Below are 223,871 nucleotides of genomic sequence, written 5' to 3'. Positions count from 1 at the left end.
CGGCATGGCCGACGGAATCGAGCCTGAAATCATCGCTGATGCAGCCATTGCGCATGCACTGAGAGAGACCATCAGATTGCACGGGGAAAACAGCGCCGAAGCCTTGCTGGATTCGCTGCGCGAACGCATGCTTGCCGGCGAATTTTCCGCCAACCGCACCCTGCAATAATTGTTATCAGAGAGTTTGATGCGCACCGGTAAAGAGAAAGTTTCGCGAATTCCGCTCGCGCCGGTGCTGCTTGCGTTCAGCCTCGCCGCCGGCAATATTTGCCTCGCGCCGGCAGCCTACGCGCTTTCCGAACTGCACAAGATCCCCGGCCAGGCGGCCAATGACGCCCCGGCCGCGCAGGGAAGCGCTCAGGGACAGAGCCAGCCGCAGGGTGGGACCGCTTCCGGCGTTCCCATGGCCGATCCGCTGGTCAACAGCCAGAACAATCAGGGTGTCGACAAGACGCCGGGTGCTCAGGATGCTTCCAAGCCGGTGGAGGTGATCTACGACATCAGCAAGGCGCCCGAGCCGGTTCGCAAGATGCGCGAGCAGATCGTCGAGGCGGCCGCCTCCGGCGATCTCGAACGGCTGCGACCGCTGATGGGCACCGGCACGGAGCAGACGCAGGTGACCGTGGGCGAGCCGACCGACGATCCGATCGGCACGCTGAAGGATCTTTCGGGTGATCCCGATGGAGACGAGATCCTCGCCATCATGCTCGACATCATCTCGACCGGCTTCGTGCATGTCGGCCAGGGCACGCCTGAAGAAATGTATGTCTGGCCTTATTTTGCCGAGAAAGACTTGAAGTCGCTGACGCCGCCGGAGCGCGTCGAACTGCTGCGCATCGTCACAGCAGGCGATCTTTCCGACATGCAGGAATTCGGCGGGTATAATTTCTATCGTCTCGGCATCAAGCCCGACGGGAAATGGAAATTCTTCACCGCCGGCGATTGACGCCGTCCTGCCTGCGCCCTTTACCTCTCGCATGGCGCTTGCGATCCATCCTGCAAAGACATACCTCTGAGCGATGACCAACGCGACAGGTTCCGCCATGCCAGCCGTATTCCTGAAAGACCGCTCATTGCTCCTTGTCAGCGGCGCGGAAGCTCAATCCTTCCTGCAGAACCTGATCACCACCGATATCACCGCGCTTGAACCCGACGAAGCGCGGCCCGGGGCATTGTTGACGCCGCAGGGCAAGATCCTGTTCGACTTCATGATCTGGCAGGACGGCGAAGGCTTCGTGATCGAAACGGATGCCGATCAACGCGATGGCCTGCTGAAGCGGCTGACCATGTATAAGCTGCGCGCCGCCGTCACACTTGCGCCAAGCCCCGAAGAGGGCGTCACCGTTTCCTGGGGCGAGGATGCCGATGGCAGCCAAGGCGTCCGCGACAGCCGCTTCGCCAAGGCGGGCGTCACGCTGATCCGCCGGCCCGGCAAACATGGCGACGGCGCGCAAGCGCTCTACGACGCGCTGCGTGTCAGCCACGGCATCGTCACATCGGGATCGGACTTCGCCCTGCAGGACGCCTTCCCGCATGACGTGCTCATGGATTTCAACGGCGGCCTCTCCTTCAGGAAGGGCTGCTATGTCGGCCAGGAGGTCGTCTCGCGCATGCAGCACCGCGGCACCGCGCGCCGGCGCGTCGTGACCGTCTCCGCCATTGCAGCCTTGCCAGGCACGGGAACCGAGATCACCGCCGCCGGCAAGCCGGTGGGAACGCTCGGCTCGGTCGAAGGCGACCATGGACTTGCCATCGTGCGCATCGACCGCGCCGGCGCCGCGATGGCGGCAGGCACGCCGCTGCTCGCCGGCGAAATACCCGTTTCCCTCGTTCTGCCGGCATGGTCCGGCCTTGCCTTTCCCACCAGTGCCGACGAGGCCAGCGCGTGACAGTGGCGAAAGCTCCGCGTGCCTGGCAACGCATGCTGTCCGGGCGCAGGCTCGACCTGCTCGATCCCTCGCCGCTCGATGTCGAACTGATCGACATCGCCCATGGGCTGGCGCGTGTCGCCCGCTGGAACGGCCAGACGTCAGGCGATCATGCTTTTTCGGTGGCCCAGCATAGTCTCGTCGTCGAGGATATTTTTCGCCGCTTCAACGAGGCGCGCCCGCAGGAGTGTCTGATGGCCCTGCTGCATGATGCGCCGGAATATGTGATCGGCGATATGATCTCGCCGTTCAAATCGGTGGTCGGCGGCGGCTACAAAACGGTGGAAATGCGGCTGGAGGCCGCCGTACACCTGCGCTTCGGCCTGCCGCCGCATCCCTCGCGCGACCTCAAGGACCGGATCAAGAAAGCCGACACGATCGCTGCCTATTTCGAGGCGACCGTGCTGGCCGGCTTCACACCCGCCGAGGCACAGAAATTCTTCGGCCAGCCGCGTGGCATCAGCAGGGAGATGCTGATGATCGAGCCGCTGCCGGCGATCGAAGCGCAGCGGTTGTTCTGCGAACGCTTCGCGGCGATCGAGGCAGAGCGGACGATGGTGTCATGAGCTTCATCGTCGTCTCGCCGCTGTCGCGCATCGCGGAGATGGCCGTGCGCCATAAGGCGCGTGACATGATCAGCCTGATCGCCAAGGAACAGGCCTTTCATCGGCCGGGCGTGATCGCGGCCGACCGTCATCTGACGCTTTGCATGAACGATATCACTTTCAAGGGCACCGGCGGTCTCGTGGCCCCCGACGAGACGCATGTCCGCTGGCTTATCGACTTTGCCGCCTCGTGGCGGCAGGAGACGCCGCTGCTCATCCATTGCTGGATGGGCGTGTCGCGGTCGCCGGCGGCAGCCCTGATCGCAGCACTCTCGCTCGCGCCGGATCAGAGCGAGGAACGGCTTGCCCGTCGGTTGCGGATCGCCTCGCCTTTCGCGACTCCGAATGCCCGGCTGATCGAGATCGGCGACACGCTGCTTAACCGCGGCGGCCGGCTGGTCGCGGCGGTGCGGGCAATCGGACGCGGTGCCGATGCCGACGGCAACGCGCCCTTCGTGCTTGATATCAGGGACGCCGCCTGCGGTTGACGCTGCCGCCAGCCGCTCCATCTAGCCCCCGACCACGCAGAATCGACAGGGCCAGATCATGCAACAACAGGCAGCCGATGTTCTTCTCGCCACGCAAACAGCGCTCAGCCAGGCGAGCGCACTGGCGGTGCAATATTCCTTCTCCGTCCTCGGGGCGGTGATCCTGCTCGTTCTCGGCTGGACGCTTGCCGGTTTTGCCAGCCGCTGGGCCTATGAAGGCCTGTCGCGCGTCCATGGCATCGACGAAACGCTGGCGCGATTCTTCACCAATGTGCTGCGTTACGCGCTGCTCATCCTGGTGTTCATCACCGTGCTTGGCCAGTTTGGCGTCCAGACCGCCTCAATCATCGCCGCCCTCGGCGCAGCAGGCCTGGCGATCGGGCTGGCGCTGCAGGGAACGCTGCAGAATATTGCCGCCGGCATCATGCTGTTGATCCTCAGGCCGTTCCGCGTCGGCGAATATATCGAGACCAGCAGCGTGGCGGGCACGGTGCGTGAAATCGGATTGTTTGCAACCGAACTCAGGACTGCCGACGGGCTTTATCGATTGGCGCCGAATTCGACGCTCTGGAACACGCCGATCACCAATTTCAGCCGCGAGGCCACCCGGCAGAACGAGGTGAAGATCAAGGTCGCCTACGAGGATGACCTCGATCAGGCGATGGAGAAGTTGATGGGCCTTGCCAAAGGCGATGCGCGGGTGCTGACGTCACCGGCACCCAGCGTCTTCATCGACAGCCTCGGTGACAGCGCGATCTTCGTGACGCTGCGCTATTGGGCAAAGACCGGCGACTGGTGGTCGCTCAGCCGTGACATGGTGAAGCGCGTGAAACTCGCCTTCGACGAGAAGGACAGTCCGGCCACGCTATCGGATGCTTCCGACGCAACCCCGACAAGGAAGTCCAACGGCAGGGCGGCGGCCGAAAAGCCGGCGCCGACGCGGCAATGAGACACGACGGCCGCCGTGCCTTTGCATGTCGATGCTGCAGTCGGCTATTGAATGACGCCGCAGGACAATCTTTCCCCGGCATCGCCTGAGGGCTGGCTGCGATAATCATCCGAATTGGCGTGCACCATCAATGCGCGGCCGCGAATGCCGTCGGTCTTGCCGTCGAGCGTGACCATGCTGTCGAAGATCTGCGCCCGCAGCACGCCGTCCTGTCCGACATATTGATTGGGCATATCGCCGGCATGCGGCCCCTTGGCAGCAAGAATGCCGTGCTCGGCCTTGCCGGGGTTGAAGTGACCGCCCGCCGACTCGTGATGGGTCGCGGCGTCGCAACGGCCGGTCTCGTGAACATGGAAGGCCACCCATTTGTTCGCCGGCAGTCCGGATATCTCGACTTCGATCAGCACGCCGCCACTGGCGGCAGCCGTCAACTGCGCGCGGCCGTCTTCCTTGCCGTCTTTGTCGACGAAATTGGCGATCGCCGTCTGCTTGTCCTGAGCGCCCGCCGGCAATGCAACTGCAAGCAGGCTAAGGGCGGCGATGGTGCGCATGGCTTTCATGGAGATCTCCTTCCGTCCGGTTGTCCTTCTGAACGTATCAACCCGGAAGGTGTTCCTGATGAAGAAATATGCCACGAGAAAAGCCGGCCTAACGGCCGGCTTGCAGATCACCCGAATCGGCAGGCCGTTCAGGCGACGGCGTCGAAATCGAACTGGCCGTAGGTCTTGCGATAGAGATCCTCGGGCTGGTCGCCGGTCGCCGGCGCGGTCTGTTGCAAGGGATAGGAAACGGCGATGCTGCTTGCCGTGCCGCCGTCACGCGTGTCCATCATCAGCGCTATCAGGCTGCCGGAAAACTTCGGCTGCGTCTCGCCGGCCTTATCTTCTTCGAGGAGTTCCTTGATGATGCCGGGCTTCTTATCGGCGGCACGTTCGCCGCGGCTGAGTACGCCGTCGCCATTGGCATCAAGCCGCGAGAGCGTCGCCAGATATGCGTATGACGTGTCTGAAACGGATGTGGTGCTGGTCATACAAACCTCCATTCACCGCCTTTTGCCGGTGGTGTTTGTACGCAATACGAAGGTGGAAAATCATTGTTGACTCGCTGGTTAAACTGATTTGCGCAGTGCGTCAATAAGTTGTTAACTTCTGATTAACGATGATTGACAACAGTTAACGAAATGCCGCGGGGCCAAGCTTCCTCCCGCGCCAAACGAGGGGAGCTCGGGGTATTTCAGCGATTTTTCACATATAAAACAAATGTCTAACGACGTGCCGTCGCTGCTGCACTGCAACCGAATATTAATCCGACCCAGCCAGAATGGGCGTTGCAAGACACTACCCAGACGTTCAGCTTATAAAAAATCAATTTGGTGTTCATTTTAGGAAGGATCTCCGAGGCAATGAGGTACGTCCATCAAAAGAAGACGCCCATTGTCGTCGCAGCCGTCCCGCAAGAAGCATCCACATGAAAGCTGAAGCGCTCTTCTGGCAGCAATGCAGCCAGGCCGTCACGGCCGATGGAACGGTCGACGCGCAGCGTCTGATGGAGCTTGTGATCGCGACCTATCGCGTCCATGAAAATGACTATGACGAAATCGAGAGAAGCGCGGAAACGCTGTTGAGGGAAAACCATGCGCTGAGAGGCAATATATCAGCCCTCAGTCAGGCATTCGACGGACAGCAAAGGCTCTTCGAAATCATCCTCAACAACCTGCCGCTCGGTCTCAGCGTCTTCGACGCCGACCAGCGGCTGACGCTTTCCAACATTCGCTTCGGTCAACTCTTCGGCCTGACGCAGGACGATGTCGTCGTGGGCGTGACGATCACCGATCTCATCGGCAAAATGCGCGGGATGGAGGGCACCAGCGCCAAGCACGGCCGGCGAACGAGGCGACATTCCGCTGTAACCGTCAAAAGCAGCGGTATCCGTCGGCGCGAATGGCTGATGGACGACGGCCGCACCATCCAGAGCATGGTGACCATCCTTGCCGACGGCAGCAGCATCGCCATTCACGCCGATATTACCGAGGATCGAAAGGCGGCCGAGCGTATCACCTATCTCGCTCACCACGATCCGCTGACCGGCCTTCCGAACCGCATCCATTTCCGCGAGCAGGTCGATGCGACGCTCATCGAGCGCAAGCCGGATGAGCAGATCGCGCTTGTTCACCTCAATCTCGACCGGTTCAAATCGATCAACAACACGATGGGCGTGTCGGCCGGCGACAAGATTCTGCAGCAGGTCGCCGAGCGCATCCGAGCCTCGGTCGGTTCGGAGAACGCCCTGGCGCGCCTCGGCTCGGATGAATTCGCCATCCTGCAGACCGGCGGACAGCAGCCGTGGAACGTGACTGCCCTTGCCGAGCAAATCCGCCGCGCGCTTTCCGAGCCGTTTTTCCACAGCGAGAAACAAGTGGAGCTCAGCGTTTCCATGGGGATCGCAATCGCCCCTGATGATGGCGAGGAAACCGATATCCTGCTGAAGAATGCCGGCGTGGCGCTATCGCATGCCAAGGCGGACGGGCGCAAACGCGAGCGTTTCTTCGCCGGTGAGATGGAAGTGCAGATGCAGCTGCGCCACGCGCTCGAGGCAGACCTCAGAGCAGCCGTCGAGAACGAGGAATTCGAGCTGCACTACCAGCCGCTCTATGACCTCCGGCAGCGGCGCATCTGCGGCTTCGAAGCCCTGATCCGCTGGAACCACCCGATCCGCGGCCGCGTCCCGCCGATGGATTTCATTCCACTCGCCGAAGAGGTCGGCCTCATCGTCGATATCGGCCGATGGGTTTTGCGCCGAGCCTGCAGCGATGCGGCGCAATGGCCGGAGGGCATCAAGGTCGCGGTCAACGTTTCTGCAATCCAATTCAGCGGCAGCGACCTGACAAAGGACGTCGGCGAAGCGCTTGCCGCCGCCGCACTGTCGCCGTCGCGGTTCGAACTCGAAATCACCGAGAGCGTGCTGATGGAGAATCTCGACGAGGTGCTGCCGATCCTGCATGCGCTGAAGGAGCGCGGCATCCGCATTTCGATGGACGATTTCGGCACCGGCTATTCGTCGCTGAGCTATCTCTCGAGCTTTCCCTTCGACAAAATAAAGATCGACAAATCCTTCGTCAACGACATCGCCGACAACAAGGAGGCGCATGCGATCATGCACGCAATCATCCTGCTCGGGGATGCGCTCGGCATGCGCGTCACCGTCGAGGGCGTCGAGACGGCCGAGCAACTGGCGCTGCTCGAATGCGAGGAATGCGACGAAATCCAGGGCTACCATATCAGTCCGCCGAGACCGGTGCGTGACGTGCCCCACCTTCTCGCCCTGCCGCCGAAGAACGGCGGCGTGACACGTCTTCCTAAAACCAGGCGCTGAGATTCGCTCGATTGCGACTCGCACGGCAAGCCGCTAGACAATCGGCTGCGATTGCCGAGGCCTCTCTGTTGCATGCTTTGGCCGGCATCGGCTTGCAGCCTATGCTTTTAACCTTCCTCATAACAGGTGGCGCGATGTTCGAGGCTGAAGCCTTCTCCCCTCACGAAACGCTGGCGGCGGCGCTGATTGCGCATGCGGCCGACGGCGACGACGGCTCGCACGATCTCGCCCATATCCTGCGCGTCTTCCGCAACGCCATGCGCATCCATGCCGAGGAAGGCGGTGACGGGCGGGTTCTTGCCGCCTCCGTGCTGCTGCACGACTGCGTCGCCGTCGAGAAGAATTCGCCGCTGCGGGCAAAAGCATCGGCTCTGGCGGCGGAAAAGGCATCGGCGATCCTGGCAGAGCTCGGCTGGGGAGAGGCGGATATCGAGGCTGCCGCGCATGCGATCACCGCGCATAGTTTCTCAGCCGGGGTAGCGCCGCAGACGCTGGAGGCAAAGATCCTGCAGGATGCCGACCGGCTGGACGCGATCGGCATGGTCGGCGCCGCCCGCTGTTTCTATATCGCCGGACGACTGGGATCGGGGCTTTACGATCCGTTCGACCCAGCGGCGGAGCATCGCCCGCTCGACGACAAGCGTTACGCCATTGACCATTTCCGGACGAAGCTGTTCAAGCTGGCGGAAGGGTTCCAGACCGAGACCGGCCGCAGGCTGGCGGCCGCGCGTGACAAAAGCCTGCGCGATTTCCTCTCGGCATTCATGGATGAAATCTAGAGCGGGTCAGCTTTTCAGCGAATCGCGGAGAACCGCTCTAAGTTTTTATTTTTACGCGATTCCAGGAGAACGGCATGCGTATCAGCGACCTCTTCATCTACCCACTCAAGAGCGCCCGCGGCATTGCGCTGCCCGCCGCCGAGATCGATGCCCACGGACTGTCCGGCGACCGGCGGGCAATGATCACCGACCCCAAGGGTCATTTCATCACCCAACGCGAATTGCCGGACCTCGCGCGCATCGCGCTGCGGCCGGAACCCGGCGCTTTCCGGCTGCTGATGGAGGGAAAACAGGAAATATCGGTACCGCCGCCTCGGCCTGACACCCGCATGGATGTGACCGTGTGGAAATCGACTGTCAGCGCCGCCGTCGCCGATCCCGACAGCAACCGCCAGCTTTCCGAATGGCTTGGCCGCGAGGTCCGGCTGGTCTTCTTCGATGGCCAGGCGCGGCGGACGGCGAATGCCGAATGGGCCGGTGAAGGCACGCCGGTCACCTTTACCGACGGCTACCAGATCCTGGTGACGACGACCGGCTCGCTGAGAGCTTTGAATGCCGATCTCGCCGCCCATGGCGAAGGCAGCGTCGGCATGGAACGCTTTCGACCGAACATCGTCATCGATATCGACGAGGCTTGGCCGGAGGATCGCTGGGCGGCGATCGAAATCGCCGGCATCCGCTTCGATCTCGTCAAGCCCTGCTCGCGCTGCATTATGACGACACAGGACCAGTTGACCGGCTCACGCGAGGTGGCCAACCCGATGCCGGCCATGGGCCGCATCCGCATGTCGGCCGACCGCCGCGTGCCCGGCCCACTCTTCGGCTGGAACGTCACGCCGCGCGGCAGCGGCAGGATCACGACCGGCGACAAGGTGAAGATCATCGAGGCGCGGTCGGAGGGCTGGGCGATGAAGGTTCGCGCACGGGGGTAGGTCTCACGCATGCCCGAGCGCTGAATCGATCCCGGCCATGACGTCGGCCGGCAGCGGTCCTTTTTCCAGCGCGCCGGCATTTTCTTCCACCTGGGCGACGGTGCGGAAGCCCGGAATGGGCAGGGTGCGCGGCGACCTCGCCCAGAGCCAGGCAAGCGCCCCCTGCGTCAGCGTGCGGCCGCCCGATGTCAGGAGATCGCGGACGGCATCGAGCCTCGCGGCGAATTCCGGGGCCATGCGCCCGTCCTTGAAATAGACCATCCAGTCGAGGGCCGCACCGCGCACATCCTTGGCGCCCACCGCCTTGTCGGCGGTGAACTTGCCGGTCAAGAGCCCCATGGCCAGCGGGCCGCGATTGATGGAGATCAGTCCCTTCCCTTCGATCACCGCAATCATCTCCGGCACCGGCTCGAACACGTTCATCGTGTGCTGGATCGAGACGTAGCCCCGGCGGCCTGCATGACGGGCAGCGCGATCAGGAAAATCGGTGCTCCAGCCGAATGCATCGATCTTGCCTTCGCTGCGCAGCGCCTCAAGCGTATCGAAGACGGCATCCGATTGTTCCAGCGGAAAGTCATTGATGTGGAACTGTAGGAGATCGAGGCGGTCGCGCTTGAGGCGGTGCAGCGAGGTCTCGACCGAACGGCGGATAAAGGCCTCATCGGCGAAGGCACCGGTGGCCTGCTTGGTTTGCGGATCGGTCGCGAAGCCGAACTTGGTGGCGACAATAACGTCGTCGCGATTGCCGAGTGCCCGGCCGAGCACATCCTCCGAGTGGCCGGCACCGTAGTTTGAGGCCGTATCGAAGAAGCGGATGCCGAGTTCGATGGCACGGTCGATCGCTTCGACGGATTCATCGTCGTCGACTTCCCCCCAGCCGAGCGGCGTGTCGCCGGCAAAGAAGGGACCGCCGATCGCCCAGCATCCCATGCCGAGACGCGGAATTTCGCGGCCGTTCCAGAGCGTGATCGTCGTCGGTGATGCGGTCTTGGTCAGCATGAGATCCTCCCCGGTTGGCGTCTCCAAGACATAGGAAGGGCTCCCATGCGGGTAAACCGCCAAATCCGGAGGATGTTTTGCACCGGTAAAAAATGCCCGAAAGAAAGGAAGTCAGGCGGAAATACCATTCGGACCGGAAAGCGTCCGCAAGGCTGGATTGAGCGCCTTGAGCGCCGCCTGAACGAAACCGTCACGGGCCGCCGCCGCCTCGATGCCGCGCGGTTCATAGACGTGGCGATGCAGAAAGAATCCCGTCAGCCGGAATGCCGCTGCGAGACTATCGAAGTCCGCCGCATGATTGCCTTCGATACTGAGGAAGGGTGGCAGGAGCAGCATCTTGTCCGCCCAGGGGGCGCCGGCGCTGCGGCTAACGGCGCGGCCGGATTTCGGCGAGACATAGACGAGATCGGAACGGGCGCCGGTCGCGGCGCATTCGGCAAGATCGAGGCCGAAGCCGAGATCATTCAGCACCGCAAGTTCGAAACGCACGAAGAGTTCGCCGGCATCGGCCGGGTTGTGCAGGTGATCGAGGATCACTTCGAGCGCATCGAAGAGGTGCGGATGCGGATCACGCTCCGGCAGCAGCCGCAGCAGCGCGCCCATCGCCTGGACACCGTAGACAGCGGTCGCCGTTTCCATCAGGCGGGCGGCGCGCAACGTCACCGGCTCGACGCGGAATTCACCGAGATGCTCGTCTAACCTGGCGCGCCAGAGGACCTCGACGGCATTGCCGGCCTGCAGCACCGGCTGCATGGCGCGCGAGCGACCGGAACGCACCAGGCCGAGATGGCGGCCGCGATCCCGCGTCATCACCTCGGCGATGACACTCGTCTCGCCGTGGCGCTTGACGCCCAGGATGATCGCATGGTCCTGCCACTGCATCGAAAGAAGTCCTCACGGCTGACGAATCCATCCTACTGCATAATTCAACGCGTGACAGCGTCCTTTGCACGTCTGAAAGACGCGCGTCGCTGTCGGCAAGGCCTGGATTCTGTCATGGACCGTGTCAGGCTACAGCCGGGAAAAGCCTCTGCAGGAAGTCGCGCATCGCTGTTTCGTCGAACGGCTTCACCAGAAGCGGTATGTGCTGCAGGTCGGGCGGGAAATCGCCTGTATCGGAATAGCCGCTGACGAAGCCGAAGGGGATGCCGATATCGAGAAGATGACGGGCAAATCCGAAGCTCATGCCCTCGCCGAGATTAACGTCGAGAAGGGCGAAATCATATGTCTCCGCAGCGATGGCAGCCCTTGCCTGTTCCACACTGCCGACGATATCGATGCCCTCGACCCCGGTAAGGCGCAGCATATCCTCCGCCTCCATCGCGATGATCAGACTGTCTTCAAGAACCAGAACACGGATTGCGCTCATGATTCCATGCCCCCCGTCGGGCGCCTGTCGCAGCGCCCCGGCCGTTTCCCCAACATCATTGCCCTCCGGTGCCCCGCATGGCACGCTATCGGTGAATTCCGCCACCACTTTTGAATAAAACATTTTTCTGCCCGGTCGATAAGAATCAAATCGGAGGAACGATGATGGCCAACCTTATTTTTCCTGATGCTAATGCGCATTTAAAAAAGACATAAGCAAGGGGTTTGGCTACTGCATGACGCGGCACACTTCCGGGCGATAAGCATCAGATGAAGGGACGTTTGCCCTCTCCAAGCCCTTCCCAGCCGGAAATGGCCATCAATTCCTCGCCGTTCAACACCTCACAGCCGCGCTCCTGCCAGCGGATCAGCCCACGTTCACCTAGCTTTTTCAAGGTCTTATTGGTGTGAACGATGGAGAGGCCAAGGGTATCGGCAATGTGCTGCTGGGTGATGGGGATGAATGTACGGCCGTTGAAGAGGTTAAGCTTCCGGCCACGCTCAAACAGGAAAGCGATCAGGTAGGCTGCTCTTTCCAGCGCCGTGCGGCGGCCGATGGAGAGCAGATGCTCATCCAGAATGCGTTCCTCGCGCGCCGCGATCCAGGTGATGTCGAAGGCGAGCGAGGCGTGTTTGTTATAGAGCGTCATCAGCCTGGCGCGCTCGAAGACGCAAAGGGAAACCGGTGACAGCGCTTCGACCGAATGCTGCATCTCACCGGCGATCGTCCCCTGCAGGCCGATCAGATCGCCCGGCATGATATAATTCAGAATCTGGCGGCGCCCATCCTCCAGCATCTTGTAGCGAAAGCCCCAACCGGACAGCACCGTGAAGAGGTGCGCGCTATGGGCACCCTCGACGAGGATGGTGGAACCGGCATCGACAGCTAGCTCACCCCTCTTGAAGCTGGCGACGAACTCCAGCTCGTCGCGGCTGAACTCCCTGAAATGCGGCAGCGGCCGCAAAGGACATTGCTGGCAAGGGGTCTTGAAAGAATTGATCGATCTCGACGTCACCATATTTGCCCTTGCCGTCGCAAAACCGGCGCGCCAACGTTGGCGCGCCGTTCATCGAGGAATGCTCCAGGCATGGAATTGTTCCATGAGCGAGGCGCTTTTTTTATGCGGAAACAAAGGGCTGGCGCCTGCCAGACGGAATCCTTGCCTTGGTTATTTCGGGAAATCGAGGCCCATTTCGCGGAAGCGCTCGGGATCATCGCCCCAATTCTCGCGAACCTTGACGAACAGGAAGAGATGGACCGGCTGTTCCAGGATTTCCGACAATTCCTTGCGCGACGCAGTCGAGATCGCCTTGATAGTTTCACCGCCCTTGCCGAGCGCAATCTTCTTCTGGCTGTCGCGCTCGAGATAGATCACCTGCTCGATGCGCACAGAGCCGTCCTTGCGCTCTTCCCACTTCTCCGTTTCGACATGCGAGGCATAGGGAAGCTCCTGGTGCAGGCGCAGAAACAGCTTCTCGCGGGTGATCTCGGCAGCAAGCTGGCGCATCGGCAGATCGGAGATCTGGTCTTCCGGATAGTACCACGGCCCCTCCGGGAGGGTCTTCGCCAGATAGTCCATGACATCGTCGCAGCCGGAGCCGTTTTCGGCCGAGATCATGAAGGTGCGCTCGAAAGCGATCTTCTCGTTGGCGGCAGCGGCCAACGCCAGCAGATCCTCGCGGTTGACGCGGTCGATCTTATTCAGCAGCAGGATCTTCGGCTGGCGGACTTCCTTCAGACCTTCGAGGATGGCTTCAGCATCGCCACGCAGGCCGCGCTCGCTGTCGATCAGCAGCACGATCAGATCGGCATCCTTGGCACCGCCCCAGGCCGAGGTCACCATGGCGCGGTCGAGCCGGCGGCGCGGCTTGAAGATACCGGGCGTATCCATGAAGACGATCTGGGCGTTGTCGTGGATGGCAATGCCGCGGACGATCGCGCGCGTCGTCTGCACCTTATGGCTGACGATCGACACTTTGGCACCGACGAGGCGGTTGACCAACGTCGACTTGCCGGCATTGGTCGGCCCGATCAGCGCGACGAAGCCCGAATGCGTCGGACCACTGGTTTCTGCGGCAGCTCCGGCCGCGATATCTTCTTCTTGTGTCATTGTCCCGTCAGTTTCCGGCAGGCGATTGCTGCCAAATGCCTTCGCGCTCAAGCATCTTCGTCGCCGCAACCTGTTCAGCGGCACGCTTTGACCGCTCTACGCCGGTTTCGGGCTTAATGCCAGCAACTTCCACCGTCACCTTGAAGCGAGGATCATGATCCGGTCCGCTGCGTTCATCAACCCGATAGATCGGGGTGACGCCGAATTTCGCGTGCGACCATTCCTGCAGCTCGGTTTTGGCATCGCGCTTGGCGCCATCGGCCCTGACCGCCCTGCCCTGCCAATAGCGCAGAATGAAGCGGCGGGCGACCTCGAGGCCGCCGTCGAGGTAGATTGCGGCGATCAGGCTTTCGACGACGTCGGCACGCACGTTCATCATGCGCTTGCCGGTCAACTTCTTCACATCGGCGCCGGTGCGAATATAGAGGTGAAGATTGAGCTCGTCGGCGACCGCTGCGCAGGTTTCAGCACTGACGAGCTGGTTGAGACGGACCGAGAGCTCGCCTTCCCCCGCCGTGCCAAAGGTACGAAACAAGAGCTCGGCGATGCAGAGCCCGAGGACCCTGTCGCCGAGGAATTCCAGCCGTTCGTAATTGCCGCCCTTTTCCGTGCGGGCGCTGGCATGGGTCAGCGCCCGGTCGAGGCGTTCCTTTTCGGCGAAGTCGTGACCGATCAGGCCTTCAAGCTTTGCGCGGTCCGCCGCAGAAAGCGTCTGCGCCTTACTCATTCAACAACCTTGAAGAGGCGGTCCCAGCGCATGTTCGTCGGCCACTTCCAAATTTCCCGGAAAGAGGTGTCGTTGCCGAGCGAGAAGAAGATCACGCTGGCGCGGCCGACAAGATTTTCGGCCGGTACGAAACCGACGTCGAAGCGGCTGTCGAGCGAGTTGTCGCGGTTGTCGCCCATCATGAAATAATGGCCTTCCGGCACGATGAATTCACGGGTGTTATCGCCGCGCGACACAGGAGACTGATCGAGCGTGTCATAGGTCTTGCCGTTGTCGAGCGTTTCGCGGAAGACCGGCACATCGGCACCTGGATCGAGCTTGTAATCCGACGTAAACGTACCATCCGCTACCTTTGGAACCGGCTTGCCGTTGACGTAGAGCACGCCGTCGGTCACCTGGATATGGTCGCCCGGCAGGCCGATGCAGCGCTTGATGTAATCGACCTCAGGATTTGGCGGGAAGCGGAAGACGACGATGTCGCCACGCTTCGGATCGGCGCCGAACAGGCGGCCGCTGAAGATGTCGGGCGAGAAAGGCAGCGAATATTTCGAATAGCCGTAAGCGAACTTATTGACGAAGATATAGTCGCCGACGAGAAGCGTCGGCATCATCGAACCGGACGGAATGGTAAAGGGCTGGAACAACACCGTTCGGATCACCATCGCCAAAATCAGCGCCTGAATGATGACTTTGATATTTTCCCAGAGGGCGTTCGGCTTGGCTTCGACTTTTTCGGACACGCAGTCTTATTCCTTCAAGACGCCGCGGCGGCGCAATTCTTTCTGTCGTTCTCTCTAGAGCATGATGCCGAAAAGTGTGAGCGGTTTTCGGACGACATCATGCTCTAAATCTTAATCTAGAACAGGATTCAGATTTTAGGCCGGGTCGGCCCGAAATCATCCTGTTCTATCGGCTTCGGCCGGTTGCGGCAATGGCGACAGCATCAAAAGCGACGAGAGGTCGCGTCAAACGCTTCCGGGGTCGCGATCAACGCTTCCGGGGTCGCGATCAACGCTCCCGAGGTCGCGATCAACGCTCCCGAGGTCACGATCCAACGCTTCCGACGTGCGGTCATACGCTCTCGGGCAACGCCTCGATAATCACGAAGGCCTGCGCCAAGGGATAATCATCCGTTATTGTCAAATGAATGGCGGGCCTGTGGCCCGCCGGCAGCATCGATTCGAGGATCAGGGCGGCAGCACCTGATAGAACCATGGTCGGCTTGCCGCTCGGCAGGTTGACGACGCCCATGTCCTTCCAGAAGACGCCCTGGGCGATACCGGTGCCGAGCGCCTTGGAACAGGCCTCCTTGGCGGCAAAACGTTTGGCGTAGGATGCACCACGATTTGCGCGGCGGTCGGACCGCGCGCGCTCGATCTCGGTGAAGCAGCGATGGGTGAAGCGGTCGCCGAAGCGCTCGATGGATTTCTCGACGCGGCGAATGTCGATCAGATCGCTGCCAATGCCGATGATCATGCCGGAACCTTCCGTCGCTTAAGAATTCTTGATCGGGCTCATACACTCGGCATGTCGCCGACCGGGCTGGCCAGACGCAGGCGCGCCCGCTCCAGCAGCCGTGTGTGGCGGCGCGTCTGAAAACCCTTCACGGTGTAGAATGTCAGCGCATAGAGCGCAACGGAGGTGACGATCGCCGGCGGAATGGCGCCGACCAGCATCGGTTCCAGCACCGGCTTCCACAGCTCGGTGAAGTTCAGCTTGTGAAAGAGGGCTGCGAGATCCACCGTCTGACCGGCCAGATGATCCTCACGACTCAACAGCAGATGCCCGATCTCCCAGGTGATGCCCCAGATGAAGGGATAGGTCAGCGGATTGCCGAAGGCCGCGCAGCCGAGGGCGGCGGCCACCATACTGCCGGAGAGGAAATAGGTGATCACAAACGCCATGACGAAATGCACGCCGATGAAAGGCGTCCACGAGACGAAGACACCCGCAGCGACGCCGGCCGCGACCGCATGCGGCGAAGCGCTCAGGCGCAGGATGCGCATGGAGAGGTAACGGAGCGGGCGAAGGAAACCTTTGCGGGGCCATAGAAGCTCTCGCATCTTTTCCTTGAATCCCGCGGGCTTGCGACGGCGAAACAACATGGCCGGTATTTAGTGCAGCGCACATGACCATGACAAGAGCGGCAAATGGTACCGCCGAAAAAACAGTTCAGTCCCCAAAGCAGCGGGGAGCTTCTTCATGCCGAGGGGCGTCCGTTATGCATAACGTCCCTCACCCATCTCAAATATAGAAGTTCAGTATCAGCGATTGCGGAACAGACCGCGATCGACCTGGCGCTGACGAAACTCGAGATCGATACGATCGAACGAGCCGTTCAAATATGCCATTTCACGTTCCTGGGCAGTCGGAGCGCGAAGGGCGCGAGCGATTTTCCTGATAGGGTCAAACATTACCTTGTCTCATCTTCTGTTTGTTTTCGATGACCCGAAGATAGTCGCGGCAGAGGTTAATTACCACCGCTGCAACATGGAGACAGCCATGCGTCATTCGCATTGCTTGCCTATCCAATGCGCCACTCCGACCACGAAACGATCACAAAATGTGCAATTTTCCGATCCAGCCGGCGACAGGCTTAACAAAATCCTACTCGTAGAGCCGCCGCACCGTGGCGATGCAATCCAGATCCTTCATCTGGGCGAGCAGTTGATTGAGCTGACGCAGGTCCCAGACCTCGACCTCGAGCATCATTTCGGTGAAATCGGCCGCGACGCGCACCGTGTTCAACAACCGGATATTGACGTCGAGGCCTGCAACCGTCTGGGCGACCTTGGCAAGCGTGCCGGGCTCATTCAACCCATTCACCATGATGCGCGCCATGAAACGCGACTTGTTGGCTTCGTCGAGATCCCAGCGAACGTCGATCCAGCGGTCGGGCTGATCGTCGAACCGCTGCAGGCTCGGCGACTGGATCGGATATATGGTGATGCCCTTGCCCTGGTCCATGATGCCGACGATGCGATCGCCGGGCACGGCGCCGGTCGACGCGAACTTGACGTCGACATTGCCGGACAAGCCGCGGATCGGCCCGATATCAACATCGGTGTCGACCTCCGGATGGCCGCCGTCGAGCCCGGGCTTGGTCTTGCCGGGGATCTTGAAGATCATGCCGGCGGCGCTGCGGACGTTGAACCAACCGTCATCGCCGGAGGGCTTGACGGTGACGCGCTCATCCTGATGGTCGGGATAGACGGCGCGCAGCACATCGAGCGAGGACATCTCGCCGCGGCCGACGGCGGCGATCGCATCCTCGACATCCTTCTGACCGAGGCGGTGCAGCGCCGGCTTCATCGCCTCGCGAGAGAAAATCTTGCCGGCTCTGTCGAAGGTGCGCTCGAGAATGCGGTGACCGAGGCCGGCATATTGCTTGCGGATTGCCATGCGGGTGGCGCGGCGGATGGCGGCACGCGCCTTGCCGGTGACGACGATCTCCTCCCAGGCAGCGGGCGGAACCTGCACGCCGGAGCGGATGATCTCGACCTCGTCGCCATTGGCAAGCCGCGTCACCAGCGGCATGATGCGACCGTTGATCTTGGCGCCCACCGTGGTGTCGCCGATATTGGTGTGCACCGCATAGGCGAAATCGATCGGAGTGGCGCCACGCGGCAGGGCAATCAGTTTGCCCTTCGGCGTGAAGCAGAAGACCTGGTCCTGGAAGAGCTCAAGCTTGGTGTGTTCGAGGAATTCTTCCGGGCTGTCACCCTCGGCGAGCGCCTCGATCGTGTGGCGCAGCCAGGAATAGGCATTGGATTCGCGAGAAAGGATGTCGCCATCGGCATTGGTGGCGCCGTCCTTATAAAGCGTGTGGGCGGCGATGCCGAATTCGGCGATTTCATGCATGCGCTTGGTGCGGATCTGCAGTTCGATGCGCTGGCTGGACGGACCGACGATAGTCGTGTGCAGCGACCGGTAATCGTTCTGCTTCGGCGTCGAGATATAGTCCTTGAAGCGGCCGGGCACGACGCGCCAGCGGGTGTGGACGATGCCGAGCGCCCGGTAACAGGACGGGATGTCCTCGACGATCAAACGGAAGCCATAGACATCGGAAAGCTGCTCGAAGGAAAGCGACTTCGACTGCATCTTGCGGAAGACCGAATAGGGCTTCTTCTGCCGGCCCTTGACATAGGCGCTCGTCAGGCCGCTTGCCACCAGCAGGTCGCGCAGTTCGGCCTCGATCTTCTTGACAATACCCTCGTTGCGCTTGGAAAGCTCTTCCAGCCTTTTGGTGACGGTCTCGTAGGCTTCCGGGTTCATATGGCGGAAGGAGAGTTCCTCCAGCTCCTCGCGCATGTCCTGCATGCCCATGCGGCCGGCTAGCGGCGCATAGATCTCCATCGTCTCTTCGGAGATGCGGGCACGCTTGTCGGCCGACATGTGGTCGAGGGTGCGCATATTGTGCAGGCGGTCGGCAAGCTTGACGAGCAGCACGCGCACATCGTCGGATATGGCGAGCAGCAGCTTGCGCAGGTTTTCCGCCTGCTTGGCCTTCTTAGTGACGAGGTCGAGCTTCTTGATCTTCGTCAGGCCCTCGACCAAGCGGCCGATATCCTCGCCGAACAGTTCGTCGATCTCGGCGCGCGTCGCCGTCGTATCCTCGATCGTGTCGTGCAGCAGAGCAACCGCGATCGTCGATTCATCGAGATGCATGTCGGTGAGGATGGCGGCGACTTCGAGCGGATGGGAAATATAGGGATCGCCGCTCGCGCGCTTTTGCTGGCCATGTTTCTGCATGGCGTAGACATAGGCTTTGTTCAGCAGTGCTTCATTGGCGTCGGGCTTGTATTGCTGAACCCGCTCCACGAGCTCGTACTGCCGCATCATTCCAAAGCCACTCCGATAAAAATAAAAGCGCGCCAATCAACGATTGGCGCACACGTGGGCAATAATATGCCTAAGCAATAAAGGCGCAAGATTGACGATTGGTAATCATCGCTCTTTTGCATCGCATGAAACTGTTTCCGTGCCGCATCCGACCAATGCGACGGGAATCCGGTCTCTACGCTTAGTAGTCGTCGCTCTTTTCCGGCGGCACCAGGCCTTCGATGCCGGCAAGCAGCTCTTCTTCCGACATCTGGTCGAAAGTGATCGTTTCCGGCAGGTCGTCCTGCTCTTCGCTGTCGGCTGCGGCGACACCGCCGGCGGCGATCATGCTTGCCGGATCGGGCTCGGGCTCATCGACTTCGACATGCTTTTGCAGCGAATGGATCAGATCTTCCTTGAGGTCATCGGGCGAAAGCGTCTCATCGGCGATTTCGCGCAGCGCCACGACCGGGTTCTTGTCGTTGTCGCGATCGATGGTGATCGAGGCGCCCTGGGAAATCAGCCGGGCGCGGTGGCTGGCGAGCAGAACCAGCTCGAAGCGGTTCTCCACCTTGTCGATGCAATCTTCAACTGTGACACGGGCCATTGCCTGTCCTTTACGGTCGTCATTTCGGGATTAGCACGCCCGATACAATTAAAACCGGGCAAATACAAGTTTTTCATTCCGGCTCCCCTCGTCTTTGTCCTCGGCTGAGCTAAATTTCCATGGAGAATGTCATAATTCCACCTAAGGTTGCTTGGAATATGCCGAATCGTGCCCTAAATCTTTCGTATATGAATAATCCTTAAAGTAAGGCCCGGATCGAAAACGACAAAACAACCTATTGTTTTTATTGACGTTTGGCACTTGCGGATTTCGATTGCTCTCATTGGATTGGTAAGCGATGTTTGACCCACGCGAAAAAATTGCACTCTTCATTGACGGCGCCAACCTCTACGCTGCGTCCAAGAGCCTCGGCTTCGACATAGATTACCGTAAGCTCTTGAAAGCATTTCAGAAACGCGGCTATCTCCTGCGCGCTTACTATTATACGGCTCTGATCGAGGATCAGGAATATTCGTCGATCCGGCCACTGATCGATTGGCTCGACTACAATGGCTATAAAGTCGTCACCAAGCCCGCCAAGGAATTCACAGATTCCATGGGTCGCCGAAAAATCAAGGGCAACATGGACATCGAACTTGCGATCGACGCCATGGAACAATCCGAAACTGTCGATCATCTCGTGATCTTCTCGGGCGACGGCGACTTCACCAACCTCGTCGAAGCGTTGCAGCGCAGAGGCCGCAAGGTCTCTGTGATCTCGACCATGGCGACCCAGCCGCCGATGATCGCCGATGACCTGCGCCGCCAGGCCGATCATTTCATCGATCTCTTGTCGTTGAAGGCTGAAATCGGTCGCGATCCCGCCGAGCGGGCTCCACGCCCGGCAGAAGTCGCCCCGGCCAGCGATTTCGAGGACTGATCCGCCTTCATCCCGAAACTGAGAAACAATATGATTACCGTGCGAAACGGCAATCATCGGGCATGCCGCGTGGTCAGCCGTTATCCTTCAGCAGGCGGCTCTTCTGCCGGTTCCAATCGCGTTCCTTCTCGGACTCGCGCTTGTCGTGCAATTTCTTACCCTTGGCGAGCGCGAGTTCCATCTTCGCCCGACCGCGGTCGTTGAAATAGATCTTCAGCGGGATCAGCGTCATGCCCTCGCGGTTGACGGCTGAGCGCAGGCGATGGATCTCGCGGCCCGACAGCAGCAGCTTGCGGCGCCGGCGGGGTTCGTGATTGAAGCGGTTGGCCTGCAGGTATTCCGGCAGGTAGGAATTGATCAGCCAGATCTCGCCACCCTCATCCGACGCGTAGGATTCGGCGATATTGGCCTTGCCTTCGCGCAGCGACTTGACCTCCGTGCCCATCAGCACGAGGCCGGCCTCGTAGGTATCGATGATCTCGTAGTTGAAGCGGGCCTTGCGGTTTTCGGCCACGACCTTGTTCACGACGCGCTGGCTGCCTTTGGGGGCCATGACGATATTCCATTCATTTAGAGCGCGAAAAGCCGCGCCCTCATTCCTGCTCTTTGTAGGGCCTGCTCTTTGTAGGGCCTGCTCTGTGTAGAGCGTGCTCTGCGTAGGGACTTGCCCTTTATGTAAGGGAACGACCCGGTCTTGTGAAGACGGCCGGTCTCTTCAGTTCAGAAGGCCGGCATGACGCAGGGCAGCGTCGATCGCCGTTTCCGTTGCCGGCTCCAGTGTCGAAAGCAGCGGCGAGCGGACGTTGCGGCTCATGCGGCCAAGCCGGGAGAGCCCGTATTTGGCGCCGCAAAGACCGGGCTCGAGGAAGATCGCCTTGTGCAGCGGCATCAGCCGATCCTGATATTCCAGCGCGCTGATGTAGTCGCCCGCCAGCGTCGCCGCCTGGAAGTCGGCACAAAGGCGCGGGGCGACATTGGCCGTGACCGAAATACAGCCGACACCGCCATGAGCGTTGAAGCCGAGTGCCGTCGCATCCTCGCCCGACAACTGTCGGAAATCCTTGCCGCAGGTGATGCGCTGTTCGGAGACGCGCTCGATCTTGCCCGTCGCATCCTTGACGCCGACGATATTGCGGTGCGCCTTGGCGAGCGCACCCATTGTTTCCGGCGTCATGTCGACCACCGAGCGGCCGGGGATATTGTAGATATAGATCGGCAGATCGACGGCCTCGGCAATCGCCGAAAAATGCGCGATCAAACCCTTCTGCGTCGGCTTGTTGTAATAGGGAGTGACGACCAGAACGGCGTCCGCACCAACCTTTTCGGCGTGCTGGGCAAGTTCGACCGCCTCACGCGTGTTGTTCGAGCCGGCGCCGGCCATGACGGGAACGCGTTTTGCAGCAACCTCGATGCACAGCTCCACGACCCGTTTGTGTTCGGCATGCGACAGCGTCGGCGATTCGCCTGTCGTGCCGACCGGAACGAGACCGCCGCTGCCTTCCTTGATCTGCCAGTCGACATGAGCAGCGAAGCTGTCTTCGTCGATCAGTCCGGCATCCGTGAAAGGGGTGACGAGGGCGGGAATGGACCCATTGAACATGCAAAGCTCCTCACGACCAAATCCTTGCTTCGGCCGCATTCCATGAATATTTTGCGCACCATAGAGCGCCGAAATCATCGCGACAAGCGCGTAGAGTTCGGTTTAGGGCAAATTCCGATAGCAGATGTGAATGAATTTTACCTGGTACGGTAAGGTTTCGTTAAGATGCCTCTAGCCAAATGGCAGGGCGTGTTTTCGTTGCGAGATCCCGGATGAAGAAAGCTGTCCTGATTCTGTCCGCCTTCGGCTTCGCCGCCGCCGCGTGGGGCAGCATAGCGTCGCCGCTTCCGGGCGAGAGCACGCCCATGCCTGGCGTCAAGCCGCTCGGCTTCATTCCCCAAACAGCCATGCCGGAAGCGATCACAACGGGCGCCATTCCGCGCAATCCGGCCATCGCGCCTGTCAACAGCGACCTGAAAGCCGGCCTCGATGCGCTTTCCGACAAGAACCCGCAGCTGGCGCTGTCGATCCGCGACAGCATGCAGGGCGGTACGCTCGACCGCCATATCCTCACCTGGGCGATCGCCGTTTCCGGATTGAAGGGCGTCCCCTCTTATGAAATCGCCAGTGCTGGGCAGGAGCTCAAGAGCTGGCCGGGCCTCTCGCGGCTGCGCTCCTATTCCGAACGTGCGCTCTATGACGAGAACCCCGCCCCATCCGCCGTGCTCGCCGCCTTCGGCGATACCGCGCCCGAGACGATGCAGGGCGCCGTCATCCTCGGCCGGGCGCTGGTTGCATCAGGCAGACAAGCGCAGGCGGCAAAATATATCCGCAAGGTCTGGCGCGGAGAGGCTCTCGACAAGGCGACCGAGGACAAGATCCTCCTCGAATTCTCAGCTCTGTTGACGCCTGCCGACCATAAGGCGCGGATGGACTATCTGATGTATCGCGGCCGGGTGGCGCAGGCCAAGCGCTTCGGCGACATGGCCCAGGCCCAGTCGCTCTACAAGGCTTGGTCTGCCGTCGACGCCAAAGCCGGCAACGCCGGCGCGCTGCTCAACGCTGTCGATGCAAAATGGCGCGGCGATGCCGGCCTGCTGTTTGCGCGGATTGAATATCTGCGCAAACAGGACAAATATGCCGAGGCGGCAGCACTTCTGGAGCAGATGCCGCCCGAGCGTAGCGAACTTGTCAACTCCGGCGAGTGGTGGAACGAGCAGCGTATCGTCAGCCGTGGTCTCGTCGACCAGGGACAGTTCAAGCCTGCCTATCGCATCGTCGCCAATTACGCCGCAACGAGCCCGACTGACATCGTCGAGGCTGAGTTCCATGCCGGATGGTACGCGCTTCGCGGCCTGCAGGATCCGGCAACCGCGGAAAGACACTTCCGCAAGATTCTCCAGACATCAAACGGGCCGATCTCGGTTTCACGCGCCTGGTACTGGCTGGGACGGGCGGCCGAAGCCGGGGGCCCCGGCAAATCCAGCGAATTCTATGGGAAGGCTGCGACCTTCCCCGGCACCTTCTACGGTCAGCTCGCGGCCGAAAAGCTGGGGCGAAAGACGCTGAACGTTACCTATCCCGCGCCGAGCACGGCCGACCGGCAACGCTTTCAGGCACGTGAAGCGGTGCAGGCGATCGCCCGACTAGAGGCCGCAGGCCATGGATGGCGGGCCGATATTCTCTATCTTGCGCTTGCCGACCAGTTGCAGAGCCCCGGCGAACTGGCCGTGCTTGCGGCGCAGGCCGAGCAATCCGGCGATCATCATTTGTCGCTGCAGATCGGCAAGATCGCCTATGGCCGCGGCATCGATGTCGCAGCGCTCGCCTTTCCGGTCGGCGTCATCCCGGCGAATGCCAACATCTCCGGCTCCGGCAAGGCGCTCGCCTATGCCATCGCCCGGCAGGAAAGCGCCTTCAACCCAGCCGCCGTTTCAGCGGCGAATGCGCGGGGATTGCTGCAGCTTCTGCCGGGGACGGCCCAGGCGGTGGCCAAGCGCCACAACATCGCCTATTCGAAAGACAAGCTGACGGCCGATGCCGGTTATAACGCCACACTCGGCGCGCATTATCTCGGTGAGCAGATCGAAGCCTTCGGCGGCTCCTATATCCTGACCTTCATTGCCTACAATGCCGGGCCGAAACGGGTGCCGGAATGGATCAGCCGTTACGGCGATCCGCGCGGCAGGTCGATCGACGAGATCGTCGACTGGATCGAGCGCATCCCCTTCCCCGAAACGCGGAACTACGTCCAGCGGGTGATGGAGAATTACGAGGTGTACAAGGCTCGCCTCGGCCAGCCCACCGATATCGAGCGCGACCTCATCGGCGGACGCAGTGCTTCCTAAGGCGTTTGGCGCAGCCGGAAAAGCAGGCTACATCTTCGCGATCAAACAGATCTCGAGGATGCGATGCCGGATAATTATGCAAGCGGTTTCCAGGAACGATTTTATACGTCTCCCGATGGGCTGAAGCTTTATGCCCGCGACTATTGGCCCGGCGAGACGGCAACCGCCGGACGGCTGCCGGTCATCTGCCTGCCCGGCCTGACCCGCAATACGCGGGATTTTCATCCGCTGGCGCTGCTGCTCTCCCAGGACATAACAGCACCACGCAGGGTCATCGCGCTCGATTCGCGCGGGCGGGGAAACTCGGCATGGGATGAGAACAAGGCGAACTACAATCTCGCCATCGAGGCCGGCGATGTCGTTGCCGCTTGCGCGGCGCTCGGCATCGAGCGGGCCGTCTTCGTCGGCACGTCCCGGGGTGGGCTGATCCTGCATCTGATCGCAGTGATGCGGCCGGATCTTCTCGAAGCCGTCATCCTCAATGATATCGGGCCTGCCGTCGAGGCCAAGGGGCTAGCGCTGATCCGCGACTACCTCAACAGCGGCAGAAGGCCGGCAGACTGGCGCGAAGCGGTCGAAATATTGAAGGAAAATCATGGCGCGGCGTTCACCGCGCTTGCAGAGCAAGACTGGCGGGAGATGGCGCTGGCGCTTTATCGAGACGTCGGCGGAAGACCGATCGCCGATTTCGACCCGGCGATCGCCGAAGCGCTGAAATCGATCGATTTCAGCCAGCCGTTGCTCGATCTCTGGGAGCAATTCGAGAAGCTGAGCCACTTGCCGCTGATGCTGATCCGCGGCGAAAACACGTCGCTGCTTTCACAGGAAACCGCGAACGAAATGGCACGGCGGCATCCGAAGTTGATCCTTCATGCCGCCGAAGGACATGGACACGCGCCCCTCCTGCATCTCGGCAACATCCCCGCAGCGATTCGAGCCTTTCTCGCCTCTTGCCAGTAACCTTATCGAAGCCAGTCCGTCGGCACATTTGCCATGGCTCGAAATATAAAAAAGCCCGGCTCAAACGAGCCGGGCTTCCTGATTGACCGAAGTCAGATCAGATTAGAACGAACGCTGCAGGCGGAAGTAGCCCGAGGTGGAGTCGTCAGCATCTTCCGGATCGAGGTACTGAACCGAAGCCTTGGCGTAGAAGTTGTCGACGATCTGGTAATCAACCGTCAGACCGACCTTCCAGGCATCGCCATCGGCAAAGTCGTCGCCGTCAACGCCGAAGTTGCTGTAGTACTGAACACCGGGAGTGATCTTGAGCTTGTCGGTTGCCTTGATTGCATATTCGGCAGCAACAGCCCACTCAGCTGCAGTGTAGTAGGAGCTCGGGCCGGTGGCATATACGGCAGCGAGGCCGAGCGTACCAGGACCGATGTCAACCGTACCCATTGCACGGACAGCGCCTTCTTCGTTGTCGACGTCGTAGCCGGCAGTGATCTGGTAGCTGAACGCACCACCCTTGCCGCCGAGACCGACGGCAACGCCGACGTTGTTCGGATCTTCGTCCGCCTTGAAGAAGCCGTCTTCCAGCTCATCGACGCTGATGCCAGCGTAGAAGGCGTCGGTTTCGTACTGATAACGGATGGAGTTATGCAGCGTTACCGGCGAGCCGATATCATCGGTTTCGCCCGAGAGGCCGTCGTCCCACCAGCTGTAGAACAGACCAGCGCGGAAGCCGGCGATGTCGAGGTAAGCGGAGTCGAGCTTGGCGTTCTGATCGGTAGCGTTGTCAGCATTGAACTGCATGACGATGACGCCGGTCAGCGGACCGTACTCGGTGTCGCTCTTGGCGGTGAACTGAACCTGACCACGGGTGACAGCATCCCAGTCGGAGTCGTTACCGCGCGTCAGCGAATTGCCAACCCGATCGCCAACGTTGACCTGGAAACGGATGTAACCGTTGATCTTGAGGCAGGTTTCGGTGCCCGGGATGTAGAAGTAGCCGGTGCCGTAAGCGTCGCAGACGCGGACGTATTCAACCGGTTCCGGCTCGGCAGCAACGATAGCGTCAGCAGCCTGAGCACCGGAAACTACTGCGAGAGCAGCAGCGGAGCCGAGAAGAAGGCTCTTGATGTTCATAAATGACCTCCAATTCAAAGTTTCGATCGGGTTTGGGATCTTTCGCTGAGCAGCGTTCCCTGCCCCATCCCCGTGTTTCAAGAAGTGGACGATCCGTCGCCCTTGCTTCCGAGGGTGAAAATACAAGACGGCGGCCGTCACGCAATCACCAACTTGCTCGGATGGGGGGTTTGAGGGAGCCTTCCCGACATTCTGTTGCTGAAAGGACACAAGTCGGGCAAGCGGCCCCGCTTTCCTTTATGCTTTGTTAAGAAAACCCTGATTTTGCGGCCGCTTAGGTCAGATCCACAAAGAGTTGGACACGCGCCTTTCGACGCATCTGCGACACTTTTCCGACAAAATCCGGCTCTTGCGGGGATGTTAGGATTGCTGGAAGCGTAACCTGGTGATCACCGATCCGCTTTCGCCACCTGATGGAGCGTGGAGGCGGGAGACGATTCCCGCAACCGATTCTCTCGCTGATGGCGGAGAGATTTGCGCCATCGCGCGGCCGTAAGGCGTAGCCGACTAAGCGAACCTGATTCCCTGGCAGGAACTAAAGATCGCGAAATGTTCAGGAAATCAGAATGGCGGAGAAGATGGGATTCGAACCCACGATACGCTTTTGACGTATACTCCCTTAGCAGGGGAGCGCCTTCGACCACTCGGCCACCTCTCCGGTGCGGCCTAACTATGGTGACCGGTCTGTGAATGCAAGAGTTTTTTGAATTTTCACCACAAAGAAATGCGGCGGGCGGCATTTCGGCTGGCCCGCGCAAACAGAGCGCATTCCCTGCCACGATCCGAGAATTTGATCGCGCTTCGTTCTCTTCGATGAAGAAGCCGGGCTTTGCCGCCCGGCGTCGACAGGGTTGGCAAGCCCGGCGCAGCGTCACCGACCGGGCCTGAAGTCAGCCGAGCAGGCTCTTGAGGTCGGCTGAGGGGTCGGCGAGAATCGATCTGTCGGGATTGGTCCCGGATTCCAGCAGCTTTTTGCCGGTCACATAGGCTTTCGCGTCGTTGATCGCATCGACGGCGATCAGCTGGCCTTGCCTGAAGTACCAGACCGAATGGGCGCCTTCGCGGGCGCCGGGGCGCAGCAGTGTCTCGTCATAACCGAGATTGAAGCCGGCAATCTGCAGCTTGACGTCATACTGGTCGGACCAGAACCAAGGCTTCGGATCATATGGCGCGCTGCCGCCGGCGATGACGGCTGCCGCCGCCTCGGCCTGGTCGACGGCGTTCTGCACCGATTCGAGCCTGATGCGGCCACCCTGCCAGGGAAGGGCTGCGCAATCACCGGCGGCAAAGATCGCCGGATCGGAGGTGCGGGCGAATTCGTCGACGACAATGCCGTTGGCGACTTCGAGGCCGGCTTCCTTGGCAAGCTGGTCATTCGGCACGACGCCGATGCCGACGACGGCAAAGTCGATGTCGATCACAGATCCGTCGGAAAGTGCGGCGCCCGTGACGCGGCCATCCTTGCCGACCAGATGCTTGAGCCCTGTCTTTTCCCGAATCACCACGTCATGGCTTTCATGGATCCCCCGCATGATGTCGGCGGTCTCCTTCGCCGCGACGCGCTGGAGGATGCGGTCAGCCATCTCGATGACGGTGACCTCAAGGCCGCGGTGACGGGCAACGGCTGCAGCCTCGAGACCGATATAACCGCCGCCGATGATGAGGACGCGGCGACCGGGGCGCATTTCTTCGGCGAGCAGATCGGCATCGCGCTTGTCGCGGGCGACATAGACGCCTTCGAGATCGCCACCGATTGCCGCCGGCAGCCGGCGCGGCGTCGAGCCGGTGGCCAGCGCCAGCGTGGCGTAATCGAGAACGGAGCCGTCCTGCAGCAGAACCTGCCTGCTATCCGGCTTGATCTGTTCGGCCCAGGTCGAAAGGCGAAGATCGACGTCATTGTCCGCATACCAGTGCTCGGCGCGAAACAGCAGGCGGTCGAAAGCCATTTCGCCAAGCAGGTATTTCTTCGAAAGCGGCGGGCGCTGATAGGGAGCCACATCCTCCGCACCGATGAGGGTGATCGGGCGCATATCCTTCAACGCTCGCAGCTTGGCCGCCAATGCGAAACCGGCCTGTCCCGCGCCAATGATCACCAGTCTGTCCGTCACGATCTCACTCCCGAAACTGCGCCCGACAACGAGGTGCAGGCCTATCCCTACGGCGCCGCGCGTCTGTTAGACGCGCTAAGGACGCTGTAACGTTTTGAACTTCTGCATAATTTTATCCTTAAATCGATTCCGATCTAAGGAATTATGCAGCCTCAAACGCCGTCAACGGAAAGCGGTCTTCCATTCAGCCGATCTCGATCCAGCGGCGCTCGTGGAAGGACTGTGCCATGGCATGCACCGACTTCTCTATCCTGAGACCGTCTTCAAATGTGACGATCGACGACGGCTCACCGGAAATTGCCCGGATTAGCTCGCGGCATTCGATGATCTTCAGATCGTTGAAGCCGAGGCCGTGGCCAGGCGCCGGGATGAAGCGATCATAAGGCCGATGGGCGGGTGCCGCCAGTATCTTGCGGAAGCCCTGTTCGGAACCGCGGCCCGCGGCCTGATAGAGGTCGAATTCGTTCATGCGCTCCTGGTCGTAGACGATCGAGCCTTTCGCGCCATAAATCTGCAGGGCGATGCGGCCCTTGCGGCCCCAGGCGGCGCGATTCGCCATCAAGACGGCGGAGATGCCGCCGCCAAGCCGCATCAGCACGTTGGCGCCATCGTGGTTTTCGACGGCGCGGCGGCCACCCTCGCTCAGCGGGCGGTCGGCATAAGGCCTCACCATGTCTGTAACGACAGCCTCAACATGGCCGAAAAGATACCAGAGCAGCGACAGCGGATGCACGGCGAAATCGTCGAGCGCGCCATAGCCGGCGGCAAGCTCGCTCTTCCAGTAAAAGAAGACATCGGGATCGGCCATGAAATCCTCGTCCATCTCGGCGCGGATATGGTTGACCGTGCCGATGGCGCCCTCGCCAATAAGCGTCTTGATGTGCCGCATCACAGGATTCTGGATATAATTATAGCCGAGAGCCGCCACCTTTCCGGAACCCCTCGCCGTTTCCAGCATGCGCTCGGCGTCGGCATAGGCCGGCGCCATCGGCTTTTCGCACCAGACATGTTTGCCGGCTTGAAGGGCTGCGATCGCCATCTCGGGGTGGAACTGATTGGGCGTGGTGATGGAGACGACGTCGACCTCTGGGTCGGCAATCAGCGCCCGCCAATCGGCCGTTGCCTTCTCGAAGCCGAATTCCCCGGCACGCGCCGCAGCAAGCCCGGCATTGGCTTCGGCCAGATGCACGAGACGCGGACGCTCGACATCGCCGAACACCGTCTTCACCGCATTCCACGCCAGCGCATGGCACTTGCCCATGTAACCGGTGCCGATCAAACCGATGCCAAGTGGCTTCATTTCCGTCTCCTCCAGAGCTGCGGCCGGATTTTTGGAATATTTGGATCATTTTGACAAGAGACCCGTACGCAGTCATTTTTCCATTCTTCCCGGTAAGTTGTTTAAAAGCCTTCAATTACAGGCGATTAAAAACAATTAGGCGGGCCGTTTGAAATCGTCTATGTTCGGCAATATGGAATATTTGTTTCATCTCGTGAGCCGCAAGCATGGATAACGATCCCCAGAGGCACGCGCGTGTGCCGCGCGATTTCGAAAGCCTGCGCAGCACCATCATCGAACGCAAGACAAGCATGCCGAAGCGGCTGGCGCAGGTCGCCGCCTTCGCGCTCGGCAATCCCGATGAAATCGCCTTCGGCACGACGGCAAGCATCGCGGCGGCCTCCGACGTCCAGCCTTCGACGCTGGTGCGCCTAGCGCATCATCTGGGTTACGAAGGCTTCTCCGACCTGCAGAGCATTTTCCGCGAAAGATTGCGCGACCGGACGCTGAGCTATGAAGAGCGGCTCGTCACGCTGGAGCAGACGAGCGGCGACGATGAGGACGCCAATCTGCTCTCCGGCTTCATTGCCGCCGCCAGCCAGTCGGTCAACCGGCTGGCGGCGACGGTGCAGAGCGATACTTTCACGAAAGCGGTGAATATCCTTGCCGGCGCCGAGACGATCTATCTGATCGCCAAACGGCGCTCCTACCCGCTGACGGCGCACATGACCTACGCTTTTTCCAAGCTCAACATCCGCCACCAAATCGTCGCCTCGCCGAATGGCGTCGACCCCGAAATGGTGCAGTTCGCAACCCCTAGGGATGCGGCGATCGCCGCGAGCTTCTCGCCCTATGCGGCCGACAGCCTCAGCCAGAGCCAAGAGCTTGCCGACCGCGGCGTGCCCGTCATCGCGATCACCGATTCGGCCTTCTCGCCGCTTGCCGCCTGCGCGACGCACTGGTTCGAAGTGGCGGAGGCCGATTTCGCCGGCTTCCGCTCGCTTTCGGCATCTATGGCGCTGACCATGGCGCTGCCGGTGGCCATCGCCGAACGGCGCCGCAAGCATCAGCACTCAAAAGCTGGAAAAGCGAAAATGGAATAAACATTCCGAATTGACAAAATATCGGAACCGATGTTTCATTATTGAAAATTCGCAGGCATTGGAAGCCGCGCAAAATCTAGCGGGAGGACATCATGGTACAATCGAATCCGGGCTCACAGCCGGAGCCGGCGCTTGATGTAATCACCATCGGCCGCTCCTCGGTCGATCTTTACGGTCAGCAGATCGGCTCACGGCTGGAGGATATCGGCTCCTTCGCCAAATCGGTCGGTGGCTGCCCTGCCAATATCGCCATCGGCACGGCACGGCTCGGCCTCAAATCCGGTCTCATCACCCGCGTCGGCGACGAGCAGATGGGACGTTTCATCCGCGAGCAATCGGCGCGCGAAGGTGTGGCGACACAGGGCATCATCACCGACAAGGAGCGGCTGACCGCACTGGTGCTGCTGGCGGTCGAGGCCGAGGGTGTGTCGCCGATGATCTTCTATCGATCGGACTGTGCCGACATGGCGCTCGATGAAGGCGATATCGATGAAGATTTCATCAAGTCGTCGCGCGCCGTTCTCGTTTCCGGCACACATTTCTCCCGGCCGAATACCGAGGCCGCACAGCGCAAGGCGATCCGCATCGCCAAGGCGAACGGCCGCAAGGTGATCTTCGACATCGACTACCGGCCGAACCTCTGGGGCCTTGCCGGCCATGCAGAAGGCTTCGAGCGCTATGTGAAGTCCGACCGCGTCTCTTCGAAGATGAAGGAGACGCTGCCGGATTGCGATCTCATCGTCGGGACCGAGGAAGAAATCCTGATTGCTTCCGGCGCCGACGACGTGCTTGGCGCGCTCAAAGAGATTCGCCGCCTGTCGCCGGCAACGATCGTGCTCAAGCGCGGCGCCATGGGCTGCATCGTCTATGATGGACCGATCGCCGACGACCTCGAAGCCGGTATCGTCGGCCAGGGTTTCCCGATCGAAGTCTTCAACGTGCTCGGCGCCGGCGATGCCTTCATGTCCGGTTTTCTGCGCGGCTTCCTGCGCGACGAGCCGCTGAAAACCTGCGCCACCTGGGCCAATGCCTGCGGCGCCTTCGCTGTTTCACGCCTGCTCTGCTCGCCGGAATATCCGACCTGGGCCGAACTCGACTTCTTCCTGACGACCGGCAGCCAACATCGAGCGCTGCGTAAAGACGAAGCGATCAACCATATCCACTGGGCATCGACCCGGCGCGGCGAAATCCCGCTTCTGATGGCGCTGGCGATCGACCACCGTTCGCAGCTGGTCAGTGTCGCCGATGAACTCGGTGTCGGCCACGACAAGATCGTCGCCTTCAAGCGGCTGGCGGTTGCCGCAGCGGCGCGGGTTTCGAACGGTCGCGACGGCTACGGCATGCTGATCGACGAACGCTTCGGCCGCGACGCCTTCTTCGACGCGGCGACGAAGAATTTCTCCTGGATCGGCCGGCCGGTGGAGCTGCCGGGCTCGAAGCCGCTGCGCTTCGAATTCAGCCAGGATATCGGCTCGCAGCTTGTGGAATGGCCACTCAGTCATTGCATTAAATGCTTGTGCTTCTATCATCCTGACGATCCGGCTGACTTGAAAACGGAGCAGCAGGAGAAGCTGCGCACGCTGTTCGAGGCGTCCCGGAAGGTCGGCCGCGAGCTGCTGGTGGAGATCATCGCCGGCAAGAACGGGCCGCTCACCGACGACACGATCGCGACTGCGCTGGAGGAACTCTATGCGCTCGGCATCAAGCCGGACTGGTGGAAGCTCGAGCCGCAGGCATCGACTGAAGCCTGGAAGAAGATCGATGCGGTGATTGCCAAGAATGATCCATGGTGCCGCGGTATCGTGCTGCTCGGGCTCGAGGCGCCCGCCGACGAGCTGATCTCCTGCTTCGAGGCGACGCTGGCCGCTCCCTCCGTGAAGGGCTTTGCCGTCGGCCGGACGATCTTTGCCGACCCGGCGCGTGCCTGGCTTTCGGGCGGAATGAACGACGAGGAGGCGATCGCCGATATGGCCGGCCGCTTCCAGCAACTGACTGAGGCGTGGCTGAAGACGCGCGGACAGCAGTAGGAATAGAACGAAGACCCTCCCCAGCCCCTCCCCCACAAAGGGGAGGTTAACTTGAGGCAGCGCCTCGCGCCAGACAGCGGCCACCTTGCAAGAAGGGACGCCGTAATATGGATGAGACGGCACGGCGGGTTAGCCTCTCCCCCTTGTGGGGAGGGGTTGGAGGAGAAACAGGTACAGTCAAAAGTCCGGGAGGACCCGATGGGCAAGACGATACGGTTGACGATGGCGCAGGCCGTCGCGCATTTCCTCAAGAAGCAGATGACTGTTGTCGACGGCAAGAAGGTGCAGATCTTCGGCGGCGTCTGGGCGATCTTCGGTCACGGCAACGTCGCCGGCATCGGCGAGGCGCTCTATCAGGTGCGCGACGAACTGACGACCTATCGCGCCCACAACGAACAGGGCATGGCGCATGCCGCGATCGCTTATGCCAAGGCGAATTTCCGCACTCGTTTCATGGCCTGCACAACCTCGATCGGTCCTGGTGCGCTGAACATGGTGACGGCCGCGGGCGTCGCACACGTCAATCGTATTCCCGTTCTCTTCCTGCCGGGCGACGTCTTCGCCAACCGCGCGCCGGATCCGGTGCTGCAGCAGATCGAGGATTTCGGTGACGGCACGGTTTCAGCCAATGATGCCTTTCGTCCGGTTTCGCGCTATTTCGACCGCATCACCCGGCCCGAGCAGATCATTTCGGCGCTGAAGCGCGCCATGCAGGTCCTGACCGACCCCGTGGATTGCGGCCCGGTGACCTTGTCGCTCTGCCAGGACGTTCAGGCCGAAGCCTATGATTATCCGGAAAGCCTGTTTACTGAAAAGGTCTGGACGACCCGTCGGCCGCAGCCGGATGCGGACGAACTGGCCAATGCCATCGCGCTGATCAAGGCGTCGCAGAAACCGGTGATCGTCGCCGGCGGCGGCGTGCTTTACTCGCAGGCGACGAAGGAGCTTGCCGCCTTTGCCGACGCCCACGGCCTTCCCGTCGTCGTCACCCAGGCCGGCAAGTCGTCGATCGACGACACCCATCCGCTGGCGCTCGGCTCGGTCGGCGTGACCGGCACGTCGGCGGCGAATGCGATTGCCGAAGAAACGGATCTCGTCATCGCCGTCGGCACCCGCTGCCAGGATTTCACCACCGGCTCCTGGGCGCTGTTCAAGAATGACAATCTCAGGATGATCGGGCTCAATATCGCCGCCTATGACGCGGTCAAGCACGACAGCTATCCCGTGGTGGCCGATGCCCGCGAAGGGCTGAAGGCGCTTTCATCGGGTCTTTCCGGCTGGAAGGCGTCGGCGGCACTCACCGAGAAGGCAACCGCGGAGAAGAAGATCTGGATGGAGGCCGCCGCCAAGGCGATGGCAACGACCAATGCCGCCCTGCCCTCCGACGCACAGGTAATCGGCGCGGTAGCGCGCACGATCGGCGGCGATAATACGACGGTTCTTTGCGCTGCGGGCGGACTTCCCGGCGAATTGCACAAGCTCTGGCCGGCAACAGTGCCGGGCAGCTATCACATGGAATACGGCTTTTCCTGCATGGGCTATGAGCTCGCCGGCGGGCTCGGCGCCAAGATGGCCCATCCCGAACGGGATGTCGTCGTCATGGTCGGCGATGGCTCCTATATGATGATGAATTCCGAGATTGCGACCTCGGTGATGCTCGGCCTCAAGCTCAACATCGTCCTGCTCGACAATCGCGGCTATGGCTGCATCAACCGCTTGCAGATGGGAACCGGCGGTGCCAACTTCAACAATCTGCTCAAGGACTCCTATCACGAGGTGATGCCGGAGATCGATTTCCGCGCGCATGCCGAAAGCATGGGCGCCATCGCGGTCAAGGTCGGCTCGATCGCCGAGTTGGAGCAGGCGATCATTGATTCGAAGAAGAACGACCGTACCTCGGTCTTCGTCATCGATACCGATCCGTTGATCACCACTGAGGCCGGCGGTCATTGGTGGGATGTCGCGGTGCCGGAGGTCAGCCCGCGCGAAGAGGTCAACAAGGCCCGCAAGGGTTATGTCGAAGCACGCGCCGCCCAGCGCATCGGCTAAACGGCTGCATAATTCCATAAATCGGAATCGATTTAAGGGCAAAATTATGCAGCAATTCGAAGTGCTACAGCGTCCCGTGCGCGTCTGAAAAAGACGCGCGGCGCTGTAGTGCCATCATTTTTTCGGAAGAGCGCAGCTGCTCTTCCGAAACATTTTTAAGGAGAATGTTGATGAAGGCCAAACTCGGCATGTCGCCCATCGCCTGGTGGAACGACGATCTTCCGGAGCTTAGCGACGATGTGTCCCTCGAGGAGTGCCTGCGGCAGTCGCGCAGCGCCGGTTTCACCGGCATGGAGCAAGGCCGCCGTTTCCCCAGCAATCCCGAGGAAATGCTGCCCATCCTGCGCGCCGCCGACGTGACGCTGTGCGGCGGCTGGTTCTCCGGCACGCTTGTCAATGAGGAGCTTGCCGCCAACAAGGACCGCATCGCGCCGATGATCGAGCTGTTCAAGGCGGTCAATGCGCCGTGTATCGTCTATGGCGAAGTCGGCCGCTCCATCCAGGGCGACCGCTCCAAGCCGCTTGCCACCAAGCCACGCCTTTCCGATGACGAGATGAAGGCCTATGGCCGCCGCGTCACCGAGTTCGGGGAATGGTGCGCCGAACAGGGCATGCCGCTCTCCTACCACCATCACATGGCGGCCGTGGTCGAAACCGAGCCGGAACTCGACGCCTTCATGCGCTCTTCGGGCGAAGGCATTCCGCTGCTGCTCGATGCCGGCCATCTCGCCTTTGCCGGCGGCGATGTACTGCGCGCCATCGGCAACCACCACGCCCGCATCAACCACGTCCACGTCAAGGACATCCGCAAGCCTGTGGTGGACGGGCTCGACCGCAGCCGCCAATCCTTCCTCGATGCGGTGGCGCTCGGCGCCTTCACCGTGCCCGGCGACGGCTCGCTCGATTTCGGCGCCATCGTCCAGCGGCTCGCCGATCACGGCTATGAAGGCTGGTTCGTCGTCGAGGCCGAACAGGATCCACGCAAGGCGCCGCCGCAGAAAATGGCCGAGATCGGCCATGCCGAACTGATGCGTGTCATGACGGCCGCGGGTTATACCGTGGAAACGGAAGGCTTCCCGAAGGGATAGCGGGAGTAAAAGACCCCTCCCCAACCCCTCCCCACTCCCCACACGGGGGAGAGACTTAACTTGACGCACCGCCTCACGCCATAAGAGAGCGTCCTTCTGGACGAGAGGTTACGGCGAGAATGGAAGGAGCCCGGCAGGTTAGTCCCTCCCCCTTGTGGGGAGGGGTTGGGGAGAGGAATTTTCCAAGTAACGAAGGAAAAACACCGATGCCAAATCTCAAGGTGAAACCGTCCGGCACCCATGGCCGCGTCACCCATGTCACGCCGGAAAATGCGGGCTGGACCTATGTCGGCTTCGATCTGCATCGGCTGAAGCCGGGCGAGACGGTTTCGGGAGAGACCGGCGATCGGGAAGTTTGCCTCGTCTGGGTGACCGGCAAAGGCAAGGCGTCGGCCGGCACCAAGGATTTCGGTACGCTCGGCGGCCGTATGAGCCCGTTCGAAGGTGCGCCGCATGCGCTCTACATCCCGATGGAATCGACATGGTCGGTGACGGCGGAGACCGATCTGGAACTCGCCGTCTGCTCGGCGCCCGGCGGCGGCAGCTATCCGGCGAAGGCCATCCCGCCCGGCACGCATCCGCAGGTGACACGCGGCAAGGGCACGAATGTGCGTTACGTCAACAATATCATGCCTGAGGACGACAGCTCGGCGCATTCGCTGCTGGTCGTCGAGGTGATCACGCCGGGCGGCCACACCTCTTCCTATCCGCCGCACAAGCACGACCAGGACGACCTGCCGAACGAGAGCTTCCTGGAAGAGACCTATTATCATCGCCTCAACCCGCCGCAGGGCTTCGGTTTCCAGCGCGTCTACACCGACGATCGTTCGCTCGACGAGGCAATGGCGATCGAGGACGGCGACGTGACGCTGGTGCCGAAGGGCTATCATCCTTGCGCGGCTACTCATGGCTACGATCTCTACTACCTCAACGTCATGGCCGGGCCGAAGCGGGTCTGGAAATTCCACAATGCCGCCGAGCACGAGTGGCTGCTGAAGGCGTAAGGGCCTCGTTCGATCGCTAAATAATCTGACAGCGCGAAATCGCGGCTGATGGTTCACTGCCTCCATCCAAACACGGATGGAGGATCACCATGCAGAGCTCGAATGTCACAATCTCGGCCCGCAATATGCGGCCCGGCCTGTTCCTTGCCATAGTCATCGCGGCACGCCGGCTGGCACGCAAGATTGCCGAACGGCGCAACTGCAAAGCGCTGATGGAACTGTCCGACGAGCAGTTGAAGGATATCGGCCTTTCCAGGGGGCAGACGGAAAGCGACGTGCATGTCTATAGTCGCTACTGAAACCTGAGCGTGATATTGTGCCGACAGGTCGCCTCATCGGGCGACCTGTCTGACCCGGAACATGCCATGTCGCAGTTTTCAACAGCACCGCTCCTGAAGACAAAGACCGTCACCATTCGTGACATCATCTGCAATGGCGAGTGTCGTCACAAGAGCGACGAGGAATGTGCCCACAGGACGAGCCTCGTCTATCCCTATCGCGGCGTCTTCATGCGGCATGTCGGCCGCAACGACACGGTGGCCGAAGCCAATCAGGTCTTGTTCTTCAATGCCGGCCAGGGATATCGGATCAGCCACCCCATCGAAGGCGGCGACGCCTGCATCGATCTGGCGATCGACGAGGTCATGCTCGAAGAACTCGCGCCCAAGGATCAGGTACAGCCCGGGCCGGCCTTTGCCTTCCGCCGCCAGCGCCGGCGGATCGATCCGCGCGCACAGGCGCTGGTCGCGCTGCTGCGTCATGGTCTTAGCCGCAATGTCGCGGAAACGCTGGAGGCGGAAATATTGGCGCTGACGCTGGTGCGCCGCTCGCTCGGCGAGCGCACATCGCATGCGGCGGGCGCCAGCGCCGGCCGGCAGAAACTCGTCGACCGGGCCAAGCTGGTGCTCTCCTCCGATCTCGCGCGGCGCTGGACGCTTGCGGAAATCGCCTCCGAAGTCGGTGTCTCGCCGGTTTATCTCACCCAGGTCTTCCAGCAGGTCGAGGCCACACCGCTTTACCGCTACCAGCTGCGGCTGCGGCTTGCCCGCGCGCTCGATCTGCTCGGCCAATATGAGGATCTGACCGCGCTCGGCCTCGATCTCGGCTTTTCCAGCCACAGCCATTTCAGCGCTTCCTTCAAGCTGGCCTTCGGACAGAGCCCTGGCGAATTCCAGCGCTCGGCGCAATTGCGTCGCAGGTAAGGTCCATCGCTAAAGATTTCGACAGCGGCGATGCGGTGTTCGATGGTCTGATGAGACTGTCCCGATCCGGGGACGATCAATCGGAGGATCACCAGATGAAGAAGACCACATGCGCCGCCTGCGACTGCGAACTGGGCGCCGAGGCCATCACCGTCAAGCTCGGCGGCAAGACCGTCGAGGTCTGCTGCCAGGAATGCGCCGAAGCGCTGAATGAGGCGGAAGCTGCGACATCGGCCGCTTCGGGCGGCAGGGAATAGACGATACGAGGCAAAAGCCGCCAGTGACCTGACCCCCGAAGGTTCATGTTCAACCTTCGGGGGTCAGGTCACGAGGGAGCGCGGCTTAGCCATTTCAAGCGGGCAGAAGCCCATAGCGCCAGCCGCGGTGTTTGGCGTTCTGCGACAGCACCGCAAAGGCCAGGATGACCATGCCTGCCTCGGCAAAGACCGGCACCATCCAGATCCCCTGCTCGCCGAAGAGGAAGGGCAGCAGGAAGGTCAGCGGCAAGGTCAGCAGATAGGGCCGCGACAGGCCGAAGATCGCGGCGCGCGGTGCATCGCCGATCGACTGGAAATAGGATGACAGGATCAGCATCTGCCCGAAGAGAAAATAGGCGCCGATCGTCCAGGGCAGAATTCGTCTGACCTCGGCGATAATGGCGGGATCGGCGACAAAGACGGCGCCAAGACGGCCGGCCATGAGCTCGACTATGATTTCCACCAGGGTGCAGTAGACGAGTGCTGCGAGCATGGCGATCTGCAGGCTGCGGCCGACGCGGAGCCCGAGGCTGGCGCCGTGATTGTTGCCGGCGATCGTCTGCAAGGCGATGCTGAGGCCGAGCAGCGGCAGATAAGTGAAGGTCATGATCCGGGTGATGATGCCGTAAGCGGCAACCGTCGCGACATGATCTGCCGCGCTCCAGAGCGAGACATTGATCAGAATGGCGGCCGAGGCCAGCGATATGCCGACGAAGCCGAGGCTCATCGGCGCGCCGAATGCCATGATGCTGCGCCATTCGACAAGAGCAAATTCCGCGGAAGGCCTCAGTGCCAGTGGCCGGCGCCATCGATAGGCGAGCACGGCTGCGAGACAGACGAATTGCGACGCAATGGAGCCGACCGCCGAACCGAGCACGCCCCAATGCATCACCGCCATGAACAGCCAGTTGGCGAAGATGTTGAGCAGCGAGGCCGACAGCGTCACCAGCGTCATGAAACCGATCTTGCCTTCGCAGCGCAATCCGTCGAGATGCAGCGGCAGGAAGAAGCTGACCGGCGCAAAAGTGATCATCGCGCTCATGAACAGCATGGCGCCATCGGCAACAGTGGCATTGCCGGCAGCACCGGCATCGATGATCTGCCGGCCGACGGTCCAGAAGACCGCATTGAGGATCAGGGTGACGGCCAGCGCCAGCGTATGGGCGCCGGCAAACACCCGGCGCGCGCCTTGGCGATCGCCGGCGCCGAGCCGGCGGGCGAGGATGCTCGCCATCCCGTTCGAGACCAGTGATTGCAAAGCGACCAGCAGCATCAGCCCCGGGAAGATCAGGCTGACGGCGGAGAGCGCATTGGGGCCGACATAGGCGCCGAGGAAATAGGCGTCGACGACGGTGAAGAGGCCGTTGACGGTGGTGATCGCAACGATCGGCGCCGCCGTCCTGAGGAAGACGCCCGGCAGCCAGCCGGTAAGAAAGACATTGCCTTGCGGAAGATCGGTCATGGAGAAATCCGTGTAATATCCGGCCAAGCCCGATCCGGATTAAAATCATCCGGATTGCGACGGCCTGAAAGGGATGGGAAAAATTTAAAGGTCGAGCACCAGATGCGGCACGCCGTTCGAGGTCTTCCTCGGCGAGACGCCGTCGGCATCGACCTGCGCGTTCACACGCCGGCGAAAGGCCGAAAAGCTCTCGAAGGTGACGACGTCCACCGGCTCGTCGAAATGAATGGTGATCCTGTGGAGTTCGCCGCCCGGCAGGGCCGAAAGCGCCAGAATCTCGCCGGTGAACGGCTGGTTGAGATAACGGCCGCGAATATGCGCACCGACGAAGAGCGACCTCTTCGGGCCAGCATTGGGCTTTGCCGCAAGGGCTGCGAGCGTATTCCAATCGCGGGCGCCATGCTGGCGGGCAATCATTTCCAGGGCCGCACTGTGGGTCAGCGGGGTGCCGCGATCGTTCATCGTCTGGCGCAGGCGCTTGGCCTGGGCCTTCAATTCGTCAATGGCAGGATAGGTCGTCGTCATGGAGTGAGCCTTCGCAAGGCATGCTCTTCGACTGTGGATGGGAGCTCGCATTGCCGCCAGTCAGCATGCACAAAGGGCCGTGACCATGATCGCGAGGGCTTCACCATGGATTTTCATCCGCGAGCGGCTGGTGCCTCGAACCGGCCCTTTGTATGCGCGAACACCGCAGACATGTCAAGAATGGCGCATCCGCGCCGGGAATGAGCAAATTTGGGGCACATCTGCACGAAATCGGTGCGTTTTTCCTGCAAGTTTCGCGAAAGCATCCAATCTTAACGGTATTTTTCAGCCTCCGTCAGCATTCTTCAGCCAATATCCTGTTGTATACCCAGCGGAGGCTAAAAGGGCCTTTCAGATGCACCTCGACACAGAACACCGCAAGCCGGAACGTGCTTACAGGGAATTCAATCTCGACAGGCCGGGCAACATCATCTTCGTCGGTCATCACCTCAGCACCGGAACGCAGGTGCGCTGCCTGATCCGCACGATCACGCTCGCCGGCGCCCTGCTCGAAGTCAGCCCCAACCTGGAAATGCCGAGCCACTTCTTCCTCGAAATCCTCGGCATCCATGACGAGATCGGTTCGACCGTGGTCAAGCGCGAAGGCGAATGGGTGACGATCAGCTTCAACATGCTGCTCAATCCGGAATTCCTGCACCACGTGCTGCGACTGAGCTTCGAAAGCTGAGGCCTTTTTCCGTCTGCGATTTATCGGGACGCAACGTCTTTCTCTCCTCGCCCCGTCTTGCGGCCAGACGCGCGATGGCGGAAGCGGCCCAGAGGAATCCCCGCCATTCCGGCCCCTCGAGCGGGTCGGCGAAGGGATCGCGGCGCACCCGCCTGTGATAGATCTGCAATTCATTGAAGAGAACAACCCAGTTGAGAAGCATTGCTTCATCCTCCATCTATTGGCTCATGCACTGGAGCTAAGCCTTCGCGCCCTTCGGATGTAGAGGCGCGGGGGAAAGGGGGTTTTCATCCATGAAAGATGCGAGCTGGGACGACCTGCAACTTTTCTTCCATGTCGCGACCGGCGGCGGGCTTTCGGCGGCAGCCGCGCGCACCGGGATTAGCGCGCCGACGATCGGCCGGCGCATGCTGGTGCTCGAACGGGCGACCGGCCGCTCGCTCTTTACCCGCAGCCCGACCGGCTATCTCCTCGCCAAGGACGGACAGGAGCTGCTCGATCGCGTCCGGCTGATGCAGGATGCGGCGCGTGCGATCTCCGACTGGCGCGGCGAGGTGCTGACACTGCCGATCGTCTCGACGGCCGCCGACAGCTGGACCTCGCGCTTCATCGCCGATCATCTCAGCAGCGTCTGGACGCCGAAGGACAGCTTTCGCATGTGCTACAAGACCTGCGACACAGGCGTCGATTTCACCTATCGGGAAGCGCATATCGCCATTCGCCACAGCCGGCCGGAGAGCGGCAATGTCGCGATCCGTCCTTCGGGCAAGGTAGCGCATGCGGCTTATCAGGCGGCAGATTATGACGCGGCCAACTGCAACTGGATCTCGCTCGGCACCGATACCGCCATCACGCCGGCCGACAAATGGACGTTCGAACAGCCGGATTACTGGATCACCAGCTGGACGAACACGCCGCATATGCTGTTTCACCTGATCCGCGGCGGTGCCGGCCGCGGTGTGCTCCCCTGTTTCATCGGCGATCAGGAGCGCAAGCTCGTCCGCGCCGACCCTCTCATCGACGAACTGACCTATGACATGTGGATCGTTGCGCATGACGACGAGCGGCAACGGCCGGAGGTCAGGATCGTCATCGACCGCCTGGCGGCGCTCTTTGCCGGTCATGAAGATCTGTTCGCCGGGCAGCGACCGCTGGCATGACGCGAAAACGCGGGCCTCTCGACCCGCGTTTCCTCAAGTTACTGCGTACGGCTCATGGCTGCGAGCGACTCAGGCGGCCAGATGCCGCTCGATCTCGTCGACCGGCATATTGGTATAATCCTTCGCCACCTCAGCGGTGATCACCGCCTGCGTATCGGCGCGGAGCGCCGGCCGTAATGTGCCGAGCGCCTTCGGCGGCGCAACGAGGACGATGCGACGGGCATTCTTTTCCTGTACCAGCTCATCGAGCTTTTCCGCCACCTGTTTCAGAAATTCGGCTTCGGCCTGATCCTGCCAGCTGGTCTCCTCGACAGCGCTGCCGCTGAAGCCGTCTGCGGCATGGGTCCGGCCGGGCTTATCGGCGCCAATCTCGCGATCCGGCGCGCTCGGCTGCGTCAGAGTTTCCAGCACCTTCAGGTTCATCAGCTTGGCATCGCCGGCATTCTGCATGATCAGAGCCTTGGCTCCATCACAGACCACCACCCATGATTCCCAAGGGATTTTGACGTTGGTCATATTCAACTCCTCGCTGTCGTCATTCGAAGCGCGCCGTGCTTCATCGATCAAGGCAGAACGCCCGGCAATTGAAAGAGTTCGGGAAAATTGCGCCGAAATCGAACGCCTGGCGTTCCGGCCGGTCTATGGCAGCTACGACATCACCAATCTCGCCAAGCTGCGCTACCGGCAGCTCGGCTATAGCCTCATCGACATGGCCCGAGGCACCTTACCGACGGCGCTGACGGATATTTCGCCGGCAGAATCCCCGGCTCGAATGAAAGCCCCGCGTCCCGATAATGCACATCGGGCGTCCCGCTTGGGAACAAAATTTAAACTCGTTAAAATTGTCATTTTATCTTTGACGAATGTGCAAAACATTCATGTGACGTTGGCTGGAGCAAGAACCCCAAATGTGCCCTGACTGACGGAGAATGTAAGATGACTATGCTCCGCGCCACCCACCTTGCCACGGTCAAGTCCGCTATCTACGACCTGCGTTGGGAAGAGTTCAGCGTCAAGCGGCCAGCCCGCATCGTCGCCGTCCGGCCGTGCCTCACCGGCGTCTCCATGCGAAGCGCCGAGATCATCGATATCTCGCAGGGCGGCGCGACGTTCATCGTGTCGACCACGGCCGGTCTGCCGAAGCATTATTATCTCAACATTCTCGGCCTCGCCTATCGGATCGGCTGCGCCGAGGTCTACCGCCATAAGGAACGCATCGGCGTGCGGTTCATCAACATCATGGACCCCGAGGTCCTGCGCCGCGTCGTCCGCACCGATTTCCTCGTCGGCAACATGGAAGCGATCGCCGCCCGGCGCGCGCCGATCTTCAGGGCGTGAACCGTCCCGTAACAGGCTTGCTGCAGAAATAATCTTGCTTGCGTTGGCCGGGCCCGGGCCTATTGTTTCGTCAATTGTCAATATGCCCGGGAAACTGCCTTCGCATGTCCGCCTTTTCGCGCTTCACCCCCCTCGCCAGCGCCCTGCCCACCACAGTTCCCTTCGTCGGCCCCGAGGCGATCGAGCGCCAGCGCGGACTGGCCGTTCTCGCGCGCATCGGCGCCAATGAGAACGGCTTCGGCCCGGCCCCTTCGGTGTTTGCGGCGATGCGCGAGGAAGCCGGCAATATCTGGAAATACAATGATCCGGAGAATTTCGCGCTGAGGCAAGCGCTAGGCGCCCATCTCGGCGTCTCGGCCGCCAATATCGCCATCGGCAGCGGCATCGACGAATTGCTCGGCCAGATCGTCCGCTTGGTGATCGAGCCGGGTGCACCCGTCGTCACCTCGCTCGGCGCCTACCCGACCTTCAACTTCCATGTCACCGGTTTCGGCGGCCGGCTGGTGAGCGTTCCCTACGCCAACGACCGCGAGGACCTCGACGGCCTGCTCGATGCCGTGAAGCGCGAGAATGCGTCGCTCGTCTATTTCGCCAATCCCGACAATCCGATGGGAAGCTGGTGGGATGCCGAGAGCATCGTCGCCTTCGCCCGGGCGCTGCCCGAGACGACGCTGCTGGTGCTCGACGAGGCCTATAGCGAAACCGGGCCGGCAGGGTCGCTGCCGTCGATCGCCTCACTGATCGAACTGCCGAACGTCGTTCGCACCCGCACTTTCTCCAAGGCCTACGGGCTTGCCGGCGCACGCATCGGTTATGTGATCTCGACGCCGGGCACGGCGCGGGCCTTCGACAAGATCCGCAATCATTTCGGCATGAACCGGCTGGCGACGGCAGCAGCACTCGCCGCCCTCAAGGACCAGGCCTATCTCGCCGAGGTGGTCGGCAAAATCCACGCAGCGAGGGAGCGGATCGGCGGCATTGCCCGGGCGAACGGTCTTGAGCCCCTGCCCTCGGCGACGAATTTCGTGGCGATCGACGCCGGCCGCGACGGCGTGTACGCACGGGCGATCGTCGATGGCCTGATGGAGCACGGCGTCTTCATCCGCATGCCCGGTGTGGCGCCGCTCAACCGCTGCATCCGCGTCAGCGTCGGGCCTGAGGCGGATATGGCACTCGTCGAAGAAGCGCTGCCGCAGGTGCTGAAGAATGTCACCCGATAAAACAGAAGAACCGCGCCCGGTGGAGGATCCGGCCGCGGTTCCCTTCTCCTGGCATCGGCCCCGTCCAAAGCGCCCCGCCAGCCCCCTCTTTCGAGGTTGTTATTCCTGTCGAAATGTTAGCTGGAGACGGTTTCAGTGAACCGTCATCCACTCGCGGGCGGCGCGCAGCGCTGCGACGAGCTGCATCTTGTCCATGGCGGCGGCCACGTCGGCACGAAGCTCGGCGGCGCGATCGTTGCCCTTGATAGCGGCGATGTTCAGCCACTTGTGGGCAGCGACGAGATCGATGTCGCAGCCGCGGCCGGTCGCATACATCAGACCCATTTCGCAGAAGACATCGGCGTTGTTGTCGCCACCCATGGTGGCCGTTTCAGCATTGTGCATTTCAAAGCGTGCCATCGGTTTTATCCCTGTTAGCCTGTTTATGACTTACCCTGTTTTACCTCCGGGCGTTGCCGTCTATCGCGGCTTGCGGCCCTTGCGGTCCGGCGGGTTTGCCCCGCTCGTTTGATGGGTTCACTATGCCAAACGGCTTTCAAAAAACGCCTAAAATGCATGATTAATTTGAGACAAACAAAGTGCAAATGCTTGGTAAATTTGGTTTTTTGTTAAACATCGGATGCCTTGCAAATTAAGGATTTCGGCTTCAATTTTACGAAAGATTCAGATTTGAAAATAAAGGGATCGTTCATCATGAAATCAGCAAGCGACATCGCTGCACGTTCGCCAGACGGCTTTTTTCTTGCCTTTTTCCCCCAGATTCAGGGAAGCGGCCGCACGTATTTACCTTTACGTTCGCGTCAGTTATTTTCGCGACCGATCAATGACATCATGGAGGAAAAGATGATCCGCAGCTTCGTTCTCGCCGCAGCCATGACAGTGATCGCGGGTATCGCGCATGCCGAGGAGCCGATCGTCGGCAAGTGGAAGACGGCCGCCGGCGATACGGCGGTGATCGCATCCTGCGGCGGCAGTTATTGCGTGACGCTGAAGACCGGCAAATATGCCGGCCGGAAGATCGGCACGCTTGCCGGAACCGACGGCAGCTATGCCGGCGAGATCACCGACCCGGCCGCCGAGAAAACCTATAGCGGCTCCGGCAAGATTTCCGGCGATTCGCTGAGGATGCAGGGCTGCGTGATGAAGATCCTCTGCAAGTCGCAGACCTGGACGCGGCTCTGAGGTTATAGGATGCCTGCGCAACGCTTATCTCGAACGCAGAAGCAGCCGCGCGTCGGCATGCTTCGAAGCCCTTTACGGCCCCTCCGCTAAGCCACACGGCGGGGCCGAATGGCGTCGACTCCCCGACGGCCGCTTACCGCTCCTCTCCGCAACCTAGCCGAGCCTGCCTCGCAAGCTGAACGGTGGATGAACCGGTATCTCAGCACTCGTTCAGCCGTCGCATGGCAAAACTCATGCCACGATGAAGTGCGTATCGGGGGTAAGGCGATGAACATCTATATTCTGGCAAGACGCTTCAGCATCATCACGCTGTTTGCGGCGATCTTCGCAATCACATTTTCAGCCGTCGTGGTGCACAAAGGCGGCGGCGGCGCCCAGTCGCATTTCGGCGCGAGCTATACCTGCCTGGAGAGAAACGGCAACTTCTGCGCGCCATCGGTGCAGTAACTTTGATTTATGCACATCGTTGTCCCAAACTGCTGCGCACTTTTAGGCGACAGGCATTCGCATCAGACGGGCAAGATAAAATAATCGGATTCCGCTGGCGCGCGTCGTTTGCTTGTCAAAAACAACTCTCTATAATGCGTCATGAACAAACGAATCTCCCCTTTGTCGCCGCTCGACATATCCTCACCGCCCCCTTTCCAGCCTGAGAGTTTTGATGATCCCGCCAAGGCCGTGGAAGCGCTGACGGCGCTTTACGAGCGCAATACGGCGTTCCTGATCCAGAGCTTCACCGAACTCGCACAGGGCGCGCCGATCTCCTCGCGCTACCGCGCTTTCTATCCGCAGGTCAGCATCGAGACGACAAGCTTCGGCCATGTCGATTCGCGGCTTTCCTATGGTCATGTCACGGCACCGGGCATCTATACGACGACAGTCACCCGGCCGAAGCTCTTCAAGCATTACCTGAAGGAGCAGCTGGCGCTCTTGATGAAGAGCCACAATGTTCCTGTCATCGTCTCGGAATCGACGACGCCGATCCCCTTGCACTTCGCCTTCGGCGAGGGTGCACATGTGGAAGCATCGACCAACGCCTTCATCGACGTTCCGATGCGCGATATCTTCGACACGCCCGACCTCAACACCACCGATGACGAGATCGCCAATGGCGAATATATCCCGCCGCCGGGAGAGCCCTCGCCGCTGGCGCCGTTCACCGCGCAACGCATCGATTATTCGCTCGCCCGTCTGTCGCATTATACGGCGACGCATGCCGAGCATTTCCAGAATTTCGTGCTGTTTACGAACTACCAGTTCTATATCGATGAATTCTGCGGCTGGGCGCGGAAGCTGATGGCCGAGGGCGGCGAAGGCTATACTGCCTTCGTCGAGCCCGGCAATCTCGTCACCCTGCCCGGCTCGAACGCGCCGGAAACGGATTCCGCCCTCACCCGCCTGCCGCAGATGCCGGCATACCATCTGAAAAAGAAGGGCCATGCCGGGATCACCATGATCAATATCGGCGTCGGTCCGTCCAATGCCAAGACGATCACCGACCACGTTGCCGTGCTGCGCCCGCATGCCTGGCTGATGCTCGGCCACTGCGCCGGTCTCCGCAACAGCCAGCGGCTCGGCGATTATGTCCTCGCCCATGCCTATATGCGCGAGGACCATGTTCTCGACGACGACCTGCCGGTCTGGGTGCCGATCCCGGCGCTCGCCGAAGTGCAGGTGGCGCTGGAAGCCGCCGTTGCCGAAATCACCGGCTATGAGGGTTTCGAGCTGAAGCGCATCATGCGCACCGGCACCGTCGGCACGATTGACAACCGCAATTGGGAATTGCGCGACCAGCGCGGGCCGGTGAAGCGGCTCTCCCAGGCGCGTGCCATCGCGCTCGACATGGAATCGGCGACGATCGCCGCCAATGGCTTCCGCTTCCGCGTGCCCTACGGCACGCTGCTCTGCGTCTCCGACAAGCCGTTGCACGGCGAATTGAAGCTGCCGGGCATGGCGACGGCCTTCTACCGCACGCAGGTCAACCAGCATCTGCAGATCGGCATCCGCGCCGTGCAGAAGCTTGCCGCCATGCCGAAGGAAGCGCTGCATTCACGCAAGCTGCGCAGCTTTTTCGAAACGGCCTTCCAATAGGCCGTTTCCTCATCTGCCTGCCACAACAGACGCCGAGCCGTCCGCCAGCATCTGCGGCCTGCCGGCGACAAGGTTCAACCCTGAAATCAGCAGGGTGAAGGCTACGATGACGAATGCGATACGCTGGAGAACCTTCAGCGCATCGGTATCGTCCAGCCCCAGTTGGCGCTTTTCACGGCGGCGCGCCCAGATCTGGTTTGCCAGGGCGATTTCGAGAATACTCATTGCCATTCTCCTCGACAGGTTTCGACGAAGCCTTGTCGAGCGCTGCCTTGCGATTTCGACACCGGACCGGCACAAAAGATTTTTTCCGCGGCTGTCGAAATGCGCGAAGCTCGGTCGTCCAGGGTTATGAACGCTCGCAAGGAGGCTGTCTGCGATGAAATATCTCTGTCAGGTCTGGTTCGATGGCGGGATACTCGACGCCATGGCGCAAGAGGAGAAGGCCGAACTCGACACCAATTCCTGGAACTATGACAAGGACCTCGTCGAAAGCGGCCATATGATCGTCGCCCAGGCGCTGCAGCCGCCGAAGGCGGCGGTGACCGTGCGGGTGCGGGCTGGCGAGATGTCGGTGACGGACGGTCCCTTCGCCGAGACGAAGGAGGCGCTCGGCGGCTTCATCCTGATCGAGGCAAAGGATCTCAACGAAGCGATCCGCGTTGCCGCCGGCATCCCGCTTGCCAAGCTCGGCGCGATCGAGGTGCGGCCCATTCATGTCTTCGGCAAGCAAACGTGAGGAGACGGCGATGAAATATCTCTGTCAGGTCTGGTTCGAAACCGCAAAAATCAATGCCATTTCCGCCGAGGACGGCGAAAAGCTGACGCAGGATTCGATCATCAACGATGACAGGCTGCGCGACAGCGGCCACCTGCTGGTGGCGCTGGCGCTGCGTGAGCCCGCAACGGCCGTGACGGTCAGGGTCCGCAACAATGCGGTGACGGCGACCGATGGCCCCTTCGCCGAAATCAAGGAACATCTCGGCGGCTTCGTGCTGATCGAGGCAAAAGACATGGAAGAGGCAACCACAATCGCCGCCACCTTTCCCGTGGCGCGCTACGGCTCGATCGAGGTGCGGCCGGCCTATTCGATCAAGGAGGAGTGCTGAACCATGCGCTACATCTGCCTGATCTACAATTGCGCCGACACCGACGGCACACTGACCTCGGCAGAGACCGATGAGCTCATCAAGGCGCATTTCGCCTTCGACGCGGAGTTGCGTCGCGACGGCATCATGATCCATGCCGATGCACTTGCGATGCCGGACGAGGCGACCGTGCTGCGTGTTCGAGACAACAGGCTGTCGGTCACCGACGGCCCCTATGTCGAAACGAAGGAGCATCTGGCCGGTTTCTACGTCATCGAGGCGCCTGGGATCGAGAAGGCCAGGGAGATTGCCGGGCGGATTCCTTCGGCGCGTTTCGGCGCCGTCGAACTCAGGCCCGTAAGAATGCTGACCCTGCCGGACTGAGGTGCCCCTTGGAAAGCGTGATCGAGGAAATCTACCGAACGCAGTCGCGCCGGGTGCTGGCGACGCTGATCCGCCTGCTTGGCGATTTCGATCGGGCCGAGGAAGCGCTCCACGACGCCTTTGCGGCGGCCGCACGGACGTGGCCGGCGGACGGCATTCCCGGCAATCCCTTCGCCTGGCTGGTTTCGACGGGACGTTTTAAGGCGATTGATACGATAAGGCGGCGGGCGCGCTTCGAGGCTTCGCAGCACCACATCGAGGACAGCCTCTACACGCCGGATGCCAGGGAGATCGGCGATATGGAACCGATCGAGGACGACATGCTGCGGCTGATCTTCACCTGCTGTCATCCCACCATTCCCGCCGATGCGCAGATGGCGATGGCGCTTCGGGAAATCTGCGGGCTGACCACCGAAGAGATCGCCCATGCCTTCCTTGTTCCGGCGCCGACGGTGGCACAGCGGATCGTGCGTGCCAAAGGCAGGATCCGGGCGGCGAACATCCCTTACGAGGTGCCCGCCCGCGAGGCGCTGCCTGCGCGGCTCGACCAGGTGCTGCACGTTATCTATCTCGTCTTCAACGAAGGTTATTCGGCCTCTTCGGGTGAAGATGTGGTCCGCGCCGAGCTGAGCGAAGAGGCGATACGGCTCGCACGGCTGCTTCTCCAGCTGCTGCCGCATCCCGACGTTTTCGGCCTGCTGGCGCTGCTACTGCTGCAGGATTCCCGCCGTTCCGCCCGCAGCAGTGAGCAGGGATCGCTGGTGCTGCTGGCCGATCAGGACCGCTCGCTCTGGGATCGCGCGAAGATTACCGAAGGCCTGGCGCTGCTTGCCGAGGCGATGCGGACCGGAGAGATCGGCAGCTATACGCTGCAGGCGGCGATCGCCGCCGAGCATGCCAGGGCGCCCACCGCCGAGGAGACCGATTGGCGGCGGATCGCCTTCTATTACGATCTGCTTCTGGCCGCACAGCCCTCGGCGATCGTCGAACTCAACCGCGCCGTGGCGATCGCGATGGCGGAAGGACCGGCCAAGGGGCTGGATCTGATCGACGCCATTCTCCGCCGAGAGCTGCAGGCCTATCACCTCGCCCATTCGGCGCGCGCCGACTTCCTGCGCCGTCTTGGCCGGAGGCAAGAGGCGATCGCGGCCTATGAAACGGCGCTGTCGCTCTGCCGGCAGGAGCCGGAGCAGGCGTTTCTGAGAAAGCGGATTTCAGAGCTTGGCGCGACGCCCGAGCGGCAGTGAGATCGCCGTGCCGGTGAGCGCCGAGACGATGATCAACAGGTGGGCATTGACGCTCGCCTGCGCCAGCGCCGCCAGAGCCAGTCGCTCGCTCGAGGCGCCCAAGGCAATGGCGCCGGCGGTGATGCCGGCCGGATAGGTGCCGACGCCGCCCGGCGCATGCACCGGCAGCACCGAGGAGAGCTCGCCGCCAAGCGCACCGCCGAAGCTTGCCGCCATCGGCAGCACGCCCATCAGGCCGAGCGCCCAGGCCAGCACCATTACCTTGACCAGCCAGTTGACGATGGTCATCGCCCAGGCGCGGGCAAAGGCGATGGCATCGAGCGGCAAGCCGTTTTCGATCTCGACGACGAATTTCTGCGCCTTATCGGGCAGCAGCCTGGCGGCCAGGCGCAGCAGCGGTTTACGGGCGGCGAAAGCCGCGACCGGCAGCAGCAGAAAACCCGTCCAGAGCGACCAGGCCACGATCGGATTGGCGGCAGCGACGGCAAAACCGATACCGGCGGCAGCCACAAGCGCGTGCAGATCGAGCAACCGCATGACGAACAGCGCCGAGGTTCCGCGCGTCAGCGGAATGCCGAACTCCGTGCGCATCAACAGCGGAAAGCTGGTCTCGCCGGTGCGGAAGGGCAGCATGATGTTCAACAGATTGTGGATCTGCGTGACGCGGAAGAGAACCGTGAACCGGCCGGCCGTCTCCTTCGGAAAATAATCATAAATGCGCCAGGTGCGCAGGAAATAGGTGCTCGTCAGGAGGACCAGCGCCCCGATCACCGGGCCGGCGCCGACATCGGCCCACTGCCTGATGATGACAGGCCACCCCCAGAACCATTGGATGAAGAGCGCATAGGCTGCGACGATGACGACCGTCAGAACGGTCATGCGATTGCGCATAAACCAGGATTGCCGGCTTTCAACGATCGAACTCTTCATGTAGTAGGCATTCCTCGCTTGGGTCGGTATGGGACCGGTCCCGTCGCCAGGCCTTTTAAGAGAAATGCAGGTTGCGCACAACGGCGGAGTTGATGGCGATGGGGGCGAAGGCGCTTCCCCGCCGACGATCCGAGTGCTGACTGGTAAATGACACGCCTTGCCGGCTTGACATGGAGATCGATGTTGGAGCGGATTACCAGAAGCATTACGAGCGCCAGCATTTTGCTGGCAGTCTATTTCCTGCTCAACATCGCGCTGCGCATCGCTTTGCCGCATACGCTCGATCTCGACGAGGCGGAGCAATCCTTCTATTCACAATATCTGCTTGCAGGCTACGGCCCGCAGCCGCCCTTCTACAACTGGATTCAATATGCCATCGTTTCGGTGACCGGCATATCGATGTGGGTGCTGTCGGTGCCGAAGAACATCATTCTCTTCGGCTGCTATCTGTTCTACGGGCTTGCGGCCCGCGAGGTGCTGAAGAACCGTTCGCTCGCAGCGGTCGCCATGCTGAGCCTGATCACCCTGCCGCAGGTGGGTTTGATGGCGCAGCGCGAATTGACGCATACCGTCGCCCTGCTGTTTGCGACCTCGCTCTTCCTCTTCGGTTTTTTCCGCACACTGCGACAGCCGACGATCGCAAGCTACCTGATCATCGGCATCGCCACCGGCATCGGCCTGATCTCGAAATACAATTTCGCCATCCTGCCGGCCGCCGCCCTCCTCGCCGTGCTGCCGGACCGGGAATGGCGCAGCCGTCTCATCGACTGGCGTTTGCTGCCGGCGATCGCCCTCGCCATTCTGATCGTGCTGCCGCATGCGCTCTGGCTGCCTGACAATCTCACCAGCGCTTCTGCGCCGACGCTGGAGCGGATGACCGCCGAAGACCTGGCGCCTGCCGGCCTGCCGCGCATCGGACAGGGACTGCTGTCCCTCGTCATCGCCGTCCTCGGCTTCGTCGCATTGCCGATCGTTCTCCTCGCCGCCGCCTTCCGGCGCGATTTCTTTCGCGCGCTCTCGTCTTCCAGCCCGATGATCCGCGTGATCGAGCGGATGATGGTCATCAGCTTGATCGCGTTCGTCGCCGTGATCCTCTTTGCTGGCGCCAGCGATATCCACGAGCGCTGGCTCGACCCGTGCCTGCTCGTTCTGCCGCTCTATCTGTTCCTGAAACTGGAAACCGCAGATCTCGATCTTTCCGCCGGCCTTGCCCGCTTCCGGCCCGTGGTGCCGGTGTTCATGGTCGTCATCCTGTCGATCCTTCTTTTCCGGATCGTCGGCATTCAATATATCGGCACTTATACGCGAACGAACGTCCCCTTCTCCGGCTACGCGGCTGAGCTGACCGCGACCCGCAAGCCGGTTCTGATCGTCGCCGGAACCAAGTTCGTGGCCGGCAACATGAAGCTGGAGTTTCCCGACGTTCCCGTCGTCATCCCGTTCTTCCCGGGTTCCGGGGTTCCCGAATATGCAACGGCGAAGGGGCCGGTGCTGGTGATCTGGCGCGGCGAGACCGCCGATGACCCAACGATTCCCCCCGGTTTCGCCAACGATCTCGTCAAATCGGGCATTCATCTGCAGGAGTTGAAGACGCTGACGCTGCCCTATCTCTTCGGTGACGGCAAACGCAGCTTCTCCATCGGTTACTCTTGGGTGGAGGGAGGCGCGAAATAGCGTTGCGCCAGCTCAACCGATTGCGGGGAAACCGGCATTGCCCGCTGGCAACCGGCAGACACTTCATGTACTAGCCTTCCGCAAGCGCGGCGGCGGCAGTAAGATTGCTCGGGCGCCCGGCCTTTTGGAGATGAAAGTTGCAGACAACGGTAGAGCCCATTCGCGGTACGAATGATCCGGTACAATCGCTCGAGCTGTCGCTGGTCGTGCCCATTTTCAACGAAGAGGAAAGCGTCGGCCCGCTTGTCGAGCGTGTCGTGGCTGCGATGGCCGCCTATCCCCATCGCTGGGAGCTGATCCTCGTCGATGACGGCAGCACGGATGCGACGCTCGTCAACGCCCGCAAGTTCGTCGGACGCGACGGGCTAGCGCTCAGAATCGTCGAGCTGCAGCGCAACTTCGGCCAGACCGCCGCCATGCAGGCCGGTATCGACACCGCCCAGGGCCGGCTGATCGCAACGATGGACGGCGACCTGCAGAACGATCCGAAGGACATTCCTGCGATGGTCGCGGAGCTGGAACGGCGCGAACTCGACCTCCTGGTCGGCTGGCGCAAGAACCGCAAGGACGGTCTGTTGCTGCGCAAGATCCCCTCCTGGTGCGCCAACTACCTGATTGGCCGCATCACCGGCGTCAAGCTGCACGATTACGGCTGCAGCCTGAAGATCTATCGTGCCTCGATCATCAAGCAGGTCAAGCTGATGGGCGAAATGCACCGCTTCATCCCGGCCTGGGTCGCCGGCGTCGTCCCGAGTTCGCGCATCGGCGAGATGGCCGTCACTCACCATGCCCGCGAGCACGGTGTTTCGAAATACGGCATTTCGCGCACCTTCCGCGTCATCCTCGACCTGCTGTCGGTGATGTTCTTCATGCGCTACAAGGCGCGGCCGGGGCATTTCTTCGGCTCGCTGGGGCTTGGCCTCGGCGCGGTCGCCATGCTGATCCTCATCTATCTCGGCTTTGACAAGTTCATCATGGGCAACGATATCGGCACACGCCCGATGCTGATGGTCGGCGTCGTGCTGCTGCTGTCGTCGGTACAGATGATCACCACCGGCATCCTGGCGGAAATGATCGCGCGCACCTATTACCGCGACGACGCCTCGCCGAATTATATCGTGCGGCAGATCTTCGACGATCAAAGCCAAGCCTAAGCCGGCGGCATGATGCTGGAGCGCGCGACGAGGACGATCAAAACCGCGGGCCTGCTGCTTGCGGCCTATTTCGTGCTCAATATCGCGCTACGCATCGCGCTCCCGCATTCGCTGGAGCTCGACGAGGCTGAGCAGTCCTTCTTCTCGCAATATCTGCTGGCGGGCTACGGCCCGCAGCCGCCCTTCTATAACTGGATGCAATATGCCGTCGTTTCGCTGACGGGCATGTCGATCGGCGCGCTGATCGTTCCGAAGAACATCCTGCTGTTCCTATCCTATCTCTTCTATGGCCTTGCCGGGCGGCGCGCGCTGAAGGACGAGGCGCTTGCCGCGGTCGGCATGCTGGCGCTGATTACCCTGCCCCAGGTCTCCTACATGGCCCAGCAGGACCTGACCCACACGACGGCGCTGCTCTTTGCCAGCTCGCTGTTTCTCTACGGCTTCTTCCGCACGCTCGACCGGCCCGATATCGGCAGTTATCTCCTGCTCGGGCTTGCGACCGGCATCGGGCTGATCTCGAAGTATAATTTCGCGCTGATGCCGGTCGCCGCCTTGATCGCCATCTTGCCCGATGCCGAATGGCGGCGCCGGGCGTTCGACTGGCGCATCTTGGCCGCGATCACTGTCGCGCTCGTCATCGTCCTGCCGCATGCGATCTGGCTGCGAGACAATCTCGCATTCGCCTCCTCCGATACTCTGGTCAAGATGGCCGCCGGCAACGAACCCGCCGGCATCATGCGGATCGGCAAGGGCCTTCTCGCCTTTCTCGTCGCCATCGTCGCCTTTGCGGCGCTGCCGGTCGCGATCTTCGCCGCCGCCTTCCGCCGGGATTTTGTCCGGGCGCTTTCGGCCGGAAACCGCTGGACCGGGATGATGGAGCGGATGATGCTCGCAAGCCTTGCCGGCATCGTCCTGATCGTGCTCGTCACCGGCTCCACCACGGTGCGTGAGCGCTGGCTCGACCCGTTCCTGCTGGTGCTGCCGATCTATTTCCTGGCGAAAATGCAGGCGGCCGGCATCGACCTTTCGGCCGGATTGCGCCGCTTCCGGCCGGTGGTGCCGGTGCTGATGGCCTGCGTGCTGATCGCACTCGGCTTCCGCGTCGTCGGCGCCGGGCTGATCGGCACCTACAGCCGGCCGAATGTGCCGATGGCGGGTTTTTCGCGCGAGATGACGCGACAGGCGCGACCGGCGCTGGTGATCGCTTCCGACACCTATATCGGCGGCAACATGCGGCTGCAGTTTCCCGATGTGCCGGTGGTGATCCCGTATTTTCCGGCACCGGGCATTCCGGCCTATGCCGAAGCCAAGGGGCCGGTGCTGATCGCCTGGCGCGGCAAGACGACGGCGACGGCTGCAGATGCGGCCATGCCGGATCGGTTTTCATCGGCGCTGACGGCGGCGGGCATTGCGGCGCAGGAGATCGGCTCGCTGTCGCTTCCCTATTATTTCGGCCGCCAGGGCGACAATTTCGCTCTCGGCTACGCCTGGGTGCAGCCGGAGACCAAATAGATGACCGAAAGCAAACTTCGCGACATCAGGTGGATCTTCGCTCTGCTGGCCGCCTATTTCATGCTTCAGGTCGGCGTGCGGCTCGCCACCTCGCATTCGCTCGATCTCGACGAGGCCGAACAGGCCTTCCGCTCGCAATGGCTTGCCGCCGGCTACGGCCCACAGCCACCCTTCTACAACTGGCTGCAATATACCGTCTTTCAATTGACGGGCGTCTCGCTTGCCGCGCTTTCAGTGGTGAAGAACCTTCTGCTGTTCATCGCCTATCTGCTCTACGGCCTGACCGCGCGTCTCGTCCTGCGCGACAAGGCGCTGGTGGCGATCGCCACGCTTGGGCTGCTGACGATCCCGCAGATGGCTTTCGAGATGCAGCGCGACCTGACGCATACGGTCGCCGTGTTCTTCTCGGCCAGCATCTTCATCTACGGCTTCATTCGCAGCCTGAAGCAGCCAAGCCTTGCCTCCTATCTGATATCAGGCATCGGCATCGGTTTCGGCCTGCTAGCCAAATATAATTTCGCGATCCTGCCGGCGGCAGCTCTGATTGTCGCACTTTCGGATGCGCGACTGCGGCCGCGGATCTTCGATCGGCGGCTGGTGCTGACGGCGACGGTGGCGCTCATCATCACCCTGCCGCATCTCTTCTGGCTGAAGGGCAATCTCGATTTCGCCACCGCGCGCACGCTGGAGAAGATGACCGCGAGCGGCCATGCGAGCTATCCCGCGCAGGTGGCCATGGGGATCAGCTCGCTTGCTCTCGCCATCATCAGCTTTGCCGGCTTGACCGTGGCGGTATTCGCCATCGTCTTCGGCAAGGGCCTTCGTCCGGCGCTGACGGCGGGCTCGCAATGGACGCGGCTGTTCGAGCGGATGATGCTCGTCTTCCTGGTCGGCATTCTGTCGTTGATCGTCTTCGGCGGTGCTGCCGGCATCAAGGATCGCTGGCTGGTGCCGATGCTGTTCATCCTGCCGCTCTATTTCTGCCTGAAGATCGAGGCAGCGGGCGTCGTGACGGACCGAGCGTTCCGGCGGTTCATGGCCGTCATCGCCATCATCATGATCGGCGTGCCGGCAGCCCTTTACGGCAGCGTCGCAGCCGCACGTTTCACCGGCCATTACGAGCGGCTGAACAGGCCCTATGCCACGATGCTGGAAACGCTGCGCCAACAGGCCGAACCGGCGGCGATCCTTGCCGGCGACAGCCTGCTTGCCGGCAACCTCAGGCAGGATATTCCCGGCGTGCCGGTCCTTTCGGTGGATTATCCCGGCTTCCACCCGGATCTTTCAGGCCGGCGCCCGCTTCTCCTGGTGTGGCTCCTTCCCAAGAACGGAAGCGAAGCGCTGCCGCCTGATATGGCGGAATGGCTGCAGGCCAATCTCGGCGCGCCCGCACCCGGGGCATTGGTGATCGACGCGCCCTATTTCTATCCGCGCGGCGACGACCGCTATCGTTTCGGTTATGCTTGGGTCAACCAGCCGGGCTGAACGAAATCAGGATTTGAACGCTTTTTCTATCCCGCCGATATTGCACGCTTGATGACTGTTAAATGGCTGCAGATGCAAGCCAAAAACACGGATATGAAAAGGAAGGGCCCAAGCGGTTGGGATAGCGGCAGGAACGACCAGTCGCCCCGTTGAAATTGAGGCAGCGCAAACTCGGAAAGGCCGGCTTGCGCAACGGCTCCCCGCACCATGGTTAGACCGGTCGCGATCAGCGCGATATGGGCATGGATGAATCCTGAGCGGCGGTGTCTTTGCGGCTGCATGGCCACTCGAATCCCGAAAATCGATGCCAGCATCAACAGGACCGTGGCGCTCCAAATTCCAATGCCGGGTACCGCCAAAAGCAGATAGATGGGCTCGCGCATGACCGGAAGTATCGTCATGTAAAGCCACCAGGCGAAGGCGCTTGAGGGATGGCTTTCCAGGAGCGGTATGCTGAGAACGAAGATCGATGCTATCGCGTAAGCCAGCGATGGCCCAAGTCGCATCATCGTGAAAAGAGCGATCCACATGCGGCGTTCCATCCTTTGACCTGAGGAGGGGATAGGCGACGTTGATTGATTTCCACTCGAAGAGTCGCAAGGCAGATGATGCCTACCTTGGATAGTAGGCATTTTTATCACACTATCGCATTCCGGCGAAGACAGCCTCTCTCGCTTTTTTGTGAGTATATGCTTAAATTCTTGAGTTGTTAGCTTTTTTTCACGATGATTGCCGGTGAACGCATCCGAGTCTTCGGTAAGAGTGTCTGATGGGGATCAAATTGCCAATGTTGCAGATCAGAGCTGGAACTAAATGCATTGCGCTTTTGATAGCGACTGGAGCGATTTTAGCTGGTTGCCAGTCATCCGGCGTGGATGGCCTGGCTGCTTATGGCGATAGTGCAAAGACCGTCGAGGATGACTCAGCCGTCGCCTTCTATAAGAACGACGAGTTGATCACCACCGGCAAACTGCAGTTCCAGGAAAAGAACTACGGAAAATCCTACGCCATTTACAAGCGAGCGGTTGACGTGTTTCCGCAGGATCCGGCCGCCTGGCTAGGCTTGGCGGCCTCCGCCGACATGGTTGCCCGCTTCGACACATCAGACCGCGCCTACCAGCAGCTGTCGCGAATGATCGGCAACACCCCGGTCTACTACAACAATATCGGATATTCTCACCTGTTGCGCGGTGACTTGCGCACGGCCAGGCGGTATTTCCTGAAAGCCTATGAGCTTGATCCCGGAAACGAAATCACTGCCCGCAATCTCGAATTGATGAAGAACAGCGTGAATTACGCTCAGCGGGGATAAGCCCTTCAGCAATCGGCAATCTGCGTCGAGATGAGAGCGCCCTAGCCGCATTGCGCGCATCGGCGCCGCCCCATGGCAGCGTCCGGCGATGGCTTTGGGGTCGTTTACCGCGCCTTGCGAAGTATGAGCTGGCCTTCCGGCGAGAGTGTTCGTTCGTAGCGCGGCAGGTCACTCACTGAAATGCCCCCGGCTTCGATGGATGCCAGAGTGTTATCCGGAGTTTGCGTTTCCGCCGGCATGGCACGGGGTGCGAAAAATTGTGCCGGTTCCTTGCCGGGCGCACTGAGGACCAAAGCCGACCCCATGCGTGTGACGCTGGTGTCGCTGCGCATCCGTTCGTTCATCGACGAAATAGCCTTTTGCAGGCTATCCATCTCCTGGCGGATAAGGGCGACGTCGTCGGCCTTGGCATTGTCCGCGATGTGGCCCGACTGCTTTTCCATTTGTCCTCTCAGGCCATCGATGGACCTTTTGAGCGCGGCAATGGTCTCGCGGCTCTCGCGAACATCCGCAGAGTTTTTGGCGGTATAGATGAGAACGCCGGCATTCACAGGCAGGAGCATCAGGAGCAAACCGACGAGCAACGGGCTTTTTGAGCCTCTCGGCTCCATTGCTGGCGTCTTGCTTGGTTTTGCGCGGTCTGCTTCGACCTCGATATTCGGAATGCTGGTCATTCGTTTACTCCCCCGTAAGTCATCAAATCTGCGTTGGCCGCGATCAGTGCCAGGTCCGCAATCATTCCGACGTGAAGACACCTTCCCACGCCCGTTCGAGCATATCGAGCGACGCGTTTCCGGCTATGCCGTTGAACTCGCAGTAAGATCCGACGAAATCCAGAAGATATTTCGGATGGTAGCAAGACGCGAGCACATCGCCGTTGTACTTGCGATCGTAGAACAGGTTCAGGTCTGGATCACAGACAGCCAATCCGGCGCCGCTGGCATAGGATTTGAAAATTCTGATATATTCGTCGCGCGACGGGGTGTTCACAAAGATCTTATACTTGAGTCGCCGCAAGCCCGCCTCGTCGGAAAGGTCCTTCGGAGCGATATTCGTCGAAAATACCACCAGTTCGTCAAAGGGAACCCTGAACTTCTTGCCGGTGTGCAGCGTCAGGAAGTCATATCCGCGCTCGAGCGGCACAATCCAGCGATTGATGAGCGCCTGCGGCGCCACTTGCTGACGCCCGAAGTCGTCGATGATGAAAACGCCGCCGGACGCCTTTAAGTGTATGGGCGCTTCGTAGACATTCGGTCCTTCGTTGAAGGTGAGGTCGAGCTGATCGAGGGTCAATTCCCCGCCCGTCTTGATCACCGGACGGCGGCATTCGATCCATCGTTGATCCGCTTTCGGATGAGATTCCGTGTCAGCCTCCGATACGGGGTGATGCACGGCTTCGTCATAGAAACTGATGACATGGCCGCCGACCTCGATGGCGTAGGGCACCCAGATCGTTTGGCGAAACAGTTGCGACGTCCGCTCGGCGATGCTCGTCTTTCCGTTGCCGGGTGGTCCGTAAAGCAGGATAGAGCGACCGGAGTTGATGGCCGGGCCGAGCTTTTCGACCAGGGCGTCCGACAGCACCAGCCCGTCAAGGCTGTTGTTCAGCCGCTCCGGGGTCACGCGCTCGTGATGGATGGACTGCAAACCGACTTGCCGGCAGAACGCATCGAGCGACACCGGCGCCGGCCCGACATATTGGCATTGACGCGACGCCGCGTGGGCATATTCGAACCCCTTCATGGAAAGCGCATATCGAATATCGGATCGCACATCCTCACCAGCCAAGCCGCGCGCCTCGAGATAGGCGAGTTTCACGAGCTCCTTGATCAGGATATTGACGATCACTTTCGGCAATTTCATGCGGTCAGCCAGATGAGATGCCGTGGTCGTATCCTGCTCGGCCGCGCATTTTGACGCCAGCCGAAGCAGGAACGACGGATCCAGTCCGGCCTGTTCGATGCCTGCCGGTGCCATCGGCATACGCGGATCGAGGGAAATGATGGCCTCGTGACGATTCTGTTCGAGCGAATACTGCATACGACCTCGCTTGGCTCAACCGCCGGGTTTAATGCTGACAAGAAGACTGACGACTCGCATAACGACGGGAACGAGAACGATGATGAGACTTACCGGAAAAAGGAACGCGCCGAGCGGCAGCAGCATCTTGACCGGCAGGGCGTTTGCCTTTTCCTCGGCGCGAATAATTCGGATGTCGCGCATTTCCTTGCAGTAGACCCGCAACGTCTGCGTTACACTGGTCCCGAGTTCCTCTGATTGGCGGAACAGAACGGATAGGGCCCGGGCTTCGTCAATCCGCAGGCGGACGGCAAGGTTCGCGAGCGCCTCGCGCAATCGCCGGCCACCCCGCACTTCCAGCATCATGATCGAAAGATGCAGGCCGAAGTCCTGACGCTTATCGACGAATTCCCGGGCAACGCGGTTCGCCGCCGCCTCGATGCTCATGCCCGCATCGAGGCAGACGATCAGCATATCCATGAAATCGGGAAAAAGGCGGCGGTATTCCCTCTCCTTGGCGGCGCCACGCCGGTCGATATAGATGTTGACCAGAATAAAGGTGGAGCCCGCGGCAAACATGGCAACGATCAGCGTCGCCACCCCCGACATATCAGGCGAGACCCAATTGAGAACCCAGACCGCCGCGACCAGCACGCCGATACATACCACGGCGCGAACCACCTGAAAGGTGGTCACGGCACCGGCGGCGAAATAGCCTGCCCTGATCAGCCGGTTCTGAGTAGAGTTCACATTGGTGTCACGCCGGGTAATCTCGAAATAACGACGGATCAACCGGTTTTCCGCCTCGCCGAGATCGGCAATCGTCGTATCGACAAGGTGAAACTCTTCGCCTGTTGCCGCCGAGCTCTTCGACACCCGAACCGAGACCTCGCGCTGGCGAAAAAACAATTCCGATGCTGCTGCGGAAAAGATCAGCACTGCAAAGAAGACGATGAGGTAAATTCCATACTCACTCGACATAACAGCCTCAGTACTCGAAGTTGACCATCTTGTAGAGAATGACATTCCCGGTCGCCATGACCGCCAGCAGCACGCTCACGACAATGGTTCCGTGGCCGCTATCCCAGACAGGGTCGAAGTAGGTCGGCGACAATATCTTAATCATCGCGTAGAGCAGAAACGGATACATCGACATGAAGATCGCCGTGATGCGTCCTTCCGAGGAAATCGCCCTGACCTTTGCCTTCAGCAGCGTGCGGTCTCGCAGCGTCTTCGAAAGGTTCTGCAGGATCTCCACGAGGTTTCCGCCGGTTCCCGCCTGTACGCTCAGCGATATCGCAAGCAGGTTCAGATCCTCGACGCCGACCCGGTCCGCCAAGTTCACGAGGGCATCGTCCAGCGTCACGCCGTAGGTGAGTTCATCCGAGAGCAGGCCGAACTCGGTGCCGATCGGATCGGGCATCTCGCGCGCCACCAAAGAAATCGCCGCCGGCAGCGGGTGGCCTGCGGCCAAGCTGCGATTGGCGACATCGAGCGCTTCAGGAAGCTTCAGTTCGAATTTCCTCATGCGGCGCACCCGGGCGCGCCAGACGACGAGTGCGGGGATGAGAAGGCAGATCAGCAGAAAGGCGGGCACCCTAAACAGAGTGCTCGGCAGGAGGATCTGGACGACCAGCCACGTCAAAAGAGCGCCCGCGATCGCGTAGAGAGCAAAACGCTTGGCATCGAACTTGATTCCCGACTGGGCGTAGAACCGCAGCAGCCGCTGCATCAACGGGGTCTGCCGCCAACTGGTTGCGGCGCCGCGCTCCTTGAGCATATCGCCATAGGTCTTGCGATGATCATCGCTGACCTCGAGCAAGCTCAGCCGATGGTTCACAGCGCGGTGGCGTTCGGATGTCTTGAAATAGCCGCGCATGATCGCTTCGACAGCAACAAGGGCGGCGGTAAAAACGGCCGCGTAAAGGAGAAGCAGGATCATTGAACAGGTCCCGTCTGCAGCGGTTTGCCGGGATCAAAAATCGTCACGGGGATTTCGATCCCGAGTTCGGCAAATTCCTCGACGAACCGCGGCCGGATGCCGGTGGCGCGGAATTCTCCATGGATCCGCCCGCCTTCATCGGTGCCGATTTTCTTGAATTTCATAATCTCCTGCATCTGCACGACTTCACCTTCCATGCCGGTGATCTCGGAAATCGAGACAACTTTGCGCGTGCCGTCACTCAGGCGCTGGACCTGCACGATCATGGTGATGGCGGAGGAGATCTGCGAGCGAATGCTCAACTGCGACATCGGCATCCCTGCCATGCCGACCATCTGCTCAAGCCGGCCGACGGCGTCGCGCGGCGTGTTGGCGTGAATGGTCGTCATCGATCCCTCGTGACCGGTGTTCATCGCCTGCAGCATGTCGAACGCCTCGTCACCGCGTACTTCGCCGACGATGATGCGGTCGGGACGCATGCGCAGGGCGTTTTTCAAAAGTTCGCGTTGACGGATCTCGTTGCGTCCGTCGAGCGTCGGCGGTCGGGTTTCCAGACGCCCGACATGCGGCTGCTGCAGTTGAAGCTCGGCCGCATCCTCGATGGTGATCAGGCGCTCCTTTGGCGAAATCTGCGACGAGAGAGCGTTGAGCAAGGTGGTCTTGCCGGAACCGGTGCCGCCTGAAATGACCATGGACACCTTGCCCTTGACCGCGGCGCTGAGAAGGATGCGCATCGCATCGGCCATGGCGCCATATTGCACCAGGCGCTCCATCGTCAGCGGCTTGCGCGTAAATTTGCGGATGGAAACGAGCGGTCCATCGACCGAGATCGGCCGGATGGCGACGTTGACACGCGAGCCATCCTTGAGGCGGGCGTCAACCATCGGCGTCGACTCGTCGACGCGGCGTCCAACCGCCGAGACGATCTTGTTGATCACCCGCAACAGGTGGTCCTCGTCCTTGAACCGGACGGCGGTACTCTCGAGCTTGCCGCTCCGCTCGACATAGACGCTGTTGTAGCCGTTGATGAGAATATCTGCGATCGTGTCGTCGGCCAGCAGCGGCTCGATCGGTCCGAGCCCCAGCATCTCGTCGGTGATATCGCGGATCAGATCATTGATTTCCTTGGCATTCAGCGGAAAATTGTTGTTTCGGATATAGTCCTTGACCAACGGCCGGATCTCGGTGGCGATCTCTTCGTTGTCGAGCGTGTCGAGGATGCCGAGGTTGATGCGATCGAGCAGGTAGCGGTGCAGATTGACCCGCTCGGAAACCATGTCCGGCCCGAGCGAAGCCTCTTCTTCGCTCGGCGTGGCGCTGTCGGAGGGTTGGGCAGGCATGTTCTCAACTGCGCCGACCAAAGACAGTTCGGGCGCCTCCAGATCCTCCCGGATTTCCCCCCGCTGCTTGTAGAAACGCCCGATGATACCGTTCGCCATGTTTCCCGCCCCCGAACTCTTATTTTACAATGACCGTGGAACCGACTTTCACCCTCGCATAGAGATCGATGACGTCGGCATTGCTCATGCGAAAACAGCCCGATGAGGCGAAACCGCCGACCGTCGACTGCTCGTTCGTTCCATGAATGCGGTAGAGCGTGTCGGTCCCGCCCTTGTAGAGATAGATCCCGCGGGCACCCAATGGATTGAGCGGCCCGGCCGGCACCAGGTCCGGAAGCCCGGCTGCGCGCGCCTTCATCTCGGCAGGCGGGCGCCAGTCAGGCCACTCTGCCTTGCGTCCAACCTTGACGGTACCGCTCCAGCGAAATCCGTCTCGTCCGACTCCGATTTTGTAACGGATCGCGCGTCCTTCGGAGATGACGAGATCCAGCGTACGATTCCCGTTGGCGATGACGATTGTCCCGGCCGCGTAGCTTTTTTCGATCGTCACCACGGCGGCTGTCGTCGGCCCAAGGCTTCGCGGCACAAGCCCGGCTGCCGCGGCATCGCCGGCAACGGCCAGAATTGCCAAAACCGCTAGACCGACATCGGCGGCGCGGGACCTTATGCGCCCACTGGCGATAACCTTCATCGCACCAGTGCTCCAAGTTTACCGACCGCGCCGCAGAAGCGCGCCCGGGAATTCACTTGAAATGGCAGCACGCCGCGATTGACCGCCTCGCTCAGAGTATCCCAGTCATCCGCAATGACATGCGTCGGGATCTCCTTGAATATCTTTTCTGTTTGTTGTCGGCGCAGGCCGAGGCCGAAAAACTTGGAGCGGTACTTGTTGATGACGATGAATATCTGATCCGAACTGCCACGCAGCCGGACCAGATTGGCAAACAAATCCTTGGCTTGAGAAAGCGCAGGGACCGTCATTTCGGTGACGATGCAGATGCTGTTGACCGAAGTGAGCACCTCGTATTTCCACGGCGTGTCGTAATAGGGAACGTCGATGATCGTGTGGTCGCTCTCGAAGGCGGCTACATCGAGCATGCGCAGCACGAGTTCACGGCCCTTCGGCGCCATAAGAACGGATGGCTGCTTGAAGGACAGCAGTGAAAAGCCACCCGAATGACGCTTTCGGACGAGATCGATGAATTCCAGATCGACCCGGGAAGGATTGGCGATGACGGGTTTCAAGTCGTAGTCGTTGACGAGGTTGAGATAATAGCCAAGCGCCCCGGAGCAGAAATCCGTGTCGAACAAGTCGATCCGCGGCGTGGAATTCTTGGTCGGCTGGGCCAGCACATGCGCAAGCGACGAAGCGATCATGCTGGCGCCCGCGCCACCGACGGCCGAGACCACGGCATGCACCCGGCTATCGCTGGCCCCGGTGCCCGGCGCATGGGTCGAAATCATGTCGATCAGGGCGCGGCGCTCGAGTGGCTTCTTCAGCCAGTCATTGCCGTTCAGGCGGAAGAGCAGCCGCAGCAAGTCGTCCGGCAGGTCTTCGGAAACGACGACGAGCGGAATGTCCCGATAGCTGGTGCGAAAGGCGAAAAGCTCCGGCTGCTGCAGCAAATTCCCGTTGTCGACGTCGAGAACGATCAGGTTGAATTGCGTCGGATCGAAGCGGCCCTTTTCTCCGAGCGCCTTCAGCGAGAGATGGCGGACATCGTAACGCGAAAGCGACCCGAACGTATCGAGCATGAAGCTCGCTGCAGCCGCGTCGTCGGAGAGAACCAGGATCTTGGTGGATGCGGCAATGTTCATGTGCGCTGTCATTTTCGCTCTCCTACGGGCATTTAAGGATTCCGCACGTCTTTAGATCTTCCGTCGAGATCGTCACCGGATGGGCCGGGATGGTGATGTCGTTCAGTCCCAGCAGCCCGCCGAGGATCGGCAGATCCAAGGGGATATCGCGCACCTCCAGCCGCATCGTCAGCACGGCCCCGTCCGGCCGGCCCCAATAGCCGAGCCCCGATCGCTGATAGGTGACCATCAGCTTATCCGGCGTGATGCGCCAGTTGAGGTCGCAAATACCGGGGTGAGGATCGGTTCCCGCGTTGCAAACGCCGTCGCTTCCCAGGACGATCCGGTTCAATTTCGGCGTGCAGTTGGCACGGTTCGGTCCGCAGGTTGAGGATATTGTGGCATCGTTCGGTGCCGCTTTGCCGTTGTTGAGTGGATCGGCAGCTCCGATCGGGAAAACGGCATCGAAATTCGTCGTCAGCGGATCGGATACGGCGGCCAAACGGGCACCATATTGCAGTGCCTTGACCGTCTGGTTCCACTGCGACATGGCATAGCCGAACTCGATGAAGACGGCGAATACCAGCATGACGATCGGAAAGGTCAGCAATGCTTCGACAAGGCTGACACCACTGCTATCCTGCCAGAAGGTCTTGATCGCCCTAGAGGTCACCATCCGATGTATCTCTCTTCATGGAAGGAACTGATCGTGATGGCACCGATTCCGAGAAAGCCGAACACCGGCGAGGTCTCGTAGAGATGAGCAGTTGAGATGGTGATGTTCCCGTCTGCATCGGGTGCCGTGATGGTGATGTCGGCGGCGTCCTTCCAGCCGGGTACGCGGGGTTTAGCGCCTGCTGCAGGTGTTTGGGTTCCGTAAAAGGCGATCGTCTTCGCAGTCGCCTGATTGCATGTCGGCACATAGGTTCCCGACACCGGTCGGCATCGCGAGAGGTAACGCCCCGCATCGCGCAAGCCTGCGTCGATCTGCATACGCTCCCAGAAGATGCTGCCAAACTCCAGTATCCCCGCCGCAAAGAGCGTCACAAAGGGGATGGCGAGCAGCGCTTCGGCGAGCACCGCGCCTTCCTCCCGCCGCCAGAAGCCGAGGCAAAGCCGATGCCGGATAAAGTTGCGGAGCGCCATCATCTGACCAGCTCCGCTTCTTCCCGCAGGAATTCCTCCAGCGTACCGCGACCACCCTTGCCCGAGATGTCGATCACCTCGAGCGAAAGATAGCGCTCGCTACCGGCCTTGATCGCCGGTTTGGTCATGAACATGCGCGCAAAGGCAACCGCCTGCGTCTGCTTCTGACCATTCAGATGGCCGACCGATGCCTCGTAGCCGCAATTGACGATTGCGGCGAAAATCTCTCGGCGATCGCCGTACTCGCTCCCCGTGTAGTTCGAGAGAGCAGGTCCCGAATAGCACTGACCGCCGCCCGTCGTCGGCGTACCGACCTCGCCGTTCGCAGAGGCATGGTTGAGCAGCGCCGCGGTATTGAGCTCGTAACGATAGACATCATAGGCAGAGGGCCGACTCGGCGTTCCGGTGGCCCCCGGGGGATAGCTGGAATAGTTGCCTAGGATCGCGCTGACCGACGGCGCCGTGCCTCCCTGGGCGACACTCCAGTAGTTTGTGTAGTTCCAATTGTTGCCGGTGCTGATCTTGCCGCCGCCGAGGGGGCTCATGGTTGCGCCGTAACCCAAAGGCACCGCCTTGGTGACATCGCCGACCGTGCTGCCGACCATTGCCGGGTCGTAGCCTTTGCAGCCGTTCTGCCCTGTTTGCTTTTGCGCGGAGCGGACGTTCTGGGCCGGGCGATAGCGGCTGTCCCCGCGCGAGCCCTTGAACGACCCCTCATAAATGCCGAAGCGCGTATTGACGCCAGCTTCCACGGGTCCGGCCATGGCACCCGTCTCGGTATCGAGGCTGTCCTGGGTATAACAGGCCCCCGGATTGCCGGTCGCCAGAGCCTCTGCCATCACGTTCGCGCCATTGCCCAGCGGGGTCCGCAGGAACCCGAAATTGCCAGGCCCGGGGCTGGACGAAGACGTGCTGTACATTTCGATTTGCCGGCCGTAGAGATTGCCGGCCGCGAAGTTGGTGTGGAGATCCGCCGCCGCCTGTTCGTTGGCGGCCGGGCTCGTATTGCCAGCCGGCTCATAGGGATTGCAGATGAAGATCGGCGTGATATCACAGGCGCTGGCATGGTATACCGCCACGGCATCGGCAGAGATGTTGATCGTATCGCGGGTGAAGCCAACCGGGATCGGAAAGATCGTCTGCATCGCCTGCGGCTTGGCGATGACCCAGGCGTAGGAAGCTTCGCTGGCCGTGGTCGTTTCCATCGAAGACGGGATGGGCGTATCGTCATTGGCCGGGATGCTCTTCAGAAAAAGCACGGTGACCGTGCTCCCGGCATCGTTGCCGGCGTCGTAGGCCACGGTAATATACGAGCCAAGCGACATGCCGGCTCCGCCCCCGGAAAAAGCCGCGCTGTTGGCGATTTTCTCGATCGCCGTCTGTGCCCTCGAAATGGCGTCGTCGCGGCCGTCGAGTTCGCGGGCTCCGGCCAGCGCCATCGCATCGACCGCGTTCTGAAGATCGGTATGCAGGTTGCTGCTGCGGCCGACATCGATGATCAGCAGCGAAAAGCCGAGAAGCATCGGCATGGCGATGAGCGTCAAGGCGATGACATAGCCACGATGATCGTTCCAGAACCGTCTGATAACCCTGCTCAGCATTGGCATACCCCCATCGCGGCGCTATCGCCGTGACGACCCCGTTTCGTGCATTTCCCCTTCCGGCGCGCTGCCGCCGTTCATGCCTTTCGATCAGCTACTGGCTGACGGTGGCCCCACTGGACGCCCCATTGGCCTCCATGGCCGGCGACGGCTGAATAACGCCCACCCCGCCGTTCTGATACTCAGTGACCGCCCTGCGGATTACCTTGCCGTCGCTTGCGATTCGGGTTCGCTGGGCCTCCGGCGGGAACGGATCCTCGGTATGGATGGCCTTGTTTGCTTCCATGGCGTTGCCGGCCCCGAATGTGATCGTATCGCGATGGTTCATGTAGTCGGCACAGCCGGAAGCCAGGCCGGCGGCAGCAAGGACGAAAAGGACGCGCTTAGCGTTTTGTAAGAGCAACTTGGCCTCCCTGGCTCAGGTCGAGACGATGGCCATAGGGCCCGGTCACACCTTCGCCGTTGCGAAAGCGTCGGAGCATGTCCTTGTCGACTTCCAGGACACCGAGCGCGAAAAGCTCGGCGTCGTTGGACGAACGCGTCTGGTCGAGGGGACTGTAGAGGTCCTCGCCCGGGCGGGCTGGTCGCACAATGTGCGGGGTGACGACGATAACGAGGTCGGATTCCTTCTTCTGGAAACTCGTCGAACGGAACAGCGCGCCGAGGATCGGTATCTGCCCGAGGCCTGGCAGTTGCTGGATGTCTTTGGCATTGATCGACTGCAGCAGGCCCGCCATGGCAAAGCTCTGGCCGTCGCGAAGCGCTACCGTGGTGCTGGCAGCGCGCGAGATGAAACCCGGATTGCCGTTGACGTTGATCGACGGATCAATCTCGGAAACCTCAGGCTCGATCTCCAGATTGATGACGCCGTCGTCAAGCACCACCGGCTTGAAGGTCAGCCGCACACCGAAGGGGCGATAGTCCGTCTCTGTGGCGACCGTCGTGCCGTTGTTCGTCGTCTTCAGGATCGGCACTTCACCGCCGGCATGGAAGCTGGCGGTCGAGCCGCTCATGGCGATGAGGTTCGGCTGAGCCAGGCGACGCACCAATCCCTTCTGCTCGAGCGCATTGATGACCACATCGATGCGGCCGCCGGAGATTTCCAGCACCTTGGCAATCAACTGGCCGAAGGGCAGCATACCCGTTGCCGCACCCTTGGGGTCGACGAGGGTACGGACCAGGCTGCCATTATCGTCCACGGTGATACCCTGGCTGGTCGTTGCCTTGCCGATGCCGTTGTTGCCGCGCCCGGACCAACCGATCCCGAGGTCACGACCCGTCTGGCGCGAGGCTTCGATGACACGGACCTCCAGCATCACCTGCTGGCTGTCGCTGACGCGCAACTGATTCAGCACCGGCTGGTCGGAATAGGACTGGGCGACTTCCATCACCCGCTGCAATTCGATGCCGTCACGGACAGTGCCCGTCAGACGAATGCGATCGTTGGAGTTGATCACCCTGACCCGGGCCGAAGGCGCGGCAGAGCGAATGGCGGAGGTGACTTCGGTGAAATCGTTGGCAACGCGAATGTCGATGACGCCGAGAAGCGCCTTGTCGTCGCCATAGACCGAGATATTGGTGGCGCCGGTCTTCTTGCCGCGGATGAACAGCGACCGGTCGGAAAGCGGCACCACGTCGATCATGTCGGCGCTGCCGATGACCAGATCGCCGAAGGGCTGGCCGGTATTGAGCGTCAGCGTCTCGTTCGGAGGCAAGGTCACATGCTGGACCGATTTGCCTAGGGTGACCGACTTTTCCTGTGCGTTGGCGTAGCCGGTAAATCCAGGCCCCAAACACACACAGGCCGAAAACACTGCCGCCCATGCCGCAAGGCTTTTCGTCCCTGCGATTCGTTTTTTGCCGTTCGCCATGCCTGCTTTAGCCCCCTCCTTCGGCCGGCCGCACCCGCGGCAGGCCGCATAAACATCACTGGATCAGGCCGACTCGGTGCTCCTCGCGCTTCGTCGTGTTCCAGACCCCCACTGTTACCCACTTCGGCTCGACCGGCAACACCGGTTCGACCTTCGGCTCCACAATCTGCACTTGTTTTTCAGGTTCTGGCAACTCAATCTTTGCCAAATCCTTGCCGAGTTCCGCCGCCATCGCCCCGCCACCGAGGTCGGCGACGGTGATTGGCCGGGTTTGCTCAACAGAGGAAGAGGCAATATTGCGAAGCGCCAGCGAGAGCGTGCCGACACTGGAGCCGAGGGTAAGGCGCTGCGCCTCATCGGTCGTGACCTCAAAGGTCACGGTTTTCACGACGGATGGCTCGTCCTTGCGCTCGTCTGCCGTCTGATCCACCGCCAGCACCTTGACGCCTTGCAGCAGCACGTCGACGAAGGTCTGATCGTTGCCTGCCGGCTCTCGCACGACCCGCGTCAGAAGCACGTCGACGCGATCGGAAGGCCTGACGAAGCCGGCAACCCCGAGCACGTCGTTGACACGGATGGAAACCGCCTTCATGCCCTGGTCGAGCGCCGCCGACAGCGTGGCGCGTTCGCCGGTCCCAGTGATTTTCGAGGATAACACCGGCTCGCCGGGGTCGATCGCCGCCATGGCATAGCGCGGCTGGGCATCGTTGCCGACGACCATCTCGATGCTGACGAACGAACCTGCGGGTGTTTCATTGGAGGGCCACGGAATGGCTCTGAGATTTTCGGATCGGATCCGGTCGCCGAAGCGCATCGGCTTGGCGGCGACAACGAGTGTTCTTTCTTCGGCCTTTATGCCGTTCATCGCCAACAGCCGGGCCTTCTGATCGGAGAGATACTCGCGCATGCCGAAAACGGCTGCTGCAGCGAGCACAAACGCAATAACGAGACTTAAAATCGTTGAAGAACGCATCGCGGTTACTCGTACACTGGATGGAGCGAATCCATTCATTGATGCTAATTTAGAAGAGAGGGGTTAACAAACCCCCCTCTTCTTTGCAATGCCAATATCAGCCTGCTGGTGCTGCTGCTGGCGGGGCGGACACGTTGTCCGTAAACCACGTCGCCCAGGTGTCCCAAGCGGCAGACAGATTTTGGCCGGCCAATGTCACCGCCCCGATCACACCGCCAACCAGCAAGGCAAGCAGAATGAGGTATTCAGTGAGTGCGACGCCATCTTCTTCCCGCGCGAAAGCGCGTACGCTATTTACAAAGGCTTTCATCGAGAATTTCCTCCCAGATAAGTTGTGCGCCGTAATCCCCCCGGCCGCCTTGTCGTCGAGACCGCCTCTTCGACTGGGACCATTAATAATCTCTTAACTCTAATTTAGTCAATCGATTTATACGCAGTCTCTCGACATCTATACTTTATGGTTAAGACCAAAGTCCCGGTGCCTATTCGTAAAAACTGACTCAGTCATCTGGATTTACTGTAGAACAACTTGCAAATCAGGCTATAATAGCCCAAAAGGGTGAATACCATGCCGCAAATGATCGATGTTATTAGTTCGCTTTCGGTATTTCTTTTTCTCTACGCCGCCTGGACCGATTTCCGCACATGGAAGATCCCCAACACGATCGTGCTCGCTCTCGTTGCACTTTATGCATTGCGCACGGTGGCCGTGATACTTGGCTCACAGGATGTCGGCGCTGCGCTGTTTGCGTCGAGCGGAATTGGCGGCGACGTCGGGGCCGGTCTGCTGATGTTCGCACTTGGGGTGGCGCTCTGGGCGTTCCGGCTGTTTGGCGCAGGAGACGCCAAACTTTTCCTGCCGATCGGCCTTTTTATCGGCTGGCACGGAATGCTGCCGTTTTCGTTTTTGCTCCTCGTCCTCGGCATCGTGACGCTCCTGCTTCTGCGGCTGCCGGTGCCGCTGCCCGTCGCACATCTCGCCTTTTTCATGCGCGTCGAGGAAATCCGGGCGAGCCGGAAGGTACCTTACGGCGTCGTGATGGTTTTCGCCGCGCTCCTCACCTTGGCCTTGCCCATGATCCGATAGCAGCTGCAGCTACGGTGACCCGGCATCGACATGCTTCCTCGCAAGAGCACCTTTGCCAAAGCGTTCAACTTTGGTGGTGGCGGATGTCAGGGGCAATGGCATTGCGGGGAATGGGGTTGTGTGACTTTGACGGCCGCCTTCGGAGTTCAGCAGGATGCCCGCTTCCCGATAGCCGTGAGCCTTGTCGGCAGCGAGGAGGCGCTTTTCAAGCGTGCCTTGAGGGCCGCAAAGAGTAATTGTTCAGTGCCGTTCGATCACTTCGGCTTAATGGTCATCAGATTGCCGAACTCCATCGGGAAGGGGAATAAAATCGTCGAGGTCTTCTCGCTGGCGATAACGTTCAAAGTGCTCAAATAACGAAGTTGCATCGCCTCCGGCTGCTTGGCCAGAATTTCGGCCGCTTCCAGTAGCTTCGCCGCAGCTTGCTGTTCGCCCTCGGCATTGATGACCTTTGCGCGGCGTTCGCGTTCGGCTTCCGCTTGGCGAGCAATTGCACGAATCATCGACTCGTTGATATCCACATGTTTGATCTCGACAGTGGCTACTTTAATTCCCCAAGCATCCGTCTGAGTGTCAAGGATTTCCTGAATATCCGAGTTGAGCCTGTCACGTTCTGCCAGCATCTCATCGAGATCGTGCTTGCCGAGCACGGAGCGCAACGTCGTCTGGGCAAGCTGGCTCGTTGCCATCATGAAATCCTCGACCTGTATTGTCGACTTCTCGGGGTCAATAACTCTGAAATAGATCACCGCGCTGACACGAACCGAAACATTGTCATGTGAGATGACGTCCTGGCTGGGGACATCGAGTACGCGCGTGCGCAAATCGACCCGCATCATCTGCTGGACATAGGGGATGAGCAGAATCAAGCCGGGTCCCTTGACTCCGGTAAAGCGGCCAAGTGTGAAGACGACGCCGCGTTCATATTCCCTCAGAATCTTCACCGCGGATGCGAGGATGGCGACCAAAATGACAATGGCCACCACATAGAAGGCAAGATCTGCAAACATTTCCATGACTTCTCCTCCTGCTTCCTGAGTGACCGTTAAGTGTCCTTAGGACGGCTGGCGACCTCGAGCGCAAGCCCATTGCGGCCAGTGACGCTGACAGGGTCACCAGCAACAAGCGGTTCGGCGGAAACCGCCTTCCAGCGTTCGCCATGCGCAATGACGTAGCCCGTGAGCCCCGTCCAACTCTCAACTTTGCCGGAGATGCCGATCATCTGTTCCGCACCGGTGGCAACCTGGCGCAAGCGCGAGGTGAATGCCAAGCGAGCAACGACAAGGCTAAAGGCAAGAGTCGCAAAGGCAATCGCGCCCAGTAGCACGCGCGACACTTCCAGGCCGGGTACATCGGTATTAAACAAAATCGTTGCTCCCAGGATCACGGCTACCCCGCCGCCAATGCCGAAAGCGCCGAAGCTTGGCGAATGCGCCTCAGCCACAGTCAATCCTACACCGAGGAAAATAAGCCCCAGGCCGGCAAAACTCACCGGCAGCAATGCGAGGGCATAGAGACCAAGGAGGAGGCAGATGCCGCCGATCGTGCCAGGAAGCATTGTCCCAGGTGCGAGAAATTCGAACATCAGGCCATAGATACCGACCATGATCAGGATGATTGCGATGTTCGGATCGGTAATGACGGAAAGCAGGCGCGTGCGCCAATCAGGCTCGAATTCCTGCACGACTAAACCGGCGGTGTCGAGCTGGGCGTCCGCTTGACCGACCCGCACCATGTACCCTTGTGCCTTTGCAAGAAGATCGTTGACATCGACTGCCGTGAAATCGATGGCATGTTCGCGCACTGCCGCATTGGATGAAAGGCTCGCAGCTTCGCGGACAGCACGCTCTGCCCAGTCGGCGTTGCGATTGCGCAATTCCGCAAGCCCGCGAATGTAAGCGACGGCGTCGTTAACTGCTTTGGCTTCGCTGGCATTGCCTGGAGCTTCTGCCTGTTTGTCACTAGGCTCGCTCGGCTTCTTTTCGGGTTCCGCATCACCGCCGAAAGGCTTTATGCTGAGCGCGATTGGTGTCGCCGCACCCAGATTGGTCCCAGGCGCCATTGCCGCAATGTGGCTTGCGTAGAGAATATAGGTGCCGGCGCTGGCAGCCCGTGCCCCACTCGGTGCGACGAAGCCCGCGACAGGCACTGGTGAGGCAAGAATCGCGCGAATGATTTCCCGCATGGAGGTGTCAAGGCCACCGGGTGTGTCCATCTGCAGAATGATCAAGGCCGCTTCACGTTCGCCGGCACGCTGGATGCCTCGTATCACGTAGTCAGCGATGGCGGGCCCAATCGCGCCGTTCACCTTGAGAATGACAGCGGCTCGGTTGGACTCCGACGCCGACGGTGCGACGAAGCCAAAAGCTGAGAGCAGCAAAAACAACAAAGTGGAGATTGGCGGTTGCCATCGCCAACACCTTAATCCGCGCGTGACAATCTGCGGAACGTACATAGCATTTAATGTATGTCGGAAATTACAAACAAAAAGGAGAAGGCGTCTCAAGATTTACGAACAAGCGAAGAACGCCAAGCTCAAGGCTTGGCTTGCATGGTTGGTTTAAGCCTCAAGCACTGGATGGGTTCCGAAGCCAATGATGATCATTGCCGTTGCGCCTTCCTACGGTGACCCGGCATCGCTGAGGGGAGTTACGACTTCAATTCCTTCCAGGCGGCATCCAGCGCCAGCCTGGTCATCCCGATCATCTCGTCCACCTCCGCGTGGGTGATGACAAGCGGCGGCGAGGCGAGCATGCGGTCGCCGGTGGCGCGCAGCACGAGGCCGTTCGCCAGCGCGTGGTTGCGCACCAGCGCACCGACCTGATCGGGCTTGGCATAACGGGTGCGGGTGCGCTTGTCGGCGGCAAGCTGCAGGGCGCCCATCAGACCGATGCTAACGGCCTCGCCGACCAGATCATGCTCGGCGAGCGCCGCCCAGGCCTTGCCGAAATAGGGGCCGATATCGTCGCGCACACGCTCGACCAACCTTTCCTCCTCGATGATCCGCAGGTTTTCGAGTGCGGCGGCGGCGCAGACCGGATGACCGGAATAGGTGAAGCCGTGATTGAAGTCGCCGACCTCGTTGATCAGCACGTCGGCGATGCGGTCGCTGACGAGCACGCCGCCGATCGGCAGGTAGCCGGAGGACAGCCCCTTGGCGATCGGCGCGAGATCCGGCTCGACGCCGAAATGCTGATGGCCGAACCAGGCGCCGAGACGGCCAAAACCGCAGATCACCTCGTCGGTTACCAGCAGGATATTGCGCGCCTTGCAGATGCGGTCGATTTCCGGCCAGTAGGTTTCGGGCGGGATGATGACGCCGGCGGCACCCTGTACCGGTTCGGCAACGAAGGCGGCGACATTTTCCTCGCCCAGTTCGTCGATCTTCGCTTCGAGCTCGCGAGCAACCTTGAGACCGAATTCGGCGGGCGAGAGATCGCCGCCCTCGCCGTACCAATAGGGCTGGCCGATATGGACGATGCCTGGGATCGGCAGATCACCCTGCTCGTGCATGTACTTCATGCCGCCGAGGCTGGCGCCGGCAACAGTCGAACCGTGATAGCCGTTCTTCCTCGATATCACGATCTTCTTCGACGATTTGCCGACCGCACGCCAATAGACTCGGGCCATGCGGAACCATGTGTCGTTCGCTTCCGAGCCGGAGCCGGTGAAGAAGATATGGTTGAAACGCTCGCCGGCATGAGAGGTGACTTTCTCGGCAAGCAGCGCGGTCGGCGTCGAGGTCGTCCCAAAGAAGGTGTTGTAATAGGGCAGTTCGTTCATCTGCCGCGCGACGGCTTCGGTGATCTCCCGGCGACCATAACCGATATTGACGCACCAGAGGCCGGCAAAGCCGTCGAGATATTTCCTGCCGTGATTGTCGAAGATGTAGACGCCCTCGCCGCGCTGAATGACGCGCGTGCCTTCGGCATTCAATTTCTTCATGTCGGCGAAGGGATGCAGGTGGTGCGCTGCGTCGATCGCGGCGAGATTCGAGAGAGGGTAAGTATCGGGCATGGCTGGTGAAAGACCCTCGTGGATTGAAAGGCTGCTATCGATGGGATAGGAGCTTGGCCTTGTCCCGGAGGATTTTCAAGGTCATGGCGAGCGACAGGATAGACGGCAAGACCGATGGCGGCGACCCGCGTTTTGAGATCCTAATCGTCGGCATGAACGGCGACCTGCGCGGCAAGCAGCTTCCGCTCGACGCACAAGGCAAGGTCTGGGCCGGCGAGATCCGCCTGCCGACCTCGACGCAATCGCTCGACATCTGGGGCGACGACAATGACGACATTACCGGCCTGTCGTTGACGATCGGCGATCCCGACGGCATGGTCGTTGCGGACCGGCGCAGCCTGGCGCCGATGCCCTGGGCGCCCGAGGGTTCGATGCAGGTGCTGGCCAGCATGCACGAGTTCGACGGCAGCCCGAGCTTCATGGATCCGCGCGCCATCCTCGCCTCGGTGCTGGAGCGCTATGCCTCGCGCGGCCTGACGCCTGTGGTGGCGACCGAGCTGGAATTCTATGTGATGGCGGGAGACTGGCGTGAAACCGGACGCCCCTCCCCGCCCGAAAACCTCACCTATCGCGGCGAACCGAACGGTTTCCAACTCTACGACATGAGCGCCGTCGACGCGCTCGACGATTATCTCCAGACGCTGAGAGCCTATGCGAGGGCACAGGGGTTGCCGGCGGATGCGACGACGGCGGAGTTCGGCCCGGGCCAGTTCGAGGTCAACCTGCTGCACCGCCCGAATGCGCTGGCGGCCGCCGACGATTGCCTCTGTCTCAAGCGCATCGCCGAGCAGGCAGCGCGCCGGCACGGGCTGAAATCGACCTGCATGGCCAAGCCCTATTCCGACCATGCCGGCTCCGGCCTGCATGTGCATGCGAGCATCATCGACCGGCAAGGCCGCAACATCCTCGATGCCAAAGGCGGTGAGCCGAAGCGGCTGAAATCGGCCACGGCGGGCCTGCTCAAGACCATGCGCGAGGCGCAGCTGATCTTCGCTCCCTTCGCCAATTCCTACCGGCGCTTCCAGCCGGGTTCATTCGCCCCTGTTGATCTCACCTGGGGCAGCGGCCATCGCGGCACGGCGATCCGCATACCCGATAAGGATGGGCCGGCCGCCCGCATCGAGCACCGCGTCGCCGGCGCCGACGCCAATCCCTATCTGCTGCTGGCGGCGATCCTCGGCGGCATGCTCACCGGTCTCGATGGCGAATTCGATCCCGGCGAGGAGACGACGCCCTCGCACACGCCGCCGAATACGGCCCGGCTGACGCATGATTTCCTCACCGCCGTCGAAACCTTCCGCACCTCGCCCTTCATTGCCGATATCTTCGGCGATCAATATCAGGCGCTCTATGGCGACACCAAGCGCAAGGAAGCGCTGGCGCATCTGCGCACCGTCTCGGATTTCGACTACCGCACCTATCTGCCGCGGCTCTGAAACCTACGCGGGGCCGGTTTACGCGGCGGGCTCACGGCGTTCGCTGGCGTGCACCTGCGCCGCAAGACCCTGCTTGACGAGAACCTTCAATTCGCCCGGATGCAGCCGGATCGAGACATCGCGTTCGAGCGGCAGCAACTCACCGTCCATGACGCAATTGGCCTTGAAGCGCAGTTTCGGGAAATGCAGGTGCACTTCGGCCGGGTGCAGCACCATGACGTCGGCATTCTCGCGGAACTTGCCGCGCAGCATATCGATGGCGAGACGGGCGACACCCAGAGGCTTCAGCGGATTTGCCGTGTAGAAGCCGAGTTCGCCGCTTGTGAGATTGTCGGCGTAGAGCAGCGCGTTCTCGCCGAAAGGATTGTTGGAGACTGAAATCGCCGACACCCTGCGACGCTCCCGCATGCCGGCCGCCTCGAAATCGACCTCGAATTCCGGCGGATTGAAGATGACCCCCAAGGCCGCCTTTGTGCTTGCCCGGATCTTGCCCAGCCGCGAACGATAGCTGTAGGCGTTGCGGTAGCGCACCATGCGGGCATGCAGGCCGGCGGAAAACTGATGGATGAAGGGCCGGCCGTTGGCGCTGGCAATATCGACATTGTCGACCTCGCCGGTGGCAAGCACGTCGAGCGCCTGCCAGATATCGAGCGGCACACGCAGCGAGCGGGCAAAGAGGTTCATCGTGCCGGCAGGCACGACGCCGAGCGCGATGCCGTTCTTCCAGGCGATCGAGGCCGCCGCCGAAATCGTGCCATCGCCGCCGCCGGCGACGATCCCGTCGATATCGTCGCGCTTGGCCGCCCGCTCCATGGCGGGAATGATTTCCTTTCCGGAGAAGACGATGGCATCGAAATCGTGCCCCGCTTCGCGGAAAGCCGCCTCTGCCCTCTTTTCGTAGGCCAGCATGTCGGTGGTCTTGAAGGTGCCGCCGTCGCGATTGAAAAAGCCTACAAGCTTCATAAGGGCTCCAGTCCCTGGCGTGGAGATAATCCGGCCTATGTCCATCAGATGGTTGCGATCAAGGCGATTTCAAGCGCCGCCACTTCCCCGCGGAAATGACAGAAATGCAAAATTTGCAATAGACGTATGCACATAGCAGGACGCTGCACTGCAAAAAATGCACTCGACGCCAGCCTGAACGTTAGGGATAGATGAAGTATCGGGGACATGGGTCTCCACCTCCCGCCATTTTACGATCGGCTCGCGGCCGCGCCTGCGTCACGGGCCATTTCCAAGCAGAAACCGCCTCGAGGAGCTCTCGTGAGCCAGATCGCCATTCATGATTCCATCGATAGCCAGCCGGATGAAGAGTTGCCGTCGGCAACGACCGTGGCGCTGGTGCAACTGGCGCTCGCCTGCGGCGGCTTCGGCATCGGCACCGGCGAGTTTGCGATCATGGGGCTGCTGCCCAATGTCGCCGAGACTTTCTCGGTCACAACGCCGCAGGCCGGCTACGTCATCAGCGCCTATGCGCTCGGCGTCGTCATCGGCGCGCCCGTCATTGCCGTGCTCGCCGCGAAGATGGCGCGCCGCACCTTGCTCTTGACGCTGATGCTGGTCTTTGCCATCGGCAATATATCAAGCGCGCTGGCGCCGACCTTCGAGACCTTCACCTTGCTGCGTTTCGTCAGCGGCCTGCCGCATGGCGCCTATTTCGGCGTCGCCGCCCTTGTCGCAGCCTCGATGGTGCCGGTGCATCGCCGCGCCCGGGCTGTCGGCCGCGTCATGCTCGGCCTGGCCGTCGCCACCCTTCTCGGCACGCCGTTGACGACGTTCTTCGGCCAGTCGCTCGACTGGCAGGTGGCGTTTTTCTCCGTCGGCGTGCTCGGCCTGCTGACGGTGGCGCTGATCTGGTTCTACGTTCCGAAGGACAGGGTTTCCGAGGAGGCCGGGTTCCTGCGCGAACTCGGCGCCTTCCGCCGGCCGCAGGTGTGGCTGACGCTTGGCATCGCCGCCGTCGGCTACGGTGGCATGTTTGCGATGTTCAGCTATATCGCCGCGACGACGACCGAGGTGGCGATGCTGCCGGAAACCGCCGTTCCGATCATGCTTGTTCTCTTCGGCGTCGGCATGAATGCCGGCAATTTCATCGGCTCGTGGCTCGCCGACAAATCTCTGCTCGGCACGATCGGCGGCTCGCTCGTCTATAATATCGTCGTCCTGACCACCTTCTCGCTGACCGCCGCCAATCCCTACATGCTCGGCCTCTGCGTCTTCCTCGTCGGCTGCGGTTTTGCCGCCGGACCGGCGCTGCAGACGCGGCTGATGGATGTCGCCGCCGATGCGCAGACGCTGGCCGCCGCGTCCAACCATTCCGCCTTCAACATCGCCAATGCGATCGGCGCCTGGCTCGGCGGCCTCGTCATCGCCTGGGGCTACGGTTTTGCGGCAACCGGTTATGTCGGCGCAGCGCTCTCCTTCCTCGGCCTCTTCGTCTTTGCAGCCTCGCTACGCCTAGAACGCCGCGACCGGAGCGCGCAGACCGTCTGAGGCCAAGCGCAGCTCGCGGCCTTCCGGGCTGCAGAAGACATACTGGTCACCCCAGGCGGCCAACGCCTGGATGACAGGCTTCAGCGTCATGCCGAGCGGCGTCATTGCATATTCGACCCTCGGCGGCACGACCGGATAGACGGTGCGTGATACCAGACCGGACTCCTCCAGTTCGCGCAGTTGCTTGGTCAGCATGCGCTGGGTCACCGCCGGTAGTTTGCGGCGGAGTTCGTTGAAGCGCAGGGTTCCTTCCATCAGATGAAAGAGGATCACGCCCTTCCACTTCCCATCGAGGTAAGTGAGCGTCGCCTCGACCGGGCAGCCGGGGAAATTCTTGACGAGCTTGGCGCGCGGCAATGACATTTTACAGTATCCTTTTGGGTACTACGTACAGAATTTGTGCATTCTTGCGTTGTCAGAACATAATGCGCATCTAGCTTCCGTGCAACGAACACAGGAGTTTCCCATGCGCGCCGTCGCCTACAAAACGCCCCAACCGATCTCCGCCGAGACCTCGCTGATCGATGTCGAGCTGCCGATGCCGGAGGCCAGGGGCCACGATCTGCTCGTCGAAATCAAAGCCGTTTCGGTCAATCCCGTCGACGTGAAGGTGCGCGCCCATTCCGCGCCGTCCGCAGACGAGCTCAAGACACTCGGCTGGGATGCCGCCGGCATCGTCACGGCCATCGGCGCTGATGTCACCCTGTTCAAGCCCGGCGACGAGGTGTTCTATTCCGGCGTCATCAGCCGCCCGGGCAGCAATGCCGAATTCCATCTCGTCGACGAGCGCATCGTCGGCGCCAAACCGAAGAGCCTCGATTTCGCGGCTGCGGCCGCCTTGCCGCTGACTTCGATTACGGCCTACGAGGCGCTGTTCGACCGGCTGAAGGTGCAGGACGCGGTGTCGGGAGCGGGACGATCCATCCTGATCATCGGCGGGGCTGGCGGCGTCGGCTCGATCGCCATTCAGATCGCCCGGGCATTGACCGATCTGACGGTGATCGCCACGGCCTCGCGGCCGGAAACGCAGGATTGGGTGAAGGAACTCGGCGCGCATCACGTCGTCGACCATTCCCAACCGATCGCGCCGCAGGTGGCAGCGCTCGGCATCGGCGCGCCCGGATTCATATTTTCGACCACCAATACCAATAGCCATATCGGCGACATCGTCGAAGCGATTGCGCCGCAAGGCCGCTTCGCGCTGATCGACGACCCGAAGACCCTCGACATCGTGCCCTTCAAGCGCAAGGCCGTGTCCGTTCATTGGGAGCTGATGTTCACCCGCCCGCTCTACGGCACGCCTGACATGATCGAGCAGCACAAGCTGCTGAACAAGATTTCCGAGCTGGTCGACGCCGGAAAGATCCGCACGACGCTTTCAGAAATCGTCGGGCCGATCAATGCGGGAAACCTCAAGACGGCGCATGCCATGGTCGAAAGCGGCAGGATGAAGGGCAAGGCGGTGCTTGCAGGATTCTGAGATCGCAGCCAGCAGGCCCGGTGTTTCCCGCAACGTCGTATAAACCGTACCCGCCCATAATGCCGCATCGTGGGGTGCGACATTCTGGCGTTAAGCATTTACCCCGCTTGACTTTTTTCGCGTTCGGGACCACCTAGCATCCACGTGGACGGCACTTGTCTTCCGCGGATTTCAACGGAGCCATCTTAACGATGCCAAGCGACAGTAGCAGTCGATTGCCTTTGCCGTACGCGGCCCTCGTGCGCTGACCGACTCCTGTCGGCTCGCCCGATCGGACGCTACGGCGGATCGACGGAAAGGCGAGCCTCAAATGAATATCAATCGCTTCCCTCTTCGGGCAGGCCATGCCGCCCGTGCCTTCATCAACAACAGCCGCGGCGCAACGATCGCCGAACGCGTCGAAGCGTTGAACGCGCTGAGCGTCCAGGACGCCGGGCGTGTGCTATGCGGCATGCCGCTCGACTATGCCGTCAACATTCTCGACCGGCCGGAGCTTCGCAACGCAGCACAGATCCTGGCACTGATCAGCGCCGAGGACGCCGCCCGGCTGCTGCACGGCATGTCGAATGACCGCGTCGCCGACGTGCTGCTCGAACTCGACGGCGAGACCCGCGCCCGACTGTTCTCCAGCCTCGACGAACCGGTGCGCATCGCGATCCAGCACCTGATGGGCTATCCGCCGCGCACGGCCGGCGGCATCATGACGACGGAGTTCGTCAGCGTGCCTGACAGCTGGACGGTCGCCCAGACACTCGACCATGTGCGCCAGGTCGAACGCTCGCGCGAAACCGTCTACGCCATTTATGTCCTCGACGAGATCAGCCATGCGCTCATGCATGTGGTGACGCTGCGCCGGCTGATCACCGGCGAGCCGGATGCTTCCATCCTTTCGGTGGCTCAGAAAGGCGTGCCGGTTTCAGCCGATCCGCTGATGAAGCAGGAGGATGTCGCTCGGCTGATCCGCAAACACGACCTGCTCGCCCTGCCCGTCATTGACGAGAATGGTCAGGTGCTCGGCATCGTCACCGTCGACGACGTAATCGACACGATGATTTCGGACACGACGGAAGCGGCCCAGAAGTTCGGCGGCATGGAGGCGCTCGGCCAGCCCTACATGAAGATCGGCTTCGCCGGCATGATCCGCAAGCGCGCCGGCTGGCTCGCCGCCCTCTTCCTCGGCGAGATGCTGACGGCAAGCGCCATGCAGCATTTCGAAGGCGAGTTGGAAAAAGCCGTGGTGCTGACACTGTTCATCCCGCTGATCATGAGCTCGGGCGGCAATTCCGGTTCGCAGGCGACGTCGCTGATCATCCGAGCCCTGGCGCTCGGCGAGCTGAAGCTTTCCGACTGGTGGAAAGTGCTCCTGCGCGAACTGCCGACCGGCATCGTGCTCGGGGCCATCCTCGGCCTCGTCGGCTTCGTCCGCATCGTCTTCTGGCAGTCGGCCGGGCTCTACGATTACGGCCCGCACTGGCAGATGGTCGCCATTACGGTATTTGCCGCCCTGATCGGGATCGTCACCTTCGGCTCGATCTGCGGCTCGATGCTGCCCTTCCTGCTGCAGAAGCTCCGGCTCGATCCGGCCAGCGCCTCCGCCCCCTTCGTCGCCACGCTGGTCGACGTCACGGGGCTCGTCATCTACTTCTCGGTGGCGCTGCTCATCCTCAGCGGGACGCTGCTGTAGCGTTTGCAAACGGCAAGACCCTCAAGAAAGACCCCTCCCCACAAGGGGGAGGGGCTTAACCTGCCGCACCCGTTTTCCATATCTGCGACGTTTCGAGTGGAATGAGGCGGGCGCTCCGGCTTAGTCCCTCCCCCTTGTGGCGAGGGGTTGGGGAGGGGTAAGCGGCAGGCGGATGGGGCTGGTTTCGGCAATCTCCCGGGCCGAAGATGCCCCGAACAACTGCCGGCAAACAGGGGAATTATTTTCCCTCGGGCAGCTTCAACGGCCCATGCGTCTTAATGCTGCGGATGGCGAAGTTCGAGCGGATGTCGCTAACATTCGGCAGGGTCAACAACGTTTCGGTCAGAAGCCGCTCATAGGCGGCGAGATCTTCCACCACCACCTCGGCGAGGAAATCGGCCGTGCCCGAAATCAGGAAGCAGGAGACGATCTCGGGGATGGCGAGCAGCGCCTTCTGCTGCGCCTCGGAATTTTCACGGCTGTGCTGGACGACCTTGAATTCGACGAAGACGGTCAGGCCGAGACCGACCTCCTTGCGATCGATATCGGCCGTGTAGCCGCGGATGATGCCGGAACGTTCGAGATTGCGGATGCGGCGCAGGCAGGGCGACGGCGACAGGTTCACCTTCTCGGCGATCTCGACATTGGTGGCCCGCGCATCCTCCTGCAGGCACTTCAGGATGGCGATATCGAATTTATCAAGATTTGGCATTTTCGCGATTCCTGTCGGCACTAATTGGCAGAAGATTGCGTCTAGCATGATTTTTGAGCCATAGATAGCAAGGACATGCCCTGCCCTCTGGCGCTAGTCTTTTCTCAACCGGAGAGGCTCCGGACTAGGGAAAGGACAGGACGATGACCACCATTGCATTTTCCGACGACAAGTCGCCATCGCAGGCGCTGGGCTATGCCGGCGGCACTGTTACCGTACTGATCTGGGCGACATGGTTTCTCGTCACCCGCCACAGCGCCGCAACGCCGCTCGGCTCGATCGACATCGGGCTGATCCGCTTCGGAATTCCGGCGCTGGTGCTTTCACCGGTCTGGCTGAAGACCGGATTGCTGCCGAAGGCCCTGCCGCTGCATCTGCTGGCAATCATGGTCGCCGGCTCGGGCGCCGTCTTCTTCCTGCTGACCACGCTGGCCATTCATTCGACGCCGGCTGCCTCTTCCGGCATTCTGCTCGGCGGCTCGATGCCGCTCGCCGCGGCGCTGATCGGGATTGCGCTGTTTGGCGAAAGACCTGACGGCACGCGCATTACCGGGCTTGCCGCAATCGTCGCCGGCGTGCTGGTCCTGCTCACACATAGCCTGACGGATGCCTCGCTGCCGTGGACGAGCTTCGTGCTGCTGCCGGCAGGCGCCGTTCTGTGGGCAAGCTATACCCATGCCTTCCGCCGCTCCGGTCTGACGGCCGTGCAGGCGAGCGCACTGATCGCCGTCTGGTCCTTCCTGATCATGGCCGCGCTTGCCCTCGCCTTCGGGATCTCGCTGCCGCAGGCTCCTCTGCAGGAAATCGGTCTGCAGGCGCTGAGCCAGGGCGTTCTTTCCGGCCTCGTCGCCATGGTGGCCTACGGCACCGCCGTCAGAAGACTCGGCGGGACACAGGCCGCCGCCTTCACGGCGCTGACGCCGGTTCTGGCAACGCTTGGCGGCGGCTTCCTGCTTGGCGAACCGATCGGCCTCACCGAAATCAGCGCCGCCGTGATCACCGGCATCGGCGTCGCGCTTTCCACGGGTATCGCCGCGACGCGCCGCTGACCGCCAGCCGGGGCCAACAAAAATCGAAGCCGCCGGCAGCGATCGCTGCGGCGGCTTTTTCAATGAACTAGATTTTAGTCGCTCAAGCCTGGATGACGACGACCCTGGCGCCAACCTCGACGCGGCTATAGAGGTCGATCACGTCGTGGTTCATCATGCGGATACAGCCGCTCGACATGGCAAGACCGATCGATTGCGGCTGGTTGGTGCCGTGAATGCGGAAATGCGTGTCGCCGCCGCCGCGATAAAGATACATCGCCCGCGCGCCAAGCGGGTTGTTCGGGCCGCCCGGCATGCCGCCGGCGAGCTTGCGATAGCGTTCTTCGCGGCGCTGCATGTTTTCGGTGGGCGTCCAGCTCGGCCATTCGGCCTTGCGGCCGATATAGGCATCGCCGGCAAATGCCAGCCCCTCGCGGCCGACACCGACACCGTAGCGCATCGCCCTGCCGTCACCGAGAACATAGTAGGCGCGCCGCGCCGGGGTATCGACCACCACTGTGCCGGCAGCGTGCGTGGTTTCATAGGCCACCTCCTGGCGGCGGAGTTCCGGCTTGATCTTGTCGATCGGCACCTGCTTCAGCGGGAATTTTTCGTCCGGAAGTGCGGCGTAATTCGTCTGGCTGTTCAAGCCGGTCGATGAGCAGCCGGCGACAAAAAGGGGCAGAGCGATCAGGAAGCCCCGGCGCGAGATCGTCATGAATGTGTCCTTAGTGCGTCAAGAAGATGTCGCAAGCTAAGAAGATTATGGTTAATGAACGGCTAACAGCCGCCCGCAACAAGCGATCACGAAGGCGCCCGCACGTGAAAATTGTCGGCGGTGGGGTTCATCCGCATCACATATTCGGATAGACCGGCCCCTCTCCGCCCTGCGGCGGCACCCAGTTGATGTTCTGGTTGGGGTCCTTGATGTCGCAGGTCTTGCAGTGCACGCAGTTCTGGGCGTTGATGACGAAGGTCTGTTCGCCCTCCTTCTCCACCCATTCATAGACGCCGGCCGGACAGTAACGCGTCGACGGGCCGGCATAGATGTCGTGCTCCGAACGCTTCTGCAGCGCCATGTCCTTGACCTGCAGATGCACCGGCTGGTCCTCCTCGTGATTGGTGTTCGACAGGAACACCGAGGACAGGCGGTCGAAGGTCAGGACGCCGTCCGGCTTCGGATAGGCGATCGGTTGGTGCTGGGCGGCCGGCTCCAGCGACTGCGCATCGGTCTTGCCGTGTTTCAGCGTGCCGAAGAACGAAAAGCCGAGCAGCGTATTGGTCCACATGTCGAAGCCGCCGAGCGCCACACCGAGGGCCGTGCCGAACTTCGACCAGAGCGGCTTGACATTCCTCACCCGCTTCAGGTCGCGGCCGATGTCGCCCTTGCGCCATTCGTTTTCGATCTCGGCGACCTCGTCATGGCTGCGCCCGGCTTCGATTGCCGCCGCCACCTTCTCGGCCGCCAGCATGCCCGACAGCACCGCATTGTGGCTGCCCTTGATGCGCGGCACGTTGACGAAACCGGCCGAACAGCCGATCAGCGCCCCGCCGGGGAAGGACAGCTTCGGCACCGACTGATAACCGCCCTCGGTGATCGCGCGCGCCCCATAGGACAGCCGCTTGCCGCCCTCGAAGGTGGTGCGGATCGCCGGATGGGTCTTGAAGCACTGGAATTCCTCGAAGGGATAGAGATAGGGGTTCTTGTAGTTCAGGTGGACGACGAAGCCGACCGCCACCAGATTATCTTCCAGGTGATAGAGGAAGGAGCCGCCGCCGGTCTTCATGCCGAGCGGCCAGCCGAAGGAGTGCTGCACCAGGCCCTGCCTGTGGTGCTCCGGCTTGACCTCCCAGAGCTCCTTGATGCCGATGCCGAATTTTTGCGGTTCGCGATCCTTCTGCAGATCGAATTTGGCAATCAGCTGCTTGGCTAGCGAGCCGCGCACGCCCTCGCCGATCAGCACATATTTGCCGAGCAGTTCCATGCCGCGGGTATAGTTCGGCCCGGGTTCGCCGTTCTTTTCGATGCCCATGTCGCCGGTGGCGACACCGATGACCGCGCCCTGGTCATTGTAGAGCACTTCGGTGGCCGCAAAACCTGGATAGATCTCGACGCCGAGTTCTTCGGCTTTGGTGGCCAGCCACCGACAGACGTTTCCGAGCGAGACGATGTAGTTGCCGTGATTGTTCATCAAGGGCGGCATCAGCACATTCGGCAGGCGGATCGAGCCGGCCGGCCCAAGCAGCAGGAAGTGGTCGGCGCTGACCTCGGTCTTGAAGGGATGGTCGGCTTCCTCACGCCAGCCGGGCAGCAGCCGATCGATACCGATCGGATCGACAACGGCGCCGGACAGGATATGCGCCCCGACCTCGGAGCCCTTCTCCAACACCACGACTGAGAGTTCCGGATTGACCTGCTTCAGCCGGATTGCGGCAGAAAGACCGGCCGGCCCCGCGCCGACGATCACGACGTCGAATTCCATGCTCTCGCGTTCGGGCAGCTCAGTCGTCTCGGTCATTCACTCGTCTCCGCTTGGCCGCACGCGGCCGTCATCCCTCATGGTCACTTTCTTGTCAAAACGAGAAAGCATTGTCGAGCCGGGATACGACAGCCAATCTTCAATTCGCACAATCATATGCCTCGGCAGGCAAAATTATATAACGTTTACGTTAACGTCAATTCTCAAACGTTGCCGAACCGATCACGCTCCCTTTCCTTTTCCGCCACTTGCGCCTTATACATCGCCTGGAGCAATTCCGGGAAAAGTGTGAAGCGGTTTTCCGTCCGGAGTTGCGCGAAAACAAAGAGATAGAGCCTTTTCGTGATTCGAAGAAAAACGGAAATGCTCTGGAGATATTGGAGGACAATCATGGATCTCGGCATCACAGGCAAACGCGCGCTCGTCCTCGCCTCCTCGCGTGGTCTCGGTCTCGGCATCGCCGCGGCACTGGCGCGCGAAGGCGCAAACGTGCTGCTCTGCGGACGCAGTGGCGAGCAACTGGAGGCCAATTGCAAGGCGATCAACAGCGAAAGCAAAGGCCGGGCCGACTGGATCTGGGCCGACCTCGGCGATGAACGGTTCGTCGAGACGGTGACGGCGGCGGTGAAGGAGAAGTTCGGCGGGCTCGATATCCTCGTCAACAATACCGGCGGGCCGACGCCCGGCACGACCGAGGACATGACGGGCGAAAAACTCGAGATCTATTTCCTCTCCATGGTCGCCCGCGTGATTACCCTCACCAATGCGCTGCTGCCCGGCATGAAGGCGCAGGGCTGGGGCCGCATCCTGACGGTGGCCTCCTCCGGCGTGATCGAACCGATCGCCAATCTGGCGCTGTCGAATACGCTGCGCCCTGCCCTGGCCGGCTGGAGCAAGACACTTGCCTCGGAGGTGGCGGGTTTCGGCGTTACCACCAACCTGCTCTTGCCGGGCAGCATCCTGACCGCACGGCTCGACGATCTCGACGGGGCGGCGGCAAAGCGGACGGGCAAGAGCCTCGAAGAGGTCCGTGCCGACAAGGAAGCGCGCATTCCGGTCGGCCGCTACGGCAGGGTGGAGGAATTTGCCGCAACGGCCGCCTTCCTCTGCAGCCAGCCGGCAAGCTACATCACCGGCTCGCTAATCCGCTGCGACGGCGGCGCGGCACGATCCGTCTGACGGCTGCGCCTCAGGCGACGTGGGCGGCGGCGGCCCATGTCGCAACATTTCGCACCATCAATTCGACATGGGCCGGATCGTCCGCAAGCTCGGCGAGTTCGGAAAGACGATGGAAGCCCGTCAAGATCGCAATGCGCCGCCGGTCGAGCTTGCGTCCGGTCAGCATTTCATAGGCCGATACGATGCGGGCGGTCAGATCGGGCGAGATGAAGTTCGAATAGATGAATTCCTGGTGCAACGGCCCAAAGCCTGAATCGGCAAAATCATAAATGCCGTTCAGCCGCTTTTGTGCATGGTCGAACGCCATGTTCCAGCCATGACCGTCGAAGAAGCCGTAGGTCTTGCCGTGGGGATCGGGCGGCAAGGCTTCGAAATCGGAAATAATGGCCTGTGCAAAGCTGCCGATCTCGGGCGGCAGCAGCGGCAAGGCCTTCGTTCGCACCGCATCCGACGATTGCCAGGCCTGGATCGGCCCGGCGCCGGCCGACCTTATGCGATCGGCATCGAGCACGTGCAGCTCGGCGTAAAAACGGGCGAGATCTTCGGCGAGGTGCTGACGATCGCCTTCGCGAAGCGCATCGTAATCTTCGGCAATCAGATGTTCGCCTTCGAGCTTGGCATGGCTGGAGAAGATCGGCGGCCCGTCATGAATGCGCATGTCGGGAACCGCGATCGACAGCGACGGCCTGATGATGTCGAGCAAGGCGGCTTCCTTCACAAGTGCTCGTTCCGCGCCCGGATGGCGGGGAAACTTGAAGATCAGCGTGTCGTCGACGTCGACGGCAAGTGAATCCCAGCTCTTCGCCGCCAGCTTGAAGACGGAGGCCGTGAGTTCAGGAAACACGCTGGTTATGAGAGTGCGAAATTCGCTGGCGTTCAACTCGGTCATGGCGACCTGCCTTCTTTGGTTTTTCCCTGTTTTTCCCCGCGCAATCGACGGCTTGCGGGGTTGATATCGTCTCGTCGTGAGCCGCCTGCCCCAGCGCCGTCGAACGGCATCGAGTTACTCTGGGTCTATATTAGTATAGTTTGAATATTACGGAATATTCATTACAAAAATTTAAGCCGTTATAACCACTTAGTGATCGCGAACCGGGAATTATGTCTTTTTTGCGCCGCAATATAAGCGGCTCTATCAGGGCATAAAATTCGCAACCTTGCCCCCGCAACCTTGCCCAAAAACCGGTCTCGCCCATGAAGAAATTTTGGATCACCGTCAGCATTATCGCAGTTGCCGCCGTCGGCGTCTGGCAATCCGGGAATCTGCTCCCCTATGCCTCCCGCATTCCCTACCTCTCGCAGTTCATCAAGCAGCCGGCCGGCGGCAATGGCGGCGGGCAGCAAGACCATGGTGATCAGGCCCATGGTGATCAGGCACAGGGCGATCAGGCGCAGAACGGTGGGCAACAGCAGGGCGGCGGGCGCAGACGTGGCGGCGGCGGCCCGACCGTCGTCAAAACAGTCGCGGCGGTGAAAACGACGCTGCCGATGGATGTGACCGCTTCCGGCTGGGCCGATGCCGATGACAACACGACCATCGCCGCACAGGAACAGGGCCTGATCGTCAGCATCAATGCGCAGGATGGGGCGACCGTCAAAGCCGGCGATCTGATCGCCAAGCTGGACGACCGGACGGCCAAGGCGGCTGTCGACAAGGACAATGCGATGATCGTGCGCGACACGGCAACCCTTGCGGAATCAGAGACCGCATTGACACGCGCGCAGGATCTCTTCAACCAGAAGGCCGGCACCCAGCAGAGCCTCGACCAAGCGGTCGCCGCCCGCGATACCGCAGCCGCCACGGTCGATGCCGACAAGGCGTCCCTTGCCTCCGATCAGATCATCCTCGAAAACACCGACATCCGCGCGCCCTTCGACGGCCGGCTCGGCGATATCGCCATCAGCAAGGGCGCCTTCCTCAATGCCGGCTCGGCAATCGTCACCATCGCCAAATACGATCCGATCTATGTGAAATTCCACCTGCAGGAACGCTATCTGCGTGTGCTGAAAAAAGCCCTGGCAGCCGGTCCGGTCGAGGTCAGCACGGTTCCCGCGTCCACCAAGGGGCAGGTCAGGAAGGGCGAGATCAGCTTCTACGACAACACGGTCGACACCGCCTCGGGCACGATCCTCGCCAAGGCGAAATTCGAGAATGCCTCCGGCGCGCTCTGGCCCGGCCAGTCGGTCAACATCGTGGTACATTTCGACAATGACGAACAGCAGGTGGTCGTGCCGACGGTTGCCGTCAGCCCCGGCCCCGACGGTTTCCTCGCCTTCGTCGCCAAGGACGGCAAATCACATCTGACGCCGGTCACTATCGCCCGCGCCAATGGCGGCTTCACCGCCATCGAATCGGGCCTTCAGGCCGGCGATCATGTCGTCGTCGAGGGCCAGGGCCAGCTCAGCGACGAGCAGGCGATCAACGAGCAGTTCGACGAAAAGGCGCTTGATGTCGCTTCCGCCGAAGAGCCTCGGCAGCAGCAATCCGAGACGATCGCGGTGGGAGCTCAGCAATGATCCCCAATTTCTGTATCCAGCGCCCCGTCGCGACGACGCTGCTTGCCATCGGCGTCATTCTGGCCGGCCTTGCCGGTTACCAGCTCGTCCCGGTCGCAGCCCTGCCACAGGTCGATTTTCCCACTATCAACGTTTCGGCACAGTTGAGCGGCGCCTCGCCGCAGACGATGGCGACGTCGGTTGCGACACCGCTGATCAAGCAGTTCGAGACCATTCCCGGGATCAGCGAAATCAGCGCATCGAGCTCGCTCGGCAGCAGCAGCATCGTGCTGCAGTTCGATCTCAACCGCGATATCGACGCGGCTGCAGCCGACGTCCAGGCGGCGATCTCGCATGCGACCCGGCAACTGCCCGACAATCTGACGACGCCGCCGAGCTACCGCAAGACCAACCCGGCCGACGCGCCTGTCATGTTGCTCTCGGTGCAGAGCAACACCCTGCCGCGCAGCAAGCTCGACGAGATCGCCGAGGACATCATCTCGCCGTCGCTGTCGACACTTCCGGGCGTTGCCCAGGTCAGCGTCTACGGTGCGCAGACCTATGCCGTGCGCGTCGAGGTCGATCCCAACAAGCTTTTGACCCGCGGCATCGGCATCGATACCGTCAACAAGGCGCTGTCTGCGGCCAACAGCCAGCAGCCTGTCGGCACGCTGCAGAACAATTCGCAGAGCATGACCATCACGGCGAATACGCAGCGCACCAACGCAGAGCAATTCCGCTCGCTGGTCATTGCCAATCCGAACGGCGCGCCGATTCACCTTGGCGATATCGCCGAAGTGCAGGACAGTGTCGAGAACCAGTATACCGGCAGCTGGTATGACGGCCAGCGCGGCATCATTCTCGCCATCCAGCGTCAGCCGGATGCCAACACCGTCGATGTCGTCGATGCGATCAACGCCAAGCTGCCGCAGCTGCACGCGGAAATTCCGCCTTCGGTCAACACCATCGTCATGAACGATGCCGCAAAACCGATTCGCGCCGCCATTGCCGACGTGAAATTCACGCTGCTGCTGACGATCGGTCTCGTCGTCCTGGTCATCTACCTCTTCACCGGCCATGCCACGGCAACGATCATTCCGGGACTTGCCGTTCCGCTATCGCTGATCTCGACCTTCGGCATGATGTATGTGCTCGGCTACAGCATCGACAACATCTCGCTGCTCGGGCTGACGCTCGCGGTGGGGCTGGTGGTGGACGACGCGATCGTCATGCTCGAAAACATCCTGCGCCATGTCGAGGAAGGCATGCCGGTGCGGGAAGCGGCGATCAAGGGTGCCGGCGAAGTCAGCTACACCATCATTTCCATGTCGGTTTCGCTGATCGCGGTGTTCATCCCGATCCTGCTGATGGGCGGCGTCGTCGGCCGGGTATTCAACGAATTCGGCATGGTGGTCGCCATCGCCATCATCTCGTCGGCGATCGTCTCGCTGACCGTGACGCCGATGCTCGGCTCGCGGCTCTCCAACAATCACAGCCGCCCGCCGCTCCTCATCCGCATCTTCGATGCCGGCTTCGAGCGGACGCTCAACGGCTATGACAGGGCGGTCGGCTGGTGCCTGCAGCATCGCCTGACGATCCTCGGGGTTTTCCTCGGCTCGGTGGCGCTGACGGTCTATTTCTTCATGACGCTGCCGACGAGCTTCTTCCCGCAGGAAGATATCGGCCGCCTGACGGTCAGCACCCAGGCGCGGCAGGACATTTCCTATTCCGCCATGGAGGCGCTGCAGCAGCAGGCGGCAGCCGCCGTCAAGGCGAACCCGGCGGTCAATCACGTGATGTCGACGATCGGCGGCAACCCGAACAAACCGCAGAACAACGGCTCGATGTTCGTCGAGCTCAAGGACAAGACGGAGCGTCCGCCGCTTGACCAGACGCTGCGCGAGCTGCGCACGGCGATCAACAAGATCCCCGGATTGCAGGCCTTCGTGACGCCGAACCAGAGCCTGCGTTTCGGCGGCCGCCAGACCGCCAGCCAGTATCAGCTGGTGGTGCAGGCGCTGAGCGCCGATCAGACCAACCTGTGGGCCGGCAAGATCCAGGCGGCGATGCGTGGCGACCGAGACCTGTTCACCGATGTGACATCGGACGCCCAGAACAACGCCCTGCAGGCCAATATCGTCATCGACACCGAGCGGGCAGCCGCTTACGGGATCGACAACGACACGCTTCGCACGACCCTGCAGGAATCCTTCAGCGGATATGCGGCTGCGGAAATCCAGTCGACCGGCGACAGCTACGACGTCATCGTCGAATACGACACCAGCAAACCCTGGGACGACCAGAAGCTGTCGGAGATCCGTGTCGCCTCCTCCAATGGCAGCCTGGTGCCGCTGTCGAACTTCGCGCATGTGCAACGCACCACCGGCCCGGTCACCATCAACCAGACGGGCCAGCTGGTCTCGACCACGGTTTCCTTCAACCTGCCGGAAGGAGTGTCGCTCAGCAATGCCACGGCGGCGATCGATCAGATCAAGAAGGACATCAGCGTTCCGGCAGACGTCTTCACCTCCTATGGCGGCACGGCGGAGATCTTCCAGCAGTCGCAGGGCAATACCGCCTATCTGATCCTGGCGGCCATTCTGACCATTTATGTCGTGCTCGGCGTGCTCTATGAAAGCTTCATCCATCCGCTCACCATCCTCTCCGGCCTGCCGGCGGCGGCCTTCGGTGCGCTGCTAGCGTTGAAGATCATGGGCTTCGACCTGTCGATCATCGCCCTCATCGGCCTGTTGATGCTGATCGGCATCGTCAAGAAGAATGCAATCATGATGATCGACGTGGCGGTGGAGACGATGCGCACGACGGGCGAGAAGGCGACGGCGGCGATCCACGAGGCCTGCGTGCGACGCTTCCGGCCGATCATGATGACGACCTTCTGCGCCCTGCTCGGTGCCCTGCCGATCGCGCTCGGCACCGGCGCAAGCTCCGAGCTGCGCCAGCCGCTCGGTATCGCCGTTGTCGGCGGCCTGATCGTCTCGCAGATGCTGACGCTGTTCATCACCCCGGTCATCTTCGTCGAGATGGACCGCTTCGGCAATTTCCTCGGCCGCCTGATCGGCGGAAAGAAGGTCGAGGAGCCGCAGGTACAAGAGGCAAGGGCAATGGCTGCCGAGTGATGACGGCCCTCTGAGTTCGGCATTGCCGATTGCCCCTTGCGGCGCACTTCTTCTTTCACCGGGAGAAGAAGTGCGCCTCGATCACATCAACTTTCGCTCCTCTTGAATGTGTCACGCCTCTGTGGCATCACCCGCCCTCCTTGATCCGGGCGTTCCCACGCCCTTGCGGAGCAACGCTCCGTCTCCAATAACAATCGGCATGAAGAGGTGCGGGCATGGCTCAGGCGCTGGGTTTGGACTTCGGCACGACGAATACGGTTCTCGCCATGGCGGATGGCGGGGCGACACGCTCGATGGCGTTCACGAGCACGGCAGGCACGGCCGACAGCATGCGCACGGCGCTGTCCTTCATGAAGGACGCGCAGCTCGGCGCTTCGGCGCTGAAGGTGGAGGCGGGCCATGCGGCGATCCGCCAGTTCATCGACAATCCCGGCGACTGCCGCTTCCTGCAGTCGATCAAGACCTTTGCGGCCAGCGCGCTCTTCCAGGGCACAATCGTCTTCGGCAAGCGGCAGAGCTTCGAAGACCTGATGGAAATCTTCATCCGGCGCCTTCGCCATTACGCAGGCGAGAGTTGGCCCGATGATGCCAGCCGCATCATCGCCGGCCGTCCGGTGCATTTCGCCGGCGCCAATCCGGACCCGGCGCTTGCGGTGCAGCGCTACAACGAGGCGCTGACGCGGTTCGGCTTTCCGGAAATTCATTATGTCTACGAGCCTGTTGCGGCTGCCTTCTACTTTGCGCAGAACCTGAAGTCCGATGCGACCGTGCTCGTCGCCGACTTCGGCGGCGGTACGACGGACTATTCGCTGATCCGCTTCGAGAGCAGGGCCGGCAAACTGACGGCAACGCCGATCGGCCATTCGGGTGTCGGTGTGGCCGGCGACCATTTCGATGCGCGCATGATCGACAACATCGTCGCGCCGCAGATCGGCAAGGGCAGCCATTTCAAGAGCTTCGACAAGATCCTTGAGGTGCCGTCAAACTACTATGCGAGCTTCAGCCGCTGGAACCAGCTGTCGATCTTCAAGACCTCGCGGGAATTCGAGGATCTCAAGAAGCTGGTGCGCACGGCGCTGGAACCAGAGAAGCTGGAGATCTTCGTCGACCTGATCGACCATGACGAGGGCTATCCGCTCTATCAGGCCGTCTCTGCAACGAAAATGGCGCTTTCCTCCGCCGAAGAGGCTCCGTTCGATTTCGCCCCGCTCGGCCGCGGCGGCCATCGCACGATCAAGCGCAGCGATTTCGAAAGCTGGATCGTCGATGACCTCGCCCGTATTGAAGGCGCGCTCGACGAAGTGCTCGACAAGACCGAGACGAAACCGTCGGAGATCGACAAGGTGTTCCTGACCGGCGGCACCTCCTTCGTGCCGGCGGTGCGGCGCATTTTCACCGAGCGCTTCGACAGCGACAAGATCGAGAGCGGCGGCGAGCTGTTGTCGATCGCCCACGGCCTGGCGCTGATCGGCGAACGCGACGACATCGCGCAATGGACTGTGCAATAGCGCCGGCAAGGGCGGGCAATCTGTCGCCTGCCCTTTCCATGCCACAGTCTCTCCGCTAAACCTGTCGGATGATCTCCGCCAACGACCTTTCCCCCGCCGAGCTTGCAGCGCTTCTGCATTTCCATGCGGATGCCGGCGTGGAATGGCTGCTGGAAGAAGAGGCGATCGACCGCTTCGCCGAGTTCGAGGCGATGAAGGTTGCCCGGCGCCCGGCGACACAGGTGCAGCCGCAACCTTCCGTCGAAGAACGTTCCGGTCCCGGGGAAGGCCGGACACCGCCGCGTCCGCATGTAGCAGCACGCCCGGCGCCCGCCGCGATCGCCGCGTCCGGCCCCCAACCGGCGATTCCGGATGGCGAGGCTGTGCAACAGGCGCGTTTCGTCGCCGAAACGGCGCGGTCGCTCGCAGAACTCAAGACCGCGATCGAAGCCTTCAACGGCTGTAATCTCAAGCACAGCGCCCGCTCGACCATCTTTGCCACCGGTGATGCCGAAAGCGGTATCATGGTGATCGGCTCGGCGCCGGGCGCCGAAGACGATCGCGAAGGCGCGCCCTTCTCGGGAAAATCCGGCCAGCTGTTCGACAAGATGCTAGCGGCGATCGGGCTGACGCGTTCGAGCGTCTTGCTGACGCAGGTCATCCCCTGGCGGCCACCCGGCAATCGCGCACCCTCGGCAGCGGAAATGGACATCTGCCGCCCGTTTATCGAACGGCAGATCGCGCTGGCCGAACCGAAGGCGATTCTGCTGCTCGGCAATTTTTCGGCCCGCTTCTTCTTCGGCGAAAACGACACGATCCACGGCCTGCGCGGCCGCTGGAAGGAGATTGCCGTGGCGGACTGTGTCATTCCTGCCATAGCCAGCCTGCATCCGCAGGATCTGTTAACCGCACCGGTCAATAAAAGGCTGGCCTGGAACGACCTGCTCGCCTTTCAAGCGAAGCTTAAGTCCCTCTCTTTGCTTAGAAATTAGCCAAAGTTGAAGAATTTATGAATCTATCTATGCGTTGGATGCATGGCTGCATCCCGCCGTGGTGCATTGCGGAATCTATGCTGCATCGCAATATCAGCTGTGTCTTGGGAGGAATCACAGGAACCAAGGCCATGAACAAGCGTTTTCGTCCTATCCATAGCGGGTTTGAAACCCTTCGCCTCGCCGGCGACCAGGTTCGTTCCACTCAAGGCTACAGCCGTTTCGGCTTTGCCACGAACGAACAAATGATTGCCCGCGGCACCGGCATCAACAGCCGCACGGCGCGTCCGAACGCGATTTTTTCGGACTTCCAGCAATATTGAGCGGCAGGCGGGTTGCCTGCCCTTTCGCGTCAAATCCACGAGTACTTGAAAATGTCCACGATCCTCTCGCTTTTGCGCACAATCGACACGTTCGAGCATATCCGCGTCGCGATCTGCGCCGCGCGGGAATATGAGCGCGAGCTTTCGGTGAAGCCGGCCGATGCTGGCGGACGCGAGGGCGTGAGTGCAGCGGCAATCGTTCTCTGATCAGCCGGCCGTCTCATCCATCCGGGCCTTTGCCCATTCGAAGGCTTCGTCGACATAGGCAAATTTGACCGCCTGCCAGGCGCAGTATTCCTCGACGAACTTCCGTGATATCCAGAGATGCGCCTTGCGTGGTTCGTCGTCCCAGCCGACGCAGCCGCGTTGCGCCGCCTTTGCCAACAGCCTTTGGAGGTGGGTGCGCGACATCATGAAATCGGCCGCGAGCGCGCGGGTTTCGACGCGGCCGACGGAATACCTCTCCGCCTCGGTGTGTTCTATATCCATCCGGGCGATGAAATTGTCGACGACGAGGCCTCCGGCTTCCGTCCAGAGGAACAGCGCCACCTGTTCCGGCGGCTCTCGCCAGGCGGCATCCTCCAGGCAATGGCGGGCAATGCGCGGCTGAACGAGCCGCATCAATGTCGGGTTTGCCTGGAAAAACGCTGCTCTTTGACCGCCGTCGAGCAGGTCGAGCGCACCGAGATTGCCGAGAATCCAGGCAAACATCGCCTGATGGCTGACATCGGCCGGCTCGAAATGCCGTGGCCGCCGCCGCTCGTCGCCGGGCGTGTGAACAATGAAGCGGTAGGTAAAGAGCTCTTCGATGAAGGCGAGCACGGTGTTGCGGCTCGCCACCTTATGCGCGGTGATGCGCGCGGTCAGCCGAACGGCGGTGAAACCCGACGTCGGGTCGCTCGGATCATATTCCAGATTGAGGGCATAGGCGGTCTGGGTCAGAAGCCAGCGCTGATGCGAAGCGAGCAATCGCGCCAACCGCGGGCCGGCATCGAACATGCCGCGCATCTGCGCGGCCAAAAAGCGGATGCTCAGCAGAAAGGAGCAGTTCCCCGCCAATTGCTCCGCCGTGAATGCCATTATGCTTTTCTCCACCTCCGCTCACAGCCCAGCGTTCGGAGCAGCAATACCGAAGACCTCCCGGCATCAGCGGCCATTCAGACATGCACGGCTTCGAATAAATGATACTCTCTCACCTTCAACAAACATATTCCACGAAAGGACGATATCCCAAGAATTCACCATTCTTTTCGCTTTCTGCGAGCAATTTCCCCGTCGCGGCGATTTTCGCCTTAAAAGCTTTGATATCATGAGCTTGCAGGCGTCAGGCTTGCGGCGTCGTGGCCTTGCGCGCCTCTCTCTGCTCGATGCCCAGCTGATGCTCGCGATAGATGATGAAGATGCCGGCGGAGATGACGATGAGCGTGCCGATCAGCATGGTGACGCTCGGCACGTCGCCGAAGACGAAATAGGCGACGATGCTGCCGAGCAGGATGGAGGTATATTCGAACGGCGCGATGGTGGAGACGTCGGCATGGCGATAACTTTCCGTCAGCAGGATCTGCGCGACGCCACCGCAAAAACCGGCCGCGACCAGATAGAGTGCCGACGGCCATGGCAGGATGAGCCAGCCGAAAGGCAGGGAGGCCAGTGAGAAGACCGAGGCGGTGAGCGAGAAGTACAGCACGATCGTCGCTGTCTTCTCCTCCTCGACGAGACGACGCACCTGGATCATCGCCATGCCGCCGAGAACGGCCGAGAGCAGCACCGAGAGCGCCCCGACGGCCTGTTCGGCCTCCATGCCGCCCTCGCGAAACAGCGTGAGCTTCGGCCATGAGACGATGGCGACGCCGACGATGCCGACCAGGACTGCGCTCCAGCGATAGATGCGCACGGTCTCGCCGAGAAAGACGGCGGCAAAGATGACGGCAACGAGCGGCAAGGCGTAGCCGAGCGCGATCGCCTCCGGCAGCGGCAGATGCAGGAGGCCGTAGAAACCGAAAGCCATCGACATAATGCCGATCGTGCCGCGCTTGAGGTGACCGACCGGATTGGCGGTGTAGAAGGCGGCGCGCAACTGCCCGATATAGGCGAGATAGGCGATGATCGGGAAGAGCGCGAAGAACGATCTGCAGAACGTTACCTGACCCGGCGGGATCTCCGAGCCGGCCAGCTTGATGAAGGTCTGCATGGCCAGGAAGACCACGACCGATGAGACTTTTAGCGCAATGCCTCTCATCGGGTTTCTGAGAACCGAGTGCATGATCCTGGCTCTTAATACTGACTTAAGCGGAACGGGGGACGCGTTCGACTCAGGAACGCCGTGGATGACGTCTTGCATCGTAACGAAAGAAAATCCCGATTGGCGAAAAAACCGCAAGCAACATCAGAGAATCACAGAATCGCCGCCAGCTGCAGGCTCAACCGTGCTGCTTATGCGCCACTGCTCTGAAATTTCCCGTTTTGAGCCATTCACCCCGAAAATGTTCATCTCGCGGGGCGAGCCGTTAACCAATTGAAAACCATAGGCAAGCATCGTTTTTATCGCTGATCTCGAAATTTTTCTTCACCACATAAACAAGTGCCCGCTCCTTCCAGGATCCCATTTGATGAAGCCGCTTAGCGCCGAAACCATTGCCCAGTCGCAGAATGCGACACCGCGGTCCATGCGCGTCGTCACCGACGGCATCAGCACCGACCTCGAGCGCTTCAGCGCCGACAACACCCATATCGTCAAGCAGATCAAGCTGCTCGCGATCAATGCGCTGATCGAGGCGGCACGGGCCGGCGAGACCGGCAAGGGTTTTGCGGTCGTTGCCAACGAGGTGCAGCGGCTGGCGCAGATCGCCACCGACATCACCGGCAGGTTCGAGAGCAACGTGCTCGGCCGCATCGGCCTCAGCCGCGCCATGGCGGATTCGCTGGTCGAGGAGATGGAGGGCGTCCGCCTCACTGATCTCGCGCAGACGCTGGTGCAGCTCATCGTCCGCAACCTTTTCGAGCGCACGGCCGATGTGCGCTGGTGGGCGACGGACCCGGCACTCTGGCAGGCGCTGCAGAACCCGGATCGGGAAACCGTCGCCTTTGCGGCAGAGCGTCTCGGCGCCATCAACCGCTTCTACACCGTCTATCTCGATCTCGTCATGACCGATCTCTCGGGCAAGGTGATGGCGTCCGCCAATCCCAAGTTCCAGCGCAAGATCGCCGGCACCAGCCTTGCCGGCGATCCGTGGTTCCGCGCGGCGTCTGCCTGTTCCTCCGGCGACGCTTATATCGTCGACGAGGTCAAGGCGAGCCCGATCCATGACAACAGGCATGCGCTTGTCTATGCCACGGGCATCCGCGAAGAGGGCAAGCTCGACGGACGGCTGGTCGGCACGCTCGGCGTCTATTTCGACTGGCAGAACCAGGGCCAGGCGATCGTCGAGAAGGAGGCGAACCTACCGCCGCAGCTGGCGGAAAGAACGACGGTCATGCTGCTCGACGGCAAGAGCCGGGTGATCGCCACCACCAATCCCGCCCTGCTGTTTTCGCATTTCGCCCTCGCCAACCCCAACGGCCAGGCGAAAGGCAGCTATTACGACAATGACGGCTCGATCGTCGCCTTCGCACGCACCCTCGGCTACGAGGATTACGACGGGCTCGGCTGGTATGGCGTCGTCGTGCAGCGGACCGAAAGCGACGCGACGATCAAGGCCGCGCTCAATCTGAAGTAGAGTCTCCCTCCCTGGCAGCCGCAGTCATCCGTCCCAATCAGGTATTTTGCCCGCGAACTTCGTGTTCGCGGGCAATTTGCTTTAACTTTAGTTCAGACTTTAATGTAATCATGCCCGGCAAATTTATGGCAGAGTGCGCCCGCCTCTGTATTCCGCGGTTGTCAAATAACGGTCTTCAGGAAACACCATGCGAACAGATACCGGCCAGGTCATTCATCTGGCAGATTACCGTCCCACCGACTTCGTGCTGGAACGCGTGGACCTGACCTTCGAACTCGACCCAACGGAGACAAAAGTCGAGGCCCGTCTGATCTTTCATCGCCGCCCGGGCACTGATCCGACGGCGCCGATCGTGCTCGACGGCGACGAGCTGACGCTGTCGGGGCTGCTGTTCGACCAGGTGGAGATGGATCCTGCGCGTTATGACGCGACACCGGAAAGCCTGACGGTGCGCGACCTGCCGGAGAGTGCGCCCTTCGAGCTGACGATCACCACGGTCATCAATCCCGAAGCCAATACCCAGCTGATGGGCCTCTACCGCACCGGCGGCATCTACTGCACGCAATGCGAGGCCGAAGGCTTCCGCCGTATCACCTATTTCCCCGACCGGCCCGACGTGCTTGCGCCGTTCACGGTCAACATCATCGCCGACAAGGACGCCAACCCGCTGCTTTTGTCGAACGGCAACTTCCTCGGCGGTGCCGGCTACGGCCCCGGCAAGCATTTCGCCGCCTGGTTCGACCCGCATCCGAAGCCGAGCTATCTCTTCGCGCTCGTCGCCGGCGATCTCGGCGTTGTCGAAGACACCTTCACCACCATGTCCGGCCGCGAGGTGGTGCTGAAGATCTATGTCGAGCATGGCAAGGAGCCGCGCGCCGCCTATGCGATGGACGCGCTGAAACGCTCGATGAAATGGGACGAAGAGCGGTTCGGACGCGAATACGATCTCGACATCTTCATGATCGTCGCCGTCTCCGACTTCAACATGGGGGCGATGGAGAACAAGGGCCTCAACGTCTTCAACGACAAATATGTACTTGCCGATCCGGAGCTCGCGACCGATGCCGACTACGCCAATATCGAGGCGATCATCGCGCATGAATATTTCCACAACTGGACCGGCAACCGCATCACCTGCCGCGACTGGTTCCAGCTATGCCTCAAGGAAGGCCTGACAGTCTATCGCGATCACGAATTCTCCTCCGACCAGCGCTCGCGCCCGGTCAAGCGCATCGCCGAGGTGCGCCACCTGAAATCGGAGCAATTCCCGGAAGATGGCGGCCCGCTCGCCCATCCGGTACGGCCGACGAAATATCGCGAGATCAACAATTTCTACACGACGACCGTCTATGAGAAGGGCAGCGAAGTCACGCGCATGATCGCGACGCTGCTCGGCAAGGACGGCTTCAAGAAGGGCCTGGACCTCTATTTCGATCGCCATGACGGCCAGGCCGTGACGATCGAGGATTTCGTCAAATGCTTCGAGGATGCGAGCGGGCGCGACCTCGCGCAATTCTCGCTCTGGTACCATCAGGCCGGCACGCCGCTCGTCACCGCATCGGGCAGCTATGATGCGGCGGCCGGCAGCTTCACCCTGTCGCTCGAGCAGATGATCCCGGCAACGCCCGGCCAGCCGACCAAGGAGCCGATGCATATTCCGCTCAGCCTGGCCCTCTTCGGCGAAAACGGCGGCAAACTCGAGCCGAGCTCGGTCGAGGGCGCGGAATATTCCGGCGAGGTGCTGCATCTCACAGGCCGTACCCAGACAGCGGTGTTCCACGGCATCGGCTCGCGCCCGGTCGTTTCGATCAACCGCAGCTTCTCGGCACCGATCAACCTGCATTTCGATCAGAGCCCGGCCGATCTCGCCCACCTTGCCCGCCATGAAACCGATCATTTCGCTCGCTGGCAGGCTCTGACCGATCTGGCGCTGCCGAACCTCCTGAAAGCCGCCCGCGACGCCCGTGAGGGCAAGCCTGTCATCTGCGAAGCGACATTCGTCGAGACGCTGCTTGCGGCGGCCGCCGACCAGAGCCTCGAGCCGGCGTTCCGCGCTCAGGCGCTGGCGCTGCCGAGCGAATCCGATATTGCCCGCGAACTCGGCAGCAACAACGATCCCGATGCCATCCACGCCGGCCGGCAGGCAATCCTGAAACAGATCGCCGAGGCCGGAAAGGATGTTTTTGCCGGCCTTTACGCCGCGATGACGACACCGGGCGATTTCAGCCCGGACGCGAAAAACGCCGGCCTCAGGGCGCTGCGAAACACTGCCCTCACCTATCTCTCGCATGCCGAGCAGACGCCGGCCCGCGCCAAGGCCGCCTTCGATGCAGCCAACAATATGACCGACCTCAGCCATGCGCTGACCATCCTCGCTCATCGTTTCCCCGACAGTGCCGAGACCAGCGAGGCGCTGGAAAGCTTCCGCGACCGTTTCGCCGGAAATGCGCTGGTCATCGACAAATGGTTCGCAATCCAGGCCGGCATTCCCGGCGCGAAAACCCTGGAGCGGGTCCGCGCCCTGATGCAAAATCCGCTGTTCAAGCGAACCAATCCGAACCGCATGCGGTCGCTGGTCGGCACCTTCGCCTTTGCCAACCCGACCGGCTTCGGCCGCGCCGACGGCGAAGGCTATCGCTTCCTTGCCGATCAGATTCTCGATATCGACGGGCGCAACCCACAGCTTGCCGCCCGCATTCTAACGTCGATGCGCTCCTGGCGCTCGCTGGAACCGGCGCGGGCCGATCACGCCCGCTCGGCGCTGATCGAGATCGAGCAGGCTCCCGGCCTTTCCACAGACGTGCGCGATATCGTCGAGCGCACGCTTAAAGGGTAATTCGCCTCAGTCGGCCGTCGCAAAAAATTCGGCGGCCGTTTGCCAAGCGGAATTGAATCGCTCGAAAAGCGCCAAATTATAAATAGTTAACGGATTTTTACCTTTGCCTCTGGACAAGGCGAATCACCCATGATTCTCTAGGTCAGGTTCGAGCGAGCGGCGCGCGAATCACACGAGGGACAAGGCAAAGAGATGATGGACGTGCGGCGGGCAACCGTGGCCGGAGGACGGCTGCGTGTCGATTTTGACGGGCTGAAAGCCTGGCGAGACAGCCTTTCCGGTCATGCGACATCGGAACCCCTTCTCCAGCATCTGCCGAAGGCCGAGCTGCTTCTGAAGCGCGCCATTCCGGCGCTGATCGTCGCCTTCCTCTTCGTTGTCGCCGCGTCGCATTTCCTCGGCATGCTCAGCGAATATTCCCGCCTGGAAGCCTCGGCCCGCCATGCCACGGCGCTTTCGGCAGCGACCGCGTCTGCCGTGTTTGCCGATGCGTCCGGCATCTTCGACAGCGGCGATGCCGCAGAAGCGCAGGCCCGGCTCGCCAGGTTCCTGCCGCAGGACCGGCTTGATAACGGCGCCTTCGTGCTGCTCGTGCAGGCAAGCGGCAAGGTCTTTGCCGCGACGACCGCCGGGCTTTCGTATGTCGGCAGCAATGTCGGCGATTTCTTCCCCGAGGTCTCGGCGATCCGGCGTTTCGGCGATCGCGCCGACGTCATCGAAACGACGATCGGCGGCGTGCCGCATTACGCCGAGATCACGTTGATGGGCAATACCGGCGGTTATATCGTCGCCGCTACCTCGCTCAACGAGATCGGCCGCCTCTGGCGCGAACAACTGGCGCTCAACGTCACGCTGTTTGCCGGCATCTCCTCGATCCTGCTGGTCATCCTCTATGCCTATTACACGCAGGTGAAGCGCGCCCGCGACGCCGACGACATCTTTCTGGAATCGAACCTGCGCGTCGAGACGGCGCTGTCGCGCGGCCGCTGCGGCCTCTGGGACTTCGATTTCGAGAACCGCGAATTCTTCTGGTCGCGCTCGATGTACGACATGCTCGGCCTGCCGGGTTCCGACAAGACGATGGGCTTCGGCGAAGCCGCGCGGCTGATGCATCCCGATGACGGCGGGCTCTACGAGATCGCCCGCGCTATCGCCAAGGGCCATTCCGGCCAGGTCGATCAGATCTTCAGGATGCGCCATGCTGGCGGCCACTATGTCTGGATGCGCGCCCGCGCCCAGGTGATCCGCAGCAATTCCGGCCGTATGCACCTGATCGGCATTGCCATGGACGTGACCGAACAGCATCGGCTCGCCCAACGCTATGCGGAAGCCGACCAGCGGCTCGCCGACGCCATCGAATGCACCTCGGAAGCCTTCGTGCTCTGGGACAAGAACGATCGGCTCGTCATGTGCAACACGCATTTCCAACAGGCCTACGGCTTGCCGGACAGCGTGCTGGTGCCGGGCACCGAGCGCTCGATCGTCAATGCCGCCGCGGCCCGCCCGGTCATCGAACGGCGGATCGCCGATGCCGATGGCCCCGGCTATTCGCGCACGACGGAAGTGCAGCTCGCCGACGAGCGCTGGCTGCAGATCAACGAGCGGCGTACCCGCGACGGCGGCAGGGTTTCGGTGGGAACCGACATCACGCTGATGAAACGCCATCAGGAGCGGCTGCGTGAATCCGAACGGCGGCTGATGGCGACGATCGGTGATCTCTCCGCCTCGCGCCAGACGCTGGAGAGCCAGAAATCCGAGCTTTCGACGGCCAACGCCAACTATCAGGCGGAAAAGGAACGCGCCGAGGCCGCCAATAAGGCGAAATCGGAATTCCTCGCCAATATGTCGCATGAGCTGCGCACGCCGCTCAACGCCATACTCGGCTTCTCGGAAATCCTGCAGAACCAGATGTTCGGGCCGCTCGGCTCGCTGAAATACGACGAATATGCCCGCGATATCCATGACAGCGGTAAACATCTGCTCAACGTCATCAACGACATTCTCGACATGTCGAAGATCGAGGCCGGCCACCTCAGGCTGCACTGTGAGCGCATCGATCTCGTGCCGCTGATCGAGGAAAGCCTGCGTTTCACCGCCATGCCCGCGGCTGAAAAGAACATCGTCATCGACCAGCGCATCTCATCCGGCCTGACGCTGATGGCCGACCGCCGGGCGATGAAACAGGTGCTGCTCAACCTGCTCTCCAATGCGGTGAAGTTCACCGACAACGGCGGCCGCATTGCGGTGCGCACGCGGCGCGTCGATGGCGCCGTCTTCGTCACCATCGCCGATACCGGCATCGGCATTCCGCGCTCGGCGCTGTCGAAGATCGGCCAACCCTTCGAACAGGTGCAGAGCCAGTATGCCAAGAGCAAGGGCGGTTCCGGCCTCGGGCTCGCCATCTCCCGCTCGCTGACCGCGCTGCACGGCGGCCGCATGAAGATCCGCTCGCGAGAGGCGGTGGGCACCGTGATCTCGCTGCGCATTCCGGATGCTGTTTAATGCGTGTCGCGCAAGGGTTCGCGGTGGTTTTGAGACAACGACATCTGCCGAGCCGGCGCATGGCCAGCCTTGACGCCGGCAAGCTACTCTACAACGATATAGGTTGCCGGATCGAGTAGAGACATCCGCACGGCAACCTGCCCTTCTATTGCGTTCCCCCTCAGGCGCTGGCGGCTACGTTCTGGCTGGGCAAGATGGCAATTTGCACGCTCACGCTGGATTAAGGATAAAATCGAACGGTGATCGCCACTTGGTGATCCCGTCTACAAGCCGCTCATAAGGCGCAGTCAATGTGGACTTGACGCCAAATACCGCATCAGACGAGAGGTAGACGTCGTCCCCTACGAACGTGTGGGTGACAAGCTTTTGGTAGCCCGCTGCTGTGACGATATAATGCATGTGAGCAGGGCGATAAGGATGCCTGCCGAGCTGTTTCAGCATTTTACCAACCGGCCCGTCGTCGGGAATGGGATATGAAACCGGTTTGATTCCGATAAAGCTGTAGCGCCCCTCCGGACCTGTCACGAATATCCCGCGGTTATTCCATCGAGGCTGAAGCGAAGGCTGCTGCACATCGTAAAAACCATCGGCATTGTCTGACCATACATCGATACTTGCACCCTCAATAGGGTTGCCGCCGAGATCAGTCACCCTGCCCTCGAACAGACAGCTTTCGCCTTTGCCGTCGAGAGTGATACATTCGCCCATCTCATGACGTGGTGCTCCAAGCACGTGAAAAGGACCCAGCACCGTATTTTCCGTGGCGCCGGGTTGCCTGCGATTATTGATGGCGTCGACCAGCATGGACACCCCCAACGTGTCGGACAGGAGGATAAACTCCTGCCGTTGCTCGGAGCAGATTTTGCCCGTCTCCGTGAGAAAATCGATCGCGACCTCCCACTCCTCTTGTGAAAGTCGAGCCTCTTTGATGAAGGCGTGGAGATGCGTCACAAGACACGTCATGATTTCCCTCAAACGAGGATCGATGTCCGCGCCCATCCGCCCGTTTACCGCATCAACTGAGGCCTCTTCCGTGAAGTAACTAGTCATTGCTGCTCCTTTTGTGCTGGAAGAAGTCATCGTGGCTCACGTCGATGAGTGCGCCGGAATTTGCATGGAGGCCCGTTGTTTGGTCGCGGCCCATTGGAGGCAGTCCTTCGAGTATCAACCAGGCCTTACGCCTTCCCATGCATTCTGGAGTAGAGCCCGGATTGCGCCAACCTCCAGAGGACGGGGATTCCAGTAGGGATTGCGGACGGAAAGCGCCGCCACCTTATCAAGATCTTCACCTGTCACCCCCAGATCTCGCAGTCTCATGGGGGCGCCGATGCGAAGCGCAAAATCATAAAGACCCGTACCGGCGCCCGATGCTCCGAACAACTGCGCGACAGGGGCAAGCAATTCGGGAACAGCTTGTTCGGTATAGGCGATTGTGTGCGGCAGAAGGATCGCGTGAGTTTCTGCATGCGGCAGGTCGAAACTCCCGCCGAGCGTATGGCAAAGCTTGTGATGTAACGCCATGCCGACAGCTCCCAGAACGACACCGCAGAGCCAGGAACCGTAAAGGGCGTCTGCGCGGGCAGTGCGATCCCGGGGGCTTTCGACTATGGCAGGGAGGGCTCTCTGCAAAGCGGCGATGCCCTCCATCGCCATCATGGAGGCAATGGGATTGCGATCCTGGGCGTAAAGTCCCTCAACAGCGTGCGCCATGGCGTTCAGGCCACTCGTAACGCTCATCTTGACAGGGAGGTCGATGGTTAGTTCCGGATCATAAATGACTGTTTCCGGTAGGATCGATGAGCCGCGAACCGTGGTTTTGACCCCGTTTTCCGTCTGCCCTAAAATTGGCGTTACTTCGGAACCGGCATACGTCGTCGCAATGACAAGCTGCGGCGTATCGTTCCTGTAGGCAATGGCCTTTCCGAGGCCAATCGTTGATCCGCCACCCAGTGATAAAACACAGTCGGCACCGATCTCTTTGAAAAGAGAGAGCGCCTCCGTGGTCACGTCAACCGGCGTGTGCATGGCGGCACGGCTGAACACCCCAACAGCAAGGGACCCCAATGCCTTGGCGAGAGATCGAGCATCGTTGTCCTGATGAGGTGTCGACAGGACAAGCGCTCGGCTGCAGCCAAGCTGGCGCAATTCCTCGGCGGCGTTTGATATCGCCCCAAAGCCAAATATGATACGCGGTATATTGCTTTCATATCTGAATGGCTCACGCATCTTCTCCTCCTTGAGGCCGATTGAAACTGGGGTTCGCTACGCCTTCAATGATGCTAGTGCGATGTTTTCGCCGTCGATAACGCGCTCGCCCATCAGTCCATGCGCTCCGAAGCATAAGACCCGGGGCTTGGCTGGAAGACGACGGTGCGATTGCCGTTGATGAAGGTGCGGTGGTGGATGTGCGCATGGATGGCACGCGCCAGCACCTGACTTTCTACATCGCGGCCGAGTGAAACATAATCTTCCGCCGACTGGGCATGGGTGATGCGGACGGTATCCTGTTCGATGATTGGTCCCTCGTCGAGGTCGCCGGTGACGTAATGCGCCGTGGCGCCGATCAGCTTTACGCCACGCTGATAGGCCTGCTTGTACGGGTTGGCCCCCTTGAAGCTCGGCAAAAAGGAATGGTGAATGTTGATGATGCGGCCGGACATCTTGCTGCACATCTCGTCCGACAGGATCTGCATGTATCGGGCCAGCACGACAAGTTCTGTCCCGGTACTTTCGACCAGCCCCATGATGCGGGCCTCGGCCTCCGGCTTGTTGGTCTTCGTGACCGGTATATGGTGAAACGGAATATCGTGATTTACCACCAGCTTCTGATAGTCGAAATGGTTGGAGACGACGCCAACGATGTCGATCGGCAGTGCCCCAATCTTCCAACGGTATAATAGGTCGTTAAGGCAGTGGCCGAAGCGGGAGACCATTAGCAGGACCTTCATGCGGTCCTGCACATCGTGGAGCCTCCAATCCATGCCGAACTTCGTCGCTATGGGTTGGAAACCTTCCGCGAGCGCATCATGCACCATGACCTCTTCGGACAGGAAACTGACACGCATGAAGAACATGCCTGTGCCAAAATCGCCGAATTGTGAACTGTCGATGATGTTGCACCCCTGCGCGAACAGAAATCCAGATATTGCAGCCACGATGCCACGGGTTGTTTTGCAGGAAACTATCAGGACATAGCTCTTCATTCTTCACCGCACTCGATCAGGTTTAAGGCGAATAGATCGTCGAATTTCGATGAGGGTGACCAACTGGAGCGATGCGCTATCGAGGTTGGTCCAATACTCGGACGTCACGTGGCAGAGAGTCCGATGTACCGCTCCAGTTCAGCACGATTATTGGCCAATTTCGCCGTTTTTTCCTCAAAGACGATCCTCCCTTGGTCGAGTGCCACAACCCGATCCGCGAAGCTTAGCGCGGGGCCGATATGTTGCTCCACGAGAACGACGGTGCAGCCCTTGTCTGCGAGATCGCCAAAAACACCCATGAGCATTTCGCAAATCACGGGCGCCAGCCCCTCAAGCGGCTCGTCCAACAAGATAATTTCAGGCCCGCCAAGCAATGCACGGGCGATCGACAGCATCTGTTGCTCGCCGCCGGAAAGCTGGTGTCCGCCGTTAAACCGGCGTTCTTTTAATCTCGGAAACAGATCATAGGCTTCGTCTAGGGTTGAGCCGTTCCGCATCCCTGCGATGAGATTCTCTTCGACTGAAAGTGAGGGGAAGATATCGCGCGTTTGGGGCACGATTCCGATCCCCCGTCGCGCTCGCTCGTGAGCCTGAAGCCCGTCGATAGGCACGCCTCTCAATTTGATGCTTCCGGCATGCTGGCGGGTTTGCCCCATGACCGTCGCAAGCATGGTCGTCTTGCCGACCCCGTTGCGCCCGACGATCGCCAAGCGCTCGCCTTTTGAAACCTTGAGCGAAACGTTGCGGATAATGTGTGTGTCGCCATATCCCGCCACCACACCGTTCAATTCCAGCAGAGCATCAGTCATGGCCGCCCCCCAGATAAAGTTCCCGAACCTGCGAATTGGCGACCACTTCCTCCGGAGTGCCTTCCATCAAGATCGCACCATTGACCAGGACAATGATTCGATTGGCAACTTCAAAAACAAGCTGCATGTCGTGCTCGATGATGAGAACCGACAAATCTGCCGGAAGCCGCTTTATGGCTTCAACGATCAAATGGCTTTCAGTCGAAGGCACGCCTGCCGCAGGCTCATCAAGGATCAAGATCTTCGGCCGCGACGCCAATGTCAGCGCCAGTTCGACAAGCCGCTGCTGACCGTAGGCCAGCCCCCGCACGGGTTTATCTGCCAGAGGCGTCAACTCAAGATCCCGTAATAACTGCACAATCTCAAATTCTATCTCCGGTGTGCCGTCAGAACGGCAAAAAACCTTCTTCGTGCGGTGCTCCCTCTCCAATATTGGCAGGCGAATGTTTTCGCGAACCGTCAGGTCACGAAACAGATTGGTAATCTGAAAAGTTTTCGCAATGCCGGCACGAACGCGCTCGGCCTCCGACAGTCCGCCAATGCTTTTGCCATTCAGGAGGATCGTTCCCGATGTGGGCTTCAGGACGCCTGTCAACAGGTTCGCAAACGTTGTTTTACCTGCGCCGTTAGGCCCGATCAAAGCCGTCCTAGCCCCACCAGGCAGGGACAGCGTCAGGTTTCGTGCGACTTGCAGCCCCCCGAAATGCTTTGAAAGCCCATTGACAGCAAGACCGTCGATCATGATGCCCTCCTCGACAGACTAACCAGTCGATCTGGTAGTGAGACAAGTCCTTTTGGAAGGGCGAACACCACCACGAGAAGCATGAAGCCGATGACGAAAAGCCAGTTAAAGGGATCGATGCTCGCTGCTATGTGATGAACGATCATGAAGATGAGCGTGCCGATGAGCGCACCATAAAGACGTCCGGCTCCGCCAACTATCAACATCACCATGACATCAGCGGATAGAGAGAAGTTAAACACTTCGATCCCAACCAGCCCGGTCGCCTGTGCGGCCAATGCGCCTGCGATGCCTGCAATCGCTCCGGCGATGACGTACACCGTCACCTTGCGCCGATAGACGGGCGTTCCGATTGCGCGCATCCGACTGGCACTGCCTTCGATCCCACGAAGAGCGAGCCCAAACGGAGATCCAGCAAGAACGCGGCAGAACACCAATAGAGCGATCAGGATGCAGACGCAGTAGATGAACGCCACCTGCCCCACGAAGTCGAACTCGAACATTCCCAACAGTGGAGAGACAGTGATGCCGGCCAGGCCGTCGGCTCCGCCGGTTAGCCACCTCGCTTGCGAAGCGGTCTCCTGCAGCACCATGGTAACGGCAATGGATATCATCAGCAGCGCCACACCCTGAGCGCGCAAGAGCACGATTCCGGAGATCCAGGCAATCAAGGCGCCGGCAAATGCACCCGCAAAAAGCCCAATCAGAGGGTCTGGCGATAGGTGCAACGAAATAAGGCCAGCGGCATAAGCACCGCACCCGTACATGGCCGCGTGACCAAGCGTTGCGATGCCCGCATATCCCAGGATCAAGTCGAAGGAAAGCACGAATATCATCATTATGACGATGCGCGTCAAAAAGGCCAGATCGTAAGGGAACATGAAAAATGCGATGGCTGCTCCAAGCGAAACGAGCAGCACTGGCAGGAACGGCGCCAGCCATGCCGTTCGGCTACTGGTGGAGACTTGTGTCGCGGTGTCGGTCATTGTGCCCTTCCCATCAAGCCATGCGGACGAAAAGCAAGCAAAGCCGTAATCGCAAGAAAAAAGAAAATCGTGCCGACCCCTGGCAAGAGGTACCGGCCGGCGGTGTCCAAAATCCCAAGACCGAGCGCAGCAGCAAAGGAGCCTGGGATGCTTCCGAGCCCGCCCACCGAGACAACGATCAGAAACAGAACCATGTATCGGAGGGGATAATAAGCTTCTATGGGAAGCAGCTCGGCCCCGAGGATGCCTCCGACAGCGGCCAGCCCTGCCCCGATGGCAAAAGCAGCGAGATAGATCCGAGGCGTGTTGATCCCAAGCGCCGCGGCTGCGACCTTGTTATCGACAGCCGCGCGCAGATAGATCCCGAAGCGGGTTTTCTCCATCAGCAGCCAGAGCGCAGCCAGAACCATAACGCCGGAACTGATGACGACCATCCGATGAAGTGGAAGTGTCTTGAACCCGAGGTCGACGGCGGTGGTTAAAGACTGAGGCGTCCCCAACGGCAAGATTGTCGAGCCCAGGAAAAAGTTCACAGTAGCAATCATCAGGAAGACGATGCCGATCGTTGCCAAGACCTGGCCAAGCTCGTTGAAACCGTAGATGTGACGGTAAAGCAATCGCTCCAACAGCACCGCAACCAGGACAATAAGAACGACGGCCGCCAAGGATGCAGCCCAAAAGGAAATGCCAATGCGCGTGCTAAGGACATGGACGGCCGCACCTCCGAGAAGTGCGAAGCCTCCATGGGCCAGGTTGATGATCCGCATGAGTCCCATTGTGATCGAGAGCCCGACGGAGATCATAAACAGTATCATCCCGTAGGCGATGCCATCGACAAAAATGCTGAGAATGACCGACATTCGATACCTATCGACTGGAAGCAGCTGGAGGATGCGTGGCGGGATCAGTCCCGCCACGTGACAACGGCTTATGGATTGAATCCAAGATCGGGAACGTTGGCGATCGTCTCAAATTCTTTATTGATCAAGGTGCCGTCCGGCGCTTTCTCAACGCGTCGGATATAGACGTTCTGCACAACGTGACGTGAAACGGGATCAATCTTCACAGGTCCGCGCGGGCTCTCCCACTCCATGCCTTTAGCGGCCTCGACCGCTTTTTGCCCATCCGTTCCAGCTGCCTTGATCATCTTGTAGATCAGGTCGACACCATCGTAAGCGCCTACCGAGGCCATGTTGGCACGCGACCCTGGATGAAGCTCCTTCAGTTTGGCAACAAAGCTCTTGTTGAGGGCGGAGTCATGCGCTTCAGAGTAGTGATAGGCGGTGACCAAGCCAATCGCCTGATCGCCCAGCGCATCGATCGTGGTTTCATCGGTTTCACCGGTGCCATAGAAGGAAATGCCGGCCGCTTTGAGCCCATTCTCGTTGTAGGCCTTGGTGAAGGCGAACGTTGCCGGGCCTACAGGCAAGAACGCAAATACTGCGTCTGCACCAGAGGTCTTGATTCGTTGGATGAACGGCGCAAAATCCGTCGTCTGCATAGGCATGCGGATTTTTTCGACAACTGTGCCGCCGTTCTTTTCAAAAGAGGAAGAGAAGGCCGCTTCTGCATCAATACCTGGGCTGTAGTCGGATACGGCCGTCACGACCTTCTTGGCGCCACTCTTTGCGGCCCACTGCGCAGCGGGTTGCGCTAGTTGGGATAACGTAAAGCTTGTCCGGAGGAAAAAATCCGATTGCTTGTTAATCGACGATGTTCCCGCATTGAAAATGACCGCAGGCACTTTAGCCTGCTTCGTCAAGGGGGCGACAGCCACGGCGTTTGGCGTGAAGTCAAAGCCCGCAAGATATTTCACACCTTCGCGCACCAAAAGTTCCTGAGCCGCGGCTTTGCTCGCGTCGGCGTTCGGGCCGCCCACGTCCTTGTAGATAAACTCAACCTTGTTGCCGGCAACTTCATCTCCATGCTGGGCAACGTAGACATCGATCGCTTCACGGAACTGCTTACCCCAGATAGCGTTCGGTCCCGAAAATGTCGCGATGACCCCGACCTTGATGGTCTCAGCCCAAGCCAACGTACTTGTGGTCGACAGCACGGCGGTTGCCACGGCGCAGAGCGCCAATTTGGTAATCTTCATAGGTTCCTCCCTCCCGGAAAAGCGTCCGGACGCACTCGGCACAAAAGCCGCTCTCCTCATTCAATATTCGTACGGAAGCCGTACTTTAATTGTCAAGCCAACGCCTCTTAGCGGCGGACTTTGACCATGCCGAACAACGCTTTTCCTCGAGGCGTTCGGCAATTTTTTGCTCCCCTGCTCATCAATTTCGTGCAACATCGTCATCGATCCGAACCATATTCTTGTCCGGATCTGTTGCAGTGGCAGTTTTCACGTCTGGTAGCTCCGTATCCACTCCACGGATTTTCGAACGCCGCCGAAGGGGTAGAAGTGCAGGCGGACATCGCCATAAGCTTCATCGACCAGAGCGTTGGCGTAATCGTCAACCAACACGTCAGGTCCGGCGCTAGTCAATAGCTGCGTGATCGACAGTCCGTACTTTCTAAAGACCGCTGTCGAGGCGGAAACCCCACAGACTGCCGCGAACCTCAGCAGCGTTCTGACGCTTGCGGGCCCCGGAATACCGACATGGATGGGCACCGTGATGCCTTTGCTGCGGATGCCGGCTATCCAATCCAACACTGGCTCCGCGCTGAACGTGAACTGGGTGAAAATCGACCATTCAAGATTGAGGGCTTCGAGAATTTGTCGTTTTTCCAAAAGCGCGTTGGTAAGGGTGGCGGAAGTTTGAGAAGGATGCCCCTCCGGATGCCCCGCTATAGCGACATGTCTTATTCCATGCTGTTCCAGGACACTGCTACGCAAGATCGTAGCGGTGTCCTGAAAGGCGCCTTTGGGAGGATCAAGGTCACCAGCAAGTATAAGCAAACGTGCCACCTGTGCTTCACGAACGAAGTTCGAAATGACATCGGACAGCTCGGCCTCCGTGCCAATCCGTCTTGCCGCTATGTGCGGCATAGGTTCGCAACCAAGCTGGCGTACCGTCTTCGCCGCCACTATCCGATCATGCTCGCTGTCGGAGGGAAGGTAGGGGACCGATATAATCGTGCCCTTGGGGATGTCGCCAGACAAGGCTGACAACTGCGAGGCGTCCTTTGCTGTGACTTCGAGCGAAAATCTCTCGAGCGCATCGCGGTATTCAAGTTTACTCTTCAAGCCCAAGTTGACCATGCCGATCCCTTTCCGCCGGCATTTACGCAAGCGGATTTCCAATTTGGCTTCAGATAGAATAGCTTTCGTATAGTTCGTGAGCGCTCTTCGGACCTGACCGGTCCGACGAACAAGCAGTTTCAACTTCGAGCTCCACCTGAACGTCGGTCCAGGCGGAACAAGTTCACGCTATATTCAGCTAATCGTTGCGCGCTTCATCTTTTGAACCGAGCTCGCATAAGGGACCGGCGCCACAATAGCCCGGACCTTAAACTGTTCATGTTTTTCGACATGCGGCTTACGGGATCCGCCAGAGGGCTCGCCCCAGGTCAATGTAACCTCGGTTCCGGGCAATGCGCTCTGCGCGTTGAGCATAGCGAGCGACAGCATCTCGCCTTCGTTATTGCTATAACCGCAATGACATGAGTGGCCCACGAGCTCGCCATCGAGGCCGCGGACTTCGTCAAACTGGGGCCAGCCGTAATATGCAACCGGCAGGTCTATGGCCTTGTAACGGGGACCATCACCAAGTGCCGAGGCAAAGATTGCAGCAACGTCATCCCGGTTCCACACGAGCGTGACTTTCTGGCGGCGCTTCTCAGCCGGCAGCGATTCCAGCGCTTCACGCCCGATGAAGTCATGATCGAACTTCAGGATGTGGCCGTAGCCTAGATCCCACGGCGTCACGTAATAATCTTCAATATTCTCGGAAACAAAGCTTCCGCCGAGTTGGGCGTTCGCTTCCCAACCCTTTTCCGACAGCCATTCCCTGAAATCGCGAAGTTCGTCACCGGTGTAGATCCCCGGCAATGGATAGGGCATCCAGCCGAACTCGAAGATGGTGCTGAAATAGGTCTTGGTCCCACCCTGCTTCAAGCCATGCTTCGCGCCCGCGTCGAGAAGCGCGGTCCGCACTTTGTCCATCTCTTCATAAGGCCCAGAGAGTTCGGCGCCCAGATGACCTGCCATCCCATGACGCAGAACCAGAACCTCGCATCCTCCAATCCATACCTTGGCGGTCTTGAAGAATGCTATCTCCGGAGCCCCGCCCTCAACAGCGGCATTGAAGATAAGACCGGCATTCGGACCCTCCAACTGAAAACGATAGAACCAACGTCTTCCGGTCGGATTATACGGCGTTGGATCGTCGCGCTCGATGGTCACGTTATAACCGCCGCGCTCGGCGTTGTATTGAACCCAATTCAGGACCGGCATGCCGCTGATCAATTCAAAAGTCTCGTCCCCGCGTCTGTAGATGACACAATCGCCAATGACGTGGCCGCGAGGTGTGCAGGCAACAAACTGCTTGGCCCGGTCGTTGGTAAAGTTCGCCAAGCTATTGATGCCCAGACGTTCAAGCAGCTTGAACGCATCCGGGCCTTTGAGCATGAGTTCGGGCATGTGATGGGATTGATCGAACAGGATGGCAGTTTCCCGCCAAGCTCTCTGTTCGTCTCGCCAATTCGTGAACTCCGGCGGGATGAACGCAGCCGTAAGGCCGGTTCTCGCCCTGTAGTGAGGCGCCAGGGTATCGTTGTAAAAATACTCGACAAGATTTCGTTTCTCGTCCACCAAGTTTTGCAGCGATCTTCCGCCGTTCGCTTTGACCATTATAAAAGCATCCTCCTCACCCCGTTTTCATTTCTCGGCGTCGGCTTGAAGCGCTCGGGCTCACGCCCATCGAGAGTCTTCTGCGCACTCAGTCCGCCGTTCCAGATCGCTGCGAGAGCAATCGCGCTCCCAAGCGCATCCTCCTCTTAAACGCTGCTGGACATCCGATTTTTAGTTCGGATGCCTGACCATATAATTTTGTTTTGATGTGTGTCAATCATTTTGAAATAGGGCTGGAAAAATAGGTTCGTGAACTCTACTCGTGTAAAACAACGACTTTTGAAGGTGGCATAAAATGATTTTACGCAACGCGTGGCGCAGGAACAACATCGGTCGCCGGATGAACGAAGCCGTCAGGATTTTCGAAAATCGAATTATCGAACATCTTAAGATCCACGGACATGCGGAACTAACCTCGGCGCACATCAACCTTACGCGAAACCTCGACGAGGACGGCACGAGGCTGACCGAACTTGCCAGGCGCGCGTCTTTGACCAAGCAGTCGATGAGCGAGTTGGTCGATCAAGTCGAGCGCACCGGCCTCATTGAAAAGCGGCCCGATCCTGCTGACGGCCGGGCAAAGCTGGTGTGCTTCACGGACAAAGGTTTCGAATGGCTTGAGGCCTTTCACCAAAGTTTGGACGTCGCAGAAAACGAAATGCGCAATGAGCTTGGTGTAGCGATGGTCGACCTCATGGTTGAAGCTCTGGGGAAATACGTCGAAGGTCAGCATGGAAAGGACAGCGACGCAGCCGGTTGACATTGGTCTGGTTTCCTTACTAAATCTGACGATATGCGGATTTGGGAGGTTTAATCGTGACTCATGAAGTTTACGACGTCGTCATCGCGGGCGGCGGCCCGTTCGGACTGATGCTGGCAAATGAGCTTGGTCGCCGGGGTATTTCCGCGGTGCTCTTTGATGAGAAATCCTCGACCGCCTTCAATCCGCAGGCGAACGCCACTCAGGCGAGAACAATGGAGCACTTTCGCCGGCTCGGGTTCGCCGAAGAGATCCGCGCGCTTGGAATGCCTGAGGATTTCCCGACAGATATCGCATATTTCACACGCTTTGCTCGCCACGAGCTGGCGCGCTTCCGCCTCCCCTCAGCCAGAGAGGCCCGAGAAAAGGTCCTGACGATGACAGGATCCTGGAGTGCCGCCGAACTGCCGCACAGGGTCTCTCAGAAATTCGTCGAACGCGTTCTTCGCAAGCACGCTGAGGCGCTGGCGACGATCTCCGTGAATTATGGCTGGCGGGTGTGCGAGTTCAACGATACCGGCGACGCCGTGACGGTAATCGCCGGCGCTGTGGAGGGAGGGGCGACGCGTGTGGTCCGTTGCAAATACCTTGTCGGAGGGGATGGCGCCCGAAGCACTGTTCGTAAGGCACTCGGCATCCGACACCAAGGCGACGGCGGCGCTGTCAGGGATTTCTTCGGAGGCAAAATGTTTGCCCTCTATCTGCGCTGCCCGCAATTTTACGAGGTCGTTCCGTTCCCACCCGCCTGGATGAACGTCGCCTTCAATGACGAGCGCCGCGCGTTCATGGCAGCGGTCGACGGTCAGGGCGAGTTCGCTTTTCATACGCAATTGAAAGACGGCGAGCGTGAAGAAGACATTTCCGACGAACAGGCCATCTCTATGTTTCAAGCGGCAGTGGGATATCCGCTTGATGCGGAAATCCTGTCTCGTGGCACGTGGACAGCCGGCTATGCGCTCGTTGCCGAGAAATTTCAGGTGGGTCGGGTATTCCTTGGCGGCGACGCGGTTCACCTCTTCACTCCCGCAGGCGGCCTCGGCTACAATACGGCGGTCGATGACGCGGTGAACCTGGGCTGGAAGCTCGCCGCGGTGATCAAGAAAAGCGCTTCTCCATTCCTTCTTGACACATATGAACTGGAGCGGCGCCCTGTCGCCATCAGGAATACCGGGTTCGCGAAGAAGTTCGCCGAGTCGATCGGGAACTACTCGCCGAAGGCCGGTCTGGAGACAGAGTCCGAACTCGGGTCGGAGTTGCGCAAGGAAGCTGGCACGTACCTGGAAGCTCATGGGCGGGCAGAGTTCAACATACCAGGTGTGACTTTCGGCGCCCGCTACGACCACTCCCCGGCGATCTTCTCTGAAGCAGGCGAGTCGGGATCGGATCTTCCGGATGTTTATACGCCCACGGCATCTCCAGGTGGCAGAGCACCCCATGTGTGGCTCGACGCCCGGACGTCCCTGTTCGATCGATTTGGATTTGAATGGACACTCCTTAGGCTTCGCCCGTCTTCCTGCAAGGGAGACGAGATTGTCGCGGCAGCCTCAACCGCCGGATTGGAGGTTACTGTCGTCGATATCGATTCAGATCAACTTCTCGAACTTTATCGTGACCCCCTTGTGCTTATCAGGCCTGATCAAGTCGTCGCTTGGCGCGGCGATGAACATGCTGAGGCAACAACGATAATCAAGAGAGTTTTAGGCTTCACTTGTTCCCAGGAGGAACGTGCTGCCGGGTGAGGCAGCTAGCTGTGAGCTTTCAGGAGGTCGTCCATTCGATCCCGGTCGAGAAAGCTGAGGTTGTCAAAGCTTCAGTGATTCTCGGAGGACCGAATAAACATTCACAAGAATGCCCGTCTGACGCCACTGCGTCGAGAGGAGATGGCGCGCGCCGTTGTTGAAGGCCGCTTTTCCAAAGCCCATGCTTGGGATAATTCTCGTGGTCACTCCATCTGATGTGAAATCATGTGTTGGAATTGCCGGGTCGCACGACATTCTGGAATATCTTCCTGACCGCTTTCGAAAGCCGCTTCACTTCCCCTTCCAGCGTCCTGATGTCAGGGCAGTCGCCGGCGCGGCAGACGAGTTCGACGAGGCCGACCGGCGCGTCCTTCGGGTCGAACTGACCGTCTATGCAGAGGCGGATCAGCTGCGAAAGGCCGGTATAAAGGGCTGAAGCCTCGAGGCAGATGTCGAGATCGGCCGGCGCCATCAGCCTGTCGCCAAGCACCTTCAGGGCCTCGCCGGTACTCAGCCCGTTGACGGCGATGCCGGCACCCTTGGTGGGAGCGATCAGCGCCAGGTACTGGGCGATGAATTCCAGATCGATGACGCCGCCGGGGATCAGCTTCAGGTCCCATGGGCCGGAGGGCGGCTTTTCCTTGTCGATCAGTTCGCGCATCTCGGCGACATCATGCGCCACCTTGGCGATATCGCGATCGGCCGACAGCACTTCCCGGACGACATGTTCCGTCTCGGCGATCAGGCTGTCATCGCCCGAGATCAGCCGGGCACGGCTGAGCGCCATATGCTCCCAGGTCCATGCCTCCTGGCGCTGGTACTTGCCGAAAGCGTTGATGCGCGTGGCGACCGGCCCCTTGTTGCCGGAGGGACGCAGCCGCATGTCGACCTCATAGAGCACTCCTTCGGCAGTCGGCGCCGACAGGGCGGCGATCAGCCGCTGGGTGAAGCGGGTGAAATAACGCGTCGCGTCGAGCGGCTTCGGCCCGTCGGATTCGCCAGCCGCTTCGTCGTAATCATAGAGCAGGATCAGATCGATGTCTGAACCGGCCGTCAGCTCGAAGCTGCCGAGCTTGCCCATGCCGGCGACAGCGATGCGGCCGCCGGGGTAATCGCCGTGGGCGGCCCGCATCTCGCTCACCACGGCATCGAGCGCGGCTGCAATGATGAGGTCGGCGAGATGGGTAAAGGCGCGTGCGGCCATCGCGCCGTTGATTGCGCCCGTCAGCAGGCGGATACCGATCAAGAAGCGCTGCTCGGCGGCGAAGATGCGCAGGCGGTCGAGCACCTCTTCATAGTGGCGCGCCTGGGCAAGCGAGCCTTTCAGCCGTTCGCTGAGATAATCGCGGGTCGGCAGCTCAGCCATCAGGCCGGGATCGAGCATGCCGTCGAAGACATGCGGCCTGGCGGCGATCACCTCGGCAAGCCGGGGGGCTGAGGACATGATGTTGACGATCAACGACAGCAATGCCGGGTTGCTGCCGAGCAGCGAGAAGAGCTGGATGCCGGAGGGAAGGCCCGAGATGAAGCTGTCGAAACGCAGCAGCGCCTCGTCGGCGCGGTTGCTTTCGCCGAAAACCCGCAAAAGCTCCGGCGCCAGTTCCGTCAGCCTTTCGCGCGCCTCGACCGATTGCGTCGCGCGGTAGCGGCCGTAGTGCCAGGTGCGGATGATGCGGGAAATGTCGGATGGCCTGGTAAAGCCGAGTTTCTTCAGCGTCTCCAGCGTATCGGGATCGTCGCCCTGGCCGGTAAAGACGAGATTTCCGGTGTCGGTGGAAAGCTTACTCTCCTGCTCGAACAGGTGGGCATAACGGCGCTCCACCGTCTTCAGCACGCCGACCAGCCGCTCGGCGAAGCTCGGCGTGTCGGTGAAACCCATCATGAAGGCGATGCGCTTCAGGTCGGCATCGGTCTCCGGCAGCAGGTGGGTCTGCTCGTCGCGCACCATCTGGATCCGATGCTCGACGTCGCGCAGGAACCAGTAGGCCTCGGTCAGTTCGTCGCGGGTCTTCGCGTCGATCCATTTCGCCTTGGTGAGTTCACCGAGCGTCTCTTCCGTCGCCCGGCCGCGCAGTGCCGGCATGCGGCCGCCGGCGATCAGCTGCTGCGTCTGGACGAAGAATTCGATCTCGCGGATGCCGCCGCGGCCGAGCTTGACGTTATGGCCTTTGACCGCGATCGCGCCGTGGCCCTTATGCGCGTGGATCTGCCGCTTGATCGAATGAATATCTGCGATCGCCGCGTAATCGAGATATTTGCGGAAAACGAAAGGGGAAAGCCCGCGCAGGAAATCGGCGCCGGCTGCAAGATCGCCTGCAACGGCGCGCGCCTTGATGAAGGCGGCCCGCTCCCAGTTCTGGCCCCTGCCCTCATAATAGATCATCGCCGCGTCGACCGGGATCGCCAGCGGCGTCGAGCCGGGATCGGGACGCAGTCTGAGATCGGTGCGGAAGACGTAGCCATCCGCGGTGCGCTCCTGCAGGATGCGCACCAGCCGGCGCATCATCCGGGGGAAGATTTCGATCGCGTCATCGCGGTGGGGCACGATGCCGGCCTCTTCGTCGAAGAAGACGACGAGGTCGATATCGGAGGAATAGTTAAGCTCGCATGCACCGAGTTTGCCCATGCCGAGAACAATCAGCCCCGAGCCGTCGCTGGGGGCCGCCGGATTCCGCAGCCTGAGCTTTCCGCTCTCATGCGCCGATAGCAGCAGATGGTCGATCGCGGCAGCAACCGAAGCCTCGGCAAGCTCGCTCAGCCAGGCCGTCGTCGCCCGCCCGTCGAAGATGCGCGAGAGGTCGCCGAGCGCGACGAGGAAGGCCACCTTGCGCTTGATGATGCGCAGCCTGCTCATCACCACGGATTCCGCCGACGCGGCGTCCTCGTCGTCCGGCCGCCAGCAGCCCCTGGCCTCGGCGACCAGCGCCTCGATCTGCGGCTCCAGCGGCTCGGTGATGGCGCCGGCGAGCACGGCCGGGTCGAGATTGACGATTTCGCGCAGATAGGGCGACAGCGTCAGCGCCGCGGCGATGAAATCGCGAAGCGGGCCCTCGGTCTTCAGCATCGCAGCCACCGGCGGCTCGTTTCTGCCGGCCTCCTGAAGGTCGGCCAGAGCCAGCTTCAACTCCGTCTGGTTCAGCGGACGCAACAGCCCTTCGGCGACGTCCTTCAGGCCATGCGTCGATTTCGTCAGCATGCGCTCTCCCTGTTTTACAGCGCCGCGCGTCTTTTAAGACGCGCAAAGGACGCTATAACACTTTGAATTGCTGCATAATTTTATCTTCAAATCGATTCCGATTTAAGGAATTATGCAGTGCACCTCAGGAAACGACCACGCAGAATCGCAGTCCGCGCCTTCGATCGACATTAAACTAGGGTTTTGGCGGAAAACCGCCAATACGCGATTCAACCGATCGTATTTCGGCGGAAGAGATCAGGCAGCCTTGGCAGGGAAAATCATGCTGACGGTCAATCCGCGCTGTTCGGGCTTGTCGGGGTCGGTATCGGAGAGCTCCAGCCGGCCGTTGTGCAGCTCCATCACCGCTTCCACCAGCGAAAGGCCGAGCCCGGTCCCGGGCTTCGAACGGCTTTCATCGAGGCGGACGAACCGCTTCACCACGTCATCGCGCCTGTCGGCCGGAATGCCTGGGCCATGGTCGGCGACCGACAGGCAGATGCCGTCCGCGCGGCGGGCAAGCTTCAGCGACACTGTGCCGGCCCCGTCCGTATCGGAGGAATATTTGATCGCATTGTCGAGCAGGTTGAAGATCGCCTGACCGATCAGCTCGCGATTGCCCTGCACCTCGACACCGGGTTCGACGCTGGCGCTGAGATCAAGACCGGCCTCCTCGGCCGCCGGTTCGTAAAGCTCGGCGCTGTCGGAGACGATCGCCGAAAGCTCCACCGGCGACATTTCCGCCGCCACCGACCCGGCCTCGACGCGGGAGATCATCAGCAGCGCGTTGAAGGTGCGGATCAGCTGGTCCGATTCGGAAATGATGCCTTCGAGCGCGGTGCGGCGCGTCTCGCCATCTGATATATCGAGCGCATCGGCCGCCTTGTTGCGCAGCCGCGTCAGCGGCGTCTTCAGGTCGTGGGCGATGTTGTCGGAGACCTGCCTGAGGCCCTCGTTCAGCTTCTCGATGCGCTCCAGCATGGTGTTCAAAGACATCGACAAGCGGTCGAATTCATCGCCGGATCCGACGACCGGCAGGCGCTGCGAGAGGTCGCCGGCCATGATCTTCTTGCTGGCATCCGACATGCGGTCGATGCGTTTCAGCGCGTTGCGGCCGATGGCGAACCAGATGATGATCGCACCGAGCCCCATGATCGCCAAGGCCACCATCAGCGCCTGGCGCACCAGCAGACGGAAACGCTCGGGATCACCAAGGTCGCGACCGATCAGGATCCGCAAGCCGTTGTCGAGCACGAATATATTGGCGATCGCCTTGTGGCGGCGCTCAATGCCGCTGTCGGTATAGCGCTGATAGATGAAGGGCGCCGAGGTCCAGCCGATTTCCTCGAAAACACCCGGCTGCACCGAGGCGACGTTGCCGGCGAGAATATCGCCCGAGGGACCGGCGATGATGTAAAGATTGGCGCCCGGCTGGCGGGCGCGCCGCTCCATCGTGCGCAGCAGAAGGTTCATGCCGCCGGTGTCATAGGCGCGCTGGACCTGCTCCACCTCCTGTTTGACGGCGTCGCGGATCTGGCCGGTCAGCAGCCGTTCCGACATCGCCGTCACATAGAAGACGAGCGTCGCGGCGCAGATGGCGAAAAGCAGGATATAGAGTGCCGAAAGGCGGACTGCGGTGGACTTGAAGAGAACCCTGAAACGGCTCATCCCTCGTCCTTGATCATGTACCCCGCGCCCCGAATGGTCTTCAGGAGCGGCTGGCTGTAGTCCTTCTCGATCTTCGAGCGCAGACGCGAGACGTGGACGTCGATGACGTTGGTCTGCGGGTCGAAGTGATAATCCCAGACGTTTTCGAGCAGCATGGTGCGGGTCACCACCTGGCCGGCATTCTTCATCAGATATTCGAGCAGGCGGAATTCGCGCGGCTGCAGCAGGATCTCCCTGCCGCCGCGGCGCACCTCATGGGAGAGCCGGTCGAGTTCGAGATCGGCGACGCGATAGACGACATCCTGATCCGGCGTGCCCTTGCGGCGGCCGAGCACCTCGACGCGGGCCAGCAGCTCGCTGAAGGCATAGGGCTTCGGCAGATAGTCGTCGCCGCCGGCGCGCAGGCCGGTGACGCGGTCGTCGACCTGGCCGAGGGCCGAGAGAATGAGAACCGGCGTATGGATCGCCTTGCGGCGCAGCTCGCTGATGACCGAGAGCCCGTCGCGGCGCGGCAGCATGCGGTCGATGACGATGACGTCGTAGGTATTCTCCGACCCCATAAACAGGCCGGCCTCGCCGTCGCTGGCGTGATCGGCGACAATGCCCGCCTCGCGAAAGGCTTTCGTTAGGTAGACCGCGGCTTCGAGATCATCTTCGATGATGAGAATCTTCATGCGGCCGACATTACCCACCGGCTGCGTTTCGGCAAGGCTCAAAGCATCTTCCTGCGGGGCGGCGCTCATCGCGATCATCCTTCAAAGGTCAGAAGAAACGAGCCGCGCGGACTTTCGTCCGCGCGGCTCCTGTTTTCTCAAAGATCAGCCCTGGCCATTGATCGGAAGTGCTACGAAACGGCTTCCTTCGCTCGACTGGATCTGGAAGAGCGCCCGGGTGCGGCCGTCCTTCTTGGCCTGGTTCAGCACCTTGACGACATCGGCGGGGCTGGAAACCTCCTGGTTGTTGACCGAGGTGATCTTCTCGCCTTCCTTGATGCCCTTGTCGGCGGCGTCGGAGTCCGGATCGATGCCTGTGATCGCCAGGCCCTTGCCGTCATCGGAAGGGCCGACCGTCAGGCCGAGATCGGCAAGCGCCTTCTCGGAAGCCGGTGCCTCAGGCTGCTGCGGCTGGTTGTTGTCGTCGGCAGACGCATCCTTCTGATCGGCCGGCAGCGTGCCGAGTTCCACGGTCAGGGACTGGGCCTTGCCGGCGCGCCAGACCGAGAGCTCGACCTTGCTGCCCGGCTGCATCGCACCGATGCGGCGGCTGAGATCACGGGCATCCTTGATCGTTTCACCGTTCAGCGCCGTGACGACGTCGCCAGCCTTCATGCCGGCCTTGTCCCCCGGCGATCCGGACTGCGGGGCGACGACGAGGGCGCCGCTCGGCTCGGAAAGACCGATGGATTCGGCGATATCCTTGGTCACCGGCTGGATCTGCACGCCGAGCCAGCCACGCGAGACCTGGCCGTCCTTCATCAAATCGGCGACGACGTCCTTGGCGGTCGAGGCCGGAATGGCGAAGGCGATGCCGACGCTGCCGCCGGACGGCGAGAAGATCGCGGTGTTGATGCCGACGACTTCGCCGCTGAGGTTGAAGGTCGGACCGCCGGAGTTGCCGCGGTTCACGGCAGCATCCACCTGCAGGTAATCGTCATAGGGGCCGGAGCCGATATCGCGGCCGCGGGCCGAAACGATGCCGGCCGTGACCGTGCCGCCGAGGCCGAAGGGGTTGCCGACGGCAACGACCCAGTCGCCGACGCGGACATTGTTATCGTCGGCCCAGTTGACGTAGGTGAACTTCTTGCCCTTGCCGTCGACCTTCAGCACGGCGAGGTCGGTGCGCGGATCCTTGCCGATCAGCTTGGCATCGAGCTCGGTGCCGTCATTCATCACGGCGACGAAGGCCTGGCCATCGGACACGACGTGGTTGTTGGTAACGATGTAGCCGTCCTCGGAGATGAAGAAGCCGGAGCCCTGGGCGACCGGGCGCAGACGACCCTTGCCGCCCGGACCATTCGGGCCGCCCGGACCGCCGGGGCCATTCTGGCCGAAGCGCCGCTGATGACCCTGCTGGTCATTCGGATCCTGGCCGAACTGCTTGAAGAAGCGCTTCAGCGGATGATCGTCGGGAAGGTCGTCGAAGCCACGGCCGTTAAAGTCGAAGGAGAAGCCGTCATTGTTGTCGGAGACGGGATTGACGCGATTTTCGACCCGGACGGAGACGACGGCCGGCGAAACGGCATCGACGACGTTGGCGAAGCTCGGGACAGCAGGTGCTTGAACCTTGACGGCTTCGGCATAAGACCGGGTGATTTCGAGCGGAACGCCGGTTGCGAGCACAGCGGCTGCGATACCGGCGACGGTAGAAGCCTTGAGCACAGTGGCGAGGGACGGACGTCCGTTGAAATTCTTGAGCATTGGAGCACCTTCTCTTGTTCTTAGATCTTCAGACCGGCGGCGCCGGATCAGTCGATGAACGAAGATATAGGACGCCGCACCTTACTGCGAACTGTCCGGCCAATGAAAAGTTGGTAATGTTTGCAATGTTTGCTTTCAGCCGAACGTGCCGCCGGCTTCTCTGGCGGCCAGAAATGCTCGCCTGTCGGCTCGGCCCGGCCGCTTACTTTTTCAGAAGCTCGCTCAGCTTCGCCTGCTCGTCTGCCGTCAGCTTGCTGCCGGTCGGTTTGCCGGCCCTCCTGCGGGCAAAGAGGAGCAGCGACAGCCCGCCGGCGAGCACCAGCAGCACCGGCGCGCCCCAGAGCAGCACCGTCTTGATGTTGAACCGCGGCTTCAAGAGCACGAACTCACCGTAACGCGAGACGATATAGTTCAGCACCTGATCGTCGCTGTCGCCATCGGTGATGCGCTCGCGCACCAGCAGACGCAGGTCCTTGGCCAGGTCGGCATTGGAATCGTCGATCGACTGGTTCTGGCAGACCATGCAGCGCAGCTCCGCCGAAAGGGCCCGCGCCCGCGCTTCGAGCGCCGGGTCGGCCAACACCTCGTCCGGATTGACGGCGAAGGCGGGGGCCGCCATCAGCAACAGAGCGAAAACAAGGAGGAGGCGCCGCATCATTCCGCCGGCTCCATTGCAGGCGCTGCCGGCTTCGCCTTCCTGCGCGGGGCGCCGACCCGCAGCCGCCGGTCGGAGAGCGAGACGAGGCCGCCGAAGGCCATGAACACCGCTCCGCCCCAGATGCAGAGGATGAACGGCTTCCACCAGATGCGCACGACGATGCCGCCGTCCTTGGTGGCGTCGCCGAGCGAGACGTAGAGCTGGCTGAGGCCGAAGGTCAGAATGCCGGCCTCCGTCGTCGGCATCTGGCGGGCGGTGTAAAGGCGTTTGGCCGACCAGGTATCGGCGACCGTGACACCGGCGCGCCGGATGGTGAAGTGGCCGCGCTCCTCGGTATAGTTCGGGCCGGTCGCCGGCTGCATGCCGTCGAAATGCAGGCTGTAGCCGCCGGCATCCGCCGTTTCGCCGGGCTTCATCTCGATGACATGCTCGGTCTGGAAGGTCGTAACGGCGACGATGCCGAGCACGGTGACGCCGAGGCCGGCATGGGCAAGGGTCGTGCCGAAGGCCGAACGCGGCAGGCCGGTCAGCCGACGCCAGGCGACAGAGCCCGCCACCTTGCCGATGCCGGCGCGATACCAGAGATCGGCGACGGCGCCGAGGATGAGGAACAGCCCGGCCGCCAACCCGAGCACTGCAAGCACCGGCCCGCCATGTTCGATGTAGAAGAAGGCAACGGCGGCAAGGAAGGCCAGGCCTGCCACGACATAGAGCCGCTGCAGGGCGCCGAGCAGATCGCCGCGCTTCCAGGCCAGCAGCGGTCCGAAGGGCACGATGACGATCAGCGGCGCCATCAGCAGGCCGAAGGTCAGGTTGAAGAAGGGCGGCCCGACGGAAATCTTGTCGCCGGTCAGCGTTTCCAGCAGCAGCGGATAAAGCGTACCGGTCAGCACCGTGCCGCAGGCAACCGTCAGGATCAGATTGTTGACGACGAGCGCGCCCTCGCGCGAAATCGGCGCAAACAGCCCGCCGGCCGATAGCCGCGGCGCGCGGAAGGCAAACAGCGACAGCGCGCCGCCGATGAAGATCAGCAGGATGCAGAGAATGAAGACGCCGCGGGTGGGGTCGCTGGCAAAGGCATGCACCGAGGTCAGCACGCCGGAGCGCACCAGGAAGGTGCCCATCAGCGACAGCGAGAAGGTGAGGATGGCAAGCAGCACCGTCCAGATCTTCAGCGCCTCGCGCTTTTCCATGACGAGCGCCGAATGCAGCAGCGCCGTGCCCGCGAGCCAGGGCATGAAGGAGGCGTTTTCCACCGGGTCCCAGAACCACCAGCCGCCCCAGCCGAGTTCGTAATAGGCCCAGTAGGAGCCCATGGCGATACCAAGCGTCAGGAAGGTCCAGGCAGCCAGCGTCCAGGGCCGCACCCAACGCGCCCAGGCGGCATCGATCCGCCCTTCCAGCAGGGCCGCGACCGCAAAGGAGAAACACACGGAGAAGCCGACATAGCCGAGATAGAGCAGCGGCGGGTGGATCGCGAGGCCGATATCCTGCAGCACCGGATTGAGATCGCGGCCCTCGGCCGGGGCCGGATCGAGCCGCAGGAAGGGATTGGAGGTCAAAAGAATGAACAGCGTAAAGGCGACCGAGATCCAGGCCTGCACGGCCAATACATTGGCCTTCAGCGTCTCCGGCAGATTGCGGCCGAAGACGGCGACCAGCGCGCTGAACAGCGTCAGGATCAACAGCCAGAGCATCATCGATCCCTCGTGATTGCCCCAGACGCCGGAATATTTATAGATCAGCGGCACCAGCGAATGCGAATTCTCCCAGACGTTCTCGACCGAGAAATCCGAGACGACATGGGCATAGGTCAGCACGCCGAAGGAGAAGGCGACCAGCAAAAACATCGCCAGCGAGCCGATCGTCGCTACATCCATCATCGCCCGGTCGTGGCGACGGGCGCCGATCACCGGCACGATGGAGAGGATGAGCGCCGTTGCAAGCGCCAGCACCAGCGCGTAATGGCCGATCTCGATGATCATGGCGTCGCCTTCGCTTCCTTCCCCGAACCTTCCTGGCCCTGGCCTTCTTTCCACAGCCCCTGAGCTTTCAGCCTGTCGGCCACGTCCTTCGGCATATAGGTCTCGTCATGCTTGGCAAGCACGGTGTCGGCAACGAAAACATTCGTGCCTGGGGTGAACATGCCTTCGGTGACGACGCCCTGGCCTTCGCGGAAAAGATCGGGGAGGATGCCGGTATATCTTACCTTCACGGCATTGGCGCTGCCGTCGGTGACGGCAAATTCCACCGTCGAGCCGGTGCCGCGCACGACGCTGCCTTCGCCGACCAGGCCGCCGAGCCGGATACGGGTTTCCGGCGCCACCGGCGTCTTTGCCAGATCGGCCGGCATGTAGAAATAGGCGACCGACTGGCTGAAGGCGAACATCACAAGCAGCACGGCGGCGGCAATGAAGCCCATGCCGCCCGCGATCACCGCCAGGCGCTTCTGCTTGCGCGTCATTGTGACGATCCTTCCCTGGCTAGGCCGAGCTCGTTGGCAAGCGCCAGCAATTGCCTGCCCTGTTCGCTCTCGGCCGGAAAAGCAGCCAGCCCGCGCTTCAAGGCGCCGGCGGCGCCATCCTTATCGTTCAATACGGCGTAAGAGCGGACGAGCCGCATCCAGCCTTCGAAATTGTTCGGATCCGCGCTGAGCTTGGCGTCGAGGCTCTCGACCATGCCGCGGATCATCTGCTGCCGGTCGCCGGCATTCATCGTCTCGGCTGCCGCCACATCTTGCTGGGTGGGATTGCCGGGGGCAGCCGGCCCGGCGCCCGGGGCAGCCGAACCGGCGCCTGCCGGCGCGCCGCCGTTCATGGCGATATGTTCATTGACCAGCGGCAGCCAGGGCGCATCGGGTGGTGATTGTTTGGCCAGCGCTTCGAAGGCCTGGCGCGCCTCGTCGGGCCGTCCCGCCTGCTCGCTGCTGAGGGCGATGTAGAAACGGGCGCGCGGATTGTCGGGTTCCAGCGTCAGCGACTGTTCCAGCACCTGGCGCGCCTCCTCCGTCACCACGCCGTCGGAGACCGCCATCAGCGTCTCGGCCAGGCCGTCGAGCCGGACTGCGCTCGGGCCGAGCAGCCGGATGGCATTGCGGTAGGCCACCTGCGCGTCGTTGACTCGCATCGTCCTGAAATAGATCGGCGCCAGCACGTCCCAGCCCTTGCCGTCCTCGGGATTCTCGGCCAGGTGCCGCTCCGCCTTGGTGATCAGCACCGCCACATCGTTGCCGGGATTTTCTAGCCGCGCTTGCAGTGGCTGCGACGGTAGGTCCGGCCTGCCCGTCGTCAAGTAAAGACAGAGCCCGAGAACCGGCAGGACCAGGAGCACAAAGGCCTCGGTGAAACGGTGATGTCGTGCGGGTTTCGGCGTCTCAGTCGGCTCATCCCCGGAGACGGCGATCAACCGACGGCCGATTTCCGCCCGGGCGTAATCAGCTTCCTCCAGCGTGATCAGCCCGCCGTTGAGATCGCGGTCGAGTTCGCGCAACTGGTCGCGATAGACCGCCGCCTCGCCCGCACGGATATTTTCCGCCACCTTCGCTCCGCGCAGAAGGGGGTAGAGCAGGATGGCGGCGACGACTGCCGTCAGAACGGCAACGAGAATCCAGAACAGCATGTCGCCCAAATACTTGAAGCGCGCCTTCATTCCAACTGCCAAAGCCGGAATGACGAAGATTTGAGGCTATAAGCCGCAATTGACCGGGCTTAGCCGAGCGGAGACCAGCTGCCGTCCGCGTTGCGGCAGGCCGCGCCGCGCACCACGGTGTCCTTGCCGTCGACCGTCAGCGTGTGGGTATATTGGCGGCAGTTCTGCGAACCGACCTGATAGGGCGCGGCGGCGACCACCTTGCCGGTGACGTCCTTGCCGGTCCACAGCATCGGCTGGCCGACGGCGGCCCCTTCCAGCGCCCGATATTCCGCCTCGAGCGCCCGCTGCTTGTCGCTATCGCTCAAGGTCACGCCGCTGCGGCCGGCAAGGCCGCCCTGCAGCGCGGTAAGGAAGGCGGCCGAAGCCGAGGGCTTGCTCGAAAAAATGCCGCGCGAAGCGGCGCCCTTCGTCGTCACGCAGCCGGACAGCGCGACGGCGACGAGAAGAGCGGAAGCGACCATGCCTTGCGAGCGTAAAATCATTGCGTCGAACCACGATCAGGGGTCAATTTCAGCCGATCGAAGTGCAGCGTCCCCGTGTCAGCATTAAGGCAAAGCATGCTATACATTTGCCAGTATCTTTGTGACATCAAGCAGTTGCTCATGCAACATCCTTTGTGATGCCGGGCAGGATAAGCTTCGCCTTGAGCCCGCCCCATTCTCCGCGGGAAAGCTCAAGCCGTCCCTGGTACTCACTGGAAATCTCGGTGACAATAGAAAGGCCGAGCCCGGTGCCGGGCTTGCTTTCGTCGAGTCTGCGGCCGCGCTTCAGCGCCTCGCGGATCTGATCGGGCTCCAGGCCCGGCCCGTCATCCTCGACGGCAAGCTCCACCCAGTGGCGGCGCGCGCTCGCCTCCGCTCCCTTGACGTCGTCGCCGGCCTCGACGGCCGAAAGCCGTACCTTGCTTTTGGCAAAACGCGCGGCATTCTCCAGGAGATTGCCGACGGTCTCCTCGAGATCCTGCTGCTCCATGGCGACGGCCAGATGCGGCGGCGAGACGACGAGATCGAATTCGGTATCGACGTTCAACCGGCGCATGACACGCACCAGCCGCTCGAGGGCCGGCTCGGCATCGGTGCGGGCGAGCACGGATTCGCGCTGCGCGGCGATGCGGGCCCGGTTGAGGTAGGACTGCACCTGCCCCTGCATCGATTCCGCCTGGCTGCGCACCAGCTCGCCATGGGATTTTTCCAGCACCCGCGCTTCATTGAGGAGCACGGCGATCGGCGTCTTCAGCGAATGGGCGAGATTGCCGACCTGCATGCGAGCCCGCTCGACGATGCGGCGGTTGCTATCGATCAGCGCGTTGACCTCGTTGGCGAGCGGCAGAATTTCGCGCGGGAAATCGCCTTTCAGCTGCTCGCTCTCGCCGGCGCGGATGCGCTCCAATGCGGCGCGGGCCTTGTCGAGCGGCTTCAGGCCATAGAGAATCGCCAGCGCATTGACGATCAGGCTGCCGACGCCGAAACCGGCGAGCGCCAGATAGAGGCTATGGGAAAAGGTGCGGACATCGTCCTCGACGACATCGACATTGCCGGTGACCCGGACGCGGGCCGCACGCCCGTCGGTATCCAGCACCACTTCGGTCTCGGCCACCTGCACGCGGTTGCCGGAGGCATCCGTCACTTGATAGTAGCGCTCGTAATTCTTGTCGAAGGGCGCCTCGACCACAGAGGGAACCGGAATGAGCGCCGAGCCGAGCGAGGGCGACACCAGCGGTGCCGTCGTATAGGTGCCGAGCGGCTCCACCACCCAATACCAGCCGGTCTTCGGCTGGGCAAAACGCAGGTCGCCGAGCTGCGGGCTGCCGCTGAGCGCGCCCTGATCGCCTATCGTCACCGAATTGATGACGTTATAAAGCTGCGCCCGCAACAGATCCTGGAAGCCGCGTTCGGCGCTCTTGCGGTAGAGGGTGGAGATCAACAGGCCGATCACGACAAGCGCCACCGTCGACCAGACCGTGGTCAGCAACAAAACGCGTGCGGTGAGCGACTTAATTCGCATGTTTCGGCGCTTGAATGCGGTAGCCGAGACCGCGCACCGTTTCGATCAGGTCGACGCCCATTTTCTTGCGCAAACGACCGACAAAGACTTCGATCGTGTTGGAATCGCGGTCGAAATCCTGGTCGTACATATGCTCGACCAGTTCGGTACGCGAGACGACCTCACCCATGTGATGCATGAGATAGGCAAGCAGGCGATATTCGTGCGAGGTCAGCTTCAGCGTCGTGCCGTTGACCGTCGCCTTTGAGGATTTGGTATCGAGCCGCACCGGCCCGCAGATGATCTCGGATGAGGAATGCCCGGCCGCACGCCGGATCAGCGCCCGGATGCGCGCCAGCACTTCCTCGACATGGAAGGGCTTGGTGACATAGTCGTCGGCGCCGGCGTCGATGCCGGCGACCTTGTCGCTCCAGCGGTCGCGCGCCGTCAGGATCAGCACCGGCACACCGCGGCCGGCGCCGCGCCATTTTTCGAGCACCGTGACCCCGTCCATCTCCGGCAGGCCGATATCCAGAATGATGGCGTCATAGGGTTCGGTATCGCCGAGGAAGTGACCTTCCTCGCCGTCGAACGCCTGGTCGACGACATAACCCGCCTCCTTCAGCGTGTCGGCCAGCTGCCGGTTCAGATTGACGTCGTCTTCGACTACCAGAATGCGCATCGGTCCGCCTTCGTCCGCTTCTAATCGATCATGTCCTGTAGACCGATTCCGCTTACATCGGAACCTTTACCGTCACTTTGCGTGGACGCTGGCCGTTGCCCGACACCAGAACAGTGATGATGCAGGTATCGCCCACCGGTTGTACGGACAGGAGCTGGCCGCCCGTCTGCTCGACCACCTGGGCTGCGGCGGCGCTGCAATCGGCTGCCACGCGCAGGACGAGGGTGCCCGCGCCGTCCGGTGAGGGCGCCGATACCACCAGTCCGGCGGCCAGTGCTGCGACGCTCAGAGGAAAGGCCATGTTCTGTGCTTTCAAGGTAATGCCAACTTGGCCCGAATATGTACTCACGCGACCTGAATGGCAAATGAATGCGCTGTAATGCAGGGCGTTTAGAACCATTCTCGACTGCTTGCGGCAGCCGGTGCCGGCTGCTGAAAACCGCCCCCTCGGCAGGCTGCGGCGGCCTTCGCCGGCCCCAAACGATGCGCTGCGCCCTTGGTATCCACGCACTTCGCTGCCGCCGTTCGCGAATCGGCCGCACGGTTCCGATTCCTGTAGTCCGCAGCCGCGATAGATCGGCAGATGTCGGCACGTATCAGCCCGCTTCAGCACGCAGGGGGTCGTCCTGAAATTGTACCGACGCTTCGTGTCATTCATGTCATCGTTGCACCTTTTCGCCCAATCAGCAAAAGCGCGGCGCCGCGCGCCTGAATGCTGATCGCTGCTTTCGCCGGCAAATTGAAACTGGTATGTCCTTGCCACTCCCCATTTCAGGCCATTTCAGCACCAATGCCAAAATCCTCCCGCTTCCGCTCGGCGCAGACGGTCACCGTGCTTGCCGTTACCCAGCTGATCGGCTGGGGCACGACATTCGACATGCTCGGTGTCCTGGGCCGCGTCGTGGCGCCCGCTCTCGGTCTGCCGAATGAGGTGGTGTTTGCCGGCCTGACGATCATGATGATGGTCAGCGCCATCGTTGGTCCCGCGACCGGCCGCTGGCTGGGCCGCTACGGGGCCGCCCGGGTGCTTTCGGCCGCCTCGCTGACCTTTGCGCTTGGCCTGCTTCTGCTTGCCGCCGCAGACGGCGTCATGCTCTATGCCAGCGCCTGGGTCGTCATCGGCATCGGCGGCGCATTAGGCCTTTCGGCACCGGCCTATGCCGCCGTCGTCGAGCGCGAAGGGGAAAACGGCAAACGCGTCATCGCCATTCTCATGCTGTTCACCGGGCTATCGAGCGCCATCTTCTGGCCGATCCTCAGCCTGCTCAACGAGGCGCTCGGCTGGCGGCTGACCTTTCTTGTCTGCGCGGCGCTGCAATTCTTCGTCTGCCTGCCGCTGCATCTTTTCGCCCTGCCAAAACCTGTTGTAACGCATGCAGAAGGCGGCGCGGCCGAAATCGCCCCGGTGCCGCTCACCAAGGCGGCGCGGCGCAAAGCCTTCCTGCTGATTGCCGCGGCGACGACGATTACGACCTTCATCACCTTCGGCATCTCGCCATCGCTGCTCGAAATCTTCCGCCAGTCCGGCGCTTCGCCAGCCTTTGCGCTGCAGCTCGGCTCGGCACGCGGCGTGCTCGGCATCTCGGCGCGCTTCCTCGACATGCTGCTCGGCCGGCGCGGCAACCCTCTGCTCAGCGCGGCCATGGGCATCGGGCTGATGGCGATGAGTTTCCTGGTGATGCTGGTCGCCAGTCCGTCGGCACCGCTGCTGGTCACCTTCGTCCTGCTCTACGGCTTCGGCACCGGCGTCATGACCGTCGCCCGCGCGCTTCTACCGCTGGCGCTGTTTTCGCCGGGCGAATACGGCCTGCAATCGGCCCGGCTGTCGCTGCCGCAAAACCTCGCCAATGCCATCGCCCCCGTCATCTTCACCGCCATCCTCGACCGCGCCGGCACCGGCCCGGCGCTCGTCACCGGAGCCGCTCTCACAGCCTTGGCGCTGGCCTTCATACTGATGTTGATGGCACTGGTGCGCGGCGCCCACGCATCGCAGCCGAGCCCGGTCGTTCCATGAGATCCCGGCCCGCCAACTCAGCCATTCTTGATGTGTCCTGATTATCATTGAGATCAGGATGAGAGTGCCTTTGCGCCCACCTATCGCGACCGCTGTATCAGCAGCCGCTTTTTGGCGAATCTTTTGAATCGCTTGCCGCCGCTTTTTCGAAAGTTGAATCCGGGGACTCGGAAGTTGAGTCCGCTTCGCGACGATGCGAATCCGGATAATTGTCCATCCATTTGAAATTTCAACGGAATGTGGCTCGGCAGGCGCGGAATTCAGAGCGGCTGCGTCAGTGCCGCACGGCTGTCGTAATCAGCGGCGATGCGCTTTTCTCGGAGCGGCCGCACGCGCTCGATCGACAGCTGATAATCGGGATGGGCCTTATAGGCGGCCAGAGCCGCCTCGTCGTCGAATTCGCCGTAGACCACAAGATCGATCTCGGTGCCGAGCTGATCGGTCTTCACATTGGTGCCGATTTCCAGCAGCCGCGCATGCGGAATGCCGGTCAGGATGGAAAGCCCTGATCTCACCTCCTGCAGATGCTCCTCCGGCACGGTGAAGAAGACGATATGGCGGATCACGCGGAAGCTCCTGTCATATGTGTCAAAATGGTGGAGCGACCTTTGCGCATCCTATCAGACGCGCCGCGCTCCAAGTCTCAGCCGGGCGATAACACGCGCGCCCCAGGCCTTCAACCGCGCCAGCATGCCGGGCGCAGCATCGGGACGTATCGCCGCATCGAAGGCCATGGCATAGCTTGCCAGTTTTTCCGCCCGGTCGGTGCCGTTGACGATACGGCGCGCATTCACCCAGTCCGCAGTCGTCGCGTTCAGGTGATCGGCAAGCTTGTGGCCGGTAAAGCTGCCCTGCAGCATGCCTTCGATCAGGATCGTCACCGCCACCTCCATCTCCATCGCCCGGTCGGGATCGGCCACGAGGTCGATACCGGTCAGCGCACTCATCGCCTCGTAGTTCCGCTTATGGGTGAGCTGCACCAGGCCGCGCCCGAGCCAACTGCGGCCATCCTCATCCGGCCGCCAGTAGGGTGTCTTTACCCAGGAGAGCCGGCCGGCGGCAAAGGCCGCCTCCAGGATCTCGACCGCGCGCGCATCGCTTTCCGCCAGCGTCTCCCGCACCGGCTGCATGGTATAGGCGGTCTCGTGGTAAGCGGTGGCGAGGATATAGGCGAGCCACCGCCGGTCGGCATGGGCAAACCGCTCTTCCCAGGCGTCGAGAATCGCCGTGATGCCCACTACCTGAGGATGAGTCAGCTTTCCTTTGAAGAGCCCGTCCCGCACCGCCTCGAAAAAGAATACCCGGTCCATGTGGACAACCATTCCGCGCTTCCCAAAAAAGATCATGGTTAAAACCGTCTTAATCGATTAAAATTGATTTAATCGTTTAAAGTGTTTAAGCCACTGATTTACACGCCTTTTGTCTTGTGCAATTCATCTTTCTGCCCTGAAGCCTTGGCCCCGAAAGAGGAGACTTCCGATGCAGACGCCCGCCAATACGCAAACCACCATTCCCCAGCACGTCGTCGACCAGATGGAAAATGAGTGGCGCCAGATTCGCCCTGAACGGGAAACTCCGCGCCCTGCCCAGCAGCCGCAGCAACATCGCTGATATACGCAAAGCGGTACCGATGTAAGATCGAGCGGCGATCAATGCCCCGGCCAGCCAGTCGTGGCCGGGTGAATTCTTCACCACTGCAATAAAACATCCCGACGGATGACCGTCCCCTCATCGCATCGCCGCCTCCAGCCGCTTCGCCAGCGTTTCCACCGATCGGGTGAAAACCGCTCTATCATCAAGCGCGCGCGACAGCACCAGCGCGCCTTGAATGCCGGCCACACCCTCCTCGGCCAACGCTTGCGCCTCCTGCTGCGGACAGCCTGCCCGCACCAACGCCGAACGCAAGGCGTCGATCCAGCGGATGAAATAGTCGCCGATTGCTGCCGAAAATCGTTCCCGGGTCTCATCGAGCGCGAAGGCGCCGACGAGGCAGATGCGGCGGCCGGAACGAAAATAATCGTTCACATCAGCCCACATCGCCGCGATCGCCTGATGGGCGTCGCCCTTTTCGAGCGGCTGATAGATCGTCTGCTCGAACCAAGCATCGACCTCGGCGAGCACGGCACTCGCCATCTCCTCCTTGCCGCCGGGAAAGAAGTGATAAAGACTGCCCTTCCCGATGCCGGTGCGTTCGGTGATGCGGCTGAGCGATGTGCCCTCATAGCCGAGTTCGCGGAAGATTTCGGCGAGCAGCGGTACAATGTCGGCGCGTTCGTAGACGGTCTTCACCCACAGCCGCCTTTCAGAGGCCGAGCTCGGTTAGGCCGGGATGATCGTCCGGCCGCCGGCCGAGCGGCCAGTGATATTTGCGCTCGGATTCCCGGATCGGCAGGTCGTTGATGCAGGCGAAGCGGCGCTGCATCAGGCCGGTAGCGTCGAATTCCCAGTTCTCGTTGCCATAGGAGCGGAACCAGTTGCCGCTGTCATCGTGCCATTCATAGGCGAAGCGCACCGCGATTCGATCATCGGTGAAGGCCCAGATCTCCTTAATCAGCCGATAGTCCAACTCCTTTGCCCATTTGCGGGTGAGGAAAGCGACAATCTCGGCACGGCCGTTGACGAATTCGGCGCGATTCCGCCAGCGGCTGTCCGGCGTATAGACGAGCGAGACGCGCTCGGGATCGCGGCTGTTCCAGCCGTCCTCGGCAAGGCGGACTTTCCGGGTGGCGGTCTCAAGGGTGAAGGGTGGGACGAGGCTGGACATAGGTTCTCCTAGAAGGTACTCTTCTGTACTGAATGGTTATCATTGTACTGAACGGTACAATTATTGGCAAGTCGGGTCGAAACGGCGTTTCCCTCAGAGGTCGCGAGGCACGCTCCACCGCAACGGCAGAGCATCCGGGCGAAGCACGATCGCTTCCGGCGTGAAACGCCACAACCTTTCCGCCCGCTGAAAGGTGGCGACCTCAGGAGAATCCAGCAGCACCTCGACGCGGCCCGTCATCTGCAGCATGTCGCCGGTTTTAAAATCGACGAAGACCAGCCCTGCCTTCGGATTGACGAGGAAATTGCCGAGCGTGTTGAAGAACCGGTTGCCGGGAAAATCGGGAACGGTCAGCACGCCGTCGGCACTGAGATGCACGAAGCCGGCATAGCCGCCGCGATGGGACACATCGACCTGCCGTTCGCCATTGTCACGGTCGACATAGGAGGCGACGAAGAAGGTATCGGCGTCCTCGATCATCCGCCGCGTGCGATCGTCGAATTGACCGGAATGAAGCGGCGCCATCGCTGTCGGCAGATCGGGATCGCGGACAAAGGCGGAAGAGCGAGGCTGGATATATTGCGGGCAATTGCCAAAACTCTGGCCGACGCGGACGTGGAAAGCTTTAGCCTCCGTCCTGTGGATCACGCCGTTCAGCCGGTTGCGCCGCCGGGTCTCGAGCTGAATGCCGAGCATTGCGATCGCATCGCCATCCTCCATGCCGGCATCGGCAGGATCGGCCGCGTCGCGCGACAGGGTGAGGTCAAGAATCTCCGGCTCCGGCGAGGCTAGGAAACCCGGGTGGCCAGCCCGCACCGTCGCCCAGACGTCGCCCTTGGCATCGACGGCGCCGAGCACGACGAAAGGCAGCATCGGAAAGAAGGCGCGGTGCTGCTCGGGCATGGCCTTGCGGAGGAAATTGCGTCCCGGCCCGTCCATGCGCTCGACGACGCCGACACTGCGCTGCATGGCGAGTTCACCCTCATGCCAGGGTGACGACGCGTCCTGTCTTGTCTGCTCCAGCATCACGGGCCTCCTTGCGGGTATGATTTGGGAAAACCGGGACGGCGATCCCGCCCCGGAGGTTCTTATGCGGCAAGGCCGATCTTGGTCTTACGGAAGCCGACGAAGCCCGGCAGGACCTCGATACGTGCAAGCCAGGCACGGAGGTTTGGATAGGCGGAAGTATCAACATTGCCCTCCGGCGCGTTGGCGATGTAGCTGTAGAGCGCGACGTCGGCGATGGCAGGATTGTCGCCGAGCAGGAAATTGCGGCCGGAGAGCTCCACCTCGATCAGCGCCAGAATGCGGTGCGCCCGGGCGATCACCTCGTCGGTGCGGAAATCCGCACCGAAAACGGTGACCAGGCGTGCGGCACATGGTCCGTAGGCGATCTCGCCTGCCGCAACCGAGAGCCATTTCTGGATCCGCGCCGCAGCCACCGCCTCTTCCGGCAGCCAGTCGGTGCGGCCGTATTTGCGCGCGAGATAGACGAGAATGGCGGCGGAATCGGCAATGACCGTGCCATCGTCGTCCAGCACCGGCACCTGACCAAAGGGATTGAGCTTGAGAAACTCCGGCGCCTTGTGGGCGCCTGCCGCCATGTCGACCTCGACCAGCTCATAGGACACGCCAAGCAGCGACAGGAACAAGTGAGCCCGGTGGGCATGGCCGGAAAGCGGGTGGTGATAGAGTTTCATGATGGTTCCTTTGGTCTTCCGATCGACGGGACGCGGTTGGCGATGGCCGTTTCGAACCATCTGCGACCAATTTATCTCCTTCCATCTGAGCACAGTAGAATGCTAATCTGGAAGGCATGCTCCCAATTCATGGAAGGATAGGATGGACCGCCTCGACGCCATGACCGTGCTTCTTGCCGTTGTCGAACAGGGCAGCCTGTCGGCAGCTTCACGGCATCTGCGATCCCCGCTCGCAACCGTCAGCCGCAAGGTTTCGGACCTGGAAACCCATCTCAACGCCCAACTGCTACAGAGGAGCAACCGGAAGATCACGCTGACCGAGGCCGGTCGCGCCTATGTCGAGGCGGCGCGGGAAATTCTCGACCGGGTGGAAGAGGCGGAGCGGACAGCCGCCGGTGAATACAGCGCGCCGAAGGGCGAACTGACGATGACCGCACCGATCGTCTTCGGGCGGCTGCACGTCCTGCCTGTCGTGGTGGATTTCCTGAAGGCCTATCCCGATATCAATCTGCAGCTGATGCTCGGCGACCGGCTGTCAAACCTCGTCGAAGATCATATCGACGTGGCGCTCCGGATCGGCAACCTGCCGGACAGCAACCTGATCGCCACAAGGCTCGGTGCGATCCGCCGCACGGTCTATGCCAGCCCGGATTATCTCTTGCGGCACGCCACATTCCGACATCCGGGCGATCTCGCCGTCCATGACTGCATCACCTTCGACAGCATGGCCTCGACGCCGACCTGGACATTCCCCCAGGGAAAACGCGATCTCACCGTGCCGATCCGCTCACGGCTTGCCGTCAACACCGCCGAGGCAGCGGTCGATGCGGCCGTCGCCGGCCTCGGGATCACCCGCGTGCTCTCCTACCAGGCCGCACGCGCCGAGATGGCCGGCCTGCTGGTGCCGCTGCTCCAAGATTTCGAACCGCCGCCGGCACCGGTGCATCTCGTCTACCACACACACGGACTGGTGCCGCTGAAACTGCGGGCACTGCTCGATTTCGCAACGCCGCGCCTGCGCGCGACACTCAGCAAGCCTCAGGCGAGCCTGCCCTCTTCCGCCTTGTAGAAATACTGGCTGGCGACCAGCCAGCCCTTCAGCGGCCGCAGTGGCGGAATGCAGGTGGCGAGCATGAAGGGGCCGGTGACCAGAAGCTGTACCCAGATCGGTGCCGAAAAGGCCACCTCCAGCCAGACACCAAGCAGCACGCTCGGGATGCAGGCAAAGCAGATGACGAAGAAGGCCGGGCCGTCAGCCGGATCGGCGAAGGAATAATCGAGGCCGCAGGCCTCGCATTGCGGCTGTAGCGTCAGGAAGCCCTTGAACATATGACCCTGGCCGCAACGCGGGCAGCGCCCCCTGATGCCGGTCTGTATCGGAGGAAGTGGCGGATATTCGGTGTCCATGATGACCTCGTTCTATCTGGCGCGGAATCTTTATGCTGTCAATCCGCGCAATGTATGCATTCAATATGGTTACATCCCACATACATTACCAGTCAACTCGTCAGAATGCCGCAGGTTCCCCTCCGGCTGGCGGGGCTGATCAGCGGTATCAAAGAGGCGCCATGACGGGACTGCGGAATGCGACGGCCGCATCCGCCATCGCGAACGGTTCAAGTCGCGGCGGATTTGAATGGTCCGCTTCCGGCTTTCGGATGCGCCTGATGGGTTCAGCCGCAATGCTGGAACGTCAGAAGAACGAGGCGGCCATCTCCGGCGGGCCTTGCAGCGCATGGGCCATGAACTCCAAGGCACCCTGCAGTTTCTGACGGGTGATCGGGCCGCCGAGGCAGACCCGCACGGCCTCTGGTGCGGTACCCTCGACCGTGAAGGCGTCGCTTGCGACGACGCCGATGCCGGAGGAGCGCATGTGGCTGCCGAAGGTGGAGCGGGTCCAGCCATTGGAAAGCGGCAGCCAGATGTTGAAACTGATCGGATCGGCGCGGTAACTGCCGGTCGGCAGGATGGCGGCGACCATCTGCTGGCGGGCGGCGGCCTCGGCGCGGATGAAGCGCAGGATCGTATCGGCGGTGCCGTCTTCAATCCAGCGGGTGGCGAGCGCCCCGGTCAGCGGTGAGGCCATGACATTGTTGGCGCGCATGGCGCTGACGAAAGGCCATACGGCCTTGCTATCGGGCGCCACGACATAGGCAAGGCGCAGGCCCGCGCCGATGCATTTTGCCAGTCCGCCGATATGCCAGGTGAGATCGGGCGCTATTGCCGCAAGCGGCGGCGGGCCTTCCAGCGGAATGAAGCCGTAGGCATCGTCCTCGACGATCGGCACGTGATATTTGCGGGCAACGGCTGAGATCTCCTCGCGGCGTTTGGCCGGGATGGTCAGCGTCGTCGGGTTCTGCAGCGTCGGATTGAGATAGAGCGCCTTCGGCTTCAACCTCTCGCAGGCTCCGGCAAAGGCGTCCGGCAGGATACCGTCCTCGTCCATCAGCAGACCGGTCAGATTGAGCCGCAGCTGGGCGGCGATCGAGCGCATGCCGGGATAGGTGATGATTTCCGACAGCACGGTTTCGCCCGGCTTTGCCAGCAGGCCGAAGATCGCCAGCAGGGCCGGATGGGCGCCCGGCGTAACGAAGATCCGCTCCTGGGACGGCACCAGCCCGCGACGGCCGAGCCAGCCGGCGGCAGCTTCCTTGTCCATGCCGGCGCCGCCGAAACCCTGATAGCGCAGAAGCGGTATGAGGTTGGCTGCCACCGCCGACATGCCCTCGCGCATGCGGGCAATCAGTTCCGGATCATCCGGTTCCGGCGGCAAGTTCATCGAAAAATCGACGACGGAGACGCGGCGCGGATCAGGCGCGGCGCCGGGTGCCAAACCCGGGTGCTCCTTATCCGCGCCACCAGTGACGAAGGTGCCGCGGCCGACATGCGAATCGACAAGCCCACGCTTCTGCGCCTCGACATAACCTCTCGCCACCGTGGTGAAGTCGACATTCAGCCGCTTGGCGAGTTCGCGTTGCGGCGGCAGCCGATCTCCCACCACCAGATGGCCGCTGCGCAGATCCATTTCGATCACATCGGCGATCGCCATATAACGGGGGCTGCTGCTGCGGCTGAGATCGGGATGCCAGTTCTTCATATCGTAATCCGCGTCAGTCTGATTCCGGATGAGATTGACTGTATATTGTTGCACGGCGTCCCTGTCACCCCCCGCAAATTCGCAGGTTGCCGCCGCGTCGCGGAGGCGGTTGCGGCAAATTCCCACCCTGCAGGCTTGCCTCCGCCCCTCCGTCTTCTTACTTATTCAAGGTGGAATGCGTGGGCTTCCAGCCTGCCGCCGATCGGGATGAAAGCATGAATATCGATCCAATCCTGCGGTCAGTCGTGACCGTTCGTTCCTCCATTCCGGAAGATGCCTTCACGGCGGAGACGCTGGGCACCGTCCGGGAGGGCAGCGGCGTGGTCATTCGCGACAATGGGCTGGTGCTGACCATCGGCTATCTCATCACCGAGGCCGAGGAGGTCTGGCTGACCACCCACGACGGGCGCGTCGTTCCCGCGCATGCGCTTGCCTATGACCAGGAAACCGGCTTCGGCCTGGTGCAGGCGCTTGGGGCGCTTGATGCGCCGGCAGTGGATCTCGGCGACGCTGCCACGGCCAAACCCGGCGATCCCGTCGTGCTTGCCGATGGCATCGGAGAATTCGTCGAGGCCAACATCGTCGCCCGGCAGGAATTCGCCGGCTACTGGGAATATCTGCTGGACGAGGCGATTTTCACGGCGCCAGCCCATCCTTCTTGGGGCGGTGCGGCGCTGATCGGTTCGGACGGCAAGCTTCTGGGCATCGGTTCACTTCGCCTGCAAATGAGCCAGGGCGACGAGGTCGCCGATATCAACATGGTCGTACCGATCGACCTTTTGCCGCCGATCCTCGACGATCTGTTGAATCGCGGCCAAGTGAACAAGCCGCCCCGACCCTGGCTCGGCGCATTTTCGGCCGAAAGCAATGGCGGTGTGGTGGTCATGAGCGTTGCCGAAGGCGGTCCGGCCGCTCAGGCCGGCCTGCGGCAGGGTGATATCATCTCGGAGATTCGCGACGAAGAAGTCGATGGCCTGGCCGATTTCTACCGCAAGATCTGGAGCAGCGGCCCGGCCGGCGCTGAGATCCCGATGCGTATCCTCAGGAACGGCCGGGAGGCCTGGCTGCGCATCAAGTCCGCCGACCGCAACAGCTTTCTCAGAAAGCCGCAGCTGCAGTAAGGTCGCGCCAGCGTCGTGAAAGCCGCTGGCGCTCGTTCCAGCGGATGTCCGTGCATCCTTATCCCGCCGCAGCGATTTTCCGAGGTGATCGTCCGGAAGCGCACCGGCTCGGTGCTGACCTCCACCTCGATGAGAGCCAGGGGCGTGGTCAAAAACGCCCGTCCATGCACTCAGATAAACTGGTCGTCATCTTCCGCCGCCCGCGGCGGCGCGGCGCGGCGCGTGCTGTCATTAGCAGCCTTCTTGTGCTCGTCAGCCGCTGCCTCACGGATTGTCTGGAAGCGGTTGTCGGCGGCGTTTTCTGCGGCTGGCTGCTTGTCGCTCTTTTTCACGAAACGGATCATTGGTCATGTCCTGCTTTGACAGTGGCAGCGCTCCGCAACATCGGAGCGCCCGGGAAAACGGTGTCAGACGGCAAGCGCGGTGGCGCAGGCCTGAACACTTCGGCTGTCGGGTGAGGTCTGCCCGGGCATGGTCGCCCAACCGCCGGCCTCGATGAACTGACGCTGCTTGTAGCCTTCGGTAATCGCCTTGAACTCGATCAGTTTGGCGCTTGCATCCGGCGCCGCGTTGAATCGCTCGACGCAAATGGCAGACGCCAGTTCTCCGCGTGCAACGTCGCCGGCGGCGGCTGCCGCTTTGCTTGACGTCCCGCCTGTTACCCAACCTCCCCAGCTGAAGCCGATAATCATCGTGGCGATCGCCGTGACGACGCAGGCCCAGACGAGAAGCGTCTTAGATGGCTGGTAACTGTCGAAACGCTGGGTGATCGATGTCTTGCTGCTGTTCTGCACGGACATTGGAATTCTTCCTGTCTATCGTTCGAGTTAGGCCGTCCGGCGACGCCGGAAAGGTTCAGGCTGTTCTCAGTATCCCATATCGCCCATGCCGCCGTTTCCGGCTGCAGGGGCAGATTCTCTTGCGGGAATGTCGGCGATCATCACTTCGGCGGTGATCAGAAGCGCGGCAATCGAACCGGCGTCCTGCAGAGCGGTGCGCACGACCTTGGCGGGATCGACGATGCCGGCCTCGATCATATCGACATAGGTCTCTGTCTGTGCGTCGAAGCCCTGATTGTGATTATTGCTGCCCGCGAGTTTTCCAACAACGATGGAACCCTCGAACCCGGCATTGTCGGCGATCTGCCGGATCGGGGCTTCGAGCGCCCTGAGCACGATCGAGATGCCCGCCGTCACGTCGGCGTTCTCCCCGGTCAGGCTCGTGAGCGCCGACTTGGCGCGCAACAGTGCCACGCCGCCGCCGGGCACGATGCCCTCTTCGACAGCCGCACGGGTGGCGTTCAGCGCATCGTCGATGCGGTCCTTCTTTTCCTTGACTTCCGTCTCGGTCGCGCCGCCGACGCGGATGACCGCGACGCCGCCGGCGAGTTTGGCCAGGCGTTCCTGCAGTTTTTCTTTGTCATAGTCAGAGGTGCTCTCCTCGATCTGCGCCTTGATCTGCTGGATGCGCGCCTGGATGGCCGCTTTCTCGCCGGCGCCATCGATGATCGTGGTGGATTCCTTGTCGATCAGCACGCGCTTGGCGCGGCCGAGCATATCGAGCGTGACGTTGTCGAGCTTGATGCCGAGATCCTCGGAAATCATCTGGCCTGATGTAAGCACGGCAATGTCTTCCAGCATGGCCTTGCGGCGATCACCGAAGCCCGGCGCCTTGACGGCCGCGACCTTCAGGCCGCCGCGCAGCTTATTGACAACAAGCGTCGCCAGCGCCTCGCCTTCGACGTCCTCGGAGATGAGCAGAAGCGGTTTACCGGTCTGCACGACGGCTTCCAGGATTGGCAGCATCGCCTGCAGACTGCCGAGTTTCTTCTCGTGAAGGAGGATATAGGGTTCCTCCAGTTCCACGCGCATCTTCTCGGCATTGGTGACGAAGTAGGGCGAGAGATAGCCGCGGTCAAACTGCATGCCCTCGACGACGTCGAGTTCGGTCTCGGCAGTGCGCGCTTCTTCGACTGTTATGACGCCCTCATTGCCGACCTTGTCCATCGCCTTGGCGATCATCTCACCGATGGCGGCGTCGCCATTGGCGGCAATGGTGCCGACCTGGGCAATCTCGGCTGACGATTTGACCTTCATCGCCCGCGCCTGGATCTCCTTGACGACGGCGGTAACGCCGAGATCGATGCCGCGCCTGAGATCCATCGGGTTCAGGCCGGCTGCGACGAGCTTTGCGCCTTCGCGGAAGATGGAGGCGGCGAGTACCGTTGCCGTCGTCGTGCCGTCGCCGGCAAGATCATTGGTCTTCGAAGCCACCTCGCGCACCATCTGCGCGCCCATGTTCTCGAACTTGTCTTCGAGCTCGATCTCCTTGGCGACGCTAACGCCGTCCTTGGTAATGCGCGGTGCGCCATAGGACTTGTCGATGACGACGTTGCGACCCTTTGGGCCAAGCGTCACCTTGACGGCATTGTTGAGCAATTCGACGCCGCGCAGCAGGCGATCGCGCGCATCGGTGGAGAATCTGATTTGCTTGGCAGACATGATATGTGTCCAGTTCGGTCTTGAGATGCGGATCGGAATGCGATCGGTCAGGCAGCCTTTTGAAAGGCTTCTTCGGTCTTTTCGACGATGCCCACGATGTCGGTCTCCTTCATGATCAGAAGGGTCTCGCCATCGATCGTGACCTCTGCCCCCGACCATTTTCCAAACAGAATGAGATCACCGACCTTAACGTCGAGCGGGACCAGATTGCCGCTTTTGTCGCGCAGGCCCGGCCCGACCGCGACCACTTCGCCTTGCTGCGGCTTCTCCTTGGCGGCGTCTGGAATGATGATCCCGCCCTTGGATTTGACATCGCCTTCCGCACGTCGAATGACGACGCGGTCGTGCAGTGAACGGAATTTCATAGAGGTCTTTCTGCTGCCGGCGCATATGGCGGCTGCAATCTATAAATAGCATTCGCGGCACTCGATTGATAGGAGTGCCAATAAATATTAATTCGCGGAGGAATTTTTTGAGATATTCAGGAAATCAATCCGACCGGATATTTTGTAATAATCAGGAAATTAATAGAATTTTTGCGCGGTCGCGCTTCATTTTATTTTCGTGAACGAAGAGTTAATTTGGCGTTTTTCATATATAAATCAGAATTTATCTTGATTTAAACTCAATCTAGGCGTAACGATAAGCCTCGTCGATTTGGCCGACTTGGCTTCGCGGTGTCAGAGACCTACGACCCGCCATACACCACCGAATTCTCGATAGCGAAAGTATCACGTCGTTCCGGCGTGTATTTCGCGTGTTCCGATCCGGAATGAACTTGGCGCTGACCGCGGATGTACCGGCAGCGTTGAGGTCGTCCGGTTCGGATCTAACCACACAGGAAACGCATCGGTGTCTTCCTGCGGAGGCCTCAGCCATGACAAGTCGCACAACACAGACCGTCGTCCACTTTTCATCTCCATTCCGCCTGCCAGGTTTCGACGGGGCACAACCAGCCGGAGAATACCGCGTCGACTATGACGAAGAATTGATCGATGGTGTTTCCAGGCTCGCCTGGCGACGGATCGGCGCCTTCATCCACCTGCCGGCGATCGCCGCACAGAGTTCGACACTGCAGATGATGCCTATCCATCCGTCAGATCTCGAAACCGCGCTCGAAAAGGATCACAAACCGTCATGACCGCTACGCGCATCCCGCAACGCAATGGACGCCCCATCCGACGCGAGGCAGCAACACATATCTTCAAGGTCGGGCAGACCGTCCGGTTGAAGGACGGGTTCTTTGTCGTTCCCTCCAAGCTCCCCGACACATACCGCATTACCGCCACGCTGCCTCTGAGAGGCAATCTGCTGCAATACCGCATCCGCAGTGACGACGAGCGTCATGAGCGGGTGACGACGGAAGACAGCCTGGAGCCGGTAAACCTATTGCCCGGCATCGGCGCAACACTGATCGAGACAACGTTTGGCCACGGCCCGAAGGATGGAAGGGTGACATCGTGAGCAGCCCTGAAGACGAAGGAAGACGGAACGCCTTTGTTGGCGGCAAAAACAAGGGTGGCGCGGCCGGCCACTACTCCATGGACATCGGACGCGACGGCCGGATCGAACCCGCCCGTTCGTGGGCCGTCTATCACGCGAGTGTTCCGGCGCACGCGGATTATGCCGTGATCGGCGGGAGCCGTTCGGAGGCCGGGAGAGACATGCTGTCCTTCAATCTTCTCAACATAGGATACCGGAAGGAATGGCTCAGGCTATCGGACGCTGCGCAGCTCGCTCGTGACACCCCGCCGGCTCACCCGTGGCGCTAGGGCGGATCTTGGCGGATGCGGCAAGGCAGTCTGACCGTGGTTCAAAGCCAGTTGCGCCCTCCCCCAAAATCATATGACAGCGCCGCAGGGCTTGCGCTGAACAGCGGCAATTTCGGCGCGCCTGATTTCTGCGCCAGACGCTGGATCGGATCGCCGGCCGTGAATGACGCCCTATCGTTGACTTGGGACGACGGTTGAAAGATGTTGGCGTCGTGCCATCTTGGGGATGAACAGTCCTGCGAGGACTGGCGGAAGATAGGGAGTTGGCGGTCCATGTTCGATCATATCTCCATCGGCGTAAAAGACCTCGAAAGAGCCCGCCGTTTCTACGACGCGGCGCTGGCGCCACTCGGATATGAGCGTCTGTCCAATTCCGACACCATGATCGGCTACGGCCCGGAAGAGGTCGGGCTCTGGGTGATGCAGGTGGAGCAGCCTGTTGTTGCCGACATGCGATCCGGGCTGCATTTCTGCTTCGTCGCCCCGACCGAGGCCGCGGTCGATGCCTTTCATGCGGCAGCCCTCGCATCCGGCGGCACGGATAATGGCGAACCTGGTATCCGGCCGGATTACGGACGCTTCTATTACGCCGCCTTCATCATCGATCCGGACGGCTACCGCCTCGAAGCGTATTTCCACAAAGGTGAGCTGTAACAGGCTGCTCGAGCGGCTCAGCTTCCTGGAAGCACCGACCGCTCAAAGCTTTGTTTTCAAGCGTTCCTCTGGGAAAACCGCGCTTCTTCCCTTATCCGGCTGCTGTCAATAAGCCGACCCCGAGGGATCGCTCAGATTATGGCGCTCGGATCCCTTCAGCGGCGGATTGAAGACGCTGACAAGGATCAGGTCCTGGTCACGGCCGCCGCGCAGCAGATGCCTGTCATGCTTGTCGAGCACATAGATATCGCCCTGGCGAATCGGGAAGACAGTGCCCTGCATATCCTCCACCTCGCCCTCGCCGGCGATGCAATAGCAGGCCTCGAGATGCTGGCGGTATTCGAGAAGCGAGACGGTGTTGGCGCGCACGATCGTATGGCAAACGGTAAAGCCCATGCCATCCTTTTCCGTCAGCAAACGATGGCTCGTCCCGTTGCCCCATTCCACGAAATAATCGGTTGCTTCGACATCCTTCAGGCTGCGCACGTACATTCCGTTCTCCTACTGTAAGAAAATTTGACACGTCCGCGGTACTGTTCAGATCCGTTGCCTGCAGTCATACTGTTGATTCTCATGTTCGAACAAATGATGATTCCTAATCTGACTGCTGAGGAAAACTTACAGATGACACTTCCATTCGGCGCATTGAGAGCCTTCGAAGCGGCAGCGCGTCTCTCCAGTTTTTCGCGCGCCGGCGACGAATTGCGCGTCACGCATGCCGCGATCAGCCATCAGATCCGTCATTTGGAAGAATGGTTCGGACGGGCCTTATTTCTGCGTGAAAAACGCGGCGTGCGGCTCGCACCCGAGGCCAAAAGCTTTGCCGAAACCCTATCGAGCAGCTTTGAAAGAATTTCCGCAGAAGCGGAAATGCTGAAGCTAACGACCAGATCTGAGATCACCGTCGGCTGCATCCCGTCCGTCGCGACGCGATGGCTCATACCGTCGCTCGGCGATTTCCTTACGAAGCATCCTGATGTCACAATAAAGGTGGTCTACGCCATGGCCGAACAGCGTCTGCGTGAAACCGGCTGCGATGTGCTGATTACACTTGGCGCCGACACCTTCGAAGGCGTCGTTTGTCACCAGCTATTCTCCCGCGCCACGCAACCTGTCGCCAGTCCGCGCTATCTTGAAAGAAAGGGTGGCGTCGACCACGCGACACAGATCGCAACGGCAGACCTGCTCCATGACGAGACCACCGCGCATTGGGCGCTATGGCTCGACAAGGCGGGCGTGCCGTTGACGCGACCGCTGAAGGGGCCGGTGTTTCAAGATTTTAATTTGCTCGCGACCGCCGCCATTGCCGGTCATGGCGTGGCACTTTGTCCGGTCGAGTTATGCCGCCGTGAAATCGAGAACGGCGACCTGATCGTGCTCTCGGACATCTCGATTCTCGAACAGGAAAGCTATTTCCTCATCTGCAAGGCGTCCCCGCAAAAATCAATTTCCGCTTTCTCTATGTGGTTCAAATCGGTCATTGAATAGAGGGGCCGGGGCTCCTACGCCGCAGCTCTCGATATCGAAACGCAGCAGCCGGAGGCTTCGAGTGCCTCGCCGGCGACGTCGAGGAACAGGCGGCGGAACCAGCGCGCCCGGCCGTCGGCCTGGTCGACCCGGCGATAAAGCATGGTCACCGGATCGGCCGGCAGTGAAAGCGGCGGTTCGCAGATCGTCAGCCCATGCAATTGCGCCATGCAGCGGCCGATCGATTCGGGCACGGTGGCGATGGCGGGCATGGCCCTGAGCGCCGTCGGCAGAGCGGAAAAGCGCGGCACAGTCGCCACCACACGCCTGACATGGCCGGTGCGGCTCAGCGCGATATCGATGCTGGTCGCGGCATTGCCCTCGAAAGAGACGGTGACATGGGCGACATCGGCAAAATCCTTGAGGCCCAGCGGCGCCTTCAGCCGGAGTTGGGCCTCGTCGTAAATGCAGATCGATGCCTGATTGAACAGCGGCGCACGGATGTGCCAGGAGGCCGGCTCCTCGTGCACGGAGACGCTGAAATCGAAGACGCCCTCGTCCAGCCGGCGCGCCGCATCGCGCTTGTCGGAGGCGATGCCGATCAGCCGGGCACCGGGTGAAAGCTGGAGAAGACGGGCGGCAAGCGGGCCGAAGAAGGCCGATTCGAGGTTGTCGCACATGCCGATGCGGAACTCGCCCTGCCAGCTTGCCGGATCGAATTCGGATTGCGGGCGGATCGCGCGCTCGATGCCCGAGAGCGCATCCTCGATCGCCGGGGCGATGGAAAGGGCGCGCGGCGTCGGCTGCAAGCCGCGGCCGACACGCACGAACAATTCGTCGTCCAGCGCCTCGCGCAGGCGCCGCAAGGCGGCCGATAGGCCGGGCTGGCCGAGCAGCAGCCGCTCGGCGGCACGGCTGACATTGCGCTCCTGCATCAGCACCGAAAAGGCCAGCAGTAGATTCAGGTCGATTTTGCGAAGCATGGCATCATTCATCATCGTGAGTAATACCTGGCATGGCTACTATCAATTTGCAATAGGATTGGAAGCCGTACATTTTCTCGTTCCCTGCCGCCCGGCATCCTCCCTCCGATGAGGCGGCAGCAAAGAAGGAACGATTTCGATGACATTTTCCAAATCGAAAAGCGGGACGGGGCTGGCATTGCTGCTGCTCTGCGCCGCCAACTTTCTCGACGCCATGGACGTCTCCACCATCGGCGTAGCACTGCCTGCCATCCAGGCCGAACTCGGCATGGAGGCGACCTCGCTGCAATGGGCCGTCAGCGCTTATGTGCTCGGCTATGGCGGCTTCCTGCTGCTCGGCGGCCGGGTCGCCGATGTCTTCGGCCATCGCCGTGTTTTTCTCTGGTCGCTGGCGATCTTTGCTGCCGCCAGCATCGCCGGCGGCTTCGTCGACAGTGGCCCGACGCTGATCGCCGCCCGCCTGGTCAAGGGCATTGCCGCCGCCTTCACCGCACCCGCGGCGCTTGCGCTGCTGCTCTCCGTCTTCGGCGAGGGAACGGCGCGGGCCAAGGCGCTCGGCGTCTTCTCCTCCACTGGCGCCGCCGGCTTCGTGCTCGGCATGGTGCTCGGCGGGGCCGCGACGATCATCAGTTGGCGGGCGACGCTTGTTATGGGCGCGCCCGTCGCCATCCTGACGCTCTTTCTTGCGCCGCTGGTGTTGCCCGCCGACCCCAAAAGGACGGGACCGCGGCCGGCCTTCGACTGGGCCGGCGCGCTGACGATCACGCCAGGACTGCTGCTCTTCGTCTTCGGCATCACCAATGCCGCAGCCGCCGGCTGGCAGGACTTTGCGAGCTGGGGTTCGCTCGCGGCGTCGCTGGCGCTGATCCTGCTCTTCCTCGTGGTCGAAACGCGCCATGCCGATCCGATGGTGCCGCTCGGCATGTTCCGTCGAGCCAAGCTTCGGCATGCCAATGCGATTGCCGCCCTCTTCCAGGGCGCCTATGTCGGCTTCCAGTTCCTGGCGACGCTCTATTATCAGAACGTCATCGGCTGGTCGGCCTTTACCACCGGCTTCTGCTTTGCGCTGGGCGGGGTCTTCGTGATGTTCCTGGCGCCGCGTTTTGCGACGCTCGCTCAAAATCGCGGCGCCACCGGGCTGATGGCGACGGGTGTCGGGCTGCAGGCCTTCAGCTACATCTTCTGGGTGACCGCACTCGGACATGTCGACCCGATCCTGCTCGTCATCTTCTCGCAGATCCCGCTCGGCCTCGGTTACGCCCTGACTTACCCCTCGGTGCAGGTCGCGGCGCTTTCCGATGTGGAGGACGGCAAGGCGGGGCTCGCCTCCGGGCTGCTCTTCGCCTCCTTCCAGATCGGCGGCGGCATCGTGCTTGCGGCCGCCTCGGCGGTGTTCAGCGCTGCACCGCATTTCGGCTGGGACCCCTATGTCGCCGGCATCGCCTTCGTGGCGCTGCTTGCGGTCGCGATCACCCTGCTTGCAGCCGCCGGGCCCCGGACATCGGCCGCCCGCAGGCCCACCTATCAGCCGGCGGAATGACCTCAGCAGCCCGCACCCTCACCGGTGCGGGCCGCCCATCAACCGGTGCGATACCGCAGCAAGAATTCCGTTGCGTTGCCTTGGCGAAAGGCGCATGGTCCCAACTTCGGCAGCCATTGTACGGGCGCTGCCGACTGAGGGTTTTCATATCCTCGCCCCGACGAAAGGAGGACCCATGTCTTCCACTTCAGAAAAGCCGCATCTGACCTCGTCCGATCTCGACATGCTTCAGGGCGTGCTCGACGACGCCGGCTACGACGCCAGAATCCTGATCGACGACCAACGGGTTTTCAACGTCGCGGCCATGCTGCTGATCAGGCTGTTCCAAGAGGGTGTCACCTCGCCAGCCATGCTCTCACGGGCGCTCGAACACCATTTCGGCAAGCCGAAGGCCCCGCCGAAAATGGTAACCCCTGTCTGCAACCGCTATGCGATACAGGGATTGCCGCGCGAAAGACGCGCCGCCGGCTAGCGAGCCTCCCGGCTCCGAAGGATTATTGTGCGGAAAACCCTCTTGCTTTGTCTCTCCGTCGCAGCGGCCACCTATTTCGGATGGGTGCAATTCGGAGCTTACCAACAACGGCAGCAGGCTCGGGATTTTGCTGACATCGACAAGGAGCGCCGGGTGGCGCTCCTTGAGGTCGATGGCTGCCAGGCACGGGTGGATCTGCTTCTGTCGATGACCGACCGCCTGCTCAAGGCCGGCGGCATGCTGGTGCCGCTCGATATTGGGCGGGATATCGAACTCTGTTTGGCTCGCGGCATCATGTCGGCATCAGGCCTGGCGGAGATGGAAAGAACGAAGCTGATCCGCCTGTTTCCGGTGAATGATTAAGCCCTGTGGAAATATGGCTTTCCTGCGGCAGCGGCCTTAATGGCACCTCAATTTTATTCTATAGTAATGGCTCGCTGATTTGGCCGATGCGGCATTTGCGGTGACCGGATTTCCGGCCCCGCCATTTTCCCGATCGCGAAAGCATGGTGACGTCCCGTCTCAATGTCGGGTTTGGCTTTCGGTGACCTCTCCGGTCATCCGCCTCCAGACTGCGATGCGGTTTCAGCAGGCATCATTTTCATTCCACTCCTGCGGCCCGGTGTTGTCGGGTTGCCCCTCACGACGATCCCGCGACCTAGGTCGCGACCGACAAGCGGGGCGAATACCACGCAGGCTGCAGCTTTCAATGTCGATCTCAAAGGGAGATTTCACCATGGCAAAAGGACAAGTCAGAAGCAATCGCGAGGTCCGGAAGCCGAAAAAGGACAAGCAGGCGGCGAAGGTGGAAAGCACATTCGCCAATCAGATGAAGACGGCGACCACAGCCGCCCCGCACGGCAGTGCTCCAAAGAAATAGCAGCTCTTATCGAGCCGCCGGCTTCGCCCTCGCTAGCGCATATCGAGATCGATTTGCGAGAGGGTGATGCGCGAATTCAAAGCGATAGCGCGTCCCGTCGGACGCGCCGCGCTCCAGCGCGACACCATCACCCATTGACATGTTTTCAGAAAAACAGGAATTGCTGCACCCATGACCACTCTTCATACAATGTACCACTTCGACTATCCGCTTTTCCTCATTCGCTCGGCCGTGGTGATTGCACTCGGCCTGTCGGCCATCGCGGCCTTTCACGGCGCCACTCTATGATCGAATCTGCGCGCCGCAGCGAGTGCGAGGAAATCCAGCTTGCCCCTCTGGGCCAGCCTACCGAAAACCCTGAGCGATCGCTCGGGGATGCCACGCTTTTCGCTGAAAAACGCTGGCTGAAGATCCTGGCCGGATATCGCCAGCCGAGGGCCGGACGCAGCGCATTCGAGCTTGCCGTCACCGTCGTCCCCTTTGTGCTGTTCTGGGCCGCCGCGTGGGCCGCGGTTCACTATAGCTTCTGGCCTGGCCTGATCCTCGTCATTCCCGCCGCCGCCTTCCTGCTGCGGCTGTTCATGATCCAGCATGATTGCGGTCACGGCTCGTTTTTCGCCCGTCGTCGCCTCGACGACTGGGTTGGACGCACGATCGGCATCCTGACGCTGACGCCTTATGACTACTGGCGCCGGGCGCATGCGGAACACCACGCCTCGGCCGGAAACCTCGACGAGCGCGGGGTCGGCGACATCGAGACGCTGACGATCGCCGAATACAGCGCGCTGTCGCGCCGCGGCCGGCTTGCCTACCGGCTCTACCGGCACCCGATCGTGATGTTCGGGATCGGGCCGGCATGGCTGTTCCTCTTCAAGCAGCGCCTGCCTTTCGGCATGATGCGCTCCGGCGCCCTGCCCTGGGTTTCGACCATGGCGACCAATCTTGCCATCGCACTGGTCGCCGCGCTGCTGATCTGGGCGGTCGGGATCATACCCTTCCTTCTGGTGCATCTGCCGATCGTGCTGCTTGCCGGTGCCGCCGGCGTCTGGCTGTTCTACGTCCAGCACCAATTCGAGGAAACGCATTGGTCGAAGAAGCCGGACTGGCAGTTCCAGCATGCGGCCCTGCACGGCGCCTCGCATTACGACCTGCCGCCGATACTGCGCTGGATCACCGGCAATATCGGCATCCACCACGTGCATCATCTGTCGAGCCGGGTGCCCTACTACCGGCTGCCGGAGGTGCTGCGAGACCATCCTGAGCTTGCCGATATGGGCCGCATCACGCTCATGGAAAGCCTGCGTTGCGTCAAGCTGGTGCTGTGGGACGAACAGACGAAGCGACTGGTGTCGTTTCGCGACGCAGCCCGGCTTGCCCCCGCACGGTAGTCGACAAACCTCAGAGCGGTTCAGCTTTTCATGGAAAAGTAGAACCGCTCGAGCCTTTTGTTTTGCGCGATTCCCGGCAAAACCGCTTCGCGCTTTGCCGGGAATTTGCTTTGTTTGGTCTACGCAATTCCGGACGGAAAACCGCTTCGCACTTTTCCTGGAATTTGCTTTAGCGGTAGCCAGTCACGTCAGCCGGTTTGTCCGCCTCCTGAACCTCCACCATGTAGCGCCAGCAATCCGGCCGTGAACCGTCGATGTCATCGAAGCCGTAGGTCTTGGCCATGCCGCCGCTCGACAGCGACTGGCCGTTCCAGCGGGCGCGGTTAGGATCGGCAGCGATCGCCACAACCGCGCGACCGACGAAGCGCGGGGTTTCGGAAATGGCGAAATGCGGCTGCACCTTCGTCGCGTCGCGCCAGTTCCCCTCACCGACACCATAGGCATCCAGCATCATTTCCGAGCGCAGCCAGCCGGGCGTGATGGCAATGGCGGTGGCGCCGTGTTTTGCCAGGTCCTGTGCATGCGCCCACGCCATGCGGGTGACGCCTGTCTTGACGAGGTCGTAGAAGGGCGACAGCCGGTAGTGGGTGGCATTGTAGTCGGCCGTGCCGTCGGTCACCTCGACCAGCAGCCCGCCCGGCCGCTCGATCATCAGCGGCAGGGCGTAATGGGCGGTGATCAGATGCGTCTCGATGCCGAGCCGCAGCATGCGCAGGCCCTTGTCCAGCGAATGCTCCCAGACTGATTTGTCCCATTCGAACAGTTTTTCGCCGCCCCAGATGTCGTTGACGAGAATATCGAGCCGGCCGGCCTCGCTGCGAATACGACCGACGAGCGCCTCGACTTGCTCCTTGACGAGATGGTCGACCTGCACGGCAATGCCCCTGCCGCCGGCAGCGGTCACCAACTCGGCCGTCTCCTCGATCGTCTCCGGCCTGGCGTATTCGGATTGCTGCGCGCGTGTCGTGCGACCCGTCACGTAAACGGTGGCGCCAGCGGCGCCGAGTTCCACCGCGATGCCACGACCGGCGCCGCGTGTTGCTCCGGCCACCAAAGCCACTTTCTCCCGCAAGTCCGCTGTCATCTTTCCATCCTCCTCGATAGAACTGCGCAATTCCGGGTGCAAAAGCGCTGCGCATTTTTGCTGGAATTGTTAAGGAAGGCGCCCGGAGTTAGCCGTACTCCTTGTATATAAACGAATGATCGTTTACATTGGTGGTGAATGCAAGAGGAATTTCATGCCACGCCGTCGCACGCTTTCCGATGAGCAGCTTCTCGCCATGGTGCTGGCGGTAATCCAGGCCGAGGGGCCGGATGCGGCGACCTTTGCGGCGGTGGCGAAAGCGAGCGGCCTTTCCGGCTCGACGCTGGTGCAGCGTTTCGCAACGAAGGCGGCGATGCTGCGCGCAGCGCTGCTCTATGCCTGGGACAGGCTGGATGCGGAAACGGCGCGGCTTGCCGGGACCGTGGCGAAAACCCCGGAAGGCGCCGTCGCGCTGCTCGTCGGCCTGTCGCAGCATTACGGCGACAATGCCGCCGCCTACGGCGAGGGATTGCTGGTGCTGCGCGAGGATTTCCGCGATCCGGTGCTGCGGGCTCGCGGTGCCGCCTGGGGAACGGCGCTGACGGCAGCGATCGCGCCGTGTTTCGGCTCGGCGAAGGCGCCGGCGACGGTTGCCCGACTGATGCTGGCGCAATGGCAGGGTTCGCTCACCTGGTGGGGATTTGGCGCAGACGGTCCGGTGGCTGCCTATGTGGAGACGGAATTGAAGCGCTTCCTGACCGCAGTGAAGCCCTGATCCCCGCTTAGACTAACATTACAGCTGCATATCGTTGGAATGTCTGACTCCATGGGTTTCCATGATCCGCAGGTCATGGATGACAGGCGTATCGATTGAGGCGACGCTGGAGCTTTGGGCGTCTTCGTTGCGTGATGTGAAAGCGCGAATGCGGCCGCTGTTCACACAGGAGCGGGTAGCGAATTCAGCATGCCAATTTCTGGACGGTTTGCTGGGAAAGAGCGGCGGAAGACGGGTTGGATGCGGGCGGAAGGGTTCTGTTGCAAAAATCCCGTTGATGCCCGAAAGAGCGCTGAAGATTTTCAGCGATACTTTTGATGAGTAATTTCAAGTGGCGGCATTTTCAGGAGAGATTATCCTTTGGGCGCTGGTACTGCCGCTACGGTGTCAGCTACCGCGATCTCGAACAAATGATGGGTGAGCGGGGTGTGCCCGTCGATCAATCCACGATTTACCGCCGGGTCCAGAAATATGCGCCCGAGATCGAAAAGCGGCTGCGCTGGCACTGACGCCGATCGCAGTCAAAAAGTGTCGAGGTATCATCTTGAATTCGTTGCAGACAGAATCTGATCATTAAATGCGAGACGACATCAGCCTCAAATGCAAGTCCAGGTCAAAGCATTGTGAAACTGAACACCTCTGGCGCCTTGCAGCGGTTCAGGGCATCCTAATGATGGCTGAAAATTGTGTTTATGGCAGTTGGAGGAATGCCGATGCGCTGCTTTACCGTGCTTGGACCCTCGCAGACCGGAAAATCAACAGTCGTGGAAAAGCTCGGCTCCCTGGAGGGGGCGCCGAGAAAATCCAGCTCCCCATATGGATTGAAGCTTGCAGAATTCACCTTTGGAAACGAGGCGTGGTGTGCGCTGGATGCGCCAGGACCCAACGAAGCGTTGGCACATGCACAGCACGCGCTTCTTGCCAGCGACGCCTGCATCCTGTGCGTTTCATCGGCACCCGAGGAGGCTGTGCTCGCCGCGCCCTATCTGCGGGTAATCGAAGCCTCGGGGACGCCGTGCATCCTCTTCGTCAACCGGATGGACGAACCGAGAGGGCGGCTGAGGGATGTGATCGCCGCGCTTCAAGACTACGCCAACCACACGCTTTTGCTTCGCCAGATCCCGATCCGCGACGGAGACAGGATCATAGGCAGTTGCGATCTGATTTCGGAACGGGCGTGGCGCTACCGGGAAGGCCAGACTTCGGCGCTGATCGCAATCCCTGAAAGCGCCGCCGAGCGCGAGCATGAAGCGCGCAGCGAGCTCCTGGAACACCTGTCCGAATTCGATGACTGGCTCCTCGAGGAACTGATCGAAGATCGGGAGCCGCCCAGCGACGCCCTCTATGCCATTTCATCGCGGGTTCTCAGGGAAAACAGGATTATTCCAGTCCTGATCGGTGCCGCAGGTCACGGCAACGGCATGATGAGGCTGATGAAGGCGCTGCGCCACGAGGCGCCGCCGGTAGGGGTTCTTCGACAGCGCCTGGCTCGTGCGGGCAATGTCGATGAAAACAAGCTGACCGCCGTGAGCTTCCATGCCTATCATCGCCAGAATGTCGGTAAGACAGTGCTCGTGCGCGCGCTTGGCGAGGGACTGCGGCAGGGCGCATCACTGGGCGGCTCCGGCCTCGGCGCCGTACAGCATCTCGCAAACGGGAAGTCCAATTCGGCGGTCGTGCCTGCGCTGGGGGATGTGTTCGCGACGGTCAAGTCCGACCACTTGCCCGTCCCTTCGCTGTTCACATCAGACGCGGTGGTCGCCCCGCCTGAGTGGACGGAGCCACCCACGCCGATGCTTGAAAGGATCCTAATCCCAGGCAGCGCGCGCGATGAAAACAAGCTCTCCGAAACGCTGGCAAAACTTTCCGAGACGGATCGCGGTCTTGTCGTTTTGCACGAGGAAGGCACGGGCGCCCAGCTCGTCCGCGCCCAGGGCCCGGTCCATCTGCGCGATCTCTGCCGAACCCTGTCCGAGGTCTTCCATATCGACGTAACCGATCGAATGCCCAGCCCGATCTACCGCGAGACAATCGCGAAGCCGTCCGAGGTTCACTACCGGCATCGCAAACAGACCGGCGGTGCCGGGCAATTCGCGGATGTGAAGCTGAGCATTCGCCCCAACGAGCGCGGCCGGGGCTTCACCTTCAGCGAAACCGTCAAGGGTGGCGTCGTTCCGCGCAACTACATCCCTGCCGTCGAAGCAGGCGCGCGCGAAGCGATGGAGAAAGGGCCGCTCGGCTTCCAGGTCATCGATGTCGGCGTAACGCTGTTCGATGGTCAGTACCATGCCGTCGACAGTTCGGAACACGCCTTCAGGACTGCGTCGAAGATGGGAGTGCGACAGGCGCTTTCCGAAGGATCGGCCGTTTTGATGCAACCGGTCTTCCGCAGCGAAATTCACATTCCGTCGATCTATTCCGGCAGCCTCGTCCAGATCGTCTCCGCTCTCAAGGGTCAGGTTCTCGGCTTCGACCGGGATGAAGCCGCTAAAGGGTGGGACATCTTCCGGGCACTTATTCCGGGCGGCGCACTTGACGATCTGGCGCGGGCGCTGCGCTCGGCGACGCAGGGCATTGGTTACTTTTCCAAGACCTTCGATCACTTCGAGGAGCTATATGGAAAGGAAGCGGACGCCATCGTGAGAGCACACGAGGAACCAGGCGTCGCACGCTGAAACGTTCGCGCCACGTCATGCTCGTTCGCAGAATGGGGCTCATGTCGTTTGGCAGTTAACCGTGATCGAAGTCGCCAATTCGAGATAGACCCAATCATGCCGTCGCGCGCCCTTGGTCCCCTCGCCTGCCGACAGGCGTCGCCAGGCATGGTCAGGCTCTTCGGCGATGTCCTTCGCTTTCCCGGCAACGGCCAGCGGTTTGTCCCATGAGCGAAAGAGATGATTGGCGTTCACGCCCAGCACAATAGCCCATGCGGCTCGTTTGAGCGCCATTTCGATGTCGCCCCCACAGACACTGTCGGCAGCCACCCAGGAAAATGGCACATCCGAAGCGATTGCCCGCTCGATCATGGCAAGCGCCAGTGCCGGCTTGGTCAAAAAGCTGACGGTGTCCGGCACATGAGCTCCGGCACCCGGTTCCGGTCCTCCGTCCAGGCCCTCGGCAGATAGAGTGCCCGATCGATGAAGGCATGACCATGGCGGGAGACATACGACGCGAACACGCCGATCTGGCAATTGGTGATCTTGCCCGCCGAACCTGTATATTGCCGGCCGACACCACAGGATGCCTTGCCCCGCATCCAACCCGTCTTGCGCCGCTCTTCTCCCAGCAAACCGTCCAGGAATTGGCATGCTGAATTCGCTACCCGCTCCTGTGTGAACAGCGGCCGCATTCGCGCTTTCACATCACGCAAAGACGCCCAAAGCTCCAGCGTCGCCTCAATCGATACGCCTGTCATCCATGACCTCCGGATCATGGAAACCCATGGAGTCAGATATTCCAACAATATGCAGCTGTAATGTTAGGCTTCCTCTTCATCCTTTTTCGCGCCGACGGTCAGCGGCCAGTCGACGACATAATCCTCAAGATCGTCGATATCGATCTCGGTTTCGCTGATGGTGCGGCCGCGGGCAGAAATACCGGCGGCATGGACGGTTTCGGGATCGCCGGAGATCAGCGGATGCCACCAGTAGAGATCCCGGCCTTCATTGACCAGCCGGTAGCCGCAGGTGGGCGGCAGCCAGGCGATATCGGGCACGTTCTCCTTGGTCAGTTGCACGCAGTCCGGCACGAAATCCCAGCGGTTCTCATAGCTGGAGCAGCGACAGCTTTCGCCGTCGAGCAGCTTGCAGCTGACCGAGGTGAAATAGATATCGCCGCTGTCCCATTCCTCGATCTTGTTGAGACAACAGAGGCCGCAGCCGTCGCAGAGGCTTTCCCACTCGGCGACGGTCATTTCGGCCAGCGTCTTTCGCTTCCAGAAGGGCAGATCGTTCATCGTTCGTTTCTTGCAACAGAGGCCCGCAAATTCGCGTGACCCTGATGCATCTCTCTTGTTATCGGCCGCAAAATCAATCAATCCTTCAGCATACTCCTGATACTCGGAGAATTCTCTCCTGGTATCGGAGAGCTTTGCGGCCATATGCGGGCCTCGCGCTTTCGTCGGATATGACCGAAGCGCGATCAGGCGGGAATACAGGACGTGCAGGATCCGGACAACCCAGGAAATGGGCCAGAAAAAGGGCCTGGAAAAGCGGCGAACGAGGCGGCGGAAAAGCGGCCGGCGAAGAGCCGTCACATTCTGCTGCGCATCGATTCCTGGATCGATTCGACCGTCTGGAACGCCGGCTTCCGCGCCGCCGAGATCTGGGAAGACATTACCATCTTCTTCCGCCGCTTTCGCGTGCGCGGCTGGAAACGCATGGTCTTCGAACTCGCCGGCGAAGGGCTGACGCTCGGGGCGGCCGGCTCGGTGCTGATGCTGCTGCTTGCCCAGCCGGCCTTCGAGGCGACCAAGGAGGACTGGCGCAACCGCGGCGATTTCGCCGTCACTTTTACCGACCGCTACGGCAACGTCATCGGCCATCGCGGCGTCATCCACCAGAATTCCGTGCCGATCGACGAACTGCCGGATTCCTTGATCAAATCCGTTCTGGCCACCGAAGACCGGCGCTTCTTCGATCACTTCGGCATTGACGTCATCGGCCTCTTCCGCGCCATGGTCACCAACGCCCAGGCCGGTGAAGTCGTGCAGGGCGGCTCAACGCTGACGCAACAGCTCGCCAAGAACCTGTTCCTGTCCAACGAGCGCTCGATCGACCGCAAGGTCACCGAAGCGTTCCTGGCGCTTTGGCTCGAGGCCAACCTTTCCAAGAAGGAAATCCTCTCCACCTATCTCGACCGCGCCTATATGGGCGGCGGGACTTTTGGCGCGGCAGCGGCGGCACAGTTCTATTTCGGCAAGGATATCACCGATGTGAACCTTGCCGAATCCGCCATGCTCGCCGGCCTGTTCAAGGCGCCGGCGAAATATGCGCCGCATGTCAACCTGCCTGCAGCGCGTGCGCGCGCCAACGAGGTGCTGACCAACCTCGTGCAGAGCGGGCTGATGAGCGAGGGCCAGGTGATAGCCGCCCGGCGCAACCCTGCCACCATCGTCGACCGCAACGAGGTGGAATCGCCCGACTTCTTCCTCGATTGGGCTTTCGACGAGGTGCAGCGGCTTTCGCCGCGCTTTCATCAGCATTCGCTGATCGTGCGCACGACGATCGACATGGGCATCCAGCAGGCAGCCGAAGATTCGGTCGAAACGTCGCTGCGTGAATATGGCGAGGCCTACCACGCCAAGCAGGGCGCCATGGTGATGATCGAGAACGGCGGCGCGGTGCGCGCCATGGTCGGCGGCCGCGATTACGGCGAAAGCCAGTTCAACCGCGCCACCAGGGCGCTGCGCCAGCCGGGCTCTTCCTTCAAGGTCTACACCTATTCGGTGGCGATGGAGAGCGGGATGACGCCGCAGACGACGATCGTCGACGCGCCGATCTCCTGGGGCAATTGGAGCCCGCATAATTATGCGAACCGCTATGCCGGCCGCATCACGCTTGAGACCGCGATCGCTCAGTCGATCAACACCGTGCCGGTGCGGCTCGCCAAGGAAAAGCTCGGCATCCAGCCGATCCGGGCGATGGCGAAGAACCTCGGCGTCGAAACGCCGATCCGCGACGACGTCACCATCCCGATCGGCACCTCCGAAGTGACGGTGCTCGACCAGGCGACCGCCTATGCCACCTTCCCAGCCGGCGGCTACCAGTCGCGCCGCCACGGCATCACCCAGATCCTCGATTACGACGGCGACGTGCTCTACGATTTCGACCGCGACGAGCCGGCGGCGAAACGCGTGCTGTCCGAACAGGCCGACGCCTATATGAACCAGATGCTGTCGCGCGTTCCCTATGTCGGCACGGCGCGCAAGGCAGCACTCGACAACGGCATCGTGACGGCCGGCAAGACCGGCACGACCCAGGCCTATCGCGACGCCTGGTTCGTCGGCTTCACCGGCAATTACACCTGCGCCGTCTGGTTCGGCAATGACGACTATACCTCGACCAACGAGATGACCGGCGGCTCGCTGCCGGCGATGACCTTCAAGCGCGCCATGGACTACGCCCATCAGGGCGTAACGCTGCGCGCCATCCCCGGCATCGAAAACCCCCTGCCCTCGGAAAAGGATCTCGCCAAAACAGCCGCCGCCAAGCCGCAGGACGGATTGCCGCAGCTCATCCGGCCGCGCATGCTCTCGGTGCAATCGACCGACATCCTTAAAAAGCTCGGCGAGAAGCTGAAGAACGCCGCGCCGCTGGCGCCGGCGAAGGTAGCGAGCGCGGAGTAGGCTGGCGCGGGAGATCGCCGGTGTGAGGGCAGCCAATTGGCGCCAACCTGACACCCCTGTTGTTGCGCATGGGCATGACGGCTTCGCGGATATAACCGGGGATCAATCGGCGCCTATGTCACGGCGCGGCATTCCACCCCGCCAGAATCAGTGGTAACCCTTTCATCCCGGTTTCCAAGGTCATGACGTGTTTCGCTTTCCCCTTTTCATCCTGATCACGCTGATCGTCGCCTTCGGGGGCGGGATCATGATTTCGCTGTATGCGCTGGATGCGACACAGGGTTTCGGGGCGATCAAGCTCGGCGCGTGGGAGGCCTTTCCGGCGTTGCAGACGGTCGAGGCCGATCCCTATGCCAAGTCGCACCGCGCCCGCGCCGGCAAACTGCTTTATGGCAGCGCCGAAGGCCTGACCTTTACGGCGAGCGTCGATGACGACGGCGCGCGGCTGAACGCCAACTGCCGCTACCGCATCAGCGGGCAGACCCCGCCTGCCCGGCTGTGGACCCTCTTTACCGCCGACAATGGCGGCAATCCGGCGGCGGTGAAGGCCGGGCATCCCTCGGCGCTGAATTCCTGGACCGTGCTGCGTCAGCCCGACAGCAGCTTCTCGATCGAAATCTCAGCCGCCGCGCAGCCGGGGAACTGGCTGGCCTTGCCGGAAGCCGGCACTTTCCGGCTGGTGCTGACACTGTTCGACACCCCGACCGCAGGCAGTTCCGGGGTGATCGACCTCGCCATGCCGAAGCTCACCAAGACCGGATGCGGCAATGCTTAGGATATTCTTCGCCATCCTGACCGGCCTTTTCGGCGCAGCGCTGCTGCATCTCGTCATCATCCTGTCGCTGCCGCATTTCACCGGCAAGGACGCGGCCACCCGGGTGGAGGCCGAGGGCGATCTCAACAATTTCTACCTGCTCGGCGACCGGTATGACGAAGCCGGCCTTGCCAATGGCGACCCCTTCCTGCGCACCGCCGTCTGTTCCTTCGACGTCGAGGATGCGCCGGTGCATTTCACCGCCAAGGGCAATGTCCCCTTCTGGTCGATCGCGATTTACGACAGCGCCTCCAATGAGGTCTTTAGCATGAACGACAGGACGTCGGTCGGCGGCGCGCTCGACGTGCTGGCCGGAGGTCCGATCCAGCTGACCGACCTGCGCAAGAACCTGCCGCAGGAATTGCAGCAGGCGATCCTGGTGGAAATGGCACGGCCGGACGGTTATGCCGTGCTGCGGACGCTGGCGCCGCAGGCGAGTTTCGATGAGGCGGCGCGCACCTTCCTGACACAAGCCGGCTGCGAGCAATTCAACGCTCGCTAGGGTTGAGCAGGCGATTACTTTTTATTGACGCGCGGCGTGGGCGCCGGGCGATGTTTCGGGCTCTCGACCAACCGCTCGTAGCGAACGCCGGTGAACCAGAGGATCTTGGCTTCGCGGGGCTCTTTGTCCGGTCGGCGCGGCGCCCGCGGCCGCCGATCCGCCAATGCGACTATTATTGCCATTCTCGTCTCCATGCACTGCCCGAGACGGATGAATTTGCGATGGATTTCACCCTGCCCGCCAATGTGCGGGCCGGCGCGTCCTGCAGGGCCGGGATTGCCGGACCGAGGGCATTCGCGCCTTTCCCACGGCACCTGATTGAAATACCGTGATCAGGACTTTCAACGATCCAGATACTCAAATCGCGTCGTTCCCATCCGAATTGAGACAGATGACAGTTAACAGTTTACTAATGTTCGGCAGACGCCCAACACAGTTCACGTCACTTCTCCTGTAACGCGCGAAGAGTTGATTTGGTTTCATGCCACCCGCGCAAAGTACCGGCCGCGGATCGATGCGTAAAACGAGAGACAATTCATATAGTTGGGACAGACGAGGAGTGATTATCTGCGGGGAAAGACATGTTGTTGCAAAAATGCTTCATGTAAATATTTAATTGCGGCCAACTCGGATGCGCGTATGGTTGCTCTCGTCGATCACATTTTCCGGGCGCCGATCGATCGCGGATTTTCCGCGTTCTTGCCGGGATGCGGAGGACACGCGGTGTCTTTGCTGGTGAATTCATCTTTCTCGCCTGAGGATCTCGACGTGCTGCGCAGTGCGCTCGATGCCTGGTGCGCGGAACAGCGCGTCGACATCAAGAGCGTCGAGGCTCAGTTTGCCGCATCCGCAGCACTCGACCTTTATCAGCCCGGTCACGACAGCCGCGAAAAGCTGCTGCACGCGCTGCACGATCGCAAGGCCGCCTGAACTTTTCCATCCTCACATCAGCGATGAGCAATGGCGGCGGCGTCCCGCTCAAGCCAGGCATTTTATATTGCCGGCTAATCAAATCGCGACACGCTTCGCGTGTGTATTTCTGTTGCATTTTAATAAAATCTTCAGCATGCATTAACCGTACCGGTGTAGGATTTGTTCATAACCGTATGGCCAGACATGCGTTCCGCCAGCGCATATCGGCCCGTGGTCCCCTTGTTCTGCGTTTTCGGGGTGTTGTTGTGCGTGACCGGTTTCGAGACCTAGAAGGCCCCTTGGCCGTCAGGAAAAAGGACGTGGTATTGATGGCGACTGTCAGCAGTTTCGAGAACCTGTCTCATCCGACACGCTCCGAACTGCGCCAATTTGCCGAGCTTTTCATGCCGCTATTCCAGGCCTCCTCCGACGAGGCCAAGCGCCAGGCGGTCGCAGCTCTGTCACAATGCGAGAACATGCCGGCCGCCGTGGCGTTGTTCATCGGCAACCAGCCGATCGAAATCGCCGCCCCTTTTCTTGCCGCCTCAAAAGCAATCGCCGACGATACGCTGATCACCATCGCGCGCATGCAGGGTGCGGCGCATGTCAAGGCGATCGTCAGCCGCGATTCGCTTTCGCCGAAAGTCATCGATGCGCTGGTGGCGCTGCGCCAGACCCAGCCGCGATCCGCCGCCGCCTCGGCGCCGATCACGGAATCGCCGGCAGTGCCGCTTGCGCCGGCGCCCACCGAAACCAACGAGGCAGACGCGCTGGAAGAACAGCGGATCGCCAATGAAGAGGCATTGCGCGAACGCATCCTCGGCCTGGCCGGTCATCTCGGTCATAAGGAGGACGACAGGCTCGGCCTGCGCACGCTCACCGACATCCAGGAGGCATTGCTGGTGCGCTTCGCCCGCTCGCGCGAGGCGACGCATTTCGCGACAGCCCTTGCCGACGCGCTGTCCGCCAGCCGCTGGCTTGCCGAGCGCATCATGCTCGATCTTTCCGGCCAGCAGCTCGCCACGACGCTGACGAGCCTCGGCATGAACTTTCTCGACGCCGTCTTCGTGCTGGAGAGACTTTATCCGCATCTTGCCGAACAGCAGCACAACGTCACACGCGGCTGGATGGTGCTCGATGCGCTCGACCCGGAAGAATGCCACGAACGTGTGGACGCCTGGCGTCGCGCCGATCGTTATACCTATAAGCCTGAAGTGCCCAATGTGCCGCCCCCTCAGGAAACCCCCAATACCCGCTTCATCCGCCAGGCGGCGCCGCAACGCGACATGCGCGTCATGGGACGGCGGTATCGCTGAGTTTAAGCCCGACTTCGGCTGTCAGCCATTCCGCCCAAGCGGGAGCATGTCTCCCAGTTCCTCTGCCTCCAGTTCGACGATCCAGAGATCGGGATCGAACTTGCGTTCACGCTCCAGCATGGCGCGCACCGCTTCCGGGTCCGCTCGCGACAGGCGGACTTCGAACAGCCGGTCGCCGGCCTGGCCTTCGTCGAAGGCGGTCTGGGGCGCCGGCGCATAAAGCGTTTCCAGGCCGTCGCGAAAATGCTGGCGGATGAAGATCGCACCCGCCTCCTCCGCCCCCTTTTTTTCCACAGCGGCGAAATCGCCGCTGGCGAAGACGCGGCGCAGGAGTGCTGAAACGAAGATGTCGGCGCGTAATCTCATCGGCGCGGTATAGACCGGCGCGCCGGCGGCGGCAATGCGGGGTCAGAGTTTGACCTTCCGGGTTTCAAGCGCGTCGCGATCTTTCAGATCAGCTCCTCACGCTTTAGGTCTGCATGTCGCTATCGCGCGACATGCCCTAGATCGCGCCGATTTCCTTGAGTTTCTTCAGCACCGCCTGGTTCGGCTCGCCGTTTTCGGGCAGGTTGTAGTGCTTCTGGAAATGGCGGATGGCCGCGCGGGTCTGTTCGCCGGCGACGCCGTCGACGCCGACATTGGCATAGGCCATGTTGGAAAGACCCTTCTGGATCTTCAGCACCAGGTCGACATTGGTGATTTCGCTTGATGGAACCTGCTTTGCGGCTGAGGGAGCGGTTTTGACCGTCTTTTCGGCGCTGCGGATCGCCGCTGCCACCGGGTCTTCCGCCGCCGCCTTCGAGCTCACATCCTCGGGGGGCTTTTCCGCGGGCACGGTCGAAGGGCCTGATGCATCGATCCTCAGCGCCGCCAGTACCTCCGGCGTCGGATCGCCGGTCTGGGCCATGCCGACGGTTTCCTCGAAGAAGAGGATGGCCGCGCTGGTGCGCGGGCCGATGATGCCGTCGGGGATGCCGTTATAGAGGCCGCGGCGTACCAGCTGCTGCTGGATGTCCATGACAAGCTGGCTCGGCTGCTGGCCGGGTGCTGCCGGCACCGGCGTTGCATTGGTGGTGGCGGCAGCATCCTCCGGCCGTTCGATCCGGAAGGTGGTGACGTCGCCCTGCTCCTCGGCCGGGCGGCGGGCGCCGAGCACGGTTGGAGACTGCGGATCGCGGGTGCGGAAAATCGGATGCGGATGCAGGCCCGGCTGATACCAGAGCGCATTGGCGGCGACGAAGGAGAAGATGACGATGAAGGTGATCGTGCCGCCGGCGACCGACGGATTGCGGCCGATGACGCCGCCGAGCGCGGATGCGCCCTGCAGGCTAAGCCCGCCCAGGGCGGCGGCGCCTGACATCAGAAGACCCGGCTGCTGCCGTCCCCTTTTTCCCTTAGGCGATTTTCGCTTGCGCGCGGCCATCGAAACGCCCCTCTTCCAATTCTGCGCCTGTGTTGACCGCGCCCTTCAGCCGCGGCGGAAATTCGACAGTCGCGCCATGGCCGGCCTCTTCGGCGTGTTTGGCGCCCGAGCCGTCCACCGCGATCTCGATGGTGATGATCGTGCCTTCGCCCGGCTGGCTGGCGATGGCGAAGTGACCGCCATGCAGCGCCACCAGCCCCTTGACCAAGGATAGACCAAGGCCGGTGCCTTCGAAGCGGCGGGTATAATCGTTCTGGATCTGGACAAAGGGCTGGCCGAGCAAGGCCAGCTTGTCGGCCGGGATGCCGATGCCGGTATCGCTGACCGTCAGCTTCAGGATGCCGTCTCGTGCCGCCGCATCGACCGAGACGACGCCGCCGGCCTCGGTGAACTTGATGGCATTGCCGACGAGATTGATGAGGATCTGCTGAATGGCGCGCTGATCGGCGACGACCTCGCCGAGGCCGCGCTGGATACGGCTCGTCAGCGTGAGACCCTTAGTCTTGGCTTGCAATGCGAGCATCGATTCGCAGGACCTGACCGCGCTCGATATATCAAAGCCTTCAAGGATCAACTCGTAGCGGCCGGCTTCGATCTTGCTCATGTCGAGCATGGTGTTGACGACGGACAGGAGATGCGCGCCGGAATCGCGCACCAGACCGACATATTCGCGCTGGCGGTCGTTTTCGAACTTGCCGAAATATTCGCCGATCAGGATATCGGAAAAACCGAGAATGGCGTTGAGTGGCGTGCGCAGTTCGTGGCTGACGGCGGCGAGGAAGCGCGATTTGGCGTCGTTTGCCGATTCGGCATCGACCGCGCGGTTATGGGCTTCGTCCCGCAGTTGCTGCTCGACGGAGACATCGCGCAGCTGGGCGATGATGGCGGCAAGTTCGCCGTCGGCATCGCGCCGGGCGGTCATGTCCATTCTCAGATAGGCGAACTGGCGTTGATCGCGCGAGACCGAGGGCCGGTCGAGGCGCAGATCCACGCACGCGGCCTCCTCGCCCCGGCGCAGGTTATCGAGGGCCTGCAGGAAAAGGATGCGGTCGGAGACATGCACCTGCTCGAGGAAGCCCCTGCCCTTGGGATCGCGCATCCAGGCGAGGAAGTCGCGCCGGTCGCGGCCGCCGACGGTCGCCACACTGCCGTGAGGGTCGAGGAAGAAGACGAGGCCGGGGGTGGCGGCAAGGAAGAAATCCTCCGCCGACTGCGTGGCGATACCGGCGGACGACCCCTGACGGGCGAGCGCGATGCTGCCGACGGCGGAAAAGAGAAAGGCGGCGCAGACCATGGCGACACCGGCCGGCAAGGCGACGGCTGGACTGGTCACCGTCGAAAGGCCGATAGGGGCGGCGATAAGAGCGGCCGACGAGAACAGCACGAGGCGGCGCAGGATCGCGAGCTCGCGTTGGCGCATGGCTTCGCCGCCACCCGTCCGGGAGAGCCAGCTTATCGCCGCCCGGTCTACGAGGGCCGACACCCAGCCGCCAATGTTACTCAATACACGCACGCAATACCCGCCCAAAAGGCTGTCTATCGATCCGGACAATAGGCCCCGGCGACTTAAAGAAAGGATAAGGCAAAAGCGCTGTTCACCGCCAGAAACCGCCGGAATTCCCGTTTTGAAGCATCTGGAAGGCTCTTTGCCTTTTGTGGTTAATAGCAGGTAAGCGACGGATTTTCCTCATATTTCAGCATTGCGTTAACTCCTGTGGCAAGGCGAGCCGGCAAAAGCCCTGCAATTGCAAGGAGGTGCTGCCCTGATGCTTAACGGCGATCGCTCGCATTCGACTGAAATGCTCCACAAATGCCGTTTGCTAAAATTTGAATTAAATTTGCCGCAAATGCGCGTGAGTTTCGAAAAGCGGCATTCGCAACTTGGCAGTAGGGTGGAAACACACCGGACAACCGGCCTGATTCGGCGACAAGAACCGGACGGGAAAACAGGATGGGCAACGACAATGTGGTTTCTGATCAAAGGATCCTTCTGGTTTGGCCTCGTGCTCGTGCTTCTTTCCGTCTTCAGCACGGAGAGTTCCGACACGCTCGCCAGCGGCCCGCAATTGCAGCTTTCCGACGCGTTCACGGCGGCAAGCGGCGCCTATGATTATCTGACAGGCATGTGCGCGGAAAAGCCCGAGGTCTGCACCAAGGGTGCCGAAACCTTCACCGCACTCGGCCACCGAGCCCGTGAAGGCGCCCGCGTCGCCTATGAACTTCTCGATATCCAGTTCAAGGACGAGACGCCGGCGACCGCAAGGCATGCCGAGCCGCAGGTACCGGTGGCACTCAACATGCCTTCGCTGGCGGCACCCGCCATCCAGGAGAAGGTGCGTGAGGCAAAAGCGGCACTGGGCCAGCCGATGCCTTACCGCCCGCCGGTCGACGACGATGCCGCAGCCGAGACGGTGGTCACCGGCGCGATTCCGCTGCCGACGCCGAAGCCGGCGATCTGACGAATTTTTTCACCTTTCAGTTTTCCAGCTTGCATCGGTGGTCCGCATGACGCGGAGATGCCCCATGCCTGACGTGCCTGCCCTGTTTTAATTCAGCATGTTGCTGCGCCGTGAGGATGCCCATCTCTCACGGCGTTTTTTCTATCTTTTGTTTGCGCAATTCCCGGCAAAACCGCTTCGCGCTTTGCCTCGGAAAACCGCTTCACACTTTTCCTGAAATTGCTTTAATGGTTCAAATCTGCCGGTCTTTCACCTATATGCACCTATAGAGCATTTCCTGACGCATTCCGGACGCAAAACCGCTGTGCACTTTTGCTGGAAGCGCTTCAATCGTGAAAGGCTTCTGCATGGCATCCCTCGACCAGATCATTGACGACTTCACCTTCCTGGACGATTGGGAAGACCGCTACCGCTATGTCATCGAACTCGGCAAGGCGCTGCCTGATCTGGCCGAAGAGAAGCGCACCTCCGAAAACAAGGTGATGGGCTGCGCCAGCCAGGTCTGGCTGGTCACGCATGCGACAGGCAATCCCGACAACCCGGTCATGAACTTCGAGGGTGATTCCGACGCCCATATCGTGCGCGGCCTCGTCGCCATCGTGCTTGCCACCTATTCCGGCAAGACGGCATCCGAGATCGCCGGGCTCGATGCCTTCGAGATTTTCTCGAAGATCGGCCTGGTGGAAAACCTGTCATCGCAGCGTTCGAACGGACTGCGGTCGATGGTGAACAGGATCCGGGAAGAAGCTAGAGTCCGCGCCGCGGCGTGAGCGCGGCCAGGTCGGCTTTGAGTTGCTTTGGCCAATCGATTCGGAAAGCGCCTCCCAGCCGAATCGAGTATATTAACTCTTGCTCACAGTATAGGAAATCATTCTAAGCCCGCCGGCAAAGCATAAGGCGGGTTGCCTGACGCTGTTTTGGCGTCCCCCCGAATCACTTGCGCAGGTTCGAAATACTGCAGCGATTGTTTTCATCGCCTTGAAACGGCACACAAAAACATGCGGCACCCTCGATGCAGGAGACCCGCCCCTCATCCGGCTACCATCCGCACGAACCGACAACTGTGGCACGAAGCCGAGTCGAGAACGAAACTCCACAAATTGAAAAAGCCGGGCACAGGACCCGGCTTTTGTCGTCGATGCTTTCGAAAAAGCTCAGCCGCGGCCGCGCTTGCGGCGCTGCCCAAGGCCCATTTCCTTTGCCAGGCGCGAACGCGCTTCGGCATAAGCGGGCGCTACCATGGGGTAATCGGTCGGCAGGTCCCACTTCTCGCGGTATTCTTCCGGCGAGAGGCTGTGATGCGTCATCAGGTGACGCTTGAGGGACTTGAAGTTGCCGCCGCATTCCAAACACGTGATCTGCTCGTCCTGTACGGACTTACGGACAGAAACTGCGGGCTTCTGTTTTTCGACGATCGCCGCAGCAGGCTGCGGTACGGACGTGTTGCTCAGTGCCGAATGCACGTCGGAAATCAGATTAGCCAGGTCGCTGACCGGTACAACATGGTTGCTGACATAAGCCGCGACGATGTCGGCCGTCAGTTCCACAAGCAGCTCCGGCGCATTGCCGGTCGCCATATCCGTCATATTTTTTCTCCTGTTAGCATGCTCATACGGCCTTTGACTGACACGCCAAAGACCCGCCTCGTAGAAGCGAACAGCAAAAGCACGGGAAGCGACCTTCTGTTTCGAAAAACGCGAAATCCACCCCTAGATTCCGAAGAGCGAGACCTGTTCTTATACTGCCTGACTGCAAACCACTACGTCATACCCCAGGCGTTGGCCTCAGTTAGACATGAAAAATCAAAACTGAGGGACGTGGAAGCAGTACGATTGTAATTCACAATCAGAACTCTACTTGCATTTTCAAATACCATCGTTTGACCAAAAGGCCAATTATTATTTGTCGTTTTTCTTGAGAAAAAATGACAGATGAAGAATTAAGGCACGCCCAGGCAAGCTTTACTCACAGCTTCCTGTGCATAAGTTTTGCATAAATCTGGTAAAGCAGCCACACAGAATAGGCTCAGCGCTTGCTGATATCGTCGCGGACCGAGACAGCGCCGAGCTGATATCCCGAAAGATGGGCGGCTCTCGCCAGCAGATGGGCCGAGACCGGCGCCGTCAGCAACAGGAAGACGAAGCCGGCAACGGCGCGGGCGAGAATCGTCAGATCCTCGGAATAGAGGCCGGCGGCAAGCAGCAGCAGGCCGGAGCCGACAGTCCCCACCTTCGAGGCGGCGTGCATGCGCGTATAGAGATCGGGCAGCCTGACCAGGCCGATCGCCGCGACAAGCGCAAAGAGCGCACCGGCGATCAGCAGCAGAGCGGCGACGGCAGCCAGGATATAATCTATCATCGCTTCTTTCCCCCTGCCCTGCGCTTTTTTGCGCTGCCTTTCGCGGCAGCTGCGGACGGCACCGATTTGATGTTGCCGCGCGACAGCACGAATCGGGCGAAGGCGACAGTCGCCAGGAAGCCGACGAGGCCGAGCGAGATGGCGATATCGATATAGAGCGAAAAGCCCGCCTTGACCGCGATGACGGCTGTGAAGCCGATGGCGAGACCGGTCAGCATGTCCAACGCCAGGATCCGGTCCGGCAAGGTCGGGCCGGCAACGATGCGCCAGACGGTCAGAATCAGCGCCAGGCCGAGGATGACGAGGGCGGCCGAGGATGCGGCCGCGACGATGGCGGCAGGTGTGATCACCGGAAGGCCTCCATGATCTTGCGTTCGAAACCGTTGGCGATATCGCGCTTGGTCGTCTCCGGATCGGAACAATCGAGCGCGTGGACATAGAGCGTGCGGCGATCTGTGGAGACGTCGACCGAGAGCGTGCCGGGTGTCAGGGTGATGAGATTTGCGAGCAAGGTGATCTCGAAATCGCTCGTCACCGTCAAAGGGAAGGCGAAGATACCGGGCTTCAGCTGCATATCGGGCGAGAGCACGGTGACCGTGACCTTCCAGGCCGACAGCGACAATTCCTTCAGGAACAGCGCGGCGAGCGAAAGCACCAGTCGGGCGCGGCCGATATATCCCTTGCTGCCGAAAGGCTCGCGGATGATGGCCAGTGCCAAGGCGCCGAGCAGGAAGCCGAAGACGAGATTGTGCAGCGAGGCGCTGCCGGTCACAGTGACCCAGGCAATGGCCAGCAGCAGGTTGAAGACGAAGGCGATCACCTGATACCTCCGGGAAAGACCGAATGTAGATAGGCCTTTGGATCGGCAAGGCCCGCGGCGGCCGATTGCGACAGCGCCAGCAGCTTTTCCGGCAGGATGCCGAAGCCGATGGTGAGCGCCGTCAGTGCGGCAAGCGGCAGGCCTGTGCGCCAGTTCGCTCTCGACGGAGCGAGCGCCATCGCCGCCGGGCGCCAATAGGCGAGCAGAAAGAGGCGGCCGAAGGCGATCGTCGTCAGAATACCGCCGGCGAGGATTGCAGCCGCCAGCCACCAGGTGCCGCTATCGAGCGAAGCCTTGACGAGAATGACTTTCGGCCAGAATCCGGAAAAGGGCGGCAGGCCGCAGGCGGCCAGGAAGAGCACCAGGGAGAGCGCGGTGAAGCCGCCGCTTTGCCGATAGAGCCCGCCGAGATCCGACAGCAAAAAGCCGCCGCCACGCCGGGCGATCTCGCCGGCGGCGAGATAAAGCGCCGTCATCAGCGCCATGGAATGGAGCGCATAAAAGACCGCGCCGCTGATGCCGTCAATGCCGCCGCCGGGACCACCAAGGGCGACGCCGGCGAGCATATTGCCGATGCCCGATATGACGACATAGCCGAACAGCCTGCGGATATCGTTTTCAGCCAGCGCGCCGAGCGCGCCGACGACAATGGTCGCAGCGGCGGCAAGCGCGATCACCAGGCTCAATTCCGCACGTTCCACCGGCAGCAGCATAACCATCACCCGGATCAGTGCATAGATGCCGACCTTGGTCAGCAGGCCGGCAAACAGCGCGGAGACGACGATGCGCGGCGTATGATAGGCGGCGGGCAGCCAGAAATTGACCGGGAAGGCAGCGGCCTTCATGGCGAAGGCGAGCAGGAAGAGGCTGGCCAGCGTCATCAACGGCGCGGTGGCGCGCAAATTCCCCGCCTTTGCGGCGATATCGGCCATGTTGAGCGTGCCGAAAGCGGCATAGAGGATGCCGACGCCGATCAGGAACAGCGTCGTGGCGATGAGGTTCAGCACCGCATATTTCAGTGCGCCGTCGATCTGTCGGCGTTCGGAGCCCAGGATGATCAGCCCGAAGGAGGAAATCAGCAGCACTTCGAACCAGACATAGAGATTGAAGACATCGCCGGTGAGAAAGGCGCCGCTGACGCCGGCCATCAACAGCATGAGCAGCGGGAAGAAACCGTATCGCCGGCCACTTTCACCGATATCGGCTAGCGCATAGATGCCGCCGGCGAGCGCCGCAAGGGCTGCGGTGAAGGCCAGCAGCGCCCCGAAGAGATCGACGGTGAAGGCGATGCCGAAGGGCGGCAGCCAGCGCCCCATGACCATGGTGAGCGGTCCCTCGGCCGCGACCTTGGCGAGCAGCGCCGCATCGATCAGCACCAGCGCCGTAAGGCCAGATATGGCAAGCCAGGCCTGCAGACGTGGATGAGCGCGCAACATCAGCAGGACGGCGCCCAGCGTGATGCAATGGGCGACCGGTAGGATGGCGAGCCAATGACCAATCGGCACCGGAGCGGTGATCAGGGCGGCGGAGAGATCGATGGTGGCGGTTGGCGCGGCCATCAGGTGGCGCCTCCCCTGTCGCGCGCGAGGGTTTGCCGTGGGGTGAGCATCCGCACCAACATCCGCATCAATACCCCAATGGCGGCAGCGGCCGGTCGTCAGGTTCGGCGGCGTGCATGTCGTTGGTGTCGTCGGTGCCGAGGTCCTGATAGGCGCGGTAGGTGAGCACCAAGAGGAAGGCGAGGAAGGAGAAGGAAATGACGATCGCCGTGAGGATGAGAGCCTGCGGCAGCGGGTTGGCCGCGCCTGCGGGCAAACTGTCGAGACCTGCCGGGATGATCGGCGGCACCTCGCGCGTCAGCCGGCCTGAGGTGAAGAGCAGCAGGTTGACGGAATTACCGAGGATGGCGATGCCGAGCATGATGCGGATGGTGAATTTCGACAGCAGGAGATAGATGGCGGCAGCGAAGAACAGGCCGACGAGGATCGACAGAAGCGGCTCCATCATTCCACCTCCTTTTCTTCCAGGGCCAGGGCGATCGAGGTGATGGCGCCGAGCACGACGAGATAGACGCCGACATCGAAGAGCATGACGCTCGACAGCGGCACTTCGAGACCGAAGAGGTTCAGATAGATCCAGAGACCGGTCATGAAGGGAACGGCAAAGAGGATGGAGAGAAGACCGGCCAGGGTCGACAGCAGCAGGCCGAAGCCGGCAATCGACAGCGGATGGAAGAATAGCGCCCGGCGAACGGCGGCGACGCCGCGGGCAATGCCGTAGATCGCCAATCCCGAGGCGGCGATCAGCCCGCCGATGAAGCCACCGCCCGGCTCGTTGTGGCCGCGCAGCAGCACGAAGACCGAAAACAGCAGCATCAGCGCGGTGAGGAACGGGGCGACGGTGCGGAAGATCAGGGTGTTCATCGGATCAGCCCTCCGCCTCTACCGCGGGATCATTGGCGGCCAGCTTGCGCTCGCTGCCGGCGCGGATGCGGATCAGCGCCAGAATGGCAAGGCCGGTGACGGCGACGACGGCGATTTCGCCGAGCGTGTCGGTGCCGCGGAAATCGACGATGATGACGTTGACGACATTGGCGCCGTGGGCGATCGATTTGGAATAGGTGTTGAAGAAGGTGGTCAGCGCGTCGTTGAACGGCGCCTCCGTCGCCCGCATCAGCAGAAGTGCAAAGCCGAGGCCGCAAGCAAGCGCAAGCGTACCGTCGAAGAGTTTGCGGCCGAGCGGGCGCCGGTCGGCGGGCGACAGGCGAAGCCTGGTCATGACGAGGGCGAGGATGACCACCGACAGGGTTTCGACCATGAACTGGGTGAAGGCGAGATCCGGCGCGCCGAACAGCAGGAAGATGATGGCGACGGCCAACCCCTGGATGCCGAGCGAGACGATCGCCGTCAGCCGGTCGCGGGCGACGAGCACGGCGGCAAGGCCGAAGGCGGCGATCAGGAAGACCGCCCATTCATGGAGCCTGACATCGGCCGGCCAGGCGGGAGGACGCGGCAGTTCGCCATAGACGACAAGCGGGACGATGAGGATGGCGGCGAGGCAGAGGAAGGTGCAGGTGACGTAGATCTGCAGCCGCCCCGGCTGGAGCACACGCATGAGCCGGCCGGCGAAGCGGACAAGACCCGAGATGGCAAGGTCGAAACCGTGATCCGGCCCGCGCCCCGCCGCGTGCAGGAAGACGGCCATCGCCGAGCGGACGCGCGCGAGCTGCCAATAGACGCCGATCCCGATGAGGATGGTCAGGGCGGAGAACGCCAGGGGCAGGCCTAGATGCGGGCTCAGCGAGATGTCGATTTCAACGGGGGTCTGGCGGATGGCGGATGCGATCGGCGAGGACAGGACGGTATGGGTGAAGCCCGAAAAGACTGCGGCGAGCAGGCCAAGGACGGCGAGAACGGCCGGGCCGAGCCAGAGCAGCACGGGCGCTTCATGCGGATGTTTCGGCGTCTCCACCGGCTGGCCGAGGAAGGGCTTCAGCGCCACGGCGAAGGCGACTGAGAACATCAGCGCATTGCCGAAGACGGTTATGGCGGTAAAGGTGAGTGCGCGGACATCGCCGCCGATGAGTGCGGTATAGATCTCCTCCTTGGCGAGGAAGCCGAAGAAGGGCGGCAGGCCGGCCATGGAGAAGGCCGCCGCGAGCGCAATGATCCATGTCAGCGGCATCGCCCGCATCAGGCCGCTAAGCCTGGTGATATCACGCATGCCGGTCTCGTGATCGATGATGCCGGCGACCATGAAGAGCGCGCCCTTGAACAGCGAATGCGCCACCAGATAGAGGGCCGCCGCCTCCACTGCATGTTCCGAGCCGAAGCCGATCAGCATGACGAGCACGCCGAGCGAGGAGACGGTCGTATAGGCGAGCTGGAGCTTCAGGTCGGTCTGGCGGATGGCAAGCGTGGTGCCGACCACCAGCGTCAGCCCGCCGAAAAAGGGCAGTAGGATTTCCCAGGCAGGCGTCGACCCCATGACCGGATTGAGCCGCATCAAGAGATAGACGCCGGCTTTCACCATGGTGGCCGAATGCAGATAGGCCGACACCGGCGTCGGCGCCTCCATGGCGTTCGGCAGCCAGAAATGAAAGGGAAACTGCGCCGACTTGGTGAAGGCGCCGCCAAGAACCAGGATGAGGGCGGCGAGATAGAGCGGGCTTTCGCGCACGACATCGCCAAATCCCATGAGCTCAGACATCTCAGTGACGCCGGAGATGTTCCAGAGCAGCAGCAAGCCGGCCAGCAGGCAAAGCCCTCCCCCGCCGGTCACGACAAGCGCCTGCAGGGCTGCCCGGCGCGCCGCCTCCCGCTCGTGATCGAAGCCGATCAGCAGGAAGGAGGTGATCGATGTCAGTTCCCAGAAAATGAAGAGCATCAGGAAACTGTCGGACACGACGAGGCCGAGCATCGCGCCCATGAACAGAAAGATGAAGGAGAAGAAGCGGCCCTGATCCTTGTGTCCCTTGAGATAGCCGCCGGCATAAAGCACGATCAGGGTGCCGATGCCGGTGATCAGCAGCACGAAAGCCAGCGACAGGCCGTCGAGGAACCAGGAGAAGGAGAGATGATAGCTCGGCACCCAGGCATAACCGCCGGTGACGGTTTCGCCGCGCGCGATCTTGGGCAAGAAACGCAGGAAATGCAGAAAGGCGAGCAAAGGCGCGATCGCCAGCAGCCAGGCGCCGTTGGCGCCGAAGATGCGGATGACGAAGGGAGCGGCAAGAGCGCCGGCGAGCGGCAGACACAGGGCCAGAAATGTCAGAGCCGTGACATCGGCCATGTCTCCTCCCCAACCGCGATAGACGAAGCGCCGATGGAAACCGGCCTGTCTTTATGACTTAGGCGAAACGGGAGGGCGTCTCAAGCGATTTCGCCCATAGGGCGAAGCTACTGGCGATGTTCGAAGCCGATCAGGCCGTCGACCGGGCCGTCGTTAGGCCGTCGACCGGGAAAGACGCGTCAGCAGCCGGGCGATGCAGCCGTGCAGGACGAAGACCAGAAGCGTCAGTGGCCAGAGCAGACATGCGAAGAGCCCGGCGAGACGATGGAGCGTCAAGCCGTCATGGTTGGCCCAGCCTTCCAACAGCGTGACCGCCATGGTGGCGACCGCTACGAGGCCGTAGAGCAGGACGATTGCTGCTTCAAACACCAGTGATTCCCCAATGCACGTAACATTAACCCTAACAGAAAACCCCTAACGGATGTAAGAGCAAGCGTCCTCCTCCAAAAGCGGTACACGGCGAATTGGGCAGGATGGTGCCCAAGACTTGATGAATCGGAGACGGCGCACCACATTTTCTCGCAAAACGGAACCGCCCCTTAGCGAAAGGAGCATGGCATGTCCGAAACTGCAACCACCGCCAAGATCCGCAAGACCGATGCGGAATGGAAAGAGCAGCTCACCCCGGAGCAATACCGCATCACCCGCCAGCATGGCACCGAGCGCGCCTTCACCGGCCCCTATTGGGATTCCTTCGAGACCGGGCTTTACCGCTGCGTCGGCTGTAATGCGCCGCTTTTCCGCTCCGACACCAAATTCGATGCTGGCTGCGGCTGGCCGAGCTATTTCGAAGCGGTATCATCCGATGCGGTGACCGAACATCGCGACACGGCCTTCGGCATGGTGCGCACCGAAATCCGCTGCGGCAGCTGTGACGCCCATCTCGGCCACGTCTTCCCCGACGGCCCGCCGCCGACTGGCCTGCGCTACTGCATCAACGGCCACTCCATGGTGTTCGAGGCGGGGAAGTAAGCGGCCGCGGCGAGCGGCTCATTCCGATGCGATGAGCCGGGAGCAGCCCATCCGGCTGCCAAGACCCCTCCCCAACGCCCCACAAGGGGGAGGGGCTTGAATGCCGCGCTGTCCTACACAAACCGCCTCGTCGGAGACAGCGGAACGGTAACAGCGTCCGAGATTTTGACTTTTGGCCGTCGATGCGGGCTGCAAGTTAGCCCCTCCCCTTGTGGGGAGGGGTTGGGAGGGGTCTTGTGTCGACGCCAATGATGCCCCGAGCGATCACTCGTGCTCGGCAGGACAAGGCCAGCTCGTCGGGACGGAGAGGCCGGCCGGCAGTTTGGTCGAGGCATCGCCGCAGGCGAGGTCGATCTGGGCCTGTTCGAGCCCGGATGCGGCCGAGAGGTCGAGGCCTTCGATGCGGGTGAGGAACATGAAGGCGCGTTCGAACATCGCCGGGCCTTCGAAGGCGGCGCCGGAGAGATCGGCGCGGGAAAGATTGGCGAACGAGAATTTCGTTCCCGTCAGCACCGCCTTGTCGAAATCGGCGCGGCCGAGTTCGGCCTTTTCGAAGCTCGCGCCGGCAAGCCGGGCGCCGGCGAAATTGGCCCGCTGCAGCTCGGCGCCAGCAAAGGAGGCGCCCTCGCCGATGATGTTGGCGAAGCTGGCGCGATAGGCCTCGATCTTGGCGAAGTTGGCGCCTTCGGCATGTGCGCCCTCGAGCGAGGCGCGCACCAGCGTCGCCTTCTCGAGATTGGCGGATTTGAAATTGGCGCCGGCGAGATCGGTCAGCGAGAAATCGGTGCCGAAGAGATTGGCGCCTTCGAGATCACTGCCCTGCAGCATCAGGTTCTTCTTGGTGCATTCCTGCCAGTCGAGCTTCGGCGAGGCCAGGCTGCCGCAATCGGCAGCCTGGGCGGCAACCGGTGGGAATGCCAGAAGGACGAGGGCAAGGAGACCGAGCGACAATCCGTGCATTGCCATTGAACTGTTCACCTCCATAACGCTTCCGGGCATGACACTTTCGGGCCTGATATTCGGCAGCCGCCTCTCGCGAAGCAGGCTGCCGCCACTTTATTACACAGCTCAGACTACAATAAAAAGATGGCGAGCACCGTTCACAAGTGGGTTGTCGGATCACTCCAGAGGCAGGCGAAGCTCCATGCAGGTGAGATCAAGCCAGCGGCCGAACTTGATGCCGACCTCGGAAAATCGGCCGGCGATGCGGAAACCGAGCTTTTCGTGCAGCCTGATCGAGGCGGTATTCTCAGCCTCGATGCCGGCGATCATCACATGTATATTGGCGGCAGCGGCACGGGCGATCAGCTCCCGCATCAGCCGCTCGCCGATGCCCGCACCCCGGCAATCCCTATCGACATAGACGGAATGCTCGACCGTGTGGCGATAGCCGTCGAAAGCCCGCCAGTCGCCATAGGAGGCATAGCCTGCGATCTTGCCCGACATTTCGGCGACGATAACCGGAAAGCCGCGCGCCTTGCGCGCCCTGAACCATTCCCGCCGATTTTCGAGATCGACCAGCGTGTCGTTCCAGATCGCCGTCGTATGCTCGACGGCGTGATTGTAGATATCGCGGATGGCGGCAAGATCGGCTTCGGTGGCGTCGCGGAGGAGGACAGCGTCTGTCATGATGCTCGAGTTCATATTGTCTGTGAAAGCGGCATACGCCCGACCCAGACAGATGTAAACGACCGTCGTTCAGAGGCCCGACGGCGACAGGCTGAAACAGGTGAAGACAGCCGAATAATGCACGGCGGCGGCGGTGACCACGAAACCGTGCCAGATGGCGTTCTGGAAGCGCAGCTTTTCCCAGACATGGAAGATGACGCCGAGCGAATAGATGACGCCGCCGATGACGATCAGCAGCATCGAGGTCGAGGGAATACGCGCGGCAACAGGCCCGGCCACCAGCACGCCGCTCCAGCCCATGGCGAGATAAAGCAGGATGGCAAGACGGTCGTAACGGTCTGGAAAGACGCATTTCAGCACGATGCCGGCGGCAGCGAACAACCAGATCGCCACCAGCATGAACAAGAGCAGCGGATCGTCGGCGCCACGCTCGAGGAAGGGCGTGTAGGTGGCGGCGATCAGCAAGAAGATCGCCGAATGATCGAAGCGGCGCAGGTACCATTTGGTGCGCGAAACCGGCCAGGCGTTGTAGGAAAAGGAGATGGCAAGCGTCAGCACCAGACCGACGCCATAGATCCAGGCGGCGGCGAGCGCGCCGTAGGAGCTCCAGACCGTGGCATAGAAGATCAGCGCGGTGGCCCCGATCAGCGCCAGCACGAGACCGACGCCGTGGACGATGCCGTCGGCGATCAGTTCATATCTGTCGTAAGCCCAGCGAATGCCGTTAACCTCGGCCATGCGCGCCAATCCGTTTCAGACCCCGATTGCAATCGTCTCATCGAACGGATGGGCGCGCAACTGCGGCAAGGCGCACCGGCGGTAAATCTTCGTGACAGGCTGCAAGACCTGCCGGCCCTTGACGGTGGGCAGCTGGCGCAAATCAAATCTTCTGCCGGTCGACCAGCACCGAGCATTTGGCATGACGCACGACCCGGTCGGCGGTGGCGCCGATGAAGTAGTTGGAAAAGTCCGGAACGTGCGAGGCGACGATGATCAGATCGGCGCCGTGGCTTTCGGCCGCCGAGATGATCGCCTTGGCGGGCGGGCCGTTGCGGATCTCGACGGTTGCCGCAATACCGGTTGCGGCGAGCAGCGCCTGCAGCTGGTCGCGGCTGTCCTGCATGGCGTCCTCGACCATATTGGCCGGCAGTTCGATCGCGACATAGGTCGGCACATCCTCGACGACGTTGAGCGCGATGATCTCCCCGCCGGCGTCGAGCAAGGACGCGGCCTTGCGGAGGATCGTTTGTCCCTTTTCGATGCCGCCGAGCGCGATGGCGACGATAATCTTCCTATACATGGCTTCCCTCCATGGCGGAGCTTTATAAGCGCCCCCTAAAGTAGATATGGGCGCCTTGATCGCGATCAAGTGGGCGCAAGTCATCGTCAACGTCTATTCAACGCTTCATCCTCAAAAACGCGTCTTCTGTGAACAATTGGAATGCGCCATATAGGATGCAAGTACGGCAACCGAGGAGACAAAGGCGAATGAACCGGCGAAACTTTCTCGGGCTTGCTGCGGGCGGCACTTTTGCCGCCACCGCCGGTACGTCTTCCATTCTACAGGCCGCATCAAGGGCAGGAGAACAATCCATGACGACCGAAACTTCCTATGCGCTGACGCGGCCCGCCTATATCGACCAGTCGCATCTGGTGGTGACCGACCTCGGCCTTGTTTCCGGCTTCTATCAATCGATGCTCGGCCTGAAGGTGATCGAGAAGACGGCGAGCGGGCAAGTGCTGGGTGTCGGCGCTCTGCCGCTGCTGACGCTGACGACCGCCAAGGATGCCGCCATCGCGCCGCGCAATGCAGCCGGCCTTTTCCACACCGCCTTCCTGATGCCCGACAGAGCCGAGCTGGCGCGCTGGCTACGCCATGCGGCACACAACAACGTCGTGCTCGACGGCGCCTCGGACCATCTCGTCAGCGAGGCGATCTATCTGTCCGACCCTGAAGGCAACGGCATCGAAATCTATGCCGACCGGCCGCACGAACAATGGAAATTCGACCCGGACGGCATGGTGGATATGGCGACGCTACGCCTCGACCTGCAGGCGCTCTATGACAGCGCATCCGACGAGCGCTGGGACGGCATGGCTGAGGGGACGGCGATCGGCCACCTGCATCTGCAGGTCGGCGATATTCCACAAGCGGACGCCTTCTATCGCGACGTCCTCGGCCTGAAGATGATGGCGAGCCGTCCCGGCGCGAGTTTCTTTGCGACCGGCGGCTATCACCACCATCTCGCCGCCAATATCTGGAATAGCCGCGGTGCAACGGCACGCGCCGGCAACATGACCGGACTTTCGGACTACAAGATCCGTTTCAACGACAAGGCGACGCTGGATGCGGCGGTCTCCAAGCTCGACGCGTTGGAGATCAAGAGCGAGAAGCGCGACGGCGGCACCTTCCTGAGGGATCCCTGGAATATCGGCCTGACGCTTTCGGCGTAATTTCCAGGCACGGCGGATCAGCCCGGGCGGTTGAAAAGGCTCACGCCATGCGGGCAAAACCCGCGGCGTAAAACCATGCCGGACGCGCCTTTCCGGATCGTCACTTCCCTCGGGGAACCGGAACCGTATCGGCGCGTTTCCGTCACGAAGCAATGGGGCTTCGGGGACCTCGCCGCATGGGCATCGCCAATGGCATCCGCAAACACGCAAAGAAGATCGCGATCGGCGAACGCCACACCAGCGCCTGGGCACAGTCCCTGAAGGAGGCGGCCGAAGAGTTGCCGCCGCCACCGCTGCACCGGCTGGAAAAGGACGGGCTTGATGTCACCATGGCCTGGGCGATCATCGGCATCTTCGGCATTCTCTTCCTTGCGGCCGTCTACCTGATGTCGCTCATTCTCATCCCCATCACGCTCGCCGTCGTCGTCGGCATGATCCTCGGCATGGCGGCGGAAAAGCTCAGCAAGATGGGCGTCCCCCGGCTTGCCAATGCCTTCTTGCTGTCAAGCAGCGTCGCGCTCGTGATCTTCCTGCTCATCAATTCGCTCGCCGATCCGCTGATGACGTTTGCCAATGAGGGTCCGGCCTTCGCCGAACGAACCATAAACCGCCTGATGCCTTATCTGGAGCGCATCAGATGGCTGCATATCACGCCGGCGACATTCGAAAGCGGATCGATGTCGATCGGTGCGTTGCTCGAAAACACCGGCAGCGTGCTGCACGTGGTGACGACCAGCCTGACGCCGGCGCTGGTGCAGGGGATGATCTTCTTTGCGGCGTTGCTGTTCTTCCTCGCCGGCCGGGTCAACCTGCGCAAGACGATTATCATGACTTTCCGCACCCGCACGCAGCGGCTGGCGGCGATCCGTGTCATCAACGCCGTCGAGCAGGTGCTCGGATTCTATTTCGCCACCGCCTCGCTGATCTATGTCGGGCTCGGCGTCGTCATGACAGTCATCGCCTATGTCGGCGGGCTGTCGGCCCCAATGCTCTGGGGTTTCTTCGCCTTCCTGTCGAGCTTCGTCCCTTATCTCGGTATCACCCTAATGACGCTTGCCGTCGCCATTGCCGGCATCCTTAGCCATGATGGCCTGCTCATCGGCCTGATGCCGGCCGCGGCCTTCTTCACCGTGCATCTGCTTATGGAGAACCTGATCTTCCCGGCGGTGATGGGACGGCGGCTCGAAATCAATCCCTTCGTCGTCTTCCTCGCCATCCTGTTCTGGACATGGATGTGGGGTGCCGTCGGGGCGATGCTGGCGCTGCCGCTGTCGCTGATCGTCATGACTGTTATCGACGAACTGCTGATCGAGGAAAAGCCGCAGCCGCAGTTGCCGAAATGATCAACCGGGGAGACGTTCGTGGCAGCTGATCTCGATCTTGCCGAATCCGACCACGACCAGATGGTCAGCGGCCGGTCTCTCTGGGGAAAAAGCGGCTTACGCCCGCAATGGCGGTCGATCGAGCAGAGCTTTTCCGCCGACATCGCGGTGATCGGCGGCGGCATCACCGGCGCCTTGGTGGGCGAACATCTGACGGCGCGCGGCTTTTCCGTTGTGATCATCGACCGGGAGAAGCCCGGTTTCGGCAGCACCGCGGCGAGCACGGCGATGCTCCAATGGGAAACCGACAGCACGCTGACCGAGCTTGAGGATTATTACGGCTTCGAGCGCGCGGCCGGCATCTACCGCCGCAGTGGTGCGGCGGTCGCCGGCCTTTCCAAGCTGATTGCCGCAAACGGAATTGCCTGCGGCTTCCGGTCACGCAACACGCTCTATCTTGCTGGCAATCGCGAAGGCGCGCGAGACCTTCTGGAGGAGCGCCAGCTCCGCCGTCGGGCGGGTCTGCCGGGCGTCTATCTCGAACATCCCGATCTCTTCACCCAGTTCGAAATCGACCGGGATGCGGCGATCTTTTCGCCGAGTTCGGCGGAGTGCGACCCGCTGCTCCTGACCTGGGCGCTGATCGACATGGCCGTTCGGCGCGGCACGCGGCTGGTAAAGGCGTCCGTGACGGCGCTTCACAGCGAAGGCGATCACGTCACGGCCGAGACGGACGAAGGCCACCTCATCGAGGCACGCCATGTCGTGCTGGCGACCGGCTATTCGATGCCGGGCTTCGACATGCCGAAGCTGCACCGCGTCAGTTCGAGCTGGGCACTCGCCACTGTGCAGCAGGATCCGGCAAATTTCTGGCGCGACAGGGCGCTGATCTGGGAAGACAACCACCCTTATCTCTATATGCGCACGACAGCCGACAACCGCATCGTTGCCGGCGGCGAGGATGATGGCACAATCGATCCCGAAATGCGCGGCCGCAAGCTGCCGGCAAAGACCATGGCAATCCAGGAAAAGATGAAGCGGCTATGGCCGAAGGCGGATACGCGGGTGGAGCACGCCTGGTGCGGAACCTTCGGCGAGACCGCCGACGGCCTGCCGCTGATCGGCCCGGTGCCCGAGATGCCGCATGTGTTCGCAGCCTACGGCTACGGCGGGAACGGCATCACCTTTTCCTACCTCGCAGCCCAGATGATCGGCGCGATGTTGGCCGGCATGCATCGCGACTGGTTCGAGGATTTTGCGCTTGATCGGGATGGGCCGGGGTTGGCGCGTTTCCATTCGGGCGTTCATCGAAACGTGACGGAAAGCCAAAGGCACTGAAACTTCAGTTGGTCTAGCTCGCTTGTTTTCCCGTCATCCGCAATTCTTCAACGTGCTTGGCCACTTCGCGAACGTCTGGGATACCGAGAAAGCCGAATTTTTTGACACTATCTCCGTCTCCCTCCCGACGGTAAGTGAGGGTTCCTGAGCGATCCCATTTTTCCCTGACCTCCACAACGTTGATGGCTGTCGGCGCTATCGTCGTCACGCGTCGCCTGATCATATTTCGGATGATAAGAAGCCTGCGATCGGTGACGGCGTAAGCGGTTCGACTTGTCGCAATCACCTCGAAAACCACGCGCGCGATAGCCGCGATGCCAATGAGCGCGAAAATTCCGGGGAATATGATGCCCATGATTCCAGCTGGCTTATCGATGCTGACAACCTTGTTATCTGCCGGCAACAGCAAAATGGAACCCAGGATCGAGAAGAGCACGCCAAGAAACACGTCGGGCCATTTAAAAACGAAAGTTCCCCAGGCAGTTGGCTGCCCTGTCCAAACAATCACTTCCGCGGGATGAAGCTCATTTCGAATTTCACTTTCGACATCCCAAATCGCACGAAACATGCGTTCCCCTACGTCCCCTCAACCGAACAAACAAGAACAGCATTATTCGATTTCTGCGGGTAAACAAGCAGAGAGATTCGGAGGCTCTACTCCGTCGTTTTGTCGTCGCCCATATCCTCGACATCCTCCAGGCGAACGAACTCCGTGCCCTTGGCTTTCAGATCGACCAGCGCTTTCGCCACCCCCTCGCCTGCCGCATGGGTCGGCTGGTTGATGTGGGAGATGACGACGTCGCCGTCCCTGGCCGAAGCGATGCGCTTTTCGGTGATCGCTGCGCCGAGCAGCGAGCCGCCGTCGCCATTCACCGAATAACCGGCGATGCGATAGCCCATGGCGCGGATCTCGGCGATGGCGGAAAGGTCATATTTGGCCGTGGAGCCACGGAACCAGTGGGGCGCGGGAATGCCTGATGCAACCATGGCCGCAGCGCCACCCTCGACTTCCTGCTTTACCGCCTGGGCCGAGCCGGCCGACGCGATGCCATAGATCAGCGTGGGCGTGTCGACGGCCGGAATATGGTTCTGACCGTGATTTTCCAGTTCGAAGAGATCGGGATTCTCCAGAAAGACGGCAAGGGCTGCGGGATTGCGCTTCAGCCAGCGGGCGGTGACGAAGATCGTCGCCGGGATGCGTTCCCGCACCAGGGCCGAAAGAATGCGCTCATCCGCCTGGCCCATGCAGGCATCGAAAGTCAGCGCGATGCGGGCATGGCCGGCGAGGTTAGAGCGGGCGATATGCAGATGCGGCTCGACGAGTTTTACCGCCGGCGACTTCGAGACCGGAACTGTTGCGGCCGAGATCAGCGGCGCAGACGGCAATTCGTCCGCCGATGCGGCTGATATCGCGGCCAGGAGGAAGGCCGAAGCGAAAAGGATGCGGTTCATATCGGGGCTTCTACGATTGGGTCCGTCGATTTTAGCCGGTGTTCTTGCATGGCGCCATGTGGCCGGATGTCACCGCAGCCGCCCGAACAATCCACGGTATCAATCGTAGAGATAATATTTGTCCCACTTCTCGCGCGGCACCTTGTCGCCGATCTGGTAATCGAGCTCACGCACGTTGATATGCTGCGGACCGGTGATGCAATTGTAGGAGAGATGGTACCAGTCGCCCTTGCTGCGGAAGACCGCACCCGGCGCCTGCAGCGAATTGTCGCCGGCGACGGGATCCTTGAACGTATAGGCGATCACCTTGTCGGGCTTGAAGCCGGTGCTGTCATTGTTGATGCGGCTCATCGCCTCGGTGTCGCAGCTCTGTTCCAGCCGGGTCGAGGGATCGAGTTTTTCCAGCTGTTTCTTGATGGCGGGATCGACGGCGAAGGCGGGGGCAGCAAGGCCAAGGAGGGATACGAACAGGAGCAGACGTTTCGGCATTGTGGAGAAAATCCCTTACTGTTGTCCATTCTTCACCCTGCCCCGGGCAGCTTGCCGGGGGCTTGGCATGTGCAAATTTCGCTCAGCGAGAGCGGACATTCTTAAATATTGTGGTGACATCAAGGCAAGACGGGCAGAGCCGCCTCCTTGCCTGTGGAAGGTCACCCGCACCCTTGGCGCAGCCTTGCCGCTTGATCCGGCGGCGGCGCGCCTCTATCTCTTGCCAACCCGACATTCCCACCGGAGCCAATTCCTTGTCCGTTTTCAAGAGCCTGCCGACACCGCCCGCCGCACCGAAGAAGCCCGTCTCCGATACGCGCCACGGCATTACCCGCACGGACGATTATGCCTGGCTGCGTGCCGACAACTGGCAGGCGATGTTCAAGGATCCGTCGATCCTCGACCCCGAGATCCGCCAGCATCTCGAAGCCGAAAATACCTATATGAACGCGGCGATGGAGGACACCAAGCCGCTGCAGAAGGCGCTGTTTTCCGAAATGCGCGGCCGCATCAAGGAAGACGACAGCTCGGTGCCGATGAAGGACGGCGCCTATGCCTACGGCACATTCTATGTCACCGGCGGCGAACAGCCGCGTTATTTCCGGATTCCCCGTGACGGCGACGTTGCCGACGAGACGATCCGCACGGTACTGCTCGACGGCGACAAGGAGGCATCGGGCAAGGCCTATTTCCGCCTCGCCGGCCTCGACCATACGAGCGACCACAGCCGCGGCATCTGGGGCTATGACGACAAGGGCTCGGAGTTCTTCACGCTGAAGGTCCGCGACCTATCGACCGGCCAGGATCTCGACGACGTGATCGAGAATACCGGCGGCGGCGGCGTCTGGGCGCCCGATGGCAAGAGCTTCTTCTATTCGGCGCTCGACGAGAACCACCGGCCGTCGAAGGTGTTCCACCATGTTGTCGGCCGGCCGCAGTCGGAAGACCGGCTGGTCTACGAGGAAGCCGATGCCGGCTTCTTCATGGGCGTCGGCGGCTCGCTGCTCGACGATGTCATCTATATCGATATTCACGACCACGAGACCAGTGAATACCGGCTGCTGTCGACCAAGGATCTCACCGCCGAGCCGAAGCTGGTGGCGGCGCGCGAGGAAGGCATCGAATATTCGTTAACCGAGGGCGGCGACGTCTTCTACATCCTCACCAATGACGGCGGCGCCAAGGATTTCAAGATCATGGAAGCGCCGGTCGACAATCCGGTCAAGGAGAACTGGCGCGAGGTCGTGCCGCATAAGCCCGGCACATTGATCATCAGCCACATGGCCTATGCCCGCCACCTTCTGTGGCTGGAGCGCAAGGACGGGCTGCCGCAGATCATGATCCGCGACCGGACGACCGGCGAGGAACATGCGATCGCCTTTGCCGAGGAAGCCTATTCGCTGGGGCTTTCGGGAGCTGCGGAATATGATACGGATATCATCCGCTTCTCCTATTCCTCGATGACGACGCCGTCGCAGCTCTACGACTACAACATGGTGACGCGCGAGCGCACGCTCTTAAAGACGCAGGAGGTGCCGTCGGGCCACAATCCCGACGACTACGTCACCCGCCGCGTCTTCGCCCCGACCTGGGACGGCGAGACAGTGCCGGTCACCCTGCTCTATCGCAGGGATACGCCGCTCGACGGCACCGCCCCCTGTCTGCTCTACGGCTACGGCGCCTACGGCATCACCATTCCGGCCAGCTTCAACACCAATTGCCTGTCGCTTGCCGACCGCGGCTTCGTCTATGCCATCGCCCATATCCGCGGCGGCAAAGACAAGGGATTTGCCTGGTACGAAGACGGCAAAATGGAAAAGAAGACGAATACCTTCAAGGACTTCGTCGCCGCTGCCGATTATCTGAATCAACAAAAGTTCACTTCTTACGCGAAGATCATCGCCGAAGGCGGCTCGGCCGGCGGCATGCTGATGGGCGCTGTTGCCAACATGGCGCCGGAAAAATTCGCCGGCCTCATCGCCGCCGTTCCCTTCGTCGACGTGCTCAACACCATGCTGGACGACACGCTGCCGCTGACGCCGCCGGAATGGCCGGAATGGGGCAACCCGATCGACAGCAGGCAAGAATACGAGCAGATCGCCTCCTATTCGCCCTATGACAATGTCGGCGCAAAAGCCTACCCGCCGATCCTCGCACTCGGCGGGTTGACGGACCCGCGCGTCACCTATTGGGAACCGGCCAAATGGGTAGCGAAACTGCGCGACCAGACGACGGGGAACGCGCCGATCCTGCTGAAGACCAATATGGATGCCGGCCATGGCGGAGCGTCCGGGCGCTTCCAGCGGCTGGAAGAGATCGCCTTCGAATATGCGTTTGCGATCAAGGTGGCGGGGAAGATGTAAGGGGCAGAGGGGCTGGCACGGTACGAGGTCCAGGGGAGAGAAATGCCCGTCTATATCGCCCTCCTCCGCGCCGTGAACGTCGGCGGCACCAGCGCCCTGCCGATGGCCGAACTCAAGGCCATTTGCGAAGGCCTCGGCTTTACCGACGTCAAGACCTACATCCAGAGCGGCAACGTGGTTTTCCGCTCGGATGAGAAAGAAACGGCAGCGGAGAAAAAACTCGACGAAGCGCTCGGCCGCAAGATGGGCAAGCCTCCAGGCGTGATGGTACGCAGCCGTAAAGAGCTTGGCGATATCGTCGCCAACGCCCCCTTTCCCGACGCCAAGCCGAGCTTCCTGCTCGTCTATTTCCTGCCCGAAAAGGCGCCCAGTGATGCGCTGGAGAAGATGGTGGCGCCCGATGGCGAGGAGGCGAAACTCGCGACCCGCGAAATCTATGTGCATTATCCCAATGGGTCCGGCCGCTCGAAGCTGAAGCTGCCGGCGCTGAAATCCGGCACCTCGCGCAATCTCAATACCGTGCGCAAGCTCGCGGAGATGGCGGCCGATATGGAAGACGGGGACTGAGACGGCGCGCAGAATTCGATTCAAGCGACGCGCGTCAAATCCTTGTTTTTATGAATTTCATCGTCAACCTCCAGTCGCCTTCGTTCGCTTCGCCCTATAGCCGCTGATCTCCTCGCCGGCGGTCGGCGAGAAGCGCAGGTTCCAGAAGGTCGCGGTAATCGATATCAGGGTGACGACGATGAAGGCGGCGGAGAAATCGCCGAGGGCAGGCGTTTCGGCGCCTGACAAGGCCATGGAGCCGTGCAGCGCCAAGGCGCCGATGCAGATGCCGAGCGACAGCATCAACTGCTGGAAGGTGGTGTAGAAGCTCGTGGCGGAGCTCATCCGCTCCTTGTCGATCTCGTCATAGGCAATGGTGTTATAGGCGGTGAACTGGAACGACAGGAAGAAGGCGCTGAGCACCAGGACGATGAAGATCAGCGGCATCGGCCAGTCCGGCCGAAAGGCGGCGCAGAGGCCGTAGCCGACCGTGCCGCAGATGCCGTTGAGGACGAGGCTGCGGCGGAAACCGAGCCGGCGGAAGACGAACTTCGCCATCGGCTTCATGGCCAGCGCGCCAAGCGCGGTGGCGATGACGATCTGGCCGGCTGCAGCGGCAGACAGGCCGAAGCCGATCTGGAAGAGCAGCGGCAGCAGGAAGGGCTGCGCCCCTTGGGTGATACGCGTCAGCGAGCCGGCGATGACCGACGTGCCGAAGCTCGGCACCTTCATCAGCGAGAAATCCATGATCGGCGACGGGTGTTTGCGGGCATGCCTGAGATAGGCGATGCCGAAGAGCAGGCCGAGCGCGATCAGGAAGATCGAGAAGGCGCCTTCGCCTTCATGGCTCGACATTTCGAAGCCGAAGAGCAGCGAGCCGAGCGAGATGCCGGAGAGGATGAAGCCGATCGTATCGAAGGGGCCGCTCGCCTTGCCCTTCACCTCGTCGATGTAGATCGAGACGAAGATCATGCCGGTAATGCCGACCGGCACGTTGATATAGAAGATCCAGCGCCAGTCGAGATAGGTGACGAAGAAGCCGCCGAGCGGCGGGCCGATAATCGGGCCGATCAGCGCCGGCACCAGCAGCCAGGACATGGCGCTGACCATATCCTTGCGATCGACGCTGCGCATCAGCACCAGGCGGCCGACCGGCATCATCATCGCGCCGCCCATGCCCTGCAAGAGCCGCGCCAGCACCAGGAAGGACAGCGTCGGCGCGAGCGCACAGAGGATGGAGCCGGCGACGAAGACGGCGATTGCCGCGCGGAAGACGGTGCGCGAGCCGAAACTGTCGGCCATTCGGCCGCTGGCCGGAATGAAGATCGCCAGGCTCAGGAGATAGGAGGTCAGGGCGATCGACATGGCCGGGGCGCTGACGGCGAAATCGCGCGCCATGGTGGGCAGCGCGGTCGCCAGCACGGTCGCATCGATATTTTCCATCAGCATCGCACTCGCGACAATCATCGCGATCACCCGGAAATTGGGCGCGGCGCGCCGAACCATCGGCGCCTGGTAAATCTGATCCGACATCGTCCGGAATTACTCGCGGTGGCGCGGCGGAGCACACGAGGCAGCAAGGCCGCGGAGATGACATGGCGCAAGGCCAAGGGGAGACGATTTGCTATACGCCTGCGATCATGGCGGCGCTATGTCCTTTATGGCAAAGCTGCTTTGACGAGAGGGAAAGGCAGATCACGATTCCTTGCATTCGTCTGCTCTTCGTGAAGGTCTTCATCCAAACCGGCTTGCGCCATACGCACCCCGGCCCTACCTATGAGTCATGACCTCCGCCCTGCAGACAAACCGGCCCGGTGCGGCCTTTCCGTTCGACAACAGCTATGTCGGCTTGCCCAAGCATTTCTTTGCGGCCCAAGTGCCGACGCCGGTGGCGGAGCCCTGGCTGATCAAGCTGAACGAGCCGCTCGCCGCCGAGCTCGGGCTCGACGTCGAGGCCCTGCGCCGTGACGGCGCGGCGATCTTTTCCGGCAATCTCCTTCCCGAAGGGGCAGAGCCCCTGGCGATGGCCTATGCCGGGCATCAGTTCGGCGGCTTTTCGCCGCAGCTCGGGGACGGGCGGGCGATCCTGCTCGGCGAGGTGATCGACCGCGGCGGCAGACGCTTCGATATCCAGCTGAAGGGTGCAGGCCCGACGCCTTTTTCGCGCCGCGGCGATGGCCGGGCCGCGATCGGGCCGGTGCTCAGGGAATATATCATCAGCGAGGCGATGTTTGCGCTCGGCATTCCCGCCACGCGGGCGCTGGCGGCGGTGACGACGGGCGAGCCGGTCTATCGCGAAGAGGTGTTGCCGGGCGCGGTCTTCACCCGCGTCGCGGCCAGCCACATCAGGGTCGGCACCTTCCAGTATTTCGCCGCCAGAGGCGACACCGACGGCGTGCGGGCGCTGGCCGACTATGTGATCGACCGGCATTATCCGGCGCTGAAAGAGGCTGAGAACCCCTATCTCGCGCTGTTCGAGGCGGTGTCCGAGCGCCAGGCGGCGCTGATTGCCCGCTGGCTGCATGTCGGTTTCATCCATGGGGTGATGAACACCGACAATATGACCGTCTCCGGCGAGACGATCGATTTCGGCCCCTGCGCCTTCATGGATGCCTACGACCCGGCGACCGTCTTTTCGTCGATCGATCAGCACGGCCGTTATGCCTATGCCAACCAGCCCGGCATCGGCCAATGGAACCTTGCAAGGCTCGGCGAGACACTGCTGTCGCTGATCGATGCGGAGCCCGACAGGGCCGTCGACAGGGCGAATGCGGTGATCAAGAGTTATGGCGAACGGTTCCAGGCGCATTGGCTGGCCGGCATGCGAGAGAAGATCGGCCTTGCCGGGCAAGAGGATGGCGATCTCGAGCTGGTGCAGGCGCTGCTGTCGCTGATGCAGGCGCAGGCCGCCGATTTCACCCTGACCTTCCGGCGGCTGTCGGATCTTGCCGGCGATGACGGGGTAGAGCCGGCCTTTGCGGCGAGCTTCCGCGAACCGGAGGCCTGCGGCGCCTGGCTCGCGCAGTGGCGCGAGCGGCTGTCCCGCGATCCGAAGACGGCTGCCGAGCGCGCCATTGCCATGCGCGCCGTCAATCCGGCTTTCATTCCGCGCAACCACCGGGTCGAACAGGCAATCGAGGCCGCCGTCGAGAACGGCGATTTCTCGCTGTTCGAGGCGCTGCTGACCGTGCTTTCCAAACCCTATGAGGATCAGCCGGGCTTTGCCGCCTATCTGCAACCGCCGAAGCCGGAGGAACGGGTGCTTGCCACCTTCTGCGGGACGTAAGCGAGTCCAATACAACCGTACCGTGACAACAGCCTGCGGCAATTGTGGCCGTTGAAAGGCATCTTCTTCGCGCTATCTGGCTGATCGGCGGGACTTTTCCGCCGATCCCTCACCCGGCGAACCTCAGCGGGAGACAGCCTTATGGCGATCGTCATCACCTCCATCTTCTTCATCATCGTCGGGCTGGCGCTCGGCGGCGGCGGGCTGTGGCTCGTCACGCTCGGCGGCAGCATCTTCTATCTGTTCGCCGGGCTGATGTTCCTGATCACCGCCGGACTGCTGTTGATGCGCAAGGCGGTGGCGCTCTGGGTCTATGCGGTGCTCGTCGTCGCGGCACTCGCCTGGGCGGTGTGGGAGGTCGGCTTCGACTGGTGGCAGCTGGGGCCGCGCGGCGGCATGATCATCCTGCTCGGGCTCTGGCTGCTGACGCCCTGGATTCGCCGGCCACTCGGCCTGCGCAGCCCGACCGGCTTTACCTACGGCGCCAATCCCTGGCCGCTCGCCGTGCCCGTCATCCTCGCCATCCTCGTCGCCCTCTATTCGATGGCGAGGGACCCGCACGATCTCGCCGGCGAGCTGCCGACCGATAAGGTCGCCGCCAGCCCCGCCTTCGGCGGCAGCGTGCCGGATGGCGAATGGCATCAATATGGCCGCACGCCTTTCGGCCAGCGTTATTCGCCGCTCGACCAGATCACCGCCGAAAACGTCTCCACCCTCAAGGAGGTGTGGCGATACCAGACCGGCGACGTCAAGCGGCCGGAGGATATTAGCGAGACGACCTATCAGGTGACGCCGCTCAAGGTGAAGGACGCGCTCTATCTCTGTACCCCGCACAACTGGGCGATCGCGCTCGACGCGAAAACAGGCAAGGAGAAATGGAAATACGACGCCAACTCCGGCATGAACCCCAACCGGCAGCACCAGACCTGCCGCGGCGTCACCTATTATGCCGATCCCGATGTCGCCGCCGGCCAGCCCTGCGCCGAGCGCGTCTACCTGCCGACATCGGACGCGCGGCTGATCGCGCTCGATGCGGCGGATGGAAAGATCTGCACCGCTTTTGCCGACCAGGGCGTGCTGCATCTGGAAACCGGCATGCGTTACAATCCGGCCGGCTATTACTACTCCACCTCGCCGCCGGTTGCGGTGGCGGGCAAGATCATCGTCGGCGGGGCGGTGAACGACAATTATTCGACTGAGGAACAATCCGGCGTCATCCGCGCCTTCGACATCAAGACCGGCGCGCTGCTCTGGAACTGGGATTCCGGCAATCCCGACGTAACGACGCCGATTACCGAGGGTCAGACCTACACGACCAACTCGCCGAACAGCTGGTCGGTCTTCAGCGTCGACGAAGCGCTCGGGATGGTCTACATCCCGCTCGGCAACCAGGTGCCCGACCAGCTCGGCATCGGCCGCAGCGACAATGTCGAGAAATTCTCCTCCTCAATCGTCGCGCTCGATATCGCCACCGGCCAGCTGCGCTGGGTGCGCCAGACCGTGCATCACGATCTCTGGGACATGGACGTGCCGGCCCAGCCTGTGCTGATCGACCTGACGAAGCAGGACGGCACCGTGGTTCCCGCCCTCGTCGGCCCGACCAAGCAGGGCGATCTCTATGTGCTCGACCGGCGCAGCGGCGAGCCGATCATCCCGGTCAAGGAAATCCCGGCGCCTGACGGCGCTGTTACCGGCGATCATACTTCGCCGACGCAGCCGATTTCCGACCTCACCTTCTCGCCCGAGCCGCTGAAGGAAAAGGACATGTGGGGCGTGTCGCTGTTCGACCAGCTCGCCTGCCGCATCGACTTCCATCGTTACTATTACGAGGGCCGCTATACGCCGCCTTCGCTCAAGGGAACGATCGTCTATCCCGGCAATTTCGGTACCTTCAACTGGGGCTCGGTGGCGGTGGATCCGGAACGGCAGATCATGTTCGGCATGCCGACCTATCTCGCCTTCACCTCGCGTCTGGTGCCGGCCGCCGACATTCCCCCGAGGGGCCAGGACGAGAAGGGCAGCGAACAGGGGCTCAACCGCAATGACGGCGCGCCCTACGGCGTCTTCATGGGCCCCTTCCTCGGGCTCTTGAAAATCCCCTGCCAGGCACCGCCGTGGGGCTATGTCGCCGGCGTCGATCTGCGCACCGGCAAGATCGCCTATATGCACAAGAACGGCACCGTGCACGACATGACGCCATTGCCCTTGCCCTTCAAGGTGGGCGTGCCCGGCATCGGCGGACCGATGCTGACCAAGGGCGGCGTCGCCTTCCTCGGCGCTGCGGTCGACAACTATCTGCGCGCTTACGATGTGACGAACGGACGCGAGCTCTGGCAGGCGCGGCTTCCCGCCGGCGGCCAAGCGACGCCGATGACCTATACGGCCGATGACAACAAACAATATGTCGTCATGGTCGCCGGCGGCCACGGCTCGGTCGGCACCACGCCCGGCGATTACGTGATCGCCTATACGCTGCCGTGATGGTGAGCTGCACTTGGAACCACATTCCGGTCGATTGAACGGGACAATCGAGAGATGTAAGCCGTGAACCGTGCAAGTGGAGAAACAACATGACCGAGCCGTTGACGATCTGGACATATGATTGGGTGCCACCCGGCCCCCGCGGTCATGTGCGAGACATCAGATTGCGCTGGGCCTGTGAAGAGGCCGGCCTCACATACGACGTCAAGTCGGTCTCCTTCCATGACCGCGGACCCGAGCATTTCGCGCGCCAGCCTTTTGGGCAAGTGCCTTTCATCGAGGATGGAGACATTACCATTTTCGAAAGCGGCGCCTGCCTTCTCTATCTGGCACGGAAAAGCGAAAAGTTGATGCCGCGCGACCCCAAGGGCGAGGCGGCAACGCTGGAATGGACGATTGCCGCGCTCAATTCGATCGAGATGGTTTCGGTCCCCTGGTGGTTCATCGGCCTGTCCAAGGACGCCAACAACCCGCTCGAAGGCTGGCTGCTCCAGCGCTTGCAACACCTGGACGCCGTGCTGGCGCAGCGCGAATGGCTTGCCGCCGGACAATTCACTGTCGCCGATATCCTGATGACGGATGCGCTTCGCGTGCCGAAGGTCAGAGCCGCCGGTGAGTTTCCGGCATTGCGCTCCTACATCGATCGCGCCTGCGCGCGTCCGGCTTTCCAAAGAGCATATGACGGCCAGATGGCGCATTTCGCGGCGGGCGATCGATAAACGAGACCCGCATGCGTCACCATCACAATCTTAAACCAGATCGTGATTCCAATAACCTCACCCCTGCGGTTTTGGCAGTTATGCTGCAGGCTCGCCTAGCTAAATCGCTAGTGCCGGTTGAATGCCAAAGGCGTTTGACCGGCCTTCAATCAGGAGTATTAAGCGATGAATACATTCCTTTTAGTTGCTTTACGGTCGTTTTTGATAAGTTTGACAATCATTGGAGGACAGCGACTGTGGGAAATCATCTTCAAAACCTCTGAATTTGAATATTCGTTGCGCTCCTTTTTGATGTTGTTTGCAATAGGCTTTGTGTTGTCCCTTTTGTTCGAAAAATATCAAAATAGTCACTGACTCGTTGACGAAGTTGGCACGGCACACAACGTGCCTGATCAATGGGTCACGGCTGACTTGGCGGAGAGTACACCCTCCGCCGCATGTTTAATGCTTCACACCATCTCGACGATCATACGCCCAACGTCGGCGAAGACCGGGTTGAGATCCTTTACCGGCGCGGTCGCCTCGGCGATATAGACGGCGGCGACGATCGGGCCGCGGTTGGGCGGCCAGATGACGGCGATATCGGCGAGGGAGCCGTTCGGGCCGGTGCCGGTCTTGTCGCCGACCTTCCACTCCGCCGGCAGGCCGGCCCGCAGCCGCTCGCCGCCGGTCGTGCTTGCCACCAGCCAGGCGATCAGTCTGTCGCAGGAGGCTTCGGCAAGCACCGAGCCGAGCGTCAGGTTGCCGAGCGTGTCGAGCATCGCATCCGGCGTCGTGGTGTCGCGCGGATCGCCCTTTTTGCCCTCGTTCAGCGTCGGTTCGGTGCGGTCGAGACGCGTCGTGCCGTCGCCGATCGAGCGCAGCCAGTCGGTCAATCCCGCCGGCCCGCCGAAGCTTTCGAGCAGCAGATTGCCGGCGGTATTGTCGCTGACCGTCACCGCCGCCTCGCAGAGTTCGGCGATCGTCATGCCATCGGCGCCGGCGTGTTTTTCGCTGAGCGGCGAATAGTCGACGAGCTTGTCCTTGCCATAGGTCACCCGCCGGTCGAGCTTCTCCTCGCCCTTGTCGGCGCGGGCAAGCACGAAGCCGGCGGCCAGCGCCTTGAAGGTGCTGCACATCGGAAAGGCCTCGCTGCCGCGATAGCCGAAGGAGATGCTCGTCTCAGTGTCGAGCACCGAGACGCCGAGGCGGCCGCCGGTACGCTTTTCCAGCGCGGCAAGGCGACGCTCGATGTTGTCGTCGCCCTCCTCTGCACTCTCCTTGGCCCCCTCTTCGGCCCCATCCTCGGCGTTGGCGGGCAGGCCCAAAACAGGCAGGCAAAGCGCCGAGCCGAGCAGCAAGCGGCGGGTAAGGTTGAGATTCATGTAATCCTCCGGCGAGTCGGAGAACAGAGCTAAGGCGAGATTGCGGCGGCATCTCGTTCCCACGGCGAGTTTATCGCCGTCGTGCGACTTTGTCGCCGTCGTGCTCCGATGTCGTCCGCTGCAGCGCGTTTTCGCCCCCGGGGCCGACTACGCGGCGCGCGTGACCTCAACCGTCACATGCGACAATTCCGTCAGCGCCGAAAGCCTGCCCTTGTAGAAGGCCGGCTCGCGCGGCGTCGCGGTGACGACGGCAACGATGGCGGCGTGGTGGCCGGGGCCGACCTGCCAGACATGCAGATCGGTGATCCGGTCTTCCTCAGTCTCGATCGCATGGCGGATCTCGGCCGGCAGCGTCTCGCCGTGCGGGACGACATCGAGAAGAACGCCGCCCGAAGATTTCATCAGGCTCCAGGACCAGTTGGCGATGACCAGGCCACCGACGATGCCCATGATTGGATCGAGCCAGAGCCAGCCGTAGAGGCTGCCGAGCGTCAGCGCCGCGATGGCGAGCACGGAGGTCATGGCATCGGCGATGACATGCAGATAGGCGGCGCGGATATTGTTGTCGCCGGGCTTTGCATGGTGATCGTGATGGGCATGATCGCCATGATGGTGGCCGTGGTGACCGTGCGCGGCATGATGACCGTGTGCGTGCGCATGATTACCATGCGCGACATGACCGCCGCCGGCCAACAGCCAGGCGCTGACCAGATTGACGGCAAGGCCGATCACCGCCACCGCGATCGCCTGGGCAAAACCAATCGGCACCGGGTTTGAAAGGCGCAGCCAGCTTTCCCAGGCCATCAGCAGGGCGATCAGGGCAAGGACGATGGCGCTGGCGAAGCCGGCGAGATCGCCGAGCTTGCCGGTGCCGAAGGTGAAACGCGGGTTGTGCGCCTGCTTGCGGGCGAAGAGATAGGCGAGCGCCGAAATCAGCAGCGCGCTGGCATGGGTCGACATGTGCCAGCCATCGGCGACCAGCGCCATCGAGCCGTAGGCCGTGCCGGCGGCGATTTCCGCCACCATCATCACCGCCGTCAGCGCGATCACCAGCCAGATGCGCCGCTCGTTGACCGCATGATCGGCGCCGAGGAAAACATGATCATGTTCCAGGGCATCCATTCCAGCCTTGTCGATTCCGGCATGCATTACAGGCTCCTTCGTCACGGCACTCAGCGAATATAAGTTCTCAGCACTTCCGATATTTCCTCGACCGCCTCGGCCCTGGCGGCGTCGTCATCGGCATTCAGCACATGTTCGCGCAGATGATCGTCCAGTACCTCGCCGGTCAGCCCGGTGAGGGCGCCGCGAACGGAGGCGAGCAGCTGCAGGATTTCGCCGCAGGGGCGCTCGGCCTCGAGTGCCCGCTCGACGGCCTCCATCTGCCCCTTCAAACGGCTGACGCGGGCGATGAGCTTCTTTTTCTGCAGGGTGGTATGGGACATGACCTACTACATAGCATAGGGGGGTATACTATCAAGAGAGACAAACCGGATCACAGCCGATGCGCGGCGATCGGCCATTGACAAACACGGCATTTCCGACGATTGATGATTGATGATCAAAAACGCGCACCAGAGCCGCTCGTATTTTTGGCTGTACCTGTAAAGGGCGGCCGGACAGATCATATTGTCAACAAGCCGCCGTCAGGCGGCTTTGTTGTATCGGCAGCGTCCTGACGGCAGAATATCAAAGGACGCGAAGACCATGACCGAAATCGAAGACAGCGAAATTTCACTGATGCGCCCGTCGGTGGTGACGATCCGCGCCGCCAAGCCGCGCGACCTGCCCGAACTCAACGCCATGATCGCCCTGCTCGCCGCCCATCATGGCGATCCCTCGGGCACGACGCCGGAGCAGCTCGAGCGCGACCTCTTCGGCCCGCTGCCCTGGATCACCGCACTCGTCGCCGAGACCAGCGAAGGGCTGATCGGCTACGCCATTCTCGTGCCGCTCTACAGGGCGCAGGAAGGCAAGCGCGGCATGGATCTGCACCATCTTTTCGTGCGCGACGGCCATCGCGGCCACGGCACCGGCCAGTTGCTCGTCGACCGGGCGCGCGAGACCGCCCGCAATGCCGGCTGCGGCTACCTCTCCGTCAGCGCCGCCACCGGAAACGTGCTGGCGCACCGCTTCTACGAACAGCTGGATTTCACCCCGCGTCCGGTGACCGGCATGCGCTATATGCAGTCGATCGCTTAAGCCGGCGGGTGTTTGTCCGCCTGCCTTTCAAGCGCCGGCCGCGTCGCCCATTGGTGGAGCGCGGCCTTGACGAAGGCAAGGGCGGCTGCGCGCGCCGGCGCCGGATCGCTGGGGTCTTCCAGCCTCTCGGCGAAGCGCGCCTCCATCGCCGTCATCGTCTCGTCGAACCAGCGCGCAAGCAGCAGGTTGCGCCCAGAAAGACGTGCCCGCATCCGGCAGATGACAAGATCGAGTTGTTCAAGAGTCGGTTTGGTGTTCATGGATAGCCTCGATTGACGAGACTGAAGCATGGCACGTCGCGATCTTTCCGATTCGCTCGTTGCGCTCTCGCTCTCAGTTTTGCGCGACATGCTTTAACGTCCCGGCACGGCCTTCAGATAGGCGGCGATCGCTTCGCGATCGGAGGCCGGTAGATGGGCGATGTTCTGCTGTACATCGACCATCGAGCCGCCGACGGAATCGAAATCGGGGGTGAAGCCGGTTTCGAGGTAGCTGGCGATATCGGCCTCGCTCCAGCCGCCGATGCTCTTCGAGGCCGGGGTGATATCCGGTATGCGGCCCTTGCCTTCCGGATTGGGGGCGCCGGCGAGCCACTGACCCGCCTGGAAGCCGCCCAGCGCATCGCGCGGCGTATGGCATTCGCCGCAGTGACCGGGGCCTTCGACGAGATATTGTCCGCGCTTGATCTTGTCGTCGCTCTTTACAAGCGCGACGCGGGGCTGATCGTTGAAATAGAGGAATTTCCAGCCGCCGAGCGCCAGCCGGATGTTGAAGGGGAACGGCAGCTCATGCGGGGCCGCGACGTTTGCACTCTTCGGCAAGGTTTTCAGGAAGGCGAAGAGATCGTTGACGTCCTTGTCGCTCATGCGGGAATAGGAGCCGTACGGAAAGGACGGGTAGAGGTGCTGGCCGCCCGGGCCGACGCCGCGCTTCATCGCATTGCCGAACTCGGCCAGCGTCCAGGCGCCGATGCCTGCCTTTTCATCCGGTGAGATGTTCGGGACGTGGAAGGTCCCGAAAGGGCTCTTCAGCGCCAGGCCGCCTGCAAGCGTCAGCTTTGCATCGCCTTCGGAACCCGGTGCTGCATGACAGCTGACACAGCCGCCCGCCCAGAAAACCATCTGGCCATTGGCCGGATCCGGCGCGCCGAGACCCGCCCAGTGGCTCTCCGGCAGCGGATCGGGTGCGGTGACGAGATAGAAGGCGCCCCCGCCAAGCACGGCGACGCCGATCAGACAGAGCAGTAACCGGATGAACCTGCGGACCATGCTCCGCCTCCCCTTTTGCCGAGATTTCCTGCGCGGGGCGATTCTGCGACCAGCCGCACGGGCGGAGAATAAGATGATCCGCGCCGGCGGCAAGGCCGGCGCGGATCGCGTATCAAGTTCCAGATCAAACGGCCTATCAATCCTTGAGGCGATAGGCCTTGTGACAGCCGCCGCAATTGGCGCCGAGCGTGTTGACCGTGGCGCCGACGGCGGCGGCATCGGCCGGAAGCTGCGCCAGCGCGGTTTCGGCGTCGGTGGAGAGCTTGGCGGCGCGCGCCTTGAAGTCATCCATGTTTTCCCAGATCTTCGGGCTCGCCTCTTCGTCGCCCGTTTCCGTGCCCGGCTTGAACTGGTCGGGGAAGACCTTGGCCGTTGCGGCGATCGTCGTCAGCGCCGCCTTCACCGCCTCGGCGTCATAGGGCTTGGTGCCCTTGGCTATGGCTGCCAACGCACCGGCCGAACCGCCGATCTGCTTCATCAGGGCAATGCGCGAATCATGCGTGCCATCGGCGGCGGTCACCGAACCGAAGGCTATTCCGGCCATCGCTGCGGCGGCAGCTACTGCTTTCCAATTCATATTCCTCTCCAATTTTCTGAAGGCCAAGGCGGCCGGCGGCCAATCTGCACCGGGAGCATGACAAAATCCATGGCGGAAGGCAGTCACGTTTTGCCGGATCACCATAAAAACAATGTGATATATGCAGACTCAGGCGCTTTTCCAACCCTGCCAGAGGCTGAGCGCGGAGACCGCAACCAAGAGTAGGCCGGCAAAGCGGCCAACAAAGGCGGTGACGTCGGGGTTGGCGACCAGCAGGTCCCGACTGCGGCCGGCCGTCATCGCCAGCGTGCCGTAGATGGCGAACTGGGTGACGACGGTCATGGCGCCCATGATCAGGCCCTGCATCCAGATCGGGCCATATTCCGGTCTCAGGAACTGCGGGTAGACGGCAAACATGAAGATATAGGCCTTCGGATTGACGAGACAGGTGACGGCGCCCTGGCGGAAGGCGCGCCAGCCGGAGCGCGCCGTTCCCGGCCCGACCGCCTCGACGGTGATCGAACTGCGGATCAGCGAAATGCCGATCCAGATCATGTAAGCGACGCCGGCAAAGAGCAGCACGTTGAAAAGTTGCGGCAGCATGGTGACGAGCACGCCGACGCCGGCCGCGCCATAGGCCGAATGGACGGCACCGCCGGCCATGATGCCGCCGGTTGCCGCCAGCCCCCGCCGGACGCCGCCGGTCAGCGAATTGGCGAGCACGAAGAGCATGTCCATGCCCGGAACGATGATGATGCCGAACAGAAGGGTGAAGAAGAGCCAGAGGTTTTCATGGTAGTTCATGTCAGTTATCGCCTTGTCGGTCTGCGGGCTGTTTTGAAAGACCCTGATTGATTTCAATCCGATAGGCGGCTCTATACGGGAACCCAACTGACAGTGTATTGTCAGGAGCGTAGGGGATGGGAGAGGTAAAATGCGCAAGGCCTCGCGGCTTTTCGAGATCATCCAGATCCTGAGGCTGGCCAGAAAACCGATGACGGCGGCTGTCATGGCCGAGACGCTCGAGGTGACCGTGCGCTCGATCTATCGCGACATTGCCGCCCTTCAGGCGATGCGGGTACCGATCGAGGGCGAGCGCGGCATCGGCTACATCATGCGGCCGGGCTTCGATCTGCCGCCCTTGATGTTCTCGATCGAGGAAATGGAGGCGATCGTGCTGTCGCTGGCGCTGCTGGACCGGACGGCGGACGAGGAGCTGAAACAGGCCGCCCGCCGGGTCAACCGGAAGATATCAGGCGCCGTGCCGGCGCCGCTGCGCCAGGCGATGGACACCAAGGCGCTTTATGCCTGGGGCTCGATCGCGCAGCCGGCCGGCTTCGACCTGGCGATCGTGCGCCGGGCGATCCGCGACGAATGCAAGCTGACGCTCGGCTACCGCGACGAGCTCGGCCGCGCGACGGAGCGAACGGTCCGGCCGATCGCGCTGATCTATTATTCGCAGACCGCCAATATCGTCGCCTGGTGTGAGCTGCGCCAGGCGATCCGGAATTTCCGCAGCGACCGGGTAGAGCGCTGCGAGGAGGCTGATGGCTTCTTCAAGGGTGAAGGCGACGGGTTGCGGGAGCTGTGGACGAGCGGATGGAGGGAGGCACCGGTGACGGTTTGATGTGCGGCGCCCGCCCCTCATCCGGCTGCCGCCACCTTCTCCCCGTATACGGGGGATAGCCGCAGCCTCTCCGTTCCTCGCCCCCCTCTCGCAGGGCACGTCCCCTCGCCCCGTTTTTACGGGGAGAGGGTTAGGGTGAGGGGCAGCTATCGGCGCGAACCGGACAGCCGTGGGACAAGCCGAGCATGACGAGGTTGGCAGACTTCGTCAGCAATCTTTCGCCGCTAATAAGCCAGCGTACGGCTCTCCTCCCGGCCGAAGCCGCGGATTTCGATGCGGTCGGCATGGACCTCGACGATCGCGAAGGCGTTTTGCGTTTCGGTGTCGACCACGCCCTTGAAATTGACGAAGTGGCAAGCGCCGGCCTTGCCGTAGTTGCCGACGTGGTCGTGGCCGTTGAGATAGGCGACGACATTGCTGCTGGAGGCAAGCAACTCGACGATGCGCTCGCTGTCCCACATGCCGTGCTCACTTGGGGGATGCACCGGATAGTGATTCATGACGATCACTTTCTCGGCGGCCGCGGCCGCATTTGCGATTTCATCGCCGAGCCAGGCGAACTGCTCATCGCTCAGCGCAGCATTCCAGCGATGAGCATTCGCCGCACCCCTGGCCTGCAGCGCCGCCAGCATCTCGGCGGCCAGCGCGCGATGAGGATGGCCTTCGGGCGGCGCGAAGGTGCTGACCTCGTTGCCGTCGAGCACGATGAAACGCCAGCCGTGGCGGGAGAAGCGGTAATAGGGCGACGGCATGCCGAGACGCGTGGCGACTTCGCAGAGATGGCTCGACGAAACCGAAAAATCGTGGTTGCCGAGCAGGAACAGCGCCTCGTGCCGCAGCTTGTCATAGACCGGCAGGATATCGTCGAAGCTTGAAAAGCTGCGGTCGATGACATCGCCGAGCGTCATGATGAAGCTGAGCTCCTCGCCGTTAAACACCTCGATCGCTTCGGCAACCTTGGCAAGGCTGTTGGCGTAGTGGCGGTCCATCGCAATATGCGGCGCGATCGCCGCATATTGCGGGTCGGCGATGATGCCGAAGCGGAACAGGGGAGAAGCGGAAGACATGGGGCGTGATTAGGAGCGGCCGGTGACAGGCATGTGACGGCTTTCGCGTGAAAACAAAACACCCGGCGCTTGAGACGCCGGGTGCCAAACTCAAAGAAGCGATTTGACATCGCCGCCGATGGCGGCGAGTCCGGCGCCGCTTACTTCGTGGCTGCTTCGTAGCGTTCCAGGACGTAGTCCCAGTTGATCAGGCTATCGACGAAGGCTTCGAGATATTTCGGGCGGGCGTTGCGATAGTCGATGTAATAGGAGTGTTCCCAGACGTCGACGCCGAGGATCGGCGTGGCGCCGTGAACGAGCGGGTTTTCGCCGTTCGGGGTCTTGGAGATTTCGAGCTTGCCGTTCTTGACGGAAACCCAGGCCCAGCCAGAGCCGAACTGGGTGGCGCCGGCATTGGCGAAATCGGCCTTGAATTTGTCGTAGCCGCCGAGATCGGAGGCGAAGGCCGCTTCGAGCTTGCCCGGCAGCTTGTTGCCGCCGCCGCCCTTCTTCATCCACTTCCAGAAATGGATGTGGTTGTAGTGCTGGGCGGCGTTGTTGAAGAGGCCGGCATTGGTGCCGAAGGACTTCTTCACGACGTCTTCGAGCGAGAGGTCCGACAGACCTGCTTCAGCGGCGAGCTTGTTGCCGTTGTCGACATAGGCCTTGTGGTGCTTGTCGTGGTGAAACTCCAGTGTTTCCTTCGACATGAAGGGAGCAAGCGCTTCGTAGTCATAGGGAAGTTCAGGCAATTCGAAAGCCATGTCAGATCTCCTCTTGGCAATAGATTGCGTCTCGGCAGGTGAGGCGGAACATAGGAGGGGAAAGGGGGAGAGGCAACCGGCGAAATATCAAAAAACGACCGGCCGGAGGAAAATTTGCCTCAGTTGCGGGGCTTGAATCGTTTGGACAAATCGCCTGGCTTGCCCGCCCGCGAAAACCGCTTTGCCTGTGAGAGATCAAGGGAGACCCGATATGAACAGGAATATAATCCAGCTTCTCGCCGCCGCCGCGCTGCTTTCGCTCTCAACTGCAGCGCATGCCTCCTCCGACGAGGCCTGGAAGCAGCTCGCTACCGACGTCGAGGCCAAATGCAAGAAGGCGGCGGTCACGATCGAAAAGCCCAGCGCCACCGTCGATCCCTTCGGCAGCTCGCATTACGGGCTCGCGCTGGTGACGGGCAAGCCGAAGGGGGCCAAGGGGCTGATTGCCCAGATCTGCGTCTACGACAAACAGAAGAAAACCGTCGAGATCGGCAGTGAGCTGGGCGCCAAACAGCTTGGGCTGATGCCGGCAAAATAGGATGTCGCAGCCATTCAGGTTTGTGCCTTACGTCACCTTCATGGGGAACCGGAACCTACTCTCAGGAGTTCAAAGGCTGGGTTAGAGCGGCTCAGCTTTTTATGAAAGCTCAGAACCGCTCTAACTTTTTTGTTTTACGCAATTCAGGCAAAAGCGCTTCGCGCTTTGCCCGGCAAAACCGCTATGCACTTTTGCTGGAATTGCTTGGGGAGGCGCCGACATGTCAGAGTTTCGCAACCGGGCGGAAGACCAGCAAAAAATCTATCAGCGCTGGGCACCGGTCTATGACCGGGTCTATCGCGGCATCCTGCGCGATGGCCACCGCAAGCTGGCAGCTCTCGCCGCCGCAGCCGGCACCGATATTCTGGAGATCGGCGTCGGCACCGGCCTGACGCTTGGGCATTACCGGCGCCACTGCCGGGTAACCGGCATCGACATTTCCGAACATATGATCGCGCGGGCGCGCGAAAAGGCAAAACGAGAAAAGCTTGAGCATGTGCAGGCGCTAGAGGTGATGGATGCGCATGCCCTGAGCTTTGCCGAGAACTCTTTCGATGCGGTCTGCCTGCCTTTCGTCATCACCCTCATCCCCGAGCCCGAACGGGCGCTTGACGAATGCGCCAGGGTGCTGAGGCCGGGCGGCGAGATCATCCTCGCCAGCAAGCTCGGCGACGGTGCCGGTCTGCAGGGCGCGATCGAGACGGCGGTGGCGCCGCTGGTGCGTCACATCGGCTGGTCCTCCGCCTTCCGCCTTCATCGCATCATCGCCTGGGCCGAGCGCCGCGGCGATTTTGCCGCTGCCGAGATCCTGCCGGTCTTTCCGAACGGCTTCTTCAAGATCGTCCGGCTGAAGCAGAGCGGGCTTGCCGCCTGAGAGGGGATTTTTCCCCGCACCCGCGGGTTCCACTATAATGCCGGCATTCGTCCGAGCTTACAGATTCCGACCGAAATAAACCTCCACGGAGGCGATCTTGTCGGCGCGGAAGCGAAGATTCTCGATGTTGCGGAAGCTGCCGCCGTCCAGTTTTTCGGCGCGGTAGCGGACGACCGCCTCGTCGCCGTCCATCGCCAGGAATTCGATGTGGATGCCGCGAAAGACCGGTTCCCCAGGCCAGCAGCGCTCGAAATAAGTCGCTCGGTCGATGTGGTCGTCACGCGGACTGGAGAAGGTGAAATCCTCCGTCAACATGGCGCCGACCACATTCTTGCGGTCGTCGAGATAGGCGGCGTAGAGACTACGGACGGTCCGTTCTCGGGATGTGCGCATGTCGCTCATGGCAATATCCTCGGATTGACCGATTGCATAAAGCAATCAGTCCTGTTCTAGCACTTTTGCCGGAGAGGGTCCAGCTTACGGCTCTTATTTTCAAAGACAGGCCGCCGATGCGGAAACGCCGTCTTGAAGGACCGGCGACAAGACGGTTATATCAGCACGTGCCCGCCCTGGAACGACGAGCGCATGCTCCGATAGGCCCGTGCGCTCGACTTCGAAAAGCTCGATCTCAGGACAGTTTCGCCCGCGCCGATTTCCTCGCTGCGGCAATGGGCACATCGTTCCATCAGGCGCGCGGGACTTCGCCGCACGATCAATGCCGAGGCCGAGAGAATGACCGATACGCAATTGGACGCCGCCAGCGCCAAGTTGGGCTCGATCTACTGGAAGCGCAACCTTGCCATCTCGCTGATCGGCTCCTTCACCACGATCGTGGCGATGACGCTGCTGCTTCCCTTCCTGCCGCTCTATGTCGAGGAACTCGGCGTCAGCGACCATGCGGCGATCGTGCAATGGTCGGGGATCGCCTATGGCGCCACCTTCTTTGCCGCCGCGCTCGTCGCGCCACTCTGGGGGCGGCTCGGCGATATCTATGGCCGCAAGCTGATGCTGGTACGCGCCAGCCTCGGCATGACGCTGGCGATCTCGCTGATGGGCATGGCCGGCAATGTCTGGCAGTTGGTGGCGCTGCGCCTCTTCGTCGGGCTTGCCGGCGGCTATGCCTCCGGCTCGATGGTGCTGGTGGCGACGCAGACGCCGAAGGACCGCTCGGCCTGGGCGCTCGGCGTGCTCTCCTCCGGCATCATGGCCGGCAATCTCGTCGGGCCGCTGATCGGCGGGGCGCTGCCGCCCATCATCGGCATCCGCGGCACGTTTCTCGCCGCCGGCGCGATGATCTTCCTCGCCTTTCTCGCCACCGCCTTGCTGATCAAGGAGGAGAAGTCGCCGGCCCGCAAGCAGGCGGCCAAGGCCAGCGGCGGCTGGAAATCCGTTGCCGACAAGCGGCCTGTGATCGCCATGCTGGCAACCGGCATGCTGTTGATGTTTGCCAATATGTCGATCGAGCCGATCATCACCGTCTATGTCGCGCAGCTCGTGCCCGTCGAAGCCCAGGTGACGATCATATCGGGCGTCGTCATGTCGGCGGCCGCCCTCGGCAGCATTCTTTCCGCCTCCTGGCTCGGCAGGCTCGCCGACAGGATCGGCCACTGGCCTGTCATCGCAGGCGCGCTCGCTGTCGCCGGGCTGCTGCTGATTCCGCAGGCTCTCGTTACCAGCTCCTGGCAGCTGATCATCCTGCGCTTCCTGATGGGCGCAGCACTCGGCGGGCTGCTGGCCTGCATCACTGCTGTCATCCGCCACAGCGTGCCGGACAGTGCGGCCGGCAGCATTCTCGGGCTTTCCATCTCCTCGCAATATGTCGGCCAGGTCGCCGGTCCCATCCTCGGCGGCTTCGTCGGCGGGCATATCGGCATGCGCTCGGTTTTCCTCGGCACCTCGGTGCTGCTTCTGGCCGGCGCTGCCTATGCCTGGATGGTACGGCCGAGGGATGCGGAGAGATCCCGCGCCGCCTGAGAATGGGGGCAGCGGATGCAGGACCGACGACCGTCAGAGCGTGTTGACGGCCACCGGCAAAGCGCGTTTGTGGGCGGTCGCCCGATAGGCGGCAAGAATCCGGCGGCGGGCGATCTCGCCGACCGGCTTGCCTTCGAGAAAATCGTCGATCTCGTCATAGCTGACGCCATAGGCCTCCTCGTCGGGGCGAGCGGCCGCTGGTCCTCGAGATCGGCTGTGGGCACCTTGAACACCAGCTCGTCCGGAGCGCCGAGACGTTTTGCCAGCAGGCGGACGCGGCGCTTGTTGAGGCCGGCGAGCGGCAGGATATCGGCGGCGGGAAAGCCTCAAGATCGGCGGCAACGTCGTCTCCAACAGCGTCGAGATGCTGCGCTTCCTGCACTCAATGGCTAAGGCATCTTCCTGGCGCCGAGTTTCGTGGTGTTCGACGACATCGCCGAAGGCGGCTGGTGAAGTTCATGCCGGACTACCCGCCGGTGGAGTTTAACATCAACGCGGTCTATCCCAACCGCAGCCACCTGCCGACGAAGGTGCGACTGTTCATCGATCGCCTGGCGGAGAGATTTGCGGAGCATCGGGAGTGGATGACGTGAGGGGGAATTTACATTGGAGGTCGCCCCTCACTGCAACACAACGGAATTCTGCAGCAATGCCGTTCGGCCGCAAAAATGCCTCGACTTCGCTGGACACCATTCGACTATGAAAAACAACAGGTCCGTCGGTTGTGTCCATAGACATTTGGAATGTTCGGCGAATGGTCATCGCCGCTTTTCTTGGCACCGCGTGTGCCGCCTACCATCGCGCCTTGGATTTTTGGCCGATTGATTCGGCCGATGGTTTACGAGGACTCTTCGATCTATTGGGAGGGCCGCTGCTCTTTCTGTCGGTCGTGGGCGTACTGTTCGTTTGGTTTATCGGCGCATTTGTCGCGTTATATCGGCGTCGTATCCGTGGAATGGTGAGTCGTCTTGTTGCTATCATCATTGTTCCGGTTTGCTTTGGGACGATGATCACCGTGCCTTTATTCGATCCTTGGCTATGGTACGTCATTTTCAATAAGTCGGGTTTCGAAGCGGCGGCAGCCGCAAGTGGCTCTGCACAGAACGGTACGATCATCGAGGGGCGCGACGTTTCGACAGGGATCGCCGGCGCGGGTTACAATCATTTTGTCGCTCTCATCTTTAGCGAAAGCGATCCGCCCAAACTGGTTTATGGCGACAGCGATGAAGAAAAATTGGCAGCCAATTCGGTGCTGACGCACCTCTACGGCAATTTCTACAGGCGAGATGAGTACTTTTGACGACACGAGAACTGAGAGGCTGCGGCTATCCCCCTTCGCCCCGCAAGCGGGGAGAAGGTGCCGGCAGGCGAGAGGGGCGGGCTGGGCTCTGATTCGCCGAACCGCTGCAGCCCTGCGCTTGCGCTTCGGGCGTTCGTCGCTGCAATCGATTCACTGGATCGATTGCTCCCGCTTCGCGGGACCTCTCCTCACTCCTCGCTCTCACTCCTGCCGTGGGCCCAGTCCATGTAGAGATCCAGCGCCTTGCGGGTAACCGGGCCTTCCTGGAGGTTGCGGTCGTCGAGGCGGATGACGCCGACGACTTTGGAGTAGTTGCCGGTGGTGAAGATTTCATCGGCGGCAAGGAAATCCTCGACGGAAAGGGTTGCTTCGACGACGTCGAAACCGGCCTTGCGCAGCAGGTCGATGACGCGGGCGCGGGTGATGCCGGCAAGGAAAGTGCGGTTGGCGGCCGGCGTCATCACCACGCCGTCGCGCACCAGGAAGACATTCGACGAGGCGGTCTCGACGACATTGCCGTTGAGATCACGCACCAGCGCATTGTCGAAGCCGCGGCTGCGCGCCTCGGCGATCATCCGGCCGCTGTTCGGATAGAGCGAGCCGGTCTTCGCCTCGGTCATCGCGGTTTCCGGCGACGGGCGGCGATAGGGCGAGACGGTGAGCTTGGTGCCGCCATGGCCGCCCATCGGCGCCTCGAACAGGCAGAGCGCGAAGCGGGTCGATTCCGCATCGACGGACACGACGCTGCCGGGCGAGCCATGTTCACCCCAATACATCGGCTTGATGTAGATCGGCGTGGCGCCGTCGAATTTCGCAACTCCTTCCCAGGCGAGCGTCGCAATCTCCTCCGCCGTCTTTACCGGCTTCAAGCCTATCGCAAGTGCGGAGCGGTTGATGCGCTGGCAATGCAGGTCGAGATCAGGTGCGATGCCGTCGAACCAGCGGGCGCCGTCGAAGACCGTGGAGCCCAGCCACATGGCGTGCGAGGTCGGCCCGATCAGCGGCGGATTGCCGGGGAGCCATTCCCCGTCGACATGAGTCCAGGTGGTTGAACGTGGTGATGTATCGACGGCCATGCTGCCCTCCCTGTAAAGCCGGCAAAGCAAAAACCTCCGCGGCAAGCCGGGTCAAGGACAAATCCTGCGCTGAAACATGGAAGCAAGAAAATGCCGGCGGACGGCGCCAGCCCGCAATATTCGTGCGCAGCGACCCGGCCTTCAGCGATGGGTGCATCAGCAAAAATGATGGGATGGAATATTGGAATGGCTGGCTGCCACATGCGATGATGAGGGCAACGCCGATAGACAGTAAGGAAGACGCCGATGAAAGCCATGTTCTACGAAGCCTTCGAACAGGCGCCCGAAATTCGCACCCTGCCCGATCCGACGCCCACCGAGGACGGCGTCGTCATCGCGGTCGGCGCCAGCGGGCTCTGCCGCAGCGACTGGCATGGCTGGATGGGCCACGATCCGGATATCCGCCTGCCGCATGTGCCGGGACACGAGCTTGCCGGGCGGATCGTCGCCACCGGCCGCGGCGTGATGCGTTTCAAGGTCGGCGACCGGGTGACCGTGCCCTTCGTTTCCGGCTGCGGCCATTGCGCCGAGTGCCATTCCGGCAACCAGCAGGTCTGCTCCAACCAGTTCCAGCCGGGCTTCACCCATTGGGGATCCTTCGCCGAATATGTGGCGATCGATTATGCCGATACCAATCTGGTGCATCTGCCCGATACGATCGACGATGCGACGGCGGCCAGCCTCGGCTGCCGCTTCGCCACCTCGTTTCGCGCCGTCGCCGACCAGGCACGCACCGGGCCTGGCGAATGGATCGCCGTGCATGGCTGCGGCGGCGTCGGCCTGTCGGCGATCATGATCGCCACCGCCCTGGGCGCCAATGCGATCGGCATCGACATATCCGAGGAGAAACTCGCTTTCGCCAGGGAGTGCGGGGCGGTGGCGACGGTCAATGCGTCAGGCGTCGCCGACGTGGCGGAGGCGGTACGCGAGATCACCAAGGGCGGCGCGCATGTGTCGATCGACGGGCTCGGCCATCCCGCCACCTGCTTCAACTCGATCAAGAACCTGCGCCGGCGCGGGCGGCACGTTCAGGTCGGGCTGATGCTCGGCGAGCATGCGACACCGCAAATCCCGATGGCGCAGGTGATCGGCCACGAGCTCGAAATCTACGGCAGCCACGGCATGCAGGCCTGGCGTTACGACGCCATGCTGTCGATGCTTTCGGCCGGCAAGATCGCCCCGCAGAAGCTGATCGGACGCCGCGTCAGCCTTGAGGAGGCGGTGCCGGCGCTGATGGCGCTCGACAAGGCGGAGGCGACCGGGATCAGCGTGATTACGCGGTTTTCGTGAGAGGACATAACAACCGCCTTATTCCGCCACCCCGATCGAGGCGAGATAAGCGGCAGAGGCCGGGATCTTCGATTTGTCCTTGATCTCGATGATCAGGCGCGGGTTGCTGTCGAGCTTGGCGAGAGCCGCAAAGACGGCGTGCCAGTGGATCGAGCCTTCGCCGAGGCTCCAGTGGCGATCGGCATAGCCGTCGGCATCCTGCAGATGGACGTGCTGCAGGCGGTTGCCGGCGGCCTTGACGTAATAGTCGACCGGGGGAGCGCCGGTATAACCATGGGCATAATGGGCGTGGCCGGTGTCGATCGAGACGGCGACGGCGGGCGAATGGAAGCTTTCGGCCAGCGCCACGCGGATATGCGGATCCTTGTCTTCGATGTTTTCGAGGACCATGGTGCAGCCGATATCCTCGGCCCGCCTGATGGCGTCGCGCAGCGTCAGATGCACGCGCTCGACCAGTTCCTCGCGGGCGCCGTCATTGTTGTCGAGGTTGTTGTGGGACCACGAGTTATAAGGGCTGTGGACGACCATCTGCGTCGCGCCGATGGCGGCGCAGACATCGAGGCCCTGCAGCAGTCGCCTTGTGACGACGGCGCGGATATCGGGATCTTCCGAGGCGATGGTAAAACCCCAGAACGGGCCGTGAATGCCCAAGCGGCCGGTATGACCGTCGAGAAGCCTGCGCGCACGTTTGGCGAGCGGCGCCCAGTCGCCGTTCAAAACCTCGGCATCGGCGAAGCTCTGCAGTTCGAGATCGCGGGGCTTTTCGAACAGCCAGTCGCGGTGAAGCTCGACTTCATCGAGCGTCATGGCAGCGCCGACGACGGGAAGAGAAGACATGGATGCGCTCCATAAATTTGAATGATCAATGTGAAAATGGAAGAACGGTCAAGAACGGCCGCCGCGTTCTATGCGCCCCTTCAGTGTCGGCCGTATTACAGGCGTGGAGCCGGAAACCCTCCGGCCTCCGTCATTTCTGCATAGCTGGTGCCGCATTATCGGGCCTTGCGAAAACGACGTTCCGTACAGATATCCGCACCGACAGCTCGTGATGCATAGGCGCGCGGACTGCACTGAACTCTCGGCAACGAAGCCGTTCGTTCATCGCTTCGGCGACCGAAACGCGCCGTGTTGCCGGCGTTCGGCGATGGTGATCCCGACAACAAGGCGGTTGTCAAAGCCGGCCTAGAGGTTTAACGGCTGCGCCCGCAAGAAAGGGCCTGCAAGAAAAAGCCCGTAAGAAGAAGAAAGAGACATGATGTCCAACTCATTTGTGAAAATGCATAGCAGCGATAAGGCAAAGCGCTTTTTCGTCCTCGGCGACCGGGTCGAGCGGCAGCTGCGGCTCCGCGGAACCTGGCTGAATATCTTCGACGTCACCGTACCACCCGGCAGCCGGACGCCGAAACATGCGCACGCGAGCCCTGAGGTGTTCCGCATCCTCGAGGGAAGCCTGACGGTCTGGCGGCTGACGGACAGCGGCCCGGAAGAGATCGAGGCGAGGCCTGGCGACATCGTGACCATCGCGCCCTTCGTGGTGCACGGCTATTCCAACCGCGGCACCGTCCCCGCAGTCTTTTCCGCCGTCGTCGATCGTGAGATGGCCGAGTTCATCGAAGCGGAAGGCACGACCGAACCACCGAAGGCCAGCCCTTCGGCGGAGACCATCGCCCGGATGACGGCAGCGGCGAATGCTTACGGGATCACCATCCTCGCCGCCTGACTGCCGCTTCTGGTGGGCGTCATCCCGCGGCGAACTGGGGAGCGCGTTTCGGTCAGGACGAGATCATCATGCAGGCGAGGTTGATCGAACGAATGCTTTCACGCGATTTCTTCGGACCATGCAGAACCGTCGAACTCAGGCCGGCTCAACCGCGACTCATTCCCGCGGCCAGGCTGTCCTCGCCTGGGGGGAACTTGGCCGAGAGCTGCAACTGCGAAGGAAGCGAGTTCCTGAGCAGATAGCTCACAGTGGTTCAAAGGCTGGGCGCCGATAAATCTGGGGTCCCACAAGGAGATGATCGAGAGGCAAAAGCAGGAGGCGGCCGCGTCGACATTCCTCGGAACGAACTCTTCAGTCGCGATGCCGGCCGAAACGAGCTCCCCCACCGTCGCCGTAAGTCGGTTCAGATGACCTTTGAACGATGGCCAACTGCGTTCAGCGGCAAGAACAGCGAGGCTGAACATCTGGCTGTCACCGTCGCGCGCCTGCAGCATCAGGCGGTGTTGTCCGAGCGCGGTTTCTTTCAGGCGGCTCGCCGCACTGGTGAGCTCGCCGTCGGCAGACGGAGTGAAGCGGAGGTCAGTTTCGAAAAAATTCCCGGCGATGGCATCCCAAATCGCCGCCTTGGAGGGGAAGATTTTGTACACACTTGCCGGCGACTTCCCCAGCAGTCGCGCGATATCGACGACGTTTGTTTTCGTAGGCCCGTACAGCCGGCACGCTGCCGTGCCGGCTTCGACGATCGAGGAGATATAGCCAGTCTGCGGCTGGTTTTTTACAGTCGTGCCGACTTTCATTCGCCAATCTTATCTAGTCCGCATGCTGGACGGGTCTCAGACCGCTCTGATCGAGGCGGCTGACGATCAGTACGCAATTTGACCATCCACCATCTTTCCCCCATTCGAGGAGAGCTCCCGCTTCAGGATTTCTCGCGCCTCGGGGCTGATGACCGCGACTGGAGCCGCAACGGCTACGCGCGCTGCCGAGCCGGCGAAATTGGCCGCTGTCATCCCGATCTGATCGGCAACGCTTGCCTTTCCGCCCTCGAGGCTCTGCCCTGCCAGCCGCCGCCCGAGCAGGCGCACGATCTCGGGACTGTCGGCGAAGGCATTGTGGCCGAGCGGATCGTTCGTCGCGATGGCGCTGGTGTCGATAACGGAAACGCCGAGTTGGTCGAGAAGAGGCGCGTAAGGCCTGAGATCGGACCCGCCGACGCGGCTGACGCCACCCGATAGCCAGCTCGACATCTCCAGCGCCTTGTCGCGCGTCGATGTCAGGATCGCAAAGTGCGGCCGTTTCGGCCCCATCTCGGTGAACTGGCGACGGAACACGTCGATATCGATGTCCGGCGATGCGAGAACGACGTTCTTCACCTTCGCCGGGATTGATTTCTCGCGCATGGCGACGCCGCGCAGCGCCTCGGCCGCAAGCCAGCCGCCCATGGAATGCGCGAGAATCGTCACATCGGAGACGTCGGGACTTTTCACAGCCTGGAGGAGCAGATCCTCCAGAGCGCGACGCGAATAGTTGGCGCTCTCCTTGTCGTAGAGGTAATCGAAGACACGGCCCCTTGATGGCCAGGTGAAGAGGATCGGTGTGGCGTCGGTTCCCGAGTCATGGACGATCTGCGCGAAGCGGAAGACGGCATCGGCATAGGTGTTATTGAAGCCATGCACGAAAATGATGACCTGATGCTTGGTGTTTCGATTCTTCCGGTACCAGTCGAACGCTTGGCCCTCGGATTGCACCTTGGCAACCTGCGTGACCGCAAACTCCCTTTGCGGGTTGGGCGGCATGCGGGACGGCCACTGCACCTCTCCGATCTTGCGGTTCCGATCGGGCGGGATGGATACGTCGACGCTGTTAAGGGAAATCGCCGTCCCGCGGTCGCCGGAAAAGAGTTTGCCGGGATCCTCCGAGGGCTTGCGTGTCGTGGCGACGAGCATGGTGACCCGGCTCGTGCCGGCCGGGGCCGCGGCGAGAGGCTGCAGGACATCCTGCACCCGGTTCGCGCAACCCGATGTAACGAGTGACAGGGCCACAAAGACCGGGACGGCTCGGCCCACGCGGGCAGCGATCGCCTTGGCGAACCCAAATCCAATGCCGGTGAGACCCTGGGCAATGCGCCCAGGGAGTGAGGGGGATATGGTCATCTCAGTGCTGCTCGGCTTCGCGAGGAATCCGGAACCAGGCGACGTAGAGCGCCGGCAGGAAGAGAAGCGTCAGCGCCGTTCCGACGACGATCCCACCCATCATCGCGTAAGCCATCGGACCCCAGAAAATCTCATGCGAGATCGGGATCAGGGCCAGAGTCGCGGCCGCGGCAGTGAGCATGATCGGCCGCATGCGGTGTTCGGTCGCCTCCACCACCGCCTTCCATGCCGACATTCCCTCTGCACGCAGTTCCTCGATCTGGACGATCAGGATCACCGAGTTGCGGATGAGGATTCCGACCAGCGCGAGCACGCCCAGGAGCGCGACGAAGCCAAGCGGCGAGTTGCTGGCGAGCAGCGCCACGACGACGCCGATGAGCGCCAGCGGAGCGACCGAGAAGACCAGGAACAGCCTGTGGAAGCTCTGAAGCTGGATCATCAGCAGTGTCGCCATGATGACGAACATGGCCGGCGCCACCTTCGCGATCGGACCTTGCGACTTGGCACTTTCCTCGACCGCGCCGCCGACCTTGACCGAATACCCGGCCGGCATCGTCTTTTCGAAGGCCGAAACCTTGTCGGAGAGCGCCGTCACAACGGTCGCCGGCTGCGTCGCATCGCCGATCCCGGCCTTGATCGTGATGGTCGGAATTCTGTCGCGCCGCCAGATCGTCGGCTGTTCGAGCTCGTAGTGGAAGGTTGCGACCGATGACAGCGGGACGGATTGACCGCTGCTGCTCTGCAGTTGCAGGTCAAGCAGGGTGTCGATCGAGCCCCGCTCCTTTTCCGCGGCACGGCCGATGACGTCGACCAGATAGATGTCATCGCGAACCTGCGTTACGGCATTTCCTTGTACGACAGTGTTGAGCGCCATTGCGATGTCCTGAGACGAGACGCCGAGCTGTCTGGCCTTATCCTGCAGCACGTCTATCTTGACGACACGGGCCGGCTCGTTCCAGTCGAAGGCAATGTTCCTGAGGGAAGGATAAGTGCCGACAATCGAGCCCAGCTTCTGTGCCAGATTGCGCACCGTCTGCAGATTTTCGCCGGACACACGGTACTGGATCGGCTTGCCAACCGGAGGCCCGATGTCGAGAAGCTTCACGTAAGCGTCCGTTCCCGGAAATGTCTTCTGCAGGTAGGTTTCCATCTGCTGCTTCAGCTTGTCTCTGACGTCGAGCCCCTTGGTGACAATGACCGTCTGGCCGAAGGAAACGTCAGCCGGCTGCACGTCGAAGGAAAGAACGAAGCGCGGCGCACCCCTGCCAACATATGTCGACCAATGCTCGATGCCAGGGTTGTCAGTCAGCATCTCATGTTCGAACTGGGCCATCTGGCGGCTCGTTTCGGCGATCGAACTGTTCTGCGGCAGATTCCAGTCGACGATCAGTTCCGGACGGTCAGAGCTCGGGAAAAATTGCTGTTGCACCATCGACAGGCCGGCGATCGATCCAGCGAAGAGAAGGACCGTTGCGACGATCGTCATCCAGCGCCAGCGCAGGCAGAATTGCAGCAGGTTCGAAAACGCCTTCGCAAACCGACCCTTGTGCTCAGCGTGCTTCTTCATTGTCTTTGGTAGAATGGTCACCCCGATCAGGGGCGTGAACACGACCGCGACCACCCATGAAACGACGAGCGAAACCGCGATGACGACAAAGAGCGTGAAGGTGAACTCGCCAGCGTTGCTCTTGTTGAAAGCGACGGGGATGAAACCTGCGACAGTGACGAGCGTGCCCGTCAGCATCGGGAAGGCCGTGGATGTGTAGACGTAGGTGGCGGCCTTCGTGAGACTGTCGCCCGCTTCCAGCCGTGCAACCATCATCTCGACGGCGATCATGGCGTCGTCGACGAGGAGGCCGAGCGCGATGATCAGCGCTCCAAGCGAGATGCGCTGCAGCGATATGCCGGTGTAGAACATGACCATGAAGGTGATGGCGAGAACGAGCGGAATCGCGATTGCCACCACCAGGCCGGCCCTCATCCCCAGACTGATGAAGCTGATCGCGAGCACGATCGCGACTGCCTCGAACAGGGCTTTCGTAAAGCCGCCGACGGCCTCCTCAACCACCTTCGGTTGGTCGGATACCTGTTCGACGGAGACCCCGACCGGAAGCTCCTGGGTGATTTTGCTCATCGTCTTGTCAAGCGCTTCGCCGAACGCAAGCACATTGCCGCCCGTCTTCATGCCGATCGCCAGCCCGATGGCGGGCTTTCCGTTGAAGCGGAAGAGTGACGTCGGCGGGTCGACGTAGCCACGGGTGATCGTGGCGACGTCGGTCAGCGGGAAGAACCGGTCGTTTACCCGAAGATTGATCCCCCGCAAGGTGTCTTCAGAGATGAAACGCCCGCCGACCCGCAAAGCGACCCGCTCCGGCCCCGTTTCGACAAAGCCGGACTGGGTGACGGCGTTCTGCGCCTGCAGCGTGGCAATGATGGCGGAGCGGTCGATGCCGAGAGCGGCGATCTTGCGGGTGGAGAATTCGAGGTAGATCACCTCGTCCTGCGCGCCGGCGATGTCGACCTTGCCGACGTCGGGGATGTTGAGGATCTGTGTTCGGGCATCCTCGGCGAAATCGCGCAGTTCTCTCTGACTGAGGCCGTCTGCCGTGAAGGCAAAAATATTGCCATAGACGTCGCCGAACTGGTCATCGAAGAAGGGTCCGACCACGCCTTGGGGAAATTCGTGCTTGATATCGTCAATCAAGTTGCGGACGCGCGACCAGGTGGGTTTAACGTCCCGCGCGTTGGTATCCGGCAGCAGGTCGACGAAGACGATCGTTTGACCGGCCGTGGTAATGCTGCGGGTATGTTCTAGTTTGTCGAGTTCCTGGAGCTTTTTTTCGATGCGGTCGGTAACCTGCTGCGTCACCTCCTGGGCAGAGGCACCTGGCCACTGGGCCTGGATCACCATCGTCTTGATCGTGAAGGACGGATCCTCCTCGCGTCCGAGCCCGAGATAGGCAAAGGCGCCGGCCACCGCGAACATGATCATGAAGTACCAGACGAGAGAACGATGCTCGAGCGCCCAGTCAGAAAGGTTGAATTTGTTCACGGGCGTGGCTCCTGTCCGAGTTGCACTTTCTGTCCATCGGTGAGTTCATCGACTCCGGCAATGACGATCTCTTCCCCTTCCCGCAGGCCCGCGTGAACCAGGACGGAACGCGGGACGGACGCCGGACCTTCCAGTTCAACCACTCTCGGAGCGACAGTGGCTGTCGAGCGATCTACCACCCATACCTGGCTGGTACCGCCTTCATGGCGAATGGCGGAGAGCGGCAGCGTGATCGCCTGCTTCCTTTCTCCGACAAGCGGCGTCGCAGTGATCACGGCGCCAAGGCGGAAGATGTCCGGCGCCTGATCGATCCCGATCTTCAGCCGATAGGTGCGGGTATTGGGATCGGCCTGCGGTGCGATCTCGCGGACCGCGCCAGTTGCCTGGATCCTGCTGTCGAGCTGCAGGGCGACGTTGAAGCGGTCGTCCAGGCGAATGCGACTGAACTGCGCTTCCGGCACGTCGACGACCACGTCGCGCTGCTCGAGACGCGCCAGTTTCAAGACCGGCTGGCCGGCCGAAACCGTCTGGCCCATTTCCGCGGACGTGGCGGTCACGACACCATCGAACTCGGCCTTCAGCTCGGCGTAGCCGAGCTGCTCGTGCGCCTTCGCAAGGCTGGCCGTCGCTTTCGCGACATTGGCGGCAGCCGATTTGAGTTGTTGTTCGGCAAGATCATGATCCGCAATGCTTGCTGCGCTGCTCTGCATAAGCTTTCGCTTGCGCATTTCCGTCGTCGCAGCGTTCTCCAACTGCGCCTGGGCGTTGCGCAGTTCGGCTTCCGCGCTCTTGACTGCGAGTTGCAGAGTGAGAGGATCGATTTCCGCCAGGACATCGCCCTTGTGCACCAGGTCCCCAACATCGACCTTGCGGGACACCATTCGCCCCAGCGTCCGAAACGCCAGGTCGGTCTCGATGCGGGCCCGAACCACGCCGGGCGAGCTTGCGATTTTGTCTTGTTCGGCCGCGGCCATGACGACTTTGACAGGACGGGGAGCCGTCTCCTCCCCCGCGACGGAGCTCTGATCGCAGCCTGCAAGCAGCGACACTGACAGAAGAAGCGGGAGAGAGGTACATATGCGATTGAGGGTCATCTCACTTGCCTTCCCAGGCGACGGCCTGGCCTTCCTTGAGGAACTTTCCGCCTTCGGTGACGATCAGGTCTTGTGCGGCGACGCCGCCGGTGACGACGAAATCGCTTTGGCGATATCGGTCGACCGCAATCTTCCGGAGTGAAACGGTTTGGTTTTGAGGGTTGACGAGCCACACGGCAGGTTCGCCTTCGGCTGATGCGATCGCGGTATAGGGCAGCACGATGCCGTCGCGCGGCGCGGCGCGCAGCTTGCCCACGACAGGCGTTCCGAGCGGCCATGGCGCGCCGTCCTGCAGCCCCACCTTGATTCGGATCGTGCCTGCCTTCGCGTCTATGACGGGAGAGACCTCGCGAATGCCCGCATGGACGTCGCTCGCGGGGTCGGAGACCGGTGCGACCTCGACGTCGTTCAGCGGCCGGCCATCCAGAAAGAACGCCTCGAAGACGTCGAACACTGCGTCTCGTGGCCCGTCATGGGCGAGCGTGAAGGCCGACTGCGCTGCTGACACCACCTGCCCGGCTTCGATACCGCGGGCCGTGATGATGCCGTCCGCGGCGGCCTTCAGCTGGGTATAAGACAGCGCGTCCTCGGCCGTCGCGAGCGCGGCCTCGGCGGCCTCGAGGGAAGCCTGTGCACTCAGCAGCTCCTCCTGCGCATCGTCAAAGACCGCCCGCGGAACAGCCTGCGACTGCAGGAGCGACTTCGCCCGGTCGAAGGCGAGTGTCCTCTGCGCAACGACGGCTTGCGCCGACTCCAGTGCGGCGCGGGCGACGCTGACGTCCGCCTGTTGTTCGGTATCGTTGAGCCTCGCCAGAACGTCGCCGGCGTGAACATGCGATCCGACGTCGACCCTTCTCTCCAGAACCCGGCCGCTGACGCGGAAGGAGAGTT

226 protein-coding genes, 1 tRNA gene and 5 pseudogenes (2 of these 232 running past the window's edge) are annotated in these 223,871 nt (G+C 61.4%); 99 read left to right on the top strand and 133 right to left on the bottom strand.

All coding sequences use genetic code 11. From position 1 onward, the window contains the following. The 6 genes from QMO82_RS30365 to QMO82_RS30340 form a co-directional block, all read left to right on the top strand. Positions 1–169 carry the 3' portion of a hypothetical protein gene (locus QMO82_RS30365; RefSeq protein ID WP_183606347.1) on the top strand. The gene continues 89 nt to the left of window position 1, outside the view, so 169 of the gene's 258 nt are visible here — the last part of the coding sequence; the start codon falls outside the window, past its left edge; its stop codon occupies positions 167–169. 18 nt (positions 170–187) lie between these two features. Next, the gene (locus tag QMO82_RS30360) at positions 188–946 is read left to right on the top strand and encodes a hypothetical protein (protein ID WP_183606346.1); all 759 of its coding nucleotides are present in this window, start codon (positions 188–190) and stop codon (positions 944–946) included. Positions 947–1,043: 97 nt separating this feature from the next. Then, on the top strand, positions 1,044–1,889 hold the full coding sequence (locus QMO82_RS30355) for a folate-binding protein YgfZ (RefSeq protein ID WP_183606345.1): 846 nt from the start codon (positions 1,044–1,046) through the stop codon (positions 1,887–1,889). Beyond that, positions 1,886–2,494, top strand: a complete 609-nt coding sequence (locus QMO82_RS30350; protein ID WP_183606344.1) for an HD family hydrolase — start codon at positions 1,886–1,888, stop codon at positions 2,492–2,494. The genes QMO82_RS30355 and QMO82_RS30350 overlap by 4 nt, the downstream gene beginning before the upstream one ends. Next, on the top strand, positions 2,491–3,021 hold the full coding sequence (locus QMO82_RS30345; protein WP_183606343.1) for a tyrosine phosphatase family protein: 531 nt from the start codon (positions 2,491–2,493) through the stop codon (positions 3,019–3,021). The genes QMO82_RS30350 and QMO82_RS30345 overlap by 4 nt, the downstream gene beginning before the upstream one ends. 58 nt (positions 3,022–3,079) lie before the next feature. Then, the gene (locus QMO82_RS30340) at positions 3,080–3,970 is read left to right on the top strand and encodes a mechanosensitive ion channel family protein (protein WP_183606342.1); all 891 of its coding nucleotides are present in this window, start codon (positions 3,080–3,082) and stop codon (positions 3,968–3,970) included. A 44-nt stretch (positions 3,971–4,014) separates the two neighbouring features. Here QMO82_RS30340 and QMO82_RS30335 read toward each other — a convergent pair whose 3' ends face one another. Both QMO82_RS30335 and QMO82_RS30330 read right to left on the bottom strand, forming a co-directional pair. Next, positions 4,015–4,530, bottom strand: a complete 516-nt coding sequence (locus QMO82_RS30335) for a superoxide dismutase family protein (RefSeq protein WP_183606341.1) — start codon at positions 4,528–4,530, stop codon at positions 4,015–4,017. A 128-nt stretch (positions 4,531–4,658) separates the two neighbouring features. Beyond that, on the bottom strand, positions 4,659–5,012 hold the full coding sequence (locus QMO82_RS30330; RefSeq protein WP_183606340.1) for a hypothetical protein: 354 nt from the start codon (positions 5,010–5,012) through the stop codon (positions 4,659–4,661). A 425-nt stretch (positions 5,013–5,437) separates the two neighbouring features. Here QMO82_RS30330 and QMO82_RS30325 point away from each other — a divergent pair, with 425 nt between their 5' ends. The 3 genes from QMO82_RS30325 (at position 5,438) to QMO82_RS30315 (ending at position 9,053) form a co-directional block, all read left to right on the top strand. Further along, the gene (locus QMO82_RS30325; protein ID WP_183606339.1) at positions 5,438–7,342 is read left to right on the top strand and encodes a bifunctional diguanylate cyclase/phosphodiesterase; all 1,905 of its coding nucleotides are present in this window, start codon (positions 5,438–5,440) and stop codon (positions 7,340–7,342) included. Between the two features lie 134 nt (positions 7,343–7,476). Further along, on the top strand, positions 7,477–8,121 hold the full coding sequence (locus QMO82_RS30320; protein ID WP_183606338.1) for an HD domain-containing protein: 645 nt from the start codon (positions 7,477–7,479) through the stop codon (positions 8,119–8,121). Between the two features lie 74 nt (positions 8,122–8,195). Beyond that, on the top strand, positions 8,196–9,053 hold the full coding sequence (locus tag QMO82_RS30315) for an MOSC domain-containing protein (RefSeq protein ID WP_183606337.1): 858 nt from the start codon (positions 8,196–8,198) through the stop codon (positions 9,051–9,053). 3 nt (positions 9,054–9,056) lie between these two features. Here QMO82_RS30315 and QMO82_RS30310 read toward each other — a convergent pair whose 3' ends face one another. The 12 genes from QMO82_RS30310 to rpoZ form a co-directional block, all read right to left on the bottom strand. Next, positions 9,057–10,052 (bottom strand): aldo/keto reductase, encoded by a 996-nt coding sequence (locus tag QMO82_RS30310; protein WP_183606336.1) that lies wholly within the window; start codon positions 10,050–10,052, stop codon positions 9,057–9,059. A 111-nt stretch (positions 10,053–10,163) separates the two neighbouring features. Next, positions 10,164–10,934: a DNA repair protein RecO gene (gene recO / locus QMO82_RS30305; RefSeq protein WP_183606335.1), complete on the bottom strand. Its 771-nt coding sequence runs from the start codon at positions 10,932–10,934 to the stop codon at positions 10,164–10,166. 124 nt (positions 10,935–11,058) lie between these two features. Continuing rightward, positions 11,059–11,544, bottom strand: a complete 486-nt coding sequence (locus tag QMO82_RS30300; protein WP_183606334.1) for a hypothetical protein — start codon at positions 11,542–11,544, stop codon at positions 11,059–11,061. 142 nt (positions 11,545–11,686) lie between these two features. Then, positions 11,687–12,439, bottom strand: a complete 753-nt coding sequence (locus QMO82_RS30295; protein ID WP_183606333.1) for a Crp/Fnr family transcriptional regulator — start codon at positions 12,437–12,439, stop codon at positions 11,687–11,689. A gap of 150 nt (positions 12,440–12,589) precedes the next feature. Next, a complete protein-coding gene (era, locus tag QMO82_RS30290; RefSeq protein WP_183606332.1) occupies positions 12,590–13,531 on the bottom strand; it encodes a GTPase Era in 942 nt (313 codons plus the stop codon). A 7-nt stretch (positions 13,532–13,538) separates the two neighbouring features. Next, a complete protein-coding gene (rnc, locus tag QMO82_RS30285) occupies positions 13,539–14,258 on the bottom strand; it encodes a ribonuclease III (RefSeq protein ID WP_011651202.1) in 720 nt (239 codons plus the stop codon). Next, on the bottom strand, positions 14,255–14,998 hold the full coding sequence (gene lepB, locus QMO82_RS30280; RefSeq protein ID WP_183606331.1) for a signal peptidase I: 744 nt from the start codon (positions 14,996–14,998) through the stop codon (positions 14,255–14,257). The genes rnc and lepB overlap by 4 nt, the downstream gene beginning before the upstream one ends. A gap of 331 nt (positions 14,999–15,329) precedes the next feature. Continuing rightward, a complete protein-coding gene (gene acpS / locus QMO82_RS30275) occupies positions 15,330–15,734 on the bottom strand; it encodes a holo-ACP synthase (RefSeq protein ID WP_183606330.1) in 405 nt (134 codons plus the stop codon). A gap of 38 nt (positions 15,735–15,772) precedes the next feature. Next, positions 15,773–16,363, bottom strand: coding sequence for a DUF2062 domain-containing protein (locus tag QMO82_RS30270; RefSeq protein ID WP_183606329.1), 591 nt, complete (start codon positions 16,361–16,363; stop codon positions 15,773–15,775). Positions 16,364–16,522: 159 nt separating this feature from the next. Then, positions 16,523–16,672, bottom strand: coding sequence for a DUF3563 family protein (locus tag QMO82_RS30265; protein WP_003578264.1), 150 nt, complete (start codon positions 16,670–16,672; stop codon positions 16,523–16,525). Positions 16,673–16,865: 193 nt separating this feature from the next. Further along, positions 16,866–19,100 (bottom strand): bifunctional (p)ppGpp synthetase/guanosine-3',5'-bis(diphosphate) 3'-pyrophosphohydrolase, encoded by a 2,235-nt coding sequence (locus QMO82_RS30260; protein ID WP_183606328.1) that lies wholly within the window; start codon positions 19,098–19,100, stop codon positions 16,866–16,868. A gap of 181 nt (positions 19,101–19,281) precedes the next feature. Next, the gene (gene rpoZ / locus QMO82_RS30255; protein ID WP_003574261.1) at positions 19,282–19,686 is read right to left on the bottom strand and encodes a DNA-directed RNA polymerase subunit omega; all 405 of its coding nucleotides are present in this window, start codon (positions 19,684–19,686) and stop codon (positions 19,282–19,284) included. A 298-nt stretch (positions 19,687–19,984) separates the two neighbouring features. On the opposite strand from rpoZ, the gene QMO82_RS30250 reads away from it, so the two are divergent. Beyond that, on the top strand, positions 19,985–20,566 hold the full coding sequence (locus tag QMO82_RS30250; protein ID WP_003578261.1) for an NYN domain-containing protein: 582 nt from the start codon (positions 19,985–19,987) through the stop codon (positions 20,564–20,566). Positions 20,567–20,639: 73 nt separating this feature from the next. On the opposite strand, the gene smpB is transcribed toward QMO82_RS30250, so the two are convergent. Both smpB and dapA read right to left on the bottom strand, forming a co-directional pair. Then, positions 20,640–21,119 (bottom strand): SsrA-binding protein SmpB, encoded by a 480-nt coding sequence (gene smpB / locus QMO82_RS30245; RefSeq protein ID WP_012557117.1) that lies wholly within the window; start codon positions 21,117–21,119, stop codon positions 20,640–20,642. Between the two features lie 162 nt (positions 21,120–21,281). Continuing rightward, the gene (gene dapA / locus QMO82_RS30240; RefSeq protein ID WP_097617477.1) at positions 21,282–22,166 is read right to left on the bottom strand and encodes a 4-hydroxy-tetrahydrodipicolinate synthase; all 885 of its coding nucleotides are present in this window, start codon (positions 22,164–22,166) and stop codon (positions 21,282–21,284) included. Between the two features lie 212 nt (positions 22,167–22,378). Between dapA and QMO82_RS30235 the strand changes: the two genes are divergently transcribed. Together QMO82_RS30235 and QMO82_RS30230 are read left to right on the top strand one after the other, a co-directional pair. After that, complete coding sequence (locus QMO82_RS30235; protein ID WP_183606327.1) at positions 22,379–24,454, top strand: lytic transglycosylase domain-containing protein; 2,076 nt, start codon at positions 22,379–22,381, stop codon at positions 24,452–24,454. Between the two features lie 63 nt (positions 24,455–24,517). Continuing rightward, positions 24,518–25,414: an alpha/beta fold hydrolase gene (locus tag QMO82_RS30230; RefSeq protein WP_183606326.1), complete on the top strand. Its 897-nt coding sequence runs from the start codon at positions 24,518–24,520 to the stop codon at positions 25,412–25,414. 102 nt (positions 25,415–25,516) lie between these two features. On the opposite strand, the gene QMO82_RS30225 is transcribed toward QMO82_RS30230, so the two are convergent. Then, the gene (locus QMO82_RS30225) at positions 25,517–26,542 is read right to left on the bottom strand and encodes a porin (RefSeq protein ID WP_183606325.1); all 1,026 of its coding nucleotides are present in this window, start codon (positions 26,540–26,542) and stop codon (positions 25,517–25,519) included. A 567-nt stretch (positions 26,543–27,109) separates the two neighbouring features. After that, positions 27,110–27,200 (bottom strand) — tRNA-Ser (locus QMO82_RS30220). A gap of 32 nt (positions 27,201–27,232) precedes the next feature. Between QMO82_RS30220 and QMO82_RS30215 the strand changes: the two genes are divergently transcribed. After that, positions 27,233–27,430 carry a hypothetical protein gene (locus tag QMO82_RS30215; RefSeq protein ID WP_183610819.1) on the top strand — a complete coding sequence of 66 codons (198 nt, stop codon included), beginning with the start codon at positions 27,233–27,235 and terminating at the stop codon, positions 27,428–27,430. Between the two features lie 2 nt (positions 27,431–27,432). Here the strand turns inward: QMO82_RS30215 and QMO82_RS30210 are convergent, their stop codons facing one another. Together QMO82_RS30210 and QMO82_RS30205 are read right to left on the bottom strand one after the other, a co-directional pair. After that, a complete protein-coding gene (locus QMO82_RS30210; RefSeq protein WP_183606324.1) occupies positions 27,433–28,650 on the bottom strand; it encodes an NAD(P)/FAD-dependent oxidoreductase in 1,218 nt (405 codons plus the stop codon). A gap of 184 nt (positions 28,651–28,834) precedes the next feature. Then, positions 28,835–29,950: a Gfo/Idh/MocA family protein gene (locus QMO82_RS30205; protein WP_183606323.1), complete on the bottom strand. Its 1,116-nt coding sequence runs from the start codon at positions 29,948–29,950 to the stop codon at positions 28,835–28,837. 206 nt (positions 29,951–30,156) lie between these two features. On the opposite strand from QMO82_RS30205, the gene QMO82_RS30200 reads away from it, so the two are divergent. The 8 genes from QMO82_RS30200 to QMO82_RS30165 all read left to right on the top strand — a co-directional run bounded on the left by QMO82_RS30200 (position 30,157) and on the right by QMO82_RS30165 (position 38,659). Continuing rightward, positions 30,157–31,032, top strand: a complete 876-nt coding sequence (locus QMO82_RS30200) for a MurR/RpiR family transcriptional regulator (protein WP_183606322.1) — start codon at positions 30,157–30,159, stop codon at positions 31,030–31,032. Positions 31,033–31,124: 92 nt separating this feature from the next. Next, complete coding sequence (gene iolC / locus QMO82_RS30195) at positions 31,125–33,059, top strand: 5-dehydro-2-deoxygluconokinase (RefSeq protein WP_183606321.1); 1,935 nt, start codon at positions 31,125–31,127, stop codon at positions 33,057–33,059. 198 nt (positions 33,060–33,257) lie between these two features. Then, the gene (gene iolD, locus QMO82_RS30190) at positions 33,258–35,108 is read left to right on the top strand and encodes a 3D-(3,5/4)-trihydroxycyclohexane-1,2-dione acylhydrolase (decyclizing) (protein WP_183606320.1); all 1,851 of its coding nucleotides are present in this window, start codon (positions 33,258–33,260) and stop codon (positions 35,106–35,108) included. 170 nt (positions 35,109–35,278) lie between these two features. Beyond that, positions 35,279–36,196 (top strand): myo-inosose-2 dehydratase, encoded by a 918-nt coding sequence (gene iolE / locus QMO82_RS30185; RefSeq protein ID WP_183606319.1) that lies wholly within the window; start codon positions 35,279–35,281, stop codon positions 36,194–36,196. A 206-nt stretch (positions 36,197–36,402) separates the two neighbouring features. Next, a complete protein-coding gene (gene iolB / locus QMO82_RS30180; RefSeq protein ID WP_183606318.1) occupies positions 36,403–37,200 on the top strand; it encodes a 5-deoxy-glucuronate isomerase in 798 nt (265 codons plus the stop codon). An 89-nt stretch (positions 37,201–37,289) separates the two neighbouring features. Beyond that, complete coding sequence (locus QMO82_RS30175) at positions 37,290–37,499, top strand: DUF1127 domain-containing protein (protein WP_183606317.1); 210 nt, start codon at positions 37,290–37,292, stop codon at positions 37,497–37,499. 66 nt (positions 37,500–37,565) lie between these two features. After that, positions 37,566–38,402: a helix-turn-helix transcriptional regulator gene (locus QMO82_RS30170; protein WP_183606316.1), complete on the top strand. Its 837-nt coding sequence runs from the start codon at positions 37,566–37,568 to the stop codon at positions 38,400–38,402. Positions 38,403–38,497: 95 nt separating this feature from the next. Then, a complete protein-coding gene (locus QMO82_RS30165; RefSeq protein ID WP_183606315.1) occupies positions 38,498–38,659 on the top strand; it encodes a hypothetical protein in 162 nt (53 codons plus the stop codon). Positions 38,660–38,753: 94 nt separating this feature from the next. On the opposite strand, the gene QMO82_RS30160 is transcribed toward QMO82_RS30165, so the two are convergent. Then, positions 38,754–40,121: an MATE family efflux transporter gene (locus tag QMO82_RS30160; RefSeq protein ID WP_183606314.1), complete on the bottom strand. Its 1,368-nt coding sequence runs from the start codon at positions 40,119–40,121 to the stop codon at positions 38,754–38,756. An 84-nt stretch (positions 40,122–40,205) separates the two neighbouring features. Then, complete coding sequence (locus QMO82_RS30155) at positions 40,206–40,646, bottom strand: glyoxalase superfamily protein (protein ID WP_183606313.1); 441 nt, start codon at positions 40,644–40,646, stop codon at positions 40,206–40,208. A gap of 355 nt (positions 40,647–41,001) precedes the next feature. Between QMO82_RS30155 and QMO82_RS30150 the strand changes: the two genes are divergently transcribed. Beyond that, complete coding sequence (locus QMO82_RS30150; protein ID WP_183606312.1) at positions 41,002–41,334, top strand: hypothetical protein; 333 nt, start codon at positions 41,002–41,004, stop codon at positions 41,332–41,334. On the opposite strand, the gene QMO82_RS30145 is transcribed toward QMO82_RS30150, so the two are convergent. Beyond that, the gene (locus tag QMO82_RS30145) at positions 41,285–41,536 is read right to left on the bottom strand and encodes a hypothetical protein (RefSeq protein WP_246718226.1); all 252 of its coding nucleotides are present in this window, start codon (positions 41,534–41,536) and stop codon (positions 41,285–41,287) included. The genes QMO82_RS30150 and QMO82_RS30145 overlap by 50 nt on opposite strands. A gap of 91 nt (positions 41,537–41,627) precedes the next feature. Between QMO82_RS30145 and QMO82_RS30140 the strand changes: the two genes are divergently transcribed. Further along, positions 41,628–42,494 (top strand): LysR family transcriptional regulator, encoded by an 867-nt coding sequence (locus tag QMO82_RS30140; RefSeq protein WP_283196560.1) that lies wholly within the window; start codon positions 41,628–41,630, stop codon positions 42,492–42,494. Between the two features lie 69 nt (positions 42,495–42,563). Here QMO82_RS30140 and QMO82_RS30135 read toward each other — a convergent pair whose 3' ends face one another. Further along, on the bottom strand, positions 42,564–43,010 hold the full coding sequence (locus QMO82_RS30135) for a host attachment protein (RefSeq protein WP_183606310.1): 447 nt from the start codon (positions 43,008–43,010) through the stop codon (positions 42,564–42,566). On the opposite strand from QMO82_RS30135, the gene QMO82_RS30130 reads away from it, so the two are divergent. From QMO82_RS30130 to QMO82_RS30120, 3 genes are all read left to right on the top strand, one after another. Further along, entirely contained in the window at positions 43,003–43,413 is a 411-nt protein-coding gene (locus QMO82_RS30130) for a DUF2177 family protein (RefSeq protein WP_246718225.1), read from the top strand. The genes QMO82_RS30135 and QMO82_RS30130 overlap by 8 nt on opposite strands. Positions 43,414–43,430: 17 nt before the next feature. Further along, on the top strand, positions 43,431–43,832 hold the full coding sequence (locus QMO82_RS30125) for a PilZ domain-containing protein (protein WP_183606309.1): 402 nt from the start codon (positions 43,431–43,433) through the stop codon (positions 43,830–43,832). A 104-nt stretch (positions 43,833–43,936) separates the two neighbouring features. Further along, complete coding sequence (locus tag QMO82_RS30120) at positions 43,937–45,052, top strand: pyridoxal phosphate-dependent aminotransferase (RefSeq protein ID WP_183606308.1); 1,116 nt, start codon at positions 43,937–43,939, stop codon at positions 45,050–45,052. A 132-nt stretch (positions 45,053–45,184) separates the two neighbouring features. On the opposite strand, the gene QMO82_RS30115 is transcribed toward QMO82_RS30120, so the two are convergent. Next, the gene (locus QMO82_RS30115) at positions 45,185–45,451 is read right to left on the bottom strand and encodes a sel1 repeat family protein (RefSeq protein WP_183606307.1); all 267 of its coding nucleotides are present in this window, start codon (positions 45,449–45,451) and stop codon (positions 45,185–45,187) included. A gap of 444 nt (positions 45,452–45,895) precedes the next feature. On the opposite strand from QMO82_RS30115, the gene QMO82_RS30110 reads away from it, so the two are divergent. The 3 genes from QMO82_RS30110 to QMO82_RS30100 all read left to right on the top strand — a co-directional run bounded on the left by QMO82_RS30110 (position 45,896) and on the right by QMO82_RS30100 (position 48,325). Then, entirely contained in the window at positions 45,896–46,234 is a 339-nt protein-coding gene (locus QMO82_RS30110) for a DUF2147 domain-containing protein (protein WP_183606306.1), read from the top strand. Positions 46,235–46,501: 267 nt separating this feature from the next. Beyond that, complete coding sequence (locus QMO82_RS30105) at positions 46,502–46,681, top strand: hypothetical protein (protein ID WP_183606305.1); 180 nt, start codon at positions 46,502–46,504, stop codon at positions 46,679–46,681. 141 nt (positions 46,682–46,822) lie between these two features. Next, positions 46,823–48,325, top strand: coding sequence for an AMP nucleosidase (locus QMO82_RS30100; RefSeq protein ID WP_183606304.1), 1,503 nt, complete (start codon positions 46,823–46,825; stop codon positions 48,323–48,325). A gap of 9 nt (positions 48,326–48,334) precedes the next feature. On the opposite strand, the gene QMO82_RS30095 is transcribed toward QMO82_RS30100, so the two are convergent. Beyond that, the gene (locus tag QMO82_RS30095) at positions 48,335–48,550 is read right to left on the bottom strand and encodes a hypothetical protein (RefSeq protein WP_246718223.1); all 216 of its coding nucleotides are present in this window, start codon (positions 48,548–48,550) and stop codon (positions 48,335–48,337) included. Positions 48,551–48,704: 154 nt separating this feature from the next. Between QMO82_RS30095 and QMO82_RS30090 the strand changes: the two genes are divergently transcribed. From QMO82_RS30090 to QMO82_RS30075, 4 genes are read left to right on the top strand one after another with little or no spacing between them, the layout of a single operon-like run. Then, positions 48,705–49,064, top strand: a complete 360-nt coding sequence (locus tag QMO82_RS30090) for a YciI family protein (protein WP_183606302.1) — start codon at positions 48,705–48,707, stop codon at positions 49,062–49,064. A gap of 10 nt (positions 49,065–49,074) precedes the next feature. Continuing rightward, on the top strand, positions 49,075–49,434 hold the full coding sequence (locus QMO82_RS30085; protein WP_183606301.1) for a YciI family protein: 360 nt from the start codon (positions 49,075–49,077) through the stop codon (positions 49,432–49,434). A 3-nt stretch (positions 49,435–49,437) separates the two neighbouring features. Then, positions 49,438–49,797: a YciI family protein gene (locus tag QMO82_RS30080; protein ID WP_183606300.1), complete on the top strand. Its 360-nt coding sequence runs from the start codon at positions 49,438–49,440 to the stop codon at positions 49,795–49,797. Between the two features lie 8 nt (positions 49,798–49,805). Next, the gene (locus QMO82_RS30075; RefSeq protein WP_183606299.1) at positions 49,806–51,044 is read left to right on the top strand and encodes an RNA polymerase sigma factor; all 1,239 of its coding nucleotides are present in this window, start codon (positions 49,806–49,808) and stop codon (positions 51,042–51,044) included. On the opposite strand, the gene QMO82_RS30070 is transcribed toward QMO82_RS30075, so the two are convergent. After that, positions 51,012–51,974, bottom strand: coding sequence for a lysylphosphatidylglycerol synthase domain-containing protein (locus tag QMO82_RS30070; protein WP_183606298.1), 963 nt, complete (start codon positions 51,972–51,974; stop codon positions 51,012–51,014). The two genes, QMO82_RS30075 and QMO82_RS30070, sit on opposite strands and share 33 nt — an antisense overlap. A 180-nt stretch (positions 51,975–52,154) precedes the next feature. Here QMO82_RS30070 and QMO82_RS30065 point away from each other — a divergent pair, with 180 nt between their 5' ends. From QMO82_RS30065 to QMO82_RS30050, 4 genes are all read left to right on the top strand, one after another. Beyond that, on the top strand, positions 52,155–53,648 hold the full coding sequence (locus QMO82_RS30065) for a glycosyltransferase family 39 protein (RefSeq protein WP_183606297.1): 1,494 nt from the start codon (positions 52,155–52,157) through the stop codon (positions 53,646–53,648). 137 nt (positions 53,649–53,785) lie between these two features. Continuing rightward, entirely contained in the window at positions 53,786–54,802 is a 1,017-nt protein-coding gene (locus tag QMO82_RS30060; protein ID WP_183606296.1) for a glycosyltransferase family 2 protein, read from the top strand. A gap of 12 nt (positions 54,803–54,814) precedes the next feature. Continuing rightward, complete coding sequence (locus QMO82_RS30055; RefSeq protein WP_183606295.1) at positions 54,815–56,314, top strand: glycosyltransferase family 39 protein; 1,500 nt, start codon at positions 54,815–54,817, stop codon at positions 56,312–56,314. Then, entirely contained in the window at positions 56,315–57,799 is a 1,485-nt protein-coding gene (locus QMO82_RS30050) for a glycosyltransferase family 39 protein (protein ID WP_183606294.1), read from the top strand. A 26-nt stretch (positions 57,800–57,825) separates the two neighbouring features. Here QMO82_RS30050 and QMO82_RS30045 read toward each other — a convergent pair whose 3' ends face one another. Then, positions 57,826–58,329 (bottom strand): hypothetical protein, encoded by a 504-nt coding sequence (locus QMO82_RS30045; RefSeq protein ID WP_183606293.1) that lies wholly within the window; start codon positions 58,327–58,329, stop codon positions 57,826–57,828. Positions 58,330–58,586: 257 nt separating this feature from the next. Between QMO82_RS30045 and QMO82_RS30040 the strand changes: the two genes are divergently transcribed. Next, a complete protein-coding gene (locus QMO82_RS30040) occupies positions 58,587–59,111 on the top strand; it encodes a tetratricopeptide repeat protein (RefSeq protein ID WP_183606668.1) in 525 nt (174 codons plus the stop codon). Positions 59,112–59,215: 104 nt separating this feature from the next. On the opposite strand, the gene QMO82_RS30035 is transcribed toward QMO82_RS30040, so the two are convergent. The 14 genes from QMO82_RS30035 to QMO82_RS29970 all read right to left on the bottom strand — a co-directional run bounded on the left by QMO82_RS30035 (position 59,216) and on the right by QMO82_RS29970 (position 72,110). Further along, positions 59,216–59,785 (bottom strand): hypothetical protein, encoded by a 570-nt coding sequence (locus QMO82_RS30035; protein WP_183606292.1) that lies wholly within the window; start codon positions 59,783–59,785, stop codon positions 59,216–59,218. A gap of 61 nt (positions 59,786–59,846) precedes the next feature. Next, positions 59,847–61,151, bottom strand: a complete 1,305-nt coding sequence (locus QMO82_RS30030) for an AAA family ATPase (RefSeq protein WP_183606291.1) — start codon at positions 61,149–61,151, stop codon at positions 59,847–59,849. Between the two features lie 15 nt (positions 61,152–61,166). Next, the gene (locus tag QMO82_RS30025; RefSeq protein ID WP_183606290.1) at positions 61,167–62,111 is read right to left on the bottom strand and encodes a type II secretion system F family protein; all 945 of its coding nucleotides are present in this window, start codon (positions 62,109–62,111) and stop codon (positions 61,167–61,169) included. A 7-nt stretch (positions 62,112–62,118) separates the two neighbouring features. Further along, entirely contained in the window at positions 62,119–63,072 is a 954-nt protein-coding gene (locus tag QMO82_RS30020; protein WP_183606289.1) for a type II secretion system F family protein, read from the bottom strand. After that, positions 63,069–64,511: a CpaF family protein gene (locus tag QMO82_RS30015; protein WP_183606288.1), complete on the bottom strand. Its 1,443-nt coding sequence runs from the start codon at positions 64,509–64,511 to the stop codon at positions 63,069–63,071. Before QMO82_RS30015 ends, QMO82_RS30020 begins: the two co-directional genes overlap by 4 nt. 19 nt (positions 64,512–64,530) lie before the next feature. Then, complete coding sequence (locus tag QMO82_RS30010) at positions 64,531–65,103, bottom strand: L,D-transpeptidase (RefSeq protein WP_183606287.1); 573 nt, start codon at positions 65,101–65,103, stop codon at positions 64,531–64,533. After that, the gene (locus QMO82_RS30005; RefSeq protein WP_183606286.1) at positions 65,100–66,242 is read right to left on the bottom strand and encodes a pilus assembly protein; all 1,143 of its coding nucleotides are present in this window, start codon (positions 66,240–66,242) and stop codon (positions 65,100–65,102) included. The genes QMO82_RS30010 and QMO82_RS30005 overlap by 4 nt, the downstream gene beginning before the upstream one ends. 10 nt (positions 66,243–66,252) lie before the next feature. Further along, entirely contained in the window at positions 66,253–66,885 is a 633-nt protein-coding gene (locus QMO82_RS30000; RefSeq protein ID WP_183606285.1) for a TadE/TadG family type IV pilus assembly protein, read from the bottom strand. Continuing rightward, on the bottom strand, positions 66,879–67,358 hold the full coding sequence (locus QMO82_RS29995; protein WP_183606284.1) for a TadE/TadG family type IV pilus assembly protein: 480 nt from the start codon (positions 67,356–67,358) through the stop codon (positions 66,879–66,881). The genes QMO82_RS30000 and QMO82_RS29995 overlap by 7 nt, the downstream gene beginning before the upstream one ends. Continuing rightward, positions 67,355–68,956 (bottom strand): TadE/TadG family type IV pilus assembly protein, encoded by a 1,602-nt coding sequence (locus QMO82_RS29990; RefSeq protein WP_183606283.1) that lies wholly within the window; start codon positions 68,954–68,956, stop codon positions 67,355–67,357. Before QMO82_RS29990 ends, QMO82_RS29995 begins: the two co-directional genes overlap by 4 nt. 94 nt (positions 68,957–69,050) lie before the next feature. Beyond that, positions 69,051–69,359 (bottom strand): hypothetical protein, encoded by a 309-nt coding sequence (locus QMO82_RS29985; RefSeq protein ID WP_183606282.1) that lies wholly within the window; start codon positions 69,357–69,359, stop codon positions 69,051–69,053. Further along, on the bottom strand, positions 69,340–70,827 hold the full coding sequence (locus QMO82_RS29980; protein WP_183606281.1) for a type II and III secretion system protein family protein: 1,488 nt from the start codon (positions 70,825–70,827) through the stop codon (positions 69,340–69,342). The genes QMO82_RS29985 and QMO82_RS29980 overlap by 20 nt, the downstream gene beginning before the upstream one ends. A 55-nt stretch (positions 70,828–70,882) precedes the next feature. Further along, on the bottom strand, positions 70,883–71,800 hold the full coding sequence (gene cpaB / locus QMO82_RS29975; RefSeq protein ID WP_183606667.1) for a Flp pilus assembly protein CpaB: 918 nt from the start codon (positions 71,798–71,800) through the stop codon (positions 70,883–70,885). Between the two features lie 97 nt (positions 71,801–71,897). Continuing rightward, positions 71,898–72,110, bottom strand: coding sequence for a Flp family type IVb pilin (locus tag QMO82_RS29970; RefSeq protein ID WP_183606280.1), 213 nt, complete (start codon positions 72,108–72,110; stop codon positions 71,898–71,900). Positions 72,111–72,368: 258 nt separating this feature from the next. Between QMO82_RS29970 and QMO82_RS29965 the strand changes: the two genes are divergently transcribed. Further along, positions 72,369–72,887 (top strand): prepilin peptidase, encoded by a 519-nt coding sequence (locus QMO82_RS29965; RefSeq protein WP_183606279.1) that lies wholly within the window; start codon positions 72,369–72,371, stop codon positions 72,885–72,887. Between the two features lie 254 nt (positions 72,888–73,141). On the opposite strand, the gene QMO82_RS29960 is transcribed toward QMO82_RS29965, so the two are convergent. From QMO82_RS29960 to QMO82_RS29950, 3 genes are all read right to left on the bottom strand, one after another. Continuing rightward, complete coding sequence (locus QMO82_RS29960; protein WP_183606278.1) at positions 73,142–73,903, bottom strand: slipin family protein; 762 nt, start codon at positions 73,901–73,903, stop codon at positions 73,142–73,144. A 29-nt stretch (positions 73,904–73,932) separates the two neighbouring features. Continuing rightward, positions 73,933–75,342 (bottom strand): nodulation protein NfeD, encoded by a 1,410-nt coding sequence (locus QMO82_RS29955; protein WP_183606277.1) that lies wholly within the window; start codon positions 75,340–75,342, stop codon positions 73,933–73,935. Positions 75,343–75,536: 194 nt separating this feature from the next. Then, complete coding sequence (locus QMO82_RS29950; protein ID WP_183606276.1) at positions 75,537–76,904, bottom strand: aspartate aminotransferase family protein; 1,368 nt, start codon at positions 76,902–76,904, stop codon at positions 75,537–75,539. Between the two features lie 83 nt (positions 76,905–76,987). On the opposite strand from QMO82_RS29950, the gene QMO82_RS29945 reads away from it, so the two are divergent. Beyond that, positions 76,988–78,340 (top strand): glutamine synthetase family protein, encoded by a 1,353-nt coding sequence (locus QMO82_RS29945; protein WP_183606666.1) that lies wholly within the window; start codon positions 76,988–76,990, stop codon positions 78,338–78,340. Between the two features lie 18 nt (positions 78,341–78,358). Here QMO82_RS29945 and QMO82_RS29940 read toward each other — a convergent pair whose 3' ends face one another. Next, entirely contained in the window at positions 78,359–79,303 is a 945-nt protein-coding gene (locus QMO82_RS29940) for a diacylglycerol kinase family protein (RefSeq protein WP_183606275.1), read from the bottom strand. Between the two features lie 300 nt (positions 79,304–79,603). On the opposite strand from QMO82_RS29940, the gene QMO82_RS29935 reads away from it, so the two are divergent. Then, positions 79,604–80,833, top strand: coding sequence for an MFS transporter (locus tag QMO82_RS29935; protein WP_183606274.1), 1,230 nt, complete (start codon positions 79,604–79,606; stop codon positions 80,831–80,833). Here the strand turns inward: QMO82_RS29935 and QMO82_RS29930 are convergent. After that, a complete protein-coding gene (locus tag QMO82_RS29930; protein ID WP_183606273.1) occupies positions 80,798–81,196 on the bottom strand; it encodes a helix-turn-helix domain-containing protein in 399 nt (132 codons plus the stop codon). The two genes, QMO82_RS29935 and QMO82_RS29930, sit on opposite strands and share 36 nt — an antisense overlap. 103 nt (positions 81,197–81,299) lie before the next feature. On the opposite strand from QMO82_RS29930, the gene QMO82_RS29925 reads away from it, so the two are divergent. Continuing rightward, positions 81,300–82,313, top strand: a complete 1,014-nt coding sequence (locus QMO82_RS29925; protein ID WP_183606272.1) for a zinc-binding alcohol dehydrogenase family protein — start codon at positions 81,300–81,302, stop codon at positions 82,311–82,313. Positions 82,314–82,623: 310 nt separating this feature from the next. After that, positions 82,624–83,997, top strand: a complete 1,374-nt coding sequence (gene mgtE, locus QMO82_RS29920) for a magnesium transporter (RefSeq protein WP_183606271.1) — start codon at positions 82,624–82,626, stop codon at positions 83,995–83,997. 238 nt (positions 83,998–84,235) lie between these two features. Here the strand turns inward: mgtE and QMO82_RS29915 are convergent, their stop codons facing one another. Next, entirely contained in the window at positions 84,236–84,757 is a 522-nt protein-coding gene (locus QMO82_RS29915; RefSeq protein WP_183606270.1) for an Lrp/AsnC family transcriptional regulator, read from the bottom strand. 95 nt (positions 84,758–84,852) lie between these two features. Here QMO82_RS29915 and QMO82_RS29910 point away from each other — a divergent pair, with 95 nt between their 5' ends. Beyond that, a complete protein-coding gene (locus QMO82_RS29910) occupies positions 84,853–85,758 on the top strand; it encodes a DMT family transporter (protein ID WP_183606269.1) in 906 nt (301 codons plus the stop codon). Between the two features lie 82 nt (positions 85,759–85,840). On the opposite strand, the gene QMO82_RS29905 is transcribed toward QMO82_RS29910, so the two are convergent. After that, complete coding sequence (locus QMO82_RS29905) at positions 85,841–86,455, bottom strand: L,D-transpeptidase (protein ID WP_097611290.1); 615 nt, start codon at positions 86,453–86,455, stop codon at positions 85,841–85,843. Between the two features lie 136 nt (positions 86,456–86,591). Further along, positions 86,592–88,256, bottom strand: a complete 1,665-nt coding sequence (locus QMO82_RS29900; RefSeq protein WP_183606268.1) for an electron transfer flavoprotein-ubiquinone oxidoreductase — start codon at positions 88,254–88,256, stop codon at positions 86,592–86,594. A gap of 351 nt (positions 88,257–88,607) precedes the next feature. Here QMO82_RS29900 and QMO82_RS29895 point away from each other — a divergent pair, with 351 nt between their 5' ends. After that, positions 88,608–89,396, top strand: coding sequence for an SDR family oxidoreductase (locus tag QMO82_RS29895; protein ID WP_183606267.1), 789 nt, complete (start codon positions 88,608–88,610; stop codon positions 89,394–89,396). A gap of 10 nt (positions 89,397–89,406) precedes the next feature. On the opposite strand, the gene QMO82_RS29890 is transcribed toward QMO82_RS29895, so the two are convergent. Continuing rightward, positions 89,407–90,285: a phosphotransferase family protein gene (locus tag QMO82_RS29890; RefSeq protein ID WP_183606266.1), complete on the bottom strand. Its 879-nt coding sequence runs from the start codon at positions 90,283–90,285 to the stop codon at positions 89,407–89,409. A 305-nt stretch (positions 90,286–90,590) separates the two neighbouring features. Between QMO82_RS29890 and QMO82_RS29885 the strand changes: the two genes are divergently transcribed. The 6 genes from QMO82_RS29885 (at position 90,591) to QMO82_RS29860 (ending at position 98,038) form a co-directional block, all read left to right on the top strand. Next, positions 90,591–91,913, top strand: coding sequence for an efflux RND transporter periplasmic adaptor subunit (locus tag QMO82_RS29885; protein ID WP_183606265.1), 1,323 nt, complete (start codon positions 90,591–90,593; stop codon positions 91,911–91,913). Next, the gene (locus tag QMO82_RS29880; RefSeq protein WP_183606264.1) at positions 91,910–95,029 is read left to right on the top strand and encodes an efflux RND transporter permease subunit; all 3,120 of its coding nucleotides are present in this window, start codon (positions 91,910–91,912) and stop codon (positions 95,027–95,029) included. Before QMO82_RS29885 ends, QMO82_RS29880 begins: the two co-directional genes overlap by 4 nt. A gap of 215 nt (positions 95,030–95,244) precedes the next feature. Further along, complete coding sequence (locus tag QMO82_RS29875; protein ID WP_183606263.1) at positions 95,245–96,537, top strand: Hsp70 family protein; 1,293 nt, start codon at positions 95,245–95,247, stop codon at positions 96,535–96,537. 68 nt (positions 96,538–96,605) lie between these two features. Then, entirely contained in the window at positions 96,606–97,508 is a 903-nt protein-coding gene (locus QMO82_RS29870) for a uracil-DNA glycosylase family protein (RefSeq protein WP_183606262.1), read from the top strand. Positions 97,509–97,639: 131 nt separating this feature from the next. Then, the gene (locus QMO82_RS29865) at positions 97,640–97,831 is read left to right on the top strand and encodes a hypothetical protein (protein WP_003546802.1); all 192 of its coding nucleotides are present in this window, start codon (positions 97,640–97,642) and stop codon (positions 97,829–97,831) included. 51 nt (positions 97,832–97,882) lie between these two features. After that, on the top strand, positions 97,883–98,038 hold the full coding sequence (locus QMO82_RS29860) for a hypothetical protein (RefSeq protein ID WP_183606261.1): 156 nt from the start codon (positions 97,883–97,885) through the stop codon (positions 98,036–98,038). On the opposite strand, the gene QMO82_RS29855 is transcribed toward QMO82_RS29860, so the two are convergent. Both QMO82_RS29855 and QMO82_RS29850 read right to left on the bottom strand, forming a co-directional pair. Then, the gene (locus QMO82_RS29855) at positions 98,039–98,911 is read right to left on the bottom strand and encodes a hypothetical protein (RefSeq protein ID WP_183606260.1); all 873 of its coding nucleotides are present in this window, start codon (positions 98,909–98,911) and stop codon (positions 98,039–98,041) included. Between the two features lie 244 nt (positions 98,912–99,155). Continuing rightward, a complete protein-coding gene (locus tag QMO82_RS29850; protein ID WP_183606259.1) occupies positions 99,156–100,094 on the bottom strand; it encodes a DMT family transporter in 939 nt (312 codons plus the stop codon). Between the two features lie 346 nt (positions 100,095–100,440). Between QMO82_RS29850 and QMO82_RS29845 the strand changes: the two genes are divergently transcribed. From QMO82_RS29845 to QMO82_RS29835, 3 genes are all read left to right on the top strand, one after another. Continuing rightward, positions 100,441–101,547, top strand: coding sequence for a methyl-accepting chemotaxis protein (locus QMO82_RS29845; protein ID WP_283196559.1), 1,107 nt, complete (start codon positions 100,441–100,443; stop codon positions 101,545–101,547). A gap of 187 nt (positions 101,548–101,734) precedes the next feature. After that, positions 101,735–104,383: an aminopeptidase N gene (pepN, locus tag QMO82_RS29840; protein ID WP_183606258.1), complete on the top strand. Its 2,649-nt coding sequence runs from the start codon at positions 101,735–101,737 to the stop codon at positions 104,381–104,383. Positions 104,384–104,575: 192 nt separating this feature from the next. Then, positions 104,576–106,885 carry a PAS domain-containing sensor histidine kinase gene (locus tag QMO82_RS29835; RefSeq protein WP_183606257.1) on the top strand — a complete coding sequence of 770 codons (2,310 nt, stop codon included), beginning with the start codon at positions 104,576–104,578 and terminating at the stop codon, positions 106,883–106,885. Between the two features lie 210 nt (positions 106,886–107,095). On the opposite strand, the gene QMO82_RS29830 is transcribed toward QMO82_RS29835, so the two are convergent. The 10 genes from QMO82_RS29830 to QMO82_RS29785 all read right to left on the bottom strand — a co-directional run bounded on the left by QMO82_RS29830 (position 107,096) and on the right by QMO82_RS29785 (position 117,423). Continuing rightward, a complete protein-coding gene (locus QMO82_RS29830) occupies positions 107,096–107,935 on the bottom strand; it encodes a dioxygenase (RefSeq protein WP_183606256.1) in 840 nt (279 codons plus the stop codon). A 114-nt stretch (positions 107,936–108,049) separates the two neighbouring features. After that, positions 108,050–109,111: a maleylacetate reductase gene (locus tag QMO82_RS29825; RefSeq protein WP_183606255.1), complete on the bottom strand. Its 1,062-nt coding sequence runs from the start codon at positions 109,109–109,111 to the stop codon at positions 108,050–108,052. 92 nt (positions 109,112–109,203) lie between these two features. Beyond that, complete coding sequence (gene purU, locus QMO82_RS29820) at positions 109,204–110,088, bottom strand: formyltetrahydrofolate deformylase (protein WP_183606254.1); 885 nt, start codon at positions 110,086–110,088, stop codon at positions 109,204–109,206. A gap of 104 nt (positions 110,089–110,192) precedes the next feature. Then, positions 110,193–110,897 carry an ABC transporter ATP-binding protein gene (locus QMO82_RS29815; RefSeq protein WP_183606253.1) on the bottom strand — a complete coding sequence of 235 codons (705 nt, stop codon included), beginning with the start codon at positions 110,895–110,897 and terminating at the stop codon, positions 110,193–110,195. Next, positions 110,890–111,639: an ABC transporter ATP-binding protein gene (locus QMO82_RS29810; RefSeq protein WP_183606252.1), complete on the bottom strand. Its 750-nt coding sequence runs from the start codon at positions 111,637–111,639 to the stop codon at positions 110,890–110,892. Before QMO82_RS29810 ends, QMO82_RS29815 begins: the two co-directional genes overlap by 8 nt. Continuing rightward, the gene (locus QMO82_RS29805; RefSeq protein WP_183606251.1) at positions 111,636–112,625 is read right to left on the bottom strand and encodes a branched-chain amino acid ABC transporter permease; all 990 of its coding nucleotides are present in this window, start codon (positions 112,623–112,625) and stop codon (positions 111,636–111,638) included. Before QMO82_RS29805 ends, QMO82_RS29810 begins: the two co-directional genes overlap by 4 nt. Beyond that, positions 112,622–113,485, bottom strand: a complete 864-nt coding sequence (locus QMO82_RS29800; RefSeq protein WP_183606250.1) for a branched-chain amino acid ABC transporter permease — start codon at positions 113,483–113,485, stop codon at positions 112,622–112,624. Before QMO82_RS29800 ends, QMO82_RS29805 begins: the two co-directional genes overlap by 4 nt. A 68-nt stretch (positions 113,486–113,553) precedes the next feature. After that, a complete protein-coding gene (locus QMO82_RS29795) occupies positions 113,554–114,717 on the bottom strand; it encodes an ABC transporter substrate-binding protein (RefSeq protein ID WP_272783449.1) in 1,164 nt (387 codons plus the stop codon). Positions 114,718–114,972: 255 nt separating this feature from the next. Beyond that, positions 114,973–115,956 carry a methylenetetrahydrofolate reductase gene (locus QMO82_RS29790; protein WP_246718220.1) on the bottom strand — a complete coding sequence of 328 codons (984 nt, stop codon included), beginning with the start codon at positions 115,954–115,956 and terminating at the stop codon, positions 114,973–114,975. Between the two features lie 51 nt (positions 115,957–116,007). After that, positions 116,008–117,423 carry an aminomethyl transferase family protein gene (locus tag QMO82_RS29785; RefSeq protein ID WP_183606248.1) on the bottom strand — a complete coding sequence of 472 codons (1,416 nt, stop codon included), beginning with the start codon at positions 117,421–117,423 and terminating at the stop codon, positions 116,008–116,010. Between the two features lie 340 nt (positions 117,424–117,763). On the opposite strand from QMO82_RS29785, the gene QMO82_RS29780 reads away from it, so the two are divergent. Both QMO82_RS29780 and QMO82_RS29775 read left to right on the top strand, forming a co-directional pair. Then, a complete protein-coding gene (locus QMO82_RS29780; protein WP_183606664.1) occupies positions 117,764–118,183 on the top strand; it encodes a MarR family winged helix-turn-helix transcriptional regulator in 420 nt (139 codons plus the stop codon). Between the two features lie 56 nt (positions 118,184–118,239). Beyond that, complete coding sequence (locus QMO82_RS29775) at positions 118,240–119,922, top strand: FAD-dependent oxidoreductase (RefSeq protein ID WP_183606247.1); 1,683 nt, start codon at positions 118,240–118,242, stop codon at positions 119,920–119,922. Between the two features lie 223 nt (positions 119,923–120,145). On the opposite strand, the gene QMO82_RS29770 is transcribed toward QMO82_RS29775, so the two are convergent. From QMO82_RS29770 to QMO82_RS29715, 12 genes are all read right to left on the bottom strand, one after another. Next, on the bottom strand, positions 120,146–123,118 hold the full coding sequence (locus QMO82_RS29770) for a bifunctional [glutamine synthetase] adenylyltransferase/[glutamine synthetase]-adenylyl-L-tyrosine phosphorylase (protein ID WP_183606246.1): 2,973 nt from the start codon (positions 123,116–123,118) through the stop codon (positions 120,146–120,148). 237 nt (positions 123,119–123,355) lie between these two features. Beyond that, complete coding sequence (locus QMO82_RS29765; RefSeq protein WP_183606245.1) at positions 123,356–124,765, bottom strand: HAMP domain-containing sensor histidine kinase; 1,410 nt, start codon at positions 124,763–124,765, stop codon at positions 123,356–123,358. Next, positions 124,762–125,508, bottom strand: coding sequence for a response regulator transcription factor (locus QMO82_RS29760; RefSeq protein WP_183606244.1), 747 nt, complete (start codon positions 125,506–125,508; stop codon positions 124,762–124,764). The genes QMO82_RS29765 and QMO82_RS29760 overlap by 4 nt, the downstream gene beginning before the upstream one ends. Positions 125,509–125,583: 75 nt before the next feature. Then, on the bottom strand, positions 125,584–127,182 hold the full coding sequence (locus tag QMO82_RS29755) for a Do family serine endopeptidase (RefSeq protein ID WP_183606243.1): 1,599 nt from the start codon (positions 127,180–127,182) through the stop codon (positions 125,584–125,586). A 202-nt stretch (positions 127,183–127,384) separates the two neighbouring features. After that, a complete protein-coding gene (locus QMO82_RS29750) occupies positions 127,385–127,840 on the bottom strand; it encodes a cytochrome c-type biogenesis protein (protein WP_183606242.1) in 456 nt (151 codons plus the stop codon). After that, entirely contained in the window at positions 127,837–129,825 is a 1,989-nt protein-coding gene (locus tag QMO82_RS29745) for a heme lyase CcmF/NrfE family subunit (protein WP_183606241.1), read from the bottom strand. The genes QMO82_RS29750 and QMO82_RS29745 overlap by 4 nt, the downstream gene beginning before the upstream one ends. Further along, positions 129,822–130,304, bottom strand: coding sequence for a cytochrome c maturation protein CcmE (gene ccmE, locus QMO82_RS29740; RefSeq protein WP_183606240.1), 483 nt, complete (start codon positions 130,302–130,304; stop codon positions 129,822–129,824). The genes QMO82_RS29745 and ccmE overlap by 4 nt, the downstream gene beginning before the upstream one ends. Further along, complete coding sequence (ccmI, locus tag QMO82_RS29735) at positions 130,301–131,488, bottom strand: c-type cytochrome biogenesis protein CcmI (protein ID WP_283196558.1); 1,188 nt, start codon at positions 131,486–131,488, stop codon at positions 130,301–130,303. The genes ccmE and ccmI overlap by 4 nt, the downstream gene beginning before the upstream one ends. A gap of 59 nt (positions 131,489–131,547) precedes the next feature. Beyond that, a complete protein-coding gene (locus QMO82_RS29730; protein WP_183606238.1) occupies positions 131,548–131,973 on the bottom strand; it encodes a hypothetical protein in 426 nt (141 codons plus the stop codon). A 118-nt stretch (positions 131,974–132,091) separates the two neighbouring features. Then, a complete protein-coding gene (locus QMO82_RS29725; RefSeq protein ID WP_116405261.1) occupies positions 132,092–133,495 on the bottom strand; it encodes a HAMP domain-containing sensor histidine kinase in 1,404 nt (467 codons plus the stop codon). Beyond that, entirely contained in the window at positions 133,485–134,156 is a 672-nt protein-coding gene (locus QMO82_RS29720) for a response regulator transcription factor (protein WP_018241306.1), read from the bottom strand. The genes QMO82_RS29725 and QMO82_RS29720 overlap by 11 nt, the downstream gene beginning before the upstream one ends. A 52-nt stretch (positions 134,157–134,208) precedes the next feature. Then, entirely contained in the window at positions 134,209–134,457 is a 249-nt protein-coding gene (locus QMO82_RS29715; protein ID WP_003578124.1) for a hypothetical protein, read from the bottom strand. Between the two features lie 489 nt (positions 134,458–134,946). Here QMO82_RS29715 and QMO82_RS29710 point away from each other — a divergent pair, with 489 nt between their 5' ends. Further along, positions 134,947–136,170 carry an MFS transporter gene (locus QMO82_RS29710; RefSeq protein ID WP_183606237.1) on the top strand — a complete coding sequence of 408 codons (1,224 nt, stop codon included), beginning with the start codon at positions 134,947–134,949 and terminating at the stop codon, positions 136,168–136,170. Positions 136,171–136,430: 260 nt separating this feature from the next. On the opposite strand, the gene QMO82_RS29705 is transcribed toward QMO82_RS29710, so the two are convergent. Both QMO82_RS29705 and QMO82_RS29700 read right to left on the bottom strand, forming a co-directional pair. Then, on the bottom strand, positions 136,431–136,736 hold the full coding sequence (locus tag QMO82_RS29705; RefSeq protein ID WP_183606236.1) for a Dabb family protein: 306 nt from the start codon (positions 136,734–136,736) through the stop codon (positions 136,431–136,433). A gap of 54 nt (positions 136,737–136,790) precedes the next feature. After that, entirely contained in the window at positions 136,791–137,492 is a 702-nt protein-coding gene (locus tag QMO82_RS29700; protein ID WP_183606235.1) for a hypothetical protein, read from the bottom strand. Between the two features lie 157 nt (positions 137,493–137,649). Between QMO82_RS29700 and QMO82_RS29695 the strand changes: the two genes are divergently transcribed. Further along, positions 137,650–137,781: a hypothetical protein gene (locus QMO82_RS29695; RefSeq protein ID WP_272783293.1), complete on the top strand. Its 132-nt coding sequence runs from the start codon at positions 137,650–137,652 to the stop codon at positions 137,779–137,781. Between the two features lie 117 nt (positions 137,782–137,898). Here the strand turns inward: QMO82_RS29695 and QMO82_RS29690 are convergent, their stop codons facing one another. From QMO82_RS29690 to QMO82_RS29675, 4 genes are all read right to left on the bottom strand, one after another. After that, positions 137,899–138,459, bottom strand: coding sequence for a TetR/AcrR family transcriptional regulator (locus tag QMO82_RS29690; protein WP_183606234.1), 561 nt, complete (start codon positions 138,457–138,459; stop codon positions 137,899–137,901). 13 nt (positions 138,460–138,472) lie between these two features. Further along, positions 138,473–138,934, bottom strand: coding sequence for a nuclear transport factor 2 family protein (locus tag QMO82_RS29685; RefSeq protein WP_183606233.1), 462 nt, complete (start codon positions 138,932–138,934; stop codon positions 138,473–138,475). 93 nt (positions 138,935–139,027) lie between these two features. Further along, positions 139,028–139,960, bottom strand: coding sequence for a pyridoxamine 5'-phosphate oxidase family protein (locus tag QMO82_RS29680; RefSeq protein WP_183606232.1), 933 nt, complete (start codon positions 139,958–139,960; stop codon positions 139,028–139,030). Positions 139,961–140,022: 62 nt separating this feature from the next. Then, positions 140,023–140,634: a glutathione S-transferase family protein gene (locus tag QMO82_RS29675; RefSeq protein ID WP_183606231.1), complete on the bottom strand. Its 612-nt coding sequence runs from the start codon at positions 140,632–140,634 to the stop codon at positions 140,023–140,025. Between the two features lie 142 nt (positions 140,635–140,776). Here QMO82_RS29675 and QMO82_RS29670 point away from each other — a divergent pair, with 142 nt between their 5' ends. Further along, entirely contained in the window at positions 140,777–141,703 is a 927-nt protein-coding gene (locus tag QMO82_RS29670; RefSeq protein WP_183606230.1) for a LysR substrate-binding domain-containing protein, read from the top strand. On the opposite strand, the gene QMO82_RS29665 is transcribed toward QMO82_RS29670, so the two are convergent. Beyond that, on the bottom strand, positions 141,673–142,041 hold the full coding sequence (locus QMO82_RS29665; protein ID WP_183606229.1) for a DUF983 domain-containing protein: 369 nt from the start codon (positions 142,039–142,041) through the stop codon (positions 141,673–141,675). The two genes, QMO82_RS29670 and QMO82_RS29665, sit on opposite strands and share 31 nt — an antisense overlap. 286 nt (positions 142,042–142,327) lie before the next feature. Then, positions 142,328–143,731: a PLP-dependent aminotransferase family protein gene (locus tag QMO82_RS29660; protein ID WP_183606228.1), complete on the bottom strand. Its 1,404-nt coding sequence runs from the start codon at positions 143,729–143,731 to the stop codon at positions 142,328–142,330. A 215-nt stretch (positions 143,732–143,946) separates the two neighbouring features. Between QMO82_RS29660 and QMO82_RS29655 the strand changes: the two genes are divergently transcribed. Next, positions 143,947–144,852, top strand: a complete 906-nt coding sequence (locus QMO82_RS29655; RefSeq protein ID WP_183606227.1) for a S1C family serine protease — start codon at positions 143,947–143,949, stop codon at positions 144,850–144,852. 170 nt (positions 144,853–145,022) lie between these two features. Here QMO82_RS29655 and QMO82_RS29650 read toward each other — a convergent pair whose 3' ends face one another. The 4 genes from QMO82_RS29650 to groES all read right to left on the bottom strand — a co-directional run bounded on the left by QMO82_RS29650 (position 145,023) and on the right by groES (position 147,718). Next, positions 145,023–145,196: a hypothetical protein gene (locus QMO82_RS29650; RefSeq protein ID WP_183606226.1), complete on the bottom strand. Its 174-nt coding sequence runs from the start codon at positions 145,194–145,196 to the stop codon at positions 145,023–145,025. Positions 145,197–145,259: 63 nt separating this feature from the next. Next, a complete protein-coding gene (locus tag QMO82_RS29645) occupies positions 145,260–145,652 on the bottom strand; it encodes a hypothetical protein (RefSeq protein WP_183606225.1) in 393 nt (130 codons plus the stop codon). A 66-nt stretch (positions 145,653–145,718) separates the two neighbouring features. Then, positions 145,719–147,353: a chaperonin GroEL gene (gene groL / locus QMO82_RS29640; RefSeq protein WP_183606224.1), complete on the bottom strand. Its 1,635-nt coding sequence runs from the start codon at positions 147,351–147,353 to the stop codon at positions 145,719–145,721. Between the two features lie 47 nt (positions 147,354–147,400). Further along, on the bottom strand, positions 147,401–147,718 hold the full coding sequence (groES, locus tag QMO82_RS29635) for a co-chaperone GroES (protein WP_183606223.1): 318 nt from the start codon (positions 147,716–147,718) through the stop codon (positions 147,401–147,403). Between the two features lie 512 nt (positions 147,719–148,230). Here groES and QMO82_RS29630 point away from each other — a divergent pair. From QMO82_RS29630 to QMO82_RS29620, 3 genes are read left to right on the top strand one after another with little or no spacing between them, the layout of a single operon-like run. Further along, entirely contained in the window at positions 148,231–148,494 is a 264-nt protein-coding gene (locus QMO82_RS29630) for a hypothetical protein (protein ID WP_183606222.1), read from the top strand. Then, positions 148,491–148,817, top strand: coding sequence for a hypothetical protein (locus QMO82_RS29625; protein WP_183606221.1), 327 nt, complete (start codon positions 148,491–148,493; stop codon positions 148,815–148,817). Before QMO82_RS29630 ends, QMO82_RS29625 begins: the two co-directional genes overlap by 4 nt. Continuing rightward, complete coding sequence (locus tag QMO82_RS29620) at positions 148,814–149,125, top strand: hypothetical protein (protein WP_183606220.1); 312 nt, start codon at positions 148,814–148,816, stop codon at positions 149,123–149,125. Before QMO82_RS29625 ends, QMO82_RS29620 begins: the two co-directional genes overlap by 4 nt. A gap of 41 nt (positions 149,126–149,166) precedes the next feature. Here QMO82_RS29620 and QMO82_RS29615 read toward each other — a convergent pair whose 3' ends face one another. Next, positions 149,167–149,400 (bottom strand): hypothetical protein, encoded by a 234-nt coding sequence (locus QMO82_RS29615; RefSeq protein ID WP_183606219.1) that lies wholly within the window; start codon positions 149,398–149,400, stop codon positions 149,167–149,169. On the opposite strand from QMO82_RS29615, the gene QMO82_RS29610 reads away from it, so the two are divergent. Then, the gene (locus QMO82_RS29610; RefSeq protein WP_183606218.1) at positions 149,399–149,779 is read left to right on the top strand and encodes a VOC family protein; all 381 of its coding nucleotides are present in this window, start codon (positions 149,399–149,401) and stop codon (positions 149,777–149,779) included. The two genes, QMO82_RS29615 and QMO82_RS29610, sit on opposite strands and share 2 nt — an antisense overlap. A 105-nt stretch (positions 149,780–149,884) precedes the next feature. On the opposite strand, the gene QMO82_RS29605 is transcribed toward QMO82_RS29610, so the two are convergent. Beyond that, positions 149,885–150,271 (bottom strand): ectoine synthase, encoded by a 387-nt coding sequence (locus tag QMO82_RS29605; protein WP_183606217.1) that lies wholly within the window; start codon positions 150,269–150,271, stop codon positions 149,885–149,887. Positions 150,272–150,403: 132 nt separating this feature from the next. Between QMO82_RS29605 and QMO82_RS29600 the strand changes: the two genes are divergently transcribed. Then, positions 150,404–151,267 carry a LysR substrate-binding domain-containing protein gene (locus QMO82_RS29600; RefSeq protein ID WP_183606216.1) on the top strand — a complete coding sequence of 288 codons (864 nt, stop codon included), beginning with the start codon at positions 150,404–150,406 and terminating at the stop codon, positions 151,265–151,267. Between the two features lie 14 nt (positions 151,268–151,281). Here QMO82_RS29600 and QMO82_RS29595 read toward each other — a convergent pair whose 3' ends face one another. Continuing rightward, positions 151,282–152,244, bottom strand: a complete 963-nt coding sequence (locus tag QMO82_RS29595; RefSeq protein WP_183606215.1) for a LysR family transcriptional regulator — start codon at positions 152,242–152,244, stop codon at positions 151,282–151,284. A 124-nt stretch (positions 152,245–152,368) separates the two neighbouring features. Here QMO82_RS29595 and QMO82_RS29590 point away from each other — a divergent pair, with 124 nt between their 5' ends. The 4 genes from QMO82_RS29590 (at position 152,369) to QMO82_RS29575 (ending at position 155,121) form a co-directional block, all read left to right on the top strand. After that, positions 152,369–153,769 (top strand): MFS transporter, encoded by a 1,401-nt coding sequence (locus tag QMO82_RS29590; RefSeq protein WP_183606214.1) that lies wholly within the window; start codon positions 152,369–152,371, stop codon positions 153,767–153,769. A gap of 94 nt (positions 153,770–153,863) precedes the next feature. Continuing rightward, positions 153,864–154,241, top strand: a complete 378-nt coding sequence (locus QMO82_RS29585; RefSeq protein WP_183606213.1) for a hypothetical protein — start codon at positions 153,864–153,866, stop codon at positions 154,239–154,241. Positions 154,242–154,268: 27 nt separating this feature from the next. After that, positions 154,269–154,604, top strand: a complete 336-nt coding sequence (locus QMO82_RS33850) for a hypothetical protein (protein WP_183606212.1) — start codon at positions 154,269–154,271, stop codon at positions 154,602–154,604. 373 nt (positions 154,605–154,977) lie between these two features. Then, positions 154,978–155,121: a hypothetical protein gene (locus QMO82_RS29575; protein ID WP_183606211.1), complete on the top strand. Its 144-nt coding sequence runs from the start codon at positions 154,978–154,980 to the stop codon at positions 155,119–155,121. Between the two features lie 32 nt (positions 155,122–155,153). On the opposite strand, the gene QMO82_RS29570 is transcribed toward QMO82_RS29575, so the two are convergent. After that, on the bottom strand, positions 155,154–155,294 hold the full coding sequence (locus QMO82_RS29570; protein WP_183606210.1) for a hypothetical protein: 141 nt from the start codon (positions 155,292–155,294) through the stop codon (positions 155,154–155,156). 111 nt (positions 155,295–155,405) lie between these two features. Here QMO82_RS29570 and QMO82_RS29565 point away from each other — a divergent pair, with 111 nt between their 5' ends. Further along, positions 155,406–156,509, top strand: coding sequence for a fatty acid desaturase (locus tag QMO82_RS29565; protein WP_183606209.1), 1,104 nt, complete (start codon positions 155,406–155,408; stop codon positions 156,507–156,509). A 169-nt stretch (positions 156,510–156,678) separates the two neighbouring features. On the opposite strand, the gene QMO82_RS29560 is transcribed toward QMO82_RS29565, so the two are convergent. Beyond that, entirely contained in the window at positions 156,679–157,593 is a 915-nt protein-coding gene (locus tag QMO82_RS29560) for an SDR family oxidoreductase (protein ID WP_183606208.1), read from the bottom strand. Positions 157,594–157,747: 154 nt separating this feature from the next. On the opposite strand from QMO82_RS29560, the gene QMO82_RS29555 reads away from it, so the two are divergent. The 4 genes and pseudogenes from QMO82_RS29555 (at position 157,748) to QMO82_RS29540 (ending at position 160,983) form a co-directional block, all read left to right on the top strand. Further along, a complete protein-coding gene (locus tag QMO82_RS29555; protein WP_183606207.1) occupies positions 157,748–158,308 on the top strand; it encodes a TetR family transcriptional regulator in 561 nt (186 codons plus the stop codon). Between the two features lie 61 nt (positions 158,309–158,369). Then, positions 158,370–158,560: pseudogene (locus tag QMO82_RS29550) on the top strand (IS701 family transposase); the annotation flags it as partial. Positions 158,561–158,625: 65 nt separating this feature from the next. After that, a pseudogene (locus QMO82_RS29545) lies at positions 158,626–158,814 on the top strand (IS6 family transposase); the annotation flags it as partial. A 207-nt stretch (positions 158,815–159,021) separates the two neighbouring features. After that, complete coding sequence (locus tag QMO82_RS29540; protein ID WP_183606663.1) at positions 159,022–160,983, top strand: elongation factor G; 1,962 nt, start codon at positions 159,022–159,024, stop codon at positions 160,981–160,983. 39 nt (positions 160,984–161,022) lie between these two features. Here QMO82_RS29540 and QMO82_RS29535 read toward each other — a convergent pair. Both QMO82_RS29535 and QMO82_RS29530 read right to left on the bottom strand, forming a co-directional pair. Then, a pseudogene (locus tag QMO82_RS29535) lies at positions 161,023–161,564 on the bottom strand (transposase). 222 nt (positions 161,565–161,786) lie between these two features. Then, entirely contained in the window at positions 161,787–162,263 is a 477-nt protein-coding gene (locus QMO82_RS29530) for a YcgN family cysteine cluster protein (protein WP_183606206.1), read from the bottom strand. 204 nt (positions 162,264–162,467) lie between these two features. On the opposite strand from QMO82_RS29530, the gene QMO82_RS29525 reads away from it, so the two are divergent. The 3 genes from QMO82_RS29525 to QMO82_RS29515 all read left to right on the top strand — a co-directional run bounded on the left by QMO82_RS29525 (position 162,468) and on the right by QMO82_RS29515 (position 165,970). After that, positions 162,468–164,654 (top strand): transglycosylase domain-containing protein, encoded by a 2,187-nt coding sequence (locus tag QMO82_RS29525; RefSeq protein WP_183606205.1) that lies wholly within the window; start codon positions 162,468–162,470, stop codon positions 164,652–164,654. 187 nt (positions 164,655–164,841) lie between these two features. Further along, on the top strand, positions 164,842–165,429 hold the full coding sequence (locus tag QMO82_RS29520; protein ID WP_183606204.1) for a DUF1214 domain-containing protein: 588 nt from the start codon (positions 164,842–164,844) through the stop codon (positions 165,427–165,429). Beyond that, entirely contained in the window at positions 165,422–165,970 is a 549-nt protein-coding gene (locus QMO82_RS29515) for a DUF1254 domain-containing protein (RefSeq protein WP_183606203.1), read from the top strand. The genes QMO82_RS29520 and QMO82_RS29515 overlap by 8 nt, the downstream gene beginning before the upstream one ends. A 14-nt stretch (positions 165,971–165,984) precedes the next feature. Here the strand turns inward: QMO82_RS29515 and QMO82_RS29510 are convergent, their stop codons facing one another. Next, positions 165,985–166,152, bottom strand: coding sequence for a hypothetical protein (locus QMO82_RS29510; RefSeq protein WP_183606202.1), 168 nt, complete (start codon positions 166,150–166,152; stop codon positions 165,985–165,987). Positions 166,153–166,693: 541 nt separating this feature from the next. Here QMO82_RS29510 and QMO82_RS29505 point away from each other — a divergent pair. Beyond that, entirely contained in the window at positions 166,694–166,900 is a 207-nt protein-coding gene (locus tag QMO82_RS29505) for a hypothetical protein (protein ID WP_183606201.1), read from the top strand. Positions 166,901–167,148: 248 nt separating this feature from the next. Next, positions 167,149–168,198 carry a DUF2336 domain-containing protein gene (locus tag QMO82_RS29500; protein WP_183606200.1) on the top strand — a complete coding sequence of 350 codons (1,050 nt, stop codon included), beginning with the start codon at positions 167,149–167,151 and terminating at the stop codon, positions 168,196–168,198. Between the two features lie 21 nt (positions 168,199–168,219). Here QMO82_RS29500 and QMO82_RS29495 read toward each other — a convergent pair whose 3' ends face one another. From QMO82_RS29495 to QMO82_RS29485, 3 genes are all read right to left on the bottom strand, one after another. Further along, on the bottom strand, positions 168,220–168,564 hold the full coding sequence (locus QMO82_RS29495; RefSeq protein WP_183606199.1) for a DUF1491 family protein: 345 nt from the start codon (positions 168,562–168,564) through the stop codon (positions 168,220–168,222). 136 nt (positions 168,565–168,700) lie between these two features. Continuing rightward, on the bottom strand, positions 168,701–169,621 hold the full coding sequence (locus QMO82_RS29490) for a peptidoglycan-binding domain-containing protein (RefSeq protein ID WP_183606198.1): 921 nt from the start codon (positions 169,619–169,621) through the stop codon (positions 168,701–168,703). Next, positions 169,593–171,173 (bottom strand): HAMP domain-containing sensor histidine kinase, encoded by a 1,581-nt coding sequence (locus QMO82_RS29485; RefSeq protein ID WP_210305615.1) that lies wholly within the window; start codon positions 171,171–171,173, stop codon positions 169,593–169,595. Before QMO82_RS29485 ends, QMO82_RS29490 begins: the two co-directional genes overlap by 29 nt. 412 nt (positions 171,174–171,585) lie before the next feature. Between QMO82_RS29485 and QMO82_RS29480 the strand changes: the two genes are divergently transcribed. Continuing rightward, on the top strand, positions 171,586–172,080 hold the full coding sequence (locus tag QMO82_RS29480; protein WP_183606196.1) for a DUF5330 domain-containing protein: 495 nt from the start codon (positions 171,586–171,588) through the stop codon (positions 172,078–172,080). A gap of 347 nt (positions 172,081–172,427) precedes the next feature. Next, positions 172,428–172,850, top strand: coding sequence for a SufE family protein (locus QMO82_RS29475; RefSeq protein ID WP_183606195.1), 423 nt, complete (start codon positions 172,428–172,430; stop codon positions 172,848–172,850). Positions 172,851–173,234: 384 nt separating this feature from the next. Here QMO82_RS29475 and QMO82_RS29470 read toward each other — a convergent pair whose 3' ends face one another. The 9 genes from QMO82_RS29470 to QMO82_RS29430 form a co-directional block, all read right to left on the bottom strand. Then, positions 173,235–173,666, bottom strand: a complete 432-nt coding sequence (locus tag QMO82_RS29470) for a MucR family transcriptional regulator (protein ID WP_097611337.1) — start codon at positions 173,664–173,666, stop codon at positions 173,235–173,237. Between the two features lie 439 nt (positions 173,667–174,105). After that, positions 174,106–174,438, bottom strand: a complete 333-nt coding sequence (gene mnhG / locus QMO82_RS29465; RefSeq protein ID WP_183606194.1) for a monovalent cation/H(+) antiporter subunit G — start codon at positions 174,436–174,438, stop codon at positions 174,106–174,108. Further along, a complete protein-coding gene (locus QMO82_RS29460) occupies positions 174,435–174,788 on the bottom strand; it encodes a cation:proton antiporter (protein WP_183606193.1) in 354 nt (117 codons plus the stop codon). Before QMO82_RS29460 ends, mnhG begins: the two co-directional genes overlap by 4 nt. Then, positions 174,785–175,258: a Na+/H+ antiporter subunit E gene (locus QMO82_RS29455; protein WP_183606192.1), complete on the bottom strand. Its 474-nt coding sequence runs from the start codon at positions 175,256–175,258 to the stop codon at positions 174,785–174,787. Before QMO82_RS29455 ends, QMO82_RS29460 begins: the two co-directional genes overlap by 4 nt. Further along, positions 175,255–176,817, bottom strand: coding sequence for a Na+/H+ antiporter subunit D (locus tag QMO82_RS29450; protein ID WP_183606191.1), 1,563 nt, complete (start codon positions 176,815–176,817; stop codon positions 175,255–175,257). The genes QMO82_RS29455 and QMO82_RS29450 overlap by 4 nt, the downstream gene beginning before the upstream one ends. Before the next feature lie 67 nt (positions 176,818–176,884). Then, the gene (locus QMO82_RS29445) at positions 176,885–177,262 is read right to left on the bottom strand and encodes a Na+/H+ antiporter subunit C (RefSeq protein WP_183606662.1); all 378 of its coding nucleotides are present in this window, start codon (positions 177,260–177,262) and stop codon (positions 176,885–176,887) included. Continuing rightward, positions 177,262–177,681, bottom strand: coding sequence for a Na(+)/H(+) antiporter subunit B (locus QMO82_RS29440; RefSeq protein ID WP_183606190.1), 420 nt, complete (start codon positions 177,679–177,681; stop codon positions 177,262–177,264). Before QMO82_RS29440 ends, QMO82_RS29445 begins: the two co-directional genes overlap by 1 nt. 4 nt (positions 177,682–177,685) lie before the next feature. Further along, entirely contained in the window at positions 177,686–180,049 is a 2,364-nt protein-coding gene (locus QMO82_RS29435) for a putative monovalent cation/H+ antiporter subunit A (protein ID WP_183606189.1), read from the bottom strand. Positions 180,050–180,202: 153 nt separating this feature from the next. Next, a complete protein-coding gene (locus QMO82_RS29430; protein WP_183606188.1) occupies positions 180,203–180,418 on the bottom strand; it encodes a hypothetical protein in 216 nt (71 codons plus the stop codon). A 189-nt stretch (positions 180,419–180,607) separates the two neighbouring features. Between QMO82_RS29430 and msrB the strand changes: the two genes are divergently transcribed. After that, positions 180,608–181,021, top strand: a complete 414-nt coding sequence (gene msrB / locus QMO82_RS29425) for a peptide-methionine (R)-S-oxide reductase MsrB (RefSeq protein WP_183606187.1) — start codon at positions 180,608–180,610, stop codon at positions 181,019–181,021. Between the two features lie 264 nt (positions 181,022–181,285). Here the strand turns inward: msrB and QMO82_RS29420 are convergent, their stop codons facing one another. The 4 genes from QMO82_RS29420 to QMO82_RS29405 all read right to left on the bottom strand — a co-directional run bounded on the left by QMO82_RS29420 (position 181,286) and on the right by QMO82_RS29405 (position 183,950). Further along, positions 181,286–181,987 (bottom strand): pentapeptide repeat-containing protein, encoded by a 702-nt coding sequence (locus tag QMO82_RS29420; RefSeq protein WP_183606186.1) that lies wholly within the window; start codon positions 181,985–181,987, stop codon positions 181,286–181,288. A gap of 153 nt (positions 181,988–182,140) precedes the next feature. Further along, positions 182,141–182,650, bottom strand: a complete 510-nt coding sequence (locus tag QMO82_RS29415) for a GNAT family N-acetyltransferase (protein WP_183606185.1) — start codon at positions 182,648–182,650, stop codon at positions 182,141–182,143. A gap of 69 nt (positions 182,651–182,719) precedes the next feature. Continuing rightward, positions 182,720–183,388, bottom strand: coding sequence for a hemolysin III family protein (locus QMO82_RS29410; protein ID WP_183606184.1), 669 nt, complete (start codon positions 183,386–183,388; stop codon positions 182,720–182,722). A gap of 142 nt (positions 183,389–183,530) precedes the next feature. Beyond that, a complete protein-coding gene (locus tag QMO82_RS29405) occupies positions 183,531–183,950 on the bottom strand; it encodes a universal stress protein (protein ID WP_183606183.1) in 420 nt (139 codons plus the stop codon). A 293-nt stretch (positions 183,951–184,243) separates the two neighbouring features. On the opposite strand from QMO82_RS29405, the gene QMO82_RS29400 reads away from it, so the two are divergent. The 3 genes from QMO82_RS29400 to QMO82_RS29390 all read left to right on the top strand — a co-directional run bounded on the left by QMO82_RS29400 (position 184,244) and on the right by QMO82_RS29390 (position 187,764). After that, positions 184,244–185,104, top strand: coding sequence for a VOC family protein (locus QMO82_RS29400; protein ID WP_283196557.1), 861 nt, complete (start codon positions 184,244–184,246; stop codon positions 185,102–185,104). A 176-nt stretch (positions 185,105–185,280) separates the two neighbouring features. Then, on the top strand, positions 185,281–186,447 hold the full coding sequence (locus QMO82_RS29395; RefSeq protein ID WP_183606181.1) for an AI-2E family transporter: 1,167 nt from the start codon (positions 185,281–185,283) through the stop codon (positions 186,445–186,447). A gap of 18 nt (positions 186,448–186,465) precedes the next feature. Continuing rightward, complete coding sequence (locus QMO82_RS29390) at positions 186,466–187,764, top strand: FAD-binding oxidoreductase (protein WP_183606180.1); 1,299 nt, start codon at positions 186,466–186,468, stop codon at positions 187,762–187,764. Between the two features lie 13 nt (positions 187,765–187,777). Here QMO82_RS29390 and QMO82_RS29385 read toward each other — a convergent pair whose 3' ends face one another. The 3 genes from QMO82_RS29385 to QMO82_RS29375 all read right to left on the bottom strand — a co-directional run bounded on the left by QMO82_RS29385 (position 187,778) and on the right by QMO82_RS29375 (position 189,705). Then, positions 187,778–188,332: a PH domain-containing protein gene (locus QMO82_RS29385; RefSeq protein ID WP_183606179.1), complete on the bottom strand. Its 555-nt coding sequence runs from the start codon at positions 188,330–188,332 to the stop codon at positions 187,778–187,780. 86 nt (positions 188,333–188,418) lie between these two features. Continuing rightward, the gene (locus QMO82_RS29380) at positions 188,419–189,216 is read right to left on the bottom strand and encodes a polysaccharide deacetylase family protein (RefSeq protein WP_183606178.1); all 798 of its coding nucleotides are present in this window, start codon (positions 189,214–189,216) and stop codon (positions 188,419–188,421) included. A 99-nt stretch (positions 189,217–189,315) separates the two neighbouring features. Further along, positions 189,316–189,705, bottom strand: coding sequence for a DUF930 domain-containing protein (locus QMO82_RS29375; RefSeq protein ID WP_010069440.1), 390 nt, complete (start codon positions 189,703–189,705; stop codon positions 189,316–189,318). Positions 189,706–189,959: 254 nt separating this feature from the next. Here QMO82_RS29375 and QMO82_RS29370 point away from each other — a divergent pair, with 254 nt between their 5' ends. Together QMO82_RS29370 and QMO82_RS29365 are read left to right on the top strand one after the other, a co-directional pair. Further along, a complete protein-coding gene (locus QMO82_RS29370) occupies positions 189,960–192,068 on the top strand; it encodes a S9 family peptidase (protein WP_183606177.1) in 2,109 nt (702 codons plus the stop codon). A gap of 42 nt (positions 192,069–192,110) precedes the next feature. Further along, positions 192,111–192,635: a DUF1697 domain-containing protein gene (locus tag QMO82_RS29365; protein WP_183606176.1), complete on the top strand. Its 525-nt coding sequence runs from the start codon at positions 192,111–192,113 to the stop codon at positions 192,633–192,635. A gap of 63 nt (positions 192,636–192,698) precedes the next feature. Here QMO82_RS29365 and QMO82_RS29360 read toward each other — a convergent pair whose 3' ends face one another. Then, entirely contained in the window at positions 192,699–194,147 is a 1,449-nt protein-coding gene (locus QMO82_RS29360; protein ID WP_183606175.1) for an MFS transporter, read from the bottom strand. 250 nt (positions 194,148–194,397) lie between these two features. Here QMO82_RS29360 and QMO82_RS29355 point away from each other — a divergent pair, with 250 nt between their 5' ends. The 3 genes from QMO82_RS29355 to QMO82_RS29345 all read left to right on the top strand — a co-directional run bounded on the left by QMO82_RS29355 (position 194,398) and on the right by QMO82_RS29345 (position 199,100). Continuing rightward, positions 194,398–195,900, top strand: a complete 1,503-nt coding sequence (locus tag QMO82_RS29355; protein ID WP_183606174.1) for a YdiU family protein — start codon at positions 194,398–194,400, stop codon at positions 195,898–195,900. 141 nt (positions 195,901–196,041) lie between these two features. Further along, the gene (locus QMO82_RS29350) at positions 196,042–198,381 is read left to right on the top strand and encodes a glucose/quinate/shikimate family membrane-bound PQQ-dependent dehydrogenase (protein WP_183606173.1); all 2,340 of its coding nucleotides are present in this window, start codon (positions 196,042–196,044) and stop codon (positions 198,379–198,381) included. Positions 198,382–198,470: 89 nt separating this feature from the next. Beyond that, entirely contained in the window at positions 198,471–199,100 is a 630-nt protein-coding gene (locus QMO82_RS29345) for a glutathione S-transferase family protein (protein ID WP_183606172.1), read from the top strand. Between the two features lie 449 nt (positions 199,101–199,549). On the opposite strand, the gene bla is transcribed toward QMO82_RS29345, so the two are convergent. The 3 genes from bla to dmeR form a co-directional block, all read right to left on the bottom strand. Then, on the bottom strand, positions 199,550–200,464 hold the full coding sequence (gene bla, locus QMO82_RS29340) for a class A beta-lactamase (protein WP_183606171.1): 915 nt from the start codon (positions 200,462–200,464) through the stop codon (positions 199,550–199,552). 147 nt (positions 200,465–200,611) lie between these two features. Then, positions 200,612–201,613 carry a CDF family Co(II)/Ni(II) efflux transporter DmeF gene (dmeF, locus tag QMO82_RS29335; protein ID WP_183606170.1) on the bottom strand — a complete coding sequence of 334 codons (1,002 nt, stop codon included), beginning with the start codon at positions 201,611–201,613 and terminating at the stop codon, positions 200,612–200,614. A gap of 23 nt (positions 201,614–201,636) precedes the next feature. Then, a complete protein-coding gene (dmeR, locus tag QMO82_RS29330) occupies positions 201,637–201,909 on the bottom strand; it encodes a Ni(II)/Co(II)-sensing transcriptional repressor DmeR (RefSeq protein ID WP_049734460.1) in 273 nt (90 codons plus the stop codon). A gap of 262 nt (positions 201,910–202,171) precedes the next feature. Between dmeR and QMO82_RS29325 the strand changes: the two genes are divergently transcribed. Continuing rightward, the gene (locus QMO82_RS29325; protein WP_183606169.1) at positions 202,172–202,666 is read left to right on the top strand and encodes a GNAT family N-acetyltransferase; all 495 of its coding nucleotides are present in this window, start codon (positions 202,172–202,174) and stop codon (positions 202,664–202,666) included. Here QMO82_RS29325 and QMO82_RS29320 read toward each other — a convergent pair. The 4 genes from QMO82_RS29320 to QMO82_RS29305 form a co-directional block, all read right to left on the bottom strand. Further along, complete coding sequence (locus tag QMO82_RS29320) at positions 202,663–202,926, bottom strand: hypothetical protein (RefSeq protein ID WP_183606168.1); 264 nt, start codon at positions 202,924–202,926, stop codon at positions 202,663–202,665. The genes QMO82_RS29325 and QMO82_RS29320 overlap by 4 nt on opposite strands. A 93-nt stretch (positions 202,927–203,019) precedes the next feature. Further along, on the bottom strand, positions 203,020–203,934 hold the full coding sequence (locus QMO82_RS29315) for a cytochrome c (protein ID WP_183606167.1): 915 nt from the start codon (positions 203,932–203,934) through the stop codon (positions 203,020–203,022). Positions 203,935–204,070: 136 nt separating this feature from the next. Continuing rightward, on the bottom strand, positions 204,071–204,511 hold the full coding sequence (locus QMO82_RS29310; RefSeq protein ID WP_183606166.1) for a cytochrome c: 441 nt from the start codon (positions 204,509–204,511) through the stop codon (positions 204,071–204,073). Positions 204,512–204,640: 129 nt separating this feature from the next. Continuing rightward, positions 204,641–205,276, bottom strand: a complete 636-nt coding sequence (locus tag QMO82_RS29305; RefSeq protein WP_183606165.1) for a LysE family translocator — start codon at positions 205,274–205,276, stop codon at positions 204,641–204,643. A gap of 130 nt (positions 205,277–205,406) precedes the next feature. Here QMO82_RS29305 and QMO82_RS29300 point away from each other — a divergent pair, with 130 nt between their 5' ends. Beyond that, complete coding sequence (locus tag QMO82_RS29300; RefSeq protein WP_183606164.1) at positions 205,407–206,099, top strand: YafY family protein; 693 nt, start codon at positions 205,407–205,409, stop codon at positions 206,097–206,099. A gap of 224 nt (positions 206,100–206,323) precedes the next feature. Here QMO82_RS29300 and QMO82_RS29295 read toward each other — a convergent pair whose 3' ends face one another. Both QMO82_RS29295 and QMO82_RS29290 read right to left on the bottom strand, forming a co-directional pair. Beyond that, positions 206,324–207,166, bottom strand: coding sequence for a metallophosphoesterase (locus QMO82_RS29295; RefSeq protein WP_183606163.1), 843 nt, complete (start codon positions 207,164–207,166; stop codon positions 206,324–206,326). Between the two features lie 140 nt (positions 207,167–207,306). Then, positions 207,307–207,909, bottom strand: a complete 603-nt coding sequence (locus tag QMO82_RS29290; RefSeq protein WP_138387752.1) for a superoxide dismutase — start codon at positions 207,907–207,909, stop codon at positions 207,307–207,309. A gap of 211 nt (positions 207,910–208,120) precedes the next feature. On the opposite strand from QMO82_RS29290, the gene QMO82_RS29285 reads away from it, so the two are divergent. Together QMO82_RS29285 and QMO82_RS29280 are read left to right on the top strand one after the other, a co-directional pair. Next, positions 208,121–208,447, top strand: a complete 327-nt coding sequence (locus QMO82_RS29285; protein ID WP_183606162.1) for a hypothetical protein — start codon at positions 208,121–208,123, stop codon at positions 208,445–208,447. Between the two features lie 220 nt (positions 208,448–208,667). After that, positions 208,668–209,321 (top strand): class I SAM-dependent methyltransferase, encoded by a 654-nt coding sequence (locus tag QMO82_RS29280; RefSeq protein ID WP_183606161.1) that lies wholly within the window; start codon positions 208,668–208,670, stop codon positions 209,319–209,321. A 57-nt stretch (positions 209,322–209,378) separates the two neighbouring features. Here the strand turns inward: QMO82_RS29280 and QMO82_RS29275 are convergent, their stop codons facing one another. Beyond that, on the bottom strand, positions 209,379–209,723 hold the full coding sequence (locus tag QMO82_RS29275; RefSeq protein WP_183606160.1) for a nuclear transport factor 2 family protein: 345 nt from the start codon (positions 209,721–209,723) through the stop codon (positions 209,379–209,381). Between the two features lie 330 nt (positions 209,724–210,053). Here QMO82_RS29275 and QMO82_RS29270 point away from each other — a divergent pair, with 330 nt between their 5' ends. After that, a complete protein-coding gene (locus QMO82_RS29270) occupies positions 210,054–211,295 on the top strand; it encodes an MFS transporter (protein ID WP_183606159.1) in 1,242 nt (413 codons plus the stop codon). Between the two features lie 33 nt (positions 211,296–211,328). On the opposite strand, the pseudogene nadE reads toward QMO82_RS29270, so the two are convergent. Next, positions 211,329–211,612 (bottom strand): annotated as a pseudogene (gene nadE / locus QMO82_RS29265) (NAD(+) synthase); the annotation flags it as partial. On the opposite strand from nadE, the pseudogene QMO82_RS29260 reads away from it, so the two are divergent. Together QMO82_RS29260 and QMO82_RS29255 are read left to right on the top strand one after the other, a co-directional pair. Continuing rightward, a pseudogene (locus tag QMO82_RS29260) lies at positions 211,612–211,888 on the top strand (LysR substrate-binding domain-containing protein); the annotation flags it as partial. The pseudogenes nadE and QMO82_RS29260 overlap by 1 nt on opposite strands. Before the next feature lie 161 nt (positions 211,889–212,049). Then, positions 212,050–212,595, top strand: a complete 546-nt coding sequence (locus QMO82_RS29255) for a hypothetical protein (RefSeq protein WP_183606158.1) — start codon at positions 212,050–212,052, stop codon at positions 212,593–212,595. Between the two features lie 188 nt (positions 212,596–212,783). Here QMO82_RS29255 and QMO82_RS29250 read toward each other — a convergent pair whose 3' ends face one another. Continuing rightward, positions 212,784–213,671 (bottom strand): branched-chain amino acid aminotransferase, encoded by an 888-nt coding sequence (locus tag QMO82_RS29250; protein ID WP_097621535.1) that lies wholly within the window; start codon positions 213,669–213,671, stop codon positions 212,784–212,786. A 246-nt stretch (positions 213,672–213,917) separates the two neighbouring features. On the opposite strand from QMO82_RS29250, the gene QMO82_RS29245 reads away from it, so the two are divergent. Continuing rightward, positions 213,918–214,961 (top strand): zinc-dependent alcohol dehydrogenase family protein, encoded by a 1,044-nt coding sequence (locus tag QMO82_RS29245; RefSeq protein WP_183606157.1) that lies wholly within the window; start codon positions 213,918–213,920, stop codon positions 214,959–214,961. An 18-nt stretch (positions 214,962–214,979) separates the two neighbouring features. Here QMO82_RS29245 and QMO82_RS29240 read toward each other — a convergent pair whose 3' ends face one another. Then, entirely contained in the window at positions 214,980–215,798 is an 819-nt protein-coding gene (locus tag QMO82_RS29240) for a sugar phosphate isomerase/epimerase (protein ID WP_183606156.1), read from the bottom strand. A gap of 415 nt (positions 215,799–216,213) precedes the next feature. Between QMO82_RS29240 and QMO82_RS29235 the strand changes: the two genes are divergently transcribed. Then, on the top strand, positions 216,214–216,681 hold the full coding sequence (locus QMO82_RS29235) for a cupin domain-containing protein (protein WP_183606155.1): 468 nt from the start codon (positions 216,214–216,216) through the stop codon (positions 216,679–216,681). Between the two features lie 98 nt (positions 216,682–216,779). Here the strand turns inward: QMO82_RS29235 and QMO82_RS29230 are convergent, their stop codons facing one another. From QMO82_RS29230 to QMO82_RS29210, 5 genes are all read right to left on the bottom strand, one after another. Beyond that, positions 216,780–217,478 (bottom strand): TetR family transcriptional regulator, encoded by a 699-nt coding sequence (locus tag QMO82_RS29230; protein ID WP_183606154.1) that lies wholly within the window; start codon positions 217,476–217,478, stop codon positions 216,780–216,782. 66 nt (positions 217,479–217,544) lie between these two features. Further along, entirely contained in the window at positions 217,545–218,834 is a 1,290-nt protein-coding gene (locus tag QMO82_RS29225) for an alpha/beta hydrolase (protein ID WP_183606153.1), read from the bottom strand. Position 218,835: 1 nt separating this feature from the next. After that, complete coding sequence (locus QMO82_RS29220) at positions 218,836–221,886, bottom strand: efflux RND transporter permease subunit (RefSeq protein WP_183606152.1); 3,051 nt, start codon at positions 221,884–221,886, stop codon at positions 218,836–218,838. Next, positions 221,883–222,980, bottom strand: coding sequence for an efflux RND transporter periplasmic adaptor subunit (locus QMO82_RS29215; protein WP_183606151.1), 1,098 nt, complete (start codon positions 222,978–222,980; stop codon positions 221,883–221,885). Before QMO82_RS29215 ends, QMO82_RS29220 begins: the two co-directional genes overlap by 4 nt. Before the next feature lies 1 nt (position 222,981). Further along, a protein-coding gene (locus tag QMO82_RS29210) for an efflux RND transporter periplasmic adaptor subunit (RefSeq protein WP_183606150.1) crosses the window boundary here: on the bottom strand, positions 222,982–223,871 show its 3' portion. The gene runs 175 nt beyond the window's last position; only the last 890 of its 1,065 coding nucleotides appear in the window; its start codon lies beyond the right edge, outside the window; the stop codon is at positions 222,982–222,984.

Source organism: Rhizobium sp. BT04 (genome assembly GCF_030053135.1).
Lineage (GTDB): Bacteria > Pseudomonadota > Alphaproteobacteria > Rhizobiales > Rhizobiaceae > Rhizobium > Rhizobium binxianense.
The sequence above is the reverse complement of the archived record's forward strand: the minus strand, read 5'-3'. Positions and strand labels throughout refer to the sequence as shown.

Excerpts from the sequence above, each read along its gene's own strand:
- QMO82_RS30360 (WP_183606346.1), top strand. The coding sequence starts at position 188 with ATGCGCACCGGTAAAGAGAAAGTTTCGCGAATTCCGCTCGCGCCGGTG.
- QMO82_RS30355 (WP_183606345.1), top strand. The coding sequence starts at position 1,044 with ATGCCAGCCGTATTCCTGAAAGACCGCTCATTGCTCCTTGTCAGCGGC.
- QMO82_RS30345 (WP_183606343.1), top strand. The coding sequence starts at position 2,491 with ATGAGCTTCATCGTCGTCTCGCCGCTGTCGCGCATCGCGGAGATGGCC.
- QMO82_RS30340 (WP_183606342.1), top strand. The coding sequence starts at position 3,080 with ATGCAACAACAGGCAGCCGATGTTCTTCTCGCCACGCAAACAGCGCTC.
- QMO82_RS30335 (WP_183606341.1), bottom strand. The coding sequence starts at position 4,530 with ATGAAAGCCATGCGCACCATCGCCGCCCTTAGCCTGCTTGCAGTTGCA.
- QMO82_RS30330 (WP_183606340.1), bottom strand. The coding sequence starts at position 5,012 with ATGGAGGTTTGTATGACCAGCACCACATCCGTTTCAGACACGTCATAC.
- QMO82_RS30325 (WP_183606339.1), top strand. The coding sequence starts at position 5,438 with ATGAAAGCTGAAGCGCTCTTCTGGCAGCAATGCAGCCAGGCCGTCACG.
- QMO82_RS30320 (WP_183606338.1), top strand. The coding sequence starts at position 7,477 with ATGTTCGAGGCTGAAGCCTTCTCCCCTCACGAAACGCTGGCGGCGGCG.
- QMO82_RS30315 (WP_183606337.1), top strand. The coding sequence starts at position 8,196 with ATGCGTATCAGCGACCTCTTCATCTACCCACTCAAGAGCGCCCGCGGC.
- QMO82_RS30310 (WP_183606336.1), bottom strand. The coding sequence starts at position 10,052 with ATGCTGACCAAGACCGCATCACCGACGACGATCACGCTCTGGAACGGC.
- recO (WP_183606335.1), bottom strand. The coding sequence starts at position 10,934 with ATGCAGTGGCAGGACCATGCGATCATCCTGGGCGTCAAGCGCCACGGC.
- QMO82_RS30300 (WP_183606334.1), bottom strand. The coding sequence starts at position 11,544 with ATGTTTTATTCAAAAGTGGTGGCGGAATTCACCGATAGCGTGCCATGC.
- QMO82_RS30295 (WP_183606333.1), bottom strand. The coding sequence starts at position 12,439 with ATGGTGACGTCGAGATCGATCAATTCTTTCAAGACCCCTTGCCAGCAA.
- era (WP_183606332.1), bottom strand. The coding sequence starts at position 13,531 with ATGACACAAGAAGAAGATATCGCGGCCGGAGCTGCCGCAGAAACCAGT.
- rnc (WP_011651202.1), bottom strand. The coding sequence starts at position 14,258 with ATGAGTAAGGCGCAGACGCTTTCTGCGGCGGACCGCGCAAAGCTTGAA.
- acpS (WP_183606330.1), bottom strand. The coding sequence starts at position 15,734 with ATGATCATCGGCATTGGCAGCGATCTGATCGACATTCGCCGCGTCGAG.
- QMO82_RS30270 (WP_183606329.1), bottom strand. The coding sequence starts at position 16,363 with ATGTTGTTTCGCCGTCGCAAGCCCGCGGGATTCAAGGAAAAGATGCGA.
- QMO82_RS30265 (WP_003578264.1), bottom strand. The coding sequence starts at position 16,672 with ATGTTTGACCCTATCAGGAAAATCGCTCGCGCCCTTCGCGCTCCGACT.
- QMO82_RS30260 (WP_183606328.1), bottom strand. The coding sequence starts at position 19,100 with ATGATGCGGCAGTACGAGCTCGTGGAGCGGGTTCAGCAATACAAGCCC.
- rpoZ (WP_003574261.1), bottom strand. The coding sequence starts at position 19,686 with ATGGCCCGTGTCACAGTTGAAGATTGCATCGACAAGGTGGAGAACCGC.
- QMO82_RS30250 (WP_003578261.1), top strand. The coding sequence starts at position 19,985 with ATGTTTGACCCACGCGAAAAAATTGCACTCTTCATTGACGGCGCCAAC.
- smpB (WP_012557117.1), bottom strand. The coding sequence starts at position 21,119 with ATGGCCCCCAAAGGCAGCCAGCGCGTCGTGAACAAGGTCGTGGCCGAA.
- dapA (WP_097617477.1), bottom strand. The coding sequence starts at position 22,166 with ATGTTCAATGGGTCCATTCCCGCCCTCGTCACCCCTTTCACGGATGCC.
- QMO82_RS30235 (WP_183606327.1), top strand. The coding sequence starts at position 22,379 with ATGAAGAAAGCTGTCCTGATTCTGTCCGCCTTCGGCTTCGCCGCCGCC.
- QMO82_RS30230 (WP_183606326.1), top strand. The coding sequence starts at position 24,518 with ATGCCGGATAATTATGCAAGCGGTTTCCAGGAACGATTTTATACGTCT.
- QMO82_RS30225 (WP_183606325.1), bottom strand. The coding sequence starts at position 26,542 with ATGAACATCAAGAGCCTTCTTCTCGGCTCCGCTGCTGCTCTCGCAGTA.
- QMO82_RS30215 (WP_183610819.1), top strand. The coding sequence starts at position 27,233 with ATGCAAGAGTTTTTTGAATTTTCACCACAAAGAAATGCGGCGGGCGGC.
- QMO82_RS30205 (WP_183606323.1), bottom strand. The coding sequence starts at position 29,950 with ATGAAGCCACTTGGCATCGGTTTGATCGGCACCGGTTACATGGGCAAG.
- QMO82_RS30200 (WP_183606322.1), top strand. The coding sequence starts at position 30,157 with ATGGATAACGATCCCCAGAGGCACGCGCGTGTGCCGCGCGATTTCGAA.
- iolC (WP_183606321.1), top strand. The coding sequence starts at position 31,125 with ATGGTACAATCGAATCCGGGCTCACAGCCGGAGCCGGCGCTTGATGTA.
- iolD (WP_183606320.1), top strand. The coding sequence starts at position 33,258 with ATGGGCAAGACGATACGGTTGACGATGGCGCAGGCCGTCGCGCATTTC.
- iolE (WP_183606319.1), top strand. The coding sequence starts at position 35,279 with ATGAAGGCCAAACTCGGCATGTCGCCCATCGCCTGGTGGAACGACGAT.
- iolB (WP_183606318.1), top strand. The coding sequence starts at position 36,403 with ATGCCAAATCTCAAGGTGAAACCGTCCGGCACCCATGGCCGCGTCACC.
- QMO82_RS30175 (WP_183606317.1), top strand. The coding sequence starts at position 37,290 with ATGCAGAGCTCGAATGTCACAATCTCGGCCCGCAATATGCGGCCCGGC.
- QMO82_RS30170 (WP_183606316.1), top strand. The coding sequence starts at position 37,566 with ATGTCGCAGTTTTCAACAGCACCGCTCCTGAAGACAAAGACCGTCACC.
- QMO82_RS30165 (WP_183606315.1), top strand. The coding sequence starts at position 38,498 with ATGAAGAAGACCACATGCGCCGCCTGCGACTGCGAACTGGGCGCCGAG.
- QMO82_RS30160 (WP_183606314.1), bottom strand. The coding sequence starts at position 40,121 with ATGACCGATCTTCCGCAAGGCAATGTCTTTCTTACCGGCTGGCTGCCG.
- QMO82_RS30155 (WP_183606313.1), bottom strand. The coding sequence starts at position 40,646 with ATGACGACGACCTATCCTGCCATTGACGAATTGAAGGCCCAGGCCAAG.
- QMO82_RS30150 (WP_183606312.1), top strand. The coding sequence starts at position 41,002 with ATGCACCTCGACACAGAACACCGCAAGCCGGAACGTGCTTACAGGGAA.
- QMO82_RS30145 (WP_246718226.1), bottom strand. The coding sequence starts at position 41,536 with ATGCTTCTCAACTGGGTTGTTCTCTTCAATGAATTGCAGATCTATCAC.
- QMO82_RS30140 (WP_283196560.1), top strand. The coding sequence starts at position 41,628 with ATGAAAGATGCGAGCTGGGACGACCTGCAACTTTTCTTCCATGTCGCG.
- QMO82_RS30135 (WP_183606310.1), bottom strand. The coding sequence starts at position 43,010 with ATGACCAACGTCAAAATCCCTTGGGAATCATGGGTGGTGGTCTGTGAT.
- QMO82_RS30125 (WP_183606309.1), top strand. The coding sequence starts at position 43,431 with ATGACTATGCTCCGCGCCACCCACCTTGCCACGGTCAAGTCCGCTATC.
- QMO82_RS30120 (WP_183606308.1), top strand. The coding sequence starts at position 43,937 with ATGTCCGCCTTTTCGCGCTTCACCCCCCTCGCCAGCGCCCTGCCCACC.
- QMO82_RS30115 (WP_183606307.1), bottom strand. The coding sequence starts at position 45,451 with ATGGCACGCTTTGAAATGCACAATGCTGAAACGGCCACCATGGGTGGC.
- QMO82_RS30110 (WP_183606306.1), top strand. The coding sequence starts at position 45,896 with ATGATCCGCAGCTTCGTTCTCGCCGCAGCCATGACAGTGATCGCGGGT.
- QMO82_RS30105 (WP_183606305.1), top strand. The coding sequence starts at position 46,502 with ATGAACATCTATATTCTGGCAAGACGCTTCAGCATCATCACGCTGTTT.
- QMO82_RS30100 (WP_183606304.1), top strand. The coding sequence starts at position 46,823 with ATGAACAAACGAATCTCCCCTTTGTCGCCGCTCGACATATCCTCACCG.
- QMO82_RS30095 (WP_246718223.1), bottom strand. The coding sequence starts at position 48,550 with ATGAGTATTCTCGAAATCGCCCTGGCAAACCAGATCTGGGCGCGCCGC.
- QMO82_RS30090 (WP_183606302.1), top strand. The coding sequence starts at position 48,705 with ATGAAATATCTCTGTCAGGTCTGGTTCGATGGCGGGATACTCGACGCC.
- QMO82_RS30085 (WP_183606301.1), top strand. The coding sequence starts at position 49,075 with ATGAAATATCTCTGTCAGGTCTGGTTCGAAACCGCAAAAATCAATGCC.
- QMO82_RS30080 (WP_183606300.1), top strand. The coding sequence starts at position 49,438 with ATGCGCTACATCTGCCTGATCTACAATTGCGCCGACACCGACGGCACA.
- QMO82_RS30070 (WP_183606298.1), bottom strand. The coding sequence starts at position 51,974 with ATGAAGAGTTCGATCGTTGAAAGCCGGCAATCCTGGTTTATGCGCAAT.
- QMO82_RS30065 (WP_183606297.1), top strand. The coding sequence starts at position 52,155 with ATGTTGGAGCGGATTACCAGAAGCATTACGAGCGCCAGCATTTTGCTG.
- QMO82_RS30055 (WP_183606295.1), top strand. The coding sequence starts at position 54,815 with ATGCTGGAGCGCGCGACGAGGACGATCAAAACCGCGGGCCTGCTGCTT.
- QMO82_RS30050 (WP_183606294.1), top strand. The coding sequence starts at position 56,315 with ATGACCGAAAGCAAACTTCGCGACATCAGGTGGATCTTCGCTCTGCTG.
- QMO82_RS30045 (WP_183606293.1), bottom strand. The coding sequence starts at position 58,329 with ATGTGGATCGCTCTTTTCACGATGATGCGACTTGGGCCATCGCTGGCT.
- QMO82_RS30040 (WP_183606668.1), top strand. The coding sequence starts at position 58,587 with ATGTTGCAGATCAGAGCTGGAACTAAATGCATTGCGCTTTTGATAGCG.
- QMO82_RS30035 (WP_183606292.1), bottom strand. The coding sequence starts at position 59,785 with ATGACCAGCATTCCGAATATCGAGGTCGAAGCAGACCGCGCAAAACCA.
- QMO82_RS30030 (WP_183606291.1), bottom strand. The coding sequence starts at position 61,151 with ATGCAGTATTCGCTCGAACAGAATCGTCACGAGGCCATCATTTCCCTC.
- QMO82_RS30025 (WP_183606290.1), bottom strand. The coding sequence starts at position 62,111 with ATGTCGAGTGAGTATGGAATTTACCTCATCGTCTTCTTTGCAGTGCTG.
- QMO82_RS30020 (WP_183606289.1), bottom strand. The coding sequence starts at position 63,072 with ATGATCCTGCTTCTCCTTTACGCGGCCGTTTTTACCGCCGCCCTTGTT.
- QMO82_RS30015 (WP_183606288.1), bottom strand. The coding sequence starts at position 64,511 with ATGGCGAACGGTATCATCGGGCGTTTCTACAAGCAGCGGGGGGAAATC.
- QMO82_RS30010 (WP_183606287.1), bottom strand. The coding sequence starts at position 65,103 with ATGAAGGTTATCGCCAGTGGGCGCATAAGGTCCCGCGCCGCCGATGTC.
- QMO82_RS30005 (WP_183606286.1), bottom strand. The coding sequence starts at position 66,242 with ATGACAGCGCACATGAACATTGCCGCATCCACCAAGATCCTGGTTCTC.
- QMO82_RS30000 (WP_183606285.1), bottom strand. The coding sequence starts at position 66,885 with ATGGTGACCTCTAGGGCGATCAAGACCTTCTGGCAGGATAGCAGTGGT.
- QMO82_RS29995 (WP_183606284.1), bottom strand. The coding sequence starts at position 67,358 with ATGATGGCGCTCCGCAACTTTATCCGGCATCGGCTTTGCCTCGGCTTC.
- QMO82_RS29990 (WP_183606283.1), bottom strand. The coding sequence starts at position 68,956 with ATGCTGAGCAGGGTTATCAGACGGTTCTGGAACGATCATCGTGGCTAT.
- QMO82_RS29980 (WP_183606281.1), bottom strand. The coding sequence starts at position 70,827 with ATGGCGAACGGCAAAAAACGAATCGCAGGGACGAAAAGCCTTGCGGCA.
- cpaB (WP_183606667.1), bottom strand. The coding sequence starts at position 71,800 with ATGCGTTCTTCAACGATTTTAAGTCTCGTTATTGCGTTTGTGCTCGCT.
- QMO82_RS29970 (WP_183606280.1), bottom strand. The coding sequence starts at position 72,110 with ATGAAAGCCTTTGTAAATAGCGTACGCGCTTTCGCGCGGGAAGAAGAT.
- QMO82_RS29965 (WP_183606279.1), top strand. The coding sequence starts at position 72,369 with ATGCCGCAAATGATCGATGTTATTAGTTCGCTTTCGGTATTTCTTTTT.
- QMO82_RS29960 (WP_183606278.1), bottom strand. The coding sequence starts at position 73,903 with ATGGAAATGTTTGCAGATCTTGCCTTCTATGTGGTGGCCATTGTCATT.
- QMO82_RS29955 (WP_183606277.1), bottom strand. The coding sequence starts at position 75,342 with ATGTACGTTCCGCAGATTGTCACGCGCGGATTAAGGTGTTGGCGATGG.
- QMO82_RS29950 (WP_183606276.1), bottom strand. The coding sequence starts at position 76,904 with ATGCCCGATACTTACCCTCTCTCGAATCTCGCCGCGATCGACGCAGCG.
- QMO82_RS29945 (WP_183606666.1), top strand. The coding sequence starts at position 76,988 with ATGGCGAGCGACAGGATAGACGGCAAGACCGATGGCGGCGACCCGCGT.
- QMO82_RS29940 (WP_183606275.1), bottom strand. The coding sequence starts at position 79,303 with ATGAAGCTTGTAGGCTTTTTCAATCGCGACGGCGGCACCTTCAAGACC.
- QMO82_RS29930 (WP_183606273.1), bottom strand. The coding sequence starts at position 81,196 with ATGTCATTGCCGCGCGCCAAGCTCGTCAAGAATTTCCCCGGCTGCCCG.
- QMO82_RS29925 (WP_183606272.1), top strand. The coding sequence starts at position 81,300 with ATGCGCGCCGTCGCCTACAAAACGCCCCAACCGATCTCCGCCGAGACC.
- mgtE (WP_183606271.1), top strand. The coding sequence starts at position 82,624 with ATGAATATCAATCGCTTCCCTCTTCGGGCAGGCCATGCCGCCCGTGCC.
- QMO82_RS29915 (WP_183606270.1), bottom strand. The coding sequence starts at position 84,757 with ATGCTAGACGCAATCTTCTGCCAATTAGTGCCGACAGGAATCGCGAAA.
- QMO82_RS29910 (WP_183606269.1), top strand. The coding sequence starts at position 84,853 with ATGACCACCATTGCATTTTCCGACGACAAGTCGCCATCGCAGGCGCTG.
- QMO82_RS29905 (WP_097611290.1), bottom strand. The coding sequence starts at position 86,455 with ATGACGATCTCGCGCCGGGGCTTCCTGATCGCTCTGCCCCTTTTTGTC.
- QMO82_RS29900 (WP_183606268.1), bottom strand. The coding sequence starts at position 88,256 with ATGACCGAGACGACTGAGCTGCCCGAACGCGAGAGCATGGAATTCGAC.
- QMO82_RS29895 (WP_183606267.1), top strand. The coding sequence starts at position 88,608 with ATGGATCTCGGCATCACAGGCAAACGCGCGCTCGTCCTCGCCTCCTCG.
- QMO82_RS29890 (WP_183606266.1), bottom strand. The coding sequence starts at position 90,285 with ATGACCGAGTTGAACGCCAGCGAATTTCGCACTCTCATAACCAGCGTG.
- QMO82_RS29885 (WP_183606265.1), top strand. The coding sequence starts at position 90,591 with ATGAAGAAATTTTGGATCACCGTCAGCATTATCGCAGTTGCCGCCGTC.
- QMO82_RS29880 (WP_183606264.1), top strand. The coding sequence starts at position 91,910 with ATGATCCCCAATTTCTGTATCCAGCGCCCCGTCGCGACGACGCTGCTT.
- QMO82_RS29875 (WP_183606263.1), top strand. The coding sequence starts at position 95,245 with ATGGCTCAGGCGCTGGGTTTGGACTTCGGCACGACGAATACGGTTCTC.
- QMO82_RS29870 (WP_183606262.1), top strand. The coding sequence starts at position 96,606 with ATGATCTCCGCCAACGACCTTTCCCCCGCCGAGCTTGCAGCGCTTCTG.
- QMO82_RS29865 (WP_003546802.1), top strand. The coding sequence starts at position 97,640 with ATGAACAAGCGTTTTCGTCCTATCCATAGCGGGTTTGAAACCCTTCGC.
- QMO82_RS29860 (WP_183606261.1), top strand. The coding sequence starts at position 97,883 with ATGTCCACGATCCTCTCGCTTTTGCGCACAATCGACACGTTCGAGCAT.
- QMO82_RS29855 (WP_183606260.1), bottom strand. The coding sequence starts at position 98,911 with ATGGCATTCACGGCGGAGCAATTGGCGGGGAACTGCTCCTTTCTGCTG.
- QMO82_RS29850 (WP_183606259.1), bottom strand. The coding sequence starts at position 100,094 with ATGCACTCGGTTCTCAGAAACCCGATGAGAGGCATTGCGCTAAAAGTC.
- QMO82_RS29845 (WP_283196559.1), top strand. The coding sequence starts at position 100,441 with ATGAAGCCGCTTAGCGCCGAAACCATTGCCCAGTCGCAGAATGCGACA.
- pepN (WP_183606258.1), top strand. The coding sequence starts at position 101,735 with ATGCGAACAGATACCGGCCAGGTCATTCATCTGGCAGATTACCGTCCC.
- QMO82_RS29835 (WP_183606257.1), top strand. The coding sequence starts at position 104,576 with ATGATGGACGTGCGGCGGGCAACCGTGGCCGGAGGACGGCTGCGTGTC.
- QMO82_RS29830 (WP_183606256.1), bottom strand. The coding sequence starts at position 107,935 with ATGACTAGTTACTTCACGGAAGAGGCCTCAGTTGATGCGGTAAACGGG.
- QMO82_RS29825 (WP_183606255.1), bottom strand. The coding sequence starts at position 109,111 with ATGCGTGAGCCATTCAGATATGAAAGCAATATACCGCGTATCATATTT.
- purU (WP_183606254.1), bottom strand. The coding sequence starts at position 110,088 with ATGAAGAGCTATGTCCTGATAGTTTCCTGCAAAACAACCCGTGGCATC.
- QMO82_RS29815 (WP_183606253.1), bottom strand. The coding sequence starts at position 110,897 with ATGACTGATGCTCTGCTGGAATTGAACGGTGTGGTGGCGGGATATGGC.
- QMO82_RS29810 (WP_183606252.1), bottom strand. The coding sequence starts at position 111,639 with ATGATCGACGGTCTTGCTGTCAATGGGCTTTCAAAGCATTTCGGGGGG.
- QMO82_RS29805 (WP_183606251.1), bottom strand. The coding sequence starts at position 112,625 with ATGACCGACACCGCGACACAAGTCTCCACCAGTAGCCGAACGGCATGG.
- QMO82_RS29800 (WP_183606250.1), bottom strand. The coding sequence starts at position 113,485 with ATGTCGGTCATTCTCAGCATTTTTGTCGATGGCATCGCCTACGGGATG.
- QMO82_RS29785 (WP_183606248.1), bottom strand. The coding sequence starts at position 117,423 with ATGGTCAAAGCGAACGGCGGAAGATCGCTGCAAAACTTGGTGGACGAG.
- QMO82_RS29780 (WP_183606664.1), top strand. The coding sequence starts at position 117,764 with ATGAACGAAGCCGTCAGGATTTTCGAAAATCGAATTATCGAACATCTT.
- QMO82_RS29770 (WP_183606246.1), bottom strand. The coding sequence starts at position 123,118 with ATGCTGACGAAATCGACGCATGGCCTGAAGGACGTCGCCGAAGGGCTG.
- QMO82_RS29765 (WP_183606245.1), bottom strand. The coding sequence starts at position 124,765 with ATGAGCCGTTTCAGGGTTCTCTTCAAGTCCACCGCAGTCCGCCTTTCG.
- QMO82_RS29760 (WP_183606244.1), bottom strand. The coding sequence starts at position 125,508 with ATGAGCGCCGCCCCGCAGGAAGATGCTTTGAGCCTTGCCGAAACGCAG.
- QMO82_RS29755 (WP_183606243.1), bottom strand. The coding sequence starts at position 127,182 with ATGCTCAAGAATTTCAACGGACGTCCGTCCCTCGCCACTGTGCTCAAG.
- QMO82_RS29750 (WP_183606242.1), bottom strand. The coding sequence starts at position 127,840 with ATGATGCGGCGCCTCCTCCTTGTTTTCGCTCTGTTGCTGATGGCGGCC.
- QMO82_RS29745 (WP_183606241.1), bottom strand. The coding sequence starts at position 129,825 with ATGATCATCGAGATCGGCCATTACGCGCTGGTGCTGGCGCTTGCAACG.
- ccmE (WP_183606240.1), bottom strand. The coding sequence starts at position 130,304 with ATGACGCGCAAGCAGAAGCGCCTGGCGGTGATCGCGGGCGGCATGGGC.
- ccmI (WP_283196558.1), bottom strand. The coding sequence starts at position 131,488 with ATGAAGGCGCGCTTCAAGTATTTGGGCGACATGCTGTTCTGGATTCTC.
- QMO82_RS29730 (WP_183606238.1), bottom strand. The coding sequence starts at position 131,973 with ATGATTTTACGCTCGCAAGGCATGGTCGCTTCCGCTCTTCTCGTCGCC.
- QMO82_RS29725 (WP_116405261.1), bottom strand. The coding sequence starts at position 133,495 with ATGCGAATTAAGTCGCTCACCGCACGCGTTTTGTTGCTGACCACGGTC.
- QMO82_RS29720 (WP_018241306.1), bottom strand. The coding sequence starts at position 134,156 with ATGCGCATTCTGGTAGTCGAAGACGACGTCAATCTGAACCGGCAGCTG.
- QMO82_RS29715 (WP_003578124.1), bottom strand. The coding sequence starts at position 134,457 with ATGGCCTTTCCTCTGAGCGTCGCAGCACTGGCCGCCGGACTGGTGGTA.
- QMO82_RS29710 (WP_183606237.1), top strand. The coding sequence starts at position 134,947 with ATGCCAAAATCCTCCCGCTTCCGCTCGGCGCAGACGGTCACCGTGCTT.
- QMO82_RS29700 (WP_183606235.1), bottom strand. The coding sequence starts at position 137,492 with ATGGTTGTCCACATGGACCGGGTATTCTTTTTCGAGGCGGTGCGGGAC.
- QMO82_RS29695 (WP_272783293.1), top strand. The coding sequence starts at position 137,650 with ATGCAGACGCCCGCCAATACGCAAACCACCATTCCCCAGCACGTCGTC.
- QMO82_RS29685 (WP_183606233.1), bottom strand. The coding sequence starts at position 138,934 with ATGTCCAGCCTCGTCCCACCCTTCACCCTTGAGACCGCCACCCGGAAA.
- QMO82_RS29680 (WP_183606232.1), bottom strand. The coding sequence starts at position 139,960 with ATGCTGGAGCAGACAAGACAGGACGCGTCGTCACCCTGGCATGAGGGT.
- QMO82_RS29675 (WP_183606231.1), bottom strand. The coding sequence starts at position 140,634 with ATGAAACTCTATCACCACCCGCTTTCCGGCCATGCCCACCGGGCTCAC.
- QMO82_RS29670 (WP_183606230.1), top strand. The coding sequence starts at position 140,777 with ATGGACCGCCTCGACGCCATGACCGTGCTTCTTGCCGTTGTCGAACAG.
- QMO82_RS29665 (WP_183606229.1), bottom strand. The coding sequence starts at position 142,041 with ATGGACACCGAATATCCGCCACTTCCTCCGATACAGACCGGCATCAGG.
- QMO82_RS29660 (WP_183606228.1), bottom strand. The coding sequence starts at position 143,731 with ATGAAGAACTGGCATCCCGATCTCAGCCGCAGCAGCAGCCCCCGTTAT.
- QMO82_RS29655 (WP_183606227.1), top strand. The coding sequence starts at position 143,947 with ATGAATATCGATCCAATCCTGCGGTCAGTCGTGACCGTTCGTTCCTCC.
- QMO82_RS29650 (WP_183606226.1), bottom strand. The coding sequence starts at position 145,196 with ATGATCCGTTTCGTGAAAAAGAGCGACAAGCAGCCAGCCGCAGAAAAC.
- QMO82_RS29645 (WP_183606225.1), bottom strand. The coding sequence starts at position 145,652 with ATGTCCGTGCAGAACAGCAGCAAGACATCGATCACCCAGCGTTTCGAC.
- groL (WP_183606224.1), bottom strand. The coding sequence starts at position 147,353 with ATGTCTGCCAAGCAAATCAGATTCTCCACCGATGCGCGCGATCGCCTG.
- groES (WP_183606223.1), bottom strand. The coding sequence starts at position 147,718 with ATGAAATTCCGTTCACTGCACGACCGCGTCGTCATTCGACGTGCGGAA.
- QMO82_RS29630 (WP_183606222.1), top strand. The coding sequence starts at position 148,231 with ATGACAAGTCGCACAACACAGACCGTCGTCCACTTTTCATCTCCATTC.
- QMO82_RS29625 (WP_183606221.1), top strand. The coding sequence starts at position 148,491 with ATGACCGCTACGCGCATCCCGCAACGCAATGGACGCCCCATCCGACGC.
- QMO82_RS29610 (WP_183606218.1), top strand. The coding sequence starts at position 149,399 with ATGTTCGATCATATCTCCATCGGCGTAAAAGACCTCGAAAGAGCCCGC.
- QMO82_RS29615 (WP_183606219.1), bottom strand. The coding sequence starts at position 149,400 with ATGGACCGCCAACTCCCTATCTTCCGCCAGTCCTCGCAGGACTGTTCA.
- QMO82_RS29605 (WP_183606217.1), bottom strand. The coding sequence starts at position 150,271 with ATGTACGTGCGCAGCCTGAAGGATGTCGAAGCAACCGATTATTTCGTG.
- QMO82_RS29600 (WP_183606216.1), top strand. The coding sequence starts at position 150,404 with ATGACACTTCCATTCGGCGCATTGAGAGCCTTCGAAGCGGCAGCGCGT.
- QMO82_RS29595 (WP_183606215.1), bottom strand. The coding sequence starts at position 152,244 with ATGATGAATGATGCCATGCTTCGCAAAATCGACCTGAATCTACTGCTG.
- QMO82_RS29590 (WP_183606214.1), top strand. The coding sequence starts at position 152,369 with ATGACATTTTCCAAATCGAAAAGCGGGACGGGGCTGGCATTGCTGCTG.
- QMO82_RS29585 (WP_183606213.1), top strand. The coding sequence starts at position 153,864 with ATGGTCCCAACTTCGGCAGCCATTGTACGGGCGCTGCCGACTGAGGGT.
- QMO82_RS29575 (WP_183606211.1), top strand. The coding sequence starts at position 154,978 with ATGGCAAAAGGACAAGTCAGAAGCAATCGCGAGGTCCGGAAGCCGAAA.
- QMO82_RS29570 (WP_183606210.1), bottom strand. The coding sequence starts at position 155,294 with ATGGGTGCAGCAATTCCTGTTTTTCTGAAAACATGTCAATGGGTGATG.
- QMO82_RS29565 (WP_183606209.1), top strand. The coding sequence starts at position 155,406 with ATGATCGAATCTGCGCGCCGCAGCGAGTGCGAGGAAATCCAGCTTGCC.
- QMO82_RS29560 (WP_183606208.1), bottom strand. The coding sequence starts at position 157,593 with ATGACAGCGGACTTGCGGGAGAAAGTGGCTTTGGTGGCCGGAGCAACA.
- QMO82_RS29555 (WP_183606207.1), top strand. The coding sequence starts at position 157,748 with ATGCCACGCCGTCGCACGCTTTCCGATGAGCAGCTTCTCGCCATGGTG.
- QMO82_RS29540 (WP_183606663.1), top strand. The coding sequence starts at position 159,022 with ATGCGCTGCTTTACCGTGCTTGGACCCTCGCAGACCGGAAAATCAACA.
- QMO82_RS29530 (WP_183606206.1), bottom strand. The coding sequence starts at position 162,263 with ATGAACGATCTGCCCTTCTGGAAGCGAAAGACGCTGGCCGAAATGACC.
- QMO82_RS29515 (WP_183606203.1), top strand. The coding sequence starts at position 165,422 with ATGCTTAGGATATTCTTCGCCATCCTGACCGGCCTTTTCGGCGCAGCG.
- QMO82_RS29510 (WP_183606202.1), bottom strand. The coding sequence starts at position 166,152 with ATGGCAATAATAGTCGCATTGGCGGATCGGCGGCCGCGGGCGCCGCGC.
- QMO82_RS29495 (WP_183606199.1), bottom strand. The coding sequence starts at position 168,564 with ATGAGATTACGCGCCGACATCTTCGTTTCAGCACTCCTGCGCCGCGTC.
- QMO82_RS29490 (WP_183606198.1), bottom strand. The coding sequence starts at position 169,621 with ATGGCCGCGCGCAAGCGAAAATCGCCTAAGGGAAAAAGGGGACGGCAG.
- QMO82_RS29480 (WP_183606196.1), top strand. The coding sequence starts at position 171,586 with ATGTGGTTTCTGATCAAAGGATCCTTCTGGTTTGGCCTCGTGCTCGTG.
- QMO82_RS29475 (WP_183606195.1), top strand. The coding sequence starts at position 172,428 with ATGGCATCCCTCGACCAGATCATTGACGACTTCACCTTCCTGGACGAT.
- QMO82_RS29470 (WP_097611337.1), bottom strand. The coding sequence starts at position 173,666 with ATGACGGATATGGCGACCGGCAATGCGCCGGAGCTGCTTGTGGAACTG.
- mnhG (WP_183606194.1), bottom strand. The coding sequence starts at position 174,438 with ATGATAGATTATATCCTGGCTGCCGTCGCCGCTCTGCTGCTGATCGCC.
- QMO82_RS29450 (WP_183606191.1), bottom strand. The coding sequence starts at position 176,817 with ATGGCCGCGCCAACCGCCACCATCGATCTCTCCGCCGCCCTGATCACC.
- QMO82_RS29445 (WP_183606662.1), bottom strand. The coding sequence starts at position 177,262 with ATGGAGCCGCTTCTGTCGATCCTCGTCGGCCTGTTCTTCGCTGCCGCC.
- QMO82_RS29440 (WP_183606190.1), bottom strand. The coding sequence starts at position 177,681 with ATGAACACCCTGATCTTCCGCACCGTCGCCCCGTTCCTCACCGCGCTG.
- QMO82_RS29435 (WP_183606189.1), bottom strand. The coding sequence starts at position 180,049 with ATGGCCGATGTCACGGCTCTGACATTTCTGGCCCTGTGTCTGCCGCTC.
- msrB (WP_183606187.1), top strand. The coding sequence starts at position 180,608 with ATGTCCGAAACTGCAACCACCGCCAAGATCCGCAAGACCGATGCGGAA.
- QMO82_RS29420 (WP_183606186.1), bottom strand. The coding sequence starts at position 181,987 with ATGGCAATGCACGGATTGTCGCTCGGTCTCCTTGCCCTCGTCCTTCTG.
- QMO82_RS29415 (WP_183606185.1), bottom strand. The coding sequence starts at position 182,650 with ATGACAGACGCTGTCCTCCTCCGCGACGCCACCGAAGCCGATCTTGCC.
- QMO82_RS29410 (WP_183606184.1), bottom strand. The coding sequence starts at position 183,388 with ATGGCCGAGGTTAACGGCATTCGCTGGGCTTACGACAGATATGAACTG.
- QMO82_RS29405 (WP_183606183.1), bottom strand. The coding sequence starts at position 183,950 with ATGTATAGGAAGATTATCGTCGCCATCGCGCTCGGCGGCATCGAAAAG.
- QMO82_RS29400 (WP_283196557.1), top strand. The coding sequence starts at position 184,244 with ATGACGACCGAAACTTCCTATGCGCTGACGCGGCCCGCCTATATCGAC.
- QMO82_RS29395 (WP_183606181.1), top strand. The coding sequence starts at position 185,281 with ATGGGCATCGCCAATGGCATCCGCAAACACGCAAAGAAGATCGCGATC.
- QMO82_RS29385 (WP_183606179.1), bottom strand. The coding sequence starts at position 188,332 with ATGTTTCGTGCGATTTGGGATGTCGAAAGTGAAATTCGAAATGAGCTT.
- QMO82_RS29380 (WP_183606178.1), bottom strand. The coding sequence starts at position 189,216 with ATGAACCGCATCCTTTTCGCTTCGGCCTTCCTCCTGGCCGCGATATCA.
- QMO82_RS29375 (WP_010069440.1), bottom strand. The coding sequence starts at position 189,705 with ATGCCGAAACGTCTGCTCCTGTTCGTATCCCTCCTTGGCCTTGCTGCC.
- QMO82_RS29365 (WP_183606176.1), top strand. The coding sequence starts at position 192,111 with ATGCCCGTCTATATCGCCCTCCTCCGCGCCGTGAACGTCGGCGGCACC.
- QMO82_RS29360 (WP_183606175.1), bottom strand. The coding sequence starts at position 194,147 with ATGTCGGATCAGATTTACCAGGCGCCGATGGTTCGGCGCGCCGCGCCC.
- QMO82_RS29355 (WP_183606174.1), top strand. The coding sequence starts at position 194,398 with ATGACCTCCGCCCTGCAGACAAACCGGCCCGGTGCGGCCTTTCCGTTC.
- QMO82_RS29350 (WP_183606173.1), top strand. The coding sequence starts at position 196,042 with ATGGCGATCGTCATCACCTCCATCTTCTTCATCATCGTCGGGCTGGCG.
- QMO82_RS29345 (WP_183606172.1), top strand. The coding sequence starts at position 198,471 with ATGACCGAGCCGTTGACGATCTGGACATATGATTGGGTGCCACCCGGC.
- bla (WP_183606171.1), bottom strand. The coding sequence starts at position 200,464 with ATGAATCTCAACCTTACCCGCCGCTTGCTGCTCGGCTCGGCGCTTTGC.
- dmeF (WP_183606170.1), bottom strand. The coding sequence starts at position 201,613 with ATGCATGCCGGAATCGACAAGGCTGGAATGGATGCCCTGGAACATGAT.
- dmeR (WP_049734460.1), bottom strand. The coding sequence starts at position 201,909 with ATGTCCCATACCACCCTGCAGAAAAAGAAGCTCATCGCCCGCGTCAGC.
- QMO82_RS29325 (WP_183606169.1), top strand. The coding sequence starts at position 202,172 with ATGACCGAAATCGAAGACAGCGAAATTTCACTGATGCGCCCGTCGGTG.
- QMO82_RS29320 (WP_183606168.1), bottom strand. The coding sequence starts at position 202,926 with ATGAACACCAAACCGACTCTTGAACAACTCGATCTTGTCATCTGCCGG.
- QMO82_RS29315 (WP_183606167.1), bottom strand. The coding sequence starts at position 203,934 with ATGGTCCGCAGGTTCATCCGGTTACTGCTCTGTCTGATCGGCGTCGCC.
- QMO82_RS29310 (WP_183606166.1), bottom strand. The coding sequence starts at position 204,511 with ATGAATTGGAAAGCAGTAGCTGCCGCCGCAGCGATGGCCGGAATAGCC.
- QMO82_RS29305 (WP_183606165.1), bottom strand. The coding sequence starts at position 205,276 with ATGAACTACCATGAAAACCTCTGGCTCTTCTTCACCCTTCTGTTCGGC.
- QMO82_RS29300 (WP_183606164.1), top strand. The coding sequence starts at position 205,407 with ATGCGCAAGGCCTCGCGGCTTTTCGAGATCATCCAGATCCTGAGGCTG.
- QMO82_RS29295 (WP_183606163.1), bottom strand. The coding sequence starts at position 207,166 with ATGTCTTCCGCTTCTCCCCTGTTCCGCTTCGGCATCATCGCCGACCCG.
- QMO82_RS29290 (WP_138387752.1), bottom strand. The coding sequence starts at position 207,909 with ATGGCTTTCGAATTGCCTGAACTTCCCTATGACTACGAAGCGCTTGCT.
- QMO82_RS29285 (WP_183606162.1), top strand. The coding sequence starts at position 208,121 with ATGAACAGGAATATAATCCAGCTTCTCGCCGCCGCCGCGCTGCTTTCG.
- QMO82_RS29280 (WP_183606161.1), top strand. The coding sequence starts at position 208,668 with ATGTCAGAGTTTCGCAACCGGGCGGAAGACCAGCAAAAAATCTATCAG.
- QMO82_RS29275 (WP_183606160.1), bottom strand. The coding sequence starts at position 209,723 with ATGAGCGACATGCGCACATCCCGAGAACGGACCGTCCGTAGTCTCTAC.
- QMO82_RS29270 (WP_183606159.1), top strand. The coding sequence starts at position 210,054 with ATGACCGATACGCAATTGGACGCCGCCAGCGCCAAGTTGGGCTCGATC.
- QMO82_RS29255 (WP_183606158.1), top strand. The coding sequence starts at position 212,050 with ATGGTCATCGCCGCTTTTCTTGGCACCGCGTGTGCCGCCTACCATCGC.
- QMO82_RS29250 (WP_097621535.1), bottom strand. The coding sequence starts at position 213,671 with ATGGCCGTCGATACATCACCACGTTCAACCACCTGGACTCATGTCGAC.
- QMO82_RS29245 (WP_183606157.1), top strand. The coding sequence starts at position 213,918 with ATGAAAGCCATGTTCTACGAAGCCTTCGAACAGGCGCCCGAAATTCGC.
- QMO82_RS29240 (WP_183606156.1), bottom strand. The coding sequence starts at position 215,798 with ATGTCTTCTCTTCCCGTCGTCGGCGCTGCCATGACGCTCGATGAAGTC.
- QMO82_RS29235 (WP_183606155.1), top strand. The coding sequence starts at position 216,214 with ATGATGTCCAACTCATTTGTGAAAATGCATAGCAGCGATAAGGCAAAG.
- QMO82_RS29230 (WP_183606154.1), bottom strand. The coding sequence starts at position 217,478 with ATGAAAGTCGGCACGACTGTAAAAAACCAGCCGCAGACTGGCTATATC.
- QMO82_RS29225 (WP_183606153.1), bottom strand. The coding sequence starts at position 218,834 with ATGACCATATCCCCCTCACTCCCTGGGCGCATTGCCCAGGGTCTCACC.
- QMO82_RS29215 (WP_183606151.1), bottom strand. The coding sequence starts at position 222,980 with ATGACCCTCAATCGCATATGTACCTCTCTCCCGCTTCTTCTGTCAGTG.